This is a genomic window from Rhizobium skierniewicense Ch11 (assembly GCF_023757665.1).
GTDB classification, from domain to species: Bacteria; Pseudomonadota; Alphaproteobacteria; order Rhizobiales; family Rhizobiaceae; genus Agrobacterium; species Agrobacterium skierniewicense.
This window is the reverse complement of the sequence record NZ_RXPG01000003.1, coordinates 115,219-345,904: the sequence shown is the minus strand read 5'-3', so window position 1 is coordinate 345,904 and position 230,686 is coordinate 115,219. Positions and strand designations below refer to the sequence as shown.

The 230,686-nt window shown below is 56.9% G+C and carries 194 protein-coding genes, 2 pseudogenes and 3 riboswitches (2 of these 199 running past the window's edge); of the genes and pseudogenes, 105 read left to right on the top strand and 91 right to left on the bottom strand.

Features of this window, described 5'->3' with window-relative positions:
• The 3 genes from EKM04_RS03185 to EKM04_RS03175 form a co-directional block, all read left to right on the top strand.
• Positions 1-1,160 carry the 3' portion of an efflux RND transporter periplasmic adaptor subunit gene (locus tag EKM04_RS03185; RefSeq protein ID WP_183896168.1) on the top strand. Its footprint begins 55 nt before the window's first position, so only the last 1,160 of its 1,215 coding nucleotides appear in the window; the start codon falls outside the window, past its left edge; its stop codon occupies positions 1,158-1,160.
• Positions 1,161-1,203: 43 nt separating this feature from the next.
• Entirely contained in the window at positions 1,204-4,293 is a 3,090-nt protein-coding gene (locus EKM04_RS03180; protein WP_183896170.1) for an efflux RND transporter permease subunit, read from the top strand.
• Positions 4,294-4,434: 141 nt separating this feature from the next.
• Complete coding sequence (locus EKM04_RS03175; protein ID WP_183896172.1) at positions 4,435-5,886, top strand: efflux transporter outer membrane subunit; 1,452 nt, start codon at positions 4,435-4,437, stop codon at positions 5,884-5,886.
• A gap of 132 nt (positions 5,887-6,018) precedes the next feature.
• Here the strand turns inward: EKM04_RS03175 and efp are convergent, their stop codons facing one another.
• Entirely contained in the window at positions 6,019-6,588 is a 570-nt protein-coding gene (gene efp, locus EKM04_RS03170; RefSeq protein ID WP_174154176.1) for an elongation factor P, read from the bottom strand.
• Between the two features lie 206 nt (positions 6,589-6,794).
• Here efp and epmA point away from each other — a divergent pair, with 206 nt between their 5' ends.
• The 3 genes from epmA to EKM04_RS03155 all read left to right on the top strand — a co-directional run bounded on the left by epmA (position 6,795) and on the right by EKM04_RS03155 (position 9,479).
• Entirely contained in the window at positions 6,795-7,859 is a 1,065-nt protein-coding gene (epmA, locus tag EKM04_RS03165) for an EF-P lysine aminoacylase EpmA (protein ID WP_183896174.1), read from the top strand.
• Complete coding sequence (locus EKM04_RS03160; RefSeq protein WP_183896176.1) at positions 7,856-8,908, top strand: lysine-2,3-aminomutase-like protein; 1,053 nt, start codon at positions 7,856-7,858, stop codon at positions 8,906-8,908. Before epmA ends, EKM04_RS03160 begins: the two co-directional genes overlap by 4 nt.
• A gap of 379 nt (positions 8,909-9,287) precedes the next feature.
• Entirely contained in the window at positions 9,288-9,479 is a 192-nt protein-coding gene (locus EKM04_RS03155) for a hypothetical protein (RefSeq protein WP_174154179.1), read from the top strand.
• Positions 9,480-9,596: 117 nt separating this feature from the next.
• Here EKM04_RS03155 and EKM04_RS03150 read toward each other — a convergent pair whose 3' ends face one another.
• Positions 9,597-9,833: an Lrp/AsnC ligand binding domain-containing protein gene (locus EKM04_RS03150; protein ID WP_183896178.1), complete on the bottom strand. Its 237-nt coding sequence runs from the start codon at positions 9,831-9,833 to the stop codon at positions 9,597-9,599.
• A 284-nt stretch (positions 9,834-10,117) separates the two neighbouring features.
• Between EKM04_RS03150 and EKM04_RS03145 the strand changes: the two genes are divergently transcribed.
• The 4 genes from EKM04_RS03145 (at position 10,118) to modC (ending at position 14,276) form a co-directional block, all read left to right on the top strand.
• Positions 10,118-11,401: an NAD(P)/FAD-dependent oxidoreductase gene (locus tag EKM04_RS03145; RefSeq protein WP_183896180.1), complete on the top strand. Its 1,284-nt coding sequence runs from the start codon at positions 10,118-10,120 to the stop codon at positions 11,399-11,401.
• Positions 11,402-11,671: 270 nt separating this feature from the next.
• Complete coding sequence (gene modA, locus EKM04_RS03140) at positions 11,672-12,463, top strand: molybdate ABC transporter substrate-binding protein (RefSeq protein WP_183896182.1); 792 nt, start codon at positions 11,672-11,674, stop codon at positions 12,461-12,463.
• Between the two features lie 38 nt (positions 12,464-12,501).
• Positions 12,502-13,203: a molybdate ABC transporter permease subunit gene (gene modB / locus EKM04_RS03135; protein ID WP_174154183.1), complete on the top strand. Its 702-nt coding sequence runs from the start codon at positions 12,502-12,504 to the stop codon at positions 13,201-13,203.
• Entirely contained in the window at positions 13,200-14,276 is a 1,077-nt protein-coding gene (modC, locus tag EKM04_RS03130; protein ID WP_183896184.1) for a molybdenum ABC transporter ATP-binding protein, read from the top strand. Before modB ends, modC begins: the two co-directional genes overlap by 4 nt.
• Here the strand turns inward: modC and EKM04_RS03125 are convergent.
• From EKM04_RS03125 to thiC, 6 genes are all read right to left on the bottom strand, one after another.
• Entirely contained in the window at positions 14,270-14,638 is a 369-nt protein-coding gene (locus tag EKM04_RS03125) for a winged helix-turn-helix domain-containing protein (RefSeq protein ID WP_183896186.1), read from the bottom strand. The two genes, modC and EKM04_RS03125, sit on opposite strands and share 7 nt — an antisense overlap.
• Positions 14,635-15,633 carry a P1 family peptidase gene (locus EKM04_RS03120; protein WP_183896188.1) on the bottom strand — a complete coding sequence of 333 codons (999 nt, stop codon included), beginning with the start codon at positions 15,631-15,633 and terminating at the stop codon, positions 14,635-14,637. Before EKM04_RS03120 ends, EKM04_RS03125 begins: the two co-directional genes overlap by 4 nt.
• 64 nt (positions 15,634-15,697) lie before the next feature.
• Entirely contained in the window at positions 15,698-16,471 is a 774-nt protein-coding gene (locus EKM04_RS03115; RefSeq protein WP_183896190.1) for a thiazole synthase, read from the bottom strand.
• A 3-nt stretch (positions 16,472-16,474) separates the two neighbouring features.
• On the bottom strand, positions 16,475-16,672 hold the full coding sequence (gene thiS / locus EKM04_RS03110; protein ID WP_174154188.1) for a sulfur carrier protein ThiS: 198 nt from the start codon (positions 16,670-16,672) through the stop codon (positions 16,475-16,477).
• Positions 16,641-17,636 (bottom strand): glycine oxidase ThiO, encoded by a 996-nt coding sequence (gene thiO / locus EKM04_RS03105; protein WP_183896192.1) that lies wholly within the window; start codon positions 17,634-17,636, stop codon positions 16,641-16,643. The genes thiS and thiO overlap by 32 nt, the downstream gene beginning before the upstream one ends.
• A gap of 1 nt (position 17,637) precedes the next feature.
• Entirely contained in the window at positions 17,638-19,461 is a 1,824-nt protein-coding gene (gene thiC / locus EKM04_RS03100; RefSeq protein ID WP_174154190.1) for a phosphomethylpyrimidine synthase ThiC, read from the bottom strand.
• A 99-nt stretch (positions 19,462-19,560) separates the two neighbouring features.
• Positions 19,561-19,672: riboswitch (TPP riboswitch) on the bottom strand.
• Positions 19,673-19,836: 164 nt separating this feature from the next.
• Between thiC and EKM04_RS03095 the strand changes: the two genes are divergently transcribed.
• The 9 genes from EKM04_RS03095 (at position 19,837) to EKM04_RS03055 (ending at position 32,053) form a co-directional block, all read left to right on the top strand.
• A complete protein-coding gene (locus EKM04_RS03095; RefSeq protein ID WP_174154191.1) occupies positions 19,837-20,088 on the top strand; it encodes an acyl carrier protein in 252 nt (83 codons plus the stop codon).
• Complete coding sequence (locus EKM04_RS03090) at positions 20,088-21,269, top strand: acyl-CoA dehydrogenase family protein (RefSeq protein WP_183896194.1); 1,182 nt, start codon at positions 20,088-20,090, stop codon at positions 21,267-21,269. The genes EKM04_RS03095 and EKM04_RS03090 overlap by 1 nt, the downstream gene beginning before the upstream one ends.
• Before the next feature lie 24 nt (positions 21,270-21,293).
• Positions 21,294-22,202, top strand: coding sequence for an amino acid--[acyl-carrier-protein] ligase (locus tag EKM04_RS03085; RefSeq protein ID WP_183896196.1), 909 nt, complete (start codon positions 21,294-21,296; stop codon positions 22,200-22,202).
• A 7-nt stretch (positions 22,203-22,209) separates the two neighbouring features.
• The gene (locus tag EKM04_RS03080; RefSeq protein WP_183896198.1) at positions 22,210-23,196 is read left to right on the top strand and encodes a DUF1839 family protein; all 987 of its coding nucleotides are present in this window, start codon (positions 22,210-22,212) and stop codon (positions 23,194-23,196) included.
• 14 nt (positions 23,197-23,210) lie between these two features.
• Positions 23,211-25,664: a glycoside hydrolase family 2 protein gene (locus EKM04_RS03075; protein ID WP_183896572.1), complete on the top strand. Its 2,454-nt coding sequence runs from the start codon at positions 23,211-23,213 to the stop codon at positions 25,662-25,664.
• 310 nt (positions 25,665-25,974) lie between these two features.
• Positions 25,975-28,692, top strand: a complete 2,718-nt coding sequence (locus tag EKM04_RS03070) for an ABC transporter ATP-binding protein (RefSeq protein WP_183896200.1) — start codon at positions 25,975-25,977, stop codon at positions 28,690-28,692.
• A gap of 40 nt (positions 28,693-28,732) precedes the next feature.
• Complete coding sequence (locus tag EKM04_RS03065; protein ID WP_174154197.1) at positions 28,733-29,209, top strand: cyclic nucleotide-binding domain-containing protein; 477 nt, start codon at positions 28,733-28,735, stop codon at positions 29,207-29,209.
• Positions 29,210-29,380: 171 nt separating this feature from the next.
• Complete coding sequence (locus EKM04_RS03060; RefSeq protein ID WP_183896202.1) at positions 29,381-30,241, top strand: MBL fold metallo-hydrolase; 861 nt, start codon at positions 29,381-29,383, stop codon at positions 30,239-30,241.
• Positions 30,242-30,394: 153 nt separating this feature from the next.
• On the top strand, positions 30,395-32,053 hold the full coding sequence (locus tag EKM04_RS03055) for an adenylate/guanylate cyclase domain-containing protein (RefSeq protein ID WP_234910945.1): 1,659 nt from the start codon (positions 30,395-30,397) through the stop codon (positions 32,051-32,053).
• Between the two features lie 5 nt (positions 32,054-32,058).
• Here EKM04_RS03055 and EKM04_RS03050 read toward each other — a convergent pair whose 3' ends face one another.
• Positions 32,059-32,538 (bottom strand): class I SAM-dependent methyltransferase, encoded by a 480-nt coding sequence (locus EKM04_RS03050; protein ID WP_183896203.1) that lies wholly within the window; start codon positions 32,536-32,538, stop codon positions 32,059-32,061.
• Between the two features lie 13 nt (positions 32,539-32,551).
• Positions 32,552-33,913, bottom strand: a complete 1,362-nt coding sequence (locus tag EKM04_RS03045; RefSeq protein WP_183896205.1) for a nucleotide sugar dehydrogenase — start codon at positions 33,911-33,913, stop codon at positions 32,552-32,554.
• A 106-nt stretch (positions 33,914-34,019) separates the two neighbouring features.
• On the opposite strand from EKM04_RS03045, the gene EKM04_RS03040 reads away from it, so the two are divergent.
• Together EKM04_RS03040 and EKM04_RS03035 are read left to right on the top strand one after the other, a co-directional pair.
• Positions 34,020-35,117 carry a glycosyltransferase family 4 protein gene (locus EKM04_RS03040; RefSeq protein ID WP_183896208.1) on the top strand — a complete coding sequence of 366 codons (1,098 nt, stop codon included), beginning with the start codon at positions 34,020-34,022 and terminating at the stop codon, positions 35,115-35,117.
• Positions 35,114-35,857: a polysaccharide deacetylase family protein gene (locus EKM04_RS03035; protein WP_183896210.1), complete on the top strand. Its 744-nt coding sequence runs from the start codon at positions 35,114-35,116 to the stop codon at positions 35,855-35,857. The genes EKM04_RS03040 and EKM04_RS03035 overlap by 4 nt, the downstream gene beginning before the upstream one ends.
• Here EKM04_RS03035 and EKM04_RS03030 read toward each other — a convergent pair.
• A complete protein-coding gene (locus tag EKM04_RS03030; RefSeq protein WP_183896212.1) occupies positions 35,849-36,811 on the bottom strand; it encodes a glycosyltransferase family 32 protein in 963 nt (320 codons plus the stop codon). The two genes, EKM04_RS03035 and EKM04_RS03030, sit on opposite strands and share 9 nt — an antisense overlap.
• 195 nt (positions 36,812-37,006) lie before the next feature.
• Between EKM04_RS03030 and EKM04_RS03025 the strand changes: the two genes are divergently transcribed.
• From EKM04_RS03025 to EKM04_RS02995, 7 genes are all read left to right on the top strand, one after another.
• On the top strand, positions 37,007-38,899 hold the full coding sequence (locus EKM04_RS03025) for an ABC transporter ATP-binding protein (protein WP_183896213.1): 1,893 nt from the start codon (positions 37,007-37,009) through the stop codon (positions 38,897-38,899).
• Positions 38,896-40,797: an ABC transporter substrate-binding protein gene (locus EKM04_RS03020; protein WP_183896215.1), complete on the top strand. Its 1,902-nt coding sequence runs from the start codon at positions 38,896-38,898 to the stop codon at positions 40,795-40,797. The genes EKM04_RS03025 and EKM04_RS03020 overlap by 4 nt, the downstream gene beginning before the upstream one ends.
• A gap of 1 nt (position 40,798) precedes the next feature.
• The gene (locus EKM04_RS03015; protein WP_174154206.1) at positions 40,799-41,797 is read left to right on the top strand and encodes an ABC transporter permease; all 999 of its coding nucleotides are present in this window, start codon (positions 40,799-40,801) and stop codon (positions 41,795-41,797) included.
• A complete protein-coding gene (locus tag EKM04_RS03010; RefSeq protein WP_174154207.1) occupies positions 41,794-42,969 on the top strand; it encodes an ABC transporter permease in 1,176 nt (391 codons plus the stop codon). Before EKM04_RS03015 ends, EKM04_RS03010 begins: the two co-directional genes overlap by 4 nt.
• Before the next feature lie 70 nt (positions 42,970-43,039).
• On the top strand, positions 43,040-44,248 hold the full coding sequence (locus EKM04_RS03005) for a glycosyltransferase family protein (RefSeq protein ID WP_183896217.1): 1,209 nt from the start codon (positions 43,040-43,042) through the stop codon (positions 44,246-44,248).
• Between the two features lie 23 nt (positions 44,249-44,271).
• Positions 44,272-45,519, top strand: coding sequence for a glycosyltransferase family 4 protein (locus EKM04_RS03000; protein ID WP_183896219.1), 1,248 nt, complete (start codon positions 44,272-44,274; stop codon positions 45,517-45,519).
• Positions 45,501-46,688: a glycosyltransferase family protein gene (locus tag EKM04_RS02995; protein WP_183896221.1), complete on the top strand. Its 1,188-nt coding sequence runs from the start codon at positions 45,501-45,503 to the stop codon at positions 46,686-46,688. The genes EKM04_RS03000 and EKM04_RS02995 overlap by 19 nt, the downstream gene beginning before the upstream one ends.
• On the opposite strand, the gene EKM04_RS02990 is transcribed toward EKM04_RS02995, so the two are convergent.
• Both EKM04_RS02990 and EKM04_RS02985 read right to left on the bottom strand, forming a co-directional pair.
• Positions 46,678-47,910, bottom strand: a complete 1,233-nt coding sequence (locus EKM04_RS02990; protein WP_183896223.1) for an FAD-dependent oxidoreductase — start codon at positions 47,908-47,910, stop codon at positions 46,678-46,680. The genes EKM04_RS02995 and EKM04_RS02990 overlap by 11 nt on opposite strands.
• 18 nt (positions 47,911-47,928) lie before the next feature.
• Positions 47,929-48,621, bottom strand: a complete 693-nt coding sequence (locus tag EKM04_RS02985) for a phosphatase PAP2 family protein (RefSeq protein ID WP_183896225.1) — start codon at positions 48,619-48,621, stop codon at positions 47,929-47,931.
• Positions 48,622-48,754: 133 nt separating this feature from the next.
• Between EKM04_RS02985 and dxr the strand changes: the two genes are divergently transcribed.
• Together dxr and EKM04_RS02975 are read left to right on the top strand one after the other, a co-directional pair.
• A complete protein-coding gene (gene dxr / locus EKM04_RS02980) occupies positions 48,755-49,954 on the top strand; it encodes a 1-deoxy-D-xylulose-5-phosphate reductoisomerase (protein WP_183896227.1) in 1,200 nt (399 codons plus the stop codon).
• A gap of 170 nt (positions 49,955-50,124) precedes the next feature.
• Entirely contained in the window at positions 50,125-50,781 is a 657-nt protein-coding gene (locus EKM04_RS02975) for a ZinT family metal-binding protein (RefSeq protein WP_183896229.1), read from the top strand.
• A gap of 90 nt (positions 50,782-50,871) precedes the next feature.
• On the opposite strand, the gene hemA is transcribed toward EKM04_RS02975, so the two are convergent.
• Positions 50,872-52,089: a 5-aminolevulinate synthase gene (hemA, locus tag EKM04_RS02970; protein ID WP_183896231.1), complete on the bottom strand. Its 1,218-nt coding sequence runs from the start codon at positions 52,087-52,089 to the stop codon at positions 50,872-50,874.
• A gap of 371 nt (positions 52,090-52,460) precedes the next feature.
• Between hemA and EKM04_RS02965 the strand changes: the two genes are divergently transcribed.
• From EKM04_RS02965 to EKM04_RS02940, 6 genes are all read left to right on the top strand, one after another.
• Positions 52,461-52,712, top strand: a complete 252-nt coding sequence (locus EKM04_RS02965; protein WP_174154216.1) for a YMGG-like glycine zipper-containing protein — start codon at positions 52,461-52,463, stop codon at positions 52,710-52,712.
• 171 nt (positions 52,713-52,883) lie between these two features.
• Entirely contained in the window at positions 52,884-54,809 is a 1,926-nt protein-coding gene (locus tag EKM04_RS02960; RefSeq protein ID WP_183896233.1) for an autotransporter assembly complex protein TamA, read from the top strand.
• A 47-nt stretch (positions 54,810-54,856) separates the two neighbouring features.
• Positions 54,857-59,017, top strand: coding sequence for a translocation/assembly module TamB domain-containing protein (locus EKM04_RS02955; RefSeq protein WP_183896235.1), 4,161 nt, complete (start codon positions 54,857-54,859; stop codon positions 59,015-59,017).
• Between the two features lie 194 nt (positions 59,018-59,211).
• Complete coding sequence (locus tag EKM04_RS02950; protein WP_252094035.1) at positions 59,212-60,990, top strand: methyl-accepting chemotaxis protein; 1,779 nt, start codon at positions 59,212-59,214, stop codon at positions 60,988-60,990.
• On the top strand, positions 60,990-61,466 hold the full coding sequence (locus EKM04_RS02945) for a chemotaxis protein CheW (protein ID WP_174154219.1): 477 nt from the start codon (positions 60,990-60,992) through the stop codon (positions 61,464-61,466). The genes EKM04_RS02950 and EKM04_RS02945 overlap by 1 nt, the downstream gene beginning before the upstream one ends.
• A gap of 353 nt (positions 61,467-61,819) precedes the next feature.
• On the top strand, positions 61,820-63,547 hold the full coding sequence (locus EKM04_RS02940) for a methyl-accepting chemotaxis protein (protein WP_183896238.1): 1,728 nt from the start codon (positions 61,820-61,822) through the stop codon (positions 63,545-63,547).
• A 97-nt stretch (positions 63,548-63,644) separates the two neighbouring features.
• On the opposite strand, the gene EKM04_RS02935 is transcribed toward EKM04_RS02940, so the two are convergent.
• The 11 genes from EKM04_RS02935 to EKM04_RS02885 all read right to left on the bottom strand — a co-directional run bounded on the left by EKM04_RS02935 (position 63,645) and on the right by EKM04_RS02885 (position 78,397).
• Positions 63,645-65,300 carry an OFA family MFS transporter gene (locus EKM04_RS02935; protein WP_183896240.1) on the bottom strand — a complete coding sequence of 552 codons (1,656 nt, stop codon included), beginning with the start codon at positions 65,298-65,300 and terminating at the stop codon, positions 63,645-63,647.
• A gap of 358 nt (positions 65,301-65,658) precedes the next feature.
• Positions 65,659-67,686 (bottom strand): sensor histidine kinase, encoded by a 2,028-nt coding sequence (locus EKM04_RS02930; protein WP_183896242.1) that lies wholly within the window; start codon positions 67,684-67,686, stop codon positions 65,659-65,661.
• Complete coding sequence (locus EKM04_RS02925; RefSeq protein ID WP_183896243.1) at positions 67,679-69,064, bottom strand: sigma-54-dependent transcriptional regulator; 1,386 nt, start codon at positions 69,062-69,064, stop codon at positions 67,679-67,681. The genes EKM04_RS02930 and EKM04_RS02925 overlap by 8 nt, the downstream gene beginning before the upstream one ends.
• Before the next feature lie 429 nt (positions 69,065-69,493).
• Positions 69,494-70,324, bottom strand: a complete 831-nt coding sequence (fdhD, locus tag EKM04_RS02920) for a formate dehydrogenase accessory sulfurtransferase FdhD (protein WP_183896246.1) — start codon at positions 70,322-70,324, stop codon at positions 69,494-69,496.
• A gap of 162 nt (positions 70,325-70,486) precedes the next feature.
• Positions 70,487-70,897, bottom strand: a complete 411-nt coding sequence (locus EKM04_RS02915) for a F0F1 ATP synthase subunit epsilon (protein ID WP_174154225.1) — start codon at positions 70,895-70,897, stop codon at positions 70,487-70,489.
• Positions 70,898-70,968: 71 nt separating this feature from the next.
• The gene (gene atpD, locus EKM04_RS02910; RefSeq protein ID WP_174154226.1) at positions 70,969-72,426 is read right to left on the bottom strand and encodes a F0F1 ATP synthase subunit beta; all 1,458 of its coding nucleotides are present in this window, start codon (positions 72,424-72,426) and stop codon (positions 70,969-70,971) included.
• Between the two features lie 24 nt (positions 72,427-72,450).
• Complete coding sequence (locus tag EKM04_RS02905) at positions 72,451-73,329, bottom strand: F0F1 ATP synthase subunit gamma (RefSeq protein WP_183896248.1); 879 nt, start codon at positions 73,327-73,329, stop codon at positions 72,451-72,453.
• A gap of 28 nt (positions 73,330-73,357) precedes the next feature.
• Entirely contained in the window at positions 73,358-74,887 is a 1,530-nt protein-coding gene (atpA, locus tag EKM04_RS02900) for a F0F1 ATP synthase subunit alpha (RefSeq protein WP_183896249.1), read from the bottom strand.
• Positions 74,887-75,453, bottom strand: coding sequence for a F0F1 ATP synthase subunit delta (locus EKM04_RS02895; protein ID WP_183896251.1), 567 nt, complete (start codon positions 75,451-75,453; stop codon positions 74,887-74,889). Before EKM04_RS02895 ends, atpA begins: the two co-directional genes overlap by 1 nt.
• Before the next feature lie 259 nt (positions 75,454-75,712).
• Positions 75,713-76,099 carry an AGROH133_08824 family phage infection protein gene (locus tag EKM04_RS02890; protein WP_174154230.1) on the bottom strand — a complete coding sequence of 129 codons (387 nt, stop codon included), beginning with the start codon at positions 76,097-76,099 and terminating at the stop codon, positions 75,713-75,715.
• Positions 76,100-76,165: 66 nt separating this feature from the next.
• Positions 76,166-78,397 (bottom strand): primosomal protein N', encoded by a 2,232-nt coding sequence (locus EKM04_RS02885; protein WP_183896253.1) that lies wholly within the window; start codon positions 78,395-78,397, stop codon positions 76,166-76,168.
• A 135-nt stretch (positions 78,398-78,532) separates the two neighbouring features.
• Here EKM04_RS02885 and EKM04_RS02880 point away from each other — a divergent pair, with 135 nt between their 5' ends.
• From EKM04_RS02880 to EKM04_RS02870, 3 genes are all read left to right on the top strand, one after another.
• Positions 78,533-79,468 carry a tyrosine recombinase XerC gene (locus EKM04_RS02880; RefSeq protein WP_183896255.1) on the top strand — a complete coding sequence of 312 codons (936 nt, stop codon included), beginning with the start codon at positions 78,533-78,535 and terminating at the stop codon, positions 79,466-79,468.
• 123 nt (positions 79,469-79,591) lie between these two features.
• A complete protein-coding gene (locus tag EKM04_RS02875; RefSeq protein ID WP_183896257.1) occupies positions 79,592-80,683 on the top strand; it encodes a TraB/GumN family protein in 1,092 nt (363 codons plus the stop codon).
• Between the two features lie 148 nt (positions 80,684-80,831).
• Complete coding sequence (locus EKM04_RS02870) at positions 80,832-82,826, top strand: BCCT family transporter (RefSeq protein WP_183896259.1); 1,995 nt, start codon at positions 80,832-80,834, stop codon at positions 82,824-82,826.
• Between the two features lie 75 nt (positions 82,827-82,901).
• On the opposite strand, the gene lpdA is transcribed toward EKM04_RS02870, so the two are convergent.
• From lpdA to sdhC, 14 genes are all read right to left on the bottom strand, one after another.
• Positions 82,902-84,308 (bottom strand): dihydrolipoyl dehydrogenase, encoded by a 1,407-nt coding sequence (gene lpdA, locus EKM04_RS02865; protein WP_183896260.1) that lies wholly within the window; start codon positions 84,306-84,308, stop codon positions 82,902-82,904.
• A gap of 65 nt (positions 84,309-84,373) precedes the next feature.
• A complete protein-coding gene (locus EKM04_RS02860; RefSeq protein WP_183896262.1) occupies positions 84,374-85,015 on the bottom strand; it encodes a LysE family translocator in 642 nt (213 codons plus the stop codon).
• Between the two features lie 14 nt (positions 85,016-85,029).
• Positions 85,030-85,443, bottom strand: coding sequence for an MAPEG family protein (locus tag EKM04_RS02855; protein WP_174154237.1), 414 nt, complete (start codon positions 85,441-85,443; stop codon positions 85,030-85,032).
• Between the two features lie 68 nt (positions 85,444-85,511).
• A complete protein-coding gene (gene odhB / locus EKM04_RS02850) occupies positions 85,512-86,741 on the bottom strand; it encodes a 2-oxoglutarate dehydrogenase complex dihydrolipoyllysine-residue succinyltransferase (RefSeq protein WP_183896264.1) in 1,230 nt (409 codons plus the stop codon).
• Between the two features lie 56 nt (positions 86,742-86,797).
• Positions 86,798-89,794 (bottom strand): 2-oxoglutarate dehydrogenase E1 component, encoded by a 2,997-nt coding sequence (locus tag EKM04_RS02845; RefSeq protein ID WP_183896266.1) that lies wholly within the window; start codon positions 89,792-89,794, stop codon positions 86,798-86,800.
• 160 nt (positions 89,795-89,954) lie between these two features.
• Positions 89,955-90,857, bottom strand: a complete 903-nt coding sequence (sucD, locus tag EKM04_RS02840) for a succinate--CoA ligase subunit alpha (protein WP_174154240.1) — start codon at positions 90,855-90,857, stop codon at positions 89,955-89,957.
• A gap of 17 nt (positions 90,858-90,874) precedes the next feature.
• Positions 90,875-92,068 (bottom strand): ADP-forming succinate--CoA ligase subunit beta, encoded by a 1,194-nt coding sequence (sucC, locus tag EKM04_RS02835; RefSeq protein WP_183896268.1) that lies wholly within the window; start codon positions 92,066-92,068, stop codon positions 90,875-90,877.
• A gap of 31 nt (positions 92,069-92,099) precedes the next feature.
• Positions 92,100-93,062 (bottom strand): malate dehydrogenase, encoded by a 963-nt coding sequence (gene mdh / locus EKM04_RS02830; protein ID WP_042620056.1) that lies wholly within the window; start codon positions 93,060-93,062, stop codon positions 92,100-92,102.
• A gap of 180 nt (positions 93,063-93,242) precedes the next feature.
• A complete protein-coding gene (gene zapE, locus EKM04_RS02825; RefSeq protein ID WP_183896270.1) occupies positions 93,243-94,406 on the bottom strand; it encodes a cell division protein ZapE in 1,164 nt (387 codons plus the stop codon).
• Positions 94,407-94,455: 49 nt separating this feature from the next.
• Positions 94,456-94,995, bottom strand: a complete 540-nt coding sequence (locus tag EKM04_RS02820) for a protease inhibitor Inh/omp19 family protein (RefSeq protein WP_183896272.1) — start codon at positions 94,993-94,995, stop codon at positions 94,456-94,458.
• 202 nt (positions 94,996-95,197) lie between these two features.
• The gene (locus EKM04_RS02815) at positions 95,198-95,977 is read right to left on the bottom strand and encodes a succinate dehydrogenase iron-sulfur subunit (RefSeq protein WP_174154244.1); all 780 of its coding nucleotides are present in this window, start codon (positions 95,975-95,977) and stop codon (positions 95,198-95,200) included.
• A gap of 16 nt (positions 95,978-95,993) precedes the next feature.
• Entirely contained in the window at positions 95,994-97,838 is a 1,845-nt protein-coding gene (sdhA, locus tag EKM04_RS02810; protein WP_183896274.1) for a succinate dehydrogenase flavoprotein subunit, read from the bottom strand.
• Positions 97,839-97,844: 6 nt separating this feature from the next.
• Entirely contained in the window at positions 97,845-98,225 is a 381-nt protein-coding gene (sdhD, locus tag EKM04_RS02805) for a succinate dehydrogenase, hydrophobic membrane anchor protein (RefSeq protein WP_174154246.1), read from the bottom strand.
• 12 nt (positions 98,226-98,237) lie between these two features.
• Complete coding sequence (sdhC, locus tag EKM04_RS02800; protein ID WP_174154247.1) at positions 98,238-98,630, bottom strand: succinate dehydrogenase, cytochrome b556 subunit; 393 nt, start codon at positions 98,628-98,630, stop codon at positions 98,238-98,240.
• 286 nt (positions 98,631-98,916) lie between these two features.
• Between sdhC and EKM04_RS02795 the strand changes: the two genes are divergently transcribed.
• Positions 98,917-99,282 (top strand): hypothetical protein, encoded by a 366-nt coding sequence (locus EKM04_RS02795; protein ID WP_183896276.1) that lies wholly within the window; start codon positions 98,917-98,919, stop codon positions 99,280-99,282.
• Positions 99,283-99,294: 12 nt separating this feature from the next.
• Here EKM04_RS02795 and EKM04_RS02790 read toward each other — a convergent pair whose 3' ends face one another.
• Genes EKM04_RS02790 through tsaD form a run of 5 tightly spaced genes read right to left on the bottom strand, consistent with a single transcriptional unit; the run spans position 99,295 to position 102,792 of the window.
• Positions 99,295-99,939, bottom strand: coding sequence for a class I SAM-dependent methyltransferase (locus EKM04_RS02790; protein ID WP_183896278.1), 645 nt, complete (start codon positions 99,937-99,939; stop codon positions 99,295-99,297).
• 5 nt (positions 99,940-99,944) lie between these two features.
• Entirely contained in the window at positions 99,945-100,388 is a 444-nt protein-coding gene (locus tag EKM04_RS02785) for an EVE domain-containing protein (protein ID WP_183896280.1), read from the bottom strand.
• Between the two features lie 5 nt (positions 100,389-100,393).
• Entirely contained in the window at positions 100,394-100,687 is a 294-nt protein-coding gene (locus EKM04_RS02780) for a YciI-like protein (protein ID WP_183896282.1), read from the bottom strand.
• Between the two features lie 21 nt (positions 100,688-100,708).
• The gene (locus EKM04_RS02775) at positions 100,709-101,698 is read right to left on the bottom strand and encodes an NAD(P)H-dependent glycerol-3-phosphate dehydrogenase (RefSeq protein ID WP_183896284.1); all 990 of its coding nucleotides are present in this window, start codon (positions 101,696-101,698) and stop codon (positions 100,709-100,711) included.
• On the bottom strand, positions 101,695-102,792 hold the full coding sequence (tsaD, locus tag EKM04_RS02770; RefSeq protein WP_183896286.1) for a tRNA (adenosine(37)-N6)-threonylcarbamoyltransferase complex transferase subunit TsaD: 1,098 nt from the start codon (positions 102,790-102,792) through the stop codon (positions 101,695-101,697). Before tsaD ends, EKM04_RS02775 begins: the two co-directional genes overlap by 4 nt.
• A gap of 72 nt (positions 102,793-102,864) precedes the next feature.
• On the opposite strand from tsaD, the gene hemC reads away from it, so the two are divergent.
• From hemC to EKM04_RS02740, 6 genes are all read left to right on the top strand, one after another.
• Entirely contained in the window at positions 102,865-103,794 is a 930-nt protein-coding gene (gene hemC / locus EKM04_RS02765) for a hydroxymethylbilane synthase (protein ID WP_183896288.1), read from the top strand.
• A 2-nt stretch (positions 103,795-103,796) separates the two neighbouring features.
• Entirely contained in the window at positions 103,797-104,531 is a 735-nt protein-coding gene (locus tag EKM04_RS02760; protein ID WP_183896290.1) for a uroporphyrinogen-III synthase, read from the top strand.
• A gap of 72 nt (positions 104,532-104,603) precedes the next feature.
• A complete protein-coding gene (locus EKM04_RS02755) occupies positions 104,604-105,968 on the top strand; it encodes a COG4223 family protein (protein WP_183896292.1) in 1,365 nt (454 codons plus the stop codon).
• Between the two features lie 3 nt (positions 105,969-105,971).
• Positions 105,972-107,579, top strand: coding sequence for a heme biosynthesis protein HemY (locus EKM04_RS02750; protein ID WP_183896294.1), 1,608 nt, complete (start codon positions 105,972-105,974; stop codon positions 107,577-107,579).
• Positions 107,580-107,597: 18 nt separating this feature from the next.
• Positions 107,598-108,089 (top strand): tellurite resistance TerB family protein, encoded by a 492-nt coding sequence (locus tag EKM04_RS02745; RefSeq protein ID WP_174154258.1) that lies wholly within the window; start codon positions 107,598-107,600, stop codon positions 108,087-108,089.
• The gene (locus tag EKM04_RS02740; RefSeq protein ID WP_183896576.1) at positions 108,079-108,846 is read left to right on the top strand and encodes a glutamine amidotransferase; all 768 of its coding nucleotides are present in this window, start codon (positions 108,079-108,081) and stop codon (positions 108,844-108,846) included. The genes EKM04_RS02745 and EKM04_RS02740 overlap by 11 nt, the downstream gene beginning before the upstream one ends.
• Here EKM04_RS02740 and EKM04_RS02735 read toward each other — a convergent pair.
• The gene (locus EKM04_RS02735; protein WP_183896296.1) at positions 108,818-109,096 is read right to left on the bottom strand and encodes a FliM/FliN family flagellar motor switch protein; all 279 of its coding nucleotides are present in this window, start codon (positions 109,094-109,096) and stop codon (positions 108,818-108,820) included. The two genes, EKM04_RS02740 and EKM04_RS02735, sit on opposite strands and share 29 nt — an antisense overlap.
• Before the next feature lie 523 nt (positions 109,097-109,619).
• On the opposite strand from EKM04_RS02735, the gene EKM04_RS02730 reads away from it, so the two are divergent.
• Positions 109,620-109,940 (top strand): YggT family protein, encoded by a 321-nt coding sequence (locus EKM04_RS02730; RefSeq protein WP_183896298.1) that lies wholly within the window; start codon positions 109,620-109,622, stop codon positions 109,938-109,940.
• Positions 109,941-110,021: 81 nt separating this feature from the next.
• Here EKM04_RS02730 and ppa read toward each other — a convergent pair whose 3' ends face one another.
• Together ppa and EKM04_RS02720 are read right to left on the bottom strand one after the other, a co-directional pair.
• Positions 110,022-110,555, bottom strand: coding sequence for an inorganic diphosphatase (ppa, locus tag EKM04_RS02725; RefSeq protein ID WP_174154261.1), 534 nt, complete (start codon positions 110,553-110,555; stop codon positions 110,022-110,024).
• Positions 110,556-110,781: 226 nt separating this feature from the next.
• Positions 110,782-111,018, bottom strand: coding sequence for a hypothetical protein (locus EKM04_RS02720; protein WP_183896300.1), 237 nt, complete (start codon positions 111,016-111,018; stop codon positions 110,782-110,784).
• A gap of 111 nt (positions 111,019-111,129) precedes the next feature.
• On the opposite strand from EKM04_RS02720, the gene EKM04_RS02715 reads away from it, so the two are divergent.
• Together EKM04_RS02715 and EKM04_RS02710 are read left to right on the top strand one after the other, a co-directional pair.
• Positions 111,130-112,041: an HpcH/HpaI aldolase/citrate lyase family protein gene (locus EKM04_RS02715; protein WP_183896302.1), complete on the top strand. Its 912-nt coding sequence runs from the start codon at positions 111,130-111,132 to the stop codon at positions 112,039-112,041.
• On the top strand, positions 112,038-112,244 hold the full coding sequence (locus EKM04_RS02710; RefSeq protein ID WP_183896304.1) for a DUF1737 domain-containing protein: 207 nt from the start codon (positions 112,038-112,040) through the stop codon (positions 112,242-112,244). The genes EKM04_RS02715 and EKM04_RS02710 overlap by 4 nt, the downstream gene beginning before the upstream one ends.
• Before the next feature lie 19 nt (positions 112,245-112,263).
• Here the strand turns inward: EKM04_RS02710 and EKM04_RS02705 are convergent, their stop codons facing one another.
• Positions 112,264-112,704, bottom strand: a complete 441-nt coding sequence (locus EKM04_RS02705; protein WP_045230875.1) for a metallopeptidase family protein — start codon at positions 112,702-112,704, stop codon at positions 112,264-112,266.
• Positions 112,705-113,032: 328 nt separating this feature from the next.
• Here EKM04_RS02705 and rplU point away from each other — a divergent pair, with 328 nt between their 5' ends.
• The 14 genes and pseudogenes from rplU to EKM04_RS02635 all read left to right on the top strand — a co-directional run bounded on the left by rplU (position 113,033) and on the right by EKM04_RS02635 (position 125,104).
• Complete coding sequence (gene rplU / locus EKM04_RS02700) at positions 113,033-113,347, top strand: 50S ribosomal protein L21 (protein WP_045230876.1); 315 nt, start codon at positions 113,033-113,035, stop codon at positions 113,345-113,347.
• A 41-nt stretch (positions 113,348-113,388) separates the two neighbouring features.
• Complete coding sequence (gene rpmA / locus EKM04_RS02695; protein ID WP_045230877.1) at positions 113,389-113,658, top strand: 50S ribosomal protein L27; 270 nt, start codon at positions 113,389-113,391, stop codon at positions 113,656-113,658.
• A 128-nt stretch (positions 113,659-113,786) separates the two neighbouring features.
• Positions 113,787-114,422, top strand: coding sequence for a GNAT family N-acetyltransferase (locus EKM04_RS02690; protein ID WP_183896306.1), 636 nt, complete (start codon positions 113,787-113,789; stop codon positions 114,420-114,422).
• On the top strand, positions 114,419-114,985 hold the full coding sequence (locus tag EKM04_RS02685) for a GNAT family N-acetyltransferase (RefSeq protein WP_183896308.1): 567 nt from the start codon (positions 114,419-114,421) through the stop codon (positions 114,983-114,985). Before EKM04_RS02690 ends, EKM04_RS02685 begins: the two co-directional genes overlap by 4 nt.
• Positions 114,986-115,164: 179 nt before the next feature.
• Positions 115,165-116,232, top strand: coding sequence for a GTPase ObgE (gene obgE, locus EKM04_RS02680; RefSeq protein WP_183896310.1), 1,068 nt, complete (start codon positions 115,165-115,167; stop codon positions 116,230-116,232).
• A complete protein-coding gene (gene proB, locus EKM04_RS02675; RefSeq protein WP_183896312.1) occupies positions 116,229-117,410 on the top strand; it encodes a glutamate 5-kinase in 1,182 nt (393 codons plus the stop codon). Before obgE ends, proB begins: the two co-directional genes overlap by 4 nt.
• Positions 117,403-118,689 carry a glutamate-5-semialdehyde dehydrogenase gene (locus EKM04_RS02670; RefSeq protein WP_174154269.1) on the top strand — a complete coding sequence of 429 codons (1,287 nt, stop codon included), beginning with the start codon at positions 117,403-117,405 and terminating at the stop codon, positions 118,687-118,689. The genes proB and EKM04_RS02670 overlap by 8 nt, the downstream gene beginning before the upstream one ends.
• 42 nt (positions 118,690-118,731) lie before the next feature.
• Entirely contained in the window at positions 118,732-119,316 is a 585-nt protein-coding gene (locus EKM04_RS02665; RefSeq protein ID WP_174154449.1) for a nicotinate-nucleotide adenylyltransferase, read from the top strand.
• A gap of 93 nt (positions 119,317-119,409) precedes the next feature.
• Positions 119,410-119,852 (top strand): annotated as a pseudogene (gene rsfS / locus EKM04_RS02660) (ribosome silencing factor).
• 103 nt (positions 119,853-119,955) lie between these two features.
• The gene (rlmH, locus tag EKM04_RS02655) at positions 119,956-120,438 is read left to right on the top strand and encodes a 23S rRNA (pseudouridine(1915)-N(3))-methyltransferase RlmH (protein ID WP_183896314.1); all 483 of its coding nucleotides are present in this window, start codon (positions 119,956-119,958) and stop codon (positions 120,436-120,438) included.
• 126 nt (positions 120,439-120,564) lie between these two features.
• Complete coding sequence (locus tag EKM04_RS02650) at positions 120,565-121,971, top strand: murein hydrolase activator EnvC family protein (RefSeq protein WP_183896316.1); 1,407 nt, start codon at positions 120,565-120,567, stop codon at positions 121,969-121,971.
• On the top strand, positions 121,961-123,289 hold the full coding sequence (locus EKM04_RS02645) for a S41 family peptidase (protein ID WP_183896318.1): 1,329 nt from the start codon (positions 121,961-121,963) through the stop codon (positions 123,287-123,289). Before EKM04_RS02650 ends, EKM04_RS02645 begins: the two co-directional genes overlap by 11 nt.
• Before the next feature lie 66 nt (positions 123,290-123,355).
• Positions 123,356-124,552, top strand: a complete 1,197-nt coding sequence (locus EKM04_RS02640; RefSeq protein ID WP_183896320.1) for a divergent polysaccharide deacetylase family protein — start codon at positions 123,356-123,358, stop codon at positions 124,550-124,552.
• A 39-nt stretch (positions 124,553-124,591) separates the two neighbouring features.
• Positions 124,592-125,104 carry an RNA pyrophosphohydrolase gene (locus EKM04_RS02635; RefSeq protein WP_183896322.1) on the top strand — a complete coding sequence of 171 codons (513 nt, stop codon included), beginning with the start codon at positions 124,592-124,594 and terminating at the stop codon, positions 125,102-125,104.
• 47 nt (positions 125,105-125,151) lie between these two features.
• Here EKM04_RS02635 and bfr read toward each other — a convergent pair whose 3' ends face one another.
• The 4 genes from bfr to EKM04_RS02620 form a co-directional block, all read right to left on the bottom strand.
• The gene (bfr, locus tag EKM04_RS02630; RefSeq protein WP_174154453.1) at positions 125,152-125,643 is read right to left on the bottom strand and encodes a bacterioferritin; all 492 of its coding nucleotides are present in this window, start codon (positions 125,641-125,643) and stop codon (positions 125,152-125,154) included.
• Positions 125,609-125,920, bottom strand: coding sequence for a (2Fe-2S)-binding protein (locus EKM04_RS23000; protein WP_065700596.1), 312 nt, complete (start codon positions 125,918-125,920; stop codon positions 125,609-125,611). The genes bfr and EKM04_RS23000 overlap by 35 nt, the downstream gene beginning before the upstream one ends.
• A 243-nt stretch (positions 125,921-126,163) precedes the next feature.
• Positions 126,164-126,889, bottom strand: a complete 726-nt coding sequence (gene phbB, locus EKM04_RS02625) for an acetoacetyl-CoA reductase (protein ID WP_174154274.1) — start codon at positions 126,887-126,889, stop codon at positions 126,164-126,166.
• Between the two features lie 71 nt (positions 126,890-126,960).
• A complete protein-coding gene (locus EKM04_RS02620) occupies positions 126,961-128,142 on the bottom strand; it encodes an acetyl-CoA C-acetyltransferase (RefSeq protein WP_183896324.1) in 1,182 nt (393 codons plus the stop codon).
• Positions 128,143-128,384: 242 nt separating this feature from the next.
• On the opposite strand from EKM04_RS02620, the gene phaR reads away from it, so the two are divergent.
• Positions 128,385-128,957: a polyhydroxyalkanoate synthesis repressor PhaR gene (gene phaR, locus EKM04_RS02615; protein ID WP_174154276.1), complete on the top strand. Its 573-nt coding sequence runs from the start codon at positions 128,385-128,387 to the stop codon at positions 128,955-128,957.
• Here phaR and EKM04_RS02610 read toward each other — a convergent pair.
• Positions 128,948-130,333, bottom strand: coding sequence for an MFS transporter (locus EKM04_RS02610; protein ID WP_183896326.1), 1,386 nt, complete (start codon positions 130,331-130,333; stop codon positions 128,948-128,950). The genes phaR and EKM04_RS02610 overlap by 10 nt on opposite strands.
• A 73-nt stretch (positions 130,334-130,406) precedes the next feature.
• Positions 130,407-135,170, bottom strand: coding sequence for an NAD-glutamate dehydrogenase (locus tag EKM04_RS02605; RefSeq protein ID WP_183896328.1), 4,764 nt, complete (start codon positions 135,168-135,170; stop codon positions 130,407-130,409).
• A gap of 542 nt (positions 135,171-135,712) precedes the next feature.
• Between EKM04_RS02605 and EKM04_RS02600 the strand changes: the two genes are divergently transcribed.
• Positions 135,713-136,282, top strand: a complete 570-nt coding sequence (locus EKM04_RS02600) for a CarD family transcriptional regulator (RefSeq protein ID WP_174154279.1) — start codon at positions 135,713-135,715, stop codon at positions 136,280-136,282.
• Between the two features lie 98 nt (positions 136,283-136,380).
• On the opposite strand, the gene EKM04_RS02595 is transcribed toward EKM04_RS02600, so the two are convergent.
• The 6 genes from EKM04_RS02595 to EKM04_RS02570 form a co-directional block, all read right to left on the bottom strand.
• Complete coding sequence (locus tag EKM04_RS02595) at positions 136,381-137,826, bottom strand: M48 family metalloprotease (protein WP_183896578.1); 1,446 nt, start codon at positions 137,824-137,826, stop codon at positions 136,381-136,383.
• A gap of 334 nt (positions 137,827-138,160) precedes the next feature.
• Entirely contained in the window at positions 138,161-138,877 is a 717-nt protein-coding gene (locus EKM04_RS02590; RefSeq protein WP_174154280.1) for a thiamine ABC transporter ATP-binding protein, read from the bottom strand.
• A complete protein-coding gene (gene thiP, locus EKM04_RS02585; RefSeq protein ID WP_183896330.1) occupies positions 138,874-140,493 on the bottom strand; it encodes a thiamine/thiamine pyrophosphate ABC transporter permease ThiP in 1,620 nt (539 codons plus the stop codon). The genes EKM04_RS02590 and thiP overlap by 4 nt, the downstream gene beginning before the upstream one ends.
• Positions 140,494-140,511: 18 nt before the next feature.
• Entirely contained in the window at positions 140,512-141,525 is a 1,014-nt protein-coding gene (thiB, locus tag EKM04_RS02580; RefSeq protein WP_183896332.1) for a thiamine ABC transporter substrate binding subunit, read from the bottom strand.
• Between the two features lie 42 nt (positions 141,526-141,567).
• Positions 141,568-141,677, bottom strand: a riboswitch (TPP riboswitch).
• 56 nt (positions 141,678-141,733) lie between these two features.
• Entirely contained in the window at positions 141,734-143,554 is a 1,821-nt protein-coding gene (locus tag EKM04_RS02575) for an ABC-F family ATP-binding cassette domain-containing protein (RefSeq protein ID WP_434060048.1), read from the bottom strand.
• 4 nt (positions 143,555-143,558) lie between these two features.
• Positions 143,559-144,209 (bottom strand): thiamine diphosphokinase, encoded by a 651-nt coding sequence (locus tag EKM04_RS02570; protein WP_183896336.1) that lies wholly within the window; start codon positions 144,207-144,209, stop codon positions 143,559-143,561.
• A 168-nt stretch (positions 144,210-144,377) separates the two neighbouring features.
• Between EKM04_RS02570 and EKM04_RS02565 the strand changes: the two genes are divergently transcribed.
• The 3 genes from EKM04_RS02565 to EKM04_RS02555 all read left to right on the top strand — a co-directional run bounded on the left by EKM04_RS02565 (position 144,378) and on the right by EKM04_RS02555 (position 146,975).
• On the top strand, positions 144,378-144,650 hold the full coding sequence (locus tag EKM04_RS02565) for a hypothetical protein (RefSeq protein WP_183896338.1): 273 nt from the start codon (positions 144,378-144,380) through the stop codon (positions 144,648-144,650).
• A gap of 136 nt (positions 144,651-144,786) precedes the next feature.
• Positions 144,787-144,863, top strand: a riboswitch (SAM riboswitch).
• A 75-nt stretch (positions 144,864-144,938) separates the two neighbouring features.
• The gene (gene metA, locus EKM04_RS02560) at positions 144,939-145,877 is read left to right on the top strand and encodes a homoserine O-acetyltransferase MetA (RefSeq protein WP_183896340.1); all 939 of its coding nucleotides are present in this window, start codon (positions 144,939-144,941) and stop codon (positions 145,875-145,877) included.
• Positions 145,878-145,952: 75 nt separating this feature from the next.
• Complete coding sequence (locus EKM04_RS02555) at positions 145,953-146,975, top strand: aldose epimerase family protein (RefSeq protein WP_183896342.1); 1,023 nt, start codon at positions 145,953-145,955, stop codon at positions 146,973-146,975.
• Positions 146,976-146,980: 5 nt separating this feature from the next.
• Here the strand turns inward: EKM04_RS02555 and mtgA are convergent, their stop codons facing one another.
• Positions 146,981-147,661 carry a monofunctional biosynthetic peptidoglycan transglycosylase gene (mtgA, locus tag EKM04_RS02550; RefSeq protein ID WP_252094037.1) on the bottom strand — a complete coding sequence of 227 codons (681 nt, stop codon included), beginning with the start codon at positions 147,659-147,661 and terminating at the stop codon, positions 146,981-146,983.
• 235 nt (positions 147,662-147,896) lie between these two features.
• Here mtgA and EKM04_RS02545 point away from each other — a divergent pair, with 235 nt between their 5' ends.
• The 5 genes from EKM04_RS02545 (at position 147,897) to EKM04_RS02525 (ending at position 153,058) form a co-directional block, all read left to right on the top strand.
• The gene (locus EKM04_RS02545) at positions 147,897-148,796 is read left to right on the top strand and encodes a polyprenyl synthetase family protein (protein WP_183896347.1); all 900 of its coding nucleotides are present in this window, start codon (positions 147,897-147,899) and stop codon (positions 148,794-148,796) included.
• Positions 148,797-148,912: 116 nt separating this feature from the next.
• Positions 148,913-149,734, top strand: a complete 822-nt coding sequence (locus EKM04_RS02540; protein ID WP_183896349.1) for a DeoR/GlpR family DNA-binding transcription regulator — start codon at positions 148,913-148,915, stop codon at positions 149,732-149,734.
• Positions 149,731-150,921 (top strand): MFS transporter, encoded by a 1,191-nt coding sequence (locus EKM04_RS02535; protein ID WP_183896350.1) that lies wholly within the window; start codon positions 149,731-149,733, stop codon positions 150,919-150,921. The genes EKM04_RS02540 and EKM04_RS02535 overlap by 4 nt, the downstream gene beginning before the upstream one ends.
• A gap of 152 nt (positions 150,922-151,073) precedes the next feature.
• Positions 151,074-152,324 (top strand): flavodoxin-dependent (E)-4-hydroxy-3-methylbut-2-enyl-diphosphate synthase, encoded by a 1,251-nt coding sequence (ispG, locus tag EKM04_RS02530; RefSeq protein ID WP_183896351.1) that lies wholly within the window; start codon positions 151,074-151,076, stop codon positions 152,322-152,324.
• Between the two features lie 68 nt (positions 152,325-152,392).
• On the top strand, positions 152,393-153,058 hold the full coding sequence (locus EKM04_RS02525) for a YiaD family glycine zipper/OmpA-like lipoprotein (RefSeq protein ID WP_183896352.1): 666 nt from the start codon (positions 152,393-152,395) through the stop codon (positions 153,056-153,058).
• 117 nt (positions 153,059-153,175) lie between these two features.
• Here the strand turns inward: EKM04_RS02525 and EKM04_RS02520 are convergent, their stop codons facing one another.
• The gene (locus EKM04_RS02520) at positions 153,176-154,951 is read right to left on the bottom strand and encodes a glucan ABC transporter ATP-binding protein/ permease (protein ID WP_183896353.1); all 1,776 of its coding nucleotides are present in this window, start codon (positions 154,949-154,951) and stop codon (positions 153,176-153,178) included.
• Between the two features lie 483 nt (positions 154,952-155,434).
• Between EKM04_RS02520 and EKM04_RS02515 the strand changes: the two genes are divergently transcribed.
• The gene (locus tag EKM04_RS02515) at positions 155,435-156,172 is read left to right on the top strand and encodes a helix-turn-helix transcriptional regulator (RefSeq protein ID WP_174154292.1); all 738 of its coding nucleotides are present in this window, start codon (positions 155,435-155,437) and stop codon (positions 156,170-156,172) included.
• 120 nt (positions 156,173-156,292) lie between these two features.
• Positions 156,293-159,754 carry a pyruvate carboxylase gene (gene pyc, locus EKM04_RS02510; RefSeq protein WP_183896354.1) on the top strand — a complete coding sequence of 1,154 codons (3,462 nt, stop codon included), beginning with the start codon at positions 156,293-156,295 and terminating at the stop codon, positions 159,752-159,754.
• Positions 159,755-160,097: 343 nt separating this feature from the next.
• On the opposite strand, the gene EKM04_RS02505 is transcribed toward pyc, so the two are convergent.
• The gene (locus EKM04_RS02505) at positions 160,098-160,805 is read right to left on the bottom strand and encodes a DUF1013 domain-containing protein (RefSeq protein ID WP_174154294.1); all 708 of its coding nucleotides are present in this window, start codon (positions 160,803-160,805) and stop codon (positions 160,098-160,100) included.
• A 232-nt stretch (positions 160,806-161,037) separates the two neighbouring features.
• Here EKM04_RS02505 and acs point away from each other — a divergent pair, with 232 nt between their 5' ends.
• A complete protein-coding gene (gene acs / locus EKM04_RS02500) occupies positions 161,038-162,996 on the top strand; it encodes an acetate--CoA ligase (protein ID WP_183896355.1) in 1,959 nt (652 codons plus the stop codon).
• 76 nt (positions 162,997-163,072) lie between these two features.
• On the opposite strand, the gene EKM04_RS02495 is transcribed toward acs, so the two are convergent.
• Positions 163,073-164,233, bottom strand: coding sequence for a fumarylacetoacetate hydrolase family protein (locus tag EKM04_RS02495; protein ID WP_183896356.1), 1,161 nt, complete (start codon positions 164,231-164,233; stop codon positions 163,073-163,075).
• Between the two features lie 313 nt (positions 164,234-164,546).
• On the opposite strand from EKM04_RS02495, the pseudogene EKM04_RS02490 reads away from it, so the two are divergent.
• Positions 164,547-165,979 (top strand): annotated as a pseudogene (locus tag EKM04_RS02490) (aldehyde dehydrogenase family protein).
• A 110-nt stretch (positions 165,980-166,089) separates the two neighbouring features.
• Entirely contained in the window at positions 166,090-167,064 is a 975-nt protein-coding gene (locus EKM04_RS02485; RefSeq protein WP_183896358.1) for a threonine ammonia-lyase, read from the top strand.
• Here the strand turns inward: EKM04_RS02485 and EKM04_RS02480 are convergent, their stop codons facing one another.
• Positions 167,065-168,165 (bottom strand): NAD(P)/FAD-dependent oxidoreductase, encoded by a 1,101-nt coding sequence (locus EKM04_RS02480; protein ID WP_183896360.1) that lies wholly within the window; start codon positions 168,163-168,165, stop codon positions 167,065-167,067.
• 228 nt (positions 168,166-168,393) lie between these two features.
• On the opposite strand from EKM04_RS02480, the gene EKM04_RS02475 reads away from it, so the two are divergent.
• Positions 168,394-168,537: a hypothetical protein gene (locus tag EKM04_RS02475; protein WP_174154299.1), complete on the top strand. Its 144-nt coding sequence runs from the start codon at positions 168,394-168,396 to the stop codon at positions 168,535-168,537.
• Between the two features lie 57 nt (positions 168,538-168,594).
• On the opposite strand, the gene EKM04_RS02470 is transcribed toward EKM04_RS02475, so the two are convergent.
• Positions 168,595-169,776 carry a M20 aminoacylase family protein gene (locus EKM04_RS02470; RefSeq protein WP_234910947.1) on the bottom strand — a complete coding sequence of 394 codons (1,182 nt, stop codon included), beginning with the start codon at positions 169,774-169,776 and terminating at the stop codon, positions 168,595-168,597.
• A gap of 534 nt (positions 169,777-170,310) precedes the next feature.
• Between EKM04_RS02470 and EKM04_RS02465 the strand changes: the two genes are divergently transcribed.
• Positions 170,311-178,803: a glycoside hydrolase family 94 protein gene (locus EKM04_RS02465; protein WP_183896362.1), complete on the top strand. Its 8,493-nt coding sequence runs from the start codon at positions 170,311-170,313 to the stop codon at positions 178,801-178,803.
• A gap of 89 nt (positions 178,804-178,892) precedes the next feature.
• On the opposite strand, the gene EKM04_RS02460 is transcribed toward EKM04_RS02465, so the two are convergent.
• Entirely contained in the window at positions 178,893-179,552 is a 660-nt protein-coding gene (locus EKM04_RS02460) for a YggS family pyridoxal phosphate-dependent enzyme (RefSeq protein ID WP_183896364.1), read from the bottom strand.
• Between the two features lie 193 nt (positions 179,553-179,745).
• Here EKM04_RS02460 and leuS point away from each other — a divergent pair, with 193 nt between their 5' ends.
• From leuS to holA, 3 genes are read left to right on the top strand one after another with little or no spacing between them, the layout of a single operon-like run.
• Complete coding sequence (gene leuS / locus EKM04_RS02455) at positions 179,746-182,376, top strand: leucine--tRNA ligase (protein ID WP_183896366.1); 2,631 nt, start codon at positions 179,746-179,748, stop codon at positions 182,374-182,376.
• Complete coding sequence (locus EKM04_RS02450) at positions 182,369-182,914, top strand: hypothetical protein (RefSeq protein WP_183896368.1); 546 nt, start codon at positions 182,369-182,371, stop codon at positions 182,912-182,914. Before leuS ends, EKM04_RS02450 begins: the two co-directional genes overlap by 8 nt.
• 10 nt (positions 182,915-182,924) lie before the next feature.
• The gene (gene holA, locus EKM04_RS02445) at positions 182,925-183,962 is read left to right on the top strand and encodes a DNA polymerase III subunit delta (protein ID WP_183896370.1); all 1,038 of its coding nucleotides are present in this window, start codon (positions 182,925-182,927) and stop codon (positions 183,960-183,962) included.
• 87 nt (positions 183,963-184,049) lie between these two features.
• Here holA and fdxA read toward each other — a convergent pair whose 3' ends face one another.
• From fdxA to EKM04_RS02425, 4 genes are all read right to left on the bottom strand, one after another.
• Positions 184,050-184,388 (bottom strand): ferredoxin FdxA, encoded by a 339-nt coding sequence (fdxA, locus tag EKM04_RS02440; protein ID WP_045230952.1) that lies wholly within the window; start codon positions 184,386-184,388, stop codon positions 184,050-184,052.
• A gap of 205 nt (positions 184,389-184,593) precedes the next feature.
• A complete protein-coding gene (locus EKM04_RS02435; protein WP_174154305.1) occupies positions 184,594-185,010 on the bottom strand; it encodes an RNA-binding S4 domain-containing protein in 417 nt (138 codons plus the stop codon).
• Between the two features lie 3 nt (positions 185,011-185,013).
• A complete protein-coding gene (locus tag EKM04_RS02430; RefSeq protein ID WP_183896580.1) occupies positions 185,014-188,094 on the bottom strand; it encodes a helicase-related protein in 3,081 nt (1,026 codons plus the stop codon).
• Between the two features lie 295 nt (positions 188,095-188,389).
• On the bottom strand, positions 188,390-189,631 hold the full coding sequence (locus tag EKM04_RS02425) for a ubiquinone biosynthesis hydroxylase (RefSeq protein WP_183896372.1): 1,242 nt from the start codon (positions 189,629-189,631) through the stop codon (positions 188,390-188,392).
• A gap of 59 nt (positions 189,632-189,690) precedes the next feature.
• On the opposite strand from EKM04_RS02425, the gene tesB reads away from it, so the two are divergent.
• The 6 genes from tesB (at position 189,691) to EKM04_RS02395 (ending at position 197,220) form a co-directional block, all read left to right on the top strand.
• Entirely contained in the window at positions 189,691-190,575 is an 885-nt protein-coding gene (tesB, locus tag EKM04_RS02420) for an acyl-CoA thioesterase II (RefSeq protein WP_174154307.1), read from the top strand.
• 213 nt (positions 190,576-190,788) lie between these two features.
• Entirely contained in the window at positions 190,789-191,139 is a 351-nt protein-coding gene (locus tag EKM04_RS02415) for a P-II family nitrogen regulator (protein ID WP_174154308.1), read from the top strand.
• Positions 191,140-191,167: 28 nt separating this feature from the next.
• Positions 191,168-192,589, top strand: coding sequence for an ammonium transporter (locus EKM04_RS02410; RefSeq protein WP_183896374.1), 1,422 nt, complete (start codon positions 191,168-191,170; stop codon positions 192,587-192,589).
• A 284-nt stretch (positions 192,590-192,873) separates the two neighbouring features.
• Complete coding sequence (locus tag EKM04_RS02405; RefSeq protein WP_183896376.1) at positions 192,874-195,504, top strand: FtsK/SpoIIIE family DNA translocase; 2,631 nt, start codon at positions 192,874-192,876, stop codon at positions 195,502-195,504.
• Between the two features lie 154 nt (positions 195,505-195,658).
• Entirely contained in the window at positions 195,659-196,321 is a 663-nt protein-coding gene (locus EKM04_RS02400; protein ID WP_183896378.1) for an outer membrane lipoprotein carrier protein LolA, read from the top strand.
• A 95-nt stretch (positions 196,322-196,416) separates the two neighbouring features.
• A complete protein-coding gene (locus tag EKM04_RS02395; RefSeq protein ID WP_183896380.1) occupies positions 196,417-197,220 on the top strand; it encodes an exodeoxyribonuclease III in 804 nt (267 codons plus the stop codon).
• A gap of 3 nt (positions 197,221-197,223) precedes the next feature.
• Here the strand turns inward: EKM04_RS02395 and EKM04_RS02390 are convergent, their stop codons facing one another.
• The gene (locus EKM04_RS02390; protein WP_174154313.1) at positions 197,224-197,679 is read right to left on the bottom strand and encodes a cyclic nucleotide-binding domain-containing protein; all 456 of its coding nucleotides are present in this window, start codon (positions 197,677-197,679) and stop codon (positions 197,224-197,226) included.
• Positions 197,680-197,766: 87 nt separating this feature from the next.
• Entirely contained in the window at positions 197,767-198,450 is a 684-nt protein-coding gene (locus EKM04_RS02385) for a response regulator transcription factor (protein WP_183896382.1), read from the bottom strand.
• A gap of 194 nt (positions 198,451-198,644) precedes the next feature.
• Between EKM04_RS02385 and EKM04_RS02380 the strand changes: the two genes are divergently transcribed.
• Complete coding sequence (locus EKM04_RS02380) at positions 198,645-199,193, top strand: L,D-transpeptidase family protein (RefSeq protein ID WP_183896384.1); 549 nt, start codon at positions 198,645-198,647, stop codon at positions 199,191-199,193.
• 42 nt (positions 199,194-199,235) lie between these two features.
• On the opposite strand, the gene leuC is transcribed toward EKM04_RS02380, so the two are convergent.
• Positions 199,236-200,645: a 3-isopropylmalate dehydratase large subunit gene (gene leuC / locus EKM04_RS02375; RefSeq protein WP_174154316.1), complete on the bottom strand. Its 1,410-nt coding sequence runs from the start codon at positions 200,643-200,645 to the stop codon at positions 199,236-199,238.
• 413 nt (positions 200,646-201,058) lie between these two features.
• Between leuC and EKM04_RS02370 the strand changes: the two genes are divergently transcribed.
• The gene (locus EKM04_RS02370; RefSeq protein WP_183896386.1) at positions 201,059-202,348 is read left to right on the top strand and encodes an MFS transporter; all 1,290 of its coding nucleotides are present in this window, start codon (positions 201,059-201,061) and stop codon (positions 202,346-202,348) included.
• A gap of 122 nt (positions 202,349-202,470) precedes the next feature.
• Positions 202,471-202,986, top strand: coding sequence for a nuclear transport factor 2 family protein (locus EKM04_RS02365; RefSeq protein ID WP_252094034.1), 516 nt, complete (start codon positions 202,471-202,473; stop codon positions 202,984-202,986).
• 3 nt (positions 202,987-202,989) lie between these two features.
• Here EKM04_RS02365 and EKM04_RS02360 read toward each other — a convergent pair whose 3' ends face one another.
• From EKM04_RS02360 to rplS, 3 genes are all read right to left on the bottom strand, one after another.
• Positions 202,990-203,805 (bottom strand): amino acid ABC transporter permease, encoded by an 816-nt coding sequence (locus EKM04_RS02360; RefSeq protein WP_252094033.1) that lies wholly within the window; start codon positions 203,803-203,805, stop codon positions 202,990-202,992.
• 33 nt (positions 203,806-203,838) lie between these two features.
• Positions 203,839-204,591, bottom strand: a complete 753-nt coding sequence (locus EKM04_RS02355) for a transporter substrate-binding domain-containing protein (RefSeq protein ID WP_174154467.1) — start codon at positions 204,589-204,591, stop codon at positions 203,839-203,841.
• 386 nt (positions 204,592-204,977) lie between these two features.
• The gene (gene rplS / locus EKM04_RS02350; RefSeq protein ID WP_045230967.1) at positions 204,978-205,544 is read right to left on the bottom strand and encodes a 50S ribosomal protein L19; all 567 of its coding nucleotides are present in this window, start codon (positions 205,542-205,544) and stop codon (positions 204,978-204,980) included.
• A gap of 270 nt (positions 205,545-205,814) precedes the next feature.
• Between rplS and EKM04_RS02345 the strand changes: the two genes are divergently transcribed.
• Complete coding sequence (locus EKM04_RS02345; protein ID WP_174154318.1) at positions 205,815-206,561, top strand: sulfite exporter TauE/SafE family protein; 747 nt, start codon at positions 205,815-205,817, stop codon at positions 206,559-206,561.
• On the opposite strand, the gene trmD is transcribed toward EKM04_RS02345, so the two are convergent.
• The 5 genes from trmD to ffh all read right to left on the bottom strand — a co-directional run bounded on the left by trmD (position 206,543) and on the right by ffh (position 210,253).
• Positions 206,543-207,244, bottom strand: coding sequence for a tRNA (guanosine(37)-N1)-methyltransferase TrmD (gene trmD, locus EKM04_RS02340; RefSeq protein WP_174154319.1), 702 nt, complete (start codon positions 207,242-207,244; stop codon positions 206,543-206,545). The genes EKM04_RS02345 and trmD overlap by 19 nt on opposite strands.
• A 1-nt stretch (position 207,245) precedes the next feature.
• Positions 207,246-207,818, bottom strand: a complete 573-nt coding sequence (gene rimM, locus EKM04_RS02335; RefSeq protein ID WP_183896388.1) for a ribosome maturation factor RimM — start codon at positions 207,816-207,818, stop codon at positions 207,246-207,248.
• Positions 207,819-207,936: 118 nt separating this feature from the next.
• A complete protein-coding gene (gene rpsP / locus EKM04_RS02330) occupies positions 207,937-208,314 on the bottom strand; it encodes a 30S ribosomal protein S16 (RefSeq protein WP_174154321.1) in 378 nt (125 codons plus the stop codon).
• Between the two features lie 32 nt (positions 208,315-208,346).
• On the bottom strand, positions 208,347-208,664 hold the full coding sequence (locus EKM04_RS02325; RefSeq protein WP_174154322.1) for a chorismate mutase: 318 nt from the start codon (positions 208,662-208,664) through the stop codon (positions 208,347-208,349).
• Between the two features lie 8 nt (positions 208,665-208,672).
• Complete coding sequence (gene ffh / locus EKM04_RS02320) at positions 208,673-210,253, bottom strand: signal recognition particle protein (protein WP_183896390.1); 1,581 nt, start codon at positions 210,251-210,253, stop codon at positions 208,673-208,675.
• A gap of 338 nt (positions 210,254-210,591) precedes the next feature.
• Here ffh and EKM04_RS02315 point away from each other — a divergent pair, with 338 nt between their 5' ends.
• The 6 genes from EKM04_RS02315 to EKM04_RS02290 all read left to right on the top strand — a co-directional run bounded on the left by EKM04_RS02315 (position 210,592) and on the right by EKM04_RS02290 (position 216,655).
• Complete coding sequence (locus EKM04_RS02315; protein WP_183896392.1) at positions 210,592-211,662, top strand: MBL fold metallo-hydrolase; 1,071 nt, start codon at positions 210,592-210,594, stop codon at positions 211,660-211,662.
• A gap of 110 nt (positions 211,663-211,772) precedes the next feature.
• The gene (gene dapF, locus EKM04_RS02310) at positions 211,773-212,675 is read left to right on the top strand and encodes a diaminopimelate epimerase (protein ID WP_183896394.1); all 903 of its coding nucleotides are present in this window, start codon (positions 211,773-211,775) and stop codon (positions 212,673-212,675) included.
• The gene (gene mtaB / locus EKM04_RS02305) at positions 212,672-213,946 is read left to right on the top strand and encodes a tRNA (N(6)-L-threonylcarbamoyladenosine(37)-C(2))-methylthiotransferase MtaB (protein WP_183896396.1); all 1,275 of its coding nucleotides are present in this window, start codon (positions 212,672-212,674) and stop codon (positions 213,944-213,946) included. Before dapF ends, mtaB begins: the two co-directional genes overlap by 4 nt.
• A 20-nt stretch (positions 213,947-213,966) precedes the next feature.
• A complete protein-coding gene (gene ftsY, locus EKM04_RS02300; protein ID WP_183896397.1) occupies positions 213,967-215,409 on the top strand; it encodes a signal recognition particle-docking protein FtsY in 1,443 nt (480 codons plus the stop codon).
• A gap of 2 nt (positions 215,410-215,411) precedes the next feature.
• Positions 215,412-216,062 carry a septation protein A gene (locus EKM04_RS02295; RefSeq protein ID WP_183896399.1) on the top strand — a complete coding sequence of 217 codons (651 nt, stop codon included), beginning with the start codon at positions 215,412-215,414 and terminating at the stop codon, positions 216,060-216,062.
• A complete protein-coding gene (locus EKM04_RS02290) occupies positions 216,059-216,655 on the top strand; it encodes a DUF2585 domain-containing protein (protein ID WP_174154328.1) in 597 nt (198 codons plus the stop codon). Before EKM04_RS02295 ends, EKM04_RS02290 begins: the two co-directional genes overlap by 4 nt.
• 3 nt (positions 216,656-216,658) lie before the next feature.
• On the opposite strand, the gene EKM04_RS02285 is transcribed toward EKM04_RS02290, so the two are convergent.
• The 5 genes from EKM04_RS02285 to ccmA form a co-directional block, all read right to left on the bottom strand.
• Positions 216,659-217,258: a DsbE family thiol:disulfide interchange protein gene (locus EKM04_RS02285; RefSeq protein WP_412762973.1), complete on the bottom strand. Its 600-nt coding sequence runs from the start codon at positions 217,256-217,258 to the stop codon at positions 216,659-216,661.
• The gene (gene ccmD / locus EKM04_RS02280; protein WP_174154330.1) at positions 217,258-217,434 is read right to left on the bottom strand and encodes a heme exporter protein CcmD; all 177 of its coding nucleotides are present in this window, start codon (positions 217,432-217,434) and stop codon (positions 217,258-217,260) included. The genes EKM04_RS02285 and ccmD overlap by 1 nt, the downstream gene beginning before the upstream one ends.
• Complete coding sequence (locus EKM04_RS02275) at positions 217,431-218,201, bottom strand: heme ABC transporter permease (protein ID WP_183896401.1); 771 nt, start codon at positions 218,199-218,201, stop codon at positions 217,431-217,433. Before EKM04_RS02275 ends, ccmD begins: the two co-directional genes overlap by 4 nt.
• Positions 218,202-218,246: 45 nt before the next feature.
• Entirely contained in the window at positions 218,247-218,906 is a 660-nt protein-coding gene (gene ccmB, locus EKM04_RS02270) for a heme exporter protein CcmB (protein ID WP_183896403.1), read from the bottom strand.
• A gap of 91 nt (positions 218,907-218,997) precedes the next feature.
• A complete protein-coding gene (ccmA, locus tag EKM04_RS02265; protein WP_183896404.1) occupies positions 218,998-219,639 on the bottom strand; it encodes a heme ABC exporter ATP-binding protein CcmA in 642 nt (213 codons plus the stop codon).
• A 271-nt stretch (positions 219,640-219,910) separates the two neighbouring features.
• Here ccmA and acnA point away from each other — a divergent pair, with 271 nt between their 5' ends.
• The 3 genes from acnA to EKM04_RS02250 all read left to right on the top strand — a co-directional run bounded on the left by acnA (position 219,911) and on the right by EKM04_RS02250 (position 224,249).
• Positions 219,911-222,604 (top strand): aconitate hydratase AcnA, encoded by a 2,694-nt coding sequence (gene acnA, locus EKM04_RS02260; protein ID WP_183896406.1) that lies wholly within the window; start codon positions 219,911-219,913, stop codon positions 222,602-222,604.
• 207 nt (positions 222,605-222,811) lie between these two features.
• Positions 222,812-223,567: a DUF1223 domain-containing protein gene (locus EKM04_RS02255; protein ID WP_174154335.1), complete on the top strand. Its 756-nt coding sequence runs from the start codon at positions 222,812-222,814 to the stop codon at positions 223,565-223,567.
• Between the two features lie 289 nt (positions 223,568-223,856).
• Positions 223,857-224,249 carry a DUF2794 domain-containing protein gene (locus tag EKM04_RS02250; protein WP_183896409.1) on the top strand — a complete coding sequence of 131 codons (393 nt, stop codon included), beginning with the start codon at positions 223,857-223,859 and terminating at the stop codon, positions 224,247-224,249.
• A 75-nt stretch (positions 224,250-224,324) separates the two neighbouring features.
• On the opposite strand, the gene EKM04_RS02245 is transcribed toward EKM04_RS02250, so the two are convergent.
• The 3 genes from EKM04_RS02245 to EKM04_RS02235 all read right to left on the bottom strand — a co-directional run bounded on the left by EKM04_RS02245 (position 224,325) and on the right by EKM04_RS02235 (position 228,568).
• The gene (locus EKM04_RS02245; protein ID WP_183896411.1) at positions 224,325-225,062 is read right to left on the bottom strand and encodes a Bax inhibitor-1/YccA family protein; all 738 of its coding nucleotides are present in this window, start codon (positions 225,060-225,062) and stop codon (positions 224,325-224,327) included.
• Positions 225,063-225,302: 240 nt separating this feature from the next.
• A complete protein-coding gene (locus tag EKM04_RS02240; RefSeq protein ID WP_183896413.1) occupies positions 225,303-227,861 on the bottom strand; it encodes an ABC transporter permease in 2,559 nt (852 codons plus the stop codon).
• Positions 227,858-228,568, bottom strand: a complete 711-nt coding sequence (locus tag EKM04_RS02235) for an ABC transporter ATP-binding protein (protein WP_183896415.1) — start codon at positions 228,566-228,568, stop codon at positions 227,858-227,860. The genes EKM04_RS02240 and EKM04_RS02235 overlap by 4 nt, the downstream gene beginning before the upstream one ends.
• Before the next feature lie 83 nt (positions 228,569-228,651).
• Between EKM04_RS02235 and EKM04_RS02230 the strand changes: the two genes are divergently transcribed.
• Positions 228,652-229,302, top strand: a complete 651-nt coding sequence (locus tag EKM04_RS02230; RefSeq protein ID WP_183896417.1) for an arylesterase — start codon at positions 228,652-228,654, stop codon at positions 229,300-229,302.
• Positions 229,303-229,370: 68 nt separating this feature from the next.
• Positions 229,371-229,964 carry an RNA 2',3'-cyclic phosphodiesterase gene (gene thpR / locus EKM04_RS02225; RefSeq protein WP_183896419.1) on the top strand — a complete coding sequence of 198 codons (594 nt, stop codon included), beginning with the start codon at positions 229,371-229,373 and terminating at the stop codon, positions 229,962-229,964.
• On the opposite strand, the gene EKM04_RS02220 is transcribed toward thpR, so the two are convergent.
• On the bottom strand, positions 229,898-230,377 hold the full coding sequence (locus EKM04_RS02220) for a low molecular weight protein-tyrosine-phosphatase (protein ID WP_183896420.1): 480 nt from the start codon (positions 230,375-230,377) through the stop codon (positions 229,898-229,900). The genes thpR and EKM04_RS02220 overlap by 67 nt on opposite strands.
• Positions 230,378-230,493: 116 nt before the next feature.
• On the opposite strand from EKM04_RS02220, the gene EKM04_RS02215 reads away from it, so the two are divergent.
• Positions 230,494-230,686, top strand: the 5' portion of a protein-coding gene (locus tag EKM04_RS02215; protein ID WP_183896422.1) for a 4a-hydroxytetrahydrobiopterin dehydratase. Its footprint extends 113 nt past the window's final position; the window shows 193 of its 306 coding nt (coding positions 1-193); it begins with the start codon at positions 230,494-230,496; the stop codon falls past the right edge of the window.

Here is a 230,686-nt window from a genome sequence, read left to right as displayed (position 1 = left end):
CCGGCTGCAGCGATAGCGAAGATACAAAGCAGGCTCCGGCACAAGGTGCGCAGCGCCCGCCTGCGCCAGTCAGCGTCATCTCCATGAAAAAGAGCGACTACCCGCTGACGACATTGTTGTCCGGTCGCGCTGAAGCTTTCCAGATCGCCGCTATTCGTCCACGTGTCAGCGGGATCATCAAACAGATCGCCTTCAAGGAAGGCGGCTTCGTGAAATCGGGCGACGTCTTGTACAAGATCGATGACGATACGTATCAGGCCGCTTTCGCCGAAGCGCAGGCCGCCCTGGAGCGTGCTGAAGTCAGCGTTCCCGCAGCCGAAGCGAATTTGCAGCGCTATGAGCGCCTCGCCAATAGTGGCGCGTCTCAAAAAGAATTCGAAGATGCGCGCACGACTTTGCTCCAGGCAAGGGCCTCTGTTGCAGAAGCACGTGCCACTTTGCAGACGGCGCAGATCAACCTGTCCTTGACTGATGTGCGCGCTCCCTTTGACGGCGTGACATCCGCCACGAATTTCTCGATCGGAAACGTCGTCACCGCGAGCCAGACCGATTCCCTGACCACGCTTCGCCAGATTAATCCCATCTACATCCAGCTCAACGAATCCAGTGTGAACCTTCTTCGTTTGCAGTCTGCGATCAAGGCTGGAAAGCTGGAGCGAAGCGACAACAGCGAGACGACAGACATTCGCTTGACGCTTGAAGACGGGTCGGAATATCCCGGCGTCGGCAAACTCGACATGTCGGAAATGGCCGTCAGCACGACAACGGGCACAGTGTCCATACGCACCCTGTTTGAAAATCCCGACAACACCATTCTTCCAGGAATGTATGTTCGCGCCACAATCACCATTGGCAAGGAAATCGGCTACCTCATTCCCCAACGGGCAGCCAGCCGAAACGCCAATGGCGAGTTGACCGCAAAATTCGTGACGGCAGACAACAAGGTCGAGACCAGAACCTTCCCGTCCAGCCAGCTGTCCGGAAACAACTGGCTTGTTACGGAGAATGTTGCGGATGGCGACAAGCTGATTGCGGACGGGTTTCAATGGATAACCGACAATGCCGCCGTCAATCCCATACCGGTCGAAATCGATGAAAAGGGATCTATCATTGAAAAGTCGGGCGCTCAGGCCGCGCCAGCTCCCGCGCCGAAATCATGATGTCTGAAGACATGCTCGGCAACATCGTGATCAGGAACTAGATATGTCAAAATTTTTCATTCGGCGACCGATCTTTGCTTGGGTCATCTCCATCGTCATCATGTTGGGCGGCGTGCTGGCTATCAGCACCTTGTCGATTTCCCAATATCCGGAAATTGCTCCACCGACGATCCGCATCAGCGCAAGTTATACTGGCGCGAGTGCCGATACTGTGCGAAAAACCGTTACGCAGATCATTGAAGACGGTATGACCGGCCTCGATGGGCTGACCTATATGAACTCGTCATCGACCACCGGATCGGCAAGCATCACTCTGACATTCGACAATAGCGTCAACAGCGATATTGCCCAGGTGCAGGTTCAGAACAAACTCCAACTCGTCACCTCGCAATTGCCATCCGTCGTTCAGGATCTCGGCATCGAAGTGACAAAGTCGACGTCGAGTATCCTTTTGGTGGGCGCCCTGGTTTCCACGGATGGAAAGCGTTCGTCGGCCGATCTGGGCGACATATTCTCCACCCAGATCGAAGATCAGGTGAAACGCATCGAGGGCGTCGGCAATATCAACGCCTTTGGTTCGGCTTACGCGATGCGCATCTGGCTCGACCCTTTCAAGCTGAAGAAATTCCAGCTGACGCCAGCGGATGTCACGGGAGCCATTCAGTCGCAGAATACGCAGGTTTCCGTTGGTTCGGTGGGCGGATTGCCTTCGGTGGAAGGTCAGCAGATCAACGTCACGATGACCGCACAAAGCCAGCTGACGACCGTTTCCGATTTTGAGCGCATCATTCTCAAGGTCGACAATACAGCGGCCAATGTGCGGCTGAGTGACGTTGCGCGCGTTGAGATCGGTCAGGAAACCTACGCTTCGACCTCACGTTCGAACCGCCAGCCTGCCTCCGGTTTCGCCGTCAACCTGGCAACGGGTGCCAACGCGCTCGACACAGCCGCTCTGGTCAAGGCAAAACTGGAGCAAGTCGCTCCAACCCTGCCGCAGAACGTCAAAGTCATATACCCCTATGATACGACACCGTTCGTTTCACTTTCGATCGAAAAAGTCGTGCACACGCTGATCGAAGCCATCGTACTGGTCTTCGTCGTGCTGTTGGTCTTCCTTCAGAACCTGCGTGCCACATTCATTCCGATGATTGCGGTTCCCGTTGTACTTCTCGGCACCTTCGGCATCTTGGCGCTCACTGGATACTCGATCAACACGCTCACGATGTTTGCGATGGTTCTTGCCATCGGTCTCCTCGTCGACGATGCGATCGTTGTTGTTGAAAACGTCGAGCGCATCATGTCGGAGGAGGGTTTGAGCCCGCTGGAAGCCACCGAGAAATCCATGGGCGAAATCACCGGTGCCATCGTCGGTATTGCGCTGGTTCTGACAGCGGTCTTCATTCCCATGGCCTTCTTCGGCGGATCGACGGGCATCATCTATCGTCAGTTTTCCGTCACCATCGTCTCGGCAATGCTGCTGTCTGCTGTCGTAGCCATCGTTCTGACGCCGGCGCTTTGCGCAACGATGTTGAAGCCCATCGATCATAAAAAGAAGACCCGTGGCCCTGGTGCGTGGTTCAACCGTAACTTTGACCGGACCACCACGGGATATGTCAGCTCGATCGCCTATCTTCTGAAGCGGCCGTTGCGTGTGCTTTTGATGTTCGCAATCGTCGTGGGAGGATGTGCTTGGTTCTTCTCCCGCTTGCCTTCATCCTTCCTGCCACAGGAAGACCAGGGCGTGTTGATGACGATCATTCAGCTGCCCAACGGTTCGACCAGTGCACAAACCGCAAAGGTCGTCGAAAAAGTTGAGAACTACTATCTCGACAAGGAAAAAGACGTCATCGACAGTATCTTTGCCGTGAACGGCTTCAGCTTTACCGGCAGTGGACAAAGCTATGCCCTCGTCTTTGCAAAGCTGAAAGATTTCGATCAGCGAACGGACCCGAATACGGCGGCCTCGGCAGTTGTCCAGCGCGCGATGGGAACGTTCATGACCTTCCGCGAAGCACAGGTCTTCCCCATTCTCCCACCGGCCATTCAGGGCCTTGGCAACTCCAGTGGCTTTTCCATGTATCTGGTGGACAGTGGAAACCGGGGAGGTGACGCCCTTGTCAGCGCATCAAAGCAACTCATCCAGGCTGCAAACTCAAGCGGTATGATCACCGCAATGCGTGCCAATGACCGCGATCAGGAAAGTCAGGTGAAGCTCGAGTTGGACCAGGAAAAGCTTGGGGCGATGGGCCTCAGCACCTCGGAAGTGAACTCCATGCTGACCACGATCTTTGCCGGCAGCCGTGTCAATGACTTCACGCTCAACAACAAGATCAAGAAGGTTTACGTGCAGTCTGATGCGCCATACCGCATGCAGGCCGAAGACCTGAAATACTGGAACGCCCGAAATTCGGGCAACGAGATGGTACCCTTCACGTCATTCACGACCGCAAAATGGGTGAACGGTTTGCCATCCGTCTCTGCATACAACGCGGCCAACGCCTTCTCCCTCGAAGGCGCCGCACCTCCAGGCGTAAGCTCTGGTGATGCGATGAACGAGGTGGAACGCATCGTTTCCCAGATGGACGGCGGGTACTCAGTCGCCTGGACTGGATTGTCCTTTCAGGAACGTCTCTCCGGATCGCAGGCACCCTTGCTTTATGCGCTCTCGGTTCTGATCGTCTTCCTGTGCCTTTCGGCGCTCTATGAAAGCTGGTCGATCCCGTTTTCCGTCATCATGGCTGTCCCCGTCGGTGTCCTCGGCGCCTTGGCTGCAGCGCACTTCTTCGGACAGTCGAACGACGTGTACTTCAAGGTTGGTCTTCTGACGACGATCGGCCTTGCGGCGAAAAACGCGATCCTGATTGTGGAGTTTGCCAAGGAACGGCAGGAGCACGGCTTGAGTCTTCTGGACGCCACACTTGAGGCTGCAAAGCTCAGATTGCGTCCCATCATCATGACCTCCCTCGCTTTCATCCTGGGTGTTGTTCCCTTGGCCATTGCCAGCGGCGCAGGCTCTGCGGCGCAGAATGCGATCGGTATCGGCGTTCTCGGTGGTATGCTTTCTGCAACACTCCTCGGAATTTTCTTCATTCCATCGTTTTTCGTCATGATTCGGGGCCTATCTAAACGTTAACAAACCAAAAACATGCTAGCAAAACCGCAAGACGCTGTTAGAAATGTTGGCAATTGTGAACCGCATCTTTTCAGCCCACAGCAGTGCGTCGCTCGTTTCGACTGAGGTGCTCAATGCGCCAAATTAAATTGGGATAATTTCATGCCGTCTATTCGTGTTACCATTCCTCTCACGATGCTTCTGCTTTCCGGTTGCGTTGTCGGTCCCGACCATAAGGCTCCAGAAGCGCAGCTTCCCGTCAAATTCGCTGAAGGCGGAAAGACCAGCAATGGTGACGTTGCGACAGTTGCGTGGTGGAACGCGTTTAACGACAGCCGCCTTAACGGCTATGTCGAGACAGGTCTGGCGCAGAACCTGACAGTTCTTCAGGCCATCGAGCGCATCAATCAGGCCCAGTCCCAGATCACCGTTGCGGGTGCAGGCGCTCTTCCAAGCCTGACCGGCTCTGGCAGTCACACGACATCGCAGACGAAAGGCAGCTTCCCGTCGAATAGCTCCTCCGTTCAGAACGTCTCAGGCGGCGCGCTTGATGCATCATGGCTGCTGGATCTCTTCGGCCAATACCGCCGCGCCAAGGAAAGCGCCGGAGCGTCCCTCGATGCCGCCTATTCCACGGCCGACGTTCAGCGCTTGACGTTGATTTCATCCGTGGTTTCCGCCTATATCGACGTTCGTTTCTATCAGGAGCGACTGGCAATTGCCCGCGCCAACCTGAAGTCACGCCGAGAAACGCTCGACCTGACCAAGCTTCAGCTTGAAGCCGGTGCAGCGTCTCGTCTCGATGTCGTTCAGTCAGAAGGTCTGGTCAACTCGACACTTGCGGACATGCCGGGCCTGGAAACAAGCTTCCGTCAAGCGGCGCATCGTATTGCAACGCTACTGGGCATGCCGGCATCGTCGCTGGTCGTCGAATTGCAGCGCGGTGCACGTCAGCCAGTCGCTCGTAAGGCGCCGCTGACAGGTATTCCAGCCGACCTGATCCGCAACCGTCCTGACATCCGTGTGGCTGAACGCAATCTGGCCGCGGCTGTCGCGGAGATTGGTGTTGCCGAATCGCGCTTGTATCCAAGCATCACGATCAGTGGCTCGATTTCGCCAAGCTACGTGAACCTTTCCAACAACGGTTCGCGCGGAACATCGAACTCCTGGTCCTTCGGTCCAAGTCTCGTGCTGCCAATCCTTGATGGTGGCAGCCTGCGTGCGAATGTGGACATTGCCAAATCTGCCGCTCGCGAGCAGTACCTGGCATGGAAGGAAACCGTGCTGAACGGCATGGAAGAGGTTGAGAACGCACTTGCTGCGGTCAACCGCGACAAGCAGACAGAAGATGCGCTGCGCAGAACCGTCAAGTCCTATGAAGAAGCCCTGTCGCTCGCGACAGCAAGCTACCGTGATGGTGCGTCCTCGCTGCTCGACGTTCTCGATGCGCAGCGTCAGGTGTCCACGGCACAGGCCAACCTTGCGACAGCCGTTCAGACAACCGCGCAGGACTATGTGCGGCTGAGCGTTGCACTGGGTGGCGGCTATGCCGTCGGCGCCCCGACAAAGGCGTCCAACACCATCATGGCGGCCAACACGCCCAAGGGCATGTAAACCGGCGATCCACGATTGATCCGGACATCCATCCCGCAACGAAAGTTGCGGGATTTTTTGTGCGCAGTGCGGACAACGAAAAAAGCCTCGGATCACTCCGAGGCTTTTCTCAAACAGGACTGGCTGCGAAGATCAGCTCTTAGCGCGCTCGACATAGGAATTGTCTTCGGTCGCGACAACAACACGGATACCGGCGTCGATGTGGGGCGGCACCATCGTGCGGATGCCGTTGGACAGGATCGCAGGCTTGTAGGACGACGATGCCGTCTGGCCCTTCACGACCGGTTCGGTTTCCATGATCTCAAGTGTGACATGACGGGGAAGAATAACTGCCAGCGGCAGACCCTCGTGGATCGACAACACGCAGGTCATGCCTTCCTGGAGATAGGCCTTCTGGTCGCCCATGGTCTCGGAATCCACGACGACCTGGTCGTAGTTCTCTGGGTTCATGAAGTGGAAACCTTCACCGTCTTCGTACAAGAACTGGAAGTTCAAGTCTTCGACAAATGCCCGCTCGACCTGCTCGGTCGTGCGCCAGCGTTCCGAAACCTTCACGCCATCCGAGATGCGACGCATATCGACCTGCGTCACGGGCGTACCCTTGCCGGGATGGAAGTTGTTGGCGGTGAGAACGACATAGAGCTTGCCATCGACGTCGATAACATTGCCCTTGCGCACGGATGAGGCGATAACCTTGACCATAGGATTTCCTTGTAACTCAATGAAATGCGTCGTAAAGGACCGCGCGGCTGCATCGACCCGATGGACGTTTTTTATGTTTTATGGGGCGCACCTACCTTAAATCCGCAGGAATTGCCAGCCTCCAACCGCATCGAACAGAAAACTGTGCCACGGATTTCGGATAATTCGATACTACGGCACAGTTGGCATCGCAAAGAAAGCAGCAGATGGGCTCAAACCTTCACACAACGTCCGCCTGGTGGACGCCCGATGTGCATCAGGATCGCCGCCCCTTTCTTTTGGGAAGAAACGCTATCCAGGCAGCCATCCGTCGCTTTTTTGCAGACGACGACTTTCTGGAGGTCGACACGGCCACGCTACAGATCTCTCCGGGCAACGAGGCGCATCTCCATGCCTTCGCGACAACCGGAATAACCACAAGCGGTGAGCATGCTCCGCTTTATCTGCACACATCCCCGGAATTTGCGTGCAAGAAACTGCTGGCTGCGGGGGAAAGGCGGATCAGTTGTTTCGCGCATGTCTACCGCAACAGAGAGCGCGGCCCTTTACACCATCCTGAATTCACGATGCTGGAGTGGTACCGCGTCGGCGAGACTTACGAGACCCTGATGCGCGACAGTGCTGATCTGCTGGCTCTGGCTGCCGAGACGATGAAGACGACAAGCTTCACCTATGGCGGCCACAGTGTCGATCCGTTTCTGGAACCTGAGCGACTGAGTGTCGCTGAGGCTTTTCAGCGTTACGGCAGCATCGATCTACTGGCGACCATCGACAAAAACGGTGAAACGGACCGGGATCACCTTGCTCGCCAGCTCAACAAGGCCGGAATTCGTGTAGCGAGTGACGACAGCTGGGCCGATATGTTCAGCCGCGTCATCGTGGAACGGGTGGAGCCAAAGCTGGGCTTTGGGCGCGCCACCATTCTGGACGAATATCCCACCAGCGAAGCGGCCCTTGCCCGTCGCTCTCCCGGAGATGGACGCGTTGCGGAACGCTTTGAACTCTATGCCTGCGGGGTGGAATTGGCCAATGCCTTCGGTGAACTGACCGATGCAGCCGAGCAGCGCCGTCGTTTCGAGATCGAAATGACAGAAAAGCAGCGCGTCTATGGTGAAACCTACCCGATCGACAACGACTTTCTCGCCGCACTTGCCGTCATGCCTGCGGCAAGTGGCATTGCGCTCGGTTTCGATCGCCTGGTGATGCTGGCCACCGGCGCACCACGCATCGATCTGGTCATGTGGGCACCTGTCGCAGGTTACGGATCATGACCGTCCGCAGCCTGAAATCGCCGGAAGACCTGGTAGACGCGGGTCTCATCGATGAAAGCAGACTGGAAAGCGTTCGTCGCGTCACCGAGAGGTACGCGGTGGCTGTCACGCCTGCTATGGCCGGTCTCATCGATGGAAACGATGCCAGCGACCCGATCGGGTTACAGTTCCTGCCAAGTGAGGCAGAACTGCTGCAAACGCCGGAAGAGCGGGCTGACCCCATCAGCGACGAAGCGCATAGTCCCGTTCCCGGTATCGTCCACCGCTATCCCGACCGTGTCCTCTTGAAGGCCGTGCACGTATGCCCGGTCTATTGTCGCTTCTGCTTCCGCCGGGAAATGGTTGGCCCACAGGGCAACGGCACGATGGGCGCCGACGAGCTGTCAACGGCCCTCGCCTACATCAGGGACCATGAAGAAATCTGGGAGGTCATCTTGACGGGCGGCGATCCGCTCGTGCTCTCGCCACGGCGTCTGACAGCCATCATGGAGGGCCTGAAGGCAATCGCGCATGTCAAAATCGTGCGGTTTCACACACGCGTGCCGGTTGTCGATCCCGGCCACATCGAAACGCAACTGATTGAAGCTCTGAAGTCCAGCGGCAAGACGACCTACATCGCACTCCATGCCAACCACCCCCGCGAGCTGACCCAGGAAGCGCGGGCCGCATGTGCAAGACTGATTGACGCTGGCATCGCAATGGTCAGCCAGTCGGTTCTGTTGAAAGGTATCAATGACGCCCCTGACATCCTCGCCGATCTCATGCGCGCTTTCGTGGAGACGCGGGTTAAACCCTATTATCTCCACCATCCTGACCTTGCCCCAGGCACCAGCCACTTCCGGATGAATATTGAGGACGGCCAGCGAATCATAGCGGCCATGCGCGGATATATCTCCGGTCTGTGTCAGCCGACCTATGTGCTGGATATTCCCGGCGGCCATGGAAAAGCCGTCATAGGTCAGAATGCGGCAGCGAAACAGCCAGAGGGTTGCTATTCCATTTCCGATTTCAACGGCAACGATCACATCTACCCGCCATCGGCGGAATAGATGCCGCTAATAAGAGCGGCATATCAACGGCTCGTCCGCATCTGGGCAAAGAAACAAAAATTTCACAATTCCGCCCCCATCCTGTCATCATAAAGAAAAATATTCTACCTATATTGAAAATCATTGATTACGCCGCGAATCTGGAGTATCAGTGAGTCTGCTGGAGAAGGTTGTCTCCAGTCCTCCGGATCCATACCAAGCAGGGAGAGTGACATGTCAAATATGAAACGCATTGCCGCAATCCTTGACGAGCGGTTTGTGAGTGCCGGATACACATCCATGTGTTCCCGCTGCTGTCGAATGTGACCTGACGGTCCATCTTTCTTCAAATTCGATTCGACGAAATGCTGTGTGCCAAGCCACAGTGGGAGTATGTATGATGCAAAAGCAAGTTATTGAATTCGCTGGTGAACCGGTTGGGATCGTTGTCCCGGACAACAACCGTCTGAAGTTCATTGCTGTGAAGTATCACGTTCACGACCTAGACGAACAGCGCTTCGACAGCGCCGATGATGTACGGCTTGCCATTCGCAACCTTGTGCGCGATCGCAACGTCGCAGCCCTTGTCTAAAAACAGTTGCCCATGCGCTTGAGTGGCCAAGATTGTTGTCGTGTTCAGGTCTGTGAGATCAGTCAAAAGGTGTTGCCTCAAAAGAGACGACGCCTTTTGTGCCTTCAAGACTGACAATCAGAATGCCGTGAACGTCAGCGTCGTCAAAGACCGAACGATACCTGGAATATTGACGATGTTTTCATTGATGAATTTGCCAACATCCTCGTCGGTCGAAAGATAAATCTTCAAGAGAAGATCATATTCTCCGCTCGTCGAATACAGCTCGGATACGAGCTCCGTTTTATAGATGGCATCGGCAACGTTATAGGTCTTGCCGGGCGTGCATTGAAGCTGAACGAAAATGGGCTTCATGATGTGTTTCCCGTCACGAATTGAAAGCACGCATGGCAGACCGCCTTGCGCTATGCTGCACTATTGTCCGAGCTGAGCATCTGTTTCAAGCCTGTTTCCTCGCCGTCCAACCAACCTGTCATGACCGAGGACAGATAGGGCGACCATATTCCCGCCCGGCATGACATGATGACGATATGTCGGTAGTCTCCTGTACCGGGCAGGATTAAGCTGACCGATATGTGTGAAGGATCGGCACGGCCGAAGAACGGCACACATTGCTTCCGCATCCTTGGGTGACCTCAATGTACAATGATCCACGCTCTCACGGCCTTTGGGAAAAAACAGCGCCACCTCCACCACTCACCACATCGCTCGTAGGTCATGAGACGACGAATGTCGTCGTTGTCGGCGCGGGTTTTACCGGTCTTTCCGCGGCTCTGCATCTGGCTGAGCGCGGCATCAAGGCCATCGTTTTGGAAGGCAAGGAGATCGGCTTTGGGGGCGCTGGCCGCAATGTCGGTTTGATCAATGGCGGCATGTGGGTCATGCCCAAGGAACTGCCCAACGTGCTCGGTCCTGTTTATGGCGAACGTCTCCTCGACCTTCTCGGCAATGCTCCTTTCCTCGTGCGCGAGATCATCGAAAAGCACGGGATTGAATGCCAGCTTGAAAAGCACGGCACGCTTCATGTCGCCGTGGGCGACAAGGGGCTCGCCGAAATTCGCGAACGATGCGCCCAGTGGGCTGCACGTGGTGCGCCGGTACGCATTCTGGATGCACAGGAAACGGCCAGCCGCGTCGGCTCATCTGCCTATAGCGGCGCATTGCTGGATGAGCGTGCGGGCACGTTACAGCCGCTTGCCTATGTCAGGGGTCTGGCGAAGGCGGCGCAGACCGCTGGTGCCACAATCTATACCGCAAGCCCCGTTATCGATAGCCAGCCGGATGGTGACGGCTGGGTGGTAACAACAGAAAGCGGCTCGGTTCGCGCCGATTGGGTCATCGTCGCAACAGAGGCTTACAGCACAGGCCCGTGGAAAATGGTCCGCGAAGAGCAGGTCTACCTCCCCTATTTCAATGTCGCGACCAAACCCTTGGGCGATAATCTTCGACAAACGATCCTGCCGAACCGTGAAGGCTGTTGGGACACGAACGAAATCCTCTCCTCCTTTCGCATGGACAAGGCAGGGCGCCTCGTATTCGGCAGCGTCGGAGCGTTGCGCAACACCGGCGCTCATATTCACCCCGCATGGGCCAAGCGCGCTATGAAGCGTCTCTTCCCACAGCTGGGTGAGATCGAATTTGAATGCGAGTGGTACGGCCAGATCGGCATGACGGACGATTCGGTGCCACGCTTCCACAAATTCGCAAAAAATGTTGTCGGCTTCTGTGGCTACAACGGTCGCGGCATCGCACCGGGAACAGTCTTCGGCAAAACGCTGGCCGCGCATGTAGCGGGCGATATAGCAGAAGACGACCTGCCCTTACCCATTAGCACACCACAAGCCCGTACTGTGCTTGCATTGAGAGAAGCCTATTACGAAGCAGGGGCACAGATCGCGCATTTCGCAGGCGAGCGGATTTAAACATCCGCTGCTCAGGCCCTGTCGAGAGCCGTAGTCTGTTGCGGTACAGGACAGACCGAGCACATTGAGATTTTGGTTCAGGAGTCGGATAGCAGCCAGCGGCAAAGTTGCTCTGATTGCCCAAACGAAATGTTCCGCTTTTCCGGTCTTCGATGTAGCAATCGCCACCACGTGGCCGTCATCTACCGTTATATCCTTGAAAATATAAAGCCGTATCTCTAAACAGTTTCGATATATTCGTTTGGATATTTTACTAAAGGGGCAAAGGGTATGGAAATTCGTCGTCGTCTTATCAGAACCATTCTTGCGGCAGTTATCGGCTCTGTGGTGGCGGGCATTGGCCTGTCTGCACCGGTTTTTGCGCAGGACAAGGTCACTGTTTTTGCCGCCGCCAGCATGAAGAACGCGCTTGATGAGGCAAACGGCGCATGGGCCAAGGAAACCGGGAACGAAGCCACCGTTTCCTATGCCGCGAGTTCTGCTCTGGCCAAACAGATCGAAGCGGGTGCGCCGGCCGATCTGTTCATTTCGGCCGATCTGGCCTGGATGGATTATGTCGCCGGAAAAAAGCTGATCAAAGACGACACTCGCACCAACCTGCTGGGCAACCGTCTGGTGCTGGTTGCGCCTGCCGATAAGGCAAAGCCTGTCGAGATCAAGCAGGGTTTTGATCTTGCAACGCTGGTGGGTGACGGCAAGCTGGCCATGGGCGCAGTGGATAGTGTTCCAGCTGGAAAATATGGCAAGGCCGCGTTGGAAAAGCTTGGCGTCTGGTCATCTGTAGAAAGCAGGGTTGCTGGCGCGGAAAGCGTGCGTGCAGCGCTTGTCCTCGTCTCCCGCGGTGAAGCGCCCTACGGCATCGTCTACCAGACAGATGCCGCCGCCGACAAAGGCGTCACGATCGTCGGCACCTTCCCGCAGGACAGCCATGAGCCGATCATCTATCCGGTTGCCATTCTCTCGAATACCAAAAGCCTCGCGGCAACTGCCTATCTCGAATTCCTGAAATCGGCGAAGGCTGCCCCTTTCTTTGAAAAGCAGGGGTTTACCATTCTGAAGTAAGGTCGGACTTTCACGATTCTATCGACAGGAATGGCAAATTGGATTGGCTCACTCTCAGTGCGGAAGAATGGACGGCGATACGGTTGAGCCTTTGGGTTTCCAGCATCGCCATGTTTGCCAGCCTTCCCCTGGGCATCCTGATTGCCCTGGCGCTGGCGCGTGGCCAGTTCTGGGGCAAATCGCTGCTCAACGGCATCGTCCACCTCCCTCTCATCCTGCCGCCGGTCGTGACCGGCTTCATTCTCCTCGTCACGTTCGGACGTCGCGGCGTGATCGGCCAATTTCTCGATCAGTATTTCGGTATCGTCTTTTCATTTCGCTGGACGGGGGCGGCACTCGCCTGCGCCATCATGGCCTTTCCGTTGATGGTGCGCTCCATCCGTCTGTCGATCGAAGCCGTTGATCGCAAACTGGAGGAAGCGGCGGGCACTCTGGGTGCAAGCCCCCTTTGGGTCTTTCTCACCGTAACATTGCCGCTGACTCTGCCCGGCATCATCGCAGGCATGATCCTCGCTTTTGCCAAGGCCATGGGGGAGTTTGGTGCAACGATCACCTTCGTTTCGAACATTCCAGGAGAAACACAGACCCTATCGGCGGCAATCTACACCTTCACGCAGGTTCCGGGCGGTGATGCGGGTGCGATGCGGCTGACACTGGTTGCAATCGCCATTTCCATGGTTGCCTTGCTGGCGTCGGAATATCTGGCGCGTATCGTCGGTAACAGGGTGAATGCACAATGACGCTGACGCTCACGGTCCAACACCGGCTGGACGCCTTTACGCTGGATGCCGATCTCACCGCTGGCAAAGGTGTGACCGCACTGTTCGGTCGCTCCGGCTCCGGCAAGACTTCGCTGATCCGCATCATCGCCGGATTGACCAGACCGGACCAAGCCGTATTGAAGCTCGATGATACCGTGCTGGCAGACAGCGCCAACCGCGTGTTTACGCCATGCCACAAACGGCGTTTCGGCACTGTCTTTCAGGAGGCGCGCCTGTTTCCGCATCTCACCGTCGAGCAAAACCTGCACTATGGCCGGTGGTTCTCCGGCAAGACCAGTGTGGAGGCAGACAGCGCGGGTATTATCGATATGCTTGGCATCGGAGCACTGCTGAAAAGGCGCCCGGAAAAGCTGTCGGGCGGTGAAAAGCAGCGCGTGGCGATCGGGCGTGCCCTTTTGTCGTCGCCGCGTCTTCTTTTGATGGACGAGCCTCTGGCAGCACTGGATGAGGCACGCAAGGCCGAGATCATTCCCTATCTTGAAAGGCTTCGTGATGAAACGAAGATACCGATCATCTATGTCAGCCACTCCGTCGCAGAGGTATCGCGCCTCGCCGATCAGATCGTCGTCATGAAAGACGGCCGGATCGACGCCGCTGGCCCGGCAGCGGAAATCCTGTCGCGCCCGGCTTTCAACGCTTACCTGGAGCGGCGTGAGATCGGCAGCATTCTGTCGGGCAGCGTAGACGCCTTCGATGGCGCGCATGGCCTTGCCACGATCAGGCTGAGGGGACTGGTTCTGCATGTGCCCTCAATATCGGCCAAAGTCGGGCACCCGGTTCGCGTTCATATTCCGGCCCGCGATGTGATGCTGGCGACGGTCAAGCCGGAAGGTTTGAGCGCACTCAACATTCTGAAAGGGCGTATCGCAGATATCGTCCTGTTGGATGATGGGATGGCAATGGTGCATGTGAATTGCAACAGCGACATCATCTTGTCGCGCATCACGCGGATGTCCGTCGAACGGCTCGCCTTGACGCCGGAAATGCCGATCTTTGCCGTCATCAAATCGGCAGCACTCGATCCCTACTGATCTTGCCTGCGATGGAATTCGAGCCAATCGAGATCGGCTCTCAGGGCATCGTCCAGACGTTGCTCCATACCGCGATAACGATCGAGCAACGCGCGGCCGAAGTCCGTCAACGCGGCGCCACCACCCTGACTTCCGCCGCGCTGCGATTCGATCACCGGTTCGTTGAACATATGGTTCAGGGCATCCACCAAAAGCCAGGCACGGCGATAGGACATGTCCATCGCGCGTCCGGCAGCAGAGATGGAGCCGGTGGAGACGATAAACTCCATCAGCTGGATCTTACCGCGTCCCAACCTGTCAGCGGGCGGAAAATCGATCCGCAAAACCGTTTTCAGTCGCTCTTTCCCCGCCTCGTCTTTCACGCGGCCACTCCGGCGAAGTGATCCCGCCACGCTTTTTGCGCGCCGTCATGCGGGAGAGCCGTGGCCTCGTGGACACCACGCGCAATGGCCCGGCTGACCACCATGCCTGCCAGATGGCAGAGCTCGGTAAAGTCACTCGCGGTGCTCATGGGCTTGCTGCACATGGCAGCGGCAAACATCGTGTCGCCATCACCCGCAAGATGAGACGGCAGAATGGCACGGGCCAGTCCACCATGCGCCATGATCGAAAGCCGATGTGCTTGTGCTTTCGTCAGCACTGCATCCGTCACCACCGCGCCGATGGTCGTCGCAATAAGCGTCACGCCTTTGATGCGCATGGCCGTATCGGTAGCTGAGAACTGCTGCGGCAAACCGAGCCCGCCGAATTCCCCGTCGCGCTCGTAAGGGGCGGCCCAGAAATGTCGGCTGGTTCCCACCGTCGCGGATCCCATCGCGTTGACGGCGACAATCGCTCCAACCTTATGACCGCCCGACGTTACAGCACTGGCAGACCCCAGCCCGCCCTTGAAGGTCGCCGTGGTCGCACCGGTGCCAGCGCCCACGCTACCCAGCGCAAAGGGCTGAGAGGTCGCAGCCTTGAATGCGTCATAACCCATGTCGCGATAGGGCGAATGCAGGCCCCAATCCTTGTTTCCCCCGTTCAGCAAATCCATCAGAATGGCCTGCGGCACGATGGGAACGCGTGTCGACCCCACGGCGAAACCACGACCCGTTTCGCGAAGCCCCGATTGCACGCCGCCCGCGGCATCCAGCCCAAAGGCAGAGCCGCCGGACAGGACGAGCGCATCCACCATATCCACCGTCATGGACGGGTCAAGCAACGCCGTCTCCCGACCACCCGGCGCACCACCGAGAACAGAACCGGAGGCAATCGCCGGTCGGTCGAAGACGATGGCAGTGACACCCGATCCGAGTTGAAGATCGGTGGCATGGCCAACAGCCACACCTTCGATATCGGTCAGCAGATTGTGCACGTCTGGGTACCTCTTGAGGCTCGTTCCTGCCGGTATCCCGCCGCCGCTCGCTCTTGTCAACGGTTCAGGAAAACACTGCCGTGCCGATAACGGGTGTCGAAGGCACCGCCATGTCGCGTGGCTCCAGCATGCCGGCAAGATAGGCCTCGCGCCCTGCCGTGACCGCCTTCGCAAAGGCACCGGCCATGATGACGGGATTTCCGGCACCAGCTACCGCCGTGTTGAGCAACACCGCGTCATAGCCAAGCTCCATGACGGTTGCGGCATGGGATGGCCGCCCAAGACCGGCATCGACGATCATCGGTACATCGGAAAAATGTGCCCGCATGGAGCGCAGTGCTGTAATATTGAGCGGCCCCATGGCGCTGCCAATCGGTGCGCACCAAGGCATCAGCACCTTGCATCCGGCATCCACAAGCTTTTCCGCCACCACCAGGTCATCGGTCGTATAGGGAAACACCTCGAAACCCTCATCATTCAGAATGCGCGCAGCCTCCACCAGTGCAAAGACATCCGGCTGAAGCGTATCGTGATTGCCGATCACCTCCAACTTGACCCAGTTGGTCCTGAACACCTCCCGCGCCATTTTTGCCGTCAGCACGGCCTCCTTGGCGGTATGGCAACCGGCCGTGTTGGGCAGAATCTGTCGGTCCAGCTCACGGATCAGCTCGAAGAACTGCCCGCCCTGCCTGCCGCCTGCCATTTCCCGTCGCAGCGAAATCGTTAGAATATCCGTCTTGGCTGCCCGCACTGCATCTGCGAGAATCGCTGGCGACGGATAGCGCGCGGTACCAAGAAGCAGCCTTGATCCGACCTCAAGATCATAGAGTTTCAACATCACCTATCCTCCCTGCATGGGTGACAGAACTTCGATCCTGTCTAATTCCTTCAACCGACATTCACTCCGATCCTCAGCATGGACGAGATCGCCGTTGACCGCTGTCGCGAGCCAATCGCCTTCATAATCCAGCACGGCCAGAAGCTGGGAGAGGGTAGCTGTGGCAAGATCATGCTCTTGCCCGTTGACGACAACCCGCATGGGAAACCTCCTTTGAAAAGACAATCTCGGCGGCCTGTCGCGCCATGGCGGGAGACAGCAGAAATCCGTGCCGATGGGCACCGTTGATGAAAAGCGTGCCGCCCTTTTCGGCGACACATGGAAGATTGTTAGCAAATGCCGGGCGGATGCCGGTGCCGGTCTCGACAATCTGCGCTTCGCCAAAAGCGGGGTGGAGCGCGTAAGCCGCATTCAGCAGCTCCATCATGGAGCGAGCCGTGATCGGCCCTGCCTGATCCGTCTCGATCATCGTTGCCCCCACCATGAACCGCCCCGATTCTCGCGGCACGATGTAGAGCGGAATCCGCGGATGAAGCAGCCGCACGGGACGCGACAGGCTGACCTCATGCGTTTCCAGATACAGCATCTCGCCGCGCACGCCACGAAGTCCGGAAAGCTTGCCGGTTTGCGCATGGCCGGTGCAATCGACAACACGATCAAATGTCGCGTCATCCGCCGTCCCCTCACCAAGACAGAAGCGAACGCCCATGGAAAGGAGGCGTTGGTAAAGCGCAGCGAGAGCCAACCGCGGATCAAGATGGCCCTCCCCAGCAAAGAACAGGCCGGTGCGGAACCGTCCTGCAAGATCAGGCTCCAACGCGGCAATCTCGCCCTCACCCACCCAGCGATACCCCGTGGTGCGGGAGGCAAAACGGGAAAGCTCCGCTTTGTCCCGCGCAGAAGCCACGACCAGCGTTCCGTTGCGCGTCACCAGCCCTGGCGTCGCCTCATCCCACCAGTCAAGCGCCAATTGGCCAAGCGTCAGCACGGTTTCCGCGGCGTTTTCACGTTCGCACCACGGCGCCAGCATGCCGCCCGCATACCAGGACGCACCGCGCCCCGGTTCGCTTGAAGTTTCGCAGACTTCAACCTCCATGCCACGACGGGCGAGTTCGAAGGCAGCCGTCAGACCGACGACGCCTGCGCCTTTGACGAGAACCCGCATCTCATTCTCCTGCGACCGGCTTTTCCAGGGGCATATACAGGTCGCCGCCCTGCTGGAATTTTTGTGCCATGGCCTCCAGACCTTCCTTCTGCGCTTCGGCACGGATGTCGTGCGAAATGCGCATGGAGCAGAATTTCGGCCCGCACATGGAGCAGAAATGGGCAACCTTATGGGCTTCCTTCGGCAAGGTCTCGTCGTGGAAGGAGCGCGCCGTTTCCGGGTCGAGCGACAGGTTGAACTGGTCCTCCCAACGAAACTCGAAACGGGCGCGAGACAAGGCATCGTCACGCACCTGCGCTGCCGGATGACCCTTGGCGAGATCGGCCGCATGGGCCGCGATCTTGTAGGTGATGACCCCGACTTTCACATCGTTGCGATCCGGCAGACCAAGATGCTCCTTCGGCGTGACGTAACACAGCATGGCTGTGCCGAACCAGCCGATCATCGCCGCCCCGATGCCGGAGGTGATGTGGTCATAGCCGGGCGCGATGTCGGTTGTCAGCGGCCCAAGCGTATAGAAGGGCGCTTCGCCACAGACCTTCAGCTGCTTGTCCATATTTTCCTTGATCTTGTGCATCGGCACATGGCCGGGGCCTTCGATCATCACCTGGCAATCTTTCGCCCAAGCGATCTGCGTCAACTCGCCCAGCGTTTCCAGCTCGGCAAATTGTGCGGCATCGTTTGCGTCGGCAATAGAGCCGGGCCGCAGCCCATCCCCCAGCGAAAACGACACGTCGTAAGCGCGGCAGATGTCACAGATTTCGTCGAAATGCTCGTAGAGAAACGATTCCTTGTGGTGATGCAGACACCACTTGGCCATGATTGAGCCGCCACGCGAGACGATGCCGGTGACGCGGTTGACGGTCAGAGGGATGTAATGCAGCCGCACGCCTGCGTGGATGGTGAAATAGTCCACGCCCTGCTCGGCCTGCTCGATCAGCGTATCGCGGAACACGTCCCAGTTCAGGTCTTCCGCAATGCCGCCCACCTTTTCCAGCGCCTGATAGAGCGGCACAGTGCCGATCGGCACCGGTGAATTGCGGATGATCCATTCGCGGATATTGTGAATGTTGCGCCCGGTGGACAGGTCCATGACCGTATCGCCACCCCACCTGATGGCCCATACCATCTTGTCGACCTCGTCCGCCATGGAAGACGTAACCGCCGAATTGCCGATATTGGCATTGATCTTGACGAGGAAATTGCGCCCGATGATCATCGGCTCTGCCTCGGGGTGGTTGATGTTGGCGGGGATGATTGCCCTGCCCGCCGCCACTTCTTGGCGCACAAATTCTGCGGTGACGAAATCTGGAATATTTGCTCCAAAACTCTCGCCATCACGCACCAGCGTGTCCTTCGCCGCCTCCCGTCCGATGTTCTCGCGAATGGCGATGTATTCCATCTCAGCCGTGATGATTCCTGCCCTTGCATAGGCAAGCTGCGTCACCGCCTTGCCATCCCTGGCCTTCAATGGCTGATGACGATGAGAAAACTCCGGCGTCAAACGTTCGCCGGTGGCAAAGCCGTTATCCTCTGGTTTGACGTGACGACCCTCATAAGCCTCCACATCGCCCCGCGCGACGACCCAGTCGTGTCGCAGGCGGGGCAGACCGCTTTCGATGCTGATGGCGTGGGATGGATCGGTATAGGGACCGGAGGAATCGTAGACCGTAACAGGTGGCTCTCCCGCCGTGGGGTGTACGGCGATTTCGCGCATGGGAACGCGGATATGGGGGTGAATGATGCCCGGCTTGTAGACCTTGGTCGAAGCGGGCAAAGGACCTGTGGTGACGACAGGAGAGAGATTTTTAGCGGCAATGTTCATCGTGAGGCTCCAAAGCAAAAAAACAGTGGAGACCCAGTTCGAGCATGAAGACGAAAAACCACGGGACGGATATGACCAATTCGGCACGACCGAACTGCTGTTCCCGCGTTTGCACCGTCCCTACGCCAGTATGAACTGGATCAGGTTCATAGGGTCACTGCGCGCGATAGCAGTATCTCAGCCCCTTGACGGGACCCCCCTGGTGAATGACGCAATCAGAGACCCGACACACAATTTTGTCAAGCCATCTCTGGAGACTGTTGAAAAGCGGAAAATTACGCTAAGTTAACCTATCCATTTATTCGAATGTTATTTTTTCGAGCTTAACTCGAAGAATGCGCTATGATGACGCGGCGTAAAGGGAGACACCTGAGAATGAATTCAACTATTCGTGAAATACTGTCGAAATTTGGTCAACTCCCCGTGCCGGTCGATACAATCGAAGACGAGGCTGACCTTTACGCCGCCGGGCTTTCTTCTTTCGCGTCCGTTCAACTGATGCTCGGCATCGAAGATGCATTCGATATCGAGTTTCCAGACAGTATGCTCAACCGCAAGTCCTTCGCCAGTATCAAGTCCATAGAAGACACGGTCAAAACCATTCTCGATGGCAAAGAGGCAGCCTGATGAACATGTCGGTCGCCCCGCCTGATGCCACGTTGACGGCGCGCGCCTCGCGCGTTGCGACCATCGCGGCACGGCATGCCGACGACGTTGATACCGCCGGACGATTTCCGATAGAGGCCATCGACGCCCTGCGCGCCGAACGTCTTTTGGGGATACAGGTACCTCTTGACCTCGGCGGAGAGAGTGCCAGCATCGCGCAAATCGCCGATATTTGCTGCATCCTCGGCCAATCCTGTTCTGCAACCGCGATGATATTCGCCATGCATCACATCAAGGCATCGAGCCTGGTGGAACATGGCGAAGGCAGCAAATGGCACATGGCTTTCATGCGCCGTGTCGCCGCCGAGCAGTTGCTTTTGGCGTCCGCCACGACAGAAGGCGGCATTGGCGGCAACATGCGCAATTCCATCTGTGCCATCGAAGTCGACGGTCCCTGGTGTACGCTGGAAAAAGACGCGACCGTCATTTCTTATGGCACGCACGCCGATGCCATTCTCATCACCTCACGCGCCAATGCAGCGGCTGCACCCGCGGATCAGGTCATGACGGTTTTCCTGAAAGACCAGTACACGTTGGAGCGGACCCATATCTGGGACACGCTGGGCATGCGTGGCACCTGCTCCGATGGTTTCCTGTTCAAGGGCAAAGCACCCTCGGAGCAGATTTTCTCCAAGCCTTTTGCTGAAATCGCCGCGCAATCCATGCTGGCCACATCGCATCTTTTGTGGAGTGGCGTCTGGTACGGCATTGCCTCTGACGCGGTCTTGCGGGCACAGGCCTTCGTTCGTTCCGCCGCACGAAAATCACCGGGTGTCGCCCCACCGGGCGCTATCCGTCTGGCAGAGGTGTCGAGCAAACTGCAGACTGTCAAATCGAATGTTATCGCCGGCCTCAAGGCCTATGAAAGTACCAAGTCGGATCCCGACAAGCTGATGTCGATGGGGTTCGCCATCGCCATGAACAACGTCAAGATTTGCTCGTCGGAGACCATTCTCGAGATCGTCAATCACGCCATGCTGATCTGCGGCATCATGGGCTACAAAAACGGGACGCCCTACAGCCTCGGTCGCCACCTGCGCGACGTCCACTCGGCGCAACTGATGATCTCCAACGACAGAATCTTGAGCAATTCCGCCAATCTCCTGCTCGTGCAGAAGCAGGACACCAGTCTTTCAATATAAACTCTGGCCTTTCAGGATCACACCATGGACATGCAAAATACGTTTCTGGATCGCCTGTTTGACAAAGGCCTGCTGATCGATACCGGCGTTGATGGCCTTTATGGCCGCAGCGGACAGTTCGAGGATGTCATTTCCGGCTTTGAGCGCCTGATCGGCACAGTCGGCGGTGCTGACAAGGCCGAAGTCATCCGCTTCCCGCCCGGCATCAACCGCGCTTACTTCGAAAAAAGCGGTTACATGAAAAGCTTTCCGCAATTGGCTGGCACCGTCCATTCCTTTTGCGGTTGCGAGCTGGACCACGTCAGCCTGATCAAGAGCATGGATGAGGGCGCAGACTGGACAAAAGACCAGAAGATTACCGACATCGTGCTGACGCCTGCGGCCTGCTACCCGCTTTATCCGACGATTGCAAAACGTGGAAACCTTCCGGAGAATGGTGGTCTCTACGACATACAGTCCTACTGCTTCCGCCATGAACCCTCCAAGGATCCGGCCCGCCAGCAGCTTTTCCGCATGCGCGAATATGTCCGCATGGGCACCGAAAGCGACGTCACGGAGTTCCGCCAGCTATGGATGGATCGTGGCGTCGAGATGATGGAAAAGATCGGCCTTGATGTGAAGCTTGAGATTGCCAACGACCCGTTCTTCGGGCGCGCTGGAAAGATGCTGGCCAACAATCAGCGCGACCAGAACCTGAAATTCGAACTGCTGATGCCGGTCACATCCACGACCAATCAAACGGCCTGCATGAGCTTCAACTACCATCAGGACGCCTTTGGGGCGAAGTGGGGCCTCAACCTTGCAGATGGCACGGTTGCGCACACCGCATGCGTCGGCTTCGGGCTGGAGCGCATCGCATTGGCACTGTTTTCAAAACATGGGCTGGATGTCGAGCTATGGCCGCAGTCGGTGCGGGACGCACTTTGGGGCTGAGGACGGCATGACGAGCATCTTTCCGGCCTTAAACGCCGAAACCTACGTCCCGCATTCCCTTCACGCGCTGGAGAGGATGTGGCCGGAAACCAATTGCTATGTCGATCTGTGGATCGAGCTTCTGGCGTCAAGCGGCCTACCGCCGGAAGCCATGCTCGGCTTTACGCTGGCACAGGATTTCGAGGGTGACCAGTTTACCTTTTTCAAAGTGCCGCTCGAAGACCTCGAAACACTGTATGGCATCCGCGTGACAGAACTCGCAATTTTCGACAGGCTCGAAAGCCACATCGCCATGCAGTTGCAGCGCGGTCGTATCTGCCTGATCGAGATGGACAGTTTCTATATGCCGGATACGCACGGCACCGCCTATCGCAAGGAACATGGAAAGACGACGGTCGCCATAAACAGGATGGACGGGGTAAACCGCAGGCTGGAATACTTCCACAACGCAGGCTATTTCGCGCTGGAAGGCGACGATTTCTCAGGCATTTTTCAGCATCATCTAACCGAGAACGATCCCCCCTTTTTGCCCTACACCGAATTTGCCAAATTCCCGGAAAAACCGTTGGGCGACACAGAGAGGCGGGCCGCAGCAGAGCGCCTTCTCGCTCAGCATTTTGCCAGGCGCCCGGACATCAATCCCATCAAGGCGTTTGCCGAGGTTTTTCCGACGCAAGTGGCGAAAGTGGCCGACCGTCCCTTCAGCTTTTTCCATAAGTACGCCTTCAACACGCTTCGCCAGTTCGGTGCCAATTTCGAACTTACGGCAAGCCATCTGGACTGGCTGGGCGGCGGGCAGCGCTACGGCCATGCGCCAAACCACGCACGTCGCATCTCGGAAGTCGCAAAATCTGCGCAGTTCCAGCTTGCCCGCGCCATCGCCCGCCGCAAGTTCGACACACTGGCAAATGCCCTCGACCCCGCCATCGCGGCCTGGGATGAGATGATGGCCGAACTCAATGACACGCTGAGCAAGACGAGCCAGGCCGCGTGACGGCTCCAGCTTATATGCACCCTGCGAAAGGGCAATTGTTGAGCGAGGGGTGGACCCTGACGCTCACCGAACCAGATGCTTTTGAGACACCGACGGAGATACCTGTCGATGCAGAGACCATCACGGCGCCGGTACCCGGAACCGTCGCGCAGGCCTTGGAAGTGCTCGGAAAGTTTGATCGGCTCGATCCGAAGCCGTTGAATATCTACGACGCCTGGTATCGGTTGACGCTGATCTCCGAACATGTCGGGCCCGCTACGCTCCGCTTCGAGGGGCTGGCAACGGTTTCGGAAATTTTCCTGAACGGCGAACGCGTTGCCCACTCCGCCAGCATGTTCGAAGCACTGGACGTCCCATTCGACCTGTCTGGCGCGGACGAACTGGCCATCTGCTTTAGAGCGCTTGCACCGCGCCTTGAGCGTCTCGGACCGCGGGCGCGCTGGCGTCCGCAGATGATGAATTCACAAGGGTTGCGGTTGATCAGAACCACGGCACTTGGGCACATGCCGGGCTGGTGCCCGGAAATCCATGCCGTCGGCCCTTGGCGGCCCATCCGCCTGATCCGTCATGACGAACACGTCTTCGACGTTTTGGCGTTCCAATCGGAACTGGACGCCGAGCACACAGCAACCCTGCGTCTCTCTGTCAAAACGAACCACCATGCGTCCACCGTCGAAATCACCTGCGGCGATGTTTCCGCCCCTCTTACTTCCAACGAGAAAAACACCTTCGAGGGTATGTTACGATTAGACAATATTGAACCTTGGTGGCCTGCAACGCATGGCACGCCAACGCTGCATGACGTTGGCCTGCGCATTGATGGGCAAAGATATGCTCTCGGCAAAACCGGATTTCGCCGCATCGAGATCGATGAGGGTATAGATGGCAAGGGGTTTGGTCTGAAAATTAACGGCGAGCCGGTTTTCTGCCGCGGCGCGGTGTGGACGAATGCCGATATCGCGCGCCTTCCGGGCACCCGTGCGGATTATGAGCCATGGCTTCGTCTCGCCACTGAGGCTGGTATGAACATGATCCGCATCGGTGGCACCATGACCTATGAGACGCCGAACTTCTTTGCTCTGTGCGACGAACTGGGCCTCATGGTGTGGCAGGACCTGATGCTTGCCAATTTCGACTACCCGACGAAGGATGAGACGTTTCTCGCCCACATCAAGGTGGAGACAACACAACTCCTTGAGAACACGGCGCTTTCTCCCTCGCTTGTGATTATGTGCGGGGGCAGCGAGATGTATCAGCAAGGCGCGATGCTCGGATTGTCGGAGCGGATTTGGAAAGGAGCGCTGACGGAGGAGTTTCTACCGCAGCTTACGGCTCTTTTGCGGCCCGACATTGCCTATGTGCCCAACTCCCCGTTCGGCGGAGCCCTTCCGTTTTTCCCGAACGAAAAGGTTGGCCATTACTATGGTATCGGCGCCTATTGCAGACCGTTGGAGGACGCACGCCGTGCTGACGTCCGCTTTGCAGCCGAATGCCTGGCCTTTGCAAATGTGCCGCAACAAAGCACGCTGGACAAGCACTTGGCCGCACGGCCCGTGCATGACCCGCTATGGAAAGCGCGGGTGCCGAGAGACCGGAACGCATCCTGGGATTTCGAGGACGTCAGGGACCATTATCTCAAGCTCCTCTATGCCGTAGACCCATCAATATTGCGGCGCGAGGAAAGCGAACAGTATCTCGACCTGTCCCGTGCCGTGACGGCCGAAGTGATGGAAGCAACATTTGCGGAGTGGCGCCGTGCAGGCTCCACCTGCCAAGGCGCTCTGGTCTGGACCCTGCAGGACCTGATACCTGGACCCGGCTGGGGCCTTATCGACGCAACCGGAGAGCCGAAACCGGCTTGGTACGGGCTGAAACGTGCCTTTCGCCCTGTGCAGATCAACCTCTTGGACGAGGGTACCAACGGGCTAGATATTCACCTGATCAATGAAAAGCTCGAGACCCAGGATCTTGTGCTTGACGTAACATGCCTACGCGACGGGCTTCAGCCTGTGGTAACGGGCAAACGCGCTGTAAGCCTTGCTCCCCGCCACAAACAGGTGATCGCTGCAACTGATCTGTTTGGTGCTTTTTTCGACACGACCTACGCCTATCGTTTCGGCCCTCCATCTTACAATGTGACGGTGGCGAAGCTGACCGACCAGGCGACTGGAGCGTTGATCGCCACGGCATTTCATTTTCCGCAGGGGCGGCACATGGCGATGCACCCTGCAGTTTTTCAAACCGAAATGAGCGAGGAAAAGCAACGCTGGACGTTGGACGTGACTGCCGACCGTTTTGCCCAGTCGGTTCACATCACGGCCGAAGGCTTCAGACCGTCGGATGACTGGTTTCATCTCGCGCCAGGTGAAACCAGACCTATTGAACTGCGACCCATCAATCCGCAAATCTCACACCCGCCAAAGGGCGAAATTCGTACGCTTGGCAGCAGCCAAGTCTTCCGTTTTTAAGCAAACCACTATATCGCTTGTTCAAGCGCAAATGCTGGCGATAGGGAAGACCGTAAAGCCTTGAATTTCCGGGCTCTATCGCACTCTTAATGATTGATAATATTTCTGACCGACATGCGCCGGGCACGGGACAGTGGCTTTGACGCAGTCGAAAACATCGACTACCGTCCCGTGAGCGTAATCAGGCAAAAATATGGGGGATTTTGCCTTTCAATTCCGTTCTCACTTTTTGATTTGGAGCCGTATGATGTCGAGGCCTTCCTGGCCTGGACATCATACGGCTCGGCCCGGCAAGGGATAGCATTCCTAAATGGAAAAAAGTTTAACGCGCTATATCTGGAATCACACTCGGCGGCAGCAGGTCTTCATTCTGCTGATCGTCGCGTTATCGATGATACCGTATTTCCTTGCCTTTGATCTTCCCAAGCAGATCGTCAATGGTCCCATCCAGGGAGACGGGTTCGAGGGGGTAAACTCAACCCAACTCTTCATGCATCTGGCGTGGAATGTTCCATACATCGGGCAGATCACTCTGTTTCCCGGTATCGAACTGACCAGATTTGGTATGTTAATGGGTCTGAGCCTGACGTTCCTTGCGCTCGTCATCATCAACGGCCTCTTCAAATATTACATCAACACCTACAAGGGTCGGCTGGGCGAGCGTCTGCTGCGCCGCATCCGCTTCCAGTTGATTGATCGCATCCTGCTGTTCCCGCCTTCCCACTTCAAGCGGGTCAAAGGCGCGGAAATCTCCAGCATGATCAAAGACGAAGTGGAGCCGCTTGGTGGCTTTACCGGCGATGCATTCGTTCAGCCGGCCCTTCTTGGCGGACAGGCACTGGCGGCCCTTTTCTTCATTCTCGTACAGAATTTCTGGCTAGGCCTGATTGCGGCCTTCATGGCTGCCATCCAGGTCGGCATCATTCCGCAGATGCGCCGCCGTCTGATCGAACTTGGCAGACAACGCCAGTTAAGCGCACGGCAACTCGCCGGCCGCATCGGCGAAATGGTGGATGGTATCGGCACGATCCACGCCTATGATACGTCCAACTATGAACGCGCGGATGCAGCTCATCGGCTCGGCGAAATCTTCAAGATCCGCTATGACCTGTACCAGTGGAAATTCATCGTCAAATTCGTCAATAATTTTCTGGCGCAGCTGACACCGTTCTTCTTTTACTCGCTGGGCGGCTATCTGACGCTGAGAGGAAGCCTCGACGTCGGTCAGCTCGTGGCGGTGATCAACGCCTACAAAGAATTGCCTGGCCCGTTGAAAGAACTGATCGACTGGGATCAGGCTCGCCAGGATGTTCAGGTCAAATATGAGCAGGTGTTCGAGCAATTCGATTCCCCACTGATGATTGACGCCAAGATACAGGCGCTGTCGCCAGAAGCAGCCGCTGCCATCACAGGACCGATCGTTATTGCCGGGCTGTCTCTGGATGACGACAGTGGTACACGCCTTCTTGAACAGGCGTCCTTGACGATCAATCCCGGTGAAACCATCGGCATTGTCGGGACAGCAGGCGCGGAAGCACTCGCCGATGCTTTGGGCAGAACGCTATGGCCAACCTCCGGCAAGATCACCCTCGGCGACACCGATCTCCATGAATTGCCGGAAGCCGTGACCGGACGCCGTATCTCCTATGTGTCAGCCGATACCTATTTCTTCCACGCCAGCCTGAAAGAAAACCTTGTCTACGGTCTTAAACACGCACCTTTAAAGCCAAAAGAGTATAGCGGTTCAGACCTCGAACACCGGAAGTGGGAGATTCGCGAAGCAAAGATGGCTGAAAACCCCAATATTGATATCAACAGCGACTGGATCGACTATGCGTCCAGCCCTGCGGGAAGCGATGACGAGGAGAAGTTCCTGAAAGCCATGTTGGCCGTGCTCGATACGGTCCAGCTCGCACCGGATGTTCTTGAGTTCGCCTTGCGTTCGTCCATCGATCCCCTGACCGACCTGCATCTGGCAGCACGGGTGGTGGAGTTGCGGCAGGCTCTGCGCGCCGAGCTGGAACAGGAAAATCTCAGCGGCCTGATCGTGCCCTTCGAATCCGACAGCTACAATGCCGAGGCGACGGTTGGCGAAAACATCATGTTCGGCACCATGCGGGATTCCTCGTCAGGAAGCCGCAAGATCATCGATAGCGAGTATTTCCGCAATCTGATGCGCGGCAGCGGCCTGTCCGATACTCTGTTTGACATGGGCTTTACGATCGCTGAAAACGTGGTCGAAATCTTCAGCGATCTTCCGCCTGATCATCCGTTTTTCCAGCAACTGACCTTCATGACGGCAGACGACATTCCCAGCTACCAGCAGATGCTGCAGCGTCTTCAGGGCAAAAGCTACAAGGATGCCACCGACGCCGAGAAACGCGCCATGCTGCGCCTCAGTTTCTTCTACATCGAGCCGCGCCAGCGTTTTGGTCTGCTGACGCAGGAGGTCATGGACAAGATTGTCGAGGTTCGGCACATGTTCCACGAGAAGCTGCCGGACGACCTGCGCAGCTGGATCGAACCCTACGATCCGGAAAAATACGGTACGTCTGCCAGCCTTCTAGACAATATCCTGTTCGGCAAAATCAGCCACCGTTTCCCTGACGCATCCCGACGCATCACCAAGATTGTTGCTGATGCGATGAAGAAGCAGGGCCTTTACGAAAAGGTTCTGGCTGTTGGACTCGAATTCAACCTGGGTGCGGGCGGCAAGCGGCTGGGCCCCTTGCAGCGTCAGAAGCTTAACCTGGCACGCGCCTTGATCAGAAAATCGGACTATTATGTTCTGAACCGCCCGCTTCCAGGCCTCGATCATCGCCTGCAACAGGAAATCGTTGACAATGTCATCGCGTTCTTGCGCAACGATGGCGCCAATCCGGCCGTGTTGTGGGTCCTTTCAAACCCATCACTTTCAAAAATGTTTGACCGTGTTATCGTCATCAACCATGGGTCGATCGTTGCTGACGGACCATATGAGACTCTTGTCGAAGAAAACGATACATTCAAGGAAATGATCGCAGCCTGATCGGTTCGCGATGAAACAGGAACACGCACAGGACGAGACGATGCTTTTCAAAGACGAAATTCAGATGCTCAAACGCGTTCCATTCTTCAGCCAGATGGAACCCTCCAAGCTGAAGCTGCTGGCATTCGCGTCTGATCGAGTCTCCTATCACGCGGGCGACGAACTGTTTCGCCAGGGCGACATTGGCGACGCGGCTTACGTATTATTGACAGGCAAGGTCGATGTTCTCATCGATTCTCCGTCGGGACAGATAAAGCTGACCGAGATGAGTGGAAACGCAATTGTCGGTGAGATCGCCATTCTGTGCGACAGCGTCAGAACCGCGACCGTTCAGGCATCCACATCCGTCGAAGCATTGCGCATCAGCAAGGAACAATTCTTCAAACTGATGTCTGACTTCCCCGACATCACAATCAAGGTCATGCGTGTTCTGGCCGAGCGTTTGACCCAGACAACGACGGAGCTCAGCAAAGCGCGGTCCGCATCGAATGTGGAAACGCAACCGTCTTCTCAATAGCCGCGAACAAAAAGAAAAATAAAAGTGGTCCTATTGTCATAAAAATGAAATGTTCGGTGTACTATTGGCGGAGACGCAAGTCGTCTCCCCGGAAATCGGGGCAGAGACAAGAAGATACACGGGCGCCCATGGGAGGAAGCTTGGGATGTTCGTGGTAAATTGGGGTGTATCATGGCATTGAATTCCGACGATCACCGTCGGGACAATAAACAGGAATTTAGAGTTAAGATTTGGGGAGCGCGAGGAACGCTACCCGTTTCAGGAGACAAATTCCGTAAGTATGGTGGCAACACAATCTGCATCGAGGTGAGGTGCGGAGATCATGTCTTGTTATTCGATGCAGGATCAGGACTGCTTCCCGCAGGTCAGGCTCTGAAAGCCGAGGGCATCTGCGACGTCAACATGTTCTTTTCCCACTGTCATTACGACCACATCATCGGCTTCCCCTATTTCAAACCATTCTTCAATCGCCAGAACGATGTGCGCATCTGGTCCGGCCATTTGGCAGGACAGAAAACGACACACGAGATGATCGCCGAATTCATGAGCCCGCCGTGGTTTCCTGTCCCACTTGACGTATGCTGCGCACAAATCGTTACCGAGAATTTCAAGGCGGGAGATGTTCTTGCCGTCCATCCCGATCTCAACATCACCACCGGCATGCTCAACCACCCTGGAAATGCCATCGGTTACCGTATCGATTGGCAGGGCCGCAGCCTTGCGATCATCACGGACACGGAACACGAAGCCGGCAAGCTGGATAAATCGGTCTTAAAGCTCATCGATAATGTGGACCTCTTCCTCTATGATGCAAGCTTCACCGAGGCTGAGATGAACACATACAGGGGCTATGGTCACTCTTCATGGCAGCAAGCCGTTTTGCTGGCAAAGCACGCAAACGCCAAGAGTGTCGGCCTCATTCATCACGCGCCTTTCCGCACAGATGACGAGATTGATGTTATCGAGGCAGATGCACAGAAAGAGTTCCCCGGCATGTTTGCAGCCTGGGACGGGCAAACGATAGAGCTGTAGGCAGAGCATGTTTGATCGATGCCAACGACGTGATCTCCGACCGCTTCTGATTTTCAACGCATTGGCGTATAGCAACGAAACGCCATAAACAGGGACGTCTCCCCTGGCAATTTGCCGAACCGCGACAACACAAGGCAACTGGAGACACGCGGCATGGCCAACATCCTATCGGAAACGTCGCTGAGGCGTGCACGATTGCTGTCCGGCCTTATCATGCTCCTCTTCGTCTTCAGCCACCTATCCAACCACGCTCTGGCGCTGGTGTCGCTTGAGACCGCGGAAAACGGCCGCAGATGGTTCAGCCTTATCTGGCTCAATCCTGTCAGCAGTGTGATTTTTTACGGCGCGGTTCTCACGCACATCATTTTGGTCTTGCGGTCCATCTATGTGCGCCGTTCGCTAAAGATGCCGACGCGCGAGGCCTTGCAGATCATCATCGGTCTTTTAATCCCGTATATGATCATCGATCATGCCAGTGGTATCCGCCTTTCACGGATGCTCTACGGCATCGACATCGGGTACGAGATCGTCATCAATAACTTCTGGATCCGCAATCCGATGTTAGGCCTGCGGCAAAGCACCGTCCTCATCCTGATATGGGCGCATGGATGCCTTGGCGTGTTCTTCTGGTTGCGCTATCGCGATTGGTATAAGAAGATCTCACCCTATCTGCTGACCATTGCGGTGCTCTTGCCCATTCTGGCACTTCTGGGCTTCAGCGATGCGGGCCGGGAAATGGAGTACAATCCGCCGCCGCCGCGTGTTCCCCATGCCAATCAGGCCGAACTCGAGGCTGTGATCGACGGATTTACAAACGGTGCGAAAATTCTCTTCGGCAGCGCTGTTGTCTTCATCTTTGCACTTCGCGGCCTGCGCAGTTGGCGCCAACGGGCAAATGCATTCGAAATTCGTTATGAACACGGAGCGCTCGTCCGGGCATCCGCAGGCCTGAGCGTCCTGGAGGCGAGCCGAGCGGGCGGCGTATCCCACTTTTCAGCCTGTGGCGGCAAAGGCCGGTGTTCCACTTGCAGGGTGAGGATCATCAACACGCAAGGGCCGTTGCCGGAACCGTCTACGATGGAACGTGCCACACTTCAGCGTATCCATGCCGATTCTGACGTCAGGCTCGGATGCCAACTTCGCCCCAAGCACAGTCTGAGCGTTGCCCTTCTCCTGGCCTCAAAACAGCAAAGTGACATTCCCGCCAGCGGCGAGCCGATCCGACCCGGTCGCGAAGAGGAAATCGCGGTGATGTTCTGTGATCTTCGAAATTTCACCGCATTGTCGGAAGCGCGCCTGCCCTATGACATGGTGTTTTTGCTCAACCGCTACTTCACCGTCGTCGGCCAGGCCGTTGAGCAGGCGGGTGGCAGGTTGGACAAGTTCATCGGTGATGGTGCGATGGCCCTATTCGGGCTCGATGGCAACAAGGAAACCGCAAGTCGCGATGCCTTGAAAGCTGCGGCACTGATCCTTCGCAATATCGAGGCGCTCAACGAAGAACTCGAAAAGCAGTTTTCCGTCAAACTGCGTATCGTGATCGGCATCCACGCCGGCCCCTCTATTGTCGGTGTCATGGGCTACGGGGCGGCAAAAACACTCACTGCAATCGGTGATACTGTTAACGTCGCGAGCAGGCTCGAAAGCGCAGCAAAGGATTTCAATACGGCAATTGTCGTGTCCGAACCGGTCATTGTGCAATCGGGCCATCCAAACGCAGTTTTGGAAAGCCGGACCATACCCATCCGAGGCAAAAGTGCGCACATGAAGGTCTTCCTGATTTCTGAAACAGAAAGCCAGCGCTTCGTTTAGTCAGCCTATATCTTGCGATACAAGAAGTAGCGATCCGTGGGGACAGAACCAGGCAATGGCAACGGATTGAGCGTTTTTTCCTCCAGCGGCAGACCGCTGATCGCCACCCCGCCTTTTCCCAACATGCCCGCAACAAGCTGTGGCAGCCATGTCAGTGTCACCGCATCCTTCTCGGCATAGCCGGTGCCGATATCGGCATGCACGAGGGCAGCTTCAATCCCGAGATAGGCCTGCGCCGTTTCGGCAATTTCACCGATCACCAAGTCTTCTTCGGGGGGGACAGAGGATGCATGGGCACCCATCGCCCGGTCAAACGCGACGATGCGGCGATCGGGAAAGAGTTCGCGCAGATGGTTGAACGTGCGCCCGTTGCCAAGCCCGACTTCCATGACAGGCCCCGCAGGAAGATTGAGATCGGCATGAACATGGTTGAGAATATCGCGCTGCGCCGTCAGGCGGCGAATGAAGCTATCCAGTCTGCTCATCTGTTTTCTTCCATCAGGCTTTGATGATGTGGCTTGCGACGATACCACGCTTGGCAAACGCATTGCGCGTATCGATGATCAGCGCAGACCACTCGCTCAGGCTCTGGTAATCGATCATATCGTGGTCCGTTGCGACCAGAACCGCATCGAAAGCCTCGATCGTCTGCTTGTCCCAGGCGACGGACTTCATGCCCAAGAGATCACCATATTCCCTGGTCTTCGGAATTTCTGCGACATAGGGATCGAAATAGGACGGCTGGCCGCTGCGCTCGATGATGAGTTCGATCAGCTTGAGGGATGGGCTTTCGCGAATGTCCGGCACGTTCTTCTTGTAAGCCAAGCCGACGATCAAGACCTTGGACCGGCTGAGCGCCTTACCGCGGTGAATATCAAGCGCTTCGGCCAGACGGCTGACGACATGGCGCGGCATGCCTGTGTTGATCTGCCCGGCAAGCTCGATGAAGCGCGTCGGCAGATCGTACTCACGCGATTTCCATGTCAAATAGAAGGGATCGATGGGAATGCAGTGACCACCCAGACCAGGCCCGGGATAAAACGGCATATAGCCGAACGGCTTGGTCTTGGCCGCATCGATCACCTCCCATATGTCGATACCCATTGCCTCGTAAACGACCTTCAATTCGTTGACGAGGGCGATATTGACGGCACGAAAGACGTTTTCCGTGATTTTCACTGCCTCGGCCGTCGCGTTGGTGGAGACGGGGACAACGGTTTTAACGACAGATCCGTAAAACGTCACCATGAGTTCCGCTGCATCCGCACCCTCACCAGAGACAACTTTTGGAATGGTCGAGGTCTGGAAATCGCGATTGCCGGGGTCTTCACGCTCCGGCGAAAAACCGAGAAAGAAATCAACGCCGGATTTCAACCCGGTCTTTTCAAGAATGGTCTTCACCACGCCATCCGTCGTACCGGGATAGGTGGTCGATTCCAAGACGACGAGTTGTCCGGGGCGAAGCGTTTTCGCAATTTCACGGCACGTGTTTTCAACGTAAGACAGGTCTGGATCGCGATATTTCGTCAGAGGCGTCGGGACGCAAATGGCGATCACGTCGCAATCGGCAAGCTGTGCAAAATCGCTGGTCGCGACAAAGCCGCCATCCCGGCGCGCGTCGTTCAAAACATCCTGTGAAACCGCTTCGATGTAGCTTTCACCGGCATCGATGGCCGTGATCTTACCTGGATCGATATCGAAGCCAATAACCTTGAAACCGGAATGGGCAATCGTCATAGCCAGCGGAAGACCGACATAACCGAGACCGATCACACCGGCTTTCGCCGTTTTTGACCCAATAATTCCAAGAAGTTGCTGTGCGTTTGAAGAGGAAGTCAAAGCTGATTGCGTCCCGCGCATGGAAAAACATGCCCATCAGTTGGGCGAGAAGGGGCACGGTGTCAAGGTTTAGAACCCTTTCAAATTCCCATTGACGAAGCGCCTGACGACAAAGCAGAACTGACGCATGAAAATTGCATTCTACAGCCCGCTGAAATCACCCAATCATCCTGTTCCCTCCGGCGACCGGCTGATGTCGCGCCTGTTGATGCAGGCCATGCGTCTTTCAGGACATGAGGTGGAGGTGGTATCAGAGCTTCGCAGTTTCGTGCGCGAGCCGACAGGACAAAGCATCACTGACCTGAGATTGGTGGCGGAAACAGAGAAAGAGCGCATCGCTGCCACATGGATCCGCAAGGTCAAACCCGATCTCTGGTTCTGCTACCATCCCTACTATAAGGCGAGAGACCTTCTCGGACCTGAGCTGTGCAAACGTTTCGATGTCGTCTATGTCACGGCGGAAGCATCCTACGCGCCGAAACGCAACGCAATGGGTTGGGAAGAGATACAGGCTGCACTTCTGGCCGATCTCCAGTTCGCCGCCGTCAACATTTGCTTCACCGGCAGAGATCATGACGGGCTTTCAAAAGCCGACATTGGCCTCCGCCTGGCCATGCTTGCGCCCTTTATCGACGCATCGACATTTGTAAAAAGAGCGCCATCCCCAAACCGGTATCGCTTGGCCACAGTTGCGATGATGCGCCCCGGTGACAAAGTCAGCAGCTATCGGGCGTTATCGGAGGCTTTGAAGCTGGTGCCCCCGGAACTTCCCTGGACATTGGATATCGTCGGAGACGGCCCAGAACGGGCGACGGTGGAAGACCTATTCGGCAGGTTCGACCCAAAACGCATCGTCTGGCATGGCGAACAACGGGCCGAAAAAATCTCTGAGATCCTGTCGCAGGCTTCGCTCTACGTGTGGCCGGGACATGGGGAGGCCTATGGATTGGCTTATCTGGAAGCACAGGCTGCCGGTTTGCCCGTGATTGCGGAGCGGATCGCCGGCGTTCCGGAGGTCGTCATGGATGGTGAAACCGGTCTTCTGACGGAACCCGGTGACATCAAAACCTATGCCGATGCCTTGATATATCTGATGGAAAACGACGGTCAGCGTCAGGCGATGGCGGCGAAAGCCCGCCATTTCGCCACCTTCACCCGCTCCCTTGAACGTGCCGCCATGACATTGAATGATATTCTCGAAAATCTTCCGGAACAGACGTCATGACCCATAAACTGCTTCTCGAAACGCTGGATGATTTTGCCAGCAAGAACATCGTCGCGGACGTCTGGCTTCGCGATGACGATGCCACACAGCCAAGTCCCGCATTGGATCGGCTGATGGACCTGTCTAAGCAATATGGCGTGCCGATGACGCTGGCCGTCATACCGGAACCAACCGGCGAGGCGCTGGCGCAACGGCTTGAGAGCATGACAGGGATCGACGTGGCCGTGCATGGCTGGGCACATCGCAACCACGCGAGACCGGACGAAAAAAAAAGAGAACTCGGGCTACACAGACCGCTGGCAACGGTGTTGGGTGAGTTGCAGACGGCCCTGAGCAAACTCCAGTCCTTGCACGGCGCTCGTTGCGTTCCGATGCTGGTACCGCCCTGGAACCGGATCGATCAGACAATCGCCGCCCATTTGCCGCAAGCGGGTTACGAGGCGCTATCGGTTTATGGTCCCGAGACATCGGGCAGCATTCCTCTTCTTAACACGCATATCGATGTCATCGACTGGCGTGGCACGCGGGGCGGCAAGGACCATGACCTGCTTTTTGCCGAAACCGCTGTGCGCATGCGCCAAGCACAGGAGACGGGCGGCATGACAGGCATCCTCACCCACCATCTCGACCACGACGAAAACGTCTGGGCTTTTCTCCATTTGCTTTTCGCATTGACGGCCAATCACCCCGGTTGCCGCTGGCGCTCTTCTCGCCACTGGCTTGAACAGACATCACCATGATTTCCAGGCAATCAGAAGGCCGCCGCTCTCCGATCCCAAGAGGGAGCGAACATCCTCGATAGCGGTCAACGGTGCTTTATCCGGCAAGGTCGCGACAACGAAATCAGCCGGGGCAAGAGAGACTGATCCAGCCCGCGCCACGACTGTGAAGATGAGGGGGCCGGTTGCCCACCAGGCGGGCGCTTTCGGTAGTTTTGCCAAGATTTGTGGAAAAGCGTCCAGCATTCGACTGAAGACCGGATGTGCGGGCGGCGAGGCGACGAAGGAATTGGCCAGAAGCAGACTACCCTGCCCGGTCTTGCGCGGCACATCTTCGCCAAATGCCGTCAGTCCGATCATCGGCACTATGTCGAAGAAGCTCAAATCGTCCCGAGCGGGGTAAAAATCGCAGTCGAGATAGACACCGCCAACCTTCGATAAAATGACATACCGCGCTACATCAACCGCCCCCGGGTAATCTCCATCCGCCAGCATCCTGGCAAATATCGGGTTGGAGGTGATGCCCTCTCTGTCAAGATCAGCCTCACGCCAAAGACGGTAGGCGATATTATGGCGCCCCGCATGCTCCGCCCAAGCGCTGGTTGATACCGGTGGAGGCTTGTCGCCGATCCATATCTGATGCAGGATTTTCGGCACCGGCTCGCGGTTTTTAGCGCCAATCTCCCGGCGCTCTGTACCCGAAAACTGGCCGTAAGGTGCAAAAACATCCGGCGGCGGCACCAGCAAATATTGATAGCCGGTGCGGCTCACGTCATCACCTTGCGCCTTGGCTAACCGCAGAAAGGCTGAATGAAGCCGGCGCGGCAATCCCAGAGCGGTCTTTTCGCCCATAAGGTGGGTGTCTTGTTCGCCTGAGAGGTTATTGAGAACACCACGAGCCTCCGCAAAGTCTCCCGCGGCGACCATGTCTCGCACCTCGGCCAGTTTTTTGTCAAAATACGCCTTTCCGGGCATAGGACTTCCTCGGGTTTAATAACTCGGACACATGTTCGATTTAGATGTTTTTTTGGCGACCGTAACAGACACGAAGACCTAAAATTTTCGATGTTTCAGAAGCATAGACAGAACGAAAGGCCTAAGATAACGTAAGTTCGATGGCCCTTAAATAACTGCCACAAGCAAAAGAAGAATGGTGAGGACACCCTTGGCATGAGTTCAGGCGCCGATTTGCTTCGTATCGAGAATCTCGAGGTTTCCTTTTCGTTGATGGGCGGCAAAATCGATGCCGTCAGAAATGCCAGCCTGCGCATTCTGCCGGGCAAGGTGACAGCGCTGGTGGGTGAATCCGGCTCAGGCAAATCCGTCATTGGCCAGACCATCATGGGTATCCAGCCGCGCACGGCACGGGTCAAGGGGCGCGTGCTATTTTCCGATCCCGCTCGTCCTGAAAAAGGCGCGGTCGATCTTTTACAACTGGAACCCGACGGCAAGCCCATGCGGGCCATCCGTGGAAACCGAATGGGCCTGATCTTCCAGGAGCCGATGACGTCGTTTTCGCCGTTGCACACTATTGGCAATCAGGTCGATGAAGCCTTGCGCATTCACTCGGTTCTGACGCCGCGGGAACGGCAGGAAAAAATCGAGGAAACGCTTGATCTTGTCGGCTTTTCCAATCCGAAAAAAATCTGCAACATGTATCCCTTCGAGCTATCAGGCGGCATGCGCCAGCGCGCGATGATCGCCATGGCGCTGATTTGCCGCCCGGCACTTCTGATTGCCGATGAGCCGACGACGGCCCTTGATGTGACCATACAGGCGCAAATCCTCAAGCTGCTGCGGGATCTGCAAAGCCGCCTGAACATGAGCATGCTGCTGATCACCCACGATCTCGGCGTCGTCGCCAACATCGCCGACGAAGTGGCGGTCATCTATCAGGGCGAGATCATGGAATCCGGGCCGGTCAGCGATATCTTCCGCGCGCCATCCCACCCCTATCTCAAAGGCCTGATGGCGGCCGTTCCGCATTTCGAAATGAAGCCCGGCGAGCGGTTGAAGGCGCTCCGCGATGTTGTCATCGACAAGGAAAGCCTGATCGGCAAAAAGACCGATACCGTCGACAAAACCAAGGGTATTCTGCTAAGCGTCAACAATGTCAGCAAGACATTCACCACGCGCAAGTCGAGCTGGTTCAGCTCCGGCAAATCCACCGGCACCAAGGCCGTCGATGGTGTCAGCTTCGATATTCATCGTGGCGAGTGCCTAGGCCTTGTGGGCGAGAGCGGCAGCGGCAAAACGACGGTCAGCAAAATCCTGATGCGAGCGGTTCAGCCGGACGAGGGCTCCATCACCTTTCACAGCAAAAAAGGCGAGATCGACGTTTTAAGCGCCAAAGATGGTGATCTGCGCGAACTGCGAACGAAGATACAGATGGTGTTTCAAGACCCGATCTCTTCGCTTTCGCCGCGCATGACGGTCAGCAATATCCTCAGCGAGCCTCTCGAAATTCATGGCCGTGGCGATGCCAAATATCGGGCCGAAAGGGTCCGCAATCTTCTCAAAGCCATCGGCCTTGGCGAAAGCGCGCTCAATCGCTATCCGCATAGTTTTTCAGGCGGCCAGCGCCAGCGCATCGGCATTGCCAGAGCCCTGACACTGGGACCGGAACTGTTGATCTGCGATGAGCCCGTATCGGCCCTGGATGTATCGGTACAGGCACAAATTCTCAACCTTTTGAAAGATTTGCAAAAAGAGCTTGGCCTCACCTACCTGTTTATTTCGCACAATCTGGCCGTCGTGGATTACATGGCGGACAGGGTCGCTGTGATGTGCGAGGGGAAAATCGTGGAGATTGCACCGCGCGAGGCGCTGATGCGCAACCCGGTACACCCCTATACGAAATCGCTTTTGGCTGCGGTCCCCTTCCCTGACCTGGACCGACCGCTCGATTTCAGCACCATCGCCAAAATCAGCGCAACCGGAAAACTTGATTGGGGCAAGCAGTTTCGCGAAAGCGATGACACCAGTCTTGTCACAGCCGATCTCGGCGGTGGCCATCTGGTGCTTGCCAATGGAAATGTTGACGTTGCGGAGTTACGCTCTTGATCACGCGTAGAACGACACTCGCCCTTCTGGCATCCGTCTTTGCGCCATGGAAAGCCTTTGCAGCTTATACCGATTCGGAATTTCTGAAAGAAAAACGCGACAAGGGTGAGTTGCCGCCCGTGGACCAGCGTTTGCCAAAGAACCCGCGCGTCGTAAACCTCAAAAGTCTCGGACGTGAGCCGGGCAAACACGGCGGCTCCGCACGCATGCTGATCGGTGGTCAGCGTGATATCCGCCTGATGCCGATCAACAGCTATGCCCGGCTGGTCGGTTTTGACGAAAGCTTCAACTTCCAGCCCGATATTCTGGAAGGCTACACGATCGATGAGGAACGTATCTTCACGCTCAAGCTGCGTGATGGCCACAAGTGGTCAGATGGCAGCGATTTTACCACGGAGGACTTCCGCTATTTCTGGGAGGACGTGGCACTCAACCGCGAGATACACAAGGGCGGCCCGCCCATCGAACTGTTGGTTTATGAAAAACCGCCAAAGGTTGAGATCATCGACCGGGTGACGGTACGGTACACATGGGAAGGTCCCAACCCGGACTTTCTGGCCAAACTGGCCGGTGCGTCTCCCGCTCGTGTGTGTCTTCCAGCGGCTTATATGAAGCAGTTTCATGCGAAATATCAGACGCCGGAAAACCTCGCCAAGCTGGCAAAAAAGAACAAGGTGGACGACTGGAGCAGCCTGCACATCAAGATGTCGCGGCAGGTCAGACCTGAAAATCCCGATCTTCCGACGCTCGACGCCTGGCGCAACATCACCTATCCGCCGGCCGAACAGTTCATTTTCGAGCGTAACCCCTATTACCATCGCGTCGACGAAAATGGACTGCAACTGCCCTATCTCGATCGCTTTCTGCTGAACGTCACCTCATCGGAAATCATTGCCGCCAAGACGGCGTCCGGGGACAGCGATCTGCAATTCATGGGGCTGGACTTCAACGACTACACCTATCTCAAAGATGCAGAGGATCGCTTCCCGCTGAAGGTCAACCTGTGGACACGCAGCCAGGGATCGCGGGTCTGCCTGTTGCCGAACCTGAATTGCGGCGATGAGGTGTGGCGGAACCTGTTCCGGGATGTGCGCATGCGCCGCGCCTTATCCGTTGGTATCGACAGGCATGAAATCAACATGGTGTGCTTCTACGGGCTCGCCAAGGAAAGTGCCGATACCGTGCTGCCGGAAAGTTCGCTGTACCGCCCGGAATTCGCGCGCGCATGGGCTGACTTCAACCCCGCCATGGCAAACACGTTGCTGGACGAACTGGGGTTGGACAAGCGCAACGAAAAGGGCGTGCGCCTTCTCCCGGACGGACGTCCCGTTCATATCATCGTCGAAACAGCAGGCGAAAGCACGCTGGAGACGGATGTGTTGGAGCTGGTGACCGACCATTGGCGCAAACTCGGTGTCTCCCTGTCCAGCCGTCCGACGCAGCGCGATGTTTTCCGCAAGCGCGCGATGGGCGGAGAAGTCATGATGTCTGTCTGGTTTGGCATGGACAATGCCGTCCCCACCCCCGACATGTTACCCGCAGGTCTTGCGCCGACCGGCGACGACCAACTGCAGTGGCCGGTATGGGGTGTTCACTATCTTTCCGGCGGACGCGAAGGCACAGCGCCTGACCTTGCAGAAGCATCTCATCTGCTGGCTCTTTTGAAGAAATGGCGGGTTAGCGTCACGGAAGAAGAACGGCGTGCCATTTGGCTTGAAATGCTGGAAATCTATTCGCAGCAGGTCTTTTCGATCGGCATCGTCAACAGCGCGCTTCAACCCATTGTTCACGTCAAGAAGATGCGCAACGTCCCGGAAAAAGCGCTCTACGGATTCGAGCCGACATCCTATCTCGGTGTCTATATGCCAGACGCGTTCTGGTACGACGGAGACGCATGACATGCTCAGATATATTCTAGGGCGCCTGCTCGTGATGATCCCAACGCTCATCCTCATCTCGATGCTGGTTTTTACCATCATCGAACTACCACCGGGCGACTATTTCGAGAGCTATGTCGCCGAAATGCGCGCCATGGGCGAGACCGCCAATCTGGCCGAGATCGAGGAGTTGCGCACCCGCTACGGTTTCGATCAACCGGCACCGATCCGCTACTTCCGATGGGCGACCGGCATGCTGGTAGGAGATTTCGGTTTCTCCTTCGAATACCAGCTTCCCGTCAACGAGGTCGTGGGCGATCGATTGTGGCTGACGATGCTGGTATCCTTCGTCACGATCATCGTGACATGGATCATAGCCTTTCCTATCGGCATCTATTCCGCCACGCACAAATATAGCTGGGGCGATTACGGACTGACATTTGTTGGACTTCTGGGTATCGCCATCCCCAATTTCATGCTGGCGCTGATCCTGATGTATTTTGCCAACATCTGGTTTGGCATCTCCATCGGCCACCTCATGGACCGCGAATACTTGAACCAGGCCATGAGCTGGGCAAAGTTCAAATCCATTCTGGAGCATCTGTGGATTCCGGTCCTTATTATCGGAACAGCTGGCACCGCCGGCATGATCCGCCGCTTGCGCGCAAACCTGCTGGACGAGTTGCAGAAGCAATATGTGGTGACGGCGCGTGCCAAGGGCCTGCATCCCTTCAAGGTTCTGACGAAATATCCGCTGCGCATGGCACTGAACTTCTTCATCTCGGATATTGGATCAATTCTGCCTGCCATCATCTCGGGGGCGGAAATCACCGCCATCGTCCTCTCGCTGGAAACAACAGGTCCGATGCTGATCCGTGCCCTGCAAAGTCAGGACATGTATCTGGCCGGATCCTTCTTGATGTTCCTCGCTTTCCTGACGGTGATAGGCGTGCTGATTTCCGATATTGCGCTTGCCATTCTCGATCCGCGTATCCGCTTTGGGGGTGGTAACATCAAATGACATCGACCCTTCCCAAGCCCGGCGAAGCATTGCCGCATTACGTCTCGACCGCACCGTTCGATCCCAATCTGATCGAGCCTACGACATCGGGGCTTGCTGCTTTCAGCAAGGCCTCGCAGTTCAAGCTGATGTGGTGGCAGTTCAAGCAACACAAGCTTGCGCTCTATTCCGGTGCGTTCCTGCTCGTCGTCTACGTGTCGATTCTCATTTGCGAGTTTCTGGCACCCTATAATCTTCACACCCGCAATGTCGAAAACATCTACGCACCGCCGCAATCCATCCATCTTTTCAACGATGGCGAATTTGTAGGCCCCTTTGTTTACGGGCGAAGAATGAGCCTCGACATGGAGAACCTGCGGCGCGTTTACACCGACGTGCCAACGGATATACAAAAACTGCGTTTCTTCTGCCGTAGCGATAGCTACAAGTTCTGGGGCCTCTTCGACAGCAACGTGCACCTCGTTTGCCCTGCACAGGGTGGGCAGATGTATTTGCTCGGAACCGACCGTCTGGGGCGCGATGTTCTGTCCCGAATTATCTACGGCGCACGGATATCCCTGACCATCGGTCTTCTCGGCGTTGCCATGAGCTTCGTACTCGGTATCGTGATCGGCGGCCTTGCGGGTTACCGTGGCGGCGTGTTCGATCTGATCGTCCAGCGTATCATCGAGGTTCTGCAATCGATCCCCAGCATTCCCCTGTGGCTGGCTCTGGCTGCCATCATGCCGGTAACATGGAGCCCGATTCTCGTCTATCTCGGTATTACCCTCATTCTGGGCCTGCTGGACTGGACCGGCCTCGCGCGGGCCGTGCGATCCAAGCTCCTGGCGCTGCGCGAAGAAGACTATGTGCTTGCCGCGCAATTGATGGGTGCCAGCACGCCCCGTATCATCGGTCGGCACCTGATTCCCGGTTTCATGTCCCACCTGATTGCATCCGCGACCCTGACAATACCGGGCATGATTCTTGGCGAGACGGCCCTCAGCTTCCTAGGGCTTGGCCTTCGTCCGCCGATCACAAGTTGGGGTATTCTGCTCACGGAAGCGAGAAGTGTGAGCGTGATTGCCCTGTATCCATGGCTTCTTCTACCCACGGTACCGGTGGTACTGGTTATCTTGGCCTTTAATTTCTTCGGCGATGGACTACGTGATGCCGCAGACCCTTTCAAATAACCACGGACCGTTCAGTGACCCATCGATCAGACCAGACCAGCCATCCGACCCCGGACAAGAGGTGGCTGCCGTGAGCACGCGTTTGAACGATGCCCGTATCCTTATGTATAGCCACGATTCGTTCGGCCTCGGGCATCTGCGCCGTTGCCGCACCATTGCACACGCGCTGGTCGAGGATTACCGTGGCCTCAACGTTCTCATCATATCAGGCGCGACCATCGCCGGTGCGTTCGACTACCGCGCCCGCGTGGATTTCGTCAAAATCCCCAGCGTCATCAAACTCAGAAACGGCGAGTACACGTCGCTTGACCAGCACATCGATCTTCAGGAAACACTGAAGATGCGGCGCTCGATTATCTACCACACCGCCGAAAGCTTTCAGCCGGATATCTTCATCGTTGACAAGGAGCCTATGGGTCTGCGCAGCGAGGTGGAGGACACGCTCGCTTATCTGAAAGCCAGAGCGACCAAGCTCGTCATTGGTCTGCGCGATGTGATGGATGCGCCGCAATTGCTGGAAGCCGAATGGAAGCGCAACGATGTTTTGAACAAGATAGAGCGCTATTACGATCACGTTTGGGTTTATGGCCCGCCGGATTTCCACGACCCGCTCATGGGGCTGAATGTCCCGCCAAAGGTGCGGGAAAAAATGGATTTCGTCGGTTTCCTGCAACGCTCTAAAACGCAATCGGAAAGCACCTCGCATCGCCCCGAGGGCGATTATATTCTTGTCACGACCGGTGGCGGCGGTGATGGCAGCGAGTTGATCGACGATGTGATCAACGCCTACAAGGCCGATCCCGAGCTCACGCAGAAAGCGCTGATCGTACTTGGTCCTTATATGCCCGGTGACCAGCGCGCCCGCTTTCTGCAGAACACGGCCGATATTCCCCATATCGAGATCATCGGGTTCGACAATCGCATGGAAGATATCGTCGCGGGCGCCAGGGCTGTCGTGTCCATGGGCGGTTACAACACGGTGTGCGAAATCCTGTCCTTCGACAAGCCCGCCCTCATCGTCCCACGCATCGTGCCGCGTGAAGAGCAATTGATCCGGGCAAGCCGCGCGTCTGAACTCGGGCTGTTCGATATGCTGGTCCCAGAAGATGCTGAAAATCCGCAGAAAATGGCCCAGGCACTGAAAGACTTGCTCAAACGCGCGCCGCCTTCAGCCAACGGCAGAAATCTCACGCTCGACGGCCTGGAAAATATTTCCAAACGAATAGCCGAGTGGCTTCAGCCTCACGACGACGCGAAATCCACGGCTACCGGTGCCTGATTTCAGAAAGAGACGCTGACATCGTGACCGTCAAAAAAAAAATCATGGTTCTCTTGAAAGGATATCCCCGCCTTTCGGAGACGTTCATCGCTCAGGAACTCTTGGGGCTTGAAAAGGCCGGGCTGGAGCTTGGACTCGTCTCCATGCGTCGCCCGACTGATAAGAAGCGCCACCCGGTGCACGACGAAATCCGCGCCAACGTGACGTACCTGCCGGAATATCTTCATGAAGAGCCGCTTCGTGTTTTAAAAGCGCTCTGGTCGTGTCGGGCAAAGCCCGGTTTTGGAAAAGCGCTACGCCGCTTTGCTCGTGACCTTCGCCATGATGTCAGCCGAAACCGCTTTCGGCGCTTTGGGCAGGCCGCTGTTCTGGCGCATGAATGGCCTGTCGATGCGGGATGGCTACACGTCCATTTCATCCACACCCCGGCATCGGTTGCCGCCTACACCCACCTGATCACCGGCACGCCATGGACGATCTCGGCTCACGCCAAGGACATCTGGACGTCCAGCGACCACGACCTTTCCAACAAGCTCGATAGCGCACGCTGGGCTGTGACCTGTACGGCCAGTGGTTTCAGGCACTTGCAAAACCTTTCGAGTGACAAAAGCAAAGTTCATCTCAGCTATCACGGGCTCGATCTCACACGCTTTCCGCATTTCGAGGGCCCGCGAGAAGAGCGCGATGGTTCACACCCCTCGCAGCCGGTCCGTGTTCTGAGCGTCGGGCGTGCCGTCAAGAAGAAGGGGATCGACATTCTCCTGCACGCCCTGGCGGCCCTGCCATCTTCCCTGCATTGGCGCTTCACCCATATTGGCGGTGGCGACGAACTGAGCGCACTGAAAACGCTGGCAGACGAACTCGGCGTTTCCGACCGCATCGAGTGGATGGGCGCGATGGACCAGACGCAGGTTCTGGAACATTATCGAAAAGCCGATCTCTTTGCGCTCGCATGCCGCATCACCAGCGATGGCGACCGTGATGGACTGCCCAATGTGCTGGTGGAAGCCGCGAGCCAGAACCTTACCTGTATTTCCACCAATATTTCCGGCATCCCCGAATTTTTCATCGATGGAGAAAACGGGTTGCTGACCGAGCCGGACGATGCGACCGCTTTTTCACAGGCATTGCAAAAGGCGATGACCGATCCCGCGCTTCGCGGACGGCTTGGAGCGGCCGCTGAGAACCGGGTGCGCACTGCATTCGACCATCGAAACAGCATCACAGAGCTGAAAGCGTTGTTCGAGCAGGAATGGGAGAAAGACCTGTGACCGCAAAAAAATCAGCGCCACGCGTTTTCTTTTACGTCCAGCACTTGCTTGGCATCGGCCACATAGCACGCGCTAGCCGTGTCGCACGCGCGCTGGTTTCGGACGGTTTCGATGTGACGCTGGTGACGGGTGGAACGCCTGTGCCCGGGTTTCCGGGTGACGGTATCAGGCACATTGAGCTGCCCCCGATTGCGGTCAGCGACGGCAATTTCTCAGGCCTTGTGGATGCGACTGGCAAGCCGGTCGACGATGGGTTCAAGGATGACCGCACCAGCATGCTCCTGGGAGCCTATCATGGTGCGCGGCCGGATATCGTTATCATCGAGGCTTTTCCATTCGGCCGCCGGCAGGTGCGTTTCGAACTCCTGCCGCTTTTAGATGCCATCGAAACGACCATTGAGCGCCCGCTGGTCATGACATCCTTGCGTGATATTCTTCAGGAACGCGCCAAGCCCGGTCGCGACGAAGAAACCATCGCACTGGTCAAAAAGCATTTCGACACCGTGCTTGTTCATGGTGATCCGAATTTCGCAAGACTGGAGGAAACCTTCCCTCTGGCCGATCAGATCAGCCAGCGCATCGTCTATACCGGCCTTGTCGCGGCATCCAAACCGGAACCGCCGCAGGAACGCTTCGATGTCGTGGTTTCCGCTGGCGGCGGAGCGGTCGGGGCAGCGCTGGTTCGCGCCGCACTGGATGCTGCGCCTGTGATCGATCAGGTGAAAAGCTGGTGTCTTATCACCGGCCCCAACATGCCGAAAGCGGATTTCGACGCCATATCGGCTGAGGCCGGCGACCGCATCTCGGTGTTTCGCTTCCGCAAGGATTTTTCGAGCCTGCTAGCCGGAGCGAAGCTCTCGATTTCGCAAGCGGGATACAACACGGTCTGCGACATCTTGCAGGCGAAATGCCGCTCGCTTCTCATTCCCTTCGCTGCTAACGGCGAAACGGAGCAAGGTGCGCGCGCATCCCGGCTGGCAAAACTGGGCCTTGCCCATGTGCTGGAGGAAAGCGCCATATCGCCGCAATCCATGGCAGAGGCCATCAAGGTATCACTACAACTGCCAGAACCTGGCGACACCGCTCTCGATCTGGATGGTGCGGCAGGAACGGCAAGAATATTGCGCCGCCTTTACGACGAACGGGAATTCGACAAACTCAGTATCTGAGCTTTTCACGCCGGAACCCGAGTCCGATCAGCCTGCCTGCCAGATGCGCGAGCAGCGGAAAGCGCATGATCGCAAGCACGAAGGCGGGCGGACCTTTCGCCTTTTTGACATCGGCCTGGTCTTTCTTGTTCTTGCTGCGCATCATCAGTTGCAAACGCTGCGTTGCCTTGGTCGGGAAGGAACGACGATTCTCGATTGCTGCCAGATGAGTATCGGTGATCGGCTTTCTGGACGACAAGACCGGAATGAGCACATTGGCCACGGCCACCGCATCCTGGATGGCAAGATTAACCCCGACACCGCCAATTGGCGACATGGCGTGCGCCGCATCTCCAATACAGATCAGACCCGGTTTCCACCATTGTTTCAAACGGTCTATCCGCACCGTCAGCAACCAGGCGTCATCCCAGCTTCGGATTTCCGACAGGCGTTCACGCGGCAGCGGGCAGACCTCTGCGACGCGCTCTCGAAAGGCGTCCAGACCCTTTTCCTTGAACTCTGCGTAGGAACCCTTGCGCACCACATAACCGCATTGCCAGTAGTCGCCACGGTCGATCAGCACGAAGCCCTGCTGCGGGCCCGCATGTCCCATCGTTTCGCTCGGGTCACCGGGCTGCTTTGAAAGGCGCATCCAGACCACCTCCGTAGGCACCCCGAAACGCTCGACCTCCAGACCGGCTTTTTCCCTGACAATCGAGTTGCGGCCATCCGCGCCGATGACCAGATCCGCTTCAATTGTGAGGAGACCTTCCGGGGTCTCGACCGTGAGCCCGCGAATCTTGCCCCCATCTTGAACAAGGTTCGTAACCGGCGCGTTCATCAGCAACCGAAAATTCTCGAATTGTCCTGCCTTACCGGCGATGAAATTCAGAAAATCCCACTGCGGCATGAAGGCGATGAAGCGGTTCTTGACCGGCAACCATGAAAAATCTGCGATCGTTACCTTCTCACTTCCGATTTCCGCATGCAGTTTTTCCGCCCGCGTGTGCGGCAGCGCCAGAAACTCCCTGATAAAACCGAGTTGGTCGACGATATCGAGTGTCGAGGGATGGATAGTATCGCCACGGAAGTCACGAAAAAAATCGCTGTGTTTTTCGATCACTGTGACATCGACATTGGCGCGCGCCAGCAAGAGCCCGAGCATCATGCCAGCCGGTCCGCCACCTGCTATCACGACAGTTGTTCTGATGGAGCGATCCGCCTGTGTTTCCACATTTTCCATTCACGTCCCCCTTGCCGCCTAGACGGCAGAACTCACCGTATTCTTCGGGTGCGGCCAGCCCCTCACATCCAGACGGAACAGCCACGCGGAACGGGCGAAGATGAAGGCAAACGCCATCGCCGTCCAGGTTCCCAAAAGCAGACCCGCTGCCACATCACTGGGATAATGCGCACCGACGATGACACGCGACACACCGATGACCAAGGCCAAGCCGATGAAGACGAAACGAAAGCGTGGCATGAGCATCAGAAAGGCGCCAAAGAATGCGCCAGCTGCTGCAGAATGGCCTGACGGAAAACTCTCATAGAGATTGTCACCCGTAAACGGCGTCAGGCTGTAAGCGCCCATTTCCACCAGCAATTCAGGCCTCGCCCGCCCGATGACGAACTTCAGCGCATGAACGAGAATACTCGCGGTACCGATCGTCAGGAAGAAATAGAGCAACGACCGCCATGCCGTTCTGACCCGGCCTGCATAGGAAGAACGCGTCAGGACCCGAGCGGCGATATAGGCAAGAATAGCGAGAAGACCTGTGCTGTAGAGCATCCAGCGAAACGTGCCGAAATCCGTGATCGCATTGTTGAATCCAACGATGGCACCGGGTAGTGCTTGCGCACGTTGTGAAATCGCAGGGTCGAAAGGGATGAGAACCAGCACGAGAACGAAGGTGGCCGCCAAAATCCAGCCACTGGAAACAAAAAAGCGTCGCATGCTGTTCCTCGTTACACCAAGTCTGGAATATGCTGTTGGTGCAGGACAAAGACAAGTGTGGCTTTCCTCCTTGTTATGCTCACCTTTCGCTTGTAGAGGCTTGCATGACAATGTTGAGAAAATCCGGATTGACATGACGCACCCCAAGCGCCCGACTTTACCCGAAAAACTGACAATACTGGGATCCACCGGTTCCATCGGCACAAATACGGTCGATGTCATAAACCAGCTTGGCGGACGTGACCGGTTCGAGGTAATGGCACTGACGGGTGCAGGCAACATCGCGCTTCTGGCAGAGCAGGCCCGCGCGTTAGGCGCCAAACTGGCCGTCACGTCCGAAGACGATAATTACGACGCGCTCAAAGATGCACTGGCAGGCACCGATATCAAAGTCGCCTCGGGGCGATCAGGCTTGCAGGAAGCAGCCGACATGGATGCGGACTGGGTCATGGCAGCGATTGCAGGAACACCAGGTCTGGAGCCGACTCTCGCGGCGGCGCGGCGCGGCGCCAACATTGCTCTCGCCAACAAGGAATGTCTGGTTTCGGCCGGAGACGTTTTCATTCGCACCGTATCGCAGGGCGGCGGCAAGATCATTCCCGTCGACAGCGAACACAGCGCCATTTTTCAATGCCTTGAGCCGGCAAACAAGGCCAATGTCGAACGTATCGTGCTGACCGCATCCGGCGGGCCATTCCGTGCCCATAGCCGTGAGGAAATGGCTGGCGTAACCGCCGATACGGCGCGCGCCCACCCCAACTGGTCGATGGGCCTGAAGGTGTCGATCGGCAGCGCGTCCATGTTCAACAAGGCGCTGGAAATGATCGAAGCAAAATATCTCTTCGATCTTTGCCCCGACCAGATTGAAGTCATCATCCATCCGCAATCGATTATCCATTCCATGGTGGCCTATACGGACGGATCGGTCATTGCCCAGCTGGGCTGCCCGGACATGCGAACGGCCATTGCCTATGCCCTGACCTATCCGGCCCGGGGCGAAATCGACGTCGAGCGTCTGGATTTTACCAGGCTCGCAAGACTGGATTTCGAAGCTCCTGACGAGATCAGGTTTCCTGCATTGCGTCTGGCAAGAACCGCGCTGGAGCGCGGCGGGGCGCAGGGCGCCGTGTTGAGTGCCGCCGACGAAACCGCATTTCACGCCTTCGTGGCCGGCAAGATCGGCTTTCTGGATATGGCGGATATCGTCGAGACCGTCATGGACCGGATGAACAACGGACACGCTGCAGAAACGGTGGAAGATGTATTGGCGGTGGACGCACAAGCACGAGCCTATGCAAACGATGCCATTTCAAAAAGACAGACAGCGGCCTGACGCCGTTTCAACGCATCCCTCATAAATCGATAGAGTTCGACGCCGGTGGATAACCAACGGTCCAGGAAGCTGTGAACTTTCGAGACCCGGCATAGTGGGGTTGCCAGCAATATAAAAATAGGTTAGCCCATTTTTGTAATGTTATTACATGACGAAATGAGGACTTACATATGAGTATACGCTACGCCCTCCCCGTTGCCATCGGCGCTCTTCTCCTGTCGTTTACAACGACCATGGCAGACGATGCGGCAGCATCCTCGAAGGCACATTCGCACAGCCACTCCGAAGCATCCGAACAGATTTCCAAGGGTTACTTCGAAGATAGCCAGATCAGGCCGCGCCCGCTGTCAGACTGGGAAGGCGAATGGCAGTCAGTTTATCCTTACCTTATGGACGGCTCCCTTGATGCCGTCATGACGCATAAGGCGGAGCATGGTGACAAGACAGCCAAGGATTATCGTGACGAATACGCTACGGGGTATAAAACCGACGTTGATCGCATCGTGATCCAGGGTGACACAGTGATGTTTCAGCGAAAGGACGCCGACAGCAAAGCGACATATGTCTCGGATGGATATGAGGTGCTGACCTACAAGAAGGGCAATCGCGGCGTCCGCTACATCTTTAAAAAGGTCGGTGGGGACGAGGCTGCGCCTCAATTCATCCAGTTCAGCGATCACACGATAACGCCGACAAAAGCCGGTCACTACCACCTTTTCTGGGGGAACGATCGAAAAGCCGTGCTGGCAGAGCTCAGCAACTGGCCGACATATTATCCAGCCTCGCTCGACGCCAAGCAAATCGTGCATGAGATGCTAGAACACTGACATGACGGCGCATTCCGATTAAAAAAGGTCGCGGCTCATGGAGCCGCGACCTTCAATGACATTTCATCTGAAAAGCGATCGATTACAACGTCAGGCGACTGCTCTTGCCAGAGCGCAACGCGCCCATAGCTGGTGAAGCGGTGCAACCAGTTGCTCGAGGTCGGCATCTGTGTGCAACGGCGTCGGCGTGAGACGAAGTCGTTCGGTCTTGCGCGGTACGGTCGGATAGTTGATCGGCTGCACATAAATGCCATGATCATCGAGCAGGATATCCGATATCCACTTGCACTTGGCTGCGTCGCCAACCATGACGGGCACGATATGGCTGGGGTTCGGCATGTGCGGAATGCCACTCCTATCCAGCATGGCACGGAGCGTGCGCACGCGCTCCTGATGACGTGCACGTTCAAAAGGGCTGACCTTCAGATGCTGGATGGATGCAACCGCGCCAGCAGCCAGGGATGGCGGCAATGCCGTGGTAAAAATGAAGCCGGACGCGAAGGAGCGGATGAAGTCGCACAGCGCTTCGGACGCAGCAATGTAGCCGCCCATCACGCCAAATGCCTTGCCAAGCGTTCCCTCGATGATCGTCAGGCGATCCATCAGGCCTTCCCGTTCGGCAATGCCACCACCGCGCGGACCGTACATGCCGACGGCATGAACCTCGTCGAGATAGGTCATCGCGCCGTATTTGTCGGCAAGATCGCAGATTTCCTTGATCGGAGAGATATCGCCGTCCATCGAGTAAACGGATTCGAACGCGATCATCTTCGGCGCAGACGGGTCAGCAGCCTTCAACTTCGCTTCGAGATCCTCAAGGTCATTGTGTTTCCAAATAACCTTATCGCAGCGACCGTAACGAATGCCCTCGATCATAGAGGCGTGGTTAAAGGCATCGGAGAAAATGATCAGGCCGGGAATCTTCTGGCCGAGTGTTCCAAGCGTTGCCCAGTTCGAAATGTAGCCGGATGTGAAAATCAGCGCTGATTCCTTGCCATGGAGATCGGCAAGTTCCTGCTCGAGTTTGACGTGATAATGGTTGGTGCCAGAAATATTCCGGGTGCCTCCCGCACCCGCGCCACAGTGATCTATGGCCGCCTTCATGGCCTCGATGACCTTGGGATTCTGTCCCATGCCGAGATAGTCGTTAGAGCACCAGACCGTTACGTCTTTCTTCTCGCCGTCCGCATTGTATCGTGTCGCGCGCGGGAAATTGCCCTGCTGCCGTTCTAAGTCGGCGAAGACGCGATAACGGCCTTCTGAATGCAAACCATCCAGCTCGGTCTTAAAGTATGCCTCGAAGTCCATTCCATGCTCCAGAATTCTTGTCGTCGTTGTCGGCCCACCTCCATGAACCGTCAACCCCCTCGACGCCGTTTGCACGAAACTGCGTCAATTCGCCCTCACTTTTGAACCATTCCAAAAACTCTTATAAGAGATTTTTCAAACCGCAAAATTGATTCACATCCAAGACGCATAAATATTGGAACTTTTCCGTTATCTGTCCGTTCAGTTGGGCACAGTCGATTGGGGCCGGGATGCAGCCTGCGAAGGACGCTTCCATAAACACACTCGAGTTGGTAAACATCTGTAGCGGTCGGAGGTAGCAGTCGCCGCAGATGTATTATGGGACGCCTACCAAAGAGCCAAAGAGCTCATTGAAACGTTGGAGAGACTTCATGAAAAAAGCCATTATTTTTGCGGCAATCGGTTTGGCGCTTGCAGGCTGCACGCAGACTGAAAAGGGCGCGTCCATTGGCGCCGTTTCTGGCGCTGTTATCGGTGGCGCTGTAACAGGCAACGTCCGCGGCGCAGCTGTTGGCGCAGCCATCGGCGGCGTTGGTGGCGCACTGATCGGTAACGCTTCTGAGCCAGGCTACTGCTACTATCGCGATCAGTACGGTCAGCGTTACACGGCTCGTTGCCGCTAATATCACCAAGGATTAAGAAACGAAGGCCCCGGTTTCCCCGGGGCTTTTGCATTTGTGTCGGAAGAATACGCTTTTTCGGGTGCCAACCTCCCTTTTTGTGATTAAACTGCCCTGTTAACGGACGGGAAACCGGTGGGGCCGATAATAAATCCTCAACCATAAAAGTAGCGTATGTCAAACCGACACACTGACCCAAAGAAGAGTATTGCGTTCTGGAAGGCCGGCACTGCATTGGTCGTGGCTGCATCCGTGATGCTATCTCCCGGGTTCGTGCGGGATGCGTTTGCGCTGGAAATCTTCGGCATCACTATTTTCGGTTCGGACGACAAGGAAGAGGAGGTCCTCGACCCGGTTTCTTTCACCGTCACGCTGAATGCCGCGGATGCGGACGACAAGCTGCGCAAGAGCCTCGAAAACAGCTCGCTTCTGGTCGCAGAGCCGGAAAAGCCTGCATCGGGCGATCTGGGCCTCTTGATCAGAGCGCGCGACGACCGTGAGCGATTGGTGGCTGCGCTCTACGAAAACGCCCGATACGGCGGCACCGTTAAAATCACGGTTGCGGGCCAGGATATCGACGCCATCCCACCAAATCCTTCGTTCAACCGCACAGGTCCTGTCCCTGTGGTCATCGATGTCACGTCCGGGCCGGCTTTCACGCTCGGCACCATCAAGCTTGAAGGCGATGTCGCGGGTCGCGATCTCTCTGAGTACGGCCTTGTAACGGGTGGAGACGCGGGATCGCTTGCCATCATCCGTGGCGGCAACAAGCTGATAGAAGCCCTGAAGGCGGAAGGGCGTCCGCTCGCGAAGCTCACCAAGCGCGAAGCGGTTGCAAACCACGCAACCAACACCGTTGATCTGACTTTATCTGCCGAAGGCGGTCCGATAGCGCCTTTAGGCGACGTCGCTGTGAAGGGCGAGAAGACGGTCGATGGCGACTTCATCCGGCGCTATTCGCGTCTGAACGGCGGAGAGCCGTATTCGCCGGAGAAATTGCGAAAAGCATCCGACCGGTTGCGCAAGCTAGGGGTCTTTTCCAGCATCACCATCAAGGAAGCGAATACACTGTCCCGCAATGGCAGCATTCCACTCACCATCGAGGTCTCGGAAGGCAAACATCGCTATCTTGGACTTGGTGCGCAATATTCCACCACCGAGGGCATTGGGCTGCAAGGCTACTGGGGCCATCGCAATCTGTTCGGCAAAGCCGAATCGCTGCGCATCGAAGGTGCTGTTTCGCGGCTGGGTGAAGCGTCGAATGTGCAGGACATGGATTACTCGGCCGGGATCATCTTTACCAAGCCCGGCATCTTCAATCCGGAGACGACGTTTACCGCCAGTCTGAAAGCCAAGACTGAACATCCAGACAGCTACGACGCGAGATCGATCACCGGCTATGGCGGCTTTGCCTATGAGTTCAACGATTACGATACGGCCTCTGCCGGTCTGGAAGTCGAGTGGACGGATGCCGATGATGCATTCGGCAACAACCAGTATCTGACCACCTCCGTGCCGCTGGAATTCGTGCGCGACAGACGTGACGACAAGCTGAACCCAACTGAAGGCTTCAGAGCCTCGATCTCCGCGCAGCCAAGTTTCGAAGCTTTGAATGGTACGTTCTTCACATCATTCGAGGGTTCGACGACAGCCTATAAAGGCCTTGGGTCCGACGATCAGGTCGTGCTGGCCGGCAAGATCGCAGGTGGTCTGCTCGTCGGGGCGAGTTCCTTGGAAGACGTTCCCGCGACCCGGCGTTTTTATGAAGGCGGCGGCGGATCGGTGCGAGGTTACAGCTATCAGGAAATTTCGCCGTACAATGCGGCAGGGGATGCGACGGGCGGGCGTTCTTATGTCGTCTCGTCGGTGGAAGCACGTTTCAAGGTGACAGAAACGATCGGGCTCGTTCCCTTCGTTGACGCAGGCGTCGTATCGTCCGACCTTGCGCCCGACTTTTCCGATATTCGCGCGGGCGCCGGTATCGGACTACGTTACGCGACACCGTTCGGCCCCTTGCGTCTCGACGTGGCCACGCCCCTGAAAAAATATGAAAATGGAAGCAGCTTCGGCATTTATGCCGGCATCGGACAGGCGTTCTGAACGAGCGTCATTTCACACAAGAACAAGAAAAGTGTAGATTACGTTTGATGACCGTACTGACTCGATTGTTGATAGGGATCGGCTACATTGCTCTGGGCACTGTCGCACTGCTTGTCGTGGCCGTTATCTTCCTTGGTTACACGTCGCCCGGCACGCAACTTGTCGCGCGACAGGTCTCATCCCTGATCTCCAGCCCCGACCAGACGATCGAGATATCACCGCCCAAAGGCCTGCTGACGGGAAACCTCCGTCTGGATAGCGTGACGATTTCTGACCGAGACGGTCCCTACGCCCGGTTGGCAGGCGTCGAGGTCGACTGGTCGCCATTTGCGCTTTTGAGAAAGACATTTCGCGCTGAACGGATAGAGGTGGCACAGGTCGATATCGACCGAGCGCCCCTGCCGTCCACGGAGCCCTCTTCGGAAACCTCGACCGGCTTTTTGCTTCCCGTCGACATCACCATCGATGATCTGGCTCTTCCCGATATCACACTAGGTGAGAAGCTGGCAGGTCGCACTTACGCGCTTTCAGCCAACGGCCGCGGTACCGCCACCACCAACGCCATTACGCTTGCCCTTTCGGCAAATCGCAAGGACGAGCCTGAAGCATTGGTGAACGCCGATATCGCCTTCGTTCCCAACGAGAATATGCTGAAGCTCAACGCGACCGTGAAAGAACCACAGGGTGGACTTCTGGCAACACTTCTACGCTTGCCCGATGCGCCTGCAGTGGCTCTCACTCTCAGAGGCGACGGCGCCCTGTCCGATTGGTCGGGACAGCTTACGGGGGCTGTCGCTGGCAATCCGGTTCTCGATCTGACCGGTCGCCACCAACTCGCAACCGATGGCACGCGCCGGGTAGAGCTTCATGGTGGCGGTCAGCCCGATATGTTGTTGCCGCCAATGATGCGCCAGCTCTTTGCCGGTCAAACCGCGCTCGACCTGGCGGCCAGCATTGCGCCGGAAGGTCGGATCAGTGTCGAAAGCGGCAATCTGGAAACCGGAAAACTGTTGCTGACAGCATCCGGTGCCATGGATCCGCAGGGGCAGAATGATCTTTCCGCCAATTTGATCGGCACCAATGGTCCAGTCGATATCCGCCTGCCGCTTGGAGACGGAGAGCTCTCCGCTCTGGTGAATGGGGTCGATCTCGCGTTGCGCGGCAATGCCGACGCGGCCGGTTTGAACATCAGCGCGTCGCTGCGGTCGCTTGTCTTGCCGCAGGGGCGTTTCGAAGACGTGAAGCTGCTGGCTAACAGCGACGATCTCAATCTGGCAAACCAGACCGGCACTGTGAAAACCAGTCTCAGCATCGCACAATCCGCCATGACCGCGCCGGATCTGGAACGAGCCATCAAGGCACCCTTGACGCTCAATGCGCCCTTGCGAATTTCCCCACAGACGATTGCCTTCGAAGGTGCGACGCTGGAAAGCGCCAGCGTCGGCGGCACCAGTAGCGGAACCTATGATCTGTCGGCAGGTACCATCGCCACCAATCTTCGCCTCTTTGTTCTCCCGGCGGTCCTGCCACCGGCTCTTGCCGAAAAATTCGATACGACCATTGCCATCGATGCTTATCTCAAGAGTACGATTGGCGGTGCAACCAGTGTCGAAAACCTCGTTGTCAAATCCGGAACTGTCGAGGCCAATGGCGATATCGCGCTGGATAATGGCAATGTGTCTGCCAAGCTGGGCGGCCGTCTGCCCGCGCTGGAAAAGGTAACGCCGCAAGCAGCAGGATCACTCGGATTTTCACTTGAGGCTAGCGGTCCGCTCAACGCCGCCGATTTTCAGATCAGCCTGAATTCCGCCAGAGCGACCCTGGCGGGTCGCGCCCTCGAGGCGCTCAAGGTTTCAGCCAAGGGAAAAGCGGATCTGAACGCGCCGCAGGCCCAGCTTCAGGCAAGCGGTACACTCGATGGACAGATCATCGACGCGTCCGGTGAACTCTTGCAAGGCGAAAACGGAACGGCGATCCCAAAGCTGAACGTCACCGTGGGTCGCAACGTGCTGACCGGAAACCTTCAGTTTAACCCACAATTTCTGCCGACAGGAAATCTCTCCTTCGACTTCCCCGACCTGTCGTTGCTGGCCGCGCTGGCCGCACAACAGGCCGAAGGTGACGTGAAAGGTGACGTTGTCGTATCCAACACGGACGGAAAAATCGCTGCAACGATCAAAGCCTCGAGCAGCACCATCCGCCAAGGGACGACCACGATCTCCAAGCTCGCTGCCGATCTGAAGGTCGATGATCTCACAGCACTAGCCATCAACGGCCAGGTGACGGCGGGCAAAATCATGGCCGGTGCGGCCGACATTTCCGGCCTCACTCTGGATATCGATCACTCCGATTCTGGCACCGCATTCGATCTGACTGGCCGTTACGACGATGCGCCTCTCGCCTTCAAGGGAACCGCCAACACCGCCGCCTCCCCCATGACCGTGACCCTCGATACGTTCACGGCGACACCCAGCGGCATTCCGGTGAAACTGGCTCAGCCGACGACAGTCACCATTGATACGGGCATGGCACGTATTTCCGGTCTTGTCATTCAGACGGGCAACGGTCGCATCGAGGTCAATGGCAGAGCGGGACAGACACTCGATCTCAACGCAACGATCCGTGCGCTGCCTGCCAACCTCGCCAATGCATTCTCACCAGCACTCGACGCCGCCGGGACGATCTCCGGCACAGTGACGGCAAAAGGCACAGCGTCCGATCCAGCCGTCGACTACGATCTCACCTGGGCCGATGCGGCGGTCAGCCAGACCCGCTCCGCCGGACTGGGTTCGCTCGGCATAAAGGCCAATGGTCGATTTGCCGGCGGCACTTTGCGTCTGGATACCACGGCAACCGGTCAGGGTGGGCTATCGCTGTCCGGTGGCGGTACTTTCGGTATCGCGGGTAACAGACCCATTTCGATGGCCTTCAAGGGTTCCCTGCCCTTCGGTGCTGTCGCCGCCCAAACGGCAGCACAGGGCTTCGATGTCAGCGGCAAAGCGGCCCTCGACGTAAAGATCGAAGGGACCGCCACAGCGCCCATCGTCACAGGCAGTATCACAACCGATGGCACACGCGTCACCGATGTTCGCCGCAACCTGACCATCAACAATCTGGCCGCGACCATCAATCTCGAACGCGACCGGGCGACGATCTCGCGATTGACCGGCAGACTGGCTGGCGGTGGCACGGTGTCTGGCACCGGAAGCGTCGGCATAACGCCCGGCTCTGGCTTCCCGGCTGATCTGACGATCACCCTCAATCGTGCCGCTTATAATGACGGCACCCTGTTCACCACCATCGCAAGCGGAACGCTTACCTTGAAGGGGCCGGTGTTGAATTCTCCGGTTCTCGGCGGCACTGTCACGCTTGAAAAAAGCGCCATAACGATCCCGGAGCGCTTGCCGGCATCCCTGTCGCAGATGGACATCAAACACAAGAACGCGCCTGCGGCGGTGCGTATGCAAGACCGGAAACTCAATGCGGACAAGGGTGGAAGTGGGAGTTCTTCCGACATCGCCCTCGACCTTCAGGTGAACGCGCCGAGCGGTATCTTTGTTCGCGGCCGCGGCATCGACGCGGAACTGACGGGTAGCCTGACGGTGCGCGGCACCGCTGCAAACCCTGCGGTTTCAGGCGGCTTCCAGATGCGCCGTGGCAGGCTTGAAATTCTCACACGGCGCCTGGATTTCACGAATGGTGATATAACCTTCGGCGGCGGTCTTGTTCCCGTCCTCAACATGGCGGCGGAATCAGCAGCTGGTTCCGCTACGGTTACCGTCACCGTCACGGGGAACGCAAACGATCCGTCCTTTGGTTTTACATCCTCCCCTGCCTTGCCCCAGGACGAAGTCATGGCGCAGTTGATTTTCGGGCAATCCATGTCCAAGCTTTCAGCACTGCAAATTGCACGACTGGCAGATGCCGCAGGCCAATTGGCAGGCGGACGCTCGACCTCGCTTTTCGATAGTCTGCGCAGCAATCTTGGTATTGACGATCTTGATATTTCCACAGACTCTGAAGGTCAGGCGCGTGTCTCCGCTGGAAAATACATCAACGACAAGACCTATCTGGAGTTGGAACAGAGCGGCAGCGAAGGCGCCAAAGCCATCATCAATCTGGATGTGGGCAAAGGCGTGAAGCTAAGGGGCGCGGCGGGCGCAGACGGAGCAGGTTCGGCCGGTATTTTTTACGAGAAGGAGTATTAGACGCCGAAAAGGAAGGTAGCAAGGATCGTCATCCTAGCCCATTGTCCAGATTTCATGTGCGCATTCAGATATTTTTAAATCAGATGTCGTAGATAACTTTTTGTTGCATTGAACGGTTTTTACCTGACAGGTCCGCGCGCAACGGCAAGAGGCTGCATTGAACCCTACGTGTTCATGCTTGGAGTTTCATCTACGTGCTATCTTTTCCTGGAACGCATGCGAAATCTATTCTGGCTGCTCTGGGTCGCTCGCAAGCGATGATCGAATTCGATACCAGCGGAAAAATACTATCCGCCAATGAAAACTTCTGCCGTGCCATGGGCTATAGCAAAGAACAGATCGTTGGCAGACACCACAGCATATTTTGCGAACCCGCTTACGCGAAGAGCGCAGAATATAAGACCTTCTGGAAGGACCTTGGTGCAGGCAAATACGATGCTCGCCAGTACAAGCGTCTCGCTAATGGTGGCAAGGAAGTCTGGATCCAGGCATCTTACAATCCCCTGATGGTCGGTGACAAGGTCAAGAGCATTCTCAAACTTGCCACCGTCATCACCGAAGAAAAGATAAAAGCTGCCGAGGATTCCGGGAAGATCGACGCGATCTCGCGGGCGCAGGCCGTTATCGAATTCACCACGTCGGGCGAGATCATCACCGCCAATACCAACTTCTTGAACTGCCTGGGCTACAGCCTGGATGAGATTGTCGGCCAACATCACCGGATGTTTTGCGAGGAAGGCTTTCGCAATAGCACTGAATATGCAGGCTTCTGGCATAAGCTGGCGGCTGGCGAATTTATCGCCGCCGAGTTCAAGCGTATCGGCAAGGGCGGGAAAATCGTCTGGATCCAGGCGTCCTACAATCCGATCGTCGATCAGAATGGACACGTGTTCAAAGTCGTCAAATTTGCCACCGATGTCACGGAGCGGGTCCGCGCCGTCGACAGTCTAGCCGATAGCCTGACGGCCCTTGCACACGGCGATCTCACTGCGGTCATCGACAAACCCTTCATTCCCACGCTGGAACGGGTTCGAAAGGACCTGAACAGTTCGCTTTCGAAATTGCAGGATGCGATGCGCAACGTCTCGGAAAGCGCGTCAAGCATCGCTACCGGTTCGCGCGAAGTCAGCGAAGCCTCCGACAATCTGGCCAAGCGAACGGAGCAACAAGCAGCAGCCGTCGAGCAGACGTCAGCCGCGTTGAACGAAATCACCCGCACGGTCGCACAAAACACGACGCGCGCCGAACAGTCGGGAGAGCTTGTCGCAAAGACCAAGGCGGGAGCGGAGCACTCCGGCGCGGTGGTCACCAAGGCGATCCAGGCCATGGGCCGGATTTCGCAATCATCGAATGAGATTGGCAACATCATCAGTGTTATCGATGACATCGCGTTTCAGACCAACCTTTTGGCATTGAATGCCGGTGTAGAAGCCGCACGTGCGGGCGAAGCTGGCAAAGGCTTTGCAGTCGTTGCACAGGAAGTACGCGAACTTGCCCAACGATCCGCTCAGGCCGCCAAGGAAATCAAGACACTGATCAACACCTCGTCCGAACAGGTCAAGGAAGGTGTCGATCTGGTTGGAGAGACCGGAAAGGCACTCGACGCCATCGTGACGCAGGTTGGCGAAATCAACGTCAATGTGTCGGCCATTGTCGAGACCGCCCGACAACAGGCAAGCGGTCTCAAGGAAATCAATCAGGCTGTTGAAGCAATGGACAGCAATACGCAGCAAAATGCAGCGATGGTGGAAGAAACGACGGCGGCAAGTCATAGCCTTGCACATGAAGCCCATGTTTTGCGAGATTTATTAACACAATTTAGATTTGGGAAACAATATTCTGCTACGAATCATAAAATGAAGCCGGAAGAAAACACTCCGGTTGTTCGTACACCAGGCAGGATGCCAAAATCCGGATACGCGAGCGTCGGTGCGCTTGCACTAGCCCAGAACAAGGATTGGGAAGAATTCTGATGGTTACGATTAATTCTACGAACTTCGGTGGCGATACCCTCGAGATCATCGCGTTTCGTCTGCATGATCAGGAGTTTTGCGTCAAAACAACCACCATCCGAGAAATTCGCGGCTGGGCCCCATCCACTCCACTCCCGCATGCTCCGAAAGACGTCATCGGTGTGATGAACCTGCGCGGCTCGGTTATTCCGATCATCGACCTCGCCTACAAGCTTGGCATGAAGAGCACCGTTGCCAATGAGCGCAGCGCCATCGTCGTTGCAGAAGTTCACAACATGGTCATCGGCATGCTGGTGGACCGCGTTTCAGACATTCTGACGATCCCTGCAATCCAGGTACAACCTGTTCCAGAAGTCTCGGCATCTTTCGACAAATCCTTCTCCGAAGGTATCATTGCCAACGAACACGGCATGATCTGCTTCCTGAACCTCGCCAAGATGTTCAAGGGTGCAGACCTTGAAGATTTGGCAGCCTAAGGCCACTCGACGCACGCGACATCCGATTGATTTTTTTAACACGCTGCCCGGATAGCCGGCAGCGTGTTTTCGTTTGGCCTCCATCATAAACTTCGAAGAAACCATTTAAAAAAGCGTCATCCATAAAACGATCAAGAACAGAACCATCATCAATGCTGCGAGATAGCGTTTTAAACTTAATCACTTCACAAATTACACTTCGGTCCGACATCCCGTCAACTTAGTATTAATATTATTAATGCCTAATTCAATTATAGAACGAAAAATATCGAATCGACTCGTCCTGCAACAAAAACGCGCGCGACAATGACATCGTCCATTGCTGCGACATTTTCAGTTTACTTGGAGATAGCATGCTTTGGCTGGGGAAAAATGCTGACAATAAAAGTGTTCTGGACGCCTTGTCTGCTTCGCAAGCGGTGATTGAATTCGATCTCAAAGGTAATATTCTGACAGCAAACAAGAATTTTTGCGCCGTGTTGGGATATGATCTTGCCGAAATCATCGGAAAACATCATCGAGTTTTCTGCGATCCGAGTTATACGAACTCGAAAGCCTATTCGGATTTCTGGGCAAGCCTTGGCGCTGGAAAGTACGATGCGCGGGAATACAAACGCCTGCGCAAGGATGGAAGCGAAATCTGGATCGAAGCATCTTATAATCCGGTCTGCCGAGGCGGTAAGCCTTACAAGGTCGTAAAGATTGCAACCGATATCACGGCAAAAAAACTCAAAGCCGAAGAAGACGACAACAAGCTGCAAGCGATCTCGCGTTCTCAGGCGGTTATTGAGTTCACACCACACGGTGAAATCATTACCGCCAACGACAATTTCTGTGCCACGCTGGGTTATGGCCTGAGTGACATCGTTGGCAAGCACCATCGTCTATTCTGCGAGCCGACCTATGCAGCCTCTGCCGATTATGCGAATTTCTGGAAGCGTCTGGCGGCGGGGGAGTTTATATCAGACGAGTTTGTCCGCTTCGGCAAGAACGGGAAGGAAGTCTGGATACAGGCCGCCTATAATCCGATCGTCGATGGCAAGGGTCATGTTGTCAAAGTCGTAAAATTCGCGACGGATGTGACGCCGCGCATGAGCGCCATCAGCACGCTGGGCTCCGCCCTTCGCCTACTGGCCAGCGGCGAACTCCGCCAGAGCCTGAATACCCCTTTCGTACCCAGCATGGAAAAGCTTCGTGCCGATTTCAATGAGGTGATGAAGACACTTCGCTCCACCATGCAGACGGTCGCGCACAACTCGGCCACCATTGCGTCCGGCTCGGCTGAAATCCGCGTGGCGGCTGATCAACTCGCGCGCCGCACCGAACAACAGGCTGCATCGCTGGAGGAAAGCGCCGCCGCGCTGGAAGAAATCACCACCACGGTCAAGGATTCCAGCAGCCGCGCCAGCGAGGCCGGAAGGCTTGTTGCTTCCACCCGAAAGAGTGCCGAACGCTCCGGTGAAATCGTCCACCGTGCCATCGAGGCCATGGATGAGATATCTCAGTCATCGGGCGAGATCACGAGCATCATCAGCGTGATTGACGAGATCGCGTTCCAGACCAACCTTCTGGCATTAAACGCTGGCGTAGAGGCTGCCAGAGCAGGCGAAGCGGGCAAAGGCTTTGCTGTGGTGGCCCAGGAAGTGCGCGAACTGGCTCAGCGCTCTGCAAGCGCCGCAAAAGCGATCAAGGAACTCATCAGCAAGTCGCGCCAGCACGTCTCGAACGGTGTCGATCTCGTTGGACAAACGGGCGACGCGCTGAAGCAGATTGCTGAGCAGGTTGGGCAAATCGACCTGAACGTGGTTGCAATCGTCGAGGCATCACGCGAACAGGCCAACGGTTTGGCCGAAATTAATGACGCTGTAAACCTGATGGATCAGGCGACCCAGAAGAACGCGGCGATGGTCGAAGAAACCACCGCGGCAAGCCATGGACTGGCACGCGAGGCCGAAAGCCTGCGAGAATTGCTGACACAGTTTCAGGTGAACGACGGAGCGGTTTCGTTGACGTCACAGCCCAGATATTCGCAAGATCACGACGCACCGACACTGCCAAGGACCGCATCGGCCGGCCGTTAGGCCATCCACGAGATCAAAGGATAAAAGACGTCTCTAGCGAATTGAAAAAGGCGGCACAGGTGCCGCCTTTTTCTTTTCCATTTGGCAAAACAGTCAATCAGGTGAACAGAACGAACGTCTTCTGCAAGGTGATCCAGATACCCCAGACAATCGGAATACCAACGACCGCCCAGGCGATGGCCGCCTTGGCGTCGAAGCCACCCTTGCCTATGCCGAAGGAACCTGTTGGGCCACTGGTCGCAGCCGTCGTTTTGGCTTGAAGTGCCGCCACTTCGTTATCCGACATATACCATTTGTCTTCGAGCGGCTTGACCATGAGGTTGGCAATCAGGCCCAATACCAGCATGCCGGCCAAGATATACATCGTAAAGTCATAGACCTGCGCGCGCGGAATGCCCGCAGCGATCTGTGCTTCACGGATGTAGTTGACGACGACAGGACCAATAATGCCAGCCGTTGCCCATGCCGTCAGAAGACGACCATGGATCGCGCCAACGAACTGGGTGCCGAAGATATCGGCGAGGTAAGCCGGGATGGTCGCAAAGCCACCGCCATACATCGAGACGATGATGCAGAGCATGCCGACGAAAAGCGCCTTATTGCCGAGGCCAGCCGCCCAAGGCGACGAAGCGTAAAGCACGATACCGAGCGCAAAGAACGTGAAGTAGGTTGCCTTGCGCCCGATGCGGTCAGACAACGATGCCCAGAAGAAGCGACCCGCAATGTTGAACACGGACAGCAGACCGGTGAAGCCAGCAGCAATCGCCGCGATCTGAGCCAGTTGCTCAGGTGTCAGATCAGCAAACTTCACGTCAGGAAGACCGATCAGCGAACCGGCAAAGATTTCCTGTAGCATGGGCGACGCCATACCCAGGACGCCGATACCAGCCGATACGTTGAGGCACAGCACCAGCCAGATCATCCAGAACTGCTTGGTCTTGTGAGCATTCTTGAGGTGCACGTGGCGGGTTGTGATCATCGAGTTCTTGGCAGCAGGTGCCGTCCAGCCTTCAGGCTTCCAGCCTGCGGGTGGGATTCGGTATCCGAACGCGCCAGCCATCATGAAGACGAAATAGATCGCCGCCATGACAAGGAAGGTTTCCCAAACGCCGATGGACGCTTCGGTTCGGAAGTGGCGCATCAGCGCATCCGCAAGCGGAGCACCGATCATTGCGCCGCCGCCAAAGCCCATGATGGCCATGCCGGTTGCCATGCCACGACGGTCAGGGAACCACTTGATCAGGGTGGACACCGGAGAAATATAGCCAAGGCCAAGGCCGATACCCCCAATGACGCCAGCGCCGAACCACATCAGCCACAATTGGTGCGTCATGATGCCGATGGCAGCAATCGCCATACCGCCGCACCAGCAGATTGCGGAAACGAAACCGGCCTTGCGCGGGCCCGCCCGTTCCAGCCAGCCACCCCAGATGGCAGCAGAGCAACCGAGAAGAACGAAGAAGAGTGTGTAGATCCAGCCAAGGTCGCTGACGCGCCAGTCGCAGGTGGTGGTGAACAATGCCGAAGCAAGGTTGAGATCAGGGCAGGCAACTGTCGAGGTGATGCCGATTGCCTTCGTGAGTGGCAGCCAGAACACCGAGAAGCCGTATGCCATGCCGATGCAAAGATGGATCGCGAGCGCTGCCGGTGGAACCAGCCAGCGATTGAATCCAGGTTTTGCGATAATTCTTTCGCGGTCCAGAAGACCTGCACCCGCAGCCCCCGGCGCGAATGTCTCGTTCGTCGCAGTCATTGTGTGTCCCTCCATTCACCACGCGAGGCGTCATGAATTTGGATGTTGCTGTTCGCCTCGGGGTCCGTTGCGTGACCTGCAAGCAAATGCAAGTCCCGCAACGTTCCATCCGAAACAATGTCCCAAGCCCACGGACCCAACTGCGCGGGCGGCTCCTTCTTCGGGACGCTCACACGCAACTGGCCTGATGTGTTGCCACACTTGCTCAGCAATTTGCGTGCCAAAAATAAATTGTTTCTTATCAACAGGATGCACAATACGGCACGATTACATGAGACAATTTGTCCGGGACATCGCGACAAAATGTCCATATTTCTGCTTGATTTTCGCCGTAATTTCGGAGCGTTGAAAGCACAAGCTACCGAACGTCAAGTGCCTGCGGCAACCAGATCGTAAACACGGTCCCGGAACCAACAGTGCTCCTCACTGTGATCTCCCCGCCCTGTCGCGCGATCAGCATCTGGCTCACCGAAAGCCCAAGGCCCGTACCCTCTTGCTGCTTGGTCGTGAAAAAGGGATCGAAAATGCGATCCACGACATCCTCGCCAATCCCGACACCTGTATCGGTCACGCTGATGGCCACGCCGCGAGATCCGTGACGCTCCTCATCGTGGCTTCCAAGCGTCAACGTGCCACCATGCGGCATCGCGTGAGCGGCGTTGACGATGAGGTTGACCAGAACTTGCTGCAACTCCGTTCGGTTCATCGCCAGAAGTCCATTCGCCTTGTTGTTTTTGACAACCTCGATCCCGGCACGTGTCAGCACATGCTTGACGAGTGGCATGCAATCGGAAATCACCGTTTCGGGGTCTTGGCGCTCGATATAGCCAGCAAACTCTTCCGGCCTTGCAAATTGTAGCAGCTTGCCGACGATCCGGCTGATGCGATCCACCTGTTCGTCGATCAGATTGAATTCCGTCCTGGCTGCGTCCGCAGTCTTGCCCAGCATGCTCCGGGCGACCTCCAAATTCCCCTGAATGACGGCGATGGGATTGTTGATCTCATGGGCTACGCCAGCGGTAATTTCGCCAATCGTTGCCAGCTTTTCGGACATGACGAGCTGCTTGGTTGTCGCTTCGAGACGCAGATTGGCAAGTTGAAGTTCCTGCGTCCTTTCTTCGACACGTGCATTGAGCTCTTCATTCCACGCCCGCAACTCGCCTTCACGCTGCTGAAGACGTTGCAGCAGCCCGTCTAGATGCACTGCGACCTGCCCGATCTCATCGCCAGTCGGTGGCAAGCCTGTGCGGGCGCCCAGGTCACCATCATCGACCCTAGAGATGGTCTGGGTCATGCGCTCGAGCGGCTTGAAGATACTGCGGGCCCATCGCAGGAAAACCGGAATGCTGAGGATCGTAATACCTAAAAACGCAGCAATGACGGAACCGAGCGTTTCATACTTGGCGCGCGCAAACGGCGCCTCCAGAAAGCCGACATAAAGCATGCCGACGCGTTTTCCATAACTATCGACCAAGGGTTCGTAGGCCGAGATATACCAGTCATTGACGACGAAAGCGCTGTCCAGCCAGACCTTACCGGCTCCGAGAACCGTCGCCCGCACCGCCTCAGATACCCGGGTTCCCAAAGCACGCTGGTTCTCGAACAGACGCACATTCGTGCTGATGCGCACGTCGTCCAGAAACAGTGTCGCGGTCCCCTGGCTGCCCTCCGGCAGGCTGGCTTGCCGGTAGACAAGCTCATTGATCGTATCGATAAAATCGAGGTTCTGGTTGAGCAACCTTCCGCCGACCAGTGCCAGGGCCTGACCACCCGGCAAACGCAAAGGGCTTGCGGCATGGATCATCATTCCACGTGTTTCGAATATCTGACCCGTCGCTGCGTCTGGTGCTGGCGTGACTCCGATCCGCGCCCGATCCGCCAGACGAGGTGAAAGCCTCGTCAGATCCTCTTCGGAGAAGACATCCATGGCGTAGGATGCTTTGCCAGACAGCGCAGCGGCCCGAACTGGCCAATCCACGCGTGTCTTTTCCTCATCCGTTCCTGCACTCGCAGGAAGATCACCGTTGCCATCGACCAGAAACAGAAAATCGAGACCAAGTTTCTGACGGTTTTCCTCCAGAAGCCCGGCAAGGGCCGTTTTATTTCCCGCCAAAACGATATCCTGAAGCCGCGCGGAACCCGTGATCGCCTCCAACCGCTCGCCCGTATCCTCTAGGATCGTCACGAGATATTGGTGCGCAACGGTCAGGTCGCTGTTCACCTTGGTGATGAGCAGCGCATCCAGCTTACCGCTCCACCGCACCATGGTCACACCCAAAAGTAGGGGCAGAATGACGAGTGTCGGCAACAGCGCGATGGCCAGCAGCCGGAACCGAACCGACTTTAACGCACCAAAAACCCTTGAGTTTTCCGATTTCTCAGCCATGCCAGGACGACATCTTGCGATCGATCGTTTTTCGGGAAATGCCAAGACGGCGCGATGCCTCGTCCCTGTTTCCTGAAACGTCACTCAGAACCGCCAGAATATGCCGCCTCTCGACCTCTTCCAAGGTGCCAGCAGCGACTGCGACCGGAGCACCTCCGCGCAAATCCAGCGGGAAACGCCCGAGGATGAGGCTACGCTCAACAAAGTTTCGAAGTTCGCGGACATTTCCCGGCCAGCGATAAGCCAACAGCATCGTGCGTACGGCATCATCAATGGCGACCGGCGGCATACCAAGCTGCTGCGAAAGCTTGTGCATGAAAAGCTCCGTCAATTCCACCACATCGCGCTCACGGTCCCTGAGTGGCGCAAGATAGATCTCCATGACGTTGATCCGGTAAAACAGATCGGCGCGGAAACGCCCCTTTTCCACATCAGCAGCCAGATCGGCATTGGTAGCGAATATGAACCGGATGTCGATGGGCACCTCCCGCTCTGCACCCACCGGGCGCACCTTCCGGTCCTCGATCACGCGCAGCAACTTGCTTTGCAAGGCAACCGGCATCTCACCGATCTCATCCAGAAACAGCGTTCCGCCCTGTGCGTGCAGGAACAAGCCTTCGCGACGGCTCTCCGCTCCTGTAAAGGCGCCCTTCACATGGCCGAACAGTTCGGTTTCCAGCATATCTGCCGGAATGGCCGCGCAGTTGATCGGCACGAAGGGTTTTCCGGCGCGATCCGACAATTCGTGGATGGAATGCGCCAGAACTTCCTTACCCGTACCGGACTCACCCGTCAGCAAAACGGAGGTCGGAAGCGGTGCGACGCGGCTGATCATGTCGCGTGTCTGCTGGATCGTTGCTGAGCTACCCACCAGGCGGTCACGCAGAAACAAGTGATCTGAAGCCTTTTTCAGCTGATATTTCAAAGCAGAGTTTTCTCGCCGCAGATTGGATCGGTCGAGCGCCCGCGATATGGCATTCAATATCTGATTGGACCGAAACGGCTTCAGGACGAAATCAGCAGCACCTGCGCGTATCGCCTGAATGGCCGTATCAAGATCGGCATAGGCCGTCATCAGGATGGCATCCGCGTAAAAGCCGATTGCACGCTGGTCGGCCAGCCATTCCAGCCCCGTTTTCTTCGGCATGATGTTGTCGAGGATGACGATATCGAAGTGGCGTTCATCCAGCTTCTTCGTCGCCTGTGCCGTATCACCCGCCTCATCAACATAGGCGCAACGGGTCTCCAGCGTCCTCATCAGAAAGTTGCGCATGCCAGGTTCATCATCGACAATGAGAATGGACGCCTTTGCAAGCCAGGGGCCAAAATCGGTTTCCACCGCCGCCGGTCGCGTTTTTGAGATCAGGTCATGCTGCATAGTGCTCTCCGGGTGCCGCCATCGCAAAACGGTCCGTCAGATGTGTGCATGGAGATTGCAGCGTTGCAGCGTGACGTCGCCGACCGCGCCACATCAGGGCAATGGTGTATGGACGAATATCAAAGCTGCAACGGAAAGCAAAACGAATGATGCCATCAAGAGCACAATTCGGTTTTAGAGCGTTTCCTTGTTAAATGGAAACAGTTCTGTTGGTTCAAACGGGATCGACTGCTTGTCCGGAGGGCGCGTGGCGTAGCCTTAGCATACGGCCAAGCCGTCCGGGCAGGCAGATGGCCCGTTTCAACCAACCCGGAGGGCCGGGCATATTTCCGCCAGGACAAAGGCGATCGGCTCGACCGTACCTCAGGGTATGCCGTTGCCCAATCGCCTTTGTCCTGACGAAAATCTGCTCCGGCAGAACGTTTCCATTTAACAAGGAAATGCTCTAAGGCCCTCTATCGTAATGCGATCGGGGCGCGTGAATATCTCAAGGTCCTCACCACGGACCAGCGCGACCAATGTTATCCCCGCCTTCTCGGCGGTTTCGATGGCAAGCGCTGTGGGCGCTGAGACCGCGGCCAGAATTGGACTTCCGAGGATCGCTGCCTTCTGTACCATTTCTACCGAGAGGCGGCTGGTGACGACAATTGCACCTGCAGCACCCGGCGTCCCGCTGCGAAGCACGGCCCCCGCAAGCTTGTCCAGCGCGTTGTGCCGCCCGACATCCTCGCGCGCCGTGATCAGACCGGTTGCAGGATTGAAAAATCCGGCGCCATGCACGCCTCTGGTCTGACGAAAAAGAGGTTGCGCCTGATGAAGTGCATCCATCGCAACAACAAGATCATCGGCGTTCAGAGCAAGCTGTGTCATCGAAACGTCGGGAACAGGCCGCACAGCCTGTTCTATGGATTCGATGCCACACAGACCGCAACCCACAGGTCCGGCCATATGACGCCTGCGAAGACGTAACGCATCTGCCTGCTCATCAAGCAGCGTAACCTGCACATCAAACCCCTGCTCCGTCGCCACGACCTCAACGGCCTCTATCTGCGAGGGTTCGAGGATGATGCCTTCCGTCAAGCTGAAACCAACAGCAAAATCCTCGAGATCGACGGGCGATGCCATCATGACTGCATGGGTTGAGCCACCATAAGAAAAAGCGACCGGAACCTCTTCGGGGACATCGCGGTGGCCGACTGACACAAGCCCGTCGCGCCGGGAAATACGCTTGACCGTCCGAAATGCTTGCGTCGTCGACATGATATAACCTCAACAGATTGGGAGACCAACCAGACGATCTACCTAGAGCGTTTCCTTGTTAAATGGAAACGTTCTAAACCCCAAAATACAAAAAGCGGCCGATGAGGCCGCTTCAAGTGTCCACTTTGTGGGCAGTCATTCTTACGAACCCGCCCGGTGCTTTCAAGCAGCGACGAGAACCTCATGCAGGTTCGTCAATTCGTAAAGATGCCTTTCGAGCTTGGTCCGGTGCTCGTGGTGATGATTGCCTTCCTCGATTTCCGAACGTGCCGCATCGATACGCTTTTGCAAATCATCAGAGCTGATGTCGTCCGCAGATGTCGCCGACTCTGCAAGCAAGGTGCAGCCGCTTTGAACGATATCCGCGAAACCACCAAAAACAACATATTTATGCGTTTCGCCGGATGCGAACTTCGCCGTGACCAGACCAGGCTTGATCGTGGTCATGACGGGCGCATGGTTTGGCAGAATCGTCATCTCCCCGAGCGTAGCCGGAATGACGACTTCAGTGACCGTCTCGGAAACAAGCAGGCGCTCCGGAGAAACAAGTTCGAATTTGAAACTGTCGGCCATGGCTATTCACTTCTTTTTCGTTGCGCGACGGACAAAGGCGCGTGCAAGAGACACGCGCCCTCTTTTCGATATTAAGCGACTTCAGCAGCCATCTTCTTGGCCTTTTCGACGGCTTCTTCCATCGAACCAACCATATAGAAAGCAGCTTCCGGCAGGTGGTCGTATTCGCCGTTGACCAGACCCTTGAAGCCCTTGATCGTGTCTTCAAGAGCAACCAGCTTGCCGGGAGCGCCCGTGAAGATTTCAGCCACGAAGAATGGCTGCGACAGGAAGCGTTCGATCTTGCGAGCGCGCGCAACGGCGAGACGGTCTTCTTCAGACAGTTCGTCCATGCCGAGGATGGCGATGATGTCCTGCAGAGCCTTGTAGCGCTGCAAGGTCATCTGGACCTTACGGGCAACTTCGTAGTGCTCTTCGCCAACGATCAGCGGGTCGAGCATGCGCGACGTCGAGTCGAGCGGGTCCACAGCCGGGTAAATACCCTTTTCAGCGATCGAACGTGACAGAACCGTCGTTGCGTCCAAGTGGGCGAACGAGGTTGCTGGTGCAGGGTCGGTCAAATCGTCGGCGGGAACGTAAATAGCCTGAACCGAGGTAATCGAACCCTTGGTCGTCGTCGTGATGCGTTCTTGCATCTGGCCCATGTCGGTTGCCAGCGTTGGCTGATAACCCACAGCGGAAGGAATACGGCCCAAGAGAGCCGAAACTTCGGAACCAGCCTGCGTAAAGCGGAAGATGTTGTCCACGAAGAACAGAACGTCCTGGCCCTTGTCGCGGAAGTCTTCCGCAATCGTCAGACCCGTTAGAGCAACACGAGCACGCGCGCCTGGTGGTTCGTTCATCTGGCCGTACACGAGCGCAGCCTTGGAGCCTTCGCCGCCGCCGTGCTTGTTAACGCCGGATTCGATCATTTCGTGGTAAAGGTCATTGCCTTCGCGGGTACGTTCACCCACGCCAGCGAAGACCGAGTAACCGCCGTGCGCCTTGGCCACGTTGTTGATCAGTTCCATGATCAGAACGGTCTTGCCAACGCCAGCGCCGCCGAACAGACCGATCTTGCCGCCCTTTGCGTATGGCGCCAGGAGGTCAACGACCTTGATGCCCGTGACCAGGATTTGGCCATCTGTCGACTGTTCAACGTAGGATGGTGCTTCCTGGTGAATGGCACGCGTGCCCGAGGTGACCAGAGGACCGGCTTCGTCAACTGGCTCGCCGATGACGTTCATGATTCGGCCGAGCGTCTCAGGACCAACGGGAACGGTGATCGGAGCGCCCGTATCACGGACGGACTGACCGCGAACCAGACCTTCTGTCGAGTCCATGGCGATGGTACGCACGACGTTTTCGCCGAGGTGCTGCGCAACTTCGAGAACCAGACGGTTGCCGTTATTGTCAGTTTCAATCGCGTTGAGGATCGCAGGCAGATCGCCTTCGAACGCCACGTCGACAACAGCGCCGATAACCTGCTGAACCTTGCCGGTCGCGCCAGTAATCGCTGCGGTTTTCTTTGGGGTAGCTGCCTTAGCCATTATCCTTACCCTCTTTCCTTAACCTCAGAGCGCTTCCGCGCCCGAAATGATTTCAATCAGTTCCTTGGTGATCTGAGCCTGACGCTGACGGTTATAGGAAAGCGTCAGCTTGTTGATCATTTCACCGGCGTTGCGCGTGGCGTTGTCCATCGCGCTCATCTTGGCACCCATTTCGCCAGCCACGTTTTCGAGCAAAGCCCGGAAAACCTGAACAGAAATGTTGCGCGGAATAAGGTCTTCCAGAATGGAAGCCGCATCCGGCTCGTATTCATAAATCGCCGTCGTTGCAGACTGCTCAACATCGACCGCAGGGGCGGCAGCAGGAATAAGCTGCAGACCTGTCGGAATTTGGCTGATGACCGACTTGAACTCGGAGTAGATCAGCGTGCAGACATCGAACTCACCGGCGTTGAAACGCGCGATGATCTTCTTTGCGATACCGTCGGCGTTCTCGAAACCCACCCGCTTCACGTCACGCAGTTCAATGCGTTCGATGATGTTGGACGAGAACTCACGACGCAGACTATCATAGCCTTTTTTGCCGACAGTCATGATCTTGACCGTCTTGCCTTCTGCGATCAGCCTGCGGGCACGATCACGAGCAAAACGGGAAATCTGTGCATTGAAACCACCGCAAAGGCCACGATCAGCCGTGCAGACGACGAGCAGATGCACGTCGTCCTTGCCGGTACCGGTCATCAGAAGCGGAGCAACGTCTGCCTCGACCGCCTGGGCGATATTTGCAAGAACGGCGCCCATGCGCTGCGAGTAAGGCCGGGCGGCCTCCGCAGCTTCCTGGGCGCGCCGAAGCTTCGCCGCGGCGACCATTTTCATCGCCTTGGTAATCTTCTGCGTCGCCTTTACGGAGGCAATGCGGTTTTTCAGATCCTTTAGTGAAGGCATCCGTTATCCGTCCCAGTCACGAGGCTAATCAGGAGAAAGACTTGGCGAAGTTCTCAAGGGCAGTCTTCAACTTTCCCTTGGTGTCGTCGCTAACAGCCTTTTCCGTGCGGATGGTGTCGAGAATGGCCTTGCCTTCCGAGCGGAGGTAAGAAAGCAGACCCTGCTCGAACTTGCCGATATCTGCAACAGCGACCTTATCCAGGTAACCGTTCACACCAGCGAAGATCACTGCAACCTGTTCTTCCGTCTTGAGTGGAGAGAACTGCGGCTGCTTGAGCAATTCGGTCAGACGTGCACCACGGTTCAGCAGGCGCTGCGTAGAAGCATCGAGGTCGGAACCAAACTGAGCAAACGCTGCCATTTCACGATACTGGGCAAGCTCACCCTTGATCGAACCGGCAACCTGCTTCATGGCCTTGATCTGAGCGGCAGAACCAACGCGCGAGACCGACAGACCAACGTTAACAGCCGGACGGATACCCTGATAGAACAGGTCTGTCTCGAGGAAGATCTGGCCGTCTGTGATCGAGATCACATTGGTCGGAATGAACGCCGAAACGTCGTTACCCTGCGTTTCGATGACAGGCAGAGCCGTCAGCGAACCGTTCCCAGCATCGTCGCCCATCTTGGCGGCGCGCTCGAGAAGACGCGAGTGCAGATAGAAGACGTCGCCAGGATAAGCTTCGCGGCCTGGAGGACGGCGCAGAAGAAGCGACATCTGACGGTAGGCAACGGCCTGCTTGGAAAGGTCATCGTAACCGATCAGCGCATGCATGCCGTTATCGCGGAAGTATTCGCCCATGGCGCAACCGGCAAACGGTGCCAGATACTGCATTGGAGCAGGATCGGAAGCCGTTGCAGCAACGATGATGGAGTACTGCAGAGCGCCACGCTCTTCCAGAACCTTCACGAACTGGGCAACCGTCGAACGCTTCTGGCCGATAGCGACGTAGACGCAATACAGCTTTTCGCTGTCTGGGCCACTGTCATGAATAGCCTTCTGGTTCAGGATCGTATCGAGAATGATCGCGGTCTTGCCTGTCTGGCGGTCACCGATAACAAGCTCGCGCTGGCCACGACCAACCGGGATCAGGGCATCGATGGCCTTGAGGCCTGTCGACATAGGCTCGTGAACGGACTTGCGTGGAATGATACCGGGAGCCTTGACGTCAACACGTGAACGACGCGTTGCGCTGATCGGGCCCTTGCCGTCGATCGGATTGCCGAGAGCATCGACCACGCGGCCGAGAAGCTCTGGACCAACAGGAACGTCAACGATAGCGCCGGTCCGCTTGACGGTGTCGCCTTCCTTGATGTCACGGTCAGAACCGAAAATAACAACGCCGACGTTGTCGTTTTCAAGGTTGAGCGCCATGCCGCGAATGCCGCCTGGGAACTCGACCATTTCACCGGCCTGAACATTGTCGAGGCCGTAAACGCGGGCAATACCATCACCGACGGAAAGCACCTGGCCGACTTCCGAGACTTCCGCCTCGTTGCCGAAATTTTTGATCTGGTCTTTTAGAATTGCGGAAATTTCCGCGGCGCGGATATCCATCAGCCAACCTCTTTCAGTGCAAGCTTAAGGGTGGAAAGTTTGGTGCGAAGAGACGTATCTGTCTGGCGCGAGCCAACCTTGACGATGAGGCCGCCAAGAATGGATGGATCGATGGTCAGAGCGACCTTCACATCCTTACCAGTAACGCTCTTCAGCGCCGCTTTCAGTTCAGTTTCCTGCGCTTCATCCAGCGCATGGGCCGAGGTAACCTCGGCGGTAATCTCACCGCGATGAGCGGCAACGAATTCACGATAGGCAACGACCATCCCAGGAACCGCGAACAAACGACGATTGCTGGCAACAACCTTGAGGAAGTTTGCAGTCAATCCAGTGATGCCCGCCTTTTCCGCAATGGCGGAAATAGCGCTTGACTGTTCTTTCGCCGAGAAGACCGGGCTCGCAACCAGACGCTTCAGATCTGCGCTTTCGTTAAGCAAGCCCTGAAACTTGTCGAGGTCGGCACCAACCGCGTCAACGACACCCGCTTCCAAGGCAAGCTCGAAAAGCGACAACGCGTACCTTTCCGCTACACCGGATGTTCCATGGGAGGTATCTGCCACGGGCACTTTTTCCCTGCTAATCGTTCAAGAAGACCGGGCCGCCTGTTAAGCTTTCCAAATTCTTGAAATCGTTTCAATTTCCCCGAATAAGGCCGGAATTCCCCCCTGCCTTATCTCGATTTCGCGGTCCGTCTACCATAGGACGCCGGGACTCGCAACACGCGTAGTAACGGAAACTGTCTTTTGGGCAAGAGGGATAGCGTTAAATTTTCCGACATCAGCCCAGAAACAGGATGAGGAAAGAGCGATCTTCCTTGATCGGTTCTCAAACCCACCCAAAAACATACATAAGCGGTAATATCGCAAGCGCCGAATGCACAACCAGAAGTAAGCAATTTCGCACAGTTGCGCCTCCATCGGACAGGATAGAGAGCACAGCACCGAAGACAGCTATCGCGAAAGATATCCCGAACGCCAGGTAGACCATTGGCTGCGCCAAAAGCAAAGCGCTTGCACCAAAGCCCAGATAGAAACCCGCAAGCGAAGAGCGCAACAGCACGAGACCGTCACGGCGCTCGGTCAGATGTTGCAGGCCGAATAGCCGGAACGTCACCCCCGGTGCAAACATGATGACGAGGCCGATGATCGCCGATACGGCGGCGGCCGAGAAAGCCAGTTGTTCGCCAAATTCTGTCGGAAAATAAAATTCCATAGGATGTCCCCAAATCAGTGTTCCCCTGCCGCCTTATGGCATGGTCGCGGGATCATCGAAAGAAGGTCAGAGAAAACTTTGTGGATCGATATCGACCTGTACATGGATCGAACCGCGCTCCTTGGGACCGCTGCCCAACATCGCACGCATGAAGGATTGCATGTCCGAATTTCGTTTTCCATGCACGAGCAGGCGGAACCGGTAACGCCCACGGATCAGGGCCAACGGCGCTTCTGCGGGGCCCAGCAGCATGATGCCGGACGCTGGAGGCGCTGACGCCCGCAAACCCCGGGCATGCGTTTCTGCCTCGCCACGCGTATCGGCAGAGATGATGATGGACGCCAGCCGTCCGAAGGGTGGCAGCAGGGCTTTTTCCCGCTCGATCACTTCCCGCTCGTAAAAGGCTGCAGCGTCGCCGGAGACGATGGCCTGCATGACCGGGTGCTGCGGTTGGTAGGTCTGCAACAAGCCATGACTTTTGAGGCCTGTACGACCGGCGCGGCCCGTCACCTGTGACAAAAGCTGGAACGTGCGCTCCGCTGCGCGGGGGTCGCCATTGGCAAGACCGATATCCGCATCCACGATGCCAACGAGCGTCATGAGCGGGAAGTTATGCCCCTTGGCCACCAGTTGGGTGCCGATGACGATGTCCGCCTCGCCTTTGACGATGGCCTCCAGCTCCAGCCGCAACCGCTTGACGCCCATCAGGTCTGAAGACAGCACGATGGTGCGCGCCTCGGGGAAGTGTTTCTCCACCTCCTCGGCAATGCGCTCCACACCGGGGCCGCAAGCGGCCAGGTGATCGAAGGTGCCGCATTCGGGGCAATGATCCGGCGTCGGTTGATTATGGCCGCACTGGTGACACTGCAATTGGCTGCGGAACCGATGTTCGACAAGCCAGCTCGAACATTGCGGGCACTGGAAACGATGCCCGCAGACTCTGCAAAGCGTCAGCGGTGCATAACCACGCCTGTTCAGAAACAGCAGCGATTGCTCACCCTTCTCCATGGTTTTGGCGATGCCCCGCAACAGCACCGGCGACAGGAATCCACCTCTTTCCGGGGGATGACGACGCATGTCGACCAGATGCAGGTCCGGCATGGCTGCGTTGCCAAAGCGCGTGTGCAGATGAATGGTGTTGTAACGACCGGAGGTGCCGTTGACCTGACTTTCGACAGATGGTGTCGCAGACACGAGTACCACCGGAAAGTCGGCGATCCGCGCCCGCACCACCGCCATGTCACGCGCATTATAGTAGACGCGATCTTCCTGCTTGTAGGCCGGGTCATGCTCCTCATCGACGATGATGAGACCAAGATTGTCGAAGGGCAGGAAGAGCGCTGAACGTGCTCCGGCGACCACCCGCACCTCGCCCGTCACAGTCTGCCGCCAAACCTTCTCACGCATGCGCGGCGAAAGATCGGAATGCCACTCGGCAGGCTTGGCGCCGAAGCGGTCTTGAAAGCGCTCAAGAAACGAGGCTGTCAGCGCGATTTCCGGCAGCAGGATCAAAACCTGTTTGCCCTGTCGCAGCGTCTCGGCCACCGCCTCGAAATAGACCTCGGTCTTGCCGGAGCCCGTCACGCCGTCGATCAACGAAACGGCAAATCCACCATTTTTGACATCCTCCAGAATTTCAGAGGCTGCCTGCTTTTGCGGGCCTTCGAGACGGGCCTCGGTATAATCCGGGTCCGGCTCTGCCACGACGGAGGGCGCTGGCAGGAATATGGTTTCGAAAATGCCCTGCTTGGCAAGACCGTCGATGACGCTAGCAGACACACCGGCCGCGTTGGCAAGGCCGCTTTTGGTCCAGGCCTGCCCCTCTGCGGCAAGTTCCAGCACCCGCTCACGCGCTGGCGTCAATCGTTCCGGCCGCGCATCCGTCAGCCGCAAACCTTCGATCATCGGTTCGGGATCGAACGCTGCTGGCGCCCGCAATGCCATACGCGCCACCAGGCCGGGCGGTGACAGCGTGTAGGCCGCAACCCAATCGATGAAGCGGCGCATTTCCTCGCGCATCGACGGGCAATCGAATGTTTTCGTAATCGGACGAAGTTTCTTTGGATCGACGGTCGTACCGTCGCTTTTATCCCAGACCACGCCAATGACCTGTCGCGGGCCCAGGGGCACCTGCACCACCGAACCCGGCTCGACCACCATATCTGCCGGAACCGCATAGCTATATGGCCCCGGCGCCGGCAAGGGCACCAGAACGGGTACGGCCGAAACAGGGTCGGACGAAGCGGGCTTGCGCTGATCAAACAACGCCCCGAACAGATCGGTCGAATCTTTTGCCATGACGCTGGCGACAATGCCCTCTGGAAACGGGAAAGGGAACCTTTAGCGGACAGCAGCCCGCAATGTCATCTGCATTTTAACCAAATACAGATGGCACATGTTTTAGGATCACCCGGAAACAACAGGATAATCGCCTTGGATGACATTCTTATTTTTGCCGATCAGGAGCTTTTGAAGGAGCGTCAACTCTGGCTATCCTCGCTTGAAGGCGAGCGGCGGCTGGCTGACAACACGCTGGAAGCCTATGAGCGCGATACCAGACAATATCTCATGTTCATGACGGGTTACCTCGGCCATCCGACACGCATCAAGGATGTCAGCAATCTGCGTCCCGTCGATCTGAGAGCCTTTCTCGCCGCCCGTCGCAAGCAGGGCGATGGCGCCCGTTCGCTTGGTCGCCATCTTGCCGGTCTTCGCTCTTTTCTCCGTCATCTGGAGAAAAAAGGGTTGGTCAATGCCGCAGGTGCCACCGCGATGCGTTCACCGAAACAACCCAAATCGCTGCCCAAGCCGTTGACGGATCGCCAGGCGTTGAAAATCACCACCGCGGATGGCCAACTGTCCGACGAGCCGTGGATTGCCGCACGCAATTCCGCAGTCCTCGCGCTGCTTTACGGCTGCGGTCTGCGGATATCCGAAGCCCTCGATCTGACGGCGTCCGATTTGACTGCGGGAACCCGCAGCCTGCGGGTCACCGGCAAAGGCAACAAGATGCGGATCGTCCCGCTCCTTCCAGTGGTTCTCGAAGCCGTCGACGCCTACCGCAAGCTTTGCCCCTATCATCTGGCACCAGATGAACCTCTGTTTCTCGGTGCACGCGGCGGCAAACTCCAGCCAGCCATCGTCCAGCGGGAGATGCAGAAATTAAGGGGCGCATTCGGCCTGCCGGAGAATGCCACACCCCACGCACTCCGCCACTCCTTCGCCACGCACCTGTTGGCAGGTGGCGGTGACCTTCGCACCATTCAGGAATTGCTGGGACATGCCAGCCTCTCGACAACACAAATCTACACAGGGGTCGATACAGCACGACTGCTGGAAATCTACGACAACGCCCATCCACGCGCGTGACAACCTATGCTTTCGAGCGATGATTAAAAAGAACCAAGCCGTAACGATTTATTAACCACGAACGTTAACCGTCCATGCAAAACCCCGCTCTTATAAGCGATGGCATGAAACGGGGGTGATTCGATGATTGTTCTTTCCAGACCGCAAAACATGACATCCCTCCTGATGGGCCGCATCGGCGATGCGTTGTTATGGCTGTTTGCGTCCGTGCATCTCATTGCCTTAGCTGTTCTCGTACTGACATTGTTCTCGCTTTCCGAAGTGCAGGCCGCCGAGCCAGCCACTGCGTGTGCAGGCAAAGACATCCTTGTCGATATGCAAGAGAACGACACCACGCGCTACGACGCGATCGTTGCCGAGGCCAAGATGGTTCCAAATGGCAAGGGCACGTTCTGGAAAATCGAAAGAGCTGGCTCAGAACCTTCCTGGTTGCTCGGCACCATGCATATTTCCGACCCGCGCGTTCTGGCCATGCCGGATGGCGCGAAGGCAGCCTTCGACAAAGCGGCAACCGTCATCGTTGAATCGGATGAAATCACCAGTCAGCAGCAGGCAACCGTGAAGCTGCTTGCAGAGCCGGAATTGACGATGTTCACTGATGAGAAATCCATCACCGACATGCTGTCGAAAGAGCAAATCGTGAAACTCGAAACCGGTCTGAAAGAACGCGGTATTCCGCTCAACGCCGTACTGAAAATGAAACCGTGGATATTGTCGAGCTTCGTTGCACTGCCCGCATGCGAATTTGCCCGCAAGGCGCGCGGCGCCAGCTTTCTGGACATGAAGCTTGCCAATGATGCTTTGGCTGATGGCAAGCAACTGGTAGGTCTGGAAACCGTTCTGGAACAGATGAAGGCACTGTCCGATTTGCCCATGTCCTTCCACGTTCAGTCCCTGATCGACATGCTGCAACTGGGCGACCGTATGGAAGACGTCATGGCGACCATGATCGACCTTTACCTGAAGGGCGAGGTCGGCATGATCATGCCGATGATGAAAAGCATCGACGCCAATCTGGGTGAACGGCAGGATGGATACGACGCCTTCGAGCAACGCATCATCACTGATCGCAACCACGTCATGGCTGATGGTGCGGCACAGCATCTGGAAAAAGGCAACGTCTTCATGGCCGTCGGTGCCCTGCACTTAACCGGCAAGGAAGGCGTTATCGAACTGTTGCGCACCAAGGGCTTCACACTGACCGCCATCAACTAACCCGCACGCATAGCCTAACCCCTTGTAAAATTAGGAAATTCTAAAACTAAATATCTATGCGGTATGCAACTTTCTCGCGCGCAATTCATTCCCCATTGGTGCAGCGTCACGCGTTGTCGGAGACACCTATTTTACGAGGGGAACAGATATGGCTGAGGAGCAACCACCTGTCCAAAGACGCGTAGGATTGACAGAGGGCGTCAACAAGCCGGTTTTCATTTGGTCTGCTGCGCTGACTCTGGCATTCGTCATTGCCGGGGTGATCACACCGGAAGGATCCGCTGCCGTCTTCAGTTCGGTGCAGTCCTGGATCGTTACGGAACTTGGCTGGATCTACCTTCTATCCGTCGCCATATTTCTGATCTTCATGCTTTATCTGGGTTTCTCCAGTCATGGTAAAATCAAGCTCGGCCCCAATCATTCCGAGCCGGATTACAGCTATGGCGCATGGTTTTCCATGCTGTTTGCGGCTGGCATGGGCATCGGCCTCGTCTTCTTTGGCGTAGCGGAGCCGGTGAAACATTTCACCGCACCGCCAACTGGCGATCCCGCCACAGTGGAAGCAGCCCGTACCGCCATGGAAATCAGCTATTTCCATTGGGGCTTGCATGCATGGGCGGTCTACGCCGTGATCGGTCTGTCGCTCGCCTACTTCTCGTTCCGCCACGGCCTGCCGCTGACCATGCGCTCAGCGCTTTATCCGCTGATCGGCGACCGTATCTACGGACCGATCGGCAATGCCGTCGACGTATTCGCGGTGATCGGAACACTGTTCGGTGTCGCCACATCTCTTGGCCTCGGCGTTCTCCAAGTCAATGCAGGTTTCAACCACGTTCTGGGCTGGCCGATCAGTTTCTGGATTCAATTGCCATTGATTGTCGTCATTACCGGCATGGCAACCGTCTCCGTCGCAACCGGCCTCGACAAGGGCATCAAGTTTCTGTCCAACATGAACATGCTGATGGCAGTCGCCCTGATGCTGTTCGTCTTCGTCATGGGGCCAACGACGTTCCTGTTGCGCGCTTTCGTACAAAATCTCGGTACCTATCTCGACCAATTCGTACTGCGCACCTTCTACATGTATGCATACGCGCCCGATAAGGGGCCGAGCGACTGGCTGGGTGACTGGACCCTGTTTTACTGGGGCTGGTGGATCGCCTGGTCGCCTTTTGTGGGCATGTTCATTGCCCGTATTTCACGCGGACGCACAATCCGAGAATTCATCGCAGGTGTCCTGCTGGTTCCCACCGGCTTCAGTTTTGCTTGGATGACGGTGTTTGGGGATACGGCGCTTTCCATGCATTTGACCGGAGCCACGACCGCCGTGTCTGACGCGGTCGCAAATGACGTGACGCTGGCTCTTTTCGTCTTCCTCGAGCAGTTTCCGTTCGGCGTTTACGTCTCATGGTTTGCCATGGCGTTGATCGTGTTCTTCTTTGTCACCGGTGCGGATTCCTCAGCCCTCGTCATCGATACGCTCACATCCGGCGGACGCGAGGATGGACCGACGGCAAGACGCGTCTTCTGGGCTATCGTCTCCGGTATCATCGGCGCGATCCTTCTATCGACAGGTGGTCTGGACGCACTTCAAACCGCCTCCATCGCCGGGGCACTTCCTTTCACCTTCGTCATGTTGTTGATGTGCTGGGGCCTTTGGAAGGGGCTGCAAAAAGAAGGCCTGCGCCAGAATGCGTTGGTGCAGAGCCTGCGGCCACGCCAATCGGCAAGCTGGCAACGACAGCTTCAAGGTATTCTCAACCATCCCGACAAGGCGGAGACAGAGCGCTTCTTGAAGGAAACAGCAACCCCAGCTCTGGAAGCCGTAGCACTTGAGCTTGAGAAACGCGCGCTCGTCTCGAAAATGGAGAGCGAGGCCGACAGAGTGAAGCTGATCGTGACGCCGGGAGAAGCCGAGGAGTTCATCTACGGCATTCGAATGCGCCGTTATGAAACGCCTGGCTACAGCTTCTTCGAAAGCCAATCCAGCCGCAAGAAGGCCGAGTACTATTATCGTGCTGAAGTCTTCCTGTCGGATGGCGGGCAGGACTACGACCTGATGGGCTTCACGAAAGAAGAGCTCATTCAGGACGTGCTTTTGCAATATGACAGGCACTTCCAGTATCTTCACGCCATCCGCACCTGACAGCAGGCGCCGACCCAGACACAAAAAAGGCCGCAGTCCAGAAAGGACGGCGGCCTTTTCGTTGAGCTCGAACGCTTACATGTGAATTGGCTTGAAGAAGGTGGCGAGCGCCGCTTCCTTCACCGCTTCCGACATGGTCGGATGTGCGTGGCAGGTGCGTCCGAGATCTTCGGAAGAACCACCAAATTCCATCAGCACGGAGATTTCCTGGATCAACTCGCCAGCACCGAAGCCAAGAATATGGCCCCCGAGAACACGGTCCGTTTCCTTGTCGGCCAGAATTTTGACGAAACCGTCGGTCACCTGCATGGCGCGGGCGCGACCATTGGCAGTAAAGGGAAACTTGCCAACCTTGTAGGCGATACCAGCGGCCTTCAACTCCTCTTCAGTCTTGCCGACGGAAGCGACTTCCGGCTGTGTGTAGACAACACCTGGAATGACGTCGTAATTCACATGACCGCGCTGTCCGGCGAGAATTTCTGCAAGCGCCACACCTTCGTCTTCGGCCTTGTGCGCCAGCATCGGACCCTTGACCACATCACCGATAGCATAGATGCCCTCGACGTTGGTCTTGTAATGGCCGTCTATTTCGACACGGCCACGGCTGTCGAGAACCACACCGGCTTCCGCCAGACCAAGACCTTCTGTGAAAGGCTTTCGGCCTGTCGAAATCAGCACGACGTCGGCATCAAGCGTTTCAGCCGCGCCGCCCTTGACGGGCTCGAACACCACCTTGGCGCCTTCGCCAGACTTTTCGACGGCAGTCACCTTCGCACCAAGTTTGAAGTCGATGCCCTGCTTGGCAAATAGGCGCTGCGCCTGCTTGGACAATTCGCCGTCCATACCAGCGAGAATGTTATCGAGATATTCAACCACCGTGACCTTGGCGCCGAGACGTGACCAGACCGAGCCGAGCTCAAGCCCGATGACACCGCCACCCACGACGATCATCTTTTCAGGAACCTTGGACAAGGCAATACCGCCCGTGGAGGACACGATGACCTGCTCATCGATATCGACCTGAACGCCCGGAATACCGGCAATATCCGAGCCGGTTGCGATGACGATATTCTTGGCTTCGATTTCCTGAACTTCGCCTGCGTCATTCGTCACCGAAACCCTGCCGGCACCAGCGATCTTGCCGAGACCCTGGAACGTGTCGATCTTGTTTTTCTTGAACAGGAAGGCGACGCCGTCGACATTGGCCTTCACCACGCCGTCCTTGTGACCCATCATCTTCTCGAGATTGAGCGTTGGCGCAGCAACCTCAATACCGAGGCTATCCACACCATGGGCAACATGTGCGAAAACTTCCGATGCGTGCAGCAGCGCCTTGGATGGAATGCAGCCGACATTGAGGCACGTACCGCCATAGGTCGCGCGCTTTTCGATGACGGCGACCTTCAGTCCAAGCTGGGCAGCCTTGACTGCGCAAACATATCCGCCGGGGCCGGTACCGATAACAACTACATCATAAGCCATGTGTTCGTTCCTGATAGATTGGAGGCGGCACGGTGGTCCACCCTACTTTCGTTTGACCTGAAAACTCAGGCCGACTTTTCCGTTGCAAGTTTGATACCGAGCGCGATGAAAACCACGCCGCTGGTACGATCGATCCATTGGCTCGCGCGGGCAAAGGCTGCGCGCATACGCGGCGTCGTCATGAACATGCTGACGCCGACGAACCAGAGGATGAGGCAGCTCGCCATGACGAAACCGTAACCGAATTTGATCGGAACCGGCGTGTGCGCATGCACAACCGTCGAGAAAATTGAGAGGAAGAAAAAGACCGGTTTCGGGTTGAGTGCGTTCGCCGCAAAACCGAGTGTGAAGGCTTTAAAGCCCGACTGCCGCTTCTTCTGAATGATCTCAGCGCCACCCACCTCCGGCATTTCCATCTTACCAGCCCGCAAGGCTTTGACACCGATATAAATCAAATAGGCGACGCCGAGCCATTTTACGATGTTGAAGAGATAGATGGACTGCGAAATGATTAGTCCCAAGCCTAGGATCGTATAGGTCACATGGAACATCAAGGACGTGCCTACGCCAAAGCTCGTGATGATCGCTTCACGGCGTCCATGCGTCATGGCCTGACGCATGACCATGGCAAGGTCAGCGCCGGGCGAAACGATCGCGAAGGCAAAAATCGCCATCAGAGATGCGAGTTCGATGAGATACTGGTGCATCGGTCTCTCTCCCGTTAAAACAGCAACACAAAGAGCATGAGCGTGAGCCCGATCATCGAGCCGACCCAAACCAGCGAGCGGACATAGGGGATACCGGCAAGATAAAGCGGAATATAAATGATCCGGCAGACGACCCACAGCCAGGCGCCGATCAGCGCAAGACCAATCGGGTCTCCAGCCATGATGACACCGAATGCGAGAGCGATAAAAGCAGGATAGGTTTCGCGGAAATTTGCGGCTGCACGTTCGGCTCTACCAGCAAGTTTGCCTTGCACTTTTCTGCCGTCATCGCGAGGGCTTGCATTCCAGTCCCGGCCGAACTCCTTCGTCGCCGTCATCGCCTGCAGCATGGTGTGAGCAATCAGCAGGATGACACTCAGTCCGACCAGAGGCAGAAACGGTGAGGCGGCGAGGAAGGTGGGTTGCACAGAATGCTCCTGGGGCAATTTCAGCGGGATTTCGGTTGAAACCCCGCTGATGGAAAAAGCAGGCTCGATCAGAGATCGAGAACCAGGCGTTCTGGATCTTCGAGGCTTTCCTTGACGCGTACGAGGAAGGTCACCGCTTCCTTGCCGTCAACGATGCGGTGATCGTAGGAGAGCGCCAGATACATCATCGGACGGATGACGACCTGACCGCCGATGGCAACGGGACGCTCTTGGATCTTGTGCATGCCGAGAATACCGGACTGCGGAGCATTCAGGATCGGCGAAGACATCAGCGAGCCGTAGACGCCACCATTGGTAATGGTGAAGGTGCCGCCCTGCATGTCTGCCATGGAAAGCGAACCATCACGCGCAGCCTTGGCAAGACGTGCCAGCTCCTTCTCGACTTCGGCAATGGACATCTTGTCGGCATCACGGATGACCGGAACAACGAGACCCTTGTCAGTGCCGACAGCCATGCCGACGTGACAATAGTTTTTGTAGATGATGTCCGTGCCGTCGATTTCTGCGTTAACGGCAGGCAGTTCCTTCAAGGCATGGGTGATGGCCTTGGTGAAGAAGCCCATGAAGCCAAGCTTGACGCCATGCTTCTTCTCAAACACGTCCTTGTATTTGGTGCGAAGGTCCATGACCGCCTTCATGTCCACTTCATTGTAAGTGGTCAGCATGGCGGCAGTGTTCTGCGCATCCTTGAGGCGGCGTGCGATGGTCTGGCGCAGGCGCGTCATCTTCACGCGCTCTTCGCGAACGGCGTCGCCTTCTGCGGAAACCGGGCGTGGTGCGGAAACGGCTGCCGGGGCAGCGGCAGGTGCCGACGTACCCTTGGCAACAGCAGCCAGAACATCACCCTTTAGAACCTGTCCACGCTTGCCAGAACCATCGACCTGATCGGCAGACAGATTGTTTTCAGCGAGAAGCTTACCAGCAGCCGGGGCAGGCGGCATTGTGCTTGGCGCAGGCGCCGAAACAGCTGCGGGTGAAGCAGGGGCAGCCGCAGGCTCGGGAGCCTTTGCAGCCGGTGCGGACGGAGCAGCACCAGCTTCGCCTTCTGCGATCTGGCCGAGAAGGGCATCCAGACCAACCGTTTCACCATTCTGCGCAACGATCTCAGTCAACACGCCCGACTTTGGCGAAGGCACTTCGACTGTCACCTTGTCGGTTTCCAGCTCGACCAGCGGTTCGTCAGCCTTGACGAAGTCGCCAACCTTTTTGAACCATGTTCCGACAGTTGCTTCGCTGACGGACTCGCCGAGGGTTGGTACGCGGATTTCAGTGGCCATGATCTAGTTCCGTTTCATCAAATATCTGATTTGCGAGGGTGCGTGTGGGAGAGTGATCACTCTCCCAGCGCGTCTTCCAGGAATGCTGCGAGCTGGGCGAGGTGCTTGGACATCAGGCCCGTTGCGGGCGATGCAGCGGCCGGACGACCCGTGTAGCGGACCTTCTGGTACTTGGCATCGATATGCGCCAGAACCCATTCCAGGTAAGGATCGATGAACGACCACGCACCCATGTTCTTCGGCTCTTCCTGGCACCAGACCATTTCGGCGTTGCGGAAACGAGACAGCTCGTTGATGAGCGCCTTGGCCGGGAAAGGATAGAGCTGTTCGATACGCAGCAGATAGATATCGTCGATACCACGCTTTTCGCGCTCTTCGAGAAGATCGTAGTAGACCTTGCCAGTGCAAAGCACGACGCGACGGATCTTTGCATCCTTCTGGAGCTTGATCGGACCGTCCTTGATGACCTCTGCGTCGTCCCACAACAGACGGTGGAACGAAGATTCACCGGCGAGTTCCGTCAGCGACGACGTCGCGCGCTTGTGGCGAAGCAGGGACTTCGGCGTCATCAGAATGAGCGGCTTGCGGAAGTCTCGCTTTACCTGGCGGCGCAGAATATGGAAGTAGTTCGATGGCGTCGTGACATTCGCGACCTGCATGTTGTCTTCGGCGCACATCTGCAACCAGCGTTCCAGACGGGCAGACGAGTGTTCGGGACCCTGACCTTCATAGCCGTGCGGCAGGAGGCAGACGAGACCGGACATGCGAAGCCACTTGCGCTCACCGGAGGAGATGAACTGGTCGAAGACCACCTGCGCACCATTGGCGAAGTCACCGAACTGGGCTTCCCAGAGTGTCAGCGCATTCGGGCGCGCCAGCGAGTAACCGTATTCGAAACCAAGTACCGCCTCTTCCGAAAGCATCGAGTTGATGACTTCGTAGCGAGCTTGCGTCGGCGCAAGGTTCGCCAGCGGAATGTAACGCTCTTCGCTCTCCTGATCGTAGAGGACGGAATGACGCTGCGAAAACGTTCCGCGCTCGCAATCCTGACCTGACAAACGGATCTTGTGCCCGTCGACGACCAGCGAGCCGAACGCCATGGCTTCCGCCATCGCCCAATCCAGACCTTCACCGGTCTCGATCATCTGGGCGCGGTTTTCCATAAAACGCTGAATGGTCTTGTGTGCCTTGAAGCCCTCCGGGATGGTCGACAGCTTGCGGCCGATTTCCTTGAGCTGCTTCATTGGCGCGCCGGTTTTGCCACGACGCTGCTCATCGGCATTGTCGGCGGCACGCAGGCCGGACCACTGACCGTCCAGCCAGTCAGCCTTGTTGGGCTTGTAGCTCTGGCCAGCTTCGAATTCCTGCTCCAAATGTGCGCGCCAATCGGCCTTCATCTTTTCGAACTCGCCTTCGGTCAGAAGACCTTCGGAGATCAGACGCTCGGCATAGATGTTGGCGACGGTCTTGTGCGCACGGATGACCTTGTACATCTTCGGCTGCGTGAACGAAGGCTCATCGCCCTCGTTATGGCCGAAGCGCCGGTAGCAGAACATGTCGATGACGACAGGCTTATGGAACTTCATGCGGTATTCGGTCGCGACCTTGGCTGCGTAAACCACAGCTTCGGGATCGTCACCATTGACGTGGAAAATCGGCGCTTCGATCATCTTGGCAACGTCTGACGGATACGGCGAAGACCGCGAGAAGCCGGGGTTCGTCGTAAATCCGATCTGGTTGTTGATGATGACATGCATGGTCCCGGCAACGCGATGGCCGCGCAGACCGGAAAGGCCGAGGATTTCCGCAACCACGCCCTGACCCGCAAAGGCCGCATCGCCGTGCAACAGCAATGGCAGAACCTTGGCGCGTTCGGACAAGGGAATGGTATCGCCGTCCCAAGCCTTGGCAAGCTGGTCCTGCTTGGCGCGGGCCTTGCCCATGACGACAGGGTTGACGATTTCAAGGTGCGACGGATTGGCTGTCAACGACAGGTGAACCTTGTTGCCATCGAACTCGCGGTCCGAGGATGCACCAAGGTGATACTTCACGTCGCCAGAACCTTCGACGTCGTCAGGCTTGAACGAACCGCCCTTGAACTCGTGGAAAACGGCGCGATGCGGCTTGCCCATAACATTGGTCAGAACGTTCAGACGGCCACGGTGTGCCATGCCGAGAACGACTTCTTCTAGGCCTTCCTGTCCGCCACGCTTGATGATCTGTTCCAGCGCCGGAATGAGCGATTCGCTACCATCCAGACCGAATCGCTTGGTGCCCTTGAAACGAACGTCGAGGAACTGTTCGTAGCCTTCGCCTTCGATCAACTTGGAGAGGATCGCCCTCTTGCCTTCGGCGGTGAACGCGACGCCCTTGTCCGGGCCTTCGATGCGTTCCTGGATCCAGCCCTTTTCTTCGGGGCTCGACATGTGCATGAACTCAACACCAAGCGTCGAGCAATAGGTGCGCTCAAGAATCTCGATCATCTCGCGGACGGAGGCGTATTCGAGACCCAGCACATTATCGATGAAAATCTTGCGATCATAATCGCTTTCCTCGAAGCCATAGGACTTCGGCGACAATTCATCATAGTCCTCGACGGCGCTCGCGATACCGAGAGGGTCGAGCTTGGCATGCAGATGACCACGCATCCGGTAGGCGCGGATCATCATGATGGCGCGCACGCTGTCGCGCGTCGCACGAAGAACCTCTGCCTCGCTGACGGTCTTGCCGGTCTCGGCACCCTTGGCTTCGGCCTTGGCCTGAACCTTCTTTTCGATGGCTTTTTCGACGGTGGCCCAATTGCCGTCCAGCGCTGAAATCAGATCGCCGTTGGCAGCGATCGGCCAGTTGGAGCGCTTCCAGGAAGCACCCTTGGCCGCTGCTTTCACGTCATCGAGATTGTCGGAAAGCCCCTTGAAGAAGCTCTGCCATTCGGGAGATACGGAAGACGGATCCTCCTCGTACCGGGCGTAGAGCTGCTCGATATAGGCTGCATTCGCGCCGTCTAGAAACGACGTGATCTGAAACTGCTCGTTGGCTTCTTGCCTTGCCATGGTGTTTTCGCGGACGTATTCGTCCGCCTCCTCAATCCCGTTGATGACCGTCGCCGGTCTGCCGCTTTGGTTTTCGATGCGAAAGCACCAACCGTTCTTCTTGCGGCTTCGGGCAGGCTGCCGTTTCCGACCCCTGCCCGCCGCCAGATCTGTTTCAGTCTCAGCCCTTGAGGACTTCGACCAGCGTCTTGCCAAGGCGCGCTGGGGAAGGCGAAACCTTGATACCAGCCGCTTCCATGGCCGAAATCTTGGATTCCGCATCACCCTTGCCGCCGGAAACCACTGCACCGGCATGACCCATCGTGCGGCCCTTCGGCGCCGTACGTCCCGCGATGAAGCCAGCCATTGGCTTCTTACGGCCCTTCTTGGCTTCGTCGATCAGGAACTGCGCTGCTTCTTCTTCCGCAGCACCGCCGATTTCACCGATCATGATGATCGATTGTGTCGCTTCGTCGGCGAGGAACATTTCCAGGATGTCGATGAACTCGGTACCCTTGACTGGGTCGCCACCGATGCCGACAGCCGTGGTCTGGCCGAGGCCTTCGTTGGATGTCTGGAACACAGCTTCGTAGGTCAGCGTGCCCGAGCGGGAAACGATACCAACTGAACCCTTGCGGAAGATCGAGCCCGGCATGATGCCGATCTTGCACTCTTCCGGTGTCATGATGCCTGGGCAGTTCGGGCCAAGCAGACGTGAGTTGGAGCGGTCGAGGCGAGCCTTGACGCGAACCATGTCCATGACAGGGATGCCTTCGGTGATGCAGGTGATGAACGGAATTTCCGCTTCGATGGCTTCGATGATGGCATCGGCAGCACCTGCTGGCGGCACATAGATCACCGATGCGTCAGCGCCGGTCTTTTCCTTGGCTTCTGCAACCGTTGCATAGATCGGCAGGCTTTCACCCTTGGAGCCGGTCCATGTTTCGCCACCCTTCTTGGGGTGAATACCGCCGACCATCTGCGTGCCGTAGTAAGCAAGCGCCTGTTCGGTATGGAAGGTGCCGGTCTTGCCGGTCAGACCCTGAACGAGGATCTTGGTGTCTTTGTTTACAAGAATAGACATTATTTCAAGTCCCTCAATTAGCCGTTGATCGCCGCAACGATCTTCTTCGCTGCATCGTCCAGGTCGTCAGCAGCCGTAATCGCAAGACCCGACTCGTTCAGAAGCTTCTTGCCCAGCTCAACATTGGTGCCTTCGAGACGCACGACGAGAGGAACCTCGAGGCCAACTTCCTTCACCGCAGCGATAACGCCTTCTGCGATAACGTCGCACTTCATGATGCCACCGAAGATATTGACCAGAATGCCTTCGACCTTTGGGTCAGCCGTGATGATCTTGAACGCAGCCGCAACCTTCTCCTTGCCAGCGCCACCGCCGACGTCGCAGAAGTTTGCAGGCTCCTTGCCATACAGCTTGATGATGTCCATCGTTGCCATGGCAAGGCCAGCGCCGTTAACCATGCAGCCGATGTTGCCATCGAGCGCCACGTAAGCGAGATCCCACTTGGAGGCTTCGATTTCCTTGGCATCTTCTTCGGTTTCGTCGCGCAGCAGCTTCACGTCGTCGTGACGGAAAATCGCATTGCCGTCGAAGGACATCTTGGCATCAAGAACGCGCAGGTGGCCGTCTGTCATGACGATCAGTGGGTTGACTTCGAGAAGAGCCATGTCCTTTTCGACAAAGGCTTTGTAAAGCGCAGGGAAGAGGGCCTTCGCGTCTTCTGCGGCAGCCGACGACAGTTCGAGAGCTTTGGAAATGGCTTCGATGTTTGCAGCCGTTACACCTGCTTCAGGTTCGATCGCAATTGTGTGGATTTTCTCTGGCGTGTCATGCGCAACAGCCTCGATGTCCATGCCGCCTTCCGTGGAAACCACAAAAGCAACCTGACCGACAGAGCGATCGACGAGCAGCGAGCAATAGAGTTCGCGGTCGATGTCAGCGCCATCTTCGATGTAAAGGCGGTTGACCTGCTTGCCGGCATCGCCCGTCTGAGCGGTAACCAGCGTGTTGCCGAGCATGTCCTTGGCGTGGGAAACGACTTCCTCGATGGACTTGGCCAGTCGAACACCACCCTTGGCGTCAGGGCCGAGTTCCTTGAACTTGCCCTTGCCGCGACCACCAGCGTGGATTTGGCTCTTGACGACATAAAGAGGGCCAGGAAGCTGCTTTGCAGCGGCTTCGGCTTCTTCGACCTTAAGGATAGCAACCCCTTCGGCCACCGGTGCGCCATAACCCTTGAGAAGAGCTTTGGCCTGATATTCATGAATATTCATGGATTAATCCCTGTTTGAAGCCGTGAGGCTATTACTTCAGCGACGGAGCAATATTGATGCAGGCTTCGCACAGACCCGCAACCGCGCCGACGGACTTCTGGAAAGCAGCTTCCTCGTCCTTGTTGAGTTCAATTTCGATGATGCGTTCGATGCCGCCCGCACCGATGATCGTGGGCACGCCGACATACATGTCGTTGACGCCGTACTGACCCGAAAGGTAGGCCGCAGCAGGCAGAACGCGCTTCTTGTCCTTGAGGTAGGATTCAGCCATTTCGATCGCCGATGCAGCAGGCGCGTAATAGGCAGAGCCGGTCTTCAGCAGACCAACGATTTCCGCGCCGCCATCGCGGGTGCGCTGAACGATTTCTTCAAGACGCTCGGCTGTCAGCCAGCCCATCTTGACGAGGTCGGTCAACGGAATGCCACCAACTGTAGAGTAACGCGCCAACGGCACCATCGTGTCACCGTGACCACCCAGGACGAATGCTGTCACATCCTGAACGGAAACGTTGAACTCTTCAGACAGGAACAGGCGGAAGCGCGCGCTGTCGAGAACGCCAGCCATGCCAACAACCTTGTTCTTCGGCAGGCCGGAGAACTTCTGGAGCGCCCAGACCATGGCGTCGAGCGGGTTGGTGATGCAGATCACGAAAGCATTGGGGGCATACTTCTTGATGCCTGCGCCGACCTGCTCCATGACCTTTAGGTTGATGCCGAGAAGATCGTCGCGGCTCATGCCGGGCTTGCGGGCAACACCGGCAGTGACGATGCAAACATCCGCGCCTTCGATGGCTGCATAATCGGAAGCCCCGGTCAGCTTGGCATTGAAACCTTCGACCGGGCCGGACTGGGCAATATCCAGACCCTTGCCCTGGGGAATGCCATCAGCAATATCGAAGAGGACGATATCGCCCAGTTCCTTCAGGCTGGCCAGATGCGCCAGCGTGCCGCCGATCATGCCAGAACCAATAAGTGCAATCTTTTTGCGAGACATCGAATGCTTCCTCTTGAGCTTCAATTTAATTTCGCCGCGAACATAAGGCGGCTTTAAATTGTCGCACTCGACTTAGCTTTATTGGAAAAAAATGGCAACAACTAGTTTTGAAGCAAGCATTTTCAATCGGTTAGATCAATAAATACTTACGTAAACGTAAGACATTAAGTTACAAAAGTGTCACGCGACATCGCGTTTTTCGTTGTGCAAGGCGAGATAGTCAGCGCTTCGCATCTCAAACAGGCGGGATGCCGTTCGATCAAATTCGAAACCCTCAGTCCCCTTCCGCTGAACAAGAAGGTCTTCTGGCATGGCTGCAGCGGAGGCGACGACTCTGATCGTGCGATCGTAAAAGGCATCGATCAGAATAATGAAACGCTTCGTTTCGTTGCGCTTGTCGGCGTCAAGCAGAGGAATATGATCGATGAAAACAGTGTCGAACCTATCGGCGATCGCAAGAAAATCAGCGGCACCGAGCGGCTTTTCGCACAGATCGGCGAACGAAAAACGTGCGACGCGTCCAGCTGCCTTCGGAACGACGACGGAGCGTCCCTTGACAGCAATATTGGTCGGCGCACTGACATGACCTTCGGTTAATTGCTGCCAGGCCCTATCCATAGCCTTGTCGGAAGCCTCGCCAAGTGGCGTGACATAGACAGGCAGGCTCCTGATTTTCTCCATCCGATAGTCGGTCGGGCTATTCAGCGTGACGACCTGAACATGCTGCTGTAGCAAATCGACGAAGGGCAAAAACAGACTGCGGTTGAGACCGTCCTTGTAAAGATTGCCCGGCAAAACATTCGAAGTCGTCACCAGAACGCAGCCATTGGCGAAGAGTTCGGTGAACAGCCGCGCGAGGATCATCGCATCGGCGATATCGGTAACCGAGAATTCATCGAAGCAGAGCAGCTCGGCCTCTGCCAGCAATTGTGCTGCAACCGGGGGGATCGGATCCGCCTGCTTTGTTTCACCACTTTTGAGCTTCTGGCGGTGTGCGTGGACGCGATTGTGCACGTCGGCCATGAATTCGTGAAAATGGCAGCGGCGTTTCTTTTCGATGGGCGCGAGCTGAAAGAACATGTCCATCAGCATCGTCTTTCCCCGTCCCACACTGCCCTCGACGTAGAGACCTTTGACAGACGAACCATCACCGGCTTTCTTCGCAAACAACCAGCCCAGCGCACTCTTTTTCTTGGCGGGTTTGCGGATCTTGAGCTCGGTCAGAACACGATCAAGCTGCGATGCGACGGCCATCTGCGCGGCATCTGCTTTCAACTCGCCAGATGCGGTCAGTGCGTTGAGCTGTTCAACGACACTGTGATTATAATCTGGTAACGGCTTCATACACGCGCCTCGAACGCGAGCACCGTCAAACGATGCCCGCGCAAAAACATTATCGGCTGAGGCTCAGCGGCTGACCGCTATTGGTCGTACCATCATAACGCGTGTCGCCAGTCTTGTAGACCCGACCGATCGTGTCGCCAGCGCGATTCTTGAACTGAACCATCTTGTTAGAGACTTCCCATGAGCCCATGGACGACAGCTCTCCAGCGCAACCACGGGTACCGCCGCGCGATCCGCTGCCCAGGTTGGTCAGGGTCAGGAACATGTCGCAGCTAGCGCCGCCATTGGACACGCGCCAGTTGCCGACCATAGCTTCCTTGGTGACGTCCATCGCAGCAGCAGGGGGAGCAGAGGCTACATTGGTGCCGGCGGGTGCCCCGTTGGCAGGCGCATTGGGAAACTGCGAAGAGCCGCCGGGAGGTGGCAAAGCGCCGGACTGCACGGACGGCACGGGCTGCGCCTGAAGCGGCGGCGTATAACCGGGATTGCCATTGGGGCTGCTGTTATTGTTGTAATCGAAGGAGGTACGCTGGCAACCGGAAAGGCTCATCACGACCACCAGACCCGTCACCACATATCTGAACTGCATTTCAAGCTCCCGATTCTCTGCTTCGGCTAGACCATGTCTACACAAAACGGCTGAATTATTACCAAAGCGTTGCCTTAAGCAAGCCGCTACCGCGATAATTGCAAGTTCAGTCGATTTTTATAGACCTATCCAGCCTCGTTATCATGAAACAGGCCACGATGGGGATCGCGGCCTGTTTGTTGTCTTCTATTATCCACCGCGCTTAAACGCGACGCTCGACCATCATCTTCTTGATCTCGGCAATCGCCTTGGCAGGGTTCAAGCCCTTCGGGCACGCCTGCGCGCAGTTCATGATCGTGTGGCAGCGATACAGACGGAACGGATCTTCGAGGTCATCAAGACGCTCGCCTGTCGCTTCATCACGGCTGTCGATCAGCCAGCGATAGGCCTGCAGCAGAACAGCCGGACCGAGATAACGGTCACCGTTCCACCAGTAGCTGGGACAGGAAGCGGAACAGCAGGCGCACAGGATGCACTCGTACAAACCATCGAGCTTCTGGCGATCGTCATGGCTTTGCTTCCACTCTTTGGCAGGCGTCGGTGATACCGTCTTCAGCCAAGGTTCGATGGAGCGGTGCTGGGCGTAGAAGTTCGATAGGTCGGGAACGAGGTCCTTTACGACCGGCATATGCGGCAGAGGATAGACCTTCACCGTGCCGGTGATTTCTTCCATGCCCTTGGTGCAGGCCAGCGTATTCGTACCATCGATGTTCATCGCGCAAGAACCGCAAATGCCCTCGCGACAGGAACGGCGAAGCGTCAGCGTCGGATCGACATTGTTCTTGATGTAGAGAAGCGCATCGAGAACCATCGGGCCGCAATCATCGACATCGATGTAATAGGTATCGATGCGCGGATTCTGGCCGTCATCAGGGTTCCAGCGGTAAACCCGGTATTCGCGAACATTCTTCGCGCCTGCCGGCTTCGGCCAGACCTTGCCTTCGGTCATCTGAGAGTTTTTTGGGAGAGCAAGTTCAACCATGTCCAGTTCCTCTCAATCAGTAGACGCGAGCTTTAGGCGCGATCTTCTGAAGATCAATGCCTTCGGCAATCAGTTCCGTGTGAACCGGACGGTAATCAAGCTTCACGTCGCCCTGCTCGTTGACCCAAGCCAATGTGTGCTTGCGCCAATTGACGTCATCGCGACCGCCAAACGGGCCTTCCACGAAGTCTTCACGCGCATGACTGCCACGGCTTTCCTTGCGGGCTTCCGCACCGTAGACGGTGGTGATCGCGTTGGCCATGAGGTTTTCAAGTTCCAACGTTTCAACGAGATCGGAATTCCAGACCATAGAACGGTCGGTGACCTTGATATCCGGCAGTTCCTTCCAGATGGCAGAAAGGCGCTGACAGCCGCTTTCCAACGATTCCTGCGTACGAAACACCGCAGCATCGTCCTGCATGGCGCGCTGCATCTTGTCACGCAACACGGCGGTCGGCGTTCCGCCATTGGCGTTGCGCAGACGGTCGAAGCGATCCATGATCTTGTCGCAAGCAGCGACATTGAGCGCGGGAACAGCGCTCGCGCGATCAATGACTTCGGCCGCACGAATGGCAGCGGCACGGCCAAAGACCACGAGGTCGATCAGTGAATTGGAACCGAGGCGGTTTGCCCCGTGAACCGAGGCGCAACCAGCTTCGCCCACAGCCATCAGGCCTGGAATGATCCGCTCAGGGTTTTCACTATCGGCATTCAGCACTTCACCCCAATAGTTGGTCGGAATGCCGCCCATATTGTAGTGAACCGTCGGCAGAACGGGGATAGGCTCGCGTGTCACGTCCACGCCTGCGAAAATCTTGGCGCTTTCGGAAATGCCCGGAAGGCGCTCATGCAGGATGGCCGGATCGAGGTGATCCAAGTGAAGGAAGATGTGATCCTTGTTCTTGCCGACGCCACGACCTTCGCGGATTTCCATTGTCATGCAACGCGAGACGACGTCACGCGAGGCCAGATCCTTGGCGGATGGCGCATAACGCTCCATGAAGCGCTCGCCTTCGGAGTTGACGAGATAACCGCCCTCACCGCGCGCGCCTTCGGTGATGAGACAGCCCGCGCCGTAAATGCCCGTCGGGTGGAATTGAACGAATTCCATGTCCTGAAGCGGGAGACCGGCGCGCGCAATCATGCCACCGCCGTCGCCCGTGCAGGTGTGCGCGGATGTGGCCGAGAAATAGGCGCGGCCATAACCGCCGGTTGCCAGAACCACCATTTTCGCCGTGAAGCGGTGGATGGTGCCGTCATCGAGGTTCCAGGCTACGACGCCTGTGCAATGGCTTCCGTCATCCGACATGATGAGATCAAGCGCGAAATATTCGATGAAGAATTCGGCATTATGGCGCAAGGACTGACCATACAGCGTGTGCAAAATGGCATGGCCGGTACGGTCGGCAGCGGCGCAGGTGCGCTGCACCGGTGGGCCTTCACCGTAGTTCTGCATGTGGCCGCCGAACGGGCGCTGGTAGATCTTGCCTTCGGCGTTACGCGAGAACGGCACGCCGTAATGCTCCAGCTCGTAGACCGCCTTTGGCGCTTCCATGGCAAGATACTGCATGGCGTCCACGTCGCCGAGCCAGTCGGAGCCCTTGACGGTATCGTACAGGTGCCATTGCCAGCTGTCCGGCGTCATGTTGTTGAGCGATGCGGCAATACCGCCCTGTGCTGCAACCGTGTGCGAACGGGTTGGAAAGACCTTGGTGATGCACGCGGTCTTGAAGCCCTGTTCGGCCATGCCGAGCGTCGCGCGAAGACCCGCGCCACCTGCGCCCACAACGATCACGTCATAGGAGTGATCAACGTAAGTATAGGCCTTGCCGTTCTGAGAAGGTGAACTGTTGGGTGCCATGACGGATTATCCTGCGAATGCGATTTTCAGAACGGCGAAAAGACAGAGACCAGCCATAATCACCGCGAAGAACGTGTTGAGCATCAAAAGGACCAGCTTGGGCACTTCCGCATGCACATAGTCTTCGATGATGACCTGCATGCCCAGCTTCATGTGGATGATGCCAGAGACGACGACAAGCGCCATAATCACCGCAACGAGCGGGTTCGAAAGAGCCCCGGCAACCTCTTCGTACGGCGCACCGCCATACATGACCAGGAAAACCACAAAGAAAATCAGAAGCGGAACGTTTGCGACTGCCGTGACGCGCTGGCGCCAGAAGTGCTCCGTGCCTTCCCGGGCAGATCCCAGGCCGCGAACCTTATTGAGAGGTGTACGCATATCCATGGTAATATCTCCTCAGCGCACGATCAGGGCGACAACCCAGATCAGCGCGGTCAGACAGATCGAAACCACGAAGGATGCCTTGGCGATTTTCGTGGTGAAATGTTTATCGAAGCCATGACCCAGATCCCACATGAAGTGGCGGAGGCCGCCAAGCATATGGTGAACGAGCGCCCACGTGTAGCCGATCAGAATGAGTTTACCGATAATGGAGTTCATGGCCCACTGGACCCAGCTATAGGCATCCACGCCGGACGCTGTCGCGATCAACCACCACGCAACCAACACTGTGCCGAAATACAGCGCCGCACCAGTAATTCGGTGCACGATCGATGCGAGCATCGTCGGGATGAGCTTGTAGACTTGAAGATGCGGCGACAATGGCCGATTGCTTGTCGTATTCGCCATATAAACCTCACGGCGTTCCGCGCCCAGAAAGCGGGCGCCCCAAACAACGCACATGACGGAGAAATGTGCATTGCACCAACCGCGACCTTTAATAGCACGAGGTCATGACCACAAGCACAATTGCCAGCGCAAACGAATTTAATCGATTGGGGTTTGAAGAATCATTGTAATTTGTTGGATCAAAAATAAATTCCTGAGCGTTTCCAAGCTGAGGCGTCAAAAATATTTTACGTAAACGTCAAAATAATCGCTGTCGATCACGTGATAAATCCGGAGAACTTTGCTCATGTTAATGACCCGAATCGTTGCGGTTTTCATCACGGTGACAGCCGCAATCATATTGGCTTCTCACGCAAATGCGATGGATGATCGCAAGTATAAAAACCGACACGATCATCATCGGCAACAGGATCGTTCATATTATGGTGGCGATGGGCTACCATCTTATATCCGTGGCATCGGCACCTATGCAGGCGGCGTTTCAGCCATCCGTGCGCCGCGCAACGGGATCTACTTTGCCGCGGAAGGGACCGACAGAATTGCGACGGACACGATACAGAGCCCCGACAGACCCCGCATCATTCACGTCAACAGAAAGACGGTAGGTGCTGAATGCTCATACGAAGCGGGCGTTTGTGTCATCCGCCCCTGAAAGGTTTCTGCGCTAGACGAATGTCCAGACCGTGGTTTTCTTCACGTCGCTATCTTCCAGAACCCGCGTGACAGGCACTTGGTAGATGGCGCGCGGCTCCAAAAGGTCTTGCGGTAAATAGGCACGACCGGGATCACCGATCAGAACCGTGACCCCGTTTCGTGTTATGGCCGAAAGCCAAGGCGTTAGAACGGCGGCAAAGGCGCTATCATAAAAGACGTCACCTGCCAGCAGCAGATCTGCGTTGATGGCTTTGCCGACGATGTCGTCGCTCATGAAATCGATATCAACATTGTTTTCTGCAGCGTTGAGAGCGATGGCCGTCTTTGCCCAAGGGTCGATATCGACAGCAGTCACGCTTGCCGCACCCGCGAGCGCAGCGCAGATCGCCACAAGACCTGAACCGCTGGCAAAATCGACGACGCTCTTGCCCGCCACTGTCTCGGGATGGTCGAGAATATAACGCGCCAACCCCTGACCACCCGCCCAGGCAAAAGCCCAGAATGGCGGCGGCAGGCCGATCTCCTGCAATTCGTCTTCCGTCTTCAACCAGAGCTCATGCGCTTCACTTGCCAGATGCAGGCGAATTTCCGGCACGTGCGGCGGCGACATGACGGCCGTATTGCTCTGGATGAAGGCGTAAGGATCGGTTTTCAATCCTTTCAGTCCGCAGAGCGAGGAGGCTTGTCGAGCTTGCCCATCCGGCAAACTTCCAGATACTCCTCCAGCAACACAGGCTGTACGGAAAGACGCATGGACGTGACGAGCGACATCTCGGCAAGCTTGGGATTGGCCTTCACGTCTTTCAGTGTCACGGGTACGGGCATATCGCATACGGCCTTGATGTGCACGCAGTCCCAGCGCGCATCACCGTCCGCAGTTGTGTCGGGACGCGACAATTCACAGACCTCGACGATACCGACGACTTCCAGCCCCTCGTTGGAGTGGTAGAAGAAGCCCTTGTCGCCAATTTTCATGGCACGCATATTGTTGCGCGCTTGGTAATTGCGCACCCCACCCCACTCTTCACCAGCGTCACCTTTGGCCTTTTGCTGGTCCCAGGACCATGTGGATGGCTCGGACTTGAAAAGCCAGTAATTCGCCATGGCTCTCACGCTCCCGGATTGTTGAAGACCCAGTTATAGGGCTTCACGTCGACACTTTCGAACAGACCGGCCTTGGCATAAGGATCGGCATCCGCCAGCGCCTTTGCCGCATCAATATCGGCTGCCTCTACGATCACAAGGCTACCATTCGGCTTGCCGTCCGCATCCAGAAACGGGCCTGCCATTTTCAGCGTACCTTCCGCGTTCAGCTTGTTGAGGTGCTCCAGATGCACAGGACGTGTTTCCATGCGCACATGCAGATGGTCTGGCTTGTCTTTGCAAATGAAAGCAAACAGCATTTTCGTCTCCTCTTGAGTGCCCTACTCGGTGGTTATGGGCCTTGTCATCAGTTGTTGAATGGCGGTCTTGATGTCCAGCTTGCCGTCGATGATCGCCGCAACCGCATCTGTAATCGGCATTTCGATACCGAGGCCATCGGCAAGACGTGACGCGACGGAGGCGGCATAGGCGCCCTCCACCAAGCCGCCGTGGAAGGTGGCGGGGTCACCGCCCTCACCCAGCAAAATGCCGAAACGCAGGTTGCGCGACTGGTGGCTGGTCGCCGTCAGCACCAGATCTCCAAGGCCGGAAAGGCCACGAACGGTATCCGCCTTCCCTCCCATGGCGGCGGCGAGACGTGACATTTCCGCCAGCCCGCGTGAAATCAGGGCCGCGCGTGCTGAATCACCAAGGCCAGCGCCTTCAACGATGCCGCCGGCAATAGCCAGAACGTTTTTCAACGCACCGCCCAGTTGCACGCCGATACGATCCGTCGAAGCGTAAAGCCGGAATGTACGGCCGGAAATCGTCTGCGCAAGTCGCTCGGCAACGCGAAGATCGCTTGCAGCAACCGCCATGGCCGTTGGCAACCCCTTGGCGATATCGGCTGCGAAGCCAGGACCGGATAAGATCCCGACCGGATGATGCGGAAGCTCCTGTTCCAGCACATCCGTCAACAATTTTCCGGATGAACGGTCGAGACCCTTGGCGCAGGTCAAGATAACGGTGTCCTTAGACAAATAAGGACCGTAATGCCGTGCCGCATCCGCATGCGCCTGCGATGGCATGGCGAAGAGAACGATATCAGCATCGTTAAGAGCGTCGGGTTCAGCCGAGTATTTCAATGAATCCGGCAAGGAAATGCCGGGTAGCGCTGCCTCGTGAACGCCATAGGCGGACAGATCCGCCATCAAACCGGCGTCCCTGCCAAGCAGCGTCACATCGTGGCGATCTTCAAGCGCCACCACGACGGCGATGGCCGTACCAAATGCACCTGAGCCAATGACGACGATCTTCTCACGCTCCGTCATGCCTTTGCGCCTCGCTTGCCAAAGCCGATCAACGTCTGCGCCTGTGCATCCAATGGCCAGCGTGAACGGGGCTGAACATCGAGACTGTCCGGCTCCATGCCTTGCGCCAAGCGCTCCAACCCCGCCCAGGCAATCATCGCAGCATTGTCGGTGCATAGCTGCAAGGGCGGCGCGATGAACCGAAACCGATGCTTCTCGCACAAGTCTTGAAGCGTGCGACGTATCTCCTGATTTGCGGCGACACCACCGGCCACGACCAGCGACGGACCGCCGTCAACCGATGGAAACTCCTCCAGAAAACGTTGAAGTCCTCGGCCGATACGGTCTTTCAAAGTCCGGGATACGGCTTTTTGGAAAGACGCGCAGATATCGGCAATGTCCTGATCAGACAGCGGTACAATGGCTGTTGCCGCCTGTCGAACTGCGGTCTTGAGGCCGGAAAACGAAAAATCGAGCCGCGCTTCACCCGCCATCGGCCGAGGCAACACGAAACGGTCCGCATTGCCGGTTGCCGCTGCTTTTTCCACCGCAGGCCCGCCGGGATAGGGCAGACCCAAGAGCTTTGCGGTCTTGTCGAAAGCCTCGCCCAACGCATCGTCGATGGTCGTGCCCCAGCGCTCATATTGCCCGACACCACGCACGAGGATGAGCTGGGTATGCCCGCCGGAGACGAGCAGCATCAGATAAGGGAAGGACAGACCATCCGTCAGCCGCGCCGTCAGCGCATGACCTTCGAGATGATTGATGGCGTAAAGCGGTTTGCCCGTTGCCTTGGCGATGGCCTTTCCGGTCATCAGACCGACGATCAGTCCCCCGATCAAACCGGGACCGGAGGTCGCGGCGACAGCATCGATATCGGCAAGCGTCACACCGGCACCGGCCAGTGCTTCTTCGATCAGGGTATCGAGCGCTTCCACGTGGGCACGCGCAGCAATTTCCGGCACCACTCCGCCATAGGCACTGTGTTCTTCCAGCTGCGACAAAACGACGTCGGAGACAATTTCGCCGCGCCCACCGGCATGCCGAACCACCACGGATGCAGCGGTTTCGTCGCAGCTTGTCTCAATACCGAGGATACGAAGAAAGGGGGTCATCAGCCGGTTCGTTGATTGCGGTGTTTCAGAAACTTGGGTACGAACACCTCCGGTAACAATGGATAGAAGCGGATGCAAACAAAACCTTTCCGAATCGGCACGCGTGGCAGCCCCCTGGCGCTGGCGCAAGCCTTCGAGACGCGGGATCGCCTCGTCGCGGCGCATGGCCTGGTGCCGGAGATGTTCGAAATCGTGCCGATTATGACGAAGGGTGACCGCATCGCTGATCGTGCTTTGTCTGAGGTCGGCGGCAAAGGACTGTTTACGGAGGAGCTTGAAACGAAGCTTCTTTCCGGGGAGCTGGATTTTGCAGTGCACTCCTCAAAGGATATGGCGACGAAACTGCCCGATGGCTTGCATCTGTCCGCATTCCTACCCCGCGAGGACGTGCGTGATGCGTTCATCGGCCGCGCCGCTCCGAAACTCACAGAGTTGCCGCATGGCGCAACGGTCGGTTCCGCTTCGTTGCGCCGACAAGCCCTCATCCGCCGGGTGCGGCCCGACCTCAACCTCATTCTCTTTCGCGGTGCCGTTGCAACGCGCCTGCGCAAGCTTGACGAGGGAATGGCGCACGCGACCTTACTTGCCTTTGCAGGTCTCAAACGCTTGAACATGGATGACATACCGACACAGCTGCTGGAAACGAAAGATTTCCTCCCCGCACCGGCACAAGGTGCCATCGGCATCGAAAGTCGGATTGGCGATAGCCGCATCGACGATCTCCTCGCTGCCGTCAACCACCGCCCCACCTACGACGCCGTTTCCTGCGAGCGCGCATTTCTGTCTGTCCTGGATGGTTCATGCCGGACACCGATTGCCGGTTACGCCCATTGCGATGGCGATGACCTGCACTTCTCAGGTCTTATTTTAACACCGGATGGTCAAACAGAGCATAGTGTCGAGATCTCCGGAAAAAGGCTCCAGGCTTTGGAACTGGGCATAAAAGCCGGTGAACACGTCCGCGCTGCTGCTGGACCCGGCTTCTTCGAAAGCTGGACCTGACCATGCGCGTCGTCGTTACACGCCCGGAAGCATCGGGGCTGAAGACGGCACAGCTTTTGCGCGAGATCGGCCATGAACCTGTCCTGCTGCCGCTGACAAGTCCCACCCATGATGCAACGGCGGCCATTGCTGCCTTGGCAAACACACCAGCATCCTTGGCAGTGACGAGCGCAGAGGCGGTTCGCGCGCTCTTGGGCTCAGGCGCAGATCTGGCTGCCAGCCTGCACAGACCCATATTTGTCGTTGGACATGCGTCTGCAAAGGCGGCACGCGATGCCGGCTTTCGGAAGATTATCGCTGGCGAAAGCGATGGATCAGCCCTGGCGCAACTCATCGCCGATACGGACGTCTCTCATCGCGGCACAGTCCTTTATCTGGCAGGCACCCCGAGGGATCAAGGCTTCGAGCGCGCACTTGGTGAACTCAAAGTGCCTTTTGAAACCGTCGAAATCTATCGGATGCAGCCAGTTCAGTGGCAAAGCCACAACCTGAAAAAGCGTATTGCGGATATCCCAATCGATGCCGTCCTGTTTTATTCGAGCGAGGCGGTGCGGATATTTTTTGCGCTGATGGAGCGTGAAGAATATCTCGGTCAATTGCGTGATTGCAGGATGGTCTGCATCAGCAGCAAGGTGCTCTCCCAGATTCCAGCAGCATTTCAAAACGCGGCATTTGCCAGCCCTGCACCGAGTGAGTCCCGGATGTTTGATCTTCTTGATCGAAAAGCGGGAACCTAATTCCCTCCCGCCCCTTTCCTTTGCCGTTATCACTGACTAGGTTTAGGCATATTCAGGCAGAATGAGGTTGTCATGGTATCGGGAAAACCGCCACGCCACTCCAAGTCCACCACTGAACCGGTCACAATCGATCTCGATTCGAAGGACGTGAAGGATATCGGCAAAGACAAGGACGCGGGGGCCATAGAGGCCAAACCGGCAAAAGAGCCGGAGGCAGCTGTACCCTCTGAGAAGACATCAGCATTCGGCGCTGAAAGCTCTGACCCGAAACCGATATGGGACAACCAGGTCAAGAAGCCGATCGAGCCGGAGCCCAATATTCACAAGGCTGGAGATGTAAAGGCGGATCAAACGGCAAAACCCGCAGCGGCAGGCACGACAACCGTTCCGCCTTTCAAGAGCGAACCACTGAAATCCGACAAAACGACGACGCAGCCGCGACAACCGGAAGCCTCTAAGCCAGCGACGGATAGCAAAACCTTTGCGGCATCCCCGTCAAACGTCAAAAGCAGCGATAATGGTAGCGGCAGTTCCGGCGCGCTATTGGCGGGCATCGTTGGTGGCCTGATCGCGCTGTTTGCTGCGGGCAGCATGCAATATGCAGGTTACCTGCCTTCGTTTTCGTCCAGCAATGGCTCGTCTGACGAACTGGCATCCCTCAAGACCGAAGTTGAAAGCCTGCGCCAGCAAATCGCAAATGGGCCACAAGCGACAGCCGACACATCCGCACTCGAAACACGCTTGGCTGCTCTGGAGAGCTCGACAGCATCCGGCGGTGGTGATGTCACTGACAAGCTGGCCTCACTCGAATCAACCCTATCGACCCTACAGTCTGAAAAAGCCGCGCAGGATGCGGCCAATGCCGACCTGACCCGCCGCTTGAGTGACGTGGAAACCAAGATCAATGAGCCACGCGACGACATCGAGGTTGCGCGTGCCATTGCATCTGCCGGTTTGAAGGCCGCCATTGACCGCGGCGGGCCGTTTTTGACTGAGTTGGATACCCTGTCGCGTGTCACGCCCGACGATCCGGCGATCCAGTCGCTGCGACCTTTTGCCAATACAGGCGTCCCCTCGCGCTCCGAGCTGACGCGCAATTTTCCAGAGATCGCCAATGCCATGCTCGGTTCGCTCAACCAGACCGATCCCAACCAGGGCATCGTCGATCGGTTGGCGGAAAGCGCACTGTCGCTCGTCAAGGTCAGGCCTGTGGGCAATGTCGAAGGTGAAGGTGCAGAGGCCAAGATCGCCCGTATCGAGGACAAGCTTCGCAATGGCGACCTGAAGGGCGCCTCCCTTGAATGGGATGGCCTGCCTGAGCCTGCCAAGACGGCGTCACAGGATTTCAAGACCTCACTCGACGCCCGCGTACAGGTCGAGGATTTGGTGAACGGCACGCTCACCCGCGCCATCAGCAGCACCGGTCAGCAGGGGTAAGACATGACAAAGATTATCAGTTTCATCGTCATCGTTCTTCTCATCGGCTTCGGGTTCTCTTGGCTTGCGGACCGGCCAGGTATCCTATCGATTGTATGGCAGGGCCAATTGATCGAGATGAGTCTCATGGTGGCTGCCTCTCTTGTGGCAGCCCTCGTCGCTGCCGTCATGATTGTCTGGTGGCTGTTCAACACCATCTGGAGTTCCCCGCACGCCGCACGCCGCTATTTCCGCTCCCGAAAGCGCGATAGAGGCTATCAGGCGCTCTCGACTGGCTTGATCGCAGCAGGTGCTGGCAATGCTATTCTCGCCCGGAAGATGACCGCGCGAACGCAGGGACTTTTGAATGCCGATCAAGAACCCTTGATCCACCTGCTGGAGGCGCAAGCCGACCTGATTGAAGGCAAATATGATGCCGCCCGTCGCAAGTTCGAAGCGATGGCCAAGGACCCCGAAACGCGCGAGCTCGGCCTTCGTGGTCTTTACATGGAAGCCAGACGCCAAGGCGCGAACGAGGCGGCACTGGAATATGCAGAGGATGCCGCAAAGAATGCGCCCTACCTGCCATGGGCGGCGCAGGCGACCCTGGAGAGCAAATCCAGAAGCGGCGAATGGGACGATGCTATCCGCCTGCTTGATCAACAAAAAGCGGCAAGCGTGTTAGAGCGTGGCGAAGCCGAGCGCCTGAAAGCGGTTCTGCTGACCGCAAAAGCGCAAGAGAAATTCGAGAGCGACCCAAAGGCCGCGCGCGAAGATGCCAAGCAGGCGCTGAAGCTGTCAAAGGGGCTGGTGCCTGCAGCTCTGGTTGCTGCCAAATCCTATCTGCGCGAAGACAATCTGCGCAAGGCGGCCGCAGTACTCGAGCCCGTCTGGAAGATTGCGCCGCATCCGCAGATCGCCCAGCTTTACATCAGAGCGCGCAGCGGCGACACCGCCATTGACCGCCTCAAACGAGCAGAGCGGCTCGAAAGTCTGAAGCCCAACAATGTTGAAGCCCTTGTTGCCATTGCTCAGGCATCTCTCGATGCTCAAGATTTCGCACGTGCGCGGAGCAAAGCACAAGCTGCCGCGCGCATCGAGCCGCGCGAAAGCACATATCTGTTACTCGCTGATATCGAAGAAGCAGAAACAGGTGATCAGGGCCGCATTCGCCACTGGATGGCCCAGGCACTGCGCGCACCGAGAGATCATGCCTGGGTGGCCGACGGTATAGTCTCCGAAAAGTGGCTGCCTGCTTCTCCGGTTACCGGTCGCCTGGATGCGTTCGAATGGAAAATGCCATTCGGCCAGATCGAGGGGCCCGTCGAGGATGTCAGCGTCGATAACGCGCTGTCGTCCCTACCCGATGTTGCAAAGCCCGAAATTCGCGAAAAAATTATCGAAATACCTGTACCAGCCAAGGTATCAGAGCCTGTGCTGCAACCTGACACACCCGTCGTAATCGCTGAGAAACCAGCAGCGCCAAAACCATTGGCCACCAGCTCGACCGACGACAAAAAGCTTGAAAAACAGATGGAGCCGGTGGCCTTTTTCGGCGGAGCCCCGGACGATCCGGGCGTAAAGAAGCCCGCTGGCGATCCGGATGAAAAAACGCGACTGAAACTGTTTTAACGAACCCAAAGGACCGCCATGCTCGAGCGTATTCAGTCGTTTTTCCACAACCTCACGCAGGGCAGTCCCTCCGAGGATTTTGCACCCGATGATTTGCGCGTGGCCATCGCAGCACTCTGTTTTCAGGTGATGGAGGCCGACGGTACCGTTTCCAAGGTGGAACGTCAGCGTCTGCGTGAGCTGTTGCAGGAGCATTATGACCTCAGCTCCACAAAGCTGGATGCGCTCATGGAAGCAGGCCGCGAGGCGGGACGTGAAGCGGTCGACTATTATCGCTTCACGGCCGACATTCGCCGTCATCTTGACGAGGAAAAGCGCGTCGAGCTTATCGGTATCCTATGGGATATCGTCTATGCGGATGGCGAACGTAATGAGATGGAAGACCACGTTATCTGGCGGGTTGCCGACCTTCTGGGCGTCTCGGTCCGAGACCGCGTTCTGCAGCGCCAACAAGCCGCCACGCATGTCAATATATCGGATGAAAGTGAAACCGAGAAAGATGCTGTTTGATCCCTCTGGTCAGAGAAGCAACCAAGACAGAATCCTGATCGTTCTGCATCAGGAGAGGTCAACGCCCGGTCGGGTCGGCCAGATGCTGATCGACAAGGGGTACCGACTCGACATCAGGCGGCCCGCATTGGGTGACGATCTGCCGACCACCCTGTCTTCCCACGCCGGTGCGGTGATATTTGGCGGCCCGATGAGTGCGAATGATCAGGACGCATTTATCCAGACGGAAATCGACTGGCTGAAAATCCCGCTTGAAGAAGATAAACCGTTTCTTGGAATATGTCTTGGCGCGCAAATGCTTTGCAAGCACCTCGGCGCGAGGGTGGATGGCGACAAGCACGGCAGAGTGGAAATTGGCTGGTATCCTCTGCACGCGACCGAAAAAGGCAACTTGCTCATGCCATCCTGGCCACAGATGGTTTACCACTTTCACCGTGAAGGATTTGAGTTACCACAAGGAGCAGAGTTGCTGGCCACAGGTGACGCCTACCCCAATCAGGCCTTCCGGTACGGTCGAAATGCCTGGGGTCTGCAATTTCATGCAGAGTTGACACGCGCGATGATGCAAAGCTGGGTGGTCCGTGGCGCCGAGAAATTCGCCATGCCCAACGCACAAGTTGGACGCCAGCATTTGGAAGGCCGGATGCTGTTCGACAACGCACTCAAGGTCTGGCTCTCGCAGTTTCTGGATCTGGTCTTTCAAGGCAGATTACAGAAAACCGAGTTTTCTAGCGACGTAGCACTTCCGTCAGTTTGACACCGATGACGTTGTCCTCGCCGTCGGAGACGATTTCGCCACGACCGATAGTTTGACCGTTCACCCGGATATCGACCAGATCGCCAAACTTTTTGTTCAACAGAATGACCTGATCTTTGGTAAGGGCCATGAGCGCGGAAACAGAGACCTGCGCCTGTCCGATTACGACGTCCATCGTCAGCGGTATCTCATCGAAATGTTTACCTGATGGTTGCGACGACGCGACCAGAGCGCGGCTGTTATCGTGCATCGGTTGACCCCAATCAGCAAGTTGCACGCTTACGTCTTGCCGAGCCGAAACTGGAGGGCTCAGGGTATGTTCGACCCGATAAGGCTGGTTGAAACTCGCGCCAACAGTTGGCCACGAGAAAGGCGCTGCACCGTCATTTGAATCCATCATGGAACACCCTCGGCATATCGAATCAGCCACATCCATAGGGCCACCGTCATTGTACGGGAGCTGCCGACCCCATTGATCGCTGGTTTGTAAAAGAATGGCAGTATGATTAACGCGCACTTAACATCCACAGGCGCACGGTGGCTGAGGGAGCTCAGATAAAACGACTGCTTCAAAACGGTACGCATTTTCAAACTGGTGCAATGTCTTAACTGCCAAAAATCAGGCCTGTAACACATAAGGACAAGTCTCAGCAGATCTTCGAATTAAAAATGGACAAAGGCCGTTTATTCGAAACAGCGCAAAAACAGCGGCGTGACGGCTGGAACAGCATGTAGATCAACCGCCACTTGCCGGTCGCCGTGTGAATGACTAAATGTCATCCAACAACGATATGGAGATATTGATGCTTGCCCTGTTTCAGACGATCGATCTGGCGTTAAACCTTTATACCTGGATACTGATTATCAGTGCCATCTTCTCATGGCTTTATGCCTTCAATGTCATCAATTCTTCGAACCAGTTCGTGGCAGCGATCGGCAGTTTTCTCTACAATGTCACCGAACCGGCGCTGCGACCCATTCGTCGTGTCCTGCCGAATCTGGGCGGCATCGACATTTCGCCGATCATCCTGCTTCTGATCATCTTCTTCATTCGTTCGCTGATGTGGAACACGATTTACCCGCTGGTCGCCTGATCTCCAGTCAATAAAAAAAATCCTCCGGTTCGAATGCGAACCGGAGGATTTGTCATTTCCGTGTATGCGCAATGGCTGAAATCAGCTTTGCGTCTTGTAGCGCTCGATCGCTTCAATGATCAGCTTCTTGGCAACATCAACATTCTGCCAGCCGCCCATCTTCACCCATTTGCCGGGCTCCAGATCCTTGTAATGCTCGAAGAAGTGCTCGATCTGCTTGAGCGTGATGTCCGGCAGGTCAGTGTAGTTCTGGACCTTGTCATAACGCTGGGTCAGTTTAGGGGCTGGAACAGCAAGAATCTTTTCATCCTTGCCACCGTCGTCTTCCATGATCATGACGCCGATAGGGCGAACATTGATCACGCAACCGGGCACCAGCGGACGGGTGTTGCAGATCAGGACATCGATCGGGTCACCATCTTCGGACAGCGTGTGTGGCACGAAACCGTAGTTACCCGGATATGTCATAGGCGTGTAGAGAAAGCGGTCAACGACCAGAGCACCTGCGTCCTTGTCCATCTCGTACTTGATAGGATGGCCGCCGACGGGGACCTCCACGATCACATTGATATCATCCGGCGGGTTCTTGCCGATAGAAATAGCATCGATACGCATTCGCTTCCCTCGATCAGGTGGGTTGGACTGGCATGTCGATACTGGGAAAGTCACAGCTTTGCAACACGATGATGGCAGTTGCACCAAAACTCATAGTGCCGTTGCAGCTCGTTATGACCGTTGCAAAGACTATTAAATTGGACTTTACACGCACGACAATCGAGAGCGCTGTCGATAGACAAACACGTCATCAGGCAATGCCAGGAAGAATGGGCCTTAAAGGAGCCTAGAGGTCGATGATCGTACCACGACCATCGTTCCATACTCGCATGGTCTGAGCTTCACGCTGGCGAGGCTTCACCGGAATGGGAGCCGGTTTAAGGCGGGAGGACAGCAGGCGTGCTGCGCTCAGCACCGCCAATGTCCCCACGAGCGCAACCGTAAGGGAGGCTGTAAAGAGTGCGGCCAACGCCAGAATTGCGATGCTGGAAGCGGCGAAGAAGAATGTACGAATGCCTTGCATGATCCAAACCTTTCTGTCCAGACGAATGTGGGCCTTCTTTGCGTTGCTTGCAAGAGGATGCACACCGCCTATCTGCTTGCGAATGTCACAAAAGGTTGACACAAGTGCGGCATGGCCGATTTTTATTTCAACGATACTGTTCGCCCACGCCGCTCACTCCTGTCGGTGCCAGCCATTAATCTACGCGCGCTAGCAAAACTGAGCACATTGGAATGCGACGGCGTCATCTTCGATCTGGAAGATTCGGTCGCACCGGAAATGAAAGGCGAGGCCAGAAACAACCTCCTGGCCTTCTTCAGGCAAACGCCCCTCGCCGGCCGCGAGACGATGATCCGCATCAATCCGATCTCAACCACGACAGGGCAAAGTGATCTGAAGGCGGCGCTGGCTTGTGCGCCGGATGCGATCCTTCTGCCCAAGGTGGAGCAGCCATCCCATATCCAGGACGTTGCCGATTGGCTGACAGAGGCGGATGCACCGGACGACCTGAAAATCTGGGCGATGATCGAAACGCCGAAAGGCATTTTAAACGTTACCGCCATTGCCGAGGCGTCGCATACGCTGGGCGCTCGGCTGGGCGGTTTTGTTGTCGGATTGAACGATCTGCGCAAGGAAACGCGTGTGCCTGCACAGCCAGGGCGGACATACATTGCCCCATGGCTGATGCAGGTCGTCCTCGCAGCACGCGCGTATGGGCTTGAGGTCATAGACAGCGTCTCCAACGACTTCCGTGATCTGGATGCTTTCGCCGCAGAATGCGAACAGGGTCGCGCCATGGGTTTCGATGGCAAGATGCTGATCCATCCCGCCCAGATCGACCCTGCAAACCGGGCTTTCGCACCGGATAAGGATGCGTTGGCAGAAGCACATCAGATTATTGCGGCTTTCGCAAAACCGGAATCTGTGGGATTGAACGTCATCAATTCCAACGGTCGGATGATCGAGCGGCTGCATCTGGACCAGGCCAAAAGGCTTGTCGCGCTAGCCACGATCATCGATCAGAGAAAGGCAGAAAAAACATGAAAGTCTATCGTTTCATCACTGGTCCCGACGACGCAAAGTTTTGTCATCGTGTCACCGAAGCGCTTAACAAGGGCTGGGAACTGGCGGGCTCACCGACCTACGCGTTCAATGCGGCGGCAGGCGTCATGCATTGCGGCCAGCCGGTGACAAAGACAGTCGAAGGCAAGGAATACGATCCTGAGATGAAGCTGGGCGAGCAGTAAGGCGCTTGGCAGCCACGGATCAGCGATCCGTCGCTGCCTCGTCTGCACTTTCTTCAATGCGCTCCATGTCGTCGTCCGAAAGGCCAAAATGGTGTCCGATTTCGTGAATGAGCACGTGCGTGATGATATCGCCCAGCGTCTCCTCGTTTTCGGCCCAGTAATCCAGTATGGGTCGGCGATAAAGGATGATCCGGTTGACCATCTCACCGGTTTCCATGGTGAAGCGTTCTGAAATGCCGCGCCCCTCGAACAGACCGAGCAGATCGAAAGGCGTCTCCAGAGCCATGTCCTCGAACACCTCGTCGGTCGGAAAATCCGCGATCTCGATGATCAAGTCCTTGGTCAGCGCGCGAAACTCTTCGGGCAAATGGCCGTATGCCTCGATGGCAAGCGATTCGAATGCTGAAAGTGTCGGCGCGTGGCGATCCCGCCAATCGTCGGTTTTGTCTATGCGGGCCATTTCTGCTCCTTGTTGAAAGGCCCATATAAACCCTTGCCAACAAAATTTCGAGACCTGTTTGCCACAAGCAGCGAAATCCCCTGAGATTCCTAAGCATCACGGTTACTTTTCGCCCCCTTCCGACCTTGACAGAAACAGCTTGCTCGCGTATCCGGCACGTGAAATCGAGGGCGTATTGCGTCTTCCGTTCACATCGCTTTGTCAAAAGCGGTTTCATCGGCGCGGTTTTTAGAGCCCTTCGGCTTCCAGAACCGCGCTATTCGACTGATAAAAAGACGGCCAGACCGCATTTGCGGGCAGAGCCGGAACGAACATGAAAGGGTAAAAAATGTTCGCAGTCATCAAGACCGGCGGTAAGCAGTACCGTGTAGCGGCCAACGACGTGCTCACAATTGAAAAGTTGGAAGCAGACGCTGGCGCAACTGTAGAATTCACCGAAGTTCTCGTGATCGGCGTTGGCGCTGACGCACAGTTCGGCGCACCTTTCGTTGCAGGCGCAACGGTCAAGGCTGAAGTTGTCGAGCACAACCGCGGCAAGAAGGTCATCGCCTTCAAGAAGCGTCGTCGTCAGAACTCCAAGCGTACGCGCGGTCATCGTCAGCATCACACCGTCGTTCGTATCACGGACATCGTTGCAGCCTAATCGGCGCGATACGGGAAACTAGGTTTTAAAGGAGAAATCCAATGGCACATAAAAAAGCTGGCGGTTCATCGCGCAACGGTCGCGATTCGAATTCCAAGCGCCTTGGCGTGAAGAAGTTCGGCGGCGAAGCCGTCATTCCAGGAAACATTATTCTGCGCCAGCGCGGAACGCAGTGGCATCCAGGCGCCAATGTTGGCCTTGGCAAAGACCACACGATTTTCGCGCTGACAGCCGGCAACGTGTCCTTCCGCTCGAAGGGCAACGGCCGCGTATACGTGTCTGTGGCACCGAAAGCGGAAGCAGCAGAATAAGCCGGTCGCGTCATATGCAGCCGGTGTCTCAATGACCCGGCTGAAGGCGTAACAGGTTCAGTCATAAAAAGGGGAGTTGGGGCACCACCCAACTCCCCTTTTTCTTAACCTCATGGAGGGACTGAACCATGCAAGCTGAATTGTTGAGGGAAGACCAATCACGGTCACCCGAAGAACGGCCGAGACCGGACAGGTCAAGGAGCGATTGCCCCGTCTTATTATCGCAAAGGCTCGTTTTGCGCGCGCCTCACGAAGAAGACATTGACGCCCTTGCCCATCTTGCCAACAATGCCAACATCGCGACCATGGTGTCGCGTATGCCGCATCCTTACACGGCCAAAGACGCCGCGGATTTCGTGCGACGCGCAAAAGTGGGCGAGATTGGCAAGTGCGTCTATGCCATTACCCGCATGGAGAACGGCGAATTTATGGGCTGCTGCGGGCTGGAGCCGCAAAAGGACGACCAGAAGACCCTTGAAATGGGCTACTGGCTGGGCGAACCCTACTGGAACAAGGGCTATACCACCGAAGCAGCGCATGCCCTGATCGATATGGCGTTTCGCACACGCGACATCGAACAGATCGATGCGCGCTGCCGCGTCACCAACATCGCCTCACGCCGGGTCATACAAAAGTGCGGTTTTCAGCTTCAGGGTTCCGGTATGGTCGGATCTCTGGCGCTGGGCGGCATGGTCCCCGTCGAATGGTACCGGCTGGACCGCAAGACATGGGTTTCGCTGAGAAGCTGGGGAGATATGCGATGAGAACGGCGTACGCAATCACGACGCAAAGTGCTCCCTCCGTTCTTGAGACAGACCGATTGGTGCTGCGCCCGCAGAGCCTTTCGGATGCCGGAAGCATTGCGAAATCGTTGAGTGACTTTCGGGTCACACGCATGCTGGCGAGTGTTCCCGCGCCCTATTACAAACAGGATGCACTGGAGTGGCTGATCCTGCGGACGGCAGGAAATTCGCCGGATTGGCACTTCGCCATAACCTGCGGCGATGACACTCTGATCGGCGTCGTCTCGATAGAGCGGCTTCGTGACGCATGGCGTCTTGGTTATTGGCTCGACCGTGCCCATTGGGGCAAGGGCTATATGACGGAAGCTGTGGCTGGCGTCATCGAGTGCTTCTTTCAGCACATGCCGAACGAGGTGCTCTATTCCGGTATGTTTGCCGATAACGCGGCCTCTTTGCGGGTCCAGAACAAGCTTGGTTTCCAGATTATCGGGTGCCATGAGATCTATGCTGTCGCGCGTGCAAGCATGGTGACGCATCTGGATACCGCATTGACGGCAAATGCTTTTCAAAAACGCGGACCGTAAAACCCCATGAGTTAGCGCCGGTTTCATTGCAAACCGGCCTTGGCATATCGGGTCTCGCCCAACGATAATCTTTGACCTGGAGAGCCCGCACCTATATTTGGAGCGACAGAACCTTTTAAAAAAGCAAGTCCGCAAATCTCTGCTGGAATTGCCACTAAGCTGACAGAACGGCCAAGACGATGAAATTTCTCGATGAAGCAAAAGTTTATATTCGCTCCGGCGACGGCGGTGCCGGCTCGGTTTCCTTCCGGCGTGAAAAATTCATCGAATTCGGCGGCCCCGATGGCGGTGACGGCGGGCGCGGTGGCGATGTGTGGGTGGAGGTCGTCAATGGCCTCAATACGCTGATCGACTTCCGCTTCCAGCAGCACTTCAAGGCAACCATCGGCCAGCACGGCATGGGCCAGGGCCGGACGGGCGCCAAGGGTGCCAGTGTGGTGTTGCGCGTACCCGTTGGCACGCAGATTTTTGAAGAAGACAACGAAACGCTGATTATCGACCTGACCAAGGAAGGCCAGCGTTTTCGCTTGGCTGCTGGCGGTAATGGCGGTTTCGGCAATGCCTATTTCAAGTCCTCCACCAATCAGGCCCCCACGCACGCCAACCCGGGCCTGGCTGGTGAGGAGAAGATGATCTGGCTTCGCCTGAAGCTGATCGCCGATGCCGGCCTGGTCGGCCTTCCCAATGCGGGCAAGTCCACATTTCTGGCGACTGTCACCCGGGCACGTCCGAAAATAGCCAACTATCCCTTCACCACACTGCATCCCAATCTGGGCGTTGCCACGATTGACGGGCGCGAATTCGTTCTGGCCGATATTCCGGGCCTGATCGAAGGCGCGCATGAAGGCGTCGGTATTGGCGACCGTTTCCTTGGGCATGTTGAGCGCACACGTGTTCTGTTGCACCTTGTTTCGGCGCAGGAAGAGAATGTCGGTCAGGCTTACAAGACCGTCAAACGTGAACTTGCGGCCTATGGCGGCGGGTTGACCGATAAGCCCGAAGTCGTGGCGCTCTCACAGATCGATGTGCTGGACGAAAAAGAACTGAAGAAGAAGGCGAAAGAACTGGAGAAGGCCTGCGGCCGTCCGCCGCTTCTTCTGTCTGCTGCTGCCCATATCGGCATGTTGGAGGCCCTTCGCGAGCTGCGCGATATCATTGTATCCGACAGCCGCGGCGGCAACACCGCCATGCCGGATCGTTCCATGCCTGTGGATGACGAGATCGAGGATGGAGACGACCGTCTATGACCCCGATTTCGACCGCGGCGCGCAAGCCTCTCGGTGGCCACCATCGCATCGTCATCAAGATCGGCTCGGCCCTTCTGGTTGACCGTGCGAGCGGCCTGAAAAAAGACTGGCTGGCTGCGATCTGCGAGGATATCGCTGCCCTGAAAGCCAAAGGTTCACACGTGCAGGTCGTGTCTTCGGGCGCTATCGCTCTCGGCCGCACCGTGCTGGGTCTACCCTCAGGAGCACTTAAGCTTGAGGAAAGTCAGGCGGCGGCGGCGGTCGGCCAGATCGCGTTGGCACGCGCATGGTCTGAAAGCCTGTCGAAACACGATATTGTCGCTGGCCAGATTCTGTTGACGCTGTCTGACACGGAAGAGCGCCGCCGTTATCTCAACGCCCGTGCCACGATCAATCAGTTGCTCAAGATCGGTGCGATCCCGATCATCAACGAAAACGACACGGTTGCAACGACGGAAATCCGCTACGGAGACAATGACCGTCTGGCCGCCCGTGTGGCGACGATGACCGGAGCCGACCTCCTGATTCTGCTGTCAGACATTGACGGACTCTACACCGCCCCTCCACATCTCGATCCCGATGCCCAGTTTCTTGAGGCGATCAACAAGATCACGCCTGAAATCGAAGCCATGGCGGGTGGCGCAGCGTCGGAACTGTCGCGCGGCGGAATGCGCACCAAGATCGATGCCGGCAAGATCGCGACAGCTTCCGGTTGCAGCATGATCATCGCTTCGGGAAAGACGCTCAATCCGTTGAAGGCCATTGAAAATGGTGCACGTTCTTCATGGTTCGCACCCTCCGGAACGCCCATCACTGCCCGCAAGACCTGGATTGCCGGACAGCTCCAGCCTGTCGGCGAATTGCATGTTGATGCGGGTGCTGAAAAGGCGCTTTACGACGGTAAAAGTCTTCTGCCAGCAGGTGTAAGACTGGTGAAGGGTAATTTCGGTCGCGGTGACGCAGTGGTCATCATCGGCGCGCAAGGTCGGGAAATTGCCCGCGGTCTTGCCGGTTATGATGATGATGAAGCACGGCAGATCAACGGCCATAAGTCTACCGAGATCGAGGCAATCCTCGGTTATGTCGGTCGCGCAGCGATGATCCATCGCGACGATTTGGTGATGACGGGTGCGTCCGTCAAAGTGGAAAATGCAAATAAGGATGAGGTCGATGCCTGAACAGGCCGTGAAGCAGAGCCATGATATTGAAACGCTGATGATGTCCATTGGCGCTCAGGCAAAGGCTGCTTCGCGACCGTTGTCCATCGCCGGTTCGGACCAGAAGAACCGCGCCTTGCTCGCTATGGCGTCTGCCATCGAAGCGTCGAAAGAGAGAATTCTGGAGGCCAACGTCAAGGATGTCGCCGCCGCGCACAGTGCGGGTGTAGCGCCCTCTTTTATCGATCGCCTGAAACTGGATGACACAAGAATAACCAGTATCGCCGAAGGTATTCGCTCCATCGCAGCTCTTGCCGACCCAGTCGGAGAAGTGATCGCCGCCTGGGATCGTCCTAACGGTCTGAAGATCGAACGTGTTCGCACACCGCTCGGCGTCATCGGCGTGATCTATGAAAGCCGACCAAACGTCACCGCCGACGCCGGTGCCCTGTGTCTGAAAGCAGGCAATGCCGTCATCCTGCGTGGAGGCTCGGATTCGCAATATTCATCGCGTGCTATTCATGCTTGCCTTGTTGAAGGTCTGAAGATTGCAGGCCTTCCGGAGCATGCGATCCAACTCGTTCCGGTTACCGATCGCGCGGCCGTTGGCAGCCTTCTGGGCGGACTCGGCGGCAGTGTGGATGTCATCGTTCCGCGAGGCGGAAAAAGCCTCGTGGCGCGTGTTCAGTCAGAAGCCCGCGTTCCGGTTTTTGCCCATCTCGAAGGCATCTGCCACGTCTATGTCGATAAATCCGCCGATTTGACCATGGCCCGCGATGTTGTTTTGAATTCCAAAATGCGCCGCACGGGCATTTGCGGCTCGGCCGAAACGCTGCTCATCGATAGCGCAGCGGCGCACACGCATCTGAAGCCACTGGTCCAGGTGCTCATCGACGCAGGCTGCGAAGTTCGCGGTTCGCAAGCTGTTCAGGAGGCCCTTGAAGGCGTGAAAGCGGCAACCGAGGAAGACTGGCGCACGGAATACCTTGATGCCATCATCTCGGTTGCCGTGGTCGATGGCATCTCCGGCGCTATCGAACATATCGGCGCTTACTCGTCCAATCACACCGAAGCCGTGATCGCCGAAGATACGGACGTGGTCGCTCGTTTCTTCAACGAGATCGATTCGGCCATCCTGCTGCACAATGCTTCCACGCAATTTGCCGATGGCGGCGAGTTCGGCATGGGTGCGGAAATCGGCATCGCCACCGGCAAGATGCATGCACGTGGCCCTGTGGGCGTCGAACAACTGACGTCCTTCAAATACCGTGTGCATGGCACCGGCCAGACGCGGGCCTGATATTTGACCGCGGATCATGGCCTAGACAAGCACTACCTGACCATGCCGCACACCGAGCGTGGCATGGTGATCGGCCTGTTTGGCGGGTCGTTCAATCCGCCCCATGCAGGGCATGCGCTGGTTGCCGAAATTGCCTTGCGCAGGTTAGGTCTTGATCAGTTGTGGTGGATGGTCACGCCCGGTAATCCTTTGAAGAACAAGGCAGATCTGGCACCGTTAAACACCCGCATCGAGGCCTGCGAAAAGCTGATCAGCGATCCGCGCGTGAAGGTCACGGCCTTCGAGCAATCCTTCGGCGTCACCTACACCGCCCATACGCTTGCGCTGATCAAGGCGAAGAACCCGCATGTTCGCTTCATCTGGATCATGGGGGCGGACAATCTGCGCACTTTCCATCGCTGGCAAAGCTGGCGCAAGATTGCCGAAACCTTTCCCATAGCCGTCATCGACCGGCCGGGTGCGACCCTGGCTTATCTGTCGTCTACCATGGCGCACGCATATAGCCATGCCCGTGTGGATGAAGACGATGCCGGTATCCTTTGGACGAAGACGGCGCCGGCCTGGATGTTCATCCACGGCCCGCGCTCGACACTGAGTTCCACGGCACTGCGCAACGAGCATAAATGAAGCATGCGGACACATCTTTCGCCCACATCTTGAAAAGTTAACGCTTTGGTGCCAACTTTATTCTGTGGCGCACAGAATCGCGTCGCGCAGTATCTGGTTTGTCATTTCGGAAGGGAAAACCACTGACAACAGTACACACCAAGGGAAGAGCTTTCAGCGCTATCCCAAAGAGCATGGAGAGTGGCGTTGATGCTGCCCGTCGTGCCCTCGGAACCGTCCTTGCAAGTGTCGAGGATTCCAAAGCAGAAGACATCGTTTATCTGAACATTGCCGGAAAATCGGCGCTTGCGGACTACATGGTTGTGGTTTCCGGGCGCTCCAACAGGCATGTCTCGGCCATCTGCGAACATCTCATGTCTGACATGAAAGATGAAGGCTTCGGCCCTTCGCGTATCGAGGGCCTCGAAAACGGCGATTGGGTCGTGATCGATGCTGGCGATGTCATCATCCATGTGTTCCGTCCCGAAGTCCGAGCATTCTACAACATCGAAAAAATGTGGGCTGCTCCCGACATCGAGGAAGAAACGCTGCACTGATGCGGCTTCCCGGCTGATGCTGACGCATCATCCGCATAGGAATCCGCAGCCTGTCCTGATAGACACGCAACTGGCAACATTTGCGATATGGATGGATGTGTGAATGCGGATTTCAATTTTTGCGGTGGGACGGCTTAAATCCGGCCCTGAAAAGGATCTTGCGTCGCGCTATATGGACCGTTTCGCCAAAACCGGTCCGGCAATCGGCCTCGAATTTGCCCGCATCATCGAGGTTGCCGAAAGCCGCGCGTCAAACGCAGATACCCGCAAGCGTGAAGAAGCCGCGATGCTGGAAAAGCATCTGGCAGACGGTGCTGCTCTCATTCTGCTGGATGAACGCGGCAAAGCTCTTGATAGCCCCGCCTTCGCAGATTTGTTCGGCAACATGCGCGACGGCGGCAAACGCGATCTGGTGATCGCCATCGGCGGAGCGGACGGGCTGGATTCCGCACTGTATGACAAAGCGTCCGCTGTTTTATGTCTTGGCAAACTCACATGGCCGCATCAACTGGTACGTATCCTCATCGCGGAACAGCTTTATCGTGCGGTGACAATACTGTCCGGTCATCCCTACCATCGCGTTTAAAGGTAACAGTCGCGCATTGCGCCACAAATCCGGCCATCATATCGCCTAGCACGGCAATCAAACTATTGGCGTGAAGCGCCGAAGCAGCGTATGGTCGCCCATATTTTCGACAGTTAGACATATTCTATGGCAGATGCACCCAGCAACAACAGGTGGACGACCCTTACGGGCGTGATGCTTGCTGCCTGCTTGGTCACGGCCTATCCCGCCTTTCGGGCGCTTGCCCAAGAGGATTCTGTGCCCCCGACGACACAGGATACAACCCAGTCTCAAAGTGATCTGAACGCACTGGAAAAACGTCGCGATCAGAACCGCCAGGATTTGCAGGAACTGGTCGACAGCATCGGCCTGTCGGAAGATAAATCCCGCCAGCTTCAGGAAAGCATTGCCGCGCTCAATCAGGATACGGCCCGCATCAAGGACGAGTTGATAGCCTCGGCGAAACGTCGAAAGGATCTGGAGGACAAGATTAGCGATGGCGAGGATCGTCTGGCCAAACTCGGTGTTCGCGAAGACGGCGTCAAGGCATCCTTGAGAGAGCGCCGCGGCGTGTTGGCTGAAGTGCTCGCGGCCCTTCAACGCATGGGGCGCAACCCACCGCCTGCCCTTCTCGTGTCACCGGAGGATGCGTTGGCATCGGTGCGGAGCGCCATTCTTCTGGGGGCCGTTGTTCCAGGCATTCGATCCGAGACAGATAAGCTCGTCTCCGCTCTCAAAGAGTTGACCGACCTGCGACAGGCCATTGCCGGCGAAAAAGAACAGCTGACAGCCACGATGACGGCGAGCCTCGAAGAGGAAAAACGGCTCGATCTGTTGCGCCTCGAAAACGAAAAGCGCAACACCCAGACAGCAAACGACCTGGAAGCAGAACGCAAACGTTCTGAAGAACTTGCGAGCAAGGCAACCAGCCTTGAAGGGTTGGTTTCGTCGCTTGAAACCGAGATTTCCTCAGTACGCGATGCCAAGGATAAAGAACGTCTGGAACAGGAAAGACTGGCCGCTTTATCGCAAGCGGAACGGGACAAGGTGCAGGCCCAAACCAACGCCGGAATGCCCGATAAAAACCGCATTGCGCCCGCATATCCGTTTTCGAGTCTGAAGGGCAAGCTGGCCATGCCGGTTTCCGGGGATGTGCTGCGAAAGTTCGGCGATGCTGACGGAACGGGGCATTTTTCCAAGGGGATTGTCGTTGCGACTGGTCCAGAAGCACTGGTAACAGCACCTGCGGACGGTTTCGTGGTTTTTGCCGGTGAGTTTCGCAGTTATGGCCGCATGATCATTCTCAATGCTGGGGACGGTTATCATCTGGTGCTGACAGGCATGGACAATGTAAGGACGAGGCAGGGCATGTTCGTGTTCTCTGGCGAGCCGATTGCTTCCATGGGCGCAAAAAGAGTGGCAAGTGCCGCTGCATTGGCGCTGGAAACTGACAAGCCGACACTTTACATTGAATTTAGAAAAGACGGCGTGCCAGTTGATTCTCAACCTTGGTGGACCGTAAAAAATACCGGAAGGGCGCGCAATGATTCGTAAGGCTTCACTTCTCCTCATTGGTGGACTTATGGGTGCCACGGCGATGAGCGTTATCTACTCGGCAAGTATGCCGGCGCAGGCCGCAGGCCCCTCCACCTATAAGGAGCTGTCGATTTTTGGTGACGTGTTCGAGCGTGTGCGTGCGCAATATGTGACACCACCTGACGACAAGAAGCTGGTTGAAAACGCCATCAACGGTATGCTGAGCTCACTTGACCCGCATTCCAGCTTCCTGAACGCTCAGGATGCCAACGATATGCGCTCCCAGACCAAGGGGGAATTTGGCGGTCTCGGCATCGAAGTGACGATGGAAAACGAGCTGGTCAAAGTCATCTCGCCCATGGATGACACACCTGCTGCCAAGGCAGGCATTCTTGCCGGCGACTATATCTCCGAAATCGATGGCGCGCCGGTCCGCGGCCTGAAGCTGGAAGAAGCCGTCGAAAAGATGCGTGGCGCGGTGAAGACGCCGATCAAGCTGACAGTGATCCGCCAGGGCGCTGACAAGCCGCTCGACATCACCGTGATGCGCGAGATCATCGCCGTGCGTGCCGTCAAGTCACGTGTAGAAGGTGGCGACGTGGGATACCTACGGGTTATTTCCTTCACGGAAAAGACCTATGACGACCTCGAAAAGGCGATCAAGAAGATCAAGGAAGACGTTCCGGCCGATAAACTGAAGGGCTATGTGCTCGACCTGCGCCTCAACCCGGGTGGTCTGCTCGATCAGGCGATCAACGTCTCCGACGCCTTCCTGGAGCGTGGCGAGGTTGTTTCGACACGCGGTCGTAACCCGGAAGAAACCCGCCGTTTCAACGCAACGGCTGGCGATCTGACAGACGGGAAACCGGTGATTGTGCTCGTCAATGGCGGCTCGGCCTCTGCTTCGGAAATCGTTGCGGGGGCGCTGCAGGACCTGCGCCGCGCGACTGTTCTGGGAACACGCTCTTTCGGCAAGGGATCGGTGCAGACGATCATTCCGCTAGGCGACACCGGAGCGCTTCGTTTGACGACAGCGCTTTATTACACGCCATCCGGCAAGTCCATTCAGGGTACAGGCATCACACCCGACGTCAAGGTTGATCAGCCGCTACCGGAAGAGCTCCAGGGGCGCGTGCGCGCTGAAGGGGAATCCAGCCTGCGTGGTCACATCCAGGGTCAGAGCGAGACAGAAGAAGGCTCGGGTTCGGCTGCCTATGTGCCACCAGAAGCCAAGGACGACATCCAGCTGAATTATGCGCTGGATCTCTTCCGCGGCACCAAGACGGATTCCTCGTTCCCACCTAACCCCGAAAAGACGGTCGTCAACAAGCAGTAAGATTTGAGGGCGTAGGTCCATCCGAATGCTCTTGTTACACGCTTCCAGTTAGCCACGGATAGTTCATTGCCTTCAGACCTGCGCAAACCGCTTATGGGTCGAAACAAAAAGAAAAGCGCCGGGTCGTTCCGGCGCTTTTCTGCGCTTGCGGCTCTGATGGTGATTGGCGTCGGCAGTTTTGGCGGACTATCGGTCTATACGGCGCTTTCGCCCGGCAATCTAAGGAGCAGCTCGACGGCGCCTGACGCCGATATCTCCGTTCCGCCAGCCGAAGCAACGCCGCAAGCGCCTAGTTCCAACCAGACCGAAGGCGAGCTCGTTCCTCAAAGCGGGCGTTCCGGCGCAAATGTCCAGAGAAACATCATGGCGGACGGCAATGTCGTATCCGTCTATTCGCCACGCGAACGCGACAGCAACAGCCCGGTACTGATGAGCGGCCAGACCTATGGGCAAGACCCACGCATGGCATCACAGCCCAATGAGGAGCTGCTCGAGGAGTCACCATTCGGCAAGCTACCAACAACAGGCCCGGATGGCTTGCGGCCGATGGAACAATATGCCCGGCCTTGGTCGGGTGCCAGAGGGACGCGGATCGCCATCATCGTCGGTGGTCTCGGCCTCAGCCAGACCGGCACCCAAAAAGCCATCCGCGACCTGCCGCCCGAGGTTACCCTGGGCTTTGCTGCAAGCGGCAACAGCTTGCAACGCTGGATGCAGGAAAGCCGCCGCGAGGGCCACGAGATCCTGCTGCAGGTTCCGTTCGAACCTTTCGGATATCCCGGTACCAATCCCGGACCTGACACCCTGCTCGTTGCCGGCCCTGCCACGATCAACCTGGAGCGGTTGCATCGCTCCATGGCGAAGATCACCAACTATACGGGTATCATGAACTATCTGGGTGGGCGGTTCATGGCGGATGAAAAAGCGTTGGAACCGATCCTGAGCGATATCGGCAAACGCGGCTTGCTGTTTCTCGATGATGGCTCCTCGGCCCAATCGAAAAGCACGCCGGTTGCGAAGGCCCAATCGGCTACCGCAGGTTTCGCCGACCTACAACTGGACGATCAGGTCAACGAGAACGCCATATTGCGCAAGCTGGACGATCTGGAGCGGATCGCGCGCCGCAACGGTTCTGCGATCGGCGTTGCCTCTGCTTTTGATGAAAGCATTGCCGCTATTTCCAAATGGTCGGTCGAAGCCTCCGGCCGTGGCATAGAAATCGTCGGTGTTTCCGCACTTGTCTCGGACAAACCTGCCCCGTAAGTCTGTCTACCACAGCACTCCATCCATCGAAGGTCAAAAATGACGATCAACGCGGACGATCTACCCTACCGCCCCTGTGCGGGTATCATGGTTCTCAATGCCGAAGGGCTGGTTTGGGCGGGGCGGCGGATTTCACAAGCCAACTCGGAGTTCGATGGCTCTCCTCAACTCTGGCAGATGCCACAGGGCGGTATAGACGAGGGTGAAAAGCCGCTGGTGGCTGCCATTCGCGAACTCTACGAGGAAACGGGCATGAAGACCGTCTCACTGCTGGCAGAAGCCAGCGAGTGGATCCATTACGACCTGCCACCAAAACTGCTTGGGATCGGTCTGCGCGGCAAATATCGCGGCCAGGCTCAGCGCTGGTTCGCGTTTCGCTTCGAGGGCGACGAAAGTGAAATACAGATCAACCCACCACCCACCGGCCATGAGGCTGAATTCGACGCATGGGCGTGGAAGCCGATGGCAAGCCTGCCGGATTTGATCGTGCCTTTCAAACGCGGGGTGTACGAAAAGGTCGTTGCTGAATTCCGGCATCTCTCGGATCAATAAAAAAGGCGGCCAGGGAGCCGCCTTTTTCAATTCCATGATGAGGAGGTTTATTCCGATTCGGCAGCGTCAGCGGAATCCGCATTGAGCTGGCCGTACTTGGCTTCGCCGATCTTGCTCAGGAGATCGAGCTGCGTCTCAAGAAAGTCGATATGGCCTTCTTCGTCGATCAGCAGCGTTTCGAAAAGCTTCATCGAAACATAGTCGCCCGCATCGTGACAGATGTCGCGCGACTTCTTGTAGGCGGCGCGCGCATCATATTCGCCCGCAAGGTCAGCCTCTAGGACTTCCTTGACGTTCTGACCGATACGCAAAGGCGCGACGGTCTGAAGGTTGGGATGTCCATCGAGGAAAATGATGCGATCAATGATCTTGTCAGCGTGCTGCATCTCTTCAATGGATTCGGCACGCTCTTTCTTGGCGAGCTTCGTGTAGCCCCAATCGTTCAGCAGTCGGTAATGCAGCCAGTACTGGTTGACTGCGCCGAGCTCGAGGAACAAAGCCTCGTTAAGCTGCTCGATGACTCTTGTGTCGCCTTTCAATGTCCGCTCTCCTGTTGTCTTCATGCAATTGTCTCAAGCGGGACATAAAATCAAAAACATCGGCCTCCGTCGAGTGCCGACGGGCATGATATTCTTCGGTCGTCTTGATAATCAGCTCGACGACGGTCGGAAAACAACCGCAACAACGGCCTCGCTTGGCCATCGCGTGGTACACTTTCGAGGGCACGATAAGCTGCCAACAGTCCTCATCGAGCATCTCATTGATGACGTCGCGGATATCGTTGTCTGTGATGTAATTACAGCTGCAAACGAGCATGGTTCTTTGCCTGTATGACGCAACACGTTGTTTTCATTCTTAAACCAAAACAGGATAGTCAGTGTCAAGAAAAAGATAAAAGTTACGATCACCTAGTTTTTTAGACTCTTTCTAAACTTAACAAAAATCCTCGTATTTTCATTTGCTTAGTGTTCTCTTTCGCAAAGAGTGGCACTTTCAAGTTTTCGTCAACACAATGGAAGCAGGAGAATTTGATCACAGAAAGTTTACTGATTTGAGACTTCAGACAAAATACTGCCCGCCATTCGCAGTCAACGTGGAGCCGGTAATGAAGCCCGCATCGTCGGCAGCAAGAAACAATGCACATCGGGCAATCTCTTCTGGCTCGCCGAGCCGTCCCACGGGAATTTGGGGAAGGATGCGCTCGTTGAGAACATTTTCGGGCATCGCACGCACCATCTCTGTCCCGATATATCCTGGGCATATGGCGTTAACAGTGATGTTTCGCGAAGCACCCTCCTGTGCCAACGCCTTGGTAAGGCCGATATCGCCCGCCTTTGCGGCCGAATAATTGACCTGGCCTGCCTGCCCCTTCTGGCCGTTGATGGACGAGATGTTAACGATCCGCCCAAAGCCACGCTCGCGCATACCAGGCCAAATGGGATGGGTCATGTTAAAGACACCGTTCAGATTGGTGTCGAGCACTTCACGCCATTGCTGCGGCGTCATCTTGTGAAACATCGCATCGCGGGTAATCCCGGCATTGTTGACGAGAACCTCGACGGGACCCAAATCACTTTCGACCTGTGCGATACCCGCCACGCAAGCATCGTAGTCACGGATATCCCAGCAATAGGTCGGGATTCCTGTTTCGCTGCGAAACTGCGCCGCGCGCCCCTCTGTAAAAGCGTAATTGACCGCAACCCTGTAGCCGGCGGCGAGAAACGCCTTTGCGATTGCCGCACCAATTCCGCTCGTCCCGCCTGTTATCAAAACAACCCGGCTCATCTAAGGCCTCCCCTGATATCCTGTGCGTCAGCCTTAAGATGGGACAAAGTGGCATTTCAATGATGCTGATGTCAGAGACCTTCGAGGCACATGGCAACACCCATACCGCCGCCGATGCACAGCGTTACCAGCCCTTTCTTTGCGGTTCGGCGCTTCATTTCGAAAAGAAGTGTATTGAGAACCCGAGCTCCGGAAGCACCGATGGGATGGCCGATCGCAATGGCCCCGCCATTGACGTTAACGATGTCGGGATCAAGTCCAAGGTCACGCACGACAGCACAGGACTGCGCAGCGAAGGCTTCGTTCGCCTCCACAAGATCGAGATCCGAAACCGACCATCCCGCTTTGGAAAGCGCCTTGCGCGATGCAGGAATTGGGCCGGTCCCCATGATTTGCGGATCGACACCGGCCGTCGCCCACGAGGCAATACGGGCCAAGGGCTGGAGACCGCGCTTTGACGCTTCGGCCTCGCTCATCAACAATACCGCAGCCGCGCCGTCGTTGAGACCCGAGGCATTGCCTGCGGTGACCGTCCCGTCCTTGTCGAAGGCCGGGCGCAACTTTGACATCGTATCCAGCGATGCGCCCGCACGGATGTATTCGTCCGCATCGACGGTTACGTCACTCTTGCGACCCTTGATGATGAAAGGCACGATCTCATCGGCGAAACGTCCTGCGGACTTTGCGGCCTCTGCGCGGTTTTGAGAGGTGACAGCGAACCTGTCCTGTTCATCGCGAGACACTTGCCACTGGCGGGCAATGTTTTCGGCTGTAACGCCCATTGCGTAACCATAGAACGCATCGGTCAGTCCATCCTTCATCATGGTATCGACCATCTTGAAGTCGCCCATCTTCACCCCACCACGCAAATGTGCGCAATGCGGAGCCATGGACATGGATTCCTGCCCGCCGGCAATGATAATGGATGCGTCCCCGGTTGCGATCTGCTGCATGCCGAGTGCAACAGCGCGCAGACCCGAGCCGCAAAGCTGATTGATACCGAACGCCGTGGCTTCCTGAGGTATACCCGCTTTCATCGCGGCTTGGCGGGCAGGGTTTTGCCCCTCGCCTGCGGTCAACACCTGACCAAGAATGACTTCATCGACCTCGCTTGCGGCGACACCCGCCCGCTCCAGTGCAGCCGTGATCACCGTCGCGCCCAGTTCATGAGCAGGTGTATTGGCAAAGCTGCCGTTGAAAGAACCAACCGCCGTGCGCGCTGCGCTGACGATAACGATCGAGGACGAGGTCATTCAAAATCTCCCATTTTGCGGCGCGAGATTGTCAAAGCTTTGAAGCCAAGTCAAACCATCTCCATGTCTGGGTCTTTCGATGTCGTTCCAACCTTGGCTTCGTGACAAATGCTGCGCAAAAAAATTGACTGCTGCATCGCACAAAACATTTGTCTTGCCAGTGGATTTGAGCATAAACTTAGAACAGGGAAGAGCAAAAACACCTGATAAGAAGAAAATACCAGGATCGCGAGGAGGCGAGCATGGCAAAACACAACGGCGAGACCGTTATCAAGAAATATGCCAACCGGCGGCTCTATAATACCGGGACCAGCACTTATGTGACGCTTGAAGACCTTGCCAAGATGGTCAAGCGGGGTGAAGAGTTCAAGGTTCAGGATGCCAAGACGTCCGAAGATATCACCCACGCGGTTTTGACGCAGATCATCATGGAACAGGAAGGCAAAACCGGTAACACGCTGATGCCGACGGCGTTTCTGCGCCAGCTCATTTCCTACTATGGCGATCAGATGCAGATGGTCGTGCCGACCTTTCTCGAACATTCAATGAAGACATTTTCCGAACAGCAAAGCCAGATGCAGGAGCATATGGGTAAAGCCTTCGGCGACACGTCGGCCAAGAATTTTTCGACACCTTTCGGTTTCATGGAGGAACAGGTCAAGCGCAACACGGAGCTGTTTCGCCAGGCCATGCAGGTGTTTACACCATTCCCCATGCCATCGGCGCCCAAAGAGACAAAGAAACCCGATGCCTCCGAGATCGATGAGCTGAAAGCGCAACTGCGCACGCTTCAGACCAAACTCGATCAGCTCTGAACGTTTCTGGCTTTTTCAGGAACCCGAAGCAGCAACAGGAAGCCTGCGCCCAGAAAAAGCGTCAGCATAGCCATGCCCAGATGCGCCGATCCGCTCAGATAGGTGACGATGGAAAAGGACAGGGTCGCCATGAAGCTCGTAGCGCGGCCCGACAGCGCATAGATCCCGAAATATCGGCCAGCCTCTGCAACCGTGACGTTGCGTGCAAGGTAGGAACGCGACGATGCCTGAACCGGGCCAAATGCGATCCCAATCAAGATGCCGTAGGCGAGATAAGCCTTTTCTGCCGAACTGGAAAACAGCCCTTCCGTTGTGGATACGGGAAGCGCCAGAAGACCGAACAGTGTTGAATCGGTGTAGGTGGAAACAATACCGACGGTCGCCGCCAGCAACAAGGCAAGGCTGATCAGCACCGTGTTTCGCGAGCCCAGACGCTGGTCGACAAAGCCTGCGGCAATGCAACTTCCGATCGCCACGATATTGAGAATAATGCCGTAGATTCCGATCTCGAGTGTTCCCCAGCCGAACAATCCAGCGGCAAAGGCGCCTCCCAGAATAAGGACGCCGTTGACCCCATCCTGATACAACATGCGTGCAATCAGGAACCGTGTAATCGCAGGTCGGCCTTTCAATTCCCGCAACGTCGCCTTCAGTTCCGTCATGCCGGAATGCACGGCCCGGCCGAAAGGCAGGCCCTTTTTCACATCCGGCGTGAACAAGAACATCGGCAGAATGAAAACGAGATACCAGAGTGCAGAAATCGGGCCGGTGATACGGGCATCTTCGCCAGCCGCAGGATCAAGCCCGAACAAGGGCGGAATGCCGAGGATCGTTACACCCTTGTCGGGGGCCGCGGCGAGAAACAGCACCACAAAGATCAAAACCACCATGCCGCCGAGATACCCGAGCCCCCAGGCCGTGTTGGAAATACGTCCGACATTTTCCGGCGTCGTCAGCCGTGGCATCATGGAATCGTTGAAAACGATGGAAAATTCGGCAGCGATCGACGCCACGATCATGAAGATCACAGGCCAGATGATGGCGGACCCGGGTGCGGCAAACCACAACATTGCAAGGCTTGCGATCTTCAGCGTCGCGAAAAAAGCAATCCATGGCTTTCGTGATCCGGATTGATCGGCGATGGAACCGAGGATCGGCGAGAAAACGGCGATGATGACAGACGAGATGGTCGCCATGTTGCTCCAGGTCGTCTGCGCGGAAATCGGGTCCGCAGTCAGCCTCGCAACGAAATAGGGTCCAAAAATGAATGTGGTGACGACAGTGAAAAAGGGTTGAGCCGCCCAGTCGAACAGCATCCAGCCCCAGATGCCGCGTTTCGTCACGGTTTGCCCGGTCGCAAGGGAAGAAGAGGCCATTCGTCACCCTTTGGGCAATGGTATAGATCGATGACCTGCCCGGCTGTGATGCCGGGCAGGTGGGCGTCTGATATCAGACGTTACGTGCCTGGACTATATCTGAAAGCAATCCGGCGGCAACCGTCAGACGCGCAAGGTTGGTCTCACCACTGTCGCTCAAGGCTCCCAGTTCCGACACGATACGGTTGACCCGCACGCGGTCGGCCGCATACCAGGCCTGCACCGGGTTCTTCTCCTTGGCATGTTCCGTCAACGCCGAAATAACGATCCGGCGACGCGATGAGGCGATCTGATCCTGGCTGCGCAGCAGCGCAAGGCTCTCATAGTGGTCCGCTGGCGTCACACGCTGGCCTGCATCCAATAGCCTTGCCACGCGGAAGGTGGCAGACACCGCTGCATAGCTTTCAGCAGCCCGGGCAAGCGATGTATCGGCCTGTGCGGCAATCAGCATGATCTCAGGCACATAGACGAGCAACGAAAGGGTTTCCAGTTCCTGGATCAACGCGGGGTTTACCCCTTCAATCTCGCTGAAGCCGATCTCTTCCTTGTATCTGGCGGCACCGGCATAGAGCGTCTTGATGGCCGTCTTCAAACGCTCGATTTCATCGGCCATCGGTTCGGTAGCCGTTGGTGCCGTCTGGAGATAAAGCCGTGTCGCATCGGTGTATATGCGCGCCACATCGGCGTAGAGCCCATTTTGCACAGTGCCGGAAATGAGACCGTCGAGCTTGTCGATTTCACTCCACAAGCGCTTCAGGCCAAAGCCATCTTCAACGATCATCGCTGCCTTGACGACGGCAGGGGCCATAAGACCACTGGCATCGACCATCTTCTGCACGAAACCGGGACCACCGCGATTGACGACCTGATTGGCAACAGATGTCGCAACGATTTCGCGGTGGAGGCGGTGGCCAGTGATATTTGCCGCATAGGTCTTTTGCATCTTGCTCGGAAAGTAATCCGTCAGGAGATGCTGGAGATAGGGTTCGTCCGGCAATGTGCTGGCGACCAGCGTGTCGAACAGCGTCAGCTTCGCATAGGAGAGAAGGACGCCGATTTCCGGTCGGGTCAAGGGCTTTCCAGCCGCGTAGCGCTCGCCGAATTCCGCGTCGTTCGGCAGAGTTTCCACCTTCCGGTTCAATTGACCCGCCGCTTCCATAGCGCCCATCAGGCGTGCGAGTTCCTCACGGTTCTCCGTGCCCCGACGCTCCGTCAGCGAGATGGCCAACGACTGGAGATAATTGTTGCGCAAGACCAGATGCCCCACGTCCGTGGTCATGGAGGCAAGCAACTGATTGCGCTTTGGCAAAGTGAGGCGACCATCATTGACCGGCGACGCCAAGGCGATCTTGATATTGACTTCGACGTCTGAGGAATTAACCCCGGCGGAATTGTCTATGGCATCGGAATTGCATCGTCCGCCTGATAACGCATAAGCGATACGGGCCTTTTGCGTGATGCCGAGATTGGCACCTTCTCCGATAACCTTGGCCCGCACTTCGGTCGCGTTGATGCGGATCGGATCATTGGCGCGATCCCCCACTTCGGCATTTGTTTCGACAGCGGCCTTCACATACGTGCCGATACCGCCGAACCACAAAAGATCGGCCGGGGCCTTCAAGATTGCCGTCATGACCTCAAACGGCGTCGCCACCGTTTTGTCGATGCCAATGGCAGCGACAGCCTCAGGTGTCAGCGTGACCGATTTTTCCGAACGGGAAATGATCATCGCACCCTTGGACAGGGCGGATCGATCGTAGTCCTGCCAGCTGGACCGTGGCAAGTCGAACAGGCGCTTGCGCTCCGCAAACGACTTGTCCGTATCCGGGGTCGGATCGATCACGATATCCCGGTGATCGAAAGCCGCAATCAGCTCGATCTTTTCCGATAACAACATACCATTGCCGAACACGTCGCCGGACATATCACCCACGCCGACGACCTTGAAGGGTGTCGTCTGGATATCGGTATTCATCTCGCGGAAATGCCGCTTGACGGTTTCCCACGCGCCACGCGCCGTGATGCCCATCTTCTTATGGTCGTATCCCGCAGAACCACCCGAGGCAAAAGCATCGTCCAGCCAGAACCCGGCTTCACGCGCCAATCCATTCGCGGTGTCGGAGAAGGTAGCCGTACCCTTGTCTGCCGCCACGACAAAATAGGGGTCGTCACCATCCAGCCGCAACGTGTCAGTGGGCGCGACAATATCATCGCCAACTATGTTGTCTGTGATGGACAGCAGAGTGCGGATATACGTTTTGTATGCTTCCTTGCCCGCGTTGAAGATGTCATCGCGATTGCCGCTAACCGGCAGCGTTTTCGGATAGAACCCGCCCTTTGCACCAACAGGCACGATCACGGCATTCTTGACCTGCTGCGCCTTGACCAGGCCGAGGACCTCCGTGCGATAATCCTGCCCGCGATCCGACCAGCGCAATCCGCCACGGGCGACCTTGCCGAACCGCAAGTGGACACCTTCTACTTCCGTTCCATACACGAAGATTTCGCGGAACGGTCTCGGATCGGGCAAACCATCCAGAAGCTTGGGATCGAACTTGAAGGCCAGCATGGCCTTTGGTGATCCATCCTCGTTGCGCTGGAAGTAATTGGTGCGCAATGTCGAATCCACAGCATTCACATAGCGGCGAAGAGTACGGTCCTCGTCGAGGTTGGGAACACCCGATAGCGCTGTCTCGATGGATTTATGCAGATCGGACAGTTTGCGCAGACGCGGTTTTTCACCGATCTTAGGATCGAAGCCATAGGAAAACAGCTCGAATATCTTCGATGAAATGGCAGGATATTTGAACAGTGTTTCGGAAATGTGCTCCTGCGAGTAGACGATGCCCGTCTGGCGGAGATAGCGCGCATAGGCACGCAGAACCGATACTTCACGAACGCCGAGTCCCGCCGCGACGATCAGACGATTGAAGTTGTCATTATCGACGGTGCCGTCGAATGCCGCCAGAAATGCCTCCTCTAGCCGCGGCCCGTAGATGGCGAGATCCAGCTTGACGCCCGGCTGCACCCTCAACTCCATGTCATGGAGAACAATGGTGCGGTTTTCCTCGCCGGATATGACACCAACATCGAAGGTGCGTTCGCTGATGACGCTGAAACCCAGGTTTTCAAGCAAAGGCACGCGCCGAGACAGCGGCAGATGCCCGTCGCGATGGAAAATCTTGAGCGAGAGAACCCCTTCGGCCTGATCGTCACGGCGGTAGAACTCGATACGAACAGGCTCGCCCCCGGCAGTCGCAGCGATATCAGGCAGGTCGATAATCGCCTCTTCCGGTGTGAATGCTTCCTGATAGGCTTGATCGACATCCAGAATGGGGGCGCCGGATGGAGACAGCGCAACAAAATGATCGATCCAGCGGGCTGCAATATCGCTGACCGCATCTTCGAGTTTATCCTGCGCTACGCGTGGCGTCTTGCCGTTCGTGCGGCCGACGATGAAGTGGACACGCGCTACGGCACCTTCTGGAAAGGCCGGGTAATAGGCCGAGATATGGCCATCATAGACCTGTGACAGATAAGCGCCCATCCGCTCTCGGACATAGGAATTATACTCCTCGCGCGGCACGAAAATGATGACGGACACAAAACGATCGAAACGGTCGATGCGCGGCAGCACACGAACGCGCGGACGATCGCTTAATTCCATGATCTGTTCGATAAACCGAATAAGAAGATCGGCATCGATCTGGAAGAGATCATCACGCGGATAGGATTCCAGCGTGTTGTGCAAGATGCGCCCGGAGTGGCTGTTCCGATCGAAGCCGAAATGATCCTCAACCTCGGAAACCTTGGCGCGCAAAAGCGGGATCTGCCTGACTGAACGTGTATAGGCTGTAGCGGTAAACAGGCCGACGATGCGCAGCTCGCCGACAACGTTGCCATCCTCATCGAAGCGTTTGATGCCGATATAGTCCATATAGGCACGGCGGTGGACGAGAGATTTGACGTTGGCCTTGGTAACGATCAGAAAGTCCGGACCGTCGAGGAAGGCCAGAATTTCAGGCGTAGTCGTCACAGCATCCTTGCCCAGACGCAGGACCCTGACATTCGGATCGGTCAACGTGCCCAGACCACTGCCTTCGCCTCGCTCCACCTTCGCATTCTTGCCCTGACCGGAATAGCTGTAATCGCGCATGCCGAGAAAGGTGAAGTTGTCGTTGCGCAGCCACTCCAGAAACGCCACCGCTTCGTCGCGTCCAGACTTGCGACGGCTGGGTGCGCGCTCTTTCAACTCTTTCAGCGCCTCGTCCAATTTGGCGACCATCGGCTCCCAATCGCTGTAGGCCGACTGAACCTGCGACAAAACGAAGCGGATGCGCTCTTCCAGAGCTTCGCCTGCCTGCGACGTTACGGGCGCAATGTGAAGCTGGATGAGACTGATATTGTCTTGGGGATCATCGATGTCGGAATCCGCGAGCCGGAATCCGCCGTCAGCCTTCTCATCTGCAACGAGAATGGGATGAACGGCCAGATAGAGGCTGCGATAGCTGTTGGTAACTTCACCCATCACGGAATCGTAGAGGAATGGCATGTTGCGACCGATAATGGTCAGAACAGTCACAGAAATATCGCGCGGCGTAACACCATTTACTTGAGAGATACCAATATAAGGTGTGTCTTTTTTCCAGCGCGACAGTTCATTCCACGTATGAAGGGCCGCAGCAGCCAGCATGTCTGGGGTGTAATATTGGATATCATCGGTGCTTGCGCGGCCGAAGATCGCCTCCGGATCCAGAAAAGGCTTACCCGACACCTCAGCCAATTTCTTGGTTTTTTCGAGCGTTTTGTCGCGTTTTGGATTATTCCGGTAGCCCATTTTGCCTTTTTCCTCTCAAAGGGTGAGGGTTTATGAAAGAAAATCGAAAAAAATTGTCATTTCCATCAAACTCGAATCGGATATTGGCGCGGAATTATGAAGAGTTTAAGTGGTAATCAATGCTTTAAGCACTTCATCAGGATTTTATTCGGTTGAAACCGCGACTGACAGGTCTCGCTGGCGAATCAAAAAACACAAATGGTCAATTCGTGTTAAGCTTAACGAGGCCCTATTGTGACTCGATAGTCACGGTGGAAGCAAATTATTGATTTCCTCGTATTTTTGTGGTACACCTTAGAAACTGATCCACAGCGTGGCATTTGCGTGCCCAAAAACACCACGAAAGCAACTCATCACTTGCACGCGGTTTCCGTGACATATCGTTCGTTTGTGTTGTCAACCTGCCGGTTGCAAGGTGATTTATTTTTGAGCGCACGTCTGTACCAGTACGAAGTCACTTGACGGTTTCCCCCGTCTCATCCGGGCCTTACCGACCCGACCCCGGACCCCCGGGTGCATGTAACAGGGAGTTTTTAGAACGAATGACTATCCAGCAGAAAAAATCTCCAGCGCGTCACGGTTTCAAGATCGGCGAGCAAATCGTTTATCCCGCTCATGGTGTCGGTGCCATTTCGTCTATTGAAGAGCAGGAAGTTGCGGGCATGAAGCTCGAGCTGTTCGTCATTGATTTCGAAAAAGACAAGATGCGTCTGAAAGTTCCAGTAGCAAAAGCTGTCACAATTGGCATGCGCAAGCTATCCGAAGAGGACTTTGTCGAGCGTGCGTTGAAGGTCGTTCAGGGCAGAGCCCGCGTCAAGCGGACGATGTGGTCGCGTCGTGCGCAGGAATACGATGCAAAGATCAATTCCGGCGATCTGATCGCCATCGCTGAAGTTGTACGTGATCTCTATCGTGCCGAAAATCAGCCGGAACAGTCCTATTCCGAACGCCAGCTCTACGAAGCAGCCCTGGATCGCATGGCGCGTGAAATTGCTGCCGTGAACAAGATGTCCGAAACCGAAGCGGTCCGCCTTGTAGAGGTCAATCTTAACAAGGGACCAAAGCGCGGCAAGACTGCTGACGAAGAAGACGCGCAGGAGGAAGCAGCGTAAGGCTGTTTCAACTGTTTTTTTAAGAACCCGACCTTTGAATTGTATCTCTGGACACTGACAGTCAGTCCCATGGGTTTCAATTCAAAGGTCGGGTTTTTTTATTCGGCTATGATCTTGACCCGTTCGCCAGGCTGAATGACAGCCGTAGCACTCATGGCGTTGAGAACGCGGAAAAGTTCCAGCTTCCGGTCCGTCCCCAGCATCCGGGCGGCGAGAGTAGCAACCGTATCCCCGGGCTTTGTCGTCACGACCCTGACACGTAGCGGCTTCAAAGCCGCGATTTCCGTCGGCGTCATCTTGCGGAAGCTGGTCCGTAAAATCGTGGCGACGCTATCCAGTTGTGCACTGCCCTTGGGTACTGCGGTCAAAAAGCGAAAGATTTGCTGTCCGACACGGATAACAGTGACATCAAAATCCCATTTGTCAGCACTGGCCCGCGCCGTTGCCGCCGGAAGTCCATTGATTTCAATCTCTTTGACCGTCTCAGGAAGCAACCCGGCGACCCAACCACTTGTGAGATAATTGGGGAGGGTCGTTTGCTTAGGATCTGCCACGCCGTCGAAACGGATTGCCATTTCACCGGGGCCCGTGGCCAGAACGGCCTCGACCTTATTGTCGATCTGGAAGCCCTCTGGCACATCGAAACGAATGCCAAGGCTACCGTGTAGAAAAGTATTGCCACGGACGTAACCCTCTTGTGGGCTGTCACCGTAAAGCAAACCGTCAATTCCGTTTAGGAACCAGTCGCGCCCCTTGTCGCCGACCTGCCCCTCCTGCCCGAAGGCGCGGGCATGGCGACGCGCAAGCTCGATGCGCTGCGGCGTGTTCGGATGGCTCGACAGGAAGTCGAGGCTTTGATCGCTATCGGGATCCGCAGACGTAAAGCGCGCATAGGCGGCCATCGAATCCAGGAAGCGCGGCGACGCAAATGGGTCGTAACCCGCCTCGCCCAGCATGCGCACGCCGATCACATCCGCCTGTAACTCCTGCTGACGCGAGAAAGCCGCAAGGCGCAGCTTACCGCGCGCCAAGGCCTGTTTTCCGGCCAGATCGCTGGATAGCACTTCAGCGACCACGCGGCTTGCAATGACTTCCGCTTCTTCCCGGCGCTGGCGCTCGATACCGTGGTTGGCAGTGACATGGCCCATTTCGTGCGACAGAACTGCCGCCACTTCAGACGCATCATTCGCGAGCGCCAAAAGCCCACGGGTTACGTAAAGATACCCCCCTGGCAGAGCAAAAGCGTTGATTGCCGGAGAATTGAGAATCGTGATGCGATAGGACTGCTGTGGATTTTCAGAAACAGCCGTCAATGCGCCAGTGATGCGTGCGACCAAGCGTTCTGTCTTGTCATCACGGTATTCACCGCCATAGCTTGCCACGATGCGTGGATGCTCACGTGCACCCATCTGCGCACGTGGATCGTCCTTTTGCACCTGTTCGACGGTCTGCGGATTATCCGACGGCTTGAGCGTTGACTGGTAGGAGGAGCTAAAAAGCGACTGGCAGGAAGACAAGAGGAGGCCAGCGGTAACAAGCGCCAAACCGCGTCTTACCGTCGTGCCCCGCTGCCATGGATTCTGACCGGAGGTGTGGCCCTTCAAAGACTTCACACACGTCGCCATTACGCTTGTCTGCTCCTAACGTTCCTGATCATCCGTTAACTGCAGACCAGTTTACCATCTTACCGACACGGACGCTTGAATGCTCAAGCTGTGAAAACGATCCCTCACACGAACTTAGTCAATAACGAAATTGTTCGCATCGTTTTTTCAATCAGTTACATAAAATTCGCAAGTGCAAAAATAACGTACCGTCCATGTCAATTCGCAGACTTGACAGCGACCCGCGTCGAAATTGTGACGCAGTCAAGCCCCGTTAACCCGACAGAAATGTTTCAATCTCTTTCAAATGGGTCGAAGCGAAGAAATCGTCGGCTGCCCCTTTATACAAAACGCGACCGTTCGAGAGAAAGACGACCTCATCGGCGAGACGGCGAATATCGTCAGGGTGATGAGTCACAAAGAGAATGGTATTGTGCAACTCGGCATGAAGCTGCTTCAGCAATGTCACCATCCCAGCGCGTAAGCCCGGGTCGAGCGCGGCGAAGGGTTCGTCGAGCAACATGACGGGGCGCTGGCGCACCAGCGCTCTCGCCAGCGCCGCCCTCTGCCGCTCTCCTCCCGACATCGTAGATGGCATCCGTTGTTTAAAACCATTGAGACCGACGCGGTTCAATGCCTCCTCGATATTGGCTTTATCAGTGCCCGACAGCCTCAAGGATGGACTAATGCCCAAGCCGACATTCGTGAAAACATCCAGATGCGCAAAGAGGTTATTGTCCTGAAAGATCACAGAGACGGGTCGCTTCGAGGGATCAAGCCCGCGCATGTCGTGACCATCAATCAGCACGCGGCCCTCATCTGGCGCTTCAAAGCCTGCAATGAGGTTGAGAAGCGTAGACTTCCCAGAACCGGATGGACCGACGACGGCGGTGACCTTGCCGCGTTCAAAGCCACAATCCAGCACAAAGTCCTGCCGACCGAGCGTCAATGTTACCTTGTCGAGGTTTGCACCCCGCCCCTGTGCGCTCATGCCGTGGCTTTCGATGGTTGTCGCGAGACGCCGCCAACGGCGAGCGCGAGGCAAATAGTACCGAGAATGAAGGCATAACCCGCAGCGTCATGGGTCCTGTAGCTGCCCATATTGCTATAGACGAGCCAAGGCAAAGTCACGAAGCTTTCGGACCCGAACAGCGCCACGGCACCCAGATCACCAATCGAAAGGGCCATGGCGAAGGAAAATGCCATGGCCGCAGGTCGCCATAAAACCGGCCAATCGACGATGCGAAACCGGGAAAACCCGGAAAGGCCGAGACTGGCGGACAAACGCCCCGTGAGTGACCTGTGGGTTATGAAAGCCGGCTCCAGAACGCGCACGACGAAGGGGAGCGCCATCAGCATGTTGATGATTGCGATAAGCCCAGGCGCAAACATGGCCACATCGCCAAAGGGCCGCAGCAGCAGAAACCAACCACTTCCCAGAACCACCGGCGGCACCAGCAACACGAAGGATGAACCGCTACCCATGGCTATGAAAAGTGCTTTCATTCCGTACCCAGCATGTCGGTTGGCAGCAATGGCCCGGCGTGCGCGAATGAGTGCGATGGAAACAAGAATGGCAAGCGAGGCAGAGGCAACCGCGATCAACAGGCTTGTCATCGCTGCACGCCGAAAGCTGTTTGCCGACAAAAGGCGCCAGAGATCGGCAGAAATGCCCGCTGCAACAACGGCTACCAAAGGCAATCCGATCAGCAGCATCGCCAAGGTGATCGTCCCCGCGTCCCAAAGGCGCGCTGTGAGCCTTTCTCCATCCAGACGACGGATATCCCGACCGTGACTGTCTGCTTCCGCATCTGACGAAGGCAACAAAGACAACAACGCCAGCAGAACACCCGTCATGCCGATCTGTATCAGCGACAGTGCTATAGCGCGCGGCGGATCGAAGTCGAAACGCAATGCCTGATAGATCGCCACCTCGATCGTCGTTGCAGCCGGGCCGCCGCCAAGAAGAAGAACGAGTGTAAAACTCGTGGCGCACAGCATGAAGATCAGTCCCGCGACGCCGGGAAGCAGTTTTGAAACGGCGGGCCATTCGATGAAACGAAACGTCGAGACAGGCCCAAGACCCAGGCTTGCGCTCATGCGCCAATATTCCGATGGTATCCGCTCCAGCCCAGCCAGAAAGAACCGCACCGACAGCGGCAGATTGAAAAACACGTGGGCAATGAGAATCCCCGACAAGCCGTAGATGCTGAACGGTTGCTCAGTACCCGCCGACAGGAGAACCGTATTGAAAATGCCTTGCCTGCCCCAGATCGCGATAAGCCCCAACGCACCTACGATCACAGGAAGGCCCATCGGCACCGCCATCAGGCGAATAATCCAGATCCGGCCGGGAAATGCCCTCTGCCGGGCAAGCGCAAGCGCAACCGGCAAACCAAGCGCAATGGATAGAGCCGTCGAAAGTGTCGCCTGCCAGAGCGTGAAGCGCAAAATGCGCAGCGTATAGGTATCGAACAAGTCAGTGGTCGTGGCGCTCGTGTCGAAGGACAATAAAGCCGTAACAGCAAGAAAGATGAACAGCAGAATGGCGGCAAATGCCACCATTCCACTGACGATAAATCTCAGACTGTCGCGGTGCTCGCTCATGATGCTCGGCGATCCGCCTTACTTCACGCTCATGGCAGTGAGCCATTCATCGATCCAGGCCTTGCGGTTCTTCGCCACCTCTTCGGAAGACATCACAAACGTCTTTGACGGCTGAACCAGCTTGGAGAAAGCCTCCGGCAAGGGCGCGGATGTGGCAGCGACCGGCATCATCCAGTTATTTTCAGGAATGGCATCCTGAAATCCCGTGGTCAGCATGAAGGCCATAAACTGCTTTGCCAGCGCCTGTTCCGGCGCGTTCTTCAAGATACCCGCGACTTCGATCTGGATATAATGCCCCTCTTCAAAACTGGCTGCCTGATAACGATCCGTCTTTTCCGAGACCATATGATAGGCAGGCGACGTCGTGTAGGACAGCACCATCGGCACTTCGCCCTTGGTGAATAGGCCGTAGGATTCCGACCAGCCAGGGGTAACGGTCAAAACCCGGTTCTTGAGCTTGGCCCACGCGTCTGGTGCTTTATCGCCATAGACCGATTTCACCCAGAGCAGCAGACCGAGGCCCGGCGTAGACGTGCGCGGATCCTGAATGACGATCTTTTGCGAAGGGTCGCCCTCGACCAGATCCTTCATGCTTTTCGGTGGATTTTTCAGTGTCTTCGTATCGTAGATGACAGCGAAATGGCCGTAATCATAGGGCACGAAGATATCATCGGTAAAACCACCAGGCACCTTAGCAGCCGATGTATCGATACCCGACACCTCCAAAAGCCGCGTCTGCTTGGCCTCGGCGATCAGGTTCGTATCAAGCCCGACGACCACATCCGCCTTGGAGCTTGCACCCTCAAGCTTCAGCCTGTTGAGAAGCGCCACACCATCTGCAACGCCGACGAAGTTGACAGTGCAATTGCAGGTCTCCTCGAAGGCAGCCTTGACCTTGGGACCCGGTCCCCATTCGGAAACGAAACTCTCATAGGTGTAAATCGTCAGCGTTTTCGTATCCTGTGCGACAGCAATAGCTGGCAACACGAAAGACGCGGCAAGGAGCGAATGAAGGAATAAACGACGATACATCAACAGCACCTCCTCGACATCGGCTACGGGGAACAGGCGTCTGGATGGAAGCCGTCTAATCCCTCCGCCGGTCTTAACCGGATCAGGTTCTTCGGGTTGGCAACGCCTCTCAGCCTTGTCCCTGAAAGAACAAAGCACCCCGTTAGATCTAGGCAGATGTGTAGTCGGAGATCGGTGAATTAGCAAGATGGCGTCAACGCCAACGGCCTTAGTTTCCCAACTCCTCACGCAGCATTTCCAGCTCGAGCCACTCTTCTTCCATGGCCTCGAGCTTTTCGCGAAGTTTCGACATTTCAGTCGCAAGTGTGTTGAAGACAGTCGGGTCCTTGACGAACAGATTGGGGTCGGCCATGCGTTGCTCGCACTCAGCGATTTCCAGCTGGGTCTTCTCCATCTCCTTAGGCAGATTTTCGAGCGCGAATTTCTGCTTGAAGGAGAGCTTACCCTTCGCCTTGGCCGGGTCGGACGCTGCGTTGGATGAGGATTTTGCCTTATCCTGTTTCTCGGCTTTCTTCTTCTCGTCGGACGCGCCCTTGCGCTGCGCCATCATATCCGAATAACCACCGGCATATTCGATCCAGCGGCCATCCGGCGCATCCGGGTTGGCAGGCGCGATCGTCGAAGTGACAGTGCGGTCGAGAAAGTCGCGGTCGTGGCTGACGAGGATAACGGTGCCAGAGAACCCAGCAACGATTTCCTGCAGTAGATCGAGCGTTTCGATATCCAGATCGTTGGTCGGTTCGTCAAGGATCAGAAGGTTGGTGGGCTTGGCCAGAATGCGCGCCAGCATGAGACGGGCGCGCTCCCCACCGGAGAGATTGCGGATCGGCGTACGGGCCTGTTCAGGCGCAAACAGAAAATCCTTCATATAGCCGGTGACATGCTTCAGCTCGCCATTGACGAGAAGGTTTTCACCACGGCCATCTGTCAGATATTGCGCCAGCGTGTCGTTCGGGTCCAGATCCTCACGCTTCTGGTCCAGCGTGGCGATTTCCAGGTTGGTGCCGAGTTTGACTTTACCCGTGTCAGGCTTCAGCTGGCCCGTCAGCATTTTCAACAGCGTGGTCTTACCAGCACCGTTGGGTCCGACAAAACCGATGCAATCACCGCGATGGACGCGCAGCGAAAACGGCGTGACGATGTCCCGCTCGCCATAGGATTTGGTGATGGCATGAGCCTCGATCACCAGCTTGCCCGACTCGCGCCCCTCTGCCGCCGTTGCCTGCACGGAACCCTGTGGCCCCTTATGGCCGCGGTAGTCGGCGCGCATGGCCTGAAGCTCGCCGACGCGGCGCATGTTGCGCTTGCGACGCGCCGTCACGCCATAGCGCATCCAGTGTTCTTCGCGCTCGATGGCCTTGCCGAGCTTGTGCTGTTCCAGCTCTTCTTCTTCCAGCACCTTGTCGCGCCATTCCTCGAAATGCGCAAAACCGCGGCTGAGACGACGTGCCTGTCCTCGGTCCAGCCAGACGGTGGCGGTGGAGACTTTTTCGAGAAAACGACGGTCATGCGAAATCAGCACCAGCGCGCTGCGCGTCTGCTGCAATTCGCTTTCCAGCCATTCGATGGTCGGCAGGTCGAGATGGTTGGTCGGCTCGTCCAGCATCAGGATATCGGGCTCAGGCGCCATGACGCGCACGAGTGCTGCGCGGCGCGCTTCCCCGCCGGAAAGGCTGGACGGATGTTCCTGTCCCGTCAGGCCCAGATGTTCCAACAGATAGGTGACGCGATAGGCATCATCACCCGGTCCCAGCCCCCCCTCGGCATAGGCCTGCACCGTCTCGTAACCGGCAAAATCCGGTGCCTGATCCAGATAACGAATGGTGGCGGAAGGGTGCTTGAAAATCTCACCCGATTGCGCCTCGACCAGACCGGCAGCGATTTTCATCAGCGTGGATTTGCCCGAACCGTTGCGGCCGACGAGGCAGATGCGATCGCCGGGCTCGACTTGAAGGTTGGCACCGTCAAGCAGCGGGGTAGCGCCGAATTTCAGCGTGATATCGTCGAGTTTCAAAATGGGGGGTGCCAAGGTGTCAGGCTCCGGTCTTGTCATAAGGACGGGCAAGCACGATGGCTTTGCCGCTTTTGAGGCGAAGGCGCAAGGGGCCTTCCGCCACGTTGGAAATAGTGCGCGACGAGCCGAAAGCAAGCGCGAAGTTTTCTAGGGGATAGCGTGCATTTTCGATATCAAGGCCTTTCAGCGCGGTAAAACCAGCAACCGAAAACAGGGACCCGGAGGGAAGATCGAGGTCCAGAGTGCCTTCCATCAGCGGATAGGCTTCTTCTTCGCCTGATGTCAGCACCACCTCGAATCCGCGCTCTGCCAGCGAAACCGCATAAAGCAGATGAAACAGCGCATGGTCCGACCGCTCACCCGCCAATGCTCCAACCAGTGTCAATCGCTGCGCACCCCGGGACAGGGCTTCGGAAACCGCAATCTCGCCGTCTGTAACGCCCTTTGTAGCCGGAAATGGTTGTTTCTCGACATCCGCCCAACCCTCTTGCAGCGCCGTGTCGGACGAATCGAAGTCGCCAACCCAAAGCTCAGGGATAAGCCCCAACGGTTGCGCGTGACGCATGCCGCTATCTGCGGCAATCACGCGCGTATCCGCCACCGCCTTTTGCAAGCGATCCGTAACAGTGATGTTGCCGCCGAGCAAAATGGTGAAAGGAGCAGATGTCATGCTCTGCCATAGCCTATCTATGGCAAAAAGCAAAAGCCATAACCATGATGCGACCATCCATCATGCCGCCGTTTAAAACGAGTTTCGATTTACGCTGAGGTTAACAACTTCAGGTCAGTACACTTCAGCAAGCATGGTATGACATAAATGCAACCAAAGGAGGTTTTCATGTTCACCGTGACAAACAATACTGGCAGAATTCTCACTCTCTACAACGGCGCTACGGTTATCGCGGCCATCGCAAACGGAGCCGTTGGCAATTCGAACCAACTGAACGTCAGCACGATTGGTTACGGAGATGCGATATTCGCCAACAGTTCCGGCACGTTCGCCGATAATACCAATTACACAGCGACATATCAGGCTTCGAGCCCGAATTTCCCCCAGAATAACGTCCTTTTTGCCAACGGCTTACCAGGAGGCAATGTTCGTTTCTTCTAACGTCTCAGATTGAGAAACGGTAAAGCGGCGGGTTTCCTGAAATGCTCGCCGCTTTACTTACGGCGTTTCGGCTTGACTGCAGGGCAATTGAGCAGTGTCGATTTTCGTTGATTCAGAGCAATTCCAGGCGTATGTACCGCTCCTATGTGGTGATTTGCCGACCGGCTTGCAGCCACTTTAAAGAAGTCGCTAAATGGTCGAGGAAACATCTCATTTCCGAGGACCGGCTGCGATTTCGTTGCCGGTTTTTGTGTTCATGGCCCGCGCCTCCACGGAAGTGAGTTCGACATGCCGATAAAAATCCCCGATACGCTGCCTGCGTTCGAAACCCTGATACATGAGGGTGTGCGGGTACTGACAGAAACGGCGGCCATCCGGCAGGATATTCGCCCGCTCCAGATCGGGCTTCTCAATCTCATGCCGAACAAGATCAAGACCGAGATCCAGATGGCGCGACTGGTCGGCGCGTCTCCGCTTCAGGTCGAGCTCTCGTTGGTTCGTATCGGCGGCCATCGTGCCAAGAATACGCCGGAAGAGCACCTGCTATCCTTTTATGAGACTTGGGAAGAGGTGCGTCACCGCAAGTTCGACGGCTTCATCATCACCGGCGCGCCCGTGGAAAAACTGACCTATGAGGACGTGACCTATTGGGATGAGATGCGCAAGATTTTCGAATGGACGGAGACGAATGTCCACTCGACGCTAAATGTCTGCTGGGGTGCGATGGCCGCCATCTACCATTTCCATGATGTGCCGAAGCATGCGCTGAAGGAAAAGGCGTTCGGCGTCTACCGCCACCGCAATCTGAGCCCCGCCTCGATCTACCTCAATGGCTTCTCGGATGATTTTCAGGTGCCCGTATCGCGCTGGACAGAAGTGCGCCGCGCCGACATCGAAAAGCATCCCAACCTTGAAATCCTGATGGAATCCGAGGAGATGGGCGTTTGCCTCGTGCACGAGAAGAAAGGCAAGCGGCTCTATATGTTCAACCATGTCGAGTACGATTCCACGTCGCTCGCCGACGAATATTTTCGCGATGTCGATGCTGGCGTGCCGATCAAGGTGCCGCATGATTATTTTCCGCACAACGACCCTGGTCTGACGCCGCTCAACCGCTGGCGCAGCCACGCCCATCTGTTCATGGGCAACTGGATCAACGAGATTTACCAGACGACACCGTATGATCTGGAAGAAATCGGAAAAGGCCAGGACCAGAGCGCAGAGTGAAAATTCTGCAATTGCGTGCGGCCGGAAAATAAAGCAACGTCCGGCCCATATGTGTCGAGTGGGAGAATGAAGACGATGAGCGATGGCGCAACACGGGAAAATTTCGGACTGACGGCATCGGGAGAAAAGGTCGAGCGTGTCACCATTTCTGCAGGCGGATTGACGGCCCATGTCCTGACCTGGGGTGCTGTCATCCAGGATTTGCGCCTTGACGGCCACCAGCCGCCACTCGTTCTGGGCTTCGACAATTTCGATGACTACCCGAAATACTCCTCCTATTTCGGCGCCACACCGGGCCGCAATGCCAACCGCATCGATAGCGGCAAGTTCACTATCGATGGAAAGACCTATCAGCTCGAACTGAACGAAAAGGGTGTCACCCATCTACACGGCGGCAGCGACAACATCGGCAAGCGCAACTGGCTGCTGATGGAACATGGCCCTGACCACGTGGTTCTGCAGATCGTCGATCCGGATGGCCGTGCTGGTTATCCGGGCAATTGTACCGTAACCGCGACCTACACGATCCGGGAAGGCGGTGTGCTGTCGATGGTCTATGAGACGACGACCGACAAGCCGACCATCGCCAACATCTGCCAGCATTCCTATTTCAATCTCGATGGCGCGCAAACCACGCTCGGCCACGAAATCGAAATCGCCGCTGACCATTATTTACCGACAACCGATCGACAAATCCCGACCGGCGAAATCCGCCCCGTAGATGGCACCGTGTTCGATCTGCGCCGTCCTGTCCCCGTCGAGCGGGAAGAAAACGGCGAGCAGGTGACCTATGATCACAATTTCTGCCTGTCATCGGAGCGCGTCGCCAAACGCAGGGTCGCGCGTGTCACGGCACCGGCCTCGAAAGTATCGCTGGAAGTGCACACGACCGAGCCCGGCGTGCAATTCTACTCGGCCTTCAAGTTGAACACCGGCGCGCCGGGCCTGGAGGGCCGTCGCTATGGACCTTTTGCGGGCCTTTGCCTCGAAACCCAGATTTGGCCGGACGCAGTCAACCACGATGGTTTCCCTAAGGCAATCCTGCGCCCCGGCGAAACGCTTCGTCAGGAAACCGACTACATCTTCACCAAAGGCTGAGGTTCCTAGTCCAGAACGCACCCGACATAGGCGCCTGAACCCCGGGCTCGTCTTTCGATGAGGCCGGCCAGACGTTGCATTCCTCTGCCGGGTTTTCCAGCAACGCGATCAATCGGATTGGGCAGCGCGACCGCAAGAAGTGCTGCCTGCCGCGAACTCAACTTCGAGGCCGAGACCTTGAAGTGGTATTGCGCAGCGGCTTCGATGCCGTAAATGCCCGGCCCCCATTCGGCGACGTTGAGATAAATCTCCATCATCCGTTTTTTTGACCAGACGAAGTCGGACACGACAGCCAGGGGCAGTTCCAACCCTTTGCGGATGAAAGACCGGCCATTCCATAGAAACAGGTTTTTTGACGTCTGCATGGGAATGGTGCTGGCACCACGCGTGGCCTCACCTTCCAATGCGCTGTTGACCACTGTCTGCATCTGGTTCCAGTCTACCCCGCCGTGGGAACAGAATTGCCCATCCTCGGACATCATCACCGATTGAACGAGCCGTGGTGAAATCTCGTCGAGCGACACCCAGCGTCGATCATAGCCCTGAAACATGACGAGATCGGCCAGCATCAGCGTCGAAACCGGACGCATGAAAGGCAGGGCATAGAGGACAATGAGCAGGTAGGGCAAAACCAGCAGGGCGAGAATGAAGAGGAGGATACGTTTCACGAGACTTCGCACATCCACATCAGGTTTTCTCTCGCTCTCGACAAGCGTTTCGTGATCCGTCTCGCTGTCCGGCGTGCTGCTCAAAACTTGGCCCCCACTTGGCTACCCATCGAAGCCTTTCATATTCCGCATACACCATCAAGGCTACTGTCGATAACGAAGTTCCACATCCAGCTGACAAAAACGATTGCCAGCCATTTTTCCCCATGCGAAAGAGCCAATCGTCACCTGACATGGTAAGGAAACAGGCAAGATGACATTCGAGACCCGGCTGCGCGACAATGCGGCAAGAACCGAAGCCTTGCTCGGCGACTTGCTGTCCAGCAACCCGCGCACCGACGAAATCACCCGCCCGGAAAATTTGCTCAACGCCATGCGCCACGGTGTCTTGAACGGTGGCAAGCGGTTGCGGCCGTTTCTGGTTATCGAGACCGCGGCTCTTTTGGGTGGTGACGCCACCGCCGCATTGCATGTCGGCGCAGCGCTGGAATGCCTGCACTGTTATTCGCTGGTGCACGATGATCTTCCTGCCATGGACAATGATGATCTGCGCCGCGGCCAGCCGACGGTTCACAGGAAATTCGATGAGGCGACGGCCATTCTGGCGGGCGATAGCCTGCTGACGCTGGCCTTCGATATTATCGCGTCACCGGAGACCACCCTGCCCGACGATCGCAGAGCCACACTCGTCCTCGCATTGGCGAAAGCGGCGGGTATCGGCGGCATGGCGGGCGGACAGGCACTCGATCTGGCAGCCGAGAGCCAAGCCCCCGACGAGGGCGGCGTGATTACATTGCAGGCGATGAAAACCGGTGCCCTCATCCGTTTTGCCTGTGAAGCCGGTGCGATCATCGCCGGAAGCATTTCCACCGAGCGAACGCGTCTGCGCAGCTACGGCGAAAAGATCGGCCTTGCTTTTCAACTGGCCGACGACCTCCTCGATCTCACCTCCGACGCCGCCACCATGGGCAAGGCGACCGGCAAGGATGCCGCCCGGGGCAAGGGAACATTGGTTGCTCTGCGCGGATCGGACTGGGGTCGAAGCCGTTTGCGTGAACTGGTGTCGGAAGCCTCGGATCTGCTGACCCCCTATGGCAAACGCGCGGATATCCTGATCGAAACCGCACGGTTTGTTGCCGAGCGCAAAAACTGACCTCCATCGCCAGTCCAGTCATCGCCTGTTTTTAAAGCCGCTCGCCATAAATCGCTTGATCGATGATCCCTGCCATCGTATGCATGTTTATGCACGATTTAGCCGAATGATTCCGAATGAGCAAGCCAGACCATTTTGTGAGCGAGAGACAAGCGTTGATCTACGCGCAGTTACAACAGCACGGTCGGGTGCTGTCACAGGAACTGGCGCAGACGTTCGACGTCTCGGAAGACACGGTCAGGCGCGATCTGCGCGAGATGGCGGCCCGAGGAGAATGCACGCGCGTTTACGGCGGCGCGCTTTTGGCGACCAGAACAACCGTCCCACTGAAAACCCGTATGACGGAAATGCCGGATCGCAAGGCGACGTTGGGCCGAACTGCTGCTCGATTCTTACAGGACGGAATGACGGTCTTTATCGATGCCGGCTCCACCAATCTGGCCATAGCTAAAAATCTTGGGGCGGGTTTGAAGCTTACCGTGATCACCAGCACGCCGGTCATTGCCGCCGAACTGGAAGGAAATACGGACATCGATCTCATTCTGATCGGTGGCCGGGTCCATCCCGCCATCGGCGCGGCCATCGACGCGACGGCCATACGGCAGTTGGAACAGATGCGGCCCGATCTTTGCATCGTCGGCGTCTGCGGTCTGACAGTCGATGGACTTTGTGCCGAAATCTATGAAGATGCCACCTTCAAGCGGCTTGCCTGTGAAGCCAGCGCCCGGACACTTGCCGCCATAACCTCCGAGAAGCTGGGGGTCCCCTCCGCCTTCCATGTTTCCTCACTGTCTTCGACGCTTACCCTCGTTCTTGAGGAGGGTGCCGATCTCACCATGGTCGGCGCTCTGGCCAGTACGGGCGTCAAGATTCATCAGGCTGGATCGTCTTCCGACAGCTTATTTCATACGCATGCACCGAAGGACCAGTCCCGATGACCGGCACTGCCACGCAAACGCCTATACCCGCCCGCACCCCCTATATGACGAGGACACGCCTCGGCGTTTCCCTGCTGTTCCTGATGAATGGTTTCATGATGGGATCCTGGGCTCCGATGATCCCGGAATTTGCCAAGCGTTTTTCGCTGAGCGAAAGCACTCTGGGCCTCGTCATCCTGGCCTACGGCCTCGGGTCGCTGTCCTTTATGCCCATTGCGGGCTCTCAGATCGGCCGTCTAGGTTCGCGAACCGTCACGCTGACGGTCGCGCTGATCATGGTACCGACGCTGCTGTTGATCACCATGGCGAATCCACTGTGGGCAGCTGTCGTGGCCGTCTTTGTGTTCGGGGGACTGACGGGTGCCATGGATGTTGCCATGAATGCCAATGCCGTCGTGGTGGAACGCGGCATGCGCCGAGCGATCATGTCGTCGTGTCACGCATTCTGGAGTCTGGGCGGCCTCCTCGGTGCTGGCCTCGGTGGTTTGTTAATCACCAAGATTGGCGTCTACGGACATGCCATTGCCCTGACGATCATTGCAGCCGCAATGCTGGCCATTGCTTGGCCAAGGGTACAAACTGATCGCCCTCATCCGGAAGAAGAACGCCCCAAGGGTGGACTACCCATGACGCCATTGCCGTGGATCATCGGCATCATGGCGCTGTTTTCGATGATCCCGGAAGGTGCCATCCTCGATTGGGGCGCGCTTTATTTGCGCAATGAACTGAGCGCCTCGGTCACCCTTTCCGGCTTCGGATTTGCAGCGTTCTCGTTGACCATGGCCATCATGCGCTTTGCAGGAGATCTGGTGCGTGATCGCTTCGGGGCCGTCCGTACTTTGCAATTTTGTTCCGCCATATCGATCGTCGGTCTCCTGATTGCCGGTTTCGCACCCAATGCCTTCATCGCGATTGCAGGCTTTGCAATTGCCGGGATCGGCATTTCCAACATGGTGCCGATTGCCTTTTCGGCGGCTGGAAACATGCCGGGAATGGCTCCTGGCATTGCGCTTTCTGTGGTCACGACCATGGGATACTCCGGCATTCTGGTGGCACCGTCTGCCATCGGCTTCATCGCCGAACATACGGGCCTTGCCGCCGTGTTCATCGGTCTGCCGCTTCTGCATGTGGTGGTTTTCATGTTGGCGAAGCTTGCCCGCCATGCGGATGGTGCAAGCGGACACTGATACGATTTCGAGAAAGTGAAATGTCTCGCAAAGACAAATCTCGAATTTTGCCATGATTGCGGTAAAAGTGGAGTTGGTTGCTTCGATGTTGACAAGGCGCGCGCCGTGTTCCACCTGAATGACCAGATGTACCGCAATTATCAGAGAAAATCATGACGTCACACGCCGATTACGATCCCAAGCCGCGCCGGTCCTCGGTTGCCGTCAATGTCGGTGGCGTTATTGTCGGCGGTGGGGCGCCGGTGGTCGTGCAGTCCATGACCAACACCGACACGGCTGACATCGACGCCACCGTGCAGCAGGTGGCAGCCCTGTTCCGAGCGGGTTCGGAAATCGTCCGTATTACCGTGGACCGCGATGAGAGTGCTGCTGCCGTTCCGAAAATCCGGGATCGCCTGATGCGCCTTGGCCTTGATGTGCCGCTGGTGGGGGATTTCCATTATATCGGCCACAAACTTCTGGCCGATCACCCAGCCTGCGCCGAAGCATTGGCGAAGTACCGTATCAACCCAGGCAATGTCGGCTTCAAGGACAAGAAGGACAAGCAGTTCGGTGATATCGTGGAGATGGCGATCCGCTATGACAAGCCGGTCCGCATCGGGGTCAACTGGGGCTCGCTGGACCAGGAACTGCTGACAAGCTTGATGGACAAGAACAAGGACGAAGGTTTTCCGCTGTCTGCGCGTCAAGTCACGCGTGAAGCCATCGTTCAGTCCGCTTTGATCTCCGCCGAACTCGCCGAAGAGATCGGCCTGCCGCGCAACCGCATCATCCTGTCGGCCAAGGTCAGCCAGGTGCAGGACCTGATTGCCGTCTATTCGATGCTGTCGGAACGTTCCGACCATGCGCTGCATTTGGGTCTCACGGAAGCGGGCATGGGCTCGAAGGGCATCGTCGCATCCTCCGCTGCCATGGGCTACGTGTTGCAACACGGCATCGGCGATACCATCCGTGTGTCGTTGACACCAGAACCGAACGGCGATCGCACGCGCGAAGTGCAGGTTGCTCAGGAAATTCTTCAGGTCATGGGTTTCCGCCAGTTCGTTCCCGTCGTTGCGGCCTGTCCGGGCTGCGGACGCACGACCTCCACCGTGTTTCAGGAACTGGCGCAAAATATTCAAAATGACCTGCGCAAGAACATGCCGGTCTGGCGCGATAAATATCCGGGCGTCGAGGCGCTCAACGTCGCGGTCATGGGCTGCATCGTAAACGGTCCTGGTGAAAGCAAGCATGCCGACATCGGCATTTCGCTTCCAGGCACCGGCGAAAACCCAGCCGCTCCCGTGTTCATTGATGGCGAAAAAGCGCTGACGCTCCGCGGTCCCGATATCGCCAAGGATTTCGAAGCTCTTGTTATCGACTACATCGAGAAACGTTTCGGCCAAAAGGATGCGGCAGAGTGAGTTTCGACCCTGAAAATGCCGAAATTCTTCTCTCTTACCTAACGTGAACTCACGGAGCACTAGAATTCATGATCAAGAAGTTTATCGTTCTTGCGCTTGCCGCAACCTATCTCTCTGCCTGCACCACGACCGACCCTTACACGGGTGAGCAGAAAGTTTCGAACATGGCGGGCGGCGCGGGTATCGGCGCCCTTGCAGGTGCTGTCGGCGGTCTGGCCATCGGTGGCGGCAACAAGGGCCGCAATGCCTTGATCGGTGCCGGTATCGGTGCTCTGGCCGGTGGCGCCATTGGTGGCTACATGGACAATCAGGAATCGGAGCTTCGTCAGCAGCTTCAGGGAACAGGCGTTTCCGTGACGCGCCGTGGCGACAGCATCGTTCTCAACATGCCGTCAAACGTCACCTTCGCGACGGACCAGGATCAGGTGATTCCGCCATTCTATCCGACGCTGAATTCCGTCGCGATCGTTCTGAACAAATTCAACAAGACCTATATCGACATCAACGGCCACACCGATTCCACCGGCAGCCTTGCCCATAACCAGGGTCTGTCCGAGCGCCGTGCTGCTTCTGTTGCCAATTATCTGGGTGATCGCGGTGGCGTTGATCAACGTCGTATTTCCACCATGGGCTTCGGTCCTTCCCAACCCATTGCATCCAACGCTACGGCAGATGGCCGCGCCCAGAACCGTCGTGTGGAAGTGTTGATTTCCCCGCTAACACAAAACGGCTGAGGACATTCGGCAAGGCCGGCTTCGAGTACGCCGCCCATCATAAGCAAAAAGAGCCCGGGATGTGCTGAACATCCCGGGCTCTTTTTGTCTAACGGTCCTATGGTCGGAAAGCGCCAATCAGGCTGACTTTGCAGGCAATGACAACACGGGCGCACCTGTCTTTTCATCGTCGTTGAGCAGACCACTGGCGCGCAGCAGCGACGAGAAGCGACCGCCACGCATGCTCAACTCATCGAATGTACCCTTTTCGACGATGCGACCATTGTCCATGAACAGCACGAGATCGGCGTCACGCACGGTCGACAGGCGGTGCGCGATGATGAAGGTCGTTCTGTTCTTACGCAGAGCATCGACGGCATCCTTCACGCGTGCCTCAGTTTCCACATCGAGCGCGCTGGTCGCCTCATCGAGGACGAGGATGGGCGCGTTCTTCAAGACGGCGCGGGCGATGGCAATACGCTGGCGTTCGCCGCCAGACAGGCGGTTGCCACGCTCGCCGACCTGCGTCATGTAACCACTTGCCCTGCTGTCGATAAAGTCGGTGGCGGCAGCCGCAGCCGCAGCCTGCGTGATCTCGTCATCGGTCGCGCTATCACGTCCGAGGCGAATATTGTCACGAATAGACCGGTTCAACAGACCGGCGTCCTGGAACACCGTGGCAATGGAGTTGCGCAGAGACTGACGGGTAACCGTGGAGATATCCGTGCCATCGACGAAAATCTGACCATTATTGGGATCATAGACCCGCTGCAGCAAGTTGATCAGCGTCGTCTTGCCAGCGCCCGTTGGACCGACGATAGCGATCGTTTCACCTGCATTGGCCGTGAAGGAAACGTCGTGGACACCCTGCTTGGTGTTCGCAAAGCCAAAATCGACGTTGCGGAACTCCACCTTGCCGGAAACCTGACCGAGTTCGATCGCACCGCTTGGCTCTTCGCGTTCCTGCACGGAATCTTCCAGCTTGAAGAAATCAACAAGCTTCGCGCGTGCTTCGAAAATCTGTGTGGCAAAGGCACGCATCTGATCGAGACGTCCAATAAGGAGGTTCGCAAAGCCGATAAAGGCAATGACGTCACCCACTCTGAGTTCGCCGTTCTTCACGAGAATCGTACCGATGATGAGAATGATCATCATGGATAAGGTCGATGCCGTGCGGTTCAACGCACTGGCAAATGCCCACCAATCAAGCACGGGGTACTGGGCACTGAGAAGACGCTCGGTGAACGACTTCAATGCCTTGGTTTCCGCTTCGATGCGGTTGTAGCTATGCAGTACCGACACGTTGCTGATCGAATCGCTGACATGGGCAAACACGGAATGATAGTGCTCCTCGACAGAGGCCTGACCTTCCTTCGTGCGCTCCATCACCCATTTGCCGATGAACCAGTACACGGTACCCAGCGCGATCAGGACGCAGCTAAGGCGAAGATCCATGGAAATCGCAGTTGGAATGAGCAAAGCGAGAGCTACGAATGTCGCCAGATGGGTCCGCATGAATTCCAGCCAGAGGCCGAACAGTGTTTCACTGGCGCGAAGGAGCGTATGCAGCGCGTTGGATGTGCCCCGCAGATGGTGCCAGGATAGCGGCATGGAAATGATGCGGCCAAACGCTTCTGTCAAAAGCGAAGCACGACGTCCGTGGGCCAGACGATCGGCCTCACGCGCAACGGCGACATAGGCGACGGTGTTGAACACACCGAAGGCCGCCCACAGGATCAAGATATTGGTTGCATCAGAACCGGACGAGATCGCATCGATGATGCGCCCGAACAAAATAGGTTCTGCAATAGTGATCGCAGCGAGGATGACGTTGGCGATGACGACAACAGTGACACGCAGCTTGTTGTCGGCGAGGTATCGCAGGGCGCGAGTATAAACCTGAAACAGTGTCAATTCTCAAATCCTGTCTTCGTATCCATCGTGTAGCGCTGTTCTATGGAGCGCAAAACTCCGTACCGTTTTATTGAACGGCACGGATATTCAAGTGATTGTTTTATGGCTTTTTCTACATGAATGGGCGCTTAACGGCCGCGATAAACCCGAAAACGCCCCGAATATTGTCTTACACCATGCGGTCTTAAGAAGTGGCTCCAAATGTCTGACGAAGACGCCTGCAGCAGAACCTTTGTCGCGTCTAAAACCCGTCTCCGAGTTGAGACTTTAGTCTCAAGGAGGGCACGCGCGGGCATTAAACGAGAGCATTGTGTGTCGTTTCGGTTGACTGCGGCGAAAACGCGGCCACAATGCGAGAAATGGCATTTTGGCTTTAAATATTGCTAACCATATTGGGGACAAGGTCTCGCTGGGACATTGTCCGAAACACGGCGCCTTAAAACCTTTCAAGGTTGTTTTATTTATTTCAGGGTATCCACTTCAATGCACGATGTTTTTCAGTTTTTGACGGTGTGCAGCGAAGCAAAGTCACAGCACCGGTTCCTCTCCATTTTTCACGACCTGATCCGCAGTCTGGGCTACGAATATTACAGGGTCGTGCGCCGCGATTCAGAGGATCTGACGCTGACGGGTAATGTTTTGGCAGAGCATCTGCCGGCGGGTTGGCGGGAGGTTTATCAGGAAAGAAAATACGGCAGCATCGATCCGGTCAAGCGGTCTTTCGGCCTTTTGAACCAGCCGTTCCGATGTCGTGATGTGGTCGGCCTTTTACCGCAGGCCACGCAACGAAAACGGGCCGCCAAACTGTTTCAGGATGCCGCACGGTTTGGTCTGAAAGAAGCCTATGCTTTTCCAGTTCATGGACGCAACGGCTTGCTTGGCGGTTCCTTCATCTTGGGTGAAGGGCGACTGTTTTCCCCTTCAGAACTGTTCATCATCGACACGGCCATGCGTGTTGCTTTCTGGCGGCTGCTGGAATTTGCGGGGCAATCCAACGACCTCCTCTCCATTCCCGATCCGGCTGTCACGCAATTTACCCGTCGTGAGCTGGATGTGTTGATGCTGCTTGCACAGGGAAAGACATCCCCCGAAATCGGTAAGATCCTGTCGATTTCCAGCCATACATCCGATTGGTACATAAACGGCATACAGCGCAAGCTCGAGGCCAAAAATCGCCAACATGTTGTGGCGCTTGCACTTCGACATGGCATTATCTCGTAAACATCTCCCGACACGCAATCCGTACGAACTATGATAAAAACGCCCTTTCCAACCGTGACAATTACTGCTTAATTTCGCGGTGCAGCAAACACATTTGCTTGCGAGGTTTGGGAGGCCGTCTTGAAAATATCGAAAATCCTTGTCGCCAATCGTTCAGAGATTGCGATCCGCGTATTCCGTGCTGCCAACGAACTGGGCATCAAAACGGTCGCTATCTGGGCAGAAGAGGACAAGCTTTCGCTGCATCGGTTCAAGGCGGATGAAAGTTACCAAGTTGGCCGTGGCCCACATCTGGCCAAGGATATGGGACCAATCGAAAGCTATCTGTCAATCGACGAAGTCATCCGGGTTGCAAAGCTTTCAGGCGCTGACGCCATCCATCCCGGCTACGGTCTCTTGTCCGAAAGCCCTGAATTCGTTGAGGCCTGCAACGAAGCGGGCATTATCTTCATCGGCCCGACCGCCGACACGATGCGCAGGCTCGGGAACAAGGTAGCCGCGCGTAATCTGGCGATTTCCGTCGGTGTACCCGTTGTTCCGGCAACCGAACCTCTACCGGATGACATCGCAGAAGTGGAGCGGATGGCCGAGGAGATTGGCTACCCGGTGATGCTCAAGGCGTCCTGGGGCGGGGGCGGTCGCGGCATGCGCGCTATCAGAAAAAAGGAGGACCTTGCCCGCGAAGTGACCGAAGCCAAGCGTGAAGCGAAAGCGGCATTCGGCAAGGACGAAGTCTATCTTGAAAAACTTCTCGAGCGCGCGCGCCACGTCGAAAGCCAGATTCTGGGCGATACGCATGGCAATGTCGTCCATCTGTTTGAGCGTGACTGCTCCATCCAGCGCAGAAACCAGAAGGTGGTCGAGCGTGCACCGGCGCCTTATCTTTCAGACGAGCGCCGTCAGGAACTGGCGAATTATTCGCTGAAGATCGCTGGTGCCACAAATTATGTCGGTGCTGGAACGATCGAATACCTTATGGATGCCGATACCGGCAAGTTCTACTTCATCGAGGTCAATCCGCGCATCCAGGTCGAGCATACGGTGACCGAAGTCGTCACCGGTATTGATATCGTCAAAGCACAGATCCACATTCTCGAAGGCGAAACTATCGGTACGCCTGAGTCGGGTGTGCCAGCGCAAAAGGACATCCGCCTTAACGGTCATGCGCTTCAGTGCCGGATCACGACGGAAGACCCTGAGCATAATTTCATTCCTGATTACGGTCGCATCACCGCTTACCGTTCGGCGTCGGGTTTCGGCATTCGTCTGGACGGCGGCACGTCCTATTCGGGCGCGATCATCACGCGCTATTACGACCCCTTGCTGGTGAAGGTTACAGCCTGGGCTCCCCAGCCGAACGAAGCCATCGCGCGTATGCATCGTGCGCTTCGCGAATTCCGTATTCGAGGCGTGGCGACAAACCTCACCTTCCTGGAAGCCATCATCAGCCATCCGAGCTTTGTCGAAAATACCTATACGACCCGCTTCATCGATTCGACGCCTGAACTGTTCGAGCAGGTCAAGCGGCAGGACCGCGCGACGAAGCTTTTGACGTATCTGGCAGACGTGACTGTCAACGGACATCCCGAAACGAAAGGCCGCGTTAAACCAGCCGTCAACGCACCTGCACCGGTTGTTCCATATATCGACAAACCGACACCTGATGGCACCAAGCAGCGTCTCGATACTTTGGGCCCCAAGGGTTTTGCCGAGTGGATGCGCAATGAAAAGCGCGTTCTGGTAACGGATACGACCATGCGGGATGGTCACCAGTCGCTGCTGGCCACCCGGGTCCGCACCCATGATATCGCCCGTGTCGCCAGCGTCTATGCCAAGGCCTTGCCACAGCTTCTGTCGCTGGAATGCTGGGGTGGCGCGACCTTCGACGTGTCGATGCGCTTCCTCACCGAAGACCCATGGGAGCGGCTGAACCTTATCCGGGAAGGCGCGCCGAACCTGTTGTTGCAAATGCTTCTGCGCGGGGCAAACGGCGTCGGCTACAAGAACTACCCGGACAATGTCGTCAAATATTTCGTACGCCAGGCGGCAAAGGGCGGCGTCGATCTGTTCCGCGTCTTCGACTGCCTCAATTGGGTCGAGAACATGCGCGTGTCGATGGATGCGATCGCGGAAGAGAACAAGCTGTGTGAAGCGACGATCTGCTACACAGGCGATCTCCTCAATTCCGCGCGTCCGAAATACGACCTCAAATATTATACCGGTCTCGCCGCCGAACTGGAAAAGGCAGGCGCCCACATCATCGCCGTGAAGGACATGGCCGGGTTGCTGAAGCCGGCCGCCGCAACGGTCCTGTTCAAGGCCTTGCGTGAAGCGACCAGTCTGCCGATCCACTTCCATACGCATGATACGTCAGGCATTTCTGCCGCAACGGTTCTGGCGGCTGTCGATGCCGGTGTGGACGCCGTGGATGCGGCCATGGATGCGCTGTCCGGCAACACCTCTCAGCCCTGCCTCGGCTCTATCGTTGAAGCCTTGAAGGGAACCGAGCGCGACACAGGCCTCGATACGGAATGGATTCGTCGCATCTCGTTTTATTGGGAAGCGGTGCGCGGGCAATATGCGGCCTTTGAAAGCGATCTGAAGGGACCGGCATCCGAGGTCTACCTGCATGAAATGCCGGGTGGCCAGTTCACCAATCTCAAGGAACAGGCCCGTTCTCTGGGTCTCGAGAGCCGCTGGCACGAGGTCGCGCAGACCTATGCCGACGTCAACCAGATGTTCGGTGATATCGTCAAGGTAACGCCGTCCTCAAAGGTTGTTGGCGACATGGCGCTGATGATGGTCTCTCAGGACCTCAAGGTTGCGGATGTCGAGAACCCCGACAAGGAGGTTTCTTTCCCTGATTCGGTCGTTTCCATGTTGAAGGGCGATCTTGGCCAGTCACCCGGTGGTTGGCCTCAGGCATTGCAGAAAAAGGCCCTGAAGGGCGATCAACCCTATACGGTTCGTCCCGGTTCGCTTCTTGAAGATGCCGATCTCAACGCAGAGCGCAAGGAGATCGAAACGAAATTGGAGCGCTCCGTCGACGATTTCGAGTTTGCCTCGTACCTGATGTATCCGAAGGTTTTCACCGACTTCGCGTTGGCCGCGGAGACCTACGGCCCAGTCTCTGTTTTACCAACCCACGCCTACTTCTACGGAATGGAGGATGGCGAGGAACTGTTTGCTGATATCGAGCGTGGGAAGACGCTCGTCATCGTCAATCAGGCATCATCCGGCACTGATGACAAGGGCATGGTCACGGTTTTCTTCGAGATCAACGGCCAGCCACGGCGCATCAAGGTGCCGAACCGGGCACAGGGCGCTTCCAGCGCGGCAGTCCGTCGAAAAGCGGAACCCGGCAATACCGCCCATGTTGGTGCGCCGATGCCGGGCGTCATCTCCCGCGTCTTCGCCAATCAGGGGCAGGACGTGAAGGCAGGCGATGTGCTTGTGTCTATCGAAGCCATGAAGATGGAAACTGCGCTTCATGCCGAGCGCGATGGCAAGGTTGCCGAAGTTCTGGTCAAGCCCGGCGATCAGATCGATGCCAAGGATTTGTTGATCGCCTATGGCGAATAAATCTATCCTCTGAAACGAAAAGAGCCCCGGATCGCTCCGGGGCTTCGTCTATTCTGGTTTTAGAGCGTTTCCTTGTTAAATGGAAACGTTCTGCCGGAGCAGATTTTCGTCAGGACAAAGGCGATTGGCGAAGGGCATACCCTAAGGTACGGTCGAGCCGATCGCCTTTGTCCTGACGGAAATATGCCCGGCCCTCCGGGTTGGTTGAAACGGGCCATCTGCCTGCCCAGACGGCTTGGCCGTATGCTAAGGCTACGCCACGCGCCATCCGGACAAGCAGTCGATCCCGTTTGAACCAACAGAACTGTTTCCATTTAACAAAGAAACGCTCTAAGACGAGCGATCAGTAAGTGTCGTCTTCGTCGTCATCCTTACGGGTAGACTTAAGCGAGCTGAGCTTGGCAAACACGGCGTTGGCGTCGATTTCTTTTTCTTTCTCGTCTTCACGCTCATATTTGTAGCCGAGACCTTCCGTTGCTGCTGCTGGCTGCAAGGTAGCGTCAAGCTCCGCAGCTGTTGGCAATGGGCGGCCACGCGATGCGCGCTCGACTTCGAGGTCGAGGTCGATCTGACTGCATAGACCCAGCGTGACCGGGTCCATCGGCGTCAGGTTAGCAGAATTCCAATGGCTGCGATCACGAATCTGTTCGATGGTCGACTTGGTCGTACCGACGAGGCGCGAAATCTGCGCGTCCTTCAATTCGGCGTGATTGCGCACCAGCCACAAGATGGCGTTCGGGCGATCCTGACGCTTCGAGACCGGCGTGTAGCGCGGCCCACGACGCTTGGATTCGGGAACACGGACCTTCGGCTCGGAGAGCTTGATCTTGTGGTTGGGATTGGCAACCGCGCGTTCGATTTCGTCACGCGAAAGCTGTCCGGTCGAGATAGGGTCAAGACCCTTGATGCCCTGCGCGGCTTCACCGTCGGCGATAGCCTTGACTTCCAACGGATGCAGTTTGCAAAATGTCGCGATCTGCTCGAACGACAATGCGGTATTATCCACCAGCCAGACGGCCGTCGCTTTGGGCATGAGCAATGTTTGAGCCATAGATACAGTCCTTCTGTCCGTCCGCTCCGGGGGCGCGGGACGTGGATGTTAAACCACTCATTTCCGGGATATGACCGGTCTATAGCCGGATTGCATCAGAATTGCAATTCTTTGCGCAAGAAATGACCTTTGTCTAATTGCCGGATGTCCATGAACTGCTATGAATTCTGCACATGACTGGAAAATGGAGTTTCCAGTCATCATAAAGACGAATCGGCCTGAGGAGGAATTCATGTCTGCCAAAGTCTACCCGGTCCTGAAATCTGCAAGGAAGCACACGCTGATCGACAATGACCGTTATCTGAAATGGTATGGTGAAAGCGTGGAGGATCCTGAAAAATTCTGGGGCAAGCATGGCAAGCGGATCGACTGGTTCAAGCCCTATACCAAGGTCAAGAACACCTCTTTTAAGGGCAAGGTGCCAATTAAGTGGTTCGAGGACGGGCTGACGAACGTCTCGTATAATTGCATCGACCGTCACCTGAAGACCCATGGCGAGCGCACCGCGATCATCTGGGAAGGCGACAATCCCTACATTGACAAGAAGATCACCTATAACCAGCTCTACGATGCGGTGTGTCGTCTGGCCAATGTGATGAAGAAACACGGTGTCAAGAAGGGCGATCGCGTCACCATCTACATGCCGATGGTGCCGGAAGCGACCTATGCGATGCTCGCCTGCGCCCGCATCGGTGCTGTCCATTCCGTCGTCTTCGGTGGTTTCTCGCCGGATGCGCTGGCTGGCCGCATCGTCGATTGCCAGTCCACCTTCGTCATCACCTGCGACGAAGGCGTGCGCGGCGGCAAGCCCATTCCGCTCAAGGAGAACACCGACAAGGCCGTGGAGATCGCTGCGAGGCAGGATGTGAAGGTCGATAAGTTACTGGTCGTGCGCCGCACCGGCGGCAAGACCAACTGGTCACCCGAGCGCGACCTCTGGTACCATCAGGAAGTCGCCAGCGTCAAAGCCCATTGCGAACCGGCGAAGATGAAAGCGGAAGACCCGCTGTTCATTCTCTACACCTCAGGCTCCACCGGAAAGCCAAAGGGCGTGCTGCACACGACAGGCGGTTATCTGGTCTATGTGTCGATGACGCACGAATATGTGTTCGACTACCATGATGGCGATATCTACTGGTGCACCGCCGATGTCGGCTGGGTGACGGGCCATTCCTATATCGTCTACGGGCCGCTCGCCAATTGCGCGACGACCGTGATGTTCGAGGGTGTGCCGAACTTTCCCGATCAGGGCCGCTTCTGGGAAGTTATCGACAAGCATCAGGTCAACATTTTCTACACGGCACCGACCGCACTTCGCTCGCTGATGGGGGCAGGAGACGACTTCGTCAAACGCTCCTCGCGCTCAAGCCTGCGTCTTCTCGGCACCGTGGGAGAGCCGATCAACCCGGAAGCATGGGAATGGTATTACCATGTGGTGGGCGAGGATAAGAGCCCGATCGTCGATACCTGGTGGCAGACGGAAACCGGCGGTATTCTGATCACGCCGCTGCCGGGTGCGACGGACCTGAAACCCGGTTCGGCCACCCGCCCTTTCTTCGGCGTTCAGCCGCAACTGGTCGATGCCGAAGGCAAGGTCCTGGAGGGCCCCGCAGACGGAAACCTCTGCATCGCCGACAGCTGGCCGGGACAATCGCGCTCGGTCTATGGCGATCACCAGCGCTTCATCGAGACCTACTTCTCGACCTACAAGGGCAAATACTTCACCGGCGATGGCTGCCGTCGCGACGAAGACGGTTATTACTGGATTACCGGTCGTGTCGATGACGTACTGAACGTTTCCGGCCATCGGCTGGGCACAGCGGAGGTGGAATCGGCGCTCGTATCCCACAACCTCGTCTCGGAAGCCGCCGTCGTCGGCTATCCGCATGCCATCAAGGGACAGGGCATCTACTGCTACGTCACGCTGATGGCGGGACAGACCGGTGATGATGCGCTGCGCGCCGAACTGGTCAAGCATGTCCGCAATGAAATCGGTCCTGTCGCCACGCCTGACAAGATCCAGTTCTCGCCGGGCCTGCCCAAGACCCGCTCGGGCAAGATCATGCGCCGCATCCTGCGCAAGATCGCGGAAGACGACTTCGGAGCGCTCGGCGACACCTCTACCCTGGCCGATCCCGCCGTCGTCGACGACCTCATCGAAAACAGACAGAATAAGGCGGAGGCAGCGTAAGGGCACTTTTGCCACCACAAGAAACACCCGGCAACGTCTCGGTCGCCGGGTGTTTCATACGTCAGATCCTACAAAATCAGAGCAATCCGCGCTTTGCCAGATTGCGCATCAGCGCCACCGTACCAAATGTCCATGGTGGGCACTCCGATGTGCTGGCCACCCAGTTGATGAGCTTGCCCAACCTCGGTGACGAAATCTCCACACGGTCTCCCTTGGCGTGGGTAAAGCCAAGGCCCGGTCCGTGGCGATCCTTGACCGGCGCAAACATCGTTCCCAGAAAGAACACCGCACCATCGGGATATTGATGGTCGCTGTTCAAAAGCTGCGAGACCAGATTTTCCGGTGAGCGACTGATGGCCCGCATGGCGCTGACGCCGATCATGGTGAAGTCATCATCACCCTCGACAGCAAGAGAAATCTCGGCACTCTTGATGTCCTCAAGGGTAAAGCTTTCATCGAACAGGCGAATGAACGGGCCTATTGCACAGGAGGCATTGTTGTCCTTGGCCTTGCTCAACAACAGCGCGGATCGCCCCTCGAAATCGCGCAGATTGACGTCATTACCAAGGGCGGCACCAACGATGCGACCATCCGAAGTCACCGCAAGCACCACCTCCGGCTCAGGATTGTTCCATTGCGATTTCGGATGAACACCGATCAGCGCGCCGCAGCCGACCGATGACATGGGTTGCGCCTTGGAAAATATCTCCGCATCCGGGCCGATACCGACTTCGAGATATTGCGACCACAGCCCCATTTCCTGGAGCAGTGACTTGACCTCGGCGGCCTTGTCAGAGCCCGCCTCTACCCCTTTCAGATTATCGCCCAGAACGGGGACAAGCTTTTGGCGGATATCCTGCGCCCGCAGCGGATCGCCCTTAGCCTGCTCTTCGATGACACGTTCCAACATGCTATCGGCAAACGTTACGCCGGCAGCTTTTACGGCCTGAAGATCGTTGGGGGCAAGCAGTTCACCGGCGGTGCCATCCAGAAACGCATCAAGGGTGCCAAGAGCTGGGAACTCCATCACGGACGACAGTGCGATAATCAGATCAGGCTTTTCGAGGAGCTCGGAGACGGTCGGCGCCAATTTCGATAGATCGTAGAGCACACCGCCCTTATAGAGCACCGGGCATGGGCCACCATCCGACTGCGACCAGACACGGCCGATCAGAACCGCACGGTCATGGTCCTCAGGCAAAATCAAGGTCGCATCGACAATCTCTCTACTAGCCAAACTCTTTCTCCCGTTACCAATTTACACGGCCATCGTACCGACTTGCCAGCCTGTATGACAAACACAATTTTTCTGCGCACGCCCCAACGTCCATTGTTGCGGCAAGGCTCGCCACAAGGCGATATCGATGGACATTATTTGACGATGCTGCCATATGCTTGCCTTCGTCAAGAGATCATACGACATACGATTAGTGCGAGAACAGCGGCCGTGAATTCTGGTGCGCCGCCCGTCTAGCGGTGACTGAAACGTCGTTCGTAAAGAACGAAGTGGTGTGGATACCAGCTGCTTCAGCGTGAAAGGGAGCATGTTCATGAGCATCCATCAAAACCTTATCGGCGGAGAGTGGATCGAGCCGAGCCTTAGAAAAACATCAATCCGTCCGACACCGATGAGATCGTCGGTCTTTACGCGCAGGCAAGCGCAGAAGACGCCAAGCAAGCCATTGCTGCGGCCAAGGCGGCGTTTCCGGCATGGTCACGCTCCGGTATTCTGGAACGCCACGCGATCCTGAAAAAGACCGCCGACGAAATTCTTGCTCGCAAGGAAGAGCTCGGCGCGCTTTTGGCACGTGAAGAGGGCAAGGTTCTGGCAGAGGGCATCGGCGAGACCATCCGCGCCGCCCAGATTTTCGACTTTTTCGCCGGTGAAGCGCTGCGTCTGGCTGGAGAAATCATTCCCTCGGCGCGTCCGAACATCGGCGTCGAAATCACCCGCGAGCCGCTGGGCGTCATCGGTATCATCACGCCGTGGAATTTCCCGATCGCCATTCCCGCCTGGAAGATCGCCCCGGCGCTTTGCTACGGCAACACCATTGTCTTCAAGCCTGCCGAATTGGTCCCGGGTTGCGCCTGGGCCATTGTTGACATTCTGCACCGCGCCGGTCTGCCGAAGGGCGTTTTGAACCTCGTCATGGGTCGCGGCTCAGTTGTCGGTCAGGCCATGCTCGACAGCCCGCATCTGGCGGGCATCACCTTTACCGGCTCCACCGGTACCGGCCAGCGCGTCGCGGCCTCCTCTTTGCCGTTCAACCGCAAATTCCAGCTGGAAATGGGCGGCAAGAACCCCTTTGTGGTTCTCGATGATGCCGACCTCGATGTTGCCGTCGAAGCCGCCGCCAATTCCGGTTTCTATTCCACCGGACAGCGCTGCACCGCATCGTCCCGCCTTATCGTCACAGAAGGCATCCACGACAAATTCGTGGCAGCGTTGGCAGAGCGTCTGGCGAAAATCAATGTTGGCAACGCGCTGGATAAAAATACCCATGTCGGCCCCGTCGTTGATGAAAAGCAGCTGAAGCAGGACACCGATTACATCGAGATCGGCAAGCAGGAAGGCGCAAAGCTTGCGTTCGGCGGCGACGTCCTCACGCGTGACACGCCGGGCTTCTTCCTTCAGCCTGCTCTGTTCACCGAAGCCACCAACAGCATGCGCATTTCGCAGGAAGAAATCTTCGGACCTGTCGTTGCCGTCATCCGCGTCAAGAACTACGACGAGGCGCTGGCAGCTGCCAACGACACGCCGTTCGGCCTTTCGTCCGGCATCGCGACCACGAGCCTGAAGCATGCGACCCACTTCAAGCGCAATGCCGAAGCCGGTATGGTCATGGTCAATCTTCCGACCGCGGGTGTGGATTTCCACGTACCGTTCGGCGGTCGCAAGGCGTCTTCCTTCGGTCCGCGCGAACAGGGTCGCTATGCAAGCGAGTTTTTCACCACCGTGAAAACCGCCTACACGCTGGCTTAAAACGATTTACAGAAAAACAATCCCCGGCACAGTCCGGGGATTTTGCCTCTTTCCTGATGGGGATTTCTGCTTATGCTGATCTTGCAAAAACGTCAGTAAGCAGGAATGGCATGACAGATATTTCGATGATCGAGGCAGCGCGTCAGCGTATCGGCGCACATGCAATCCGCACACCCTTGCTCTCATCTCCCTTTCTGGACGAGATCGCCGGTCGAAAAATCGTCGTGAAAGCCGAATGCCTGCAACGGACAGGGTCTTTTAAATTCCGCGGTGGCTGGTCAGCCGTATCAGGCCTTGCGCCAGAGACGCGCCAGCGCGGCGTCATCGCCTTTTCGTCCGGCAACCATGCACAGGGCGTAGCGCTTGCGGCCACCTTGCACGGCGTCCCCTCCGTCATCGTCATGCCGCATGACGCACCGAAGATCAAAATCGAAAACACGAAGGCCTTTGGTGCCGAAGTGGTTTTATACGATCGCGCGAACGAAGACCGCGACGCCATTGGCGCAGCGCTCGCGCAAGAGCGCAACCTAACCCTCATCAAGCCATATGACGAACCATTGGTGATCGCCGGTCAGGCAACAGTCGGCCTCGAAATTGCCGAACAAGGCGCCGAATACGGGATCGCTGAGGCCGACATTCTCGTACCCTGCGGTGGCGGCGGGCTGACATCCGGCATTGCGCTGGCTTTGGAAGCCAGGGCACCTCGATACGCCGTCAGACCGTGTGAGCCGGAAAATTTCGATGACGTCGCCCGCTCACTGGCCTCGGGCAAAATCGAGCGGAACGACGCATTGTCCGGCTCCATCTGCGATGCGATCATTACGCCTCAGCCCGGCAACATTACGTTTCCCATCATGAAGAGCCACTGCGGCAGCGGCATTGCCGTCACAGAGGATGAGGCGTTGCGAGCCATGGTGCTGGCCTTTTTGCGGCTGAAGGTTGTCGTCGAACCCGGCGGCGCTGTAGCGCTGGCTGCAGCCCTTTTCCACGGCGCGGAACTGAAGACCGAAACTGTGATTGCTGTTGCATCCGGAGGCAATGTCGACCCAGCCATCATGGCGTCGGCATTGTCGCGTTTCGCGTGATCAGTCGAGACGACGGAATAACTCTTCGGCGATGGCGAGCGAAGCCGTCAGACCCGGACTTTCGATGCCAAACAGGTTGATGAGACCTTTGATGCCGTGAATCTCCGGCCCATCGATGCGGAAATCCATGGCAGGATCGTCCGGTCCTGAAATTTTCGGTCTGATACCGCTATAGGACGGCGACAACGCGTCATCCGGCAATCCTGGCCAATAGCGCTTGATCGCTTCGTTAAATCCGTTCGACCGTTGGGGATCGACGGTGTAATCGATCGCATCGATCCATTCGATGTCAGGTCCGAACCGGGCCTGTCCGCCCAGATCGAGCGTCAGATGAACACCCAGACCATGCGCATGTGGCGCGGGATAGATCAGATGCGAAAAGGGGCATTTGCCGGAAAGCGAAAAGTAGGAACCCTTGGCAAACCGCGCCACCGGAATGTGCGCTTCTGAAAGCCCATCTATTTGCCGTGCTACCTGCGGGGCGAAGAGGCCCGCCGAATTGATGAGGCTTCGGCAGGCCAGTTGCATCGGCTCTTCACCACCCACGAAGACCTTGAAGCCATAGCTTGTGTGCTCGGCGCGCAGGAACGGCGCGCGATATGCGACCGAAGTACCAGCGTCTTCCGCGTCACCAAGAAGGGCCAGCATGTAGCCATGACTGTCGATGATACCGGTAGAGGGCGATAGCAGAGCCGCTTCGCAGGAAAGGACGGGCTCGATGTTGCGTGCCTCCTCGCTGCCGATCAATCTGAGGTCGTCGCAGCCATTGACATTTCCACGATGATGCAGGTCCTCGAGAGTGACAATTTCTGTTCTATTGCTTGCCACGATCAGCTTGCCGCAGCGGCTATGCGCTACCCCGTGGCTTTCGCAGAAAGCATAGAGCTTCGGCCTGCCCTCGACGCATAGTCGCGCTTTCAGGCTGTCTTTCGGATAATAGAGACCGGCATGGATGACCTCGCTGTTGCGCGACGAGGTATGCGTGCCGAAGGCGCCTTCCTTTTCCAGCACGATGACCGACATGCCAGCCTGTGCCAGATGTCGTGCTGTCGAAAGGCCAATGGCCCCCGCTCCGATGATGATGACATCGATATCAGTCAATGCGTCCAAACGTTAATTGAGTGTTGAACCGGAAGTGACGTTGCGCGTTGCTATCAACAGATTGGGTAGATCGATGCGTGTTGGGAGGCAAGTCGCGATCTGTATTTTCTCCGATGAGACCCAGTTATAGAATTTTATCTCTACAGAAAGACTGGGGAATAGCGATATTCTCATGGTCAGAAACAACAAGGCCGGATCATCCGGTCAACGTCAACGAGGGAGGATGCGATGTCTTATTCCAAGTCTGGAAAAATCAGAGATTTTACGCCATCGTCTGCACAGCCGATCGGCTGGCAAGCTGCACTCCACACCGCCATTGTTGGATTGTGCTTTGCCTTTGTCGCGGCGGTTATCTTCGGTCTGGTACCCTGACACCTCCCAATAGAACCGATAAAAAGGCTTCCATCCGGAAGCCTTTTTCTTTTGCGTCTACCTTGCCTTTAGAAAATCCTCGGCAAGTTCCACCCAGAAGGCCGTGCCGATTGGCAATATGTCGTCGTTGAAATCGTATTTCGGGTGATGCAGCGGCGGGTCGTTTTCCGTGCGCTTGGATCCGAGAAAGAAATAAGCGCCGGGTCGCTCTTCCAGCATATAAGCAAAATCCTCCGCTCCCATGGTTGGACGCGGCATCTCTACGACCTTGTCCGACCCTGCAAAGCGCGTCGCGAGATCCGCAATATAATCGGCTTCGCGTTTGTGGTTGACGGTCGGATTGTATCCACGCTGATAATCAAGCGTGACACTCATTCCGTAGCTGGCGGCTTGCCCCTCTGCGATCAATCGGATGCGCTTTTCGAGCTCGTCACGCGCCTGCGGGTCAAACGAGCGGATGGTCAACAACATCTCTGCCTTTTCTGGAATGACATTACTCGCGATTCCGGCATGAAATGCACCCACCGTCACCACTGTCGGCGTGATCGGGTGAATGTTACGCGACACAATGGTCTGCAATGCCATGATGATGCTTGCTCCGGCGACGATGGGGTCGAGAGCGCTTTGCGGCTCCGCGCCGTGGCCACCATAGCCGTTGACGGTGATCTTACACTCATCGACCGCCGCCATGATCGGCCCGTCGCGCAACACGAAATGCCCAAAGGGCAGGCTGGGGTCATTATGGAGCGCAAACACGGCATCGCAGGGAAAGCGCTCGAACAGGCCATCCTCGATCATGATGCGAGCACCGCCGAAATTTTCTTCCGCGGGCTGAAAAATCAGATGCAGCGTACCATCGAAATGGCGCCGCTGGGCAATGATTTTGGCCGCTCCCAGCAACATCGCTGTGTGTCCGTCGTGGCCGCAGGCATGCATGACACCGGGATTTTGGCTGACATATTCCACGCCAGTTTCTTCATGAATGGGAAGCGCGTCGATATCGGCACGAATGCCCAGGGAACGTTGGCCGTCACCATGTTTCAACGTCGCGACGATGCCCGTTCCGGCCAGACCACGGGTCACCTCATACCCCATCTCCTCCAGTTTCAACGCCACGAAATCTGACGTCTTGAACTCTGATAGTCCGATTTCCGGGGTGCGGTGAAGGTGGTGACGGATCGCCACCACTTCGGGCATGTGGTTGGCAAAAGAGGTATCGGTCTTGGTGTGCATCGTCATATTTCAGGTCCGGTCGCATCGATGGTTATCGATATCTGCATAGCAGCATACGCTCACGGTCGAAAGACCGGACGATCGGGCACGGCATTCGCCGCTTGCACATAAAGTCGACAGGTGGCATGGAACAGATAGCGCCTTTTAATCATTCCACCCCTCAGGTTGCCTCCACATTTTTTAGGAGCGCATATCGCGGGGCCTCAGGACAAGATCGGATAGGCAAAGCATGACGTGTTTCGCTTTGGGGGAGTCTGCGACGTGTTTCATGAGTGCGACATCGCGATGCCGCGACGAGCCCGACGTCTCACATTCACCCACCAGAGCCGTTGACGGCATGCTCCCCTGGCGCAAAAAATCGCCATGTTGGTAAGCAAGCTGAATTCCCGAAGATCATCGCCCGCTGGTTCGCGATGGTTCAGCAAAGGTTCAGGATCAGCACGAGATAAAGCTGCCAAGTTGTTTCGATCCCTAAAAGCAATCTGAAACAAATCCCGGTTAAGACAAGCCACCCCTCACAAGAGTGCAGAATACGAGCCGATGTCATTTCATATTACGCCGACCGCCGCCGCCCGTGATTCAGAAACAAAGCAGATCGATCACAATGATTCGATTCGTTCCGCATACTTCACGATTGAGGAGTTGAGGGACTGCGGAGCCGAGCTTTCCAAATCCGGTGCCCAGGACCTTCCAGGTTTCATGGAGTTCGATTTCTTCGCGCGCCATCGTGAAAACGAAAAGGAAATCCTACGCGTTTATCGTTCGACAGCCGTGGATTCTGAAAACGGCGCAACGATCACGCCCGCCGCCGAGTGGCTGTTGGACAACCATTATGTGATCGAAGAAGCCATCCAGGAGGTCCGCCGCGACTTCCCGCGCAAGTTCTATCGTCAGCTACCGACTGTGAAGATTGGCAACTCGACGATACCGCGTGTCATGGCACTCGCCTGGATCTACGTTGCCCATACGCACAGCACGATTTCACGCGAAAGCATGACGGCGCTGGTCGAAGGCTACCAGACATCGAAAACCCTCCAGATCGGCGAGCTCTGGGCGTTACCATCCATCCTGCGGTTCGTCCTGATCGAAAATCTACGCCGTATCTCCATCCGCGTCGAGCGCTCGCGCCGGATGCGCCAGAAGGCAAACGAGGTCGTTGACGAGATCATCCGCCTCAACGATGCCGACGCGTCGGCTGCCTTGCTCAAGCAGATCGAATCTCTCGTCAGCGACCCGACTTTTTCCACTCAGTTCCTCTATCGCCTCAGAAACGGTTCCCAGACATCTGGTTTTGCGCTGAACTGGCTGGAAGAGCGCCTGAGCAGCATCGGCACAGACGCCGAAAACATCATGATGGCGGAGCATAATCGCCTTGCGTCCGGCAATGTGACGATGGGTAACATCGTCAAGAGCCTGCGCGAAATCGACGACACGGAGTGGTCGGTCTGGTTCGAGGAAGTCAGCCATATCGACAAGGTTCTGCGCGAGCAGACCGATTATGAAACGCTGGATTTCGGTTCGCGCAACACCTATCGCAACACTGTCGAACTTCTGGCGCGTCGTTCACCCAAGACGGAAATCGACGTGGCGCAGGCCGCCGTCGATATGGTCACGGACGCCGCCAATTCCAGCGAAAAACAGCCGCATGCGCCCAATGTCGGAAGTTTCCTGATTGGTGAGCGTCGTGAAGAGCTGGAAAGAAAAATCCAGTACAATCCGCTTGTCTCGCAACGCATCGTTCGCTTTATGAGAAAATTCAACTGGGTGTCCGTTGCGGTCCCGGTTATCGCACTGACGGCCTTGGCGCTGGTCATCGTCGGCTGGTTTTTGGCAGACGCTGGCATGCCGTGGTATGTCATTGCGGCGTTTTTGCTGATGTTCGCTCTGCCTGCATCGGAAGGTGCCACGGGACTGCTCAACACGGTGGTGACGTCTTTTGTCAAACCGTTTCGTCTTGTTGGCTATGAGTTCAAGGAGGGTATTCCCAAGGATGCCTGCACGCTTGTAGCGGTGCCCTGCATGATCACCAGCCGCGACAGCGTCGACGAGATGATCCGCAACATCGAGGTGCATTACCTTGCCAACCCGCACGGTGAAATTTATTTCTCGCTGATCAGCGACTGGCGCGACGCACCCTATGAGCAGTCACCCGAGGATGTCGAAATTCTCGAATATGCCAAGCGCGAAGTGGCAGCTCTCAGCGCCCGTTATGCCTTTGATGGCAAGACACGCTTTTTCCTGCTGCACCGCCGACGCCTCTACAATCCGGCAGAAGGCAGCTGGATGGGCTGGGAACGCAAGCGCGGCAAGCTGCATGAACTGAACATGCTGCTGCGCGGCGACAAGGACACGACCTTCCTCAACGGCGCCAATATGGTGCCGGCCAACGTCAAATATGTCATGACGCTGGATGCCGACACGCGCCTGATGCGCGATGCCGTGACCAAGCTCGTCGGCAAGATGCATCACCCGATCAACCGCCCGGTGCATGACCCCGAGACTGGCCGTGTGATCCATGGTTACGGCCTGCTTCAGCCACGGGTGACGCCGTCACTCACCACCGGCAAAGACGCCTCCGTCTTCCAACGCGTCTTCTCCATCAACCGCGGGATCGACCCGTACGTCTTTACGGTTTCAGACGTCTATCAGGACCTGACATCCGAAGGAACGTTCACCGGCAAGGGCCTTTACGATGTGGACGCTTTTGAGAAAGCCCTGAAGGGGCGTATCGATGAAAACGCCGTCCTGTCGCATGACCTTCTTGAAGGCTCGTTTGCCCGTTGCGCTCTGGTGACGGATGTCGAGCTGGTAGAAGACTTTCCGACCCGTTATGAAGTCGAAGTGTCGCGTCAGCACCGCTGGGCGCGTGGCGACTGGCAGTTGCTTCCCTACATCATGGACATGAAGCGCGGCGTGACCGGCATTGGTCGCTGGAAGATGATCGACAATCTTCGCCGGTCGCTGACCCCGATCGCCTGGTTTGCCGCGTCGGTTCTCGGCTGGTATTTCATGGGCCCGGTCGGCGCATTGATCTGGCAGATTCTATTGATCTTCTCGCTGTTCGTCGCACCAACAATTTCTCTGGCAGCGGGCCTCGTGCCACGTTCCACCGATATTGTACCGCAGGCGCATTTCCACACGCTTTGGTCTGAAATCCGGGCCACCAACGCACAGGTTGCCCTGCGCATCGTCTTCATCGCCGATAGTGCCTGCATGATGGCGGACGCCATCGTCCGCTCGCTCTATCGCCTGTTCGTCAGCGGCAAGCTGATGCTGGAATGGCGAACGGCGGCGAGCATCCAAGGCAGCGCCCAGGGTAGCATTTTCGATTATTACCGACAGATGTGGCACGCGCCCGTCGTCGCCCTGATCGGCCTCGCCTTCGCAGCCCTTCCTGGCGATAACGCCTTCTTGGTGGGCCTGCCTTTTGCCTTGCTGTGGGTCTTTTCGCCAGCAGTGGCGTGGTTCGTCAGCCAGTCTGCCGAAACCGAAGATCGTCTGTTCGTATCGGAACACGTGTCGAGCGAATTGCGCAAGATCGCTCGCCGGACATGGCGCTATTACGAAGCCTTTGTCACTGCAAACGAGAACTATCTGCCGCCGGACAACTATCAGGAAACACCTGAGCCGATGGTTGCCAGCCGTACCTCGCCTACCAATATCGGCGTCTATCTGCTTTCGGTGATCTCTGCCCGTCAGTTCGGCTGGATCAGTTTTTCTGAAACCGTCGAGCGGATGGAAAAGACGATCGAGACAGTCGAGAAGATGGAGAAGTATCGTGGCCATCTCTACAACTGGTATCACACGGACACGCTCCAGACGCTGGGTCCAAAATATGTCTCGGCAGTCGATAGCGGTAACCTCGCCGGTCATCTGATCGCCATTTCCTCGGCATGCCGCCAGTGGGCGGAAGCGACGTCGGCTCATCTTCAAGGCAACCTCGATGGCATCGGCGACGTCGCCGGTATCTTGCGCGAAACGCTGAAGGAACTGCCGGACGACCGCAAGAACCTGCGTCCGCTGCATCGTCGCTTGGAGGAGCGCATCATCGGGTTTTCCAACGCCTTGGCCTCCGTCAAGCGCGAGCACGAGTTCGCTTCCATCCGTGTCATCAACCTGGCCGTTCTCGCCCGCGACATTCAAAAACTGGCATCCAACCTCAATCTCGAGGTCAAGAACGAACAGAGTGCCGAGATCACGCGCTGGGCGCAGTCGCTTGTCGATTGCTGCGAGGCGCATATTTCCGACAGCGCGTTTGATCTTTCCACGATCGATCCGCTGCGTGACCGCCTGATGTCGCTTCAGGAACGCAGCCGCGATCTTGCTTTCACGATGGATTTCGCCTTCCTCTATCGCAAGGATCGCCGTCTTCTTTCCATCGGTTACCGCGTGGACAGCAAGGAACTGGACGAAGCCTGCTACGACCTTCTGGCATCCGAATGCCGCCTCACCAGCCTGTTTGCGATTGCCAAGGGCGATCTTCCGACAGAACATTGGTACCGCTTGGGACGTCAGGTCGTGCCCATCGGCGCGCAAGGCGCGCTGGTGTCCTGGTCCGGCTCGATGTTCGAATACCTCATGCCACCGCTCGTCATGCAGGAGCGTCACGGCGGTATTCTGAACCAGACCAACAATCTGATCGTCAAGGAACAGATCAGCCACGGACGCCGTCTCGGCACGCCGTGGGGCATTTCCGAAGCGGCCTTTAACGCTCGCGATCACAATATGAACTACCAGTACACCAACTTCGGTGTGCCGACGCTCGGCCTCAAGCGTGGTCTGGGCCAGAATGCCGTGATCGCGCCCTACGCCTCCATCCTTGCGTCGCAATACGATCCGGATGCAGCTCTCGAAAACCTCGAGAAGTTACGCAAGCTGGGTGCACTCGGCCAGTATGGCTTCCATGATGCGGTCGACTTCACGCCGACCCGCGTACCGGATGGCAAGGTCTGTGCCGTCGTCTACAACTACTATGCCCACCACCATGGCATGTCGATTGCAGCCGTTGCCAACGTCGTTCTCGACGGTGTGTTGCGCGAACTGTTCCACTCCGATCCTGTGATCGAAGCGGCCGAATTGTTGCTTCAGGAAAAAGCGCCGCGCGAAGTCCCTGTGATGAGTGCCAAATACGAGCCGGAAACACCCGGCAAGGAACAGGCAGACCTGTTGCGCGCAGAGGTGCGGACCATCGCCGATCCTGCCGTACGTGACCGTGAGGTCGTATTCCTGTCGAATGGTCACTACTCGACCATGCTGACGGCAACGGGGGCGGGTTATTCCAAGTGGAATGGCCTGGCCATTTCGCGCTGGAAGGCTGATCCGACCGAAGATCGCTGGGGTACTTTCCTGTTCCTGCGCGATACGGCATCGGGCGAATGGTGGAGCGCCACCGCAGAACCGCGTGTTGCCGAAGGTGAAAAGACCAAGACGGTCTTCACCGACGACAGAGCCGAATTCCACAAGACGGTGGGCGACCTGCAAAGCGTGGTCGAATGCATCGTTGCTACCGAGCACGACGCCGAAGGCCGTCGCGTGACCCTTCTCAATGTTGGTTCCGAAGACCGCTACATTGAAGTGACCTCCTATATGGAGCCCGTTATCGCCAATGATGACGATGATAGCGCTCATCCGCTGTTCTCGCGCATGTTCGTGCAGACCGAAATTGGTAAGCGTGGCGATGTGATTCGCGCCTGGCGCAACAAGCGAAGCCCAAGCGAACCCAGCACGGTCATCGCGCATCTGGCAGCCGACAATGCTGGCCCTTCCCGCCCGACCGAATTCGAAACGGATCGCGCCAAGTTCCTCGGCCGTGGCCGGTCGCTGGGTGAAGCGGCAGCCTTCGATCCGGGTGCGACCTTGTCGGGAATGGACGGTTTCACGCTCGACCCGATCTTGTCTTTGCGCCGCGTCGTGCGCGTGCCTGCCGGCAAGAAGGTCAGCGTCATCTTCTGGACCATCGCTGCACCAAGCCGCGAAGACGTAGACAAGGCGATCGACCGTTATCGTCATCCCGATGCCTTTGCGCATGAACTCGTGCATGCCTGGACCCGCACCCAGGTACAGATGCGCCACGTGGGCGTGTCGTCGCAGCAGGCTGCGGCCTTCCAGCATCTCGCCCGCTATCTCGTCTATCCAGACATGCACCTGCGCGCAGATGCAGATACGCTGAAAACGGGTCTAGCCTCGCAGCGTTCGCTCTGGCCACTGGCGATCTCCGGCGATTTCCCGATCTTCAGCCTTCGTATCAACGACGATATGGACATGGATATTGCCCGCGAAGCCCTGAGTGCGCATGAATATTTGCGCGCTCGTGGTGTCATCTTCGATCTCGTCATCGTCAATGAACGCGCCGCGTCCTACGCTCAGGATATGCAGCACGCGCTGGACTTCATCTCCGAAGCGCAGCGTCGCATCAATCCCGCCGACGGTGGCAGACAGCATGTGTTTTCCGTACGTCGTGACTTGATTGACGAAGAAACATGGACGGCTTTGCTGGCAGCGTCCCGTGTCGTCCTCCACGTACGCAACGGCAAGATCGTCGATCAGGTCAACCGTGCCGTCTCGTTGTTTGCAGCCCATCGTGGGCCTGAAGGCAGCGAATTGGCCGGCGCGCGCCTTCCTGCCAAGGTTTTCCCGGTCGCAGAAGCGATCGAAGATGCCCAGGATCTGGATTTCTGGAACGGCTTCGGTGGCTTCACCAAGGCTGGCGACGAGTATGTTGTGCGTCTGCACGGTGGTCAGGCCACACCGCAGCCGTGGATCAACGTCATCTCCAACGAACGTTTCGGCTTCCATATTTCTGCCGAAGGCGCCGGTTTCACCTGGAGCCGCAACTCGCGTGACTACCAGCTGACGCCATGGAGCAACGATCCGGTCGTCAACCGACCAGGTGAAGCGATCTACGTCGCAGATATCGAAAACGGTAAGGTGCATTCGCCCTTTGCAGCGCTGTCACGCAACCCGGAAGCGGTTTTCGAAACCCGTCACGGCCTGGGTTACTCGGTGTTCAGAAGCGTCGAAGACGGTCTTGACATCGAGGTAACGCAGACCGTCGATCGCGAAAAACCGGTCAAGCTGTCGCGACTGACCGTGCGCAATGTCGGCACCCAGAACCGCCGCTTGCGGACCTATGGATACGTCGAATGGGTCCTTGGCAACAACGCACAAAAGTCGGCACCTTTCATCCTCAGTACGCATGACGAGGAAACCGGTGCGCTGTTTGCATCCAACCCTTACAGCATCGACTATAACGCCCGTGCCGCCTTCCTCTCGATGGAAGGTCCAGCGAACGCCTTTACCACCAGCAAACGGGAGTTCATCGGCCGCTACGGCTCGATCTATGCGCCGCAGGCGGTCGTCTCGGGTACAGCTCTTTCCGGCAGCCTGGAGCTGGACGGTGCTCCGTGCGCCGCCATCATGCAGGAAATTCATCTGAAACCCGGTGAAGAACGTCATGTCATGTTCTATCTGGGGGATGCCGACAGTGCGGATGAGGCGCGCGCCGTGGTCAATGACATCCGCCAGTCGGACTTCGACGCGGTGCTCAAGGCCAACAAGGACTTCTGGAAGGGCTTTACCGGCCAGTTGCAGGTGTCCACGCCGGATGCCGGCTTCAACCACATGGTCAACAGCTGGTTGCCCTATCAGGCGCTCGCTTGCCGCATTCTGGCACGAACCGCGTTCTATCAGTCGAGCGGTGCCTTCGGCTTCCGCGATCAGTTGCAGGATACGCTGGCATTCCTCCTCTACCAGCCGCAGCTTGCCCGCGAACAGATCCTGCGCGCAGCCGGACGCCAGTTCGTAGAGGGTGACGTCCAGCATTGGTGGTTGCCATTGACGGGCGCAGGTGTGCGCACAACCATCTCGGATGACGTAGTGTGGCTCGCCTATGCAACTCATCAGTATATCTCCGCAACTGGCGACAAGGCGATCCTCGAAGAAGACGTTGCGTTTCTGAAGGGCCAGGCTTTGACGCCTGGTCAGCACGACGCCTTCTTCCAGCCGGAAACCAGCGAAAAGACGGCAACTCTTTACGAGCATGCCGCGCTGGCGCTTGATCTTGCCATCCATCGCACCGGCGAAAACGGCCTGCCGCTCATTCTGGGTGGTGACTGGAACGACGGCATGAACCGTGTCGGCGTGGCGGGCAAAGGCACCAGCGTCTGGCTCGGCTGGTTCCTCGCAGGCACCTTGCGCGACTTCATCGAAATCGCGCAGGAACGTCGTGATCTCGACCGGGTCGAAAAGTGGAAGACACACCGCGACAAGCTGCGGGCAGCACTCGAAACCGCTGGCTGGGACGGCGAATACTATCGTCGTGGTTACTTCGATGATGGTACGCCGCTCGGCTCCATCACAAGCGAGGAATGCCGCATCGATTCGCTGGGCCAGAGCTGGAGCGTGCTCTCCGGCGAAGGCGAAGAGAAGCGTTCCGTTCAGGCCATGGACGCGGTCATGAAGGAACTCGTCGATGAAGAGACAGGCATCATCCGCCTCTTCACGCCGCCATTCTCCCGCTCCCCGCAGGACCCGGGCTACATCAAGGCCTATCCGCCGGGCGTGCGTGAAAATGGTGGACAATACACCCATGCTGCAACTTGGGTCGTCTTGGCACTGGCAAAACTGGGCCGCAGCGAAGATGCATGGAAGTGCTTTTCGCTTCTCAACCCGGTCAATCACGCCCTCGACCGCCCGTCGTCGGAAACCTACCGTGTGGAACCCTATGTGGTCACGGCAGACGTTTACGGCGCGGGCGCCTACGAGGGACGTGGTGGCTGGAGCTGGTACACTGGCTCTGCCGGTTGGCTTTACCGCGCGGCCGTTGAAGGTATTCTCGGCATCACGCGCGTCGATGGAAAACTGCACATCGCACCGTCATTGCCGCAGGCTTGGGATGGTTTCTCGGCAAAGATCACCCTGGAAGGCGTGGTCCGCGAGGTCGCCGTGAAGCGAAATGAAGACACATCGGATATCGACGTCTTGATCGACGGAACGCCGGTGACCGCCAGTGGCAAGGCAATTGCCTTCGATTGACGCGTTCTGCCGCTTTGGCCACACCGTTCAACAAAAAGCCCCGGCATTGCGAGATGCCGGGGCTTTTTCTATGATCGAATAAAGCGCGATCATCGGGTCCCGAAGATCGCCGATCCCACTCGCACACTCGTTGCACCGAATTCGATGGCCGTCTCGAAATCACCGGACATCCCCATCGACAGCTTTTCGAGGCCACATCCCCTTGCAAGTTTTGCCAGAAGTGCAAAATGCGGGCCGGGATACTCGTCTGCTGGCGGGATGCACATCAGACCTTCGACATTCAGCTTCAACACATCGCGGCACATGGTGACGAAAGCCACCGTCTCACGCGGATCGATGCCCGCCTTTTGCTGCTCCATTCCGGTATTGACCTGGACATAGAAGCGGAGCGCCTTTGCCTGCTTGCTGCATTCGTCGGCAAGTGCCCGGGCAATTTTTTCGCGATCAACGGTCTCGATGACGTCGAACAACGCCACCGCATCGGCCGCCTTGTTGGACTGCAGGGGGCCAATCAGATGCAGTTCGATGCCACCTGTCTTTTCTTTCAGTGCTGGCCATTTGCCCTGCGCTTCCTGCACCCGGTTTTCACCAAATATGCGCTGGCCGCAATCGATCACGGGCTGGATCATGTCGGCATCGAAGGTTTTCGAGACAGCCACGAGGTTGACGCTACCAGTCTCCCGGCCCGCTTTTTCCGCAACCCCCGCAATCCTCTGCGTGACGTCTTCAAGGCGCGCTTCGATTTCCATATCAAACCCTCACTTTAGCAAGCAATAGGGGTTTCAGTAGCCGCCGCTTGCCTTGATGCCAAGCAACAATGTCACCATTTAAACGCTGCTGATCAAGATTGCGCCATCGCACGCCCTGCCAAACTTGACGCATAGGCCGTTTCGTGGTGAAGGTCAGCGCGAATTTTCCCCTTGATACCCGGATTTCAGAAGTATGGCCATCGAACGTTATAATCCTCGCGACGCCGAGCCGCGCTGGCAGCAAAAATGGAACGAAGACAATGTCTTCGTGACGGACAACAGCGATCCACGCGAGAAATATTACGTTCTTGAGATGTTTCCATATCCATCGGGCCGCATCCACATGGGCCATGTACGAAATTACGCGATGGGTGACGTGGTGGCGCGTTACAAGCGCGCGCGCGGCTATAACGTTTTGCACCCCATGGGCTGGGACGCCTTCGGCATGCCCGCCGAAAATGCAGCCATGCAGAACAAGGTTCATCCCAAGGAGTGGACGTACCAGAACATCGCAACGATGCGCGGCCAGTTGAAATCCATGGGTCTGTCTCTGGACTGGACCCGCGAATTCGCCACCTGCGATGTGGAATATTACAGCAAGCAGCAGGCGCTGTTCATCGACTTCATGGAAAAAGGTCTGGTTTACCGCAAGCAGTCCAAGGTCAACTGGGACCCTGTCGATCATACGGTTCTGGCCAATGAACAGGTGATCGATGGTCGCGGCTGGCGCTCGGGTGCGCTGGTGGAACAGCGGGAACTGACGCAATGGTTCTTCCGCATTACCGATTTCAGCCAGGATTTGCTGGATGAGCTGGACCAGCTCGACCAATGGCCGGAAAAAGTTCGTCTGATGCAGAAGAACTGGATCGGCAAATCGGAAGGCCTGTCGCTGCGCTGGCAGACAGTTGCCTCCACCGCGCCCGCGGGCTTTGACGACATTACCGTATATACGACGCGCCCTGACACGCTGTTCGGCGCATCGTTCCTTGCCATTGCAGCCGACCATCCGCTCGCAAAAAAGCTGTCCGAAAACAACGCCGAACTGGCCGAATTCTGTGACGAGTGCCGCCGTCAGGGCACGTCCCTGGCTGCGTTGGAAACGGCGGAAAAGCGCGGCTTCGACACCGGCGTCAAGGTCACGCATCCGCTCGATCCGTCTTGGGAACTGCCAGTTTACATCGCCAATTTCGTGCTGATGGATTACGGTACCGGCGCTATCTTTGGATGCCCGTCCGGCGACCAGCGCGATCTGGATTTCGCCCGCAAATACGATTTGCCTGTGGTCGCCGTGGTAATGCCAGAAGGCGAGAATGCCGAGACCTTCACGGTCGATGATACGGCTTACGTCGATGACGGCGTGATGATCAATTCGCAGTTCCTGAACGGCATGACGACGAAGGATGCCTTCGAGGCGGTCGTATCGAAACTGTCGGCACAGACGCTCGGCAACGAGCCACAGGCAGAGCGCAAGGTCAATTTCCGTCTGCGCGACTGGGGCATTTCCCGTCAGCGCTACTGGGGTTGCCCGATCCCGGTCATCCATTGCGAAGTCTGTGGTGTCGTGCCTGTCCCGAAGAAGGATTTGCCGGTCAAGCTGCCCGACGATGTGACGTTCGATGTGCCCGGCAATCCGCTGGATCGTCACCCCACATGGCGTCATGTCTCTTGCCCGCAATGCGGCCACGATGCCCGTCGGGAAACCGATACGATGGATACGTTCGTCGACTCGAGCTGGTATTTCACGCGCTTTACAGCTCCCTGGGAAGAACAGCCGACCGATCCGAAGGTTGCCAATCGCTGGCTGCCGGTCGATCAGTATATCGGCGGCATTGAACATGCGATCCTGCATCTGCTCTACTCGCGCTTCTTCACCCGCGCCATGAAGGCCACCGGCCATGTGGATGTGAAGGAGCCCTTCAAGGGTCTGTTCACGCAGGGCATGGTGGTGCACGAGACCTACCGTCTTGGCGAAGGCCAGAACGGACAATGGGTCGTGCCTGCCGATATCCGCATCGAGGAAACCGACGGCAAGCGCCGCGCCTTCCTGCTGTCTGGTGGTGACGAGGTTCAGATCGGCTCCATCGAGAAGATGTCGAAGTCGAAGAAGAACGTGGTCGATCCGGACGATATCATCGCATCCTATGGTGCCGATACCGCGCGTTTCTTCGTACTGTCGGATAGCCCCCCAGAGCGCGACGTCATCTGGTCGGAAGCCGGTGTCGAGGGCGCGCACCGCTTCGTACAGCGCGTCTGGCGCATCATCGGTGAAGCCGCCGAAGAATTGAAGTCCGTCAGGCCCGCGCCTGCAAGCGAGGGTGAAGGTCTGACTGTTTCCAAGGCGGCCCACAAGACGCTGAAGGCGGTTCAGGACGATCTGGACAAGCTGGCCTTCAACAAGGCGATTGCCCGCATCTATGAGCTGGTCAACACGCTGGCGGGTCCTTTTGCCGAGATTGCCAAGGGCGGCGAACCGGAAGCCGCCAAGGCAGCCGCCCGTGACGCCGCTGAAATTCTCGTACGCCTGATCGCGCCCATGACGCCCCATCTGGCTGAGGAATGCTGGATGGCGCTCGGTAATGAAGGTCTTGTTGCTCAAAGCGCCTGGCCTGAATTCGTACCCGCTCTCACGCAAGAAAATGACGTGGTCATGCCGATCCAAATCAACGGCAAGAAGCGTGGCGAATTGACAATCACGCGCGATGCGGATCAAGATGCCGTCCGCGCAGCTGTGCTTGAACTGGATGTCGTCAAATCGGCGCTATCAGGTGCTGCACCCAAGAAAATCATTGTGGTTCCACAGAGGATTGTGAACATTGTTGTTTGATGCCTATTCCAGATGGGGCCGCATAGCAGCCACAATCTCCATCGTTTTGTTCGCTGGCGTCCTTGCGGGCTGCCAAGTGCGCCCGCTCTATGGTGAAGCCTCCGGCACCCGCCAGAAGCTGGAAAGCGTCAGCTTTACAGGTGCCAACGATCGCATCACGCAGGAAGTGCGCAATCGCCTGATTTTCCTTGCTTACGGAGGCGAAGGCGTCCCGAAGACGAAGGACTATATGGTCAACTTAACGGTCAGCTCTTCCGCAACATCGACGGAAGTGACCGACGACACAAGCCTTTCGATCAGCCGCAATAACTATGATGGTCCTTATCCGGGACGCGTCAGCATGAGCGGCACCTACGTGATTACCCGCGTGTCAGATGGCAAGGTTCTGCGTACCGCCACCCGAGCCGTGACTGCCATGCTTGATCTGCCACAGCAGGAATTCGCCAAGATTCGCGCCATTCGCGATGGTGAAAACCGGGCAGCACGGGAGCTTGCCGAGATCATCGGTACGGACATCGCTGCCACACTCAGCCGCTGAGCTCCGTTTCATGACGGAAATCAAGTCGCACGAATTTGAACGCTTCGCCGAAAAACCGGCGGAGCGTTTTCGTGTTTTCGTGCTTTACGGGCCCGATCGTGGCCTTGTCTCGGAGCGTGCATCGCTTATTGCCTCCAAGACAGGCATTGACCCTAACGACGCCTTCGCATCGCTAAAGCTGACCGCATCCGATCTTCATGGCGATCCCGGTCGGCTTCTAGACGAGGTCAACGCCATCGGTCTTTTCGGCGGTGAGAAACTCGTCTGGGTCAAGGGTGCTGCCAATGAGAAGGCACTGGTCGATGCGCTGCAAGTTCTCTCCGACAATCCGCCGGAAGCGAGCTTTCTGATTATCGAAGCCGGCGACCTCAAAAAGGGAACAGGACTTCGCAAGATTGCAGAACCCTCGCGCGCAATTGCCGCCATTCCCTGTTATGCAGACGATGCACGTGCGCTCAGCGCTCTCATCGATCAGGAACTTGGGACCGAACATCTGCGCATCTCGCCGGCGGCGCGACAGAGGCTGACCGAATCGCTCGGCGGCGACAGGATCGCTTCGCGCAACGAGGTGCGAAAGCTGGCGCTCTATTGTCGCGGCCACGACGTGATCGAGGAAGACGACGTGATGGCCATCATCGGTGATGCCAGCACCGTATCTGCCGACGATGCAGTGGATGCGATATTGAAGGGTGACCGCAACGCCTTTTTCCACGCCACCCAAAAAATCATCGCCTCGAAAACGCCGATCTTTCTGGTGCTGCAAGGCTGCCTGCGTCAGTTTCAATTGCTGGACCAGATGCAGGCTGAAATGGACGACAAGAAACAGCAGGCCGGCCAGGTGATGCTGACACTCGGACGCGGCATCCATTTCCGCCGCAAACCCGTGATCGAGCGCGCCCTGCGCACATGGCAACCAGCAGCGATTGCCCGTGAGATGAACCGATTGCAGGCAGCCATCCTGCAAAGCCGCCAGCGGCAAAGTCTGGAGGAAAGCGTCGCCTTGTTGACGCTCCTCTCCACCACCTTGCAAGCTAGCCGTGCAGGATAACATTACTGAAGGCATAAAAAAGCCTCCGCAGCGTTGGCTGGGAGGCTTTGTATCCATGGGCTTGTTCTGAAAAGAACTCAAAAAGGCTTAGTCGCCCTTGCCGGGTTCCGCCGAAAAGTAGAGATCGAGCTTGCCCGAAACGCCGTCCATCTCCTTGGCTTCCGGCAGCGGGTCGCGCTTGACGGTGATGTTGGGCCAGATGGCGGCATATTCGGCGTTGAGCGTCAGCCATTTGTCCAGACCCGGCTCGGTATCAGGCTTGATGGCCTCTGCGGGACATTCCGGCTCGCACACACCACAGTCGATGCACTCATCGGGATTGATCGCCAGAAAATTTTCGCCCTCATAGAAGCAGTCCACGGGGCAGACCTCGACGCAGTCGGTATATTTGCAACGAATGCAGTTGTCGGTCACGACATACGTCATGAAGAACTCCAGATATACGGGCCGGACAACAGGGCTTGAGAGGCAAGCCTCCGCCCGGAATTCAGACAGGGCAATTTTGCAAGTGAGGTAATGCCTTTGTCACAATATAGCAAGGACAAACGGTTTCAAAAAAACGGCTCATGTGAGTGAATTATTCCAATGCACAGCAACGTGTTTTGCCCGACCAGCTTTTATGTCACGGTTATTATTCCGAGCCTTCGCTGCTATCCAGGATAAACCGGTCGAGCGCACGCCGTTCCTTTTTCGTCGGACGCCCGCTGCCCGGCTCTCGCATTGCCTGCTCGAAAGGTGTCATATGGTCGTTCGGCGCAGGCGGCGGTGTCTGGTCGTCATAGAGAAGCTTGGCTTCCTCATAGGGGCCACGTCGCTCGCCGGAGGCCAGAACGACGAGAATACGGCTTGAACGCTCCAGAGAGAGTTCCAGCCTGTCACCCAGCTTCAGCAAATGACTCGATTGGCGTACCGGCTTGTCGTTCACCCTGACATTGCCAGACTGAATATAACTCTGGGCAAGCGAACGGGATTTGATAATCCGGGCGAAGAACAGCCACTTGTCGAGGCGCTGGCGGCCTGCATCCTGTGGCTGCTGCTTCTCACCCATGGTTTACTTCTTCAACTGGTCTTTCAGAGCAGCCAGCTTGGCAAAAGGCGAATCCGGATCCACCGGCTTCTCCTTGCGTGGTGGCTTGGCTTCGAAACGCTGCTGACCCTGCGGCTTTCCACCACGATCGTTACGGTCAGGCCGGTCCTTGCGCTCGCCGCGATCGGGACGATCGTTGCGATTGCTGTTGTTGCGGTCTGGGCGACCACCATCGCGTTTGCGATCTCCGTCACGGGCTGCATTGTCACGGGGGGCACCATCACGACCAGCATTGCCACGCGGCTGGGACTTGCGGTCTTCGCCACCGTCGGCACGGCGTTCACCCTGTCCACGATTGCCGGGACGACGGTTGTCGCTGCGCTGGGTATCGTTGCGGCCGCCTGGACGCCACAAGAGAACCGGCTTCGGCTCTGCAACCTCAGCCGCTGGCTCCTGTGCCGTCTCTGTCACTGTCTCGGATGCTTCCGCAGCCGATGGTGTTTCTTCTGCTGTCACATCGACAGGAGCCTCTGCAACGGCTTTAGCAACGGGTGCTTCCGAAGGCGTCTCGGCATCGGCATCATCATGCTGTACAGGCTCTTCAACAGCAGCAGCCGGTGCCTCGGTCTTTGCAGCATCACTGCGCTGGTCGCCAAGGAACGCGGCAGCATCCTCAGCGCTGACCTGATCGGCACGGTAGCCCAGACCCTTCAGAATCTCTTCCATATCATCAAGCGTCGCGCCCAGAATGGACAGCATGGCAGTGGTGGTGGTGAAACGACGGCCATCATAGGCGCCTTCAGGACGTGGCTGCGTCCCCGGCTTCCATTGCAAAAGCGGACGGATGAGATCAGCAAGACGCTCCAGAATATCGATACGAACGGCGCGCTTCCCAAGGAAACGGAAGCCTGCGAGCTTGTAGAACATCCGCTCGAAGCTTGGGTCCGTTACGACAGATGTACGACCTGCTGCGAGAACAGGAATAAGATCGCCGTAACCCGGCTTTCCGAGACCGTCATTCTTCAAGGCCCAGAGCAACGTCACCAGTTCAGCAGGGGCGGGCTTGAGCAATGCGGGAAGAAACACATGGTAGGCACCGAAACGAATGCCATAACGGCGCATGGAGGCACGTGCGTCCTGATCCAGCGTCTTGACCTCTTCGGTCACATCGCGACGGAACAGAACGCCGAGATTTTCCACAAGCTGGAACGCCAGACCCTTCGCCAGACCCTGAAGGTCTTCGGCGCGGGAAATATCGTCCAGCGGCTTCAGCACGGTTGCGATCTGGTGGTTCACGAAGCGCTCGACGCGGGCAATGGCATGATCACGCGCGTTGCCGCTCAACTGCTCGTCGGCAAGCATGAGGACGCGCGGCTTCATGATATTGTCGCCAGACGTCAGACGAGCGACAGGCTCACCCAACCAGCGGACCAGACCATCAGAGCTTAACGCGAGATCGCCGTTGCCACTGGCATGCAGGCGCGCAGCACGCGCCTCATATTCCAGCGCAAGCGCCTTCTGCGCTGCGCCTTGCACAGCCTTGGCATCTGGCCCTTCGGCTCCGGCCACCGGTGTAAACCGGAAACCCGCCAATTGGCCGACATGATGTCCTTCAACAAAGACATCACCATTCACACTGATTTCAGCTTCAAGCATCGCATTCTCTCTTAGGCGCCTCATGAGCACAGATGTCCTGCGATCAACAAAGCGTTTCGTCAACCTTTCATGTAAAGCATCGGACAATCGATCTTCGATTTCCCGAGTCTTTTCTTGCCAGTGTGTCGGATCGGCAAGCCATCCTGGGCGGTTTGATACATACGTCCATGTTCTGATCTGCGCAATCCTTGCAGAAAGCGTATCGATCTCTCCGTCGGTGCGGTCCGCCCGCCGCACTTGTTCGGCCATGAAATCCTCGTTGACGGTGCCGCGCTTCACGAGGTCGAAATAGAGTGTCGAAATCAAGTCGGCATGCTGTGCTGGCGCGATGCGGCGAAAATCCGGTAAGGCACAGGCCTCCCACAGTTTTTCCACGCGCGCGGAGTTGGTGGTTATGTCGACGATTTCGGGATAGCGCGCAAGATACTCCAGAGCCTGCTGGTCGATGGCAGGCAAGGCGCGGGTCAGCCCTTGAACCGTCGGTGCCACATCAAGGCTTGCGCGCAAATTAGTAATAGATGAATAATCGAAGTTCTTGGTGCGCCATTGCAGAACTTTGACCGAATCGAACTGATGTGATTCGACACGGTGCACAAGCTCGTCGTCGAATGGATCGACCTGCCCCGTCACGCCGAATGTGCCATCGCGAAGGTGGCGACCGGCACGACCGGCGATCTGCCCCATCTCACCTGCATTCAGGTTGCGAAACTGATAGCCGTCGAATTTACGGTCCTGCGCAAAGGCAACATGATCGACGTCGAGGTTGAGACCCATGCCGATCGCGTCGGTCGCAACGAGATACTCGACATCGCCGTTTTGATAGAGCCCGACCTGCGCATTACGGGTGCGCGGCGAAAGAGCACCCAGCACCACAGCCGCACCACCACGCTGGCGGCGCACCAGCTCGGCAATGGCGTAGACCTCATCGGCGGAAAACGCGACGATGGCAGTGCGCTGTGGCAGACGGGTAATTTTCTTCTGACCGGCATAAAACAGCTGTGAAAGCCGGGGACGCTCGACCACGACGATGCCGGGCAAAAGCTTTTCCAGAATGGGCCGCATGGTGCCCGCCCCCAGAAGCAATGTCTGTTCACGCCCGCGAAGATGCAGAATGCGGTCGGTGAAGATATGCCCTCGCTCGAGGTCCCCCGCCAGTTGCACTTCATCGATGGCGACGAAGGCAGCCGTTGTTTCACGCGGCATGGCCTCGACGGTACAGACAAAATATTGCGCTTTGGGAGGGCTGATCTTCTCTTCGCCGGTAATCAACGCGACGTTTGGCGCCCCGACCTTTTCTACAAGCCGCGTGTAGACCTCGCGGGCAAGCAGCCGCAGAGGCAGGCCGATGACACCGCTTCCATAGGCAACCATGCGCTCGATGGCGTAATGCGTCTTGCCGGTATTGGTTGGGCCAAGAACGGCCGTAACACCGCGGCCGCTCAAGATCATGGGGCGAGAATTCAACGTATTATCCGTAAGATCGACTGAACTGCTGTTTGAGAACCATTCGGAACCGTTCCGTCCGCCTGTGACACAACACATGGCCATCGTTGCGCGCAAAGGCAAGGCGTAACCGCGCGAAAGGCTCGTTCGCTTCGGTTTTTGCCACGTATCCCACGACTGGAACATGTTGCGAACGAATCAGAGACGAATCGATAATGTTACAGATTCGGCTTTTGTTCACGACACTATCTGGCCCGCTTGAACCCCGCTACCCACCAAATCCTGAATCGTGGTTGCTGGATTAAAGCGGCTGACCGGTCAACAATCTCGGACCACCCTTTTCGTTGGTCCCAGCTGCCTGTCCAATGAAGTAGGATTTGAGGCCCGGAATTCGGTCGACGATACCCAAGCCGAAGTCACGCACCACACGAATGGGGGCGACATCATTGGAAAACAGCCGGTTGAGCACATCCGTGGTGATGCCCATGCGCACCGTGTCAAATCGCCGCCAAGACTGATAGCGCTCCAGCACGTTCAGCGACCCGATATCGAGGCCGAGACGATCCGCCTCGACGACGGTTTCGGCGAGTGCTGCCACATCCTTGAAGCCGAGGTTGAGCCCTTGCCCCGAAATCGGGTGAATACCATGCGCCGCATCACCGGCCAATGCCAGACGTGGCGCCACGAAAGCGCGGGCCAGCGTCAGCCCAAGCGGAAAGGCCCGCCGTGGGCCGACAGGTCTGAGAGGCCCTAACTTGTGACCGAAGCGCCGCTCCAGCTCCTCCTCAAAGACCAGATCGTCGGAGGCCACCAGTCGGTCGGCGTCCGCTGTGCGCTCTGTCCATACCAGCGACGAACGATTGCCCTTCAGCGGCAGAATGGCAAACGGGCCGGACGGCAGGAAATGCTCTTCGGCACAACCTTCATGCGGACGTTCATGTTCCACGGTCGTGACAATGCCGGACTGATCATAGGTCCAATGGACCGTCTTGATGCCAGCCATATCGCGAAGCGCCGAGCGGACACCATCGCAGGCCACCAGCAGTCGTGTTTCCAGCGTGGAGCCATCGGAAAGCGTCACGAGATTGCTGTGATGTCCGGCCTCGAAGCCGGAAACACCCAGACCGTGTCGGATCGTTACGCCGAGCCGCTCGCATAGCCCGCGCAATGCGCCCACCATGGCGACATTGGGCACCATGTGCGCGAAGGGCTGGCCATCGGCGACGTCTCCATCGAAGGTCAGAAACACCGGGCGGACCGGATCCGATGTCCTGGAATCCGTCACGATCATCCTGTTGATTGGCTGCGCTTCCGGAACCAGCTCCTGCCAGACACCGAACACATCCAGCATCCGCGATGCCGCCGCAATGATGGCCGACGCCCGCATATCCTTCTTCCAGACATCCTCCGGCGCGGCCTCGATGACTTCTACGTTCAGATGAGGTGCGCCCTGCTTGATGGCAACAGCAACGCCTAGTCCAACATATCCACCACCTGCAACAACCACATCCAGCATCGCGTCTCTCCCTGCATTCTTGTGCATATTACCAAGGCACTATAGACCATGGACTTACGTCTTCCTACAGCTGGAGCATGTCGAAAATGTCGCGCCCTTTTGAAAACACAGCCCCGCTGGAAAATCTTATCTCCACGTTGGATCTGGAAAAACTTGAAGAAAACCTGTTTCGCGGCACGAGCCCGCAGGTCGGCTGGCAAAGGGTTTTCGGCGGTCAGGTCATTGCCCAGGCCCTGATGGCCGCCCAACGCACGGTGTGCGCGGAACGCTTCGTTCACTCCCTCCACGCATATTTCATGCGCCCCGGTGACCCACTCGTTCCCATCGTCTATCAGGTAGACCGTATTCGCGATGGCGCGAGCTTCGCTACCCGCCGCATCGTTGCCATCCAGCACGGCAAGCCAATCTTCTCCATGTCGGCCTCCTTCCAGAGCGACGAGGACGGTTTCGATCATCAGGCATCGATCCCCAAGGTGTTACAGCCGGAAGACCTGATGAGCGAGGAGCAGATGCGCGACGCGTTTCTGGCCAAGGCACCGCCCGCCATTCGAAAATACTGGGAAAATAAGCGTCCTATCGAAATTCGACCCGTCTCGCTGGCGCACTACGTCTCAAAGGAAAAGCTCGATCCGAGACAGGATATCTGGGTAAGAGCCGTCGGGCAGGTTCCTGATGATCGGCATTACCAGACATCGGTTCTTGCCTATCTCTCGGACATGACCCTGCTCGACACATCACTCTACGCCCACGGAACGACGATTTTCGATCCGGCCATCCAGGCCGCCAGCCTCGACCACGCCATGTGGTTCCACCGCCCCTGCAAACTCGATGACTGGTTGCTTTACACCCAGGACAGCCCCAGCGCCTCTGGTGCACGTGGGTTGACGCGCGGCAGCCTGTTTACACGCGATGGTGTTCTCGTCGCATCCATGGCGCAGGAAGGTCTGATCCGCAAAATAGCAAATGATTAATTCTTAATCATTTTTTTAATTTTGCACAGCGATTGCGCGACATCGGCGCATTTGGTTGCCCATTTTTCAATCTTATTTATTATTATTGTTTTAAATCAATAACTTAAAAAACCCATCTCGAATTGGCACGCGCCTTGAATGTAGGGGAGCAGTCGCTGTTACTGATCAGCCAGCGTCGAGGAGAATCGGCTCTGCGCCGAGGACAAACAAAGGATGGGAAACCAGATGAAAATTGTGATGGCCATTATCAAGCCGTTCAAGCTGGACGAAGTGCGCGAAGCACTGACCGGCGTCGGCATTCAGGGCCTGACGGTGACCGAGGTCAAGGGTTACGGACGCCAGAAGGGCCACACCGAAATCTATCGCGGCACCGAATATGCGGTCAGCTTTCTTCCCAAGTTGAAGATTGAAATCGCCGTTGCTTCCGATCTCGTCGAAAAGGCTGTCGAGGCCATCGCAGCCTCTGCCAAGACGGGGCAAATCGGCGACGGCAAGATTTTTGTCTACTCGATTGAACAGGCCGTGCGCATCCGTACCGGCGAAACAAACACAGAAGCGCTTTAAGCTCGGCTGACAGGGGAGTTTTCAAACCATGCCATTCAACAGAATTTTAACACTCAGCCGGCTTGGTGCCGGTGCGGCGGCCCTTCTCGCCCCCGCTTTTGCCTTTGCCCAGGACGCTGCGGCGCCTGCAGTTGCAGCCGCTGCCCCGGCCATGACGGTCGATAAGGGTGACACGACGTGGATGCTGATCTCGACCATTCTGGTCCTGCTCATGATCGTTCCGGGCCTGGCGCTGTTTTATGGTGGTCTCGTCCGTACCAAGAATATGCTGTCGGTGCTGATGCAGGTCATGATGATCGCGGCCGTTGCGATGATCGTCTGGGTCACTTACGGTTACTCTCTGGCCTTCACCGATGGGGGCTCGATGAACAGCTTCGTCGGCGGCTTCTCCAAGATGTTCCTCGCGGGTGTCGATACCACGACCCTGTCGGAAAGCTTCACCAAGGGTTCGGCCATTCCCGAGCTGGTTTTCGTCTGCTTCCAGATGACATTTGCCGCCATCACCCCGGCGCTGATCGTCGGTGCCTTCGCAGAACGCATTAAGTTTTCCGCAGTCATCCTCTTCACCATCCTGTGGCTGACATTCGTTTACTTCCCGATTGCCCACATGGTGTGGTTCTGGGGCGGCCCAAGCGCGTATGACGGCCCAACCGGCCTCATCTTCGGCTTTGGCGCAATCGACTTCGCCGGCGGTACAGTCGTTCACATCAACGCCGGAATCGCCGGTCTGGTTGGCGCGATCATGGTTGGCAAGCGCACAGGCTTCGGCAAGGACATGATGGCTCCGCACTCCATGACCCTGACCATGGTTGGCGCAGCCCTTCTGTGGGTCGGCTGGTTCGGCTTCAACGCTGGTTCCAACCTGGAATCCAACGCTTATGCAGCCTTGGCGATGATCAACACCTTCGTTGCAACGGCCGCTGCCATTGTCGGCTGGGCACTGGTGGAAAACTTTACCCGTGGCAAGGCTTCCATGCTCGGTGCTGCATCGGGCGCCGTTGCCGGTCTCGTCGTCATCACGCCTGCTGCCGGTTTCGTCGGCCCGATGGGTGCGATCATCATGGGCCTGATCGTTTCTCCGGTCTGCTACTTCTTCGTCTCCACGGTGAAGAACAAGTTCGGCTATGACGACACCGCGGACGTCTTTGGCGTCCATGGCGTTGGCGGCATCATCGGGGCTCTGCTAACCGGCGTGTTCGTCAACCCGGCTCTGGGCGGCGCTGGCATCGTTGATTATTCCACGGCCGACTTCGCCGCCAGCTATGCCGGTACGGCAACCCAGGTCTGGGCGCAGCTCAAGGGCGTTCTCGTTACTGTTGCATGGTCCGGTATCGGCTCCATCATCCTCTACAAGATCGTTGATTTGGTTGTTGGTCTGCGCGTTCCGGTCGAGGCCGAACGCGAAGGTCTCGACCTCGCAACCCACGGCGAAGCGGCTTACCACTCGTAAGTCAAGGACACCGGCCTGGTCCAAAGACCAATGGCCCACGCCAAAGACAGGAAAAGCCCGGCACCGACCGGGCTTTTTCGCGTTGAGCAACATCAAAATCCACCAGCAACATTCGATGTTTCCATGGTTAATGCCATATTAACCACCGGCCCGTTATTTTGTTCTGTCATCCCCATTGCCGCACTGGCACATTTTGGACGCAAGCAGAAGCATTTCAGGAACAGCAGAGACAGGCTTTTCTTCCGGAAATGCGAAAACGATCTAAGGACCAACGGGCTCAGGACATGGACAGAGTGAACACTCCGACATTCGACGGTCGTGACGGCCGCTTCATCTTGACGGCATTTGTCGTGCGCCAGATCATGGCGCTGGGCGGCTTTGCACTGCTGGCGATACTGGCACTCGGCATCACGGCGCTGGCCACATGGAATGTCGCAGACCCCAGTCTGTCCTACGCCACCGGCAATGCGCCCACCAATCTGCTGGGACATGGCGGCGCCATCTTTGCCGACATCATGATGCAGTTCTTAGGGCTTTCGGCGCTCATCGCCATGCTGCCTATCCTGGCATGGGCATTCGCGCTGATTTCCGGTCGCAGGTTCAACCGCATTCCGGCCCGCCTGGTTGCCTGGTTGAGCGGCGCTTTCATTGCTTCCGCGTCACTCGGCTGCTTCCCCGCACCACTGACATGGCCATTGCCCAATGGCATCGGCGGTGTCATCGGCGACATGATCCTGCGGTTTCCTGCTCTCTTCATTGGCGCGTATCCCACAGGCACGTTTGCCACTATCCTCGGCGCTATCTTCGCAGTGCCTGCCATATGGCTCATGCTGTTCGCCTCCGGCCTCCTCGGCTCTCCCGATGACGAGGAGGATATCCCCGTCGCGCAGACCGCAGCGCCCAGCAAAGCGCGCAAGGTGCAGGAGGTCGCCGATGAGGAAGAAGACGATGGCGACGGCTTCTTCGGCAGCCTGCTCGCCTTCGGCGCAATGACCCACTACTGCTATATTACCCAGGCCCGATTCCGCCGCCTGTTTGGCCTCAAGCCGAAGTCAATGCGCAACGAGTTCGAACAGCCCTACGACTTCAACGACTACGAGTTTGGAACGTTGAACGAGCCATCGCGTCTGAAAACGGCTATCAACCGACTGGAACGTGCCGACCCATCCTTTGAAGAGCGCGCAGAGGCCCGTGCGCGGCGCGAAATCACGCCGCCATCAATTTCCATGGATGATGATATAAACAGCGACGAGGACGACGACAGCCTTCCCGATGGTGTGCTGTCCGGCGACCCGAAATTCATTGCCCGCCCACCAGTTGGCCAAACCCGCATCACCCCACCCTCGGCCCGGCCCAAGCCGAGCGAGCGCCTTGCCCGTGATGCTCAGCCATCCTTTATCGCCAGAGACGGCTTCCAGCTTCCTTCTGTTCATCTTCTCGCAGAGCCCAAGAGCGTCGTTCGTGACAATACGCTGAGCGCTGAAGTTCTCGAGCAGAATGCCCGCAGGCTGGAAGGCGTGCTGGAGGATTTTGGCGTCAAGGGTGAGATCATCCACGTCCGTCCCGGTCCTGTCGTCACCATGTACGAGCTGGAGCCAGCACCCGGCATCAAATCCTCGCGCGTGATCGGCCTGGCTGACGATATCGCTCGTTCCATGAGCGCAATCGCCGCCCGCGTGGCCGTGGTGCCCGGCCGTAACGCCATCGGTATCGAACTTCCCAACAAGATCCGCGAAACCGTCTATCTGCGCGAGTTGATCGCGTCGCGCGATTTTGAAAACAACAAGGCCAAGCTGCCGATGTCACTCGGCAAGACCATTGGCGGCGAAGCCGTCATCGCCGATCTGGCCAAGATGCCGCATCTGCTCGTCGCCGGAACCACCGGCTCCGGTAAATCGGTCGCCATCAACACGATGATCCTGTCGCTGCTCTATCGCATGACACCGGAACAGTGCCGCCTCATCATGATCGACCCGAAAATGCTGGAACTCTCCGTCTATGACGGCATCCCGCATCTGCTCTCACCTGTCGTTACCGATCCCAAGAAGGCCGTCGTGGCGCTGAAATGGACCGTCCGCGAGATGGAAGAGCGCTACAAGAAGATGTCGAAGATCGGTGTCCGCAACATCGATGGCTTCAACACCAGGGTCCAGCAGGCGCTGGACAAGGGCGAGGTTCTGACGCGTACCGTACAGACCGGCTTTGACCGCCAGACCGGCGAGGCCATGTACGAGACCGAAGAATTCGACCTGAAGCCCCTGCCCTACATCGTCGTCATCATTGATGAAATGGCCGACCTGATGATGGTTGCCGGCAAGGACATCGAAGGCGCGGTGCAGCGTCTGGCACAGATGGCCCGTGCCGCCGGCATTCACGTCATCATGGCCACACAACGCCCGTCGGTGGACGTCATCACCGGCACAATCAAGGCCAACTTCCCGACCCGTATCTCCTTCCAGGTCACATCCAAGATCGACAGCCGTACCATTTTGGGCGAGCAGGGTGCCGAACAGCTGCTGGGCATGGGTGACATGCTCTACATGGCTGGTGGCGGGCGTATCCAGCGCGTCCACGGCCCCTTCGTGGCCGATAACGAGGTGGAAGATATCGTCGCTTACCTCAAGACCCAGGGATCGCCGGAATATCTGGAATCCATCACCGAAGAGGATGAGGACGAGGATGGCGGCGGCCCTGCGGGCACCAGCAACATGGCTGATTCGGAAGACCCTTACGATCAGGCCGTTGCCGTCGTGCTGCGCGATGGGAAGGCATCCACCTCCTATGTGCAGCGTCGTCTGGGCATCGGCTACAACCGCGCCGCATCGCTTATCGAACGCATGGAGCAGGAAGGCATCATCGGCCCTGCCAACCATGCCGGAAAGCGCGAAATTCTGGTGCCGACCGAGCAGGATTGATGCGCGGAACCTCGTATTTGCACGGTCTCACCAAGGATGATTTCGTTCACGTCGATGTCAGCAACCAAGATCGCGTTCCGGCGTTATATCAGTCGGTTATGTCATGAAGACGCCGCGTTTTTTTGGCAGAGAAGAAACGATAAAGGAGAAAAAAATGAAAAAGAATTTCCCGGTCGTTTCCGCGCAGTCTTGCGGCCTTGATGGCAGCATGACGCGTCGCGGCTTGATGACCCTGTTTTCCGCAACGGCAGCTCTGGCAGCACTTCAGCCGCTGACGGCCCTTGCGCAGGACGCCACTGCCCAGAAGATCGCCAGTCACTTCTCTTCCGTCAAAACCATGATGGGTGAATTCGTGCAGTTCGGCCCGCGCGGTGAACAGACCGGTGGAAAATTCTACATCGCCCGTCCAGGCAAGCTCCGTTTCAATTATGAAGACCCCTCGCCTATGCGCGTTATCTCAGATGGCAAGAATGTCGTCATCGGCAACAACAAGCTGAACACCTGGGACCTCTACCCGCTGTCGAAGACACCCCTCAGCTTACTCCTCTCCGATAAGATCGATCTGGGCAACCAGAAGGTCCGCGACGTCAAGCAGGAGTCTGACCTGACGACCATCGTCTTAGGCGACAAAAGCATCTTCGGCGATTCGACGATCACGCTGATGTTCGATCCCAAGACGTTCGATCTGCGCCAGTGGACCACAACGGACGCGCAGAACAAGGATACAACGGTCATGATTTTTAATGTTCAGACCGGTATGGCTCTGGACGACAAGGTCTTTGCCATCAACTATGAGGAAGTCCGCAGTCGCGGCTAATGCACTACCAAAAGGACGAGAAAAGCATTTCCGTTTTCTGGCCGATGTAATAAGCCTGCCTCCACCTTGTCTTGAAGGACCAACGGAGCGCAGGCATGACCTTTTCGATCACCACCTGGAACATCAACTCGGTGCGGCTGCGCATGCCGATCGTTGAGCAGTTTCTGGTGCGTTACAAGCCGGATGTGCTCTGCCTTCAGGAAACGAAATGCCCGAATGGCGAGTTTCCCCTCAAGCCCCTGAAAGCCTTGGGCTACGAGCACGTCATCATTCACGGCCAGAAGGGCTACCACGGCGTGGCCATCGCCTCGAAACTGCCGCTGACGGAAGATCATCGGCAGGACTACTGCGGCATCGGCGACGCGCGCCACATATCCGGCATCGTAAAGGTCGGCTCGCGCAAAATCCGCCTTCACAACTTCTATGTTCCCGCAGGCGGTGACGAGCCAGATCGCTCGATCAACCCGAAATTCGGCCACAAGCTCGACTTCATCGAAGAAATGAAGGGGCTGACTGCAGATAGCATTCCAGGCACCTCGTCGATCCTCGTCGGCGACCTCAACATCGCACCGCTGGAACACGACGTCTGGTCTCATAAACAGCTTCTCAAAATCGTCAGCCACACACCTGTCGAGACCGAAGGTCTGCTGGAGATCATGAAAAAAGGCAACTGGCTGGACCTTATGCGCCTCAACGTGCCGGAGACCGAAAAAATCTACACGTGGTGGAGCTACCGCGCCAAGGACTGGGAAGCAGCAAATCGTGGCCGCCGCCTTGACCATATCTGGTCATCGCAGGATCTTGGGCCATCTCTGGACCGAATCGAAATCCTGCGTGAAGCCCGCGGCTGGAACCGCCCCTCGGATCATGTTCCGGTCACCGCGCATTTCAAGTTCTGAGGTTTAAGAAAACCGCCCCTGAAGAGCGGTCGCACCTGAGGAAAGTCCCGCAATATTATCGCGAATACGGGTGAGGACTACGTCGGCGACGTCGGGAAACTCTTCGATCATGCGGTGGAAAAGGATGCGGGTAATGCGGATCACTTCGGAATCTTCATGTGCGACCGCCGTGTATTTGCGTTCGCACAGCGTAAACAGTGCAAGTTCCGACAGCAATGACCCTGTCTGTGGTCGGGCTTGTAGCTCTGGCTTGCCATGGCGTCCCGTGCTGTAGAGATCAAAGCCGCCACGCGCGATGACGAAGCCGCATTCTGCCGGAGAGTGTTCGCGAAACAAAGCCTGTCCCTCGGCAATCCTGCGCCTTTCGGCACCGAACGCGATCAGGCGCAGCTGGTCGTCGCTAAACCCTTGAAAAAGGGGCACCTGCGCCAGAAGATGGATATCGTCGTTCAGTGCCATATCGTTTGAAACCTCAAGACCTGATAATAGCACTGGTTTTCGAACAACGGAGCGGCCAAGACAAGAGCCGCACCGCCGGAATTATCGTTACGGCACAATCTTGTAGCCACCGTTTTCGGTGACCAGTAGCTCCGCATTCGATGGATCTCGCTCGATTTTCTGGCGGAGGCGGTAGACATGGGTTTCCAACGTGTGTGTTGTCACACCCGAATTATATCCCCAGACCTCTTCCAGAAGCACGTCGCGCGTCACCACGGCGCTGCCAGCGCGGTAGAGATAACGAATGATGGCCGCTTCCTTTTCCGTCAAGCGTATTTTCTTGCCGTCTTCCGTGGTCAGCAGCTTCTGGCTGGGCTTGAACTGGTAGGGGCCGACGGTAAATACTGCATCTTCGCTCTGCTCGTACTGACGAAGCTGTGCCCGAATGCGGGCAAGCAACACGGCAAAGCGGAAAGGCTTCGTCACATAATCGTTGGCGCCCGCCTCTAGACCCAGAATCGTGTCGGAATCGGTGTCATGGCCAGTCAGCATGATGATCGGGGCCTTGAAACCATTCTTGCGCATCAGCTTCACTGCCTCGCGCCCGTCCATATCAGGTAGCCCGACATCCATGATCAGCAGATCGACCTGCGCGGATTTCGCGGTCTGTATTGCATGATTGGCGTTAGCTCCGGTCAGAAGATTGAACTCATCATAGGGAGACAATTGCTCGGCAAGCGTTTCGCGGAGGTCGTCATCGTCATCTACCAGAAGAAGTGTACGGGCCGTCATGGGATATCTCAGCCTTTCATTTTATATTAAAAGCAAATCGCGCCAGAGCGCAGGTGTGACCAGGATCGATATGCTTTTCGCTTTCGTGAACCAATTCAGCGGTTTGACACCGAAACGTCAACCCTTTGTCACACTATAACACCGAGCTATGAGGTCACGTTGGCACACCTGCAAAGCAAAATCTCGTGAGAATGATGATCAGACGCACGGAAAAACAGCAAAAAACGAGCTCGAAACTGCTTGTCCGTCCAGCACCGGGCAACAAAAGCCGCGCTTTGCTGCAATTGGGCCAACTGACGTTCCCTGCGGCCATCGGTCGCAATGGGCGTACAATTCGAAAACGCGAGGGCGACGGGAAAACACCCATCGCCACCATGGCATTTCTTTACGGCTTTCACCGGGGTAACAGCACGCCAACATTCAGCACATCGCTTAAGATGCATCGCATACAAAGCACTATGCTCTGGTGCGATGCGCCTGATCATCCCAATTACAACAGGCTGGTCAAGGCGCCGTTCAAGAACAGTCACGAAGAGATGTATAGGTCGGACAGCCTTTACGACGTCTGCCTCGTGCTGGACTGGAACGTGACGTCACGCCGCCGCAATCTTGGCTCAGCAATTTTCATGCACATGATCCGCCCAGGCTATGAACCGACGGCCGGATGTATTGCTTTTCATCCACGAGACATGCAACGAATTTTGCCGTTTCTGCATAAAGGCCGAAAGATCATGGTTTTATAGCACGCGGCCGAAACAGTGGCCTGCTTCGGCCGCCCTCAGAACTTACTTCCAGTCGCGGACATCCACGAAATGGCCAGCCACCGCAGCCGCAGCCGCCATGGCAGGCGATACGAGGTGCGTGCGGCCCTTGGAACCCTGACGACCCTCGAAGTTGCGGTTGGAGGTGGAGGCGCAACGCTCGCCGGGAGCCAGACGGTCATCATTCATAGCCAGACACATGGAGCAGCCAGGTTCGCGCCACTCGAAGCCCGCGTCGAGGAAAATCTTGTCCAGACCTTCCCTCTCCGCCTGCTCCTTAACCAGGCCAGAACCGGGGACGACCATCGCAGACACCGTCGGTGCGACCCTGCGACCCTCTACGATCTTTGCAGCTGCTCGCAGATCCTCGATGCGGCCATTGGTGCAGGAACCGATGAAAACGCGGTCGATGGCGATATCCGTCATCTTCGTCCCCGGCGTCAGCCCCATATATTCCAGGGCGCGCTGCTTGGAATTGCGCTTGTTCTCATCCGCAATGTCTGCTGGATCGGGAACCGCACCCTGCACGGAGATCACATCTTCTGGCGAAGAGCCCCAGGAAACAATCGGCGGCAGATCGGCGGCGTTCAGCACCACGACCTTGTCGTAATGCGCGCCTTCGTCGGATGCCAGCGTCTTCCAATATTCAATGGCCTGTTCGAGCGTTTCACCGGTGGGTGAGCGCGGCTTGCCCTTGATGTATTCGAACGTCGTTTCGTCAGGCGCGACCAGACCGGCGCGTGCGCCACCCTCGATAGTCATGTTACAGACCGTCATGCGGCCCTCCATCGAAAGCGAACGGATCGCTTCGCCAGCAAATTCGATCACGTGGCCGGTGCCGCCAGCCGTGCCGATTTCGCCGATAATGGCAAGGATGATGTCCTTCGCCGTCACACCATCGGGAATTTTGCCATCGACACGCACCAGCATGTTCTTGGCTTTCTTCTGGATCAGTGTCTGCGTGGCCAGCACATGTTCGACCTCAGATGTGCCGATCCCATGCGCCAAGGCACCGAAAGCGCCGTGGGTGGAGGTGTGACTGTCACCACAGACGATGGTCATGCCTGGCAGCGTAAAGCCCTGTTCGGGTCCGACGATGTGAACGATACCCTGTCGCTTGTCGCGCTCGGAGTAATATTCAACGCCGAATTCCGCAGCATTGCGGGCCAGCGCTTCCACCTGAATGCGGCTTTCCTCGTTCTTGATACCTTCAACACGGTCGGCAGTCGTCGGCACATTGTGATCGACCACAGCCAGCGTGCGGGCAGGCGAATGAACGGGACGCCCGGCAATCCGCAGCCCCTCAAAAGCCTGCGGGCTCGTCACCTCATGCACAAGGTGACGGTCGATGTAGAGAAGACAGGTCCCATCCGGGTCGCGATTGACGACGTGGTCGTCCCAGATTTTGTCGTAAAGGGTACGAGGTGCGCTCATGGCTCTATCCACCAAATTTTGTATCAGGAAAAGGGGTATATGCAAAAGGCCGACAGCCTCTTGGACGGACTGTCAGGCGAAAGTAAGTCGACCGCCAAGCGCACCGGATATGCGCGCGAAAAAACGTGCCGGCAGGCGCTTGTGGTCCTGCAGAACGAAAATGTTTTGCGCGAGACATCCGAATTTAGATCCCATTCAGCCTTCATAGCAGATCGGCTTTTCATCGGCAATATTGTCGTTTCGAGCGAATTGAACCGATGCAGTCGCAACAATTTCTTCATGATGGGATAAAATCGCCTTTCGCGTGTTCGGGTCTGTCCGAGCCGTTTCACGATGCTATAACGTAGGCGTGAGGGGCGGGGGCCATGATCAGATCAGAACTGCACGCGCCGCAGTGAGAGGGAGGATACGTCTTGGTATCTGAAAAGGCACTTATTTCCAAAATCACCTGGCGGCTGATGCCGTTTCTGGGGATTCTCTACCTTATTGCCTATATCGACCGGCAGAATGTCAGCTACGCCAAGCTGCAAATGGTCGGAGATCTGGGCTTGAGCGAATATGCCTATGGTCTGGGCGCGTCGCTGTTTTTCATCGGTTATTTCATTTTCGAAGTACCCAGCAACCTGCTGCTGACGCGGTTCGGGGCCAGCCGCTGGTTTGCCCGTATCATCATCTCCTGGGGACTGGTCACCATCGCACTGGCCTTCACCAATAGCCAAACCATGTTTTACATCCTTCGCTTCTTGTTGGGTGCCTGCGAAGCCGGCTTCTTCCCCGGCGTTCTCTATCTCTTGACGATCTGGTTCCCGCGTGATTATCGCGGTCGCATGGTCGGCCTGTTTATGATCTTCAGTGCGCTCGCCAATGCCATCGGCGCCCCATTGGGCGGCATGCTGCTTGATCTCGATGGCGTCATGGGTCTAGCGGGCTGGGAGTGGGTGTTCCTCGCAACCGGTGTTCCCGCCGTCATTGCCGGCATTTTCACGATCTTTTATCTAGACGACACGCCAGAAAAGGCGAAGTTTCTGACCCCAGACGAGAAGGACTGGCTGAGCAAGCGTATCGCCTCTGAAAATTCCAACATGGAAGAAAATGCTGAAAACGGCTTCAAGGCATTGATCAATCCGCAGGTCCTGTTCATGTCGCTCTGCTTCGTCGGCTTTCCGCTGGCTGCATATGGTCTCAGCTATTGGCTTCCGACCATCGTCAAGAGCTTCGGCGTGTCCAACACCACCAACGGCTTCATCAATATCATCCCTTGGATCGGTGTTGCGATTGCTCTTTACCTCGTGCCAGCAGCAGCCGATCGCGCACAGAACAAAATTCCCTTCATCGTCGGCCCCGCCTTTATCGGCGCATTCTGCCTTCTGATGTCGGCGCTTGTGACGGCACCTGTCGTGCAGTTCACCTTTCTGTGTGTCGCCGCTGCGGGCATTTTTGCGGGTCAGCCCGTTTTCTGGAGCCTGCCCGGTCGCTTCTTGAAGGGAGCCGGGGCCGCAGCAGGCCTCGCCGCCATCAACTCGGTTGGCAATCTCGGCGGCTTCGTGGCCCAGAACGTCGTACCGTGGATCAAGGACCAGACAGGCAGCACCATCGCACCGATGTTCTTCCTCTCCGCATGCCTAGCGGTCGCAGGCGTTCTCGTCATCATCGCCGGTCGCATGATTGCAAAACGGGCGAAGGCACAAGGCGTAGAAGCCTGATAAATATTGACCGCCGCTGGTTCCCTCTGTGTTACCAGCGGCGGAAAAACTGCCTTCTTTCGGCGCCATTCTCCGCGCCCTATGGTTCGTGCATCCACCGCAGCGCACGACAGGAGAACACCGTGATCCGCCTTATCAGAAACATGGCCCTAAGCTTCACACTGGCACTGCCAGCTTTCTCACTTGCCACCCTTCCCGCTTATGCGCAGGAGGCCGTCGTCAAGGCAGCGGATGCGGAAGCCCTCTTCACCAGTCCAGACCCCAAGCTGAATGCCAACAAGCAGGTGACCTACAAGATCATCCGCGATCTGTTGGAGGCTGGCCATTGGGACAAAGCCGACCAATACCTGACCGAACGTTATATTCAGCACAATCCAAACGCCGCATCGGGACGCGATGGCGTGATCAAGTTCTTCACCGAAGTCCTGAAAGTCGAAAAAAAGCCAATCCCCGATAAAATCAGCTCACCCGTCGTCTTCGTCACGGCAGAGGGCGATCTCGTCACCGTCGGCTTCGTGCGTGAGGTCAAGGACCCGAAAGACCCGACCAAAACCTATACGACGACGTGGTTCGACACATGGCGCTTCGTCGATGGCAAGGCCGACGAACACTGGGATTCAGCGCTGAAAGATCAGTAAGCTCTATCCCCTTGGACTGCGGCGTAGCGATCTTTCTACACGCCGCAGCACCAGCGAGAGCCCAAGCGTCAGTATGAGATAGATATAGGCGACGATGGAATAGGTTTCGAAAAACCGGAACGATCCGGCAGCGTAGACCTTGCCCAGTTGGGTGATATCCATCACGCCCAGAACCGATACGAGAGAGCTATCCTTCACCATCGACACGAAATCATTCGATAGCGGCGGAAAGATCGTGCGGATCGCCTGCGGAAAAATCACCAGCCGAAAGCGCTGGAAGCGATTGAGGCCCAGCGCCTTGGCCGCCTCGATCTGCCCCTGATCCACGGCCTCTATCCCGGCCCGGAAGATTTCAGCGATGAAAGCAGCGTAGCAGATTGTCAGGGCCAGAATGGCGCGCCAGGTCAGCGAAAAATCCCTCACCAGCATTGCCTCCATCCATCCAGCCTGAACCAGCGGCGTCATCATCCAGTTGATCGCACCGACAACAGCAGGCGCGCCGACGAAGGCGATAAAGAACAGCACGACGAGAACCGGAATGCCGCGCACCGTTTCGATATAGAAACGAGCAATCTGGCGCGGGAGGATGTGGTCAGCCATGCCAAGCACGGCAATCACCAGCCCCCACAGCGATGCCAGCGCAAACGCCACCAAGGTGACGAACACCGTCATGCCGACACCCTTGATGACCGTGTTGAACACCTGTGTGTAGAGGCCGTTCATTGCAATCAGGACGGCCAGCACAAGCCCGATGGCAATGATCGCTACCAGCCACCATGGAAAATCATCGGAAGCGGAGGGTTGGCGGCGGACGCTCACGCGCCCGTCTTTCGCTGGTCGGGCCACATCCGCTTACTGGCCAAGCTTGTAATCCAGAAACCACTTCTTTTCGAGCCTAGCGAAAGTGCCATCCGCCTTCAGCGCCGCAATTGCGGCGTTCACGGGGGCGACCAGATCGGACCCCTTCTTGAAGATGAAGCCGAAATCATCGCCACCCAAGGGGCCGCCGATCAGCTTCAATGCCCCGCCGGATGCCTCCACATAACCCTTACCCGCAACGCCATCTGTCAGCACCAGATCGACATCGCCGGTCTTCAGCGCCTGCACGGTCGCACCGAAGGTCTCCATCAGCTTTACGCGTGGGTTCTGCTCGTTTCCGTCAAGCACGTCGTAGACAACGGTATAGAACGGCGTCGTACCCGCCTGCGCACCCACAAGCCCCTTGTCGAAGGCTGCAAAGCTCTTGGCATCGGTAAAGCGCGTCTCGTCGGCACGCACCAGCATAAACATTTCCGAGCGCATGTAAGGATCGGAAAAGTCCACCTTCTCTTTACGCTCGTCCTTGATGCTGATGCCGGTCATGCCGATATCGTACTGCCCATCAGACACCGCCTGAATCATCGCATCCCAGGATGTGTTCTGATACTCGACCTTGAAATTCAGCCGCTTGGCAATCTCGCCCATCGCATCATATTCCCACCCGATAGCTGCGCCGGATGTGGGATCGACAAATTGCAGCGGCGGATAGGCGTTTTCGGTAACGACAACGACGGTCCTCTCCTTGAGGTCCGGCAGTTCGGCGGCAAAGGAAATCACGTGCGACATAAGCGTTGCGGCAATGGCGATGAGAAAAGAGCGTCTGAGCAATGGCGTGTCTCCTGCTGGCAATGCGGGAAAATGACATGGTTTGAAGCGTGAGAGCAAGAGTGCATTGGATGGTAGGCTTTGCCTACCCCCCCTCTGCCCTGCCGGGCATCTCCCCCCTCAAGGGGGGAGATTAGCAAGACGAATGCTCACCACTCTTCCCGCAGCGTTCAAGATGGCTGGGCGCGATCCACGAGTCGATCTCCCCACCTGAGGGGGAGATGCCCGGCAGGGTAGAGGGGGGCAAGCCACACCCACCAACAACAAACGCCAGCAGACATCACGCATCAAAAACAAAAGGCGGCCCGAAGACCGCCTTTATCAAAATTTCCGAAAACCGGAAAAACTTATTCAGCTGCGCCTTCGGCAGGCTTCGCAGCCTCTTCAGCGGCCTTTGCTGCTGCGGCTTCTTCGGCTGCCTTGGCTTCAGCAGCTTCTGCTGCGGCCTTTTCAGCGGCCAGAGCCTGAGCTGCTGCAACCTTTTCAGCTTCGATGCGTGCCTTTTCTTCGGCGGCGGCCTGACGCTCGCCATCGTTGAGCTTGCGAGCGCGAACGCCAGTGTCTTCAACGATACGGGCAGACTTGCCGCGACGGTCGCGCAGGTAGTAGAGCTTCGCGCGACGGACCTTACCGCGGCGAACGATTTCAACGCCTTCAACCAACGGCGAGTAAACCGGGAATACGCGCTCGACGCCTTCGCCATAGGAAATCTTGCGAACGGTGAAGCTCTCGTTGATGCCGCCGCCGGAACGGGCGATAACGACGCCTTCGTAAGCCTGTACACGCGTACGTGTACCTTCCGTCACGCGCACGTTGACGCGAACGGTGTCACCTGGGGAAAATTCTGGAAGCTTGCGCTTCGCTTCAATCTTGGCAGCCTGTTCGGCTTCCAGCTGTTCTATAATGTTGGTCATATTAACCTCTGAGTTCTTCTGAAACAGCCAGAGCGCTCAACTGTCATCCCTTGAAACCAGGTCTCGGGACCATGCCTTGCGGCAGGAGCGGGTTCACTATTCTTTGCTTGCGGTTAAAGGGGTAAACCCCAGTTCCACGCGGGCCATTACAGCAAGACGGCGCATTTGTCATCCCTTTTACAAGATTATTTTGTCGGTCATGAGCGAATTGTCGGCAATCACGTCAACGGATATGGAGTGAGACGGGCGCAGGATGCGCCGGGAGGAGCCATGTCTTTGTTCATCATTCTTCTGCTGCTTGCCAGCGGCTTTCTGTCCGGTGCAGTCAACGCCATCGCAGGTGGTGGCACGTTCCTGACCTTCGGGGCCATGACGATAGCCGGCATCGCGCCGATTTCGGCCAACGCAACCTCTTCCATCGTGCAATTTCCAGGCTACGTGACATCCGTCATCGCCTATTGGCCGGAAATTCGCACACACTGGAAAAGCGCCGTTTTTCTGGCCCTGCTCTCCATCGCTGGTTCGACTGCTGGTGCGCTCCTGCTTCTGTCGCTGGACAATCCCGCTTTTCGCCAGCTCGTGCCCTGGCTGTTGCTTGCCGCTACGCTTCTGTTTGCGGCTGGTCCTTGGCTGCGGCCCCGCGCAAATGCAGAACGCGTTCCCGGCAATGCCGCCAGCCTCGTCGGGCAGTTCTTCACCTCGATCTATGGCGGCTTCTTCGGGGCGGGCATGGGCATCATGATGCTGGCCATGCTGGGATTGACGGCAGGTGGAAGTTATCACCACCTCAACGCGCTCAAGAACCTGCTTGCGGTCGTCATCGCAGCCGTCGCCATCGTGGTATTCGTGGGCGGTGGCGTCTTGGCTTGGCCCGCAGCGCTGATCATGATCCCGGCTTCCGCGCTTGGCGGTTACAGCGGCGTTTATATTGCGCGGCGCGTGCCACAATGGATCATCCGCGCTTTGGTGATCTCGGTCGGACTATTGCTATCGGTCTATTATTTCGTCTCGACCTGAGCAGGCGTTTCCAAAAGATCGGGACGGCGCTCCCGTGTTAGCGCGACCGCCTGCTCATGACGCCAGGTATCGATGGCCTTGTGGTTTCCAGACGTCAAAACGGCGGGAATGTCGCGCTGTTCCCACACTTGCGGGCGGGTATAATGCGGATGTTCCAGAAGGCCGCCTTCGAAGCTTTCATGAACGCCGGAGAGATCATTGCCCATCACACCGGGCAGAATGCGCACCACGGCATCCAAGAGCGTCAATGCCGCTGGCTCACCACCGGACAGAATATAATCGCCTATGGACACCTCTTCGAGGTTACGGGCATCGATCACCCGCTGGTCAACGCCCTCGAAACGACCGCAGATGATGATGACGCCTTCGCCTTGCGCAAGGTCACGCACGCGTTCCTGCGTCAAAGGCTTGCCACGCGGGCTCATCAAAAGCCTTGGCCTTGAACCGCCGTCTGAAACATCGTCTATCGCCGCTGCCAGCACATCCGGCTTCAGCACCATGCCGGCGCCACCGCCGGCTGGCGTATCATCCACGCTGCGGTGCTTGTCGGTGGCGAAATCGCGGATTTGCACAGGCTCGATCTGCCACTGACCTCGCTCCAGCGCCCGGCCCGCCAGCGAATGGCCGAGATGCCCCGGAAACATGTCCGGGTAGAGTGTCAGCACGGTTGCCTTGAATGTCATGTTATTTTTTCTTGCCGAAGATCGGATGATCCGGGTCGTCCTTGCCGTCATCTGGATTATCGACCAAGCCAGCCGCCAGCGGATCGATCAGGATCTTTCCACCTTCAAGGTCGATTTCCAGAACCGCCGCTTCGGAAAATGGAATAAGCGTCGGACGCCGACCAGCGCCTTTCAGCTCCAGCAGATCACCCGCGCCGAAATCATGAACGGCAGCAACGGAACCATAGCTATTGCCCTCGGCGTCGACGGCTTCCAGCCCTTCCAGATCGGTGTAATAGAATTCGTCTTCGTCCAGATCGTCGTCGGGCAGATTGTCACGCTCGATGAACAGTTCCAGCCCGTTCAGAGCTTCAGCAGCATTGCGGTCGTTGACCCCACGAAAGCGCACGATCACCACCGTCTTTGCTTCGCGTATCTCGAGAATCTCGAACACCCGGCCATCGCTGGCAATCAGGTTGCCATATTCTCCCAATGCGGTCGGATCATCCGTGAAAGAGCTGACCCGCACTTCGCCACGCAGCCCTTGTGCCGCGCCAATCTTGGCCATGAGAATGGGGTTTTCCAGCTTTGCCATCGGTCGTCCGTTTCGGTGTTCGTCTTTTAAAATCTATGTACGGCATGTTGCCGTCAAAATAAACACAAACGGGTGGCGCGGAAATCCACACCACCCGTTCAAATCGTGCAAACCGGACTTATTCGGCTGCAGTTGCTTCTGCGGCAGCAGCAGCGGCATCATCGGCCTTCTGCTTCTTCTCGGCAATGCGCTCGACTGCCTTCTTGCCTGGCTTTGCCTTTTCAGGGTTGTTGCGCGCGTCGCGCGTCACGATGCCAGCCTCTGAAAGGAAGCGCAGAACGCGGTCTGTCGGCTGTGCGCCCTTGGCGATCCATTCCTTGACGAGGTCGCCGTTGATCTGGACGCGATCAGCATTGTCCTTGGCAAGCATTGGATTCCAGGAACCGACCTTCTCGAGGAAACGGCCGTCGCGTGGCGAACGGGCGTCAGCAACGACGATTTGGTAGTACGGGCGCTTCTTGGAACCACCGCGTGCGAGACGAATTTTCAGTGCCATGTTGTTTCTCCTTATAATGGCTTGCCCGCCGGTCAGGCGGTCTTGTCGGTGCCGTTGTGTTCAGCGGCAATGGCTTCATGATGCCGGATGACTTCCTTGATGATGAAGTTCAGGAACTTCTCAGCAAAATCCGGGTCCAGATCGGCGGCCTTTGCCAGATGGCGCAGGCGTTCGATCTGGTATTCCTCGCGCGCCGGGTCTGCCGGCGGCAATTCGTGAGTTGCTTTCAAAACGCCAACCGCTTTGGTGCGCTGGAACCGTTCCGCAAGCATATGCACCAAGGCAGCATCGATATTGTCGATGGACTGGCGATATTGTGAAAGTTGAGCCTTTACGTCTGCATCGGTCATGACAGCACTCACTTCTTTTTGCCAAAACCCGGAAGACCCGGAAGTCCGCCGAGGCCCGGCAACTTGGGTCCGCCCAAACCGGGAAGACCGCCCATGCCACCAAGACCTTGTGGCATACCACCTGGTTTGCCCAGACCCGCGGCCTCCGCCTGCTTTTGAAGCGCTTCGAGCTGCTTGGGGTCCATATTGGCCAGATCAGGCATCCCGCCCCGTAGGCCGCCCATTCCACCGCCAAGACCCATCTTGCCCGCAAGGCCGCCCATCATCTGCTTCATGATGCCGCCCTTGCCCTTGCCGCCCATGGCCTTCATCATGTCGGCCATACCGCGATGCATCTTGAGCAGCTTGTTGATTTCGGCCGCATCCGTGCCGGAACCGGCAGCGATGCGCTTCTTACGGCTGTGCTTGAGCATGTCGGGATTGGCGCGCTCGGCCTTGGTCATGGACGAGATGATGGCGATCTGGCGGTCGAACATCTTGTCGTTGAGGCCTGAAGCGGCCATCTTGTCCTTCATGCCGGACATGCCTGGCATCAGGCCCATGATGCCGCCCATGCCGCCCATCTTTTTCATCTGGCCCAACTGATCGGCCAGATCGTTCAGATCGAACTTGCCCGACTGCATCTTCTTGGCCATCGCTGCGGCTTTTTCCGCATCGATGTTTTCAGCAGCTTTTTCGACCAGCGAAACAATATCGCCCATCCCGAGAATACGGTCGGCGATACGGCGCGGATGGAACTCGTCCAGTTCACCCATGCGCTCGCCGGTACCGATCAGCTTGATCGGCTTGCCGGTGACAGCCCGCATCGAAAGGGCAGCACCGCCGCGGCCATCGCCGTCCATACGGGTGAGTACGAGGCCGGTGATACCAACGCGCTCATCGAAATTCCGGGCCAGATTGACGGCGTCCTGACCTGTCAGGCTGTCGGCAACCAGCAGAATTTCATGCGGCTTGGCATTTTTCTTGATGTCCGCCATTTCCATCATCAACGGCTCGTCGATGTGGGTACGACCGGCTGTATCGAGGATCACGACATCATGGCCGCCGAGCTTGGCGGCCTGCACGGCGCGCGAGGCGATATCGGTCGGCGATTGTCCCGCAATGATCGGTAGCGTATCGACGCCGGTCTGAACGCCGAGTTGACGAAGCTGCTCCTGCGCTGCCGGACGACGCGTGTCGAGGGATGCCATCAGCACCTTCTTCTTGTCGCGGTCGGTCAGGCGCTTGGCGATCTTGCCGGTGGTGGTCGTCTTACCAGAGCCTTGCAGGCCCACCATCATGATGACGACGGGGGCCGCCGCATGAAGATCGATCGCCACGCCTTCGGAGCCCAGCATCTCGACCAGCTCGTCATGAACGATCTTGACGACCATCTGGCCGGGCTTGATCGCTTTGAGAACCGAGGCACCCACGGCCTTCTCACGCACCTTGTCGGTAAAGGACCGCACGACTTCCAGCGCAACGTCCGCTTCCAGCAGCGCACGACGAACCTCGCGCAGGGCCGCCGTCACATCGGCTTCCGAAAGCGCGCCACGGCCGGTCAGTCCATTTAAAATGGAGCCAAGGCGGTCCTGGAGGTTTTCAAACATCGCGTCATCCTTCTTCGTTCCGGGGTTTCCGAAACGTCGGTGGTTTTGCTGCCAAAAACAAGACGCCCAGGAAGGGGCATAGCCAAAAAGCACCCGAGGGCGCATTGCGCTGTCGGATGTTTGCCTCCAGGATCTCTTTATACCTTGCGGGTCCCGGTCGGCGGCTGCGGTCATGAAACTGCCAGCTGATGAGCGCCGGTTAACAGGAAAAGGCTGAGAGAGTCAAGGCAAAGCATGGATTTTTGACACGGACGTAACCGCTGACGTCTTCGTGAAAATAACACCTATACGCATCTGCCCGCTTGAAGAGGCGATGGCGCACGGCATATAGCTTCGTCATGAAACGACGCGCGCTCTTCAAACTTTCCTTCCTTGGTGCCCTCCTAGCCGGTGGCGGCCTTTATGCACGCCAATCCCGTGCCAGTGCCTATTATAGTGGCCCGACGTCGGATCACTTCGACGGCAAGCGCTTCTTCAACCCCGGCGGCGAGGCGCCCAATGGCTTTCTCGACCTGATGAAGTGGCGCTTCGATGGACAGAAGGCAACGTGGCCTGAAACCTATCCCAGCCCATTTCCCTTCGTAAAGCCCGCTGAACGCGTGGACGGGAAAGATTTGCGGGTGACATTCATCGGCCACGCATCCTTTCTCATTCAGACGGCAGGCATGAACATTCTGGTCGATCCCGTCTGGTCGGAGCGAACCAGCCCTGTCAGCTTCGCCGGACCCAAGCGCGTCAATCCACCCGGTATCCGCTTCAACGATTTGCCGCCCATCGATCTCGTGCTGATCACACATAATCATTACGACCATCTGGATATGGAAACGCTTCAGCAGCTGCACATCCACCACAAGCCGCACTTCATCACGCCGCTCGGCAATGATGTCATCATTCGCACACGCGTCGAAGCGGCGAAGATTTCAGTGGGTGATTGGGGTGACGTGCTGAACGTGGCGCCAGACGTGAAAATCCATTTCGAGCCCTGCCATCACTGGTCGGCGCGCGGGGTGAACGACCGCCGTATGGCGCTGTGGTCGGCCTTCGTCATCGAAACACTGGGCGGTAAAATCTACCACATTGGCGACACCGGCTTTCACAGCGGTCTGAATTATCACGCTGCGGCCAAGAAACACGGCAGTTTCCGCCTCGCAAATCTGCCATTCGGGGCCTACGAGCCGCGCTGGTTCATGAAAGGCCACCACCAGAACCCGACAGAGGCTGTGGAAGGCATGAAGATTTGCAATGCCGCCTACGCCTGTGGACACCACTGGGGCACCGTCCAGCTCACTGATGAAGCAATCGACGCGCCGATCATTGCGCTGAAAACAGCCTTGAGCGAGCATGGTGTCGCTCAGGATCGCTTTCGCCCCATGCGCCCAAGTGAGGTCTTCGACGTACCCTACGTCTGACGACCAGTTGGAAGTACCCAGACTGGTCCAGACTGGTAATGTGCGCGCATTTCCGCCATATAGGGGAAAATACGGTTGTCGCGCGCATATATCTCAAACGGGTTTAGGGCATGTCTGATACGGTCGAATTTGCGAAGATGAACGGCCTTGGCAACAAGATTCTCGTTGTCGATATGCGCGGACGCAAAGACATGGTCACACCGCAGGCGGCGATTGCGCTGAATTCCGATCCCGAAACCGCGTTCGACCAGATCATGGCCATCCACGATCCCCGGGCGCAGGGAACGGACGCCTATATCGACATCCTCAATTGCGACGGCACAAAGGCGCAGGCCTGCGGAAACGGCACACGCTGTGTCGTGCAGGCGCTGGCATCCGAGACCGGCAAGAAGACCTTCACCTTCCAGACCGTGGCTGGCATTTTGAACGCCAGCGAGCACGAAAACGGCATGATATCGGTCGATATGGGCCTGCCACGCTTCCGTTGGGACGATATACCGCTTTCCGAAGAGTTCTACGATACCAGCCGCATAGAGCTTCAGATCGGGCCGATCGACAACCCCGTCCTGCATTCGCCCGCTGTCATGTCCATGGGCAATCCGCATGCGGTCTTCTGGGTGACCAACGATCCGATGACGTTTGATCTGGAGCGTTTCGGTCCGCTGCTGGAAAACCATCCGATGTTCCCGGAAAAGGCCAACATCACGCTGGCCCAGGTCGTCTCCGACACCGCCTTGCGCACCCGCACCTTCGAGCGCGGCGCGGGTCTGACGCTGGCCTGTGGTTCCGCCGCCTGCGCCGCTGCCGTTTCTGCTGCCCGCACGGGTCGCACCGGTCGCACCGTCGAGATCGATGTGGCTTCCAGCCCCGTTCGCATTCCCCTCATCATCGAATGGCGACACGACAATCACGTCGTCATGACGGGTCCCGCAGAATGGGAATGGTCAGGCCGGGCCGATCCCGAAACCGGCGCCTGGAGCCGCGATGCGGCGCAAGCAAAGGCGGCGCTATGAGCGGCGTCGATGTCATAACCTTCGGCTGTCGTCTCAACACCTACGAATCCGAAGTCATGCGGTCTGAAGCTGAAAAGGCGGGGCTGAACAACGCAGTGCTGGTCAATACCTGCGCCGTCACAGGCGAGGCCGTGCGTCAGGCCCGCGCCGCCATTCGTCGCGCAAGACGCGAAAATCCGCATGCGCGCATCATCGTCACCGGTTGCGCCGCTCAGACCGAAAAGCAGACCTTCGCCGAAATGCCGGAAGTCGATGTCGTGCTGGGCAACGAGGAGAAGCTGAAAAGCGCCTCCTACCGGGCGCTGCCAGATTTTGGCGTTTCAGCGGAAGAAAAGCTACGTGTCAACGATATCATGAGCATCAAGGCCACCGCGCCGCAGATGATCAAGCATATCGACGGGCATGTGCGCGCCTTCATTCAGGTGCAGAACGGCTGCGACCACCGCTGCACCTTCTGCATCATTCCCTATGGTCGCGGCAATTCGCGCTCAGTGCCCATGGGTGCCGTGGTCGAACAGGCCCGCAAGCTGACCGAAAACGGCTATTGCGAAATCGTTCTGACGGGGGTCGATGCGACCAGCTATGGCGCAGATCTTCCGGGGGAACCGTCCCTTGGATACCTTGCCAAGACTTTGCTGAGACAAGTACCGGACATCCTGCGCCTGCGCCTATCCTCCATCGACAGCATCGAGGCAGACCATCATCTGCTTGACCTGATCGCAGACGAGCCGCGCTTCATGCCGCACCTGCATCTGTCGCTCCAGCATGGCGACGACATGATCCTCAAACGCATGAAGCGCCGCCATATGCGCGCAGATGCCATCGCCTTCTGTCATCAGGTCAAATCGTTGAGGCCCGAAATCGCTTTCGGCGCGGATATGATCGCTGGTTTTCCGACAGAAACCGAGAAAATGTTCGAAAATGCCGCAACTCTTGCGGAAGAATGCGGCATTTCCAACCTCCATGTCTTTCCTTATAGCCCGCGCCCCGGAACTCCCGCCGCGCGCATGCCGCAACTGGACCGTGGTTTGGTGAAAAACCGGGCCGCCAGACTTCGCGAGCGCGGCGAGGCTCTGCAGCAGGTGCATCTTGCCAACATGGTCGGCAGTCGGCAGACCATCCTCGTTGAGAATAACGGCTTTGCCCACACCGACAACTTCACGCTCGTTGCTGCACCCGATCTTCCGCCCCGCACCCTTGCGCAGGTTGTGATTACGGGTCACAACGGAAAACACTTAGACATGCAGTGTCTGGCAGCAGAAGCGGCCTGACCGAACGATACGGAATAATCATGGCAATCGGCTTCATCAAAAAAGTCTTCTCCTTCGGCAAGGACAAGACCGAGACGGACAAGCCGGATAGCGATTCCACAATCAAAAAAAGCGATGTCAACTCATCCTTTGAAGAGGTTCTGATCGAAGCCGAAGCGCACGCGCTCTCGGCAAAAGACCCCGTTTCCGGGCTTGAAATGGAAACTGCAGGTGGCCCCGCCCCGGACCCAGCCAGCGACGCAGCGTTATTAGAGGAAGAAGCGGAAGAGGATGCCCCTCTCCTTCCCGGCCCAGAACAGGTCGGCGATATCGGCATGGTTCCGCTTTCGCTGTTACAGGCGGAAGCTGAGGCGGACCTGCCCGCAACACCGGAACTGACCGACCCGGACGCACCACTGGACACCGGTGCCATGGACGCATTGCTGGATGAGGCCGAAGCCGCCATGGAACCGGAGGCGGTCGACGCTCTGCCAGTCCCGTCAGTTCTTCCAAAAGGCTTTTCCCTGTCGAGCGAGCGGGTAGAACCGATCGAGGTCGCACCGGAAAAAAAGCTGTCATGGTTCCAGCGTTTGCGCGCAGGCCTGTCGCGCACGTCCTCACAACTGACGAGCCAGATCTCGGCACTCTTCACCAAGCGGAAGCTGGATGAAGACACGCTGGATGAGTTGGAAGATCTGCTGATCCAATCTGATCTCGGTCTGGAAACTGCCATGCGCATCACCGGGGCCTTGTCATCCGAACGCTACGGCAAGGATGTCAGCGGCGAAGACGTCGCTCGCATCATGGCGGGCGAAATTACAAAGGTCCTGACGCCTGTTGCCAAGCCTCTGGAACTCGACCTCTCCCATAAGCCGCATGTCATTCTCGTCGTCGGCGTCAACGGCACCGGCAAGACGACCACCATCGGCAAGCTCGCAGCCAAGCTGTCCGGCTCTGGTCTCAAGGTCATGCTGGCCGCAGGCGATACCTTCCGAGCAGCCGCCATCGAGCAATTGAAGATTTGGGCCGACCGCACGGGTTCGGAATTTATCGGCACCAAGCTGGGTGCAGACGCAGCAGGGCTAGCCTATGATGCGTACGAGCAAGCGCTCGCGAAGAAAAGTGATGTTCTGATCATCGATACGGCTGGCCGTTTGCAAAACAAGACGGAGCTGATGGCCGAACTTGAGAAAATCGTGCGCGTGCTGGGCAAGCTTGATCCCGAAGCGCCGCACACCGTGCTTCAGACGCTGGATGCGACCACCGGACAGAACGCTCTCAATCAGGTGGAAATATTCCGCAATGTCGCGGGCGTGTCCGGCCTGATTATGACAAAATTGGATGGCACGGCGCGCGGGGGTATCCTTGTCGCCATCGCTGCCAAACACAAACTGCCGGTCTATTTCATCGGCGTGGGTGAGGGCGTGGACGATCTGGAGCCATTTGAAGCGGAAGATTTCGCCAAGGCGATTGCGGGAGTATGACGATGGATGTGGAGAGCAATCAGCGCGAAAGCGAAAAAATGGTCCGTGAGGTCAGTCCGCTGTTGAAATTCGTGCTGGAGCTTGGACCACTGGTCGTGTTCTTCTTCGCCAATTCCCGTGGCGAGTGGCTGGCAAAGACATTTCCCGTTCTGACCGAATTCGGCGGGCCGATCTTTATCGCTACCGGCCTGTTCATGATCGCCACGGCTCTCGCGCTGACAGTCTCGTGGATTCTCACCCGCACCCTTCCGATGATGCCGCTGATCTCGGGTATCGTCGTTCTCGTCTTCGGGGCACTGACGCTTTATCTGCAGAACGACACCTTCATCAAGATGAAGCCGACAATCGTCAACGCGCTGTTCGGTGTCATCCTTCTGGGCGGGCTGCTGTTTGGCCAATCCCTGCTCGGTTACGTCTTCAATTCGGCCTTCAAGCTGAATGAAGAAGGCTGGCGCAAGCTGACCTTTCGCTGGGGCTTTTTCTTTCTGTTTCTCGCCGTCCTGAATGAAGTCGTCTGGCGCGGTTTTTCCACCGACACATGGGTCGCCTTCAAGGTCTGGGGCACCATGCCCATCACCATTCTCTTCACCATGGCGCAGATGCCTCTCATTATGAAACACTCGATCGAGCCTTTGACGAAAGACAAGAAATGACCTCTGCGCAGATGCCCGGCACCCGCTCGTCTTCCCACATCTGGTTTGGCGTTGCAGCCGGTCTCCTGCTTCTGCAGATCGTCATCCTCTATTTCATGGGTCGTCTGCCGATCTGCGAATGCGGTTACGTGAAGCTGTTCGAGCCGGGCGTGAACACGCCCGGCAATTCCCAGCATTTGGCCGATTGGTACACCCCATCGCACATCATCCACGGCTTTCTGTTTTACGGGCTGGCCGGGCTGCTGTTTCGCAAACAGCCAACCTCCATGCGCCTGTCCTTTGCCGTTCTGATCGAGGCTGCGTGGGAACTGCTTGAGAATTCACCTGTGATCATCGACCGCTACCGCAATGCCACCATGGCGCTGGGTTACAGCGGCGACAGCATCATAAACTCGGCCATGGACACCGTGTTCATGATGCTTGGGTTCTTCTTCGCGGCACGCATGCCGATCTGGGTGACGATCGTCGTCGCCATTGTGTTCGAGGTTTTCACCGGCTGGCTCATCCGCGACAACCTCACCCTCAATGTCCTGATGCTCATTTCGCCCGTAGACGCGATCAAGGAATGGCAGAACGCGCTTCCCGCCTCTTAAAAATCAATCGGCGACAGCGGCCCTTTCGATGGCGGGAATGAGGTCGCGTTCATAGGTCGCGGCATCGATGGGGCCGACCTTCTTGTACACAATGGTCCCATCCTTAGCGACGAGATATGTCTCGGGGATACCATAGACACCCCAGTCGATGGCGGCCTTGCCATTCGGATCGATACCGATGGCGGCATAGGGATTGCCGAGTTCACCCAGAAACCGCAGGGCATTATCGGATTTATCCTTGTAGTTGATGCCGACGATGTTCAGCCGCTCATCCTTTGCCAGTTCCTTCAACATAGGATGTTCCTGCCTGCAAGGCACGCACCAGGATGCAAAGACGTTGACGAGGGTTAGCTTGCCTTCAATGGCAGCATCCGTCAGTGCCGGAACATTGGCACGCTCAAGCGGCGGCAACGACAAGGAAGGCGCCTTCGTATTGAGCAGCGCCGATGGAATGGCGCTGACATCAAGACCGTTGACGTCCTGCTCATATAGCATCTTCGCGGCAATAGCGGCGAAGCCCGCGAAGGCCAGCAGCGGCAAAAGCGCTAGAATGTAACGTGACCTCCCGCGCGAGGGAGGGGGGGGTGTTTGCGTGTCTTTCATCATGGTGTCGGCTGCTCCACGGAGGCGCTACGTCCCCTGCGGCGAACGCCGGATGCTTCGAGCTCTGCCATTTCGCGTTGGCGGGCACGACCATCCATGATGATCCAACCGATGAGAAGGGCAATGATCAGCCCGGTAAGACCGTAGGACATGCCGATATAAAATGCGTGGCTCATGATCTGACTTTCTCACGGCTCGCCATACGTGCAGCCAGTCGACGCTGTACGGCAACGCGTCTGCGCCAGATTTCATTGCGCATGGCGGCAAGGTGCAGGGTGAAAAACAAGAATGTGAAGCCGATGGCCATGGTCAGCAACGGCCACAAGAATTCCGTCGCAATAGCGGGGCCGCTCAAACGCAGAACGCTGGCGGGCTGGTGCAGCGTGTTCCACCACTCGACCGAAAACTTGATGATAGGAATGTTGACGAAACCGACGAGGATCAGCACCGCGCTGACGCGGGCTGCCTTGGATGGATCGTCCATCGCCTTGTTAAAGGCGATAAGGCCGAGATACATCAAAAACAGGATGAAAACCGAGGTCAGCCGCGCATCCCACACCCACCATGTGCCCCACATGGGCTTGCCCCACAGGGAGCCGGTGACGAGCGCAATGAGCGTGAAGGCAGCCCCAATCGGCGTTGCGGATTTATGGGCGACGTCGGCCAAGGGGTGCCGCCAGACCAGCGTGCCGATCGCAGCGACCGCCATGACCGTATAGCACATCATGGCAAGCCAAGCGGCGGGCACATGCACATACATGATGCGCACCGTATTGCCCTGCTGGTAATCACTATCGGTCGTGAAGGCCATATAGAGGCCAGCGGCAAGACAGAGCGCAGACAGCACTGCCAGCCAAGGCAAGAGACGAGATGCCAATGCCAGGAACCGCGTCGGGTTGGCAAGGTCGCTAAACTTGGTAATGGCAAGGCTTTTGTCGCTCATGGCGTCTTTCTACAAGCAGATCGGGGTGACGGCAATTGATCCTTATCAATCCACAGAACTGCGCAATGCCAAAGCGGCAAAGAACGGGCCAACGACCGATGAAAAGAGCGTGATGGCGATCAGGATAAGAAAGGGCGGCATGAAAGGTGCGGGGTCCTGAACGGCGGCATAGGATGCGCTGACGCCAAAAATCAGCACAGGAATACACAGGGGCAGAACGAGAATCGAGACCAGCAGCCCGCCCCGCGGCAACGCAACCGCCACCGCCGCACCCACCGCGCCGATGAAAGTGAGCGCCGGAGAACCGACGAGAAGGGTCACCATGACGGCACCGATTGCCGCCTCGCTCATATTCATGAACAAGCCGAGCAGCGGCGAGGCGATGACCAACGGCAGACTGGTGGCCGTCCAGTGCGCAAGACACTTGACGAGAACCGTCAGCACCAATGGATTTTCCTGCATCAGAATCAGATCGAGTGAACCGTCATCGCGCTCCGCCTGAAACAGCCGGTCAAGGCCCAGAAGGGCTGCCAGAAGTGCACCGATCCAGACGATCGCAGGGCCGATTCGCGACAGGAGATTGAGGTCCGGGCCGACGCCGAAAGGGATGACGGCAACGACTGTCATGAAAAACAGCACACCGATGAGAGCCCCGCCGCCTGACCGGATGGAGAGTTTCAGATCGCGGAGGAAAAGGGCGATCATGAGTTCGCTCTGAGGTGCAATGATGATGCAGGAGGAATTGGGAGAGGGTTAGTCACACCCACAATTGCTAAGCCGAGCCTGAACCCTGTCATCACCATGCCTCCTCCGCGCCCGCAAAGCCGGTCATTCGCAATTCCTGCGCATGGTCCAGCCCCAGCGGCTGGTGGGTGGCGGCCACGGCCATGCCACCCTTGGCCAGATGCGCCTTCACCAGCCCTGTAAACATCAGATCGGCGCTTGCATCGAGTGCTGCGGTCGGTTCATCCAGAATCCAGATCGGCCGCCACGCGACCAGCAACTTCGCCATAGCGAATCGGCGCTGCTGACCTGCGGAGAGATAGCCGAATGGGAGATGAGTGATGCCGGCCAAACCGACGACTTCAGCAGCGTGCTCGACACCCAGAGATACCTCACCATGACAATCACCCAGAAAATCCTTCCAAAAGGCAAGATTTTCAAAAACCGTGAGTTCCTGCTTCATTGCATTCTTATGGCCCAGATAATGACTGGCCTCGCCGACGGAAGCACCCTTTTCAATTCCTTCGCCGGCTATCGTCACGCTACCCGCGTCAGGCCGCAAAAGCCCGGCAACGACGCGCAGGAGCGTGGACTTTCCCGATCCATTCGGCCCTGTCAGCACGAGCGCCTCACCGCTCGTTAACTTGAAGGAAACATTCATGAATATCAAATCATCCCCACGCCGGGCGGAAAGATTTTCTGCTGTCAGCAGCATGGAATCATCTCGTTTAAGATTTTAATCATCTCGATGGGAAAAAAATCGATTTAGGCCTTTTTCCGGTCTGGCACGTTTCTCATAAATTATCTATATGGGTGTCAACCACGCCAGCGGTCGGCGTGATCATCATACGGCGCCGGACCTGACGTTGCGAAAGCAGCGTCTCGTGCGGACAGCGGAAATGACCGTACCCGCAATCCTGATGTGCATCTGTGCACAGGGGTCCGCACGCGCGTGTTGGCTATCAGAGGAAGCGGGGTTTTCATCCGTGGCTAAATCTCTTGACAGTTTCAATTGTCGCTCCATTCTTACCGTTGACGGTAAGGATTATGTTTATTTCAGTTTGCCCAAGGCAGAAGCAAACGGCCTGACAGGCGTTTCCAAGCTTCCCTATTCGATGAAGGTTCTGCTTGAGAACCTGCTGCGTTTCGAAGACGGCCAGACCGTCACCAGGGAGCATATCACGGCTGTTGCCGACTGGCTGAACAACAAGGGCCGCGTTGAAAACGAAATCGCCTACCGCCCTGCCCGCGTTCTGATGCAGGACTTCACGGGCGTTCCAGCCGTGGTCGACCTTGCCGCCATGCGCGATGCGATGGTGGCTCTGGGTGGTGATCCTGAGAAGATCAATCCGCTGGTGCCTGTCGATCTGGTCATCGATCACTCGGTGATCGTCGATGAGTTTGGCACGCCGAACGCCTTCGCTCGCAACGTGGAGCTGGAATATCAGCGCAACGGCGAACGCTACCGTTTCCTGAAATGGGGCCAGCAGGCGTTCAAAAACTTCCGCGTTGTTCCGCCCGGCACAGGCATCTGTCACCAGGTAAACCTCGAATATCTCGGCCAGACCGTCTGGACGAAAGAAGAAGACGGCGAGACCATCGCTTACCCCGACACATGCGTCGGCACGGACAGCCACACCACCATGATCAATGGTCTGGGCGTCTTGGGCTGGGGCGTTGGCGGTATCGAAGCCGAAGCGGCCATGCTCGGCCAGCCGGTTTCCATGCTTCTGCCTGAAGTGATCGGCTTCAAGCTGACCGGCAAGGTCAAGGAAGGCGTGACTGCGACCGACCTCGTCCTGACCGTCGTGCAGATGCTGCGCAAGAAGGGCGTTGTTTCCAAGTTCGTCGAGTTCTTCGGTCCTGGCCTTGATTCGATGACACTGGCCGACCGTGCCACGATCGGCAACATGGGTCCGGAATACGGCGCCACCTGTGGCTTCTTCCCGGTCGATGGCGAAACCATCAACTACCTGACCATGTCTGGCCGCACCAAGGACCGAATCGCACTGGTTGAAGCCTACTCGAAGGCGCAGGACATGTGGCGCACCGGTGACGGCGCCGAACTCGTCTTCACCGACACACTGGAACTCGACCTCGGCGAAGTCGTGCCATCCATGGCTGGTCCAAAGCGTCCAGAAGGCCGCATCTCGCTGGAAGGTATTGCTTCCGGTTTTGCGACGTCCCTTGAAACCGAGTACAAGAAGCCCGGCCAGCTCGACAATCGCTATCCTGTCGAAGGCACCGATTTTGATCTTGGCCATGGCGACGTTGCCATTGCTGCCATCACATCCTGCACCAACACGTCAAACCCTTCCGTGCTGATCGCTGCCGGTCTTCTGGCCCGCAACGCCGTGGCGAAGGGCCTGACATCCAAGCCCTGGGTCAAGACATCGCTGGCACCAGGATCCCAGGTTGTTGGTGAATACCTCGAAAAGTCCGGGCTTCAGAAAGATCTGGATGCGATCGGATTCAACCTAGTCGGTTTCGGCTGCACGACCTGCATCGGTAACTCCGGTCCGCTGCCTGCGCCGATTTCCAAGACCATCAACGACAAAGGCCTGATCACGGCTGGTGTTCTCTCCGGCAACCGTAACTTCGAAGGCCGTATCTCGCCGGACGTTCAGGCGAACTACCTCGCCTCCCCGCCGCTGGTTGTTGCCTACGCGCTGGCCGGCACGGTTCAGAAAGACCTGACCACCGAGCCGCTCGGTATCGGTTCTGACGGAGAACCCGTTTTCCTAAAGGATATCTGGCCGACATCTGCCGAAATTCAGGAATTCATCCTGAAATACGTCACGCGTGAACTCTATGAGTCCAGATACGCTGACGTGTTCAAGGGCGACGAGAACTGGCAGGCCGTTCAGGTTCCTCCGGGCCAGACCTACGCGTGGGACGACCAGTCCACCTACGTCCAGAACCCGCCATACTTCGTAGGCATGGGCAAGACCGGCACCGGCCTGAAGAACATCAAGGGCGCGCGGGTTCTCGGTCTCTTCGGCGACAAGATCACCACCGACCATATTTCCCCGGCCGGTTCGATCAAGGCTGCGTCACCTGCCGGCGCTTATCTCACCGACAATGGCGTGGGCGTTGCCGACTTCAACCAGTACGGCACACGCCGTGGCAACCACGAAGTGATGATGCGCGGCACCTTCGCCAACATCCGTATTCGTAATCACATGCTTGGGCCAAATGGTAAGGAAGGTGGCTACACCATCCACTATCCATCCAAGGAAGAAATGTCGATTTACGATGCGGCCATGCAGTACAAGGCCGAGGGCACTCCGCTCGTCATCTTCGCTGGCGTCGAATACGGCAACGGCTCTTCTCGTGACTGGGCCGCCAAGGGTACCAACCTCCTGGGCGTAAAGGCTGTGATTGCGCAGTCGTTTGAGCGTATCCACCGCTCCAACCTCGTCGGCATGGGCGTCGTGCCGTTCACCTTTGAGGAAGGCACCACATGGGCCAGCCTCAACCTGAAGGGCGATGAAACGGTCGAGATCGATGGTCTCGAAGGTGACATCAAACCGCGCGAGAAGAAGATTGCCAAGATCACCTACGGTGATGGTACCGTTAAGGAAGTTCCGCTCCTTTGCCGTATCGATACGCTGGATGAAGTGATCTACATGAACAATGGTGGCATTCTGCAAACCGTTCTTCGCGATCTTGCTGCATAGGATCTGACGGATCGAACAGAGAACGCCGGGAGCAATCCCGGCGTTTTTGCGTGGAGAGGTGGCTGAAACACATGGATGTCTCGTAATCGGCCTCACCCCATCGTGACTTTCTATTGAAGGGATTTCGGCGCTATTTTCCCCAGCGCATCCCGACATGAATTGATAGCAATCAATGGTCTGGAGACGCATCCAGACAAGGGTTTTGCAATGTCTCTGAAATACGGGTCTCTGACATTTGGTCTCTCGCTGTGCATGCTCGGCATGCTGGCTGCCGCGCCCCTGCAAGCGCAGGAGCAAGAGGTCAAAGGCGTCGTCGAACTCTTCACATCGCAAGGCTGCGCGTCCTGCCCGCCTGCCGACGAGGCATTGCGCAAGCTGATCCAGAAGGGCGATGTGATAGGCCTGTCTTACCACGTGGATTACTGGAATTATCTTGGCTGGGCAGATTCGCTGGCGTCCAAGGAAAACACCGAACGCCAATACGGCTATGCGCGAGCCCTGGGTCGCAACAACGTCTATACGCCGCAGGCCGTGGTCAACGGTCGCGATCACGTCAAGGGTGCTGATGTCCAGGCGATTTACAACAGGATCGATACCTTCAGGAGCGCTGGCGAAGGCTTAAGCGTGCCCGTGAAGGCGCAGCGTGTAGCAGACGAGATCGCCATCGACATTGGTGCCGGCCGAGGCAAGGCCGATGTCATCGTCGCTTATTTTAACCGCGAGCAAGTCGTTGACGTCCAGAAGGGCGAGAACGAAGGTAAGAAGATTTCCTACTGGCATAGTGTTTACGACGTTCAGACTGTGGGCATGTGGGATGGGAAATCCATGACGGTGAAACTACCCGCCAGCGTGATGAGCAAGGCCAAGACCGGCGGCTGTGCGATCCTGTTGCAAACGACGGACGCGCAGGGCAATCCCGCCGCGATCATCGGTGCAAGTGTTCTTATGACGTCGGGAAGCTGAGTTTTACCCTCGGGCGGGTCAGAAGATCCGATCCGGGCATTGGGGGCTGGGGGTAAAGGGTCAATGCTCCGGACCGGGTCATTTTGGTGCCGAAGCATCAATTGACGATAACGATATCCCATCCAAATCGGGCCATGATTTGACCGAAATAGGGCAATTGCACGTATCGGATTTCCCTAAAACATAACCAGATTGAGCTTGCTCTGCTGATGATGCGAGGCTTGCAATTTGGTCAGGTCGGCGTCAAACTGTCGTACAGATGTCATTTGCAGTTGAGCGAGGTTGTCTGATGACGGATCAATCGGATTTGCAGCGATCAAGTCCATCTCACACCGACAACCCCTCCATTGTCGATATCGGCGAATACAGGCAAAGCAGGGACCCCTTGCCGGTCACGTTCCACCGCCGTGAGCTGGATGCTATTTTGCGCGTCTACGGCCAGATGGTGGGTGAAGGAGAATGGCGGGACTACGCCATCGATCATCTCAAGGAAAAAGCCGTCTTTTCCGTGTTCAAACGCTCTGGTGAAATGCCGCTCTTCCGCATTGAGAAGAATCCGAAACTTGCCGCCAAGCAGGGCGCTTACAGCGTCATCAATGTCGATGGCCGCATCTTGAAGCGCGGGCAGGAGCTGGCGCAGGTGCTGAAGGTCTTCGACAAGGTTCTGAAGCTGATCAAATAATCATCGCAATGTCGGAGACAAAGAAAAAGGCGGCCCGAAAGCCGCCCTGTCCATGTCTGTGTCAACCGGTCTTCCTTACTTGTCGCGGTTTCCAAGAAACTGCAGCAGGAACATGAACAGGTTGATGAAGTCGAGGTAGAGCGTCAGTGCACCCATGATGGCCTTGCGGCCAGCCGTGGCAACGTCGTCACCGTCGAAATACATTTCCTTGATCTTCTGCGTGTCGTAGGCGGTCAGTCCCGCGAAGATCAGCACGCCGATGGCGGAGATCGCAAAGCCCATGGCGGACGACTGCAGGAATATGTTGACGATGGACGCGATGATCAGACCGAACAGGCCCATGATCAGGAACGAGCCCATGCCCGACAGGTCCTTCTTCGTCGTGTAGCCGTAAAGCGACAGCGCGCCGAAGGAAGCAGCGGTGATGAAGAACGTCTGGACGATGCTCTGGCCGGTATAGACCAGGAAGATCGACGACAGCGATACGCCCATCAGCGCAGCATAACCCCAAAAGGTCGCCTGTGCTGCAGACACGCTCATGTTCTGGATGCGGAAGCTCAGGAAGAGCACCAGTCCGAGCGGAGCAAACATCACCACCCACTTCAGCGGCGAGCCATAAAGCAGCTGGGCGAAAGCCGGATTGGTGACCGCCAGAGTGTAAGTGGCGAAAGACGCCACGCCAGTGATGACCAGCGCGAGTGCCATCAGGTTATAAACCTTCAGCATATAGGTCCGAAGACCTTCATCGATCATCGCACCAGACTGTGCATGACCCTGGGCCATACGGTTCTGGTAATTGTTGAAGTCAGACATTGTTACCTCTTTTGAGCTCCGAAATTGCTACGGTGTCGGCATATCGTCGTACTTTCAAGACCATACCCCAGGCGCCGCTGCGGAGCTACAGCAAGCCTACCGAAGAATATGATGATATCACTTCCTAGATACAAGAGCTTTCAGAACCGAAAAAACACCGTATGCGCGAAAAGCGATAACGTTTTGGCGATCAGGATGCCCATTTAATCGTTAAAGTTAAGTGGCGCACAACTTTTCGTATTACTCTCCGGCCAGTCTCAGAACCGGTGCCGCCTTCTGTCCCAGAATTCGCCATGTCCCAATCAACCCGATACCGACGGTCATGACCAGCGCAATGACGATGGTGCCGATTGCGACGTCCGGGAGGAAGCTCGAGGGCAGCTTCATGATGCGCGCAATGACGAACCACGCAGAAGCGCCGCCTGCCGCCAGCGCGAAGACGGCCGTCGCCAGCCCAAGGATTATGTATTCGTAGGAAAACGCACGGATGAGCATGGCGCGGGTGCCACCCAACGTCTTCAGGATCACGGCATCATGGGTTCGTGCCCGGTTGCCCGCAGCAAGCGCGCCTGCCAGAACCAAAACCGAGGCAATCAAGGCCACTGCCGCTGCCGCACGAATAGCGGTCGCTAGCTGACCGACAAGGCGGTTCACCACATCGAGGGCATCCTTGACCCTGACGCTGGTGATCGTCGGATAGGCATTGGTGATGGTCCGCAGAATTTCGCCTTCCTCGGCAGGCGTCGCGGATGGATCGGCAAGCGTTGCCAGCCAGGCGTGCGGCGCCCCGCGGAACGTGTTGGGTGAAAACACCATGACGAAATTGAGCGACAGTGATTCCCATCGCACGTCGCGCAGGTTGGCGATCTTGGCCGTGATGTTGCGCCCCAGCACATTGATGGTGACGCTGTCTCCGATCTTCAGGCCTAGCTCACCCGCCTCTTCCGCCGCAAAGGAAACGAGCGGTTCGCCGCTATAATCTTTCTCCCACCATGTGCCCTGAGACAGCTTGGCATTGTCGGGCAGATCTTCAGCGTAAGTGATACCGCGATCTCCGCGTAGCACCCAACGGCCTGCTGCCGGCACCTCCATTTTGGTCACGTCCTGACCATTGAAGGCGAGGATGCGACCACGCAGCATAGGGACTTCGGTCAATGTACCCTCAGGCGCTTCGCGCTTGACGAGGTCGCGAAAACCGTCGCGGTCGGTGCTTTGAATATCCACGAAGAAGAAGTTGGGCGCCCGTTCTGGCAGACTGCCGGTCAGCTCACGCCGTAAATTACCGTCGATCAACGTTAACGTCACCAAAAGCGTCAGGCCGAGACCGAGCGACAATACAACAGATGGCGTGAGCGCGCCGGGACGGTGAATATTGCCGATGGCAAGCCGAAGCGCTGCCGAGTGAACACGCGGGCTTCGCTTGGCAAGAGCTTTGATACCCCAGGCCACCAGACGCAGAACGATGAATGCGAAAGCCACGGCGCCCAGAAAGATGGATGCGATGAAACGTTCTTCCGACGTGTAGATAGCAAGACCGGCAAGTGTCGCCAAAAGCAGCGCCGTCGCGACCAGATAGGGCCATGAGGGCAGCTTGTTTTCCTCGAAGCCCTGCTCACGAAACAGTGCCGTCGCAGGCACTTCACGCGCCTGGCCCAGAGGCAGAATGGCAAAGGCAAGTGTTGTCAGGAGGCCGAAAACGGCGGCCATGAAAAGCGGGCCGGGATAGATAGCCAGCTCATCCGGTACTGGGAGAACACCTTGAAGAAAACGCATGGCAATCAACGGTGTAATGGCCCCTAATGCCAAACCGATAACAATACCGATCGCGGCGATAAACGCGATCTGAAACAGATAGGTCATCGTCACCACGCTGGCCGGTGCGCCCAAACATTTCAGCGCTGCGATGGTCGTTCGTTTGGAATCAAGAAAAGCACGCACGGCATTGGCCACGCCGACACCGCCGACGATCAGTGCAGTGAGGCCCACAAGCGTCAGAAACTGCGAGAAGCGGTTGACGTTTTCCGTCAGGGAGGGAGCCGCACGGTCGCTGGTGCGGATGGACCATCCGGCACTGGGGAACTCGCGATTGGTGTCATCGGTCACCGTCGCCCGTTTGGAGACATCGGTGAGACGGACCTTATAGGCATGCTCCACAAGACTGCCGCTCTGGATAAGGCCTGAAGCAGCCAGCGCATCGCGGCCGATGAGGAGACGCGGGGCAAAACCGAACCCATCCGACAGCGCATCCGGCTCGTTGGCAACGGTTGCCGTAAGCTTCAGCCTGACATTGCCAAGCAGCAGCTCGTCGCCGAGCTTGATCCCCAGCCGTTCTAGAAGCAGCGGGGCTGCAACGGCGCCATAAGCCTCCCCCTGTTTGGCGAGAAGCTGGGGAAGCGGAGCGGCAGGGGCTGCCTCGAAGGTACCAAAAAGCGGATAGGCCCCGTCCACCGCCTTGACCTCTGTCAGCGTCTGTTGTGACCCATCAGCCAGCCGCGCCATGGAGCGCAGCCCGGTCGACATGGCGACCTCGCCTAGACCATCCAGGTAGGCACGCTCCTGCGGCGATGCCTCCCGGTTGCGAAGCTCGAAGCGCACGTCGCCTGCCAGAATGGACTGTCCCTGTGTGGCGATGGAACTGGTGACGGCGCGCGAAACGGAATTGACGGCTGCGATGGCGCCGGTGCCCAGCGCGATGCAGGCGAGGAAAATGTAGAAGCCGCGCAAACCACCGCGAATTTCGCGGCTGGCGAGCCGCAAGGCATTGCGGATGTTGAAAAGCGACGGGAGCAGAGATGTCATATCGAGACCGCCTGCTTAGCAACCGGTTCGGCGCTATCGCTTTCGATCTGACCTGAACGAACCTTGATCTGGCGCGAGCAGCGGGCGGCAAGAGACACGTCGTGGGTGACGAGGATCATCGTCATGCCGCGCTCTGCCTGTTTGGAAAACAGGAGATCGGCAATCTGCCTGCCGGTGTCGGTATCCAGATTGCCGGTCGGCTCGTCGGCGATCAGCACGGCGGGTGAAGGGGCAAGCGCACGGGCGATCGCCACGCGCTGCTGTTCACCGCCGGAAAGCTGCCCCGGATAATGGTCAAGCCGCGCGCCCAGCCCCACCGCCACAAGCTCTTTCTTGGCGATATCGAACGGGTTCGGCACATTGGCGAGCTCAAGCGGTACCGCGACGTTTTCGAGTGCCGTCATATTGGCAATGAGATGAAACGACTGAAAAACGATACCGATATTGCGCCCGCGAAACTCTGCGAGAGCGTCTTCACCGAGCTTGTGAAGCTGCGTTCCCGCAATCGTGATCGCACCACTGTCGAGCCGTTCCAACCCGGCAAGAACCATCAGCAAGGTTGATTTTCCCGAGCCGGAAGGCCCTACGATGCCAACAGCTTCGCCCTCACCGATGCTGAGGTCGATGCTTTTGAGAACGTGAACCTTTGCAGCAGCACTCCCCAGTGTCAGATCGGCCTTATCGAGATCAATGATGCTTTTCGTCACAATTCGCGTTCCTATATAAAAGAAAATGGCAATCCGGGAGCAATCAGACTTTCGGCAGTGCCAGACAAATTAGGAAGGCCGACATGGGTTTTAAAGCTGCTACCGCTCAATTCATCGTCATCAGTTGCGCATTGCTGTCAGCACACCTCGCGCACGCGCAGGACAAGCCGGTCCAGTTGGTCGGGTTCGGAGACAGCCTGATGGCGGGCTACCAGCTGCCACCCAGCGATAGCTATACCGCGCAACTCGAAACAGTATTAAAGGCCAAGGGCGTCGATGTGGTCGTCACAAATGCTGGCGTATCGGGCGATACGAGTTCAGGTGGTCTTGCCCGTGCCGAATGGTCCGTCCCTGACGGCACCGATGGCGTGATCCTGGAGCTTGGCGCCAACGATGCGCTTCGCGGCATGTCGCCGGATGAGACGGAAAAAAACCTCGATGCGATCATCACGGGTTTTCAGAAACGCGACATTCCGGTCCTTTTGATCGGCATCATGGCACCCCCCAACATGGGAGGCGATTTTGCCAGCCGTTTCAACGAGATTTATCCTCGATTGGCAAAAAAGCACGACGTGCCGCTCTACCCGTTCTTTCTCGACGGCGTTGTGATGGATGAGAGCCTGCAACTTGAGGACCGGATGCATCCCAACACCAAGGGTATCGCCGTGATGGTCGAAAAAACACTGCCCACCGTGGAAGGCTTTATAAAGACGATCGGTGAGCAAAAAAAATAAGCGCTTGCACGCGGAAGCGTTGCATGATTCGCTAGGGCTGTTCTGCCAAAAGATTCGGGGAGCTCGCCATGCCGAGACTGTTTACCGCCCTCGAAATTCCGCGCAATGCGGCGATGAGTTTGTCATTGTTGCGCGGTGGTCTGCCGGGTGCCCGGTGGATCGATGTGGAGAATTATCACATCACGATGCGCTTCATCGGGGACATAGACGGTCGCACCGCCGATGAAGTCGTCAACCGTCTCGATCGTATCGATCGGCCCGAATTCGAGGTTAATCTGACCGGAATAGGTTCGTTCGGCTCCAAAAAGCCGCACTCCATCTGGGCAGGTGTTTCTCCATCTGCAGAGATGAATGCGCTTCAAAGCGAGATCGAGCGCATCTGCCAGCGTCTGGGTCTCCCACCCGATCCGCGCAAGTTCACCCCCCATGTCACCCTTGCGCGTCTGCGCAGTTCCAGACTGGACGATGTAGTACACTATCTTTCCGGGCGTGGCGATTTTCGAACCTCGTCCTTTACGGTCGGGCGGTTCGTGCTGATGTCTTCCAAGGAATCAGTCGGCGGCGGGCCTTATATCGTCGAAGAGGCCTTTCCGCTTCAGGAGGCTTGGCCAGTCTCCAATTTGCCGATCAAGGACGTGCACCCGGAAAAAAGCATGGTGTAGACGGTCTGGAAACCGTCTTGCCCGCCATAGTAGGGATCTGGAACATTTGATCTCACACCAGTGGCATAGTCCGCGAACAGGTAAAGCTTCCTGGCGCAATGCTGCGGGCAGAGCGCCTTAAGGCTGGTAAGGTTGTCGTCGTCCATGGCAAGGATGAGATCGAAATCCTCGAAATCGGACGGTCTCACCTGCCGCGCCTTCTGTTTGGCAATATCAATGCCGTGGTCGCGCGCGACGGTGACCGAGCGTCGGTCGGGCGCATCGCCGGAATGCCATCCTCCTGTTCCCGCGGAATCGATCACGAATCGGTCGGCTATCCCCCGTTGAGCGATCAGATGCGCGAAGATACCTTCCGCCAGAGGCGAGCGACAGATATTTCCCATGCAAACAAAAAGGACTGCTGTGCGTTTCATTCCCGATCTCCACCAAAACTGTTGGGCGGTTTTGCGATGTAAGGCGATATAGATAAAACGAAGAGCGCAGCAAGATACGCAAACCGCGTGTCTTTTGCTCAATGAAAGGCAAAAAGATGCAATATCCCAAACTCGAAAAAGATGTGATCGACGCCGAACTGGCCAAGCTTGAAGGCTGGTCTTTGCGTGAAGACGGTCTGGCCATCGTCAAGGCTTACAAGTTCGCCAACTTCGCCGAAGCCTTCGGTTTTATGGCTGAGTGCGCCCTGGTGGCTGAAAAACTCAATCACCATCCCGAATGGTCCAACG

Bases quoted from the DNA above. Each gene is read 5' to 3' on its own strand.
- thiB (WP_183896332.1), bottom strand. From the start codon at position 141,525: ATGTATCGTCGTTTATTCCTTCATTCGCTCCTTGCCGCGTCTTTCGTG.
- EKM04_RS02250 (WP_183896409.1), top strand. From the start codon at position 223,857: ATGACGGATCAATCGGATTTGCAGCGATCAAGTCCATCTCACACCGAC.
- zapE (WP_183896270.1), bottom strand. From the start codon at position 94,406: ATGAAGCCGTTACCAGATTATAATCACAGTGTCGTTGAACAGCTCAAC.
- thiC (WP_174154190.1), bottom strand. From the start codon at position 19,461: ATGAACATTGCCGCTAAAAATCTCTCTCCTGTCGTCACCACAGGTCCT.
- EKM04_RS02620 (WP_183896324.1), bottom strand. From the start codon at position 128,142: ATGACCTCGTCCTCGATCGTTATCGTCAGCGCAGCGCGCACGGCGGTT.
- EKM04_RS02275 (WP_183896401.1), bottom strand. From the start codon at position 218,201: ATGAGCGACAAAAGCCTTGCCATTACCAAGTTTAGCGACCTTGCCAAC.
- ccmD (WP_174154330.1), bottom strand. From the start codon at position 217,434: ATGAGCCACGCATTTTATATCGGCATGTCCTACGGTCTTACCGGGCTG.
- EKM04_RS02345 (WP_174154318.1), top strand. From the start codon at position 205,815: ATGTCTTTGTTCATCATTCTTCTGCTGCTTGCCAGCGGCTTTCTGTCC.
- EKM04_RS02590 (WP_174154280.1), bottom strand. From the start codon at position 138,877: ATGAGCGCACAGGGGCGGGGTGCAAACCTCGACAAGGTAACATTGACG.
- proB (WP_183896312.1), top strand. From the start codon at position 116,229: ATGACCCCGATTTCGACCGCGGCGCGCAAGCCTCTCGGTGGCCACCAT.
- EKM04_RS02945 (WP_174154219.1), top strand. From the start codon at position 60,990: ATGGTTACGATTAATTCTACGAACTTCGGTGGCGATACCCTCGAGATC.
- EKM04_RS03030 (WP_183896212.1), bottom strand. From the start codon at position 36,811: ATGCCCGGAAAGGCGTATTTTGACAAAAAACTGGCCGAGGTGCGAGAC.
- phbB (WP_174154274.1), bottom strand. From the start codon at position 126,889: ATGAGCCGGGTTGTTTTGATAACAGGCGGGACGAGCGGAATTGGTGCG.
- EKM04_RS03010 (WP_174154207.1), top strand. From the start codon at position 41,794: ATGACATCGACCCTTCCCAAGCCCGGCGAAGCATTGCCGCATTACGTC.
- efp (WP_174154176.1), bottom strand. From the start codon at position 6,588: ATGGTCAAGGTTATCGCCTCATCCGTGCGCAAGGGCAATGTTATCGAC.
- EKM04_RS02570 (WP_183896336.1), bottom strand. From the start codon at position 144,209: ATGACATCTGCTCCTTTCACCATTTTGCTCGGCGGCAACATCACTGTT.
- rimM (WP_183896388.1), bottom strand. From the start codon at position 207,818: ATGGCAAAGCTGGAAAACCCCATTCTCATGGCCAAGATTGGCGCGGCA.
- EKM04_RS02715 (WP_183896302.1), top strand. From the start codon at position 111,130: ATGGCCGATTTTTATTTCAACGATACTGTTCGCCCACGCCGCTCACTC.
- EKM04_RS02795 (WP_183896276.1), top strand. From the start codon at position 98,917: ATGTTAATGACCCGAATCGTTGCGGTTTTCATCACGGTGACAGCCGCA.
- obgE (WP_183896310.1), top strand. From the start codon at position 115,165: ATGAAATTTCTCGATGAAGCAAAAGTTTATATTCGCTCCGGCGACGGC.
- atpD (WP_174154226.1), bottom strand. From the start codon at position 72,426: ATGGCTAAGGCAGCTACCCCAAAGAAAACCGCAGCGATTACTGGCGCG.
- tsaD (WP_183896286.1), bottom strand. From the start codon at position 102,792: ATGACCCCCTTTCTTCGTATCCTCGGTATTGAGACAAGCTGCGACGAA.
- EKM04_RS02745 (WP_174154258.1), top strand. From the start codon at position 107,598: ATGCTCGAGCGTATTCAGTCGTTTTTCCACAACCTCACGCAGGGCAGT.
- EKM04_RS02955 (WP_183896235.1), top strand. From the start codon at position 54,857: ATGACCGTACTGACTCGATTGTTGATAGGGATCGGCTACATTGCTCTG.
- EKM04_RS02845 (WP_183896266.1), bottom strand. From the start codon at position 89,794: ATGGCAAGGCAAGAAGCCAACGAGCAGTTTCAGATCACGTCGTTTCTA.
- EKM04_RS02285 (WP_412762973.1), bottom strand. From the start codon at position 217,258: ATGAAAGACACGCAAACACCCCCCCCTCCCTCGCGCGGGAGGTCACGT.
- odhB (WP_183896264.1), bottom strand. From the start codon at position 86,741: ATGGCCACTGAAATCCGCGTACCAACCCTCGGCGAGTCCGTCAGCGAA.
- EKM04_RS02730 (WP_183896298.1), top strand. From the start codon at position 109,620: ATGTCATCCAACAACGATATGGAGATATTGATGCTTGCCCTGTTTCAG.
- EKM04_RS03180 (WP_183896170.1), top strand. From the start codon at position 1,204: ATGTCAAAATTTTTCATTCGGCGACCGATCTTTGCTTGGGTCATCTCC.
- EKM04_RS03055 (WP_234910945.1), top strand. From the start codon at position 30,395: ATGGCCAACATCCTATCGGAAACGTCGCTGAGGCGTGCACGATTGCTG.
- EKM04_RS23000 (WP_065700596.1), bottom strand. From the start codon at position 125,920: ATGCTCGTTTGCAGCTGTAATTACATCACAGACAACGATATCCGCGAC.
- leuS (WP_183896366.1), top strand. From the start codon at position 179,746: ATGGCCATCGAACGTTATAATCCTCGCGACGCCGAGCCGCGCTGGCAG.
- EKM04_RS02760 (WP_183896290.1), top strand. From the start codon at position 103,797: ATGCGCGTCGTCGTTACACGCCCGGAAGCATCGGGGCTGAAGACGGCA.
- metA (WP_183896340.1), top strand. From the start codon at position 144,939: ATGCCGATAAAAATCCCCGATACGCTGCCTGCGTTCGAAACCCTGATA.
- EKM04_RS02915 (WP_174154225.1), bottom strand. From the start codon at position 70,897: ATGGCCGACAGTTTCAAATTCGAACTTGTTTCTCCGGAGCGCCTGCTT.
- EKM04_RS02820 (WP_183896272.1), bottom strand. From the start codon at position 94,995: ATGCAGTTCAGATATGTGGTGACGGGTCTGGTGGTCGTGATGAGCCTT.
- EKM04_RS02610 (WP_183896326.1), bottom strand. From the start codon at position 130,333: ATGGCCTCTTCTTCCCTTGCGACCGGGCAAACCGTGACGAAACGCGGC.
- EKM04_RS02410 (WP_183896374.1), top strand. From the start codon at position 191,168: ATGCCATTCAACAGAATTTTAACACTCAGCCGGCTTGGTGCCGGTGCG.
- rpmA (WP_045230877.1), top strand. From the start codon at position 113,389: ATGGCACATAAAAAAGCTGGCGGTTCATCGCGCAACGGTCGCGATTCG.
- EKM04_RS02470 (WP_234910947.1), bottom strand. From the start codon at position 169,776: ATGACGATGCACACCAAGACCGATACCTCTTTTGCCAACCACATGCCC.
- dapF (WP_183896394.1), top strand. From the start codon at position 211,773: ATGTCTGATACGGTCGAATTTGCGAAGATGAACGGCCTTGGCAACAAG.
- EKM04_RS02885 (WP_183896253.1), bottom strand. From the start codon at position 78,397: ATGGCAAAAGATTCGACCGATCTGTTCGGGGCGTTGTTTGATCAGCGC.
- ftsY (WP_183896397.1), top strand. From the start codon at position 213,967: ATGGCAATCGGCTTCATCAAAAAAGTCTTCTCCTTCGGCAAGGACAAG.
- EKM04_RS02645 (WP_183896318.1), top strand. From the start codon at position 121,961: ATGATTCGTAAGGCTTCACTTCTCCTCATTGGTGGACTTATGGGTGCC.
- EKM04_RS03015 (WP_174154206.1), top strand. From the start codon at position 40,799: ATGCTCAGATATATTCTAGGGCGCCTGCTCGTGATGATCCCAACGCTC.
- EKM04_RS02390 (WP_174154313.1), bottom strand. From the start codon at position 197,679: ATGGCACTGAACGACGATATCCATCTTCTGGCGCAGGTGCCCCTTTTT.
- holA (WP_183896370.1), top strand. From the start codon at position 182,925: ATGACGGAAATCAAGTCGCACGAATTTGAACGCTTCGCCGAAAAACCG.
- EKM04_RS02505 (WP_174154294.1), bottom strand. From the start codon at position 160,805: ATGGCTCAAACATTGCTCATGCCCAAAGCGACGGCCGTCTGGCTGGTG.
- EKM04_RS02755 (WP_183896292.1), top strand. From the start codon at position 104,604: ATGGTATCGGGAAAACCGCCACGCCACTCCAAGTCCACCACTGAACCG.
- EKM04_RS03145 (WP_183896180.1), top strand. From the start codon at position 10,118: ATGTACAATGATCCACGCTCTCACGGCCTTTGGGAAAAAACAGCGCCA.
- EKM04_RS02535 (WP_183896350.1), top strand. From the start codon at position 149,731: ATGACCGGCACTGCCACGCAAACGCCTATACCCGCCCGCACCCCCTAT.
- EKM04_RS02485 (WP_183896358.1), top strand. From the start codon at position 166,090: ATGACAGATATTTCGATGATCGAGGCAGCGCGTCAGCGTATCGGCGCA.
- EKM04_RS03080 (WP_183896198.1), top strand. From the start codon at position 22,210: ATGACGAGCATCTTTCCGGCCTTAAACGCCGAAACCTACGTCCCGCAT.
- EKM04_RS02705 (WP_045230875.1), bottom strand. From the start codon at position 112,704: ATGGCCCGCATAGACAAAACCGACGATTGGCGGGATCGCCACGCGCCG.
- EKM04_RS02525 (WP_183896352.1), top strand. From the start codon at position 152,393: ATGATCAAGAAGTTTATCGTTCTTGCGCTTGCCGCAACCTATCTCTCT.
- tesB (WP_174154307.1), top strand. From the start codon at position 189,691: ATGTCGCGCCCTTTTGAAAACACAGCCCCGCTGGAAAATCTTATCTCC.
- EKM04_RS02930 (WP_183896242.1), bottom strand. From the start codon at position 67,686: ATGGCTGAGAAATCGGAAAACTCAAGGGTTTTTGGTGCGTTAAAGTCG.
- EKM04_RS02395 (WP_183896380.1), top strand. From the start codon at position 196,417: ATGACCTTTTCGATCACCACCTGGAACATCAACTCGGTGCGGCTGCGC.
- EKM04_RS02400 (WP_183896378.1), top strand. From the start codon at position 195,659: ATGAAAAAGAATTTCCCGGTCGTTTCCGCGCAGTCTTGCGGCCTTGAT.
- EKM04_RS02650 (WP_183896316.1), top strand. From the start codon at position 120,565: ATGGCAGATGCACCCAGCAACAACAGGTGGACGACCCTTACGGGCGTG.
- fdhD (WP_183896246.1), bottom strand. From the start codon at position 70,324: ATGTCGACGACGCAAGCATTTCGGACGGTCAAGCGTATTTCCCGGCGC.
- EKM04_RS02515 (WP_174154292.1), top strand. From the start codon at position 155,435: ATGCACGATGTTTTTCAGTTTTTGACGGTGTGCAGCGAAGCAAAGTCA.
- EKM04_RS02665 (WP_174154449.1), top strand. From the start codon at position 118,732: ATGCCGCACACCGAGCGTGGCATGGTGATCGGCCTGTTTGGCGGGTCG.
- EKM04_RS02425 (WP_183896372.1), bottom strand. From the start codon at position 189,631: ATGCACAAGAATGCAGGGAGAGACGCGATGCTGGATGTGGTTGTTGCA.
- sucD (WP_174154240.1), bottom strand. From the start codon at position 90,857: ATGTCTATTCTTGTAAACAAAGACACCAAGATCCTCGTTCAGGGTCTG.
- EKM04_RS02670 (WP_174154269.1), top strand. From the start codon at position 117,403: ATGCCTGAACAGGCCGTGAAGCAGAGCCATGATATTGAAACGCTGATG.
- hemC (WP_183896288.1), top strand. From the start codon at position 102,865: ATGCAAACAAAACCTTTCCGAATCGGCACGCGTGGCAGCCCCCTGGCG.
- EKM04_RS03040 (WP_183896208.1), top strand. From the start codon at position 34,020: ATGAAAATTGCATTCTACAGCCCGCTGAAATCACCCAATCATCCTGTT.
- ffh (WP_183896390.1), bottom strand. From the start codon at position 210,253: ATGTTTGAAAACCTCCAGGACCGCCTTGGCTCCATTTTAAATGGACTG.
- EKM04_RS02890 (WP_174154230.1), bottom strand. From the start codon at position 76,099: ATGGAATTTTATTTTCCGACAGAATTTGGCGAACAACTGGCTTTCTCG.
- EKM04_RS02785 (WP_183896280.1), bottom strand. From the start codon at position 100,388: ATGGCGAATTACTGGCTTTTCAAGTCCGAGCCATCCACATGGTCCTGG.
- EKM04_RS02815 (WP_174154244.1), bottom strand. From the start codon at position 95,977: ATGGTTGAACTTGCTCTCCCAAAAAACTCTCAGATGACCGAAGGCAAG.
- EKM04_RS02605 (WP_183896328.1), bottom strand. From the start codon at position 135,170: ATGGGCTACCGGAATAATCCAAAACGCGACAAAACGCTCGAAAAAACC.
- EKM04_RS03175 (WP_183896172.1), top strand. From the start codon at position 4,435: ATGCCGTCTATTCGTGTTACCATTCCTCTCACGATGCTTCTGCTTTCC.
- EKM04_RS02740 (WP_183896576.1), top strand. From the start codon at position 108,079: ATGCTGTTTGATCCCTCTGGTCAGAGAAGCAACCAAGACAGAATCCTG.
- EKM04_RS02975 (WP_183896229.1), top strand. From the start codon at position 50,125: ATGAGTATACGCTACGCCCTCCCCGTTGCCATCGGCGCTCTTCTCCTG.
- ppa (WP_174154261.1), bottom strand. From the start codon at position 110,555: ATGCGTATCGATGCTATTTCTATCGGCAAGAACCCGCCGGATGATATC.
- EKM04_RS02240 (WP_183896413.1), bottom strand. From the start codon at position 227,861: ATGACATCTCTGCTCCCGTCGCTTTTCAACATCCGCAATGCCTTGCGG.
- rplU (WP_045230876.1), top strand. From the start codon at position 113,033: ATGTTCGCAGTCATCAAGACCGGCGGTAAGCAGTACCGTGTAGCGGCC.
- EKM04_RS02555 (WP_183896342.1), top strand. From the start codon at position 145,953: ATGAGCGATGGCGCAACACGGGAAAATTTCGGACTGACGGCATCGGGA.
- mdh (WP_042620056.1), bottom strand. From the start codon at position 93,062: ATGTCTCGCAAAAAGATTGCACTTATTGGTTCTGGCATGATCGGCGGC.
- EKM04_RS02635 (WP_183896322.1), top strand. From the start codon at position 124,592: ATGACGATCAACGCGGACGATCTACCCTACCGCCCCTGTGCGGGTATC.
- EKM04_RS03035 (WP_183896210.1), top strand. From the start codon at position 35,114: ATGACCCATAAACTGCTTCTCGAAACGCTGGATGATTTTGCCAGCAAG.
- sdhC (WP_174154247.1), bottom strand. From the start codon at position 98,630: ATGGCGAATACGACAAGCAATCGGCCATTGTCGCCGCATCTTCAAGTC.
- atpA (WP_183896249.1), bottom strand. From the start codon at position 74,887: ATGGATATCCGCGCCGCGGAAATTTCCGCAATTCTAAAAGACCAGATC.
- EKM04_RS02475 (WP_174154299.1), top strand. From the start codon at position 168,394: ATGTCTTATTCCAAGTCTGGAAAAATCAGAGATTTTACGCCATCGTCT.
- EKM04_RS03160 (WP_183896176.1), top strand. From the start codon at position 7,856: ATGACCGTCCGCAGCCTGAAATCGCCGGAAGACCTGGTAGACGCGGGT.
- EKM04_RS02775 (WP_183896284.1), bottom strand. From the start codon at position 101,698: ATGACGGAGCGTGAGAAGATCGTCGTCATTGGCTCAGGTGCATTTGGT.
- EKM04_RS02415 (WP_174154308.1), top strand. From the start codon at position 190,789: ATGGGAAACCAGATGAAAATTGTGATGGCCATTATCAAGCCGTTCAAG.
- EKM04_RS02860 (WP_183896262.1), bottom strand. From the start codon at position 85,015: ATGCACCAGTATCTCATCGAACTCGCATCTCTGATGGCGATTTTTGCC.
- EKM04_RS02465 (WP_183896362.1), top strand. From the start codon at position 170,311: ATGTCATTTCATATTACGCCGACCGCCGCCGCCCGTGATTCAGAAACA.
- EKM04_RS02380 (WP_183896384.1), top strand. From the start codon at position 198,645: ATGATCAGACGCACGGAAAAACAGCAAAAAACGAGCTCGAAACTGCTT.
- EKM04_RS03050 (WP_183896203.1), bottom strand. From the start codon at position 32,538: ATGAGCAGACTGGATAGCTTCATTCGCCGCCTGACGGCGCAGCGCGAT.
- EKM04_RS02960 (WP_183896233.1), top strand. From the start codon at position 52,884: ATGTCAAACCGACACACTGACCCAAAGAAGAGTATTGCGTTCTGGAAG.
- EKM04_RS03075 (WP_183896572.1), top strand. From the start codon at position 23,211: ATGCACCCTGCGAAAGGGCAATTGTTGAGCGAGGGGTGGACCCTGACG.
- EKM04_RS03025 (WP_183896213.1), top strand. From the start codon at position 37,007: ATGAGTTCAGGCGCCGATTTGCTTCGTATCGAGAATCTCGAGGTTTCC.
- EKM04_RS02685 (WP_183896308.1), top strand. From the start codon at position 114,419: ATGAGAACGGCGTACGCAATCACGACGCAAAGTGCTCCCTCCGTTCTT.
- EKM04_RS02385 (WP_183896382.1), bottom strand. From the start codon at position 198,450: ATGACGGCCCGTACACTTCTTCTGGTAGATGACGATGACGACCTCCGC.
- thiS (WP_174154188.1), bottom strand. From the start codon at position 16,672: ATGCGGGTTGTCGTCAACGGGCAAGAGCATGATCTTGCCACAGCTACC.
- EKM04_RS02985 (WP_183896225.1), bottom strand. From the start codon at position 48,621: ATGCGACGCTTTTTTGTTTCCAGTGGCTGGATTTTGGCGGCCACCTTC.
- modA (WP_183896182.1), top strand. From the start codon at position 11,672: ATGGAAATTCGTCGTCGTCTTATCAGAACCATTCTTGCGGCAGTTATC.
- EKM04_RS02255 (WP_174154335.1), top strand. From the start codon at position 222,812: ATGTCTCTGAAATACGGGTCTCTGACATTTGGTCTCTCGCTGTGCATG.
- EKM04_RS03065 (WP_174154197.1), top strand. From the start codon at position 28,733: ATGCTTTTCAAAGACGAAATTCAGATGCTCAAACGCGTTCCATTCTTC.
- EKM04_RS02430 (WP_183896580.1), bottom strand. From the start codon at position 188,094: ATGATCTTGAGCGGCCGCGGTGTTACGGCCGTTCTTGGCCCAACCAAT.
- EKM04_RS02780 (WP_183896282.1), bottom strand. From the start codon at position 100,687: ATGCTGTTTGCTTTCATTTGCAAAGACAAGCCAGACCATCTGCATGTG.
- EKM04_RS02295 (WP_183896399.1), top strand. From the start codon at position 215,412: ATGGATGTGGAGAGCAATCAGCGCGAAAGCGAAAAAATGGTCCGTGAG.
- acs (WP_183896355.1), top strand. From the start codon at position 161,038: ATGTCTGCCAAAGTCTACCCGGTCCTGAAATCTGCAAGGAAGCACACG.
- trmD (WP_174154319.1), bottom strand. From the start codon at position 207,244: ATGACATTCAAGGCAACCGTGCTGACACTCTACCCGGACATGTTTCCG.
- EKM04_RS03115 (WP_183896190.1), bottom strand. From the start codon at position 16,471: ATGTTGAAACTCTATGATCTTGAGGTCGGATCAAGGCTGCTTCTTGGT.
- EKM04_RS03060 (WP_183896202.1), top strand. From the start codon at position 29,381: ATGGCATTGAATTCCGACGATCACCGTCGGGACAATAAACAGGAATTT.
- EKM04_RS02290 (WP_174154328.1), top strand. From the start codon at position 216,059: ATGACCTCTGCGCAGATGCCCGGCACCCGCTCGTCTTCCCACATCTGG.
- EKM04_RS02735 (WP_183896296.1), bottom strand. From the start codon at position 109,096: ATGCACGATAACAGCCGCGCTCTGGTCGCGTCGTCGCAACCATCAGGT.
- mtaB (WP_183896396.1), top strand. From the start codon at position 212,672: ATGAGCGGCGTCGATGTCATAACCTTCGGCTGTCGTCTCAACACCTAC.
- dxr (WP_183896227.1), top strand. From the start codon at position 48,755: ATGACGCACCCCAAGCGCCCGACTTTACCCGAAAAACTGACAATACTG.
- EKM04_RS02435 (WP_174154305.1), bottom strand. From the start codon at position 185,010: ATGGGTGAGAAGCAGCAGCCACAGGATGCAGGCCGCCAGCGCCTCGAC.
- thpR (WP_183896419.1), top strand. From the start codon at position 229,371: ATGCCGAGACTGTTTACCGCCCTCGAAATTCCGCGCAATGCGGCGATG.
- EKM04_RS03045 (WP_183896205.1), bottom strand. From the start codon at position 33,913: ATGCGCGGGACGCAATCAGCTTTGACTTCCTCTTCAAACGCACAGCAA.
- EKM04_RS02870 (WP_183896259.1), top strand. From the start codon at position 80,832: ATGGCTGAGGAGCAACCACCTGTCCAAAGACGCGTAGGATTGACAGAG.
- epmA (WP_183896174.1), top strand. From the start codon at position 6,795: ATGGGCTCAAACCTTCACACAACGTCCGCCTGGTGGACGCCCGATGTG.
- rpsP (WP_174154321.1), bottom strand. From the start codon at position 208,314: ATGGCACTGAAAATTCGTCTCGCACGCGGTGGTTCCAAGAAGCGCCCG.
- EKM04_RS02540 (WP_183896349.1), top strand. From the start codon at position 148,913: ATGAGCAAGCCAGACCATTTTGTGAGCGAGAGACAAGCGTTGATCTAC.
- EKM04_RS02925 (WP_183896243.1), bottom strand. From the start codon at position 69,064: ATGCAGCATGACCTGATCTCAAAAACGCGACCGGCGGCGGTGGAAACC.
- EKM04_RS03085 (WP_183896196.1), top strand. From the start codon at position 21,294: ATGGACATGCAAAATACGTTTCTGGATCGCCTGTTTGACAAAGGCCTG.
- EKM04_RS02710 (WP_183896304.1), top strand. From the start codon at position 112,038: ATGAAAGTCTATCGTTTCATCACTGGTCCCGACGACGCAAAGTTTTGT.
- EKM04_RS02325 (WP_174154322.1), bottom strand. From the start codon at position 208,664: ATGACCGATGCAGACGTAAAGGCTCAACTTTCACAATATCGCCAGTCC.
- sdhA (WP_183896274.1), bottom strand. From the start codon at position 97,838: ATGGCACCCAACAGTTCACCTTCTCAGAACGGCAAGGCCTATACTTAC.
- EKM04_RS02990 (WP_183896223.1), bottom strand. From the start codon at position 47,910: ATGGAAAATGTGGAAACACAGGCGGATCGCTCCATCAGAACAACTGTC.
- lpdA (WP_183896260.1), bottom strand. From the start codon at position 84,308: ATGGCTTATGATGTAGTTGTTATCGGTACCGGCCCCGGCGGATATGTT.
- EKM04_RS02720 (WP_183896300.1), bottom strand. From the start codon at position 111,018: ATGCAAGGCATTCGTACATTCTTCTTCGCCGCTTCCAGCATCGCAATT.
- modC (WP_183896184.1), top strand. From the start codon at position 13,200: ATGACGCTGACGCTCACGGTCCAACACCGGCTGGACGCCTTTACGCTG.
- EKM04_RS02315 (WP_183896392.1), top strand. From the start codon at position 210,592: ATGAAACGACGCGCGCTCTTCAAACTTTCCTTCCTTGGTGCCCTCCTA.
- ccmB (WP_183896403.1), bottom strand. From the start codon at position 218,906: ATGATCGCCCTTTTCCTCCGCGATCTGAAACTCTCCATCCGGTCAGGC.
- rlmH (WP_183896314.1), top strand. From the start codon at position 119,956: ATGCGGATTTCAATTTTTGCGGTGGGACGGCTTAAATCCGGCCCTGAA.
- EKM04_RS02565 (WP_183896338.1), top strand. From the start codon at position 144,378: ATGTTCACCGTGACAAACAATACTGGCAGAATTCTCACTCTCTACAAC.
- EKM04_RS02545 (WP_183896347.1), top strand. From the start codon at position 147,897: ATGACATTCGAGACCCGGCTGCGCGACAATGCGGCAAGAACCGAAGCC.
- leuC (WP_174154316.1), bottom strand. From the start codon at position 200,645: ATGAGCGCACCTCGTACCCTTTACGACAAAATCTGGGACGACCACGTC.
- EKM04_RS02965 (WP_174154216.1), top strand. From the start codon at position 52,461: ATGAAAAAAGCCATTATTTTTGCGGCAATCGGTTTGGCGCTTGCAGGC.
- thiP (WP_183896330.1), bottom strand. From the start codon at position 140,493: ATGAGCGAGCACCGCGACAGTCTGAGATTTATCGTCAGTGGAATGGTG.
- ccmA (WP_183896404.1), bottom strand. From the start codon at position 219,639: ATGCTGCTGACAGCAGAAAATCTTTCCGCCCGGCGTGGGGATGATTTG.
- EKM04_RS02690 (WP_183896306.1), top strand. From the start codon at position 113,787: ATGCAAGCTGAATTGTTGAGGGAAGACCAATCACGGTCACCCGAAGAA.
- EKM04_RS02935 (WP_183896240.1), bottom strand. From the start codon at position 65,300: ATGACTGCGACGAACGAGACATTCGCGCCGGGGGCTGCGGGTGCAGGT.
- EKM04_RS02750 (WP_183896294.1), top strand. From the start codon at position 105,972: ATGACAAAGATTATCAGTTTCATCGTCATCGTTCTTCTCATCGGCTTC.
- EKM04_RS02940 (WP_183896238.1), top strand. From the start codon at position 61,820: ATGCTTTGGCTGGGGAAAAATGCTGACAATAAAAGTGTTCTGGACGCC.
- rplS (WP_045230967.1), bottom strand. From the start codon at position 205,544: ATGACCAACATTATAGAACAGCTGGAAGCCGAACAGGCTGCCAAGATT.
- EKM04_RS02905 (WP_183896248.1), bottom strand. From the start codon at position 73,329: ATGCCTTCACTAAAGGATCTGAAAAACCGCATTGCCTCCGTAAAGGCG.
- ispG (WP_183896351.1), top strand. From the start codon at position 151,074: ATGACGTCACACGCCGATTACGATCCCAAGCCGCGCCGGTCCTCGGTT.
- sdhD (WP_174154246.1), bottom strand. From the start codon at position 98,225: ATGGATATGCGTACACCTCTCAATAAGGTTCGCGGCCTGGGATCTGCC.
- EKM04_RS03090 (WP_183896194.1), top strand. From the start codon at position 20,088: ATGAACATGTCGGTCGCCCCGCCTGATGCCACGTTGACGGCGCGCGCC.
- thiO (WP_183896192.1), bottom strand. From the start codon at position 17,636: ATGCGGGTTCTCGTCAAAGGCGCAGGCGTCGTCGGTCTGACGGCTGCC.
- EKM04_RS02355 (WP_174154467.1), bottom strand. From the start codon at position 204,591: ATGTCGCACGTGATTTCCTTTGCCGCCGAACTGCCGGACCTCAAGGAG.
- EKM04_RS02405 (WP_183896376.1), top strand. From the start codon at position 192,874: ATGGACAGAGTGAACACTCCGACATTCGACGGTCGTGACGGCCGCTTC.
- EKM04_RS02245 (WP_183896411.1), bottom strand. From the start codon at position 225,062: ATGTCTGACTTCAACAATTACCAGAACCGTATGGCCCAGGGTCATGCA.
- EKM04_RS02460 (WP_183896364.1), bottom strand. From the start codon at position 179,552: ATGGAAATCGAAGCGCGCCTTGAAGACGTCACGCAGAGGATTGCGGGG.
- EKM04_RS02995 (WP_183896221.1), top strand. From the start codon at position 45,501: ATGGGAGAAAGACCTGTGACCGCAAAAAAATCAGCGCCACGCGTTTTC.
- EKM04_RS03155 (WP_174154179.1), top strand. From the start codon at position 9,288: ATGCAAAAGCAAGTTATTGAATTCGCTGGTGAACCGGTTGGGATCGTT.
- EKM04_RS02230 (WP_183896417.1), top strand. From the start codon at position 228,652: ATGGGTTTTAAAGCTGCTACCGCTCAATTCATCGTCATCAGTTGCGCA.
- hemA (WP_183896231.1), bottom strand. From the start codon at position 52,089: ATGGACTTCGAGGCATACTTTAAGACCGAGCTGGATGGTTTGCATTCA.
- EKM04_RS02875 (WP_183896257.1), top strand. From the start codon at position 79,592: ATGATTGTTCTTTCCAGACCGCAAAACATGACATCCCTCCTGATGGGC.
- EKM04_RS03095 (WP_174154191.1), top strand. From the start codon at position 19,837: ATGAATTCAACTATTCGTGAAATACTGTCGAAATTTGGTCAACTCCCC.
- fdxA (WP_045230952.1), bottom strand. From the start codon at position 184,388: ATGACGTATGTCGTGACCGACAACTGCATTCGTTGCAAATATACCGAC.
- EKM04_RS02600 (WP_174154279.1), top strand. From the start codon at position 135,713: ATGACTATCCAGCAGAAAAAATCTCCAGCGCGTCACGGTTTCAAGATC.
- phaR (WP_174154276.1), top strand. From the start codon at position 128,385: ATGGCAAAACACAACGGCGAGACCGTTATCAAGAAATATGCCAACCGG.
- EKM04_RS03070 (WP_183896200.1), top strand. From the start codon at position 25,975: ATGGAAAAAAGTTTAACGCGCTATATCTGGAATCACACTCGGCGGCAG.
- EKM04_RS02220 (WP_183896420.1), bottom strand. From the start codon at position 230,377: ATGAAACGCACAGCAGTCCTTTTTGTTTGCATGGGAAATATCTGTCGC.
- EKM04_RS03150 (WP_183896178.1), bottom strand. From the start codon at position 9,833: ATGAAGCCCATTTTCGTTCAGCTTCAATGCACGCCCGGCAAGACCTAT.
- sucC (WP_183896268.1), bottom strand. From the start codon at position 92,068: ATGAATATTCATGAATATCAGGCCAAAGCTCTTCTCAAGGGTTATGGC.